This is a genomic window from Pseudomonas sp. GW821-FHT01E10, assembly GCF_059422365.1.
This window is the reverse complement of sequence record NZ_JBWKWT010000004.1, coordinates 241,473-465,548: the sequence shown is the minus strand read 5'-3', so window position 1 is coordinate 465,548 and position 224,076 is coordinate 241,473. Positions and strand designations below refer to the sequence as shown.

The following is a 224,076-nucleotide window of genomic DNA, read 5'->3' as shown; positions in this document are numbered from 1 at the left end:
CATCACGTGCTCCTCGATTGCTTTTTTTATGAACAGCATGGTGTTAGGCAGGAGCTCATCGTATGGTGATCAGCGGTATAACTTGTTGGATGGTTTGCATAAATGATTGAACATTTGCGACATTTCGGGGATGTACTGCCCAAGGCCTCCAGCGACAGCCTCGTGGAAGGGCTTGATAATGGTCAGGCACGACATCCGCCAAGCCGACGCGGCGCCACCGAGTTGTCTATTGGTATTGTTTTGTGGCCGCGATTCCCCTTGCTGTCACTCTCAGGGCTGACCGATGCGTTGCGACATGCTGCCGATACGGGTGATCAGAGCCGCCCGATACGATGCCAATGGAAAGTACTCGGTACCCCTGGGCAAAGAGTCATATCCAGTTGCGGACTGGATGTACCTATCGACAGTGAACTCACCCATCCTCATCAATTTGACTACATCGTGGTGATTGGTGGACTGCTTGATTCCCTTGAGGCAGCACCAAAGACTTATCCGGCATTTCTGCATCAGGCGGCAGCCGCTGACGTGCCATTGATCGGTCTATGCACGGGCAGCTTCGTGCTTGCTCGACATGGCCTGATGGAGGGACGTACTGCTTGCGTGCATGCCTACCATTGCGACGACTGGAAACGTCTGTTCCCCAGATTGCGCTTTGTCAGCAACAGTGACTTCCTCATCGACAAGGATCGGATCACCTGCGCAGGCGGTATCTCGGTGATTGAGTTGGCCATCCATCTTATTGGGGTGCATTGCGGCCCGGATCGGGCCGGCAAAGTTGTTCATCAGATGACGGTCGCAAAACGCAGCTCCGGCAGTTTCGTCGACCGGCGCAAGGCACTTGGCTACGCCAGCTCTTCGAACAGGCGCCTGCACGAAGCCGTGATGCTGATGGAAAAGCACATGACCGAGCCCTTGGATATCGACACAATCGCGAACCTTGTCGGTACCAGCAAACGGCAACTGGAGCGGCTGTTTGTCGCTGAAACCAGTAACACTCCGGCCCAATTCTATCGCCACGTTCGACTCAGGTTTGGCCGATGGCTTCTCATCAGCTCGGATCGACATATCGGGGAAATCGCTTTCGAATGCGGGTTCGCCGATGCGCCCCATTTCATTCGACATTTTCAGAACATGTTTGGCATGTCCCCCGGAAAATTGCGCAAAGAGTTGATGCAAAAAGCGACACCCACCCAAGGGGGGAAGTTTTTTTTGTATAGGCAGTGAAGCATTGATCGGTCGCGGGGCAGAATGTGAAGACCAAGTTGGAATGAGATTAACGGTTTTTCGACAGGCAGCTTTTGGTTGTGAGTTCTGCCGTTCGTGAAGGGCAGAAATCGGCCAAAAGCGGTCAATCAACCGATGAAATTTGCCTTGCCCCTCCCTTCAATGTTGTATGTAATCCCACGCACATTCAGTGCATTAAATGGTTCGCAGGATGGACACTAGTTCCCTCACATTTCAACAGTTGTTTCGTCCGGGAAGCTCCTCAAATGGCTGCACCGTGGCCGAACGATTCTCCATCGATTTTCTGATTGACGAACGTTCGTTGCTCAATGCTCTCGTCTTAGCTGATGGTGGTCATTCAGATTTCATGGGCTGTTTCGTCAAGGGCTTCCCGGAGCCAAACAGCCTATCTAACTCTCGCCTACTTTTACGCGAACACGCTGAAACAGAAAGTGGTCGTATACTCCTTTACATCTGCCCCGAGTGCGGCGACATCGGGTGTGGCGCCTACTCAGTATATGTTCGCCAAAACGATGACTGTTTCACTTGGGATTCCTTTGCTTACGAGAACGGCTATGAAGAGCCTCAAATCATAGACGGTGTTGGCCCCTTCACATTTGAGAAGCATGCATATGAGGCAGCTATCACCGATGCTGCGGCTTTCTAAAAGGTAATTCAGCAGCCCTATTGCAGACATCTGCAACGGGCACAATCGGCCGGAAGGAGTCACTGGACACCTCTGCCGTCAGTCGCTAGCCTCAGCCGTCACTGACATTTAGGTGTCTCACAAACTCTTCACATACAGCCAAAAGTCAGGAGCCGGCACACCTATGGCCTACGAACTTCATATTGTCAGACCAATGGAAATAGCTCTTGAAGAATGGCAATCACTTTGCGTAAGTGATCCATCGATGAAGCTAGAAAACGAGTTTGCTCGCAGAAATCCCGTCACCGGTGAAACCATTGTTTCCAGCGGGAAAAACTCAGCAATTTGGACGTCTCCACTAACACAGCAACAGTATCTCTTTGATTATCGCAGGGGGATGATTTCCTTCGTCTACAGCGATGCGGCAATCATTAAGGCCAAGAAAATTGCGAAAGCACTCGCAGGCAGTATTGAAGGAGATGAAGGTGAGGCATATTGAAAATAGCTTGATGACGGATGCTCTCTAGCGTCCTCTCAGCGGATTTCACCTGCTAGCTGCCGACTGGCCGCTATGGGTCGATTTCTGCCTGTCGCCACCGGCAGCTATAGGTCGAAACCGACCTACCCAAGGTGGAGAAATCAACCCAGGCTTCAGCGAAGCCTTCCCCCACGTTTGCCTTTTTTGAGCGAAATTTCTGGGCAAGGTCTTCGGAAGTTTCCTTCAAGTTGTGGCGGTTTTCGTGAGCTGGTGCGCAGTGAGTTCAATCGATAGGCTTTAGTGGTCACTGAATATCAGTGAGGGGGTGTAGGAACCCTTTGAGCATCGGTAATGCGTTAGCAATCGAAGTCAGATTTGCGGCCGTCTATGTGCGTCCGTAATATCTGTCGCGGCGGCTATGCGCGGGCACGTTTCGGCGTGGTCGAGTTTCCGATGCTCGGTATTCCTACCCCGCGTATAGCTGCCACCCAAGCCTGTAGGAAGGCTTTTGGCAGCTCCCATTTTCATCGGAAGGTCTCAAATGCCAACACTTCATCCTGATCCACCCTACGAAAAACCAATTCCCCACCCCAAAAACCGCTTCATGGCGTTGACCAGCAACTGCACCGACATGCCCACCCTGTTTGTCGACACCCATGCACCGCTGGATATCTTGACCGAAGCCGCCAGCTACCGAATTCGCGCCGTCACCCAAGTGCTTGAGAACCTGTCCATGCGTGGTTCAGTCGAGTGCGATTCGATGATCCTCAGCGACTTTGCCTTGCTCTGTGCCATTCCACTGCGCGATGGCTGTGATGTGCTGGATGTGATTGGGCGGCGGTTGCGGGCTCGATCTTCGGACTAGAACCGAGTGGTTTTTTTGGCGAGGGGGCTTGGCCCCGTTCGACTGCGAAGCGGTCGCCAAACCAAGCCCCGCAGTGTAGCTGACAAATCCGGAATGCAGGTTTTGGGGCCGCTCCGCAGCCCAACGGGGGCAAGCCCCCTCGCCACAGGGTGGGAGTTGTGGTGGTTGGGGCTGCTGCGCAGCCCAGCGGGAGCAAGCTCCCTCGCCACACAAGAGCAAGATCAAAAGATCGCAACCTTTGGCAGCTCCTGCGCGCCTGTGGGCGCTGCCGAAGGCTGCGATTTTTTTGGTGATCACCGCCGGCCTGAGATCAGTGTCTCTTCGCCGACTGGCACCGCCAGGCTATCAATCACATGCACGCTATACCCCGGCACATTCTTGGCGTGGTGTTTGGCCTGCGAGGCCATTTCCGCCAGTTGGCTCGCGTCGAGCTGTCCGCAGGCCTGTGGATGCAGGTGCACCACGCCGATGGACAGGGACAGCAGCGGGAACTCCTGTCTTACGCCCTGGCGGTTGGGGGCGATGAAGCAGCCGGCTTCCAGGTGTTCGCTGCGGTAGAAGCGTCGGCATTGGCTGTGGAAGTCGTCCAGCAGTTGGTTGAGGCGTTTGCGCCAGTCTTCCGGGCCGAGCACCAGCAGGAAGTCGTCGCCGCCGATATGGCCGACGAAGTCGCGGGATGGGTCGACGCGGTCGTTCAGGCATTGCGCCAGGCACAGTAGGACTTCATCCCCGCGACCGTAGCCGTAGATGTCGTTGAAAGGTTTGAAGCTGTCGATGTCCACGTAGCAGATCACCGATTCCCGTTCCTGTTGCAGCAGCCGTGTCAGGCATTGCTGGATTGGTACGTTGCCCGGCAGCAGGGTTAGCGGGTTGGCGTAGCGGGCTTGCTGGATTTTCAGTTCGGTAATCAGTTTGAGCACGTCGATCACTCGGCCCAGGCCCAGATAGCCGCCGTTGAGGGTGATGATGAAGTCTTCTTCGATGCGTTGGCGGGCGCGGCTGGTGATCAAGCGGCTGACCTGTTGCAGCGACTGGCTCAGTTCCACGGCGAGGAAGTCGTCGCTCATCAAGCGGCTGATGGGTTTGCGGGCGAACAGGTCGGTGGCGAAGGGCTTGAGCAGGGCATCCGAAAGCGAATGACGGTGAACGATGCCGCACGGCCGGCCTTGCTTGTCGAGCACCGCCAGGGAGTTCAGGTTGGCCTGGCGGCGGAAGGCTTCCAGTACGGTGGCGGTCGGGGTGTCGCTGGCCATCGCCGGTTGGTCGTTGAGCAGGGCGCTGAGGTCACTGGCGTCCTCGTTCAGCATCGCTGCGGCGCTGGTTGGTTTGGGCATCAAGGTTCGGGCATCGCGGGGCGGATGCTCCTGGGGCCGGCAGAGCAGATAGCCTTGCACAAGATCGACGCCCATTTCGGTCAGCACGGCGAGTTCTTCTGGCAATTCGATGCCTTCGGCGATCACTTTTGCCCGGGACGCCTTGGCGATCTGCAGGATCGAGCCGACGAATTCACGTTTGAGCGCGTCCTGATGGATGCCGTCGATGAAGTGCCGATCGATCTTGACGTAATCCGGCCGCAATTCAGACCACAGCCGCAAGCTTGAATAACCCGCGCCCAGATCATCCAGTGCAATCGAAAAACCCATCGCCCGATAGTGATGCAGGGCGGTTTGCAGCAACTGGAAATCGTCGGTCGGGGTCTGTTCGGTGAGTTCGATCACCACCTGGCTCGGCGGTATGCCGAAATCCTGCAGCAGTTGCAGGGTGCGTCCGGGTTGGTGGGCGGCTTCGAGCAGGGATTCCGGGGATACATTGAGGAACAGTTTGCCGGGCAGTTGCTGTTCATTGAAACGTCGGCAAGCGCTTTGGCGGCAAGCGATTTCCAGTTCGCTGAGGCGACCGGCCTGGCGAGCGACCGCGAACAGGGCAATGGGGGAGTGCAGCGGGCTGTTGGAGGGGCCACGGCTGAGGGCTTCGTAGCCGATGATTTGTCGTTCGGAGAGAGAAATGATCGGCTGGAACAGGCTGTGCAAACCGCTTTGAGTCAGTATTGAGCTCAAGGCACTCAGCTGTTCGGTTGTGGTCATGGCGATCTCTGGCGATAAAAAAAGGACTGGGAGCGCAAAGCTCCCAGTCCTTTATTTCACGACAGAATGATGTCTATTTGATGACACTCCGGGGAGCGTCAGCACTAAATTGCCATCATCCTGATTGTAAGCACTTAGTGCTTGGCGACCGCAGTGTTGAGTTTCAAGTAATCCAGCAGAATCCGCCCGGTCTCGCTCAGGTAGGCGTCGTCTTCTGGTTTGGTCTTGTCCGGCTCGGCCGCGATGGCATCTTCGTCTTCTTTCTTCAGCTCTTTGAGCGGCTCTTCACCCTTGGCCTTGCGACGGATGTTTTCCATGGCCAGTTGCTTGGCTTCGATATCGGCGTGTTGTGCACGACGGTCGGCTTCATTGAGGCTGACGGTTTTTTCGGCCATCAGCTTCTGGGCCAGGGCCAGTTTGTCGCGGATGAACACGAACTCCGCGTCTTTGGCCGAGCGCATATCATGCTCGGACTTGAGCTGCGTGATGTACGGTTTGAACGGGTCGACCGCCGGCTTGATGGCCGCACGGATGGTGTCCCACGGCATCGCTTCCGGCAGGGCGCTTTCGCCGATTTCCTTGGTGTCGATGATCGACGGGTAATCGATGTCCGGCAGTACGCCCTGATGCTGGGTGCTCTGGCCGGAAACCCGGTAGAACTTGGCCAGGGTCAGTTTCAGTTCGCCATGGTTCAGCGGCTGAATGGTCTGCACGGTGCCTTTGCCGAAGGTCTGGCCGCCGATGATCAGTGCACGGTGATAGTCCTGCATCGCACCGGCGAAGATCTCCGACGCCGAGGCGGACAAACGGTTGACCAGCAACGCCATCGGGCCTTTGTAGAACGCGCCCGGGTTTTCATCTTCCAGTACATCGACCCGGCCGTCGGCGTTACGCACCAGCACGGTCGGACCTTTGTCGATGAACAGGCTGGTCAGTTCGGTGGCTTCCTGCAGGGAACCGCCGCCGTTGTTGCGCAGGTCGATGACCACGCCGTCGACCTTGTCTTTCTGCAGTTCGGTCAGCAGCTTCTTGACGTCGCGGGTGGTGCTCTTGTAGTCCGGATCGCCGGCACGGAAGGCCTTGAAGTCCAGGTAGAAGGCCGGGATCTCGATGACGCCGAGCTTGTAGTCCTTGCCATCCTGCTTGAGGCTGAGGATCGACTTCTTCACCGCCTGATCTTCAAGCTTCACCGCTTCGCGGGTGATCGGCACGATCTTGCTGGTCTGGTCATTCGGCGCATTGCTGGCCGGAATCACTTCCAGGCGCACCACGGTGCCTTTCGGCCCACGAATCAGTTTGACCACTTCGTCCAGGCGCCAGCCGACCACGTCGACCATCTCTTTGTTGCCCTGGGCCACGCCGATGATCTTGTCGGCCGGAGCCACCTGCTTGGTCTTGTCGGCCGGGCCGGCAGGCACCAGGCGCACGACTTTGACTTGATCGTTATCGCTCTGCAACACGGCGCCGATGCCCTCCAGGGACAGGCTCATGTTGATGTCGAAGTTCTCCGCGTTATCCGGCGACAGATAGTTGGTATGCGGGTCGTACGACATGGCGAAGGTGTTGATGTACGCCTGGAAGATATCTTCCGCGCGGGTCTGGTCCAGACGCACCAGCTGATTCTTGTAACGCTTGGTCAGGGTTTCCTGAATCTGCTTCGGCTCTTTGCCAGAGATCTTCATCCGCAGCACTTCGTCCTTGACGCGTTTGCGCCACAGGTCGTCGAGCTCGGCGGTGGTCTTGAGCCAAGGGGCATCCTTGCGGTCGACCAGCAAGGTTTCCTTGGTGGTGAAGTCGATCTTGTCGACGCCCTTGTTCAGCTCGGCAAGGGCAAAGTCCAGACGCGCCTTGACGCGATCCAGATAGCGCTTGTAGATGGTGAACCCGGCGTTCAGGTCGCCGCTCTTGAGGAAGTCGTCAAACTGGGTTTTCCATTTGTCGAATTCGGCAATGTCACTGGCCATGAAGTAGCTGCGCGATGGATCCAGCAGCTTGAGGTAGCTGTCGTAGATGATCGCGGAGCGCGCATCGTCGAGCGGCGGCTTGCTGTAATGGTGACGCTTGAGCAATTCGACGACGTTCAGACTGGCGATGACTTCGTCGCGATCGGGCTGAAGCTTGTCCCAGCTGTTGGCTGCGAACGAATTGCTCGACATCGGCAAGAGACCGAGACCAATGACAAGAGCGAGGGCGGTGCTGGGGAAAAAATGCTTCATGCTGATTCGACGCGGGGACAATTGATCACGCATATTAGGCCGTCTTTGAAGTCGCCGGTTCCCACAAGGGCCGGTCGCATAATGCAAGAAAGCCCGGCGCTATAGCTTCGGGCTCAGTCCAGACTCACTATGGAGGCACTGTGAAAGCATTGCAAGGCGTTGAGGGGCGAGTGGAGTGGGTTGAGGAGCCGAGTCCTACGTGCGATGTAGGACAAGTTCGTATCCGAGTGGCGGCAGCGGGACTCAATCGAGCCGATTTGTTGCAGAAAGCGGGCCTGTATCCGCCACCGCCGGGAGCCAGTCAAGCACTGGGTCTTGAGTGTTCGGGGGTGATCAGCGAGGTCGGCCCGGGCTCGTCCTGGCAGGTCGGAGATCGGGTTTGCGCCTTGCTGGCCGGGGGTGGGATGGCCGAAGAGGTAGTTGTCGACGGACGGCATGTGTTGCCGGTTCCCGAAGGATTGTCCCTGGCCGAGGCCGCGGCGTTGCCGGAAGTGTATGCGACCGTCTGGCTGAATTTGTTTCAACTGGCTTCGCTCAAACCGGGTGAGAAAGTTCTTCTGCATGCCGGAGCAAGTGGAATCGGTTCAGCTGCCATTCAGCTGTGCAAGGCGTTTGGTAACCCGTGCTGGGTCAGCGTCGGCTCCGAGGATCGTCTGGCCTACTGTGAAGCGCTGGGTGCCCAGGGTGGGGTGGTGCGCAATAAGGATCTGGAGCGTTTGAACGATCTGGGGCCGTTCGATGTGATCCTGGATCCGGTGGGTGGCAACTATGCGGCGCTGAACCTCAAGTTGCTGGCTCGCGATGGCCGTTGGGTGTTGATCGGTTTGATGGGCGGTCGTGAAGCGCAGCTGGATCTGGCGCAGGTGCTGGCCAAGCGCGTGCAACTGCTGGGTTCGACCCTGCGCAATCGCGACGAGCAGTTCAAGGCCGATTTGTTCAGCGATCTCAGCCAGCACGTCTGGCCGCTGTTTGCCGAAGGGCGTTTGAGCCCGCAACTGGCCAGGACGTTTGCGATCGAGGACGCCGAAGCGGCGTTTGCGGAGCTGGCGACCAATCAGGTGTCGGGCAAGCTGGTGCTGGTGATTGACGACAGCCTGAGCTGACAACATGAACCTGTGAGTGCCTTTGTGGCGAGGGAGCTTGCTCCCGCTCGGTTGCGAAGCAGCCGCAAAACCTGAAAACCGGTTTTACCTGGCTAGCCACAGTGACTGATTTCAGGGCCGCTTCGCGGCCCAGCGGGAGCAAGCTCCCTCGCCACAGGGGATCCGGGTTATTTCCAGATATGGATCGGCCAGCCGGCTTTTTCGGCGTGTTCGAGCAACACTGGATCCGGATTCACCACATGCGGGAAATCCACCTTCAGCAGCAGCGGCAGATCGTTGCGTGAATCGGAATAGAAACTCGCGCCTTCAAGGTTTTCCTCTTCGGCGTCCAGCCATTCCAGCAAGCGGGTGATCTTGCCTTCGCGGTAGGTCAGGGTGCCAACCGTGTTGCCGCTGTACACCCCGTGCGCCACTTCCAGTTCGATGCCGAGAATCTCGTCGATGCCCAGACGGTCGGCAATCGGCTTGACCAAATGCGTGCCCGAGGCCGAGATCACCAGAATCCGGTCGCCGGCCTTGCGGTGGGCGGCGATGGCTTTGGTGGCGTCGCTGAAGATGATCGGTTCGATGAAATCTTCGACCCAGGGCGCCACCAAGTGCTCGAGCTCTTGCGGCGTGCGACCGATCAGCGGCTCCAGGCTGAAGGCCATGTAGTCCTCCATGGCCAGGTGGCCCCTGCCGTAGGCATCCATCAATTCCTTGTCGCGACGCAGGAAGGATTCGCCATCGACCCAGCCGAGGCGGGCCATCTGTTCGCTCCATAGCGAGGCGCAGTCGCCGTGGATCAGGGTTTCGTCCAGATCAAAAATTGCCAGGGCCATCAGTACGGTTCTCTCTTCAACATCAGCAAGGTCATCAGGCTACCTCACACAGGGCTGTCGGATCGATGGAAAGTGCCAGGCGCTGACCATCGGGATGCAGGTCGGACGCCGAGCGGTTCAGCACATCCACCACCAATTCCACCCCCCGGGCCTCCACCCGGTAGCGAATTACGTTGCCCAACAGGCTGTGGCTGCGCACCTGTGCGTCGAGTTCGCCGTTCAGGCTCAGCTCGATGGCCTCCGGGCGAATCGCGATGCGGTGGGTGATCGGCCGTTGCAGCAGTTTGCTGGCACTGTCGGCGTCCAGCAGGTTGTAGTTGCCGATGAAGCCTGCGGCGAACACGTCGACGGGCGCGGTGTAGAGGGTTTCGGCATCGCCACTCTGTACGATCTTTCCCTGATTCATCAGGAAGATTCGGTCAGACATGGTCAGGGCTTCTTCCTGATCGTGCGTGACGAAGATCGTGGTCAGGCCGAGTTCGCGCTGGATCTGACGGATCTGTTCGCGCAAGTGCTTGCGAATCCGCGCATCCAGCGCCGACAGCGGCTCATCCAGCAACAACAGCCGAGGCCGGGTCACCAACGAACGAGCGAGAGCGACACGCTGGCACTGGCCACCGGACAGCTGATGCGGGTAGCGGGCGGCGAAGTCATTGAGTTCTACCAGTCTCAGCACTTCGGCGACGCGTTTTTGGCTGTCGTCGGCGTTGACCTTCTGCATGCGTAAACCGAAGGCGACGTTCTGCTCCACGGTCATGTTCGGGAACAGCGCATAACTTTGGAACACCATGCCGATTCCGCGTTTCTGCGGGCTCAGTGGGACGAGGTCGTGACCTTCCAGCAGAATCTGGCCACCGTCCACCGAGGTCAGGCCAGCGATGCAACGCAGCAGCGTGGACTTGCCGCAACCGGACGGGCCGAGCAGGGTGACGAATTCGCCTTTCCTGATTTCGCAGTTGATGTCGCTGAAGACGGTGGTGCCTGAGTAATCTTTCTGAAGATGTTGGACGCTTACATAGCTCATTCGCTTTTGTCCTTGTTCAAGATATTGGCCACCCAGGTCAGAACCAGCACAAAGAAGAAGTAGGAAATCACCAGCGCACTGGTGAAGTGGCCGCTGCTGTTGCGCATGTTGTTGAGGTAGACCTGCAGGGTTTCGTAGCGGGTGCCGACGAGGATGTTGGCGAACACGAACTCACCGAACAGGAACGAGAAGGACAGCAGCAACGCGACCATCAGCCCCTTGCGCAGGTTCGGCAACACCACCAGGAAGGCTGCTTGCCAAGTGCTGGCGCCGAGCAGTTGCGCGGCGTCCATCAGGTCGCGCAGGTTGATCGCTTGCAGGTTGTTGGTGATCGCCCGGTACATGAACGGCAGCGCCACGGTGAAGTAGCAACCGATCAGAATCCATGGCGTACCCACCATCGCGAACGGCCCCGAACCGTAGAGCTGCAACAGCCCCACCGACGACACCACCGGCGGCACCGCGAAGGGCAGCAGGATCAGGATGTTCATCAGCGCGTCGAGCTTCGGGAAGTGGTAATGCACCACGAACAGCAGTGGCAGGATCAGCACCACCGACAGAATCAGCGAGCCGATACAAACCAGCAACGACTGACCGAATGCGTCGAGAAAACGTGGATCGCTCCATAGCTGGATGTACCACTTGAAGGTAAAGCCGCTGGGCATAATCGTCGCCGACCAACTGCTGGCGATCGAGTAGATCAAGGTTCCGAGCAGCGGCAATAACAGAATGGCAAACAGCAAATACACGATGACCCGGTGGTAGATACCGACGGGCCCCAGTTCAGCGCGAGACATGGTAGCTCCTCTTCAACAGCAGCTGATGCACGATGGTCACCAGGGTCATCAACGCCACCAGCACCACGGCCAAGGCGCTGGCGAGGTTCGGGTCGAGGGATATGTCGCCGGACACCATCGCCGCGATACGGATCGGCAACACGTTGAAGTTGCCGGTGGTCAGCGCGTAGACCGTGGCGTAGGCGCCAAGGGCGTTGGCCAGCAGAATCACGAATGTGCCCAGCAGCGCCGGGGTCAGCACCGGCAGACCGATGTGTCGCCAGAATTGCCAGCCGTTGGCGCCGAGCAAGGCGGCGGACTCACGCCAGTCTTCGCGCAGGGCATCGAAGGCCGGGTAGAGCAACAGCACGCCCAGGGGAATCTGGAAGTAGGTGTAGAGAATGATCAGCCCGGTTTTCGAGTACAGGTTGAAATCCTGAATGATTCCGGCCTGTTTCAGCATGATGGTGAAGGTGCCGTTGAACCCCAGCAAGATGATGAACGCGAAGGCCAGGGGCACACCGGCGAAGTTGCTGGTCATGTTGGCGAAGGCATTCACGAAGTTGCGCAGTTTCGAGTCGACCCGACGCAGGGAGTAGGCGCCGAGCACGGCAATGACGATGCCGAATACGCTGGACCAGAAACTGATCTCGAGGCTGTATTGGATCGCCTGCAAATAGAACTTCGAATTGAATATTTTGCTGAAGTTGGCCAGGCCCCAACCGAACTCTTCCGATTGCAGGCTGTTGATCATCACCCAGAGCAGCGGGGCGATCTCGAACACGAAGAAGAAAATCGCGAAGGGCACCAGGCACAGAGCGGCCAGCCATTTACCGCGGGTCATGGCATTCACTTGAGCAGCTCCCGGCACACAGGTTTGTCGTGGGGCACGCCCAGCAGTTCGCAGACGGTGCCGCACAGTTCGGTTTGTTTCGGTGCAGCGCCTTGGTTGAAGCTGAAGGCGTCGCCGAGGACGAACAGCGGCACTTCGCGTTCTTCAGGCAGCAGGCCGTTGTGCGAGCGGTCGTTGTTCATGCCGTGGTCGGCAGTCACCAGCACTTGGTATCCGGCGTCGAGCCAGCCTTGCAGGTAGTCGGCGAGGATGACGTCCGCCGAGCGGGCGCTGTTGCGGTATTGCGGGGTGTCGAGGCCGTGCTTGTGCCCGGCGTCGTCGATGTTCATGGGGTGGACCAACAGAAAGTTCGGCGCGTGGCGCAGGCGCAGGTTTTCCGCGTCGGCGAACAGGTGCGAATCCGGGTAGTGGTCGTTCCAGTAGAAGTGACCGTGCTGGATCGGCAGTTTCGGGTCGTCGGTGTGACGGTCCCGGGCGGCCACGAACGGTGAACGGTTATACAACTCGCTGACCCAGTGATAGGCCGCGGCGGCGGTTTTCAGACCAGCGTCGGTGGCGTAATGGTAGATGCTGCGCTGGTTGGACAGGCGCGAGACGTTGTTGTGAACGATGCCGCTGTCGATCGGCGCAACGCCGGTCAGGATGCATTCGTAAAGTGGTCGGGACAGGGCCGGCAGTGCACATTCCAGTTTGTAGAGCGCCGCGCGTCCTGCGCCAACGTAAGCCTGCAGATGCCCCATGGCGTGGCGCGCGACTTCGTAATTGAGGCCGTCGAGCACGACAAGGATGACGTTGTGCTTCATGGGGGGTGGGACTCCGCAAAAACAGATGATTCAAGTACGCAACCAATCCCTTGTGGGAGCGGGCTTGTGTGGCGAGGGGGCTTGTCGGACCGCCGCATCGCCCCGTTGGGCCGCGCAGCGGACCCAGTATCTACGAGCGCTGCGCACTCGAACGGGGGCAAGCTCCCTCGCCACAGGCCCGCTCCCCCATTTGGATCTCCATCGGAGTTCCAAATGGGGATTGACCGCCTTACGGCATATTGATGATGACTTCTTCCTGCCACTTCTGCGGCAGCGACTTGGAGGTCTTTTCCCACGCGTCGGCGTCTTTGATCGGCGTGACCTTTTTGTACTGTTCGTTAGGCAGCAGCTTGGCCTTGACCTCTTCCGGCAGAGTCAAATGCTCGGCGCGAATTGGACGGGCGTTGCCTTTTGCCAGGTTGATCTGGCCAGCGTCGCTGAAGATGTATTCGCGGGCCAGTTTGGCGGCGTTCGGGTGCTTGGCGTATTTGTTGATGATGGTGGTGTAGCCGGAAATCACCGAGCCATCGGATGGAATCAGCACGGTGTAGTCATCCGGATTCGCCATCTTGGCCTTGTAGCTCAGGCCGTTGAAGTCCCAGACCACGCCGACTTCGATTTCACCCTTTTCCATGGTGGCGATCGTCGGGTTGGCCATGGACAGGCGGCCTTGCTTGGCGATGTCTGCGAACAGCAACAGGGCTGGCTGAATGTTTTTCTCGTCACCGCCATTGGCGAGGGCGGCGGCCAGTACGCCGTTGGCAGCCTGGGCTGCGGTGCTTACGTCACCGATGGAGACTTTGTACTTGCCGCTCTTGAGGTCGGCCCATTTGGTCGGTGCTTCGGAACCGTGCAGCAGCTTTTTATTGATGATGAACGCGATGGAGCCGGTGTAGGCCAGTGCCCAGTTACCGTCCTTGTCCTTGGCCCAGTCCGGAACCTGTGCCCAAGTACTCGGCTTGTAAGGTTGCACCACGCCCTGCTTGACCGCGATCGGGCCGAAGGCGGCACCGACGTCGCCGATGTCGGCTGTGGCGTTGTCTTTTTCGGCGGCGAACTTGGCGATTTCCTGGGCCGAACTCATGTCGGTGTCGATGTGTTTCAGGCCGTATTTCTTGGCTAGGTCCTCCCAGGTGCCTTTCCAGTTGGCCCAGTCATCGGGCATGCCGACGCTGTTGACGGCGCCTTCCGCTTTCGCAGCGGCTTCGAGTGTTTTCAGATCGGTATCCGCCGCCATGGCGGCAGTGCACAGGGCAATGGTCGAGCCTAACAGTGATGCCAGGAAAAACTGTTTCATCCGAAGCTCCTTTGGGCGTTTTCAACGCTGCGATTGCGGTTGTGTTGGTCTAGGTCAGCAATACCTGAGCCAATTTAGGCGTCCTGGATGACATTTTGATGTCGACGACCGGTCGGCCTGAATTTCCTGCGCTCGGATACGCGGGGTGCGAGATAAGCGTAGACCATGGCTAAAGGGCTGATATGAAAGGGACTTGGCCATGAAATTGCAGGTGTCTGAAGCAACCGTTCGGCGGCTTTGTCATCTGTCAGTCATCTGCAGTGCCTAGGCTTGCAGGCAATTGATGGAGCCCGGTTTCAATCGCGGTTCTGCCCTGAATCAGTGCTGGTCTAGTCCAGATAGGTAACGTTGATGCGCATCGAGACAACCAAAGCGGTGACAGCGATCGGGCAGGTTCTGCAAGAACAGCTCGACCACGGGCTGTTGGCGCCCGGGAGCAAGTTGCCGGCCGAGCGCAAGCTCAGTGAGTTGTTCGGTACCACGCGGATTACCGTGCGTGAGGCGTTGTTGCAGTTGGAGGCCCAGGGCCAGATTTATCGCGAGGAGCGGCGCGGCTGGTTCGTGTCGCCACCACGGCTGGCTTATAACCTGATGCAACGCAGCCACTTTCACGCGATGGTCAGCGCCCAGGGGCGGGTGCCGTCCACCGAGGTGATTTCCGCGCGTTTGCAACCGGCGTCAGCGGCGGTATGTGCCTGGCTCCAGTTGCCGGCGCTGTCGAGCGTGATCCAGATCTGCCGCTCGCGACGGATTGACGGGCGATTGGTGCTGTATGTGGAGCACTACCTGAACCCGCAGTATTTTCCGGGGATCCTGGATTTCGATCTGAATCAGTCGATGACCGAACTGTATGCGCGGCATTACGACTTGCACTACGGGCGGGTGCGCTTCGAGATCGTGCCGACCGCGTTGTCGGTGGACGCCGCGGCGGCTTTACGGGTGTCGGTGGGCAGCCCGGGGTTGCGGATTGCCCGGGTCAACTACGATCAGCACCAGCGGCTGATCGATTGTGACCTGGAGTTTTGGCGCCATGATGCGATTCATGTCGGGGTGGATGTGGTTTGAATCCCACCTACGCAGATTGTTCGCCACCGGGGGTGATCACCTGAATGCTCATGCGCGGTGTCGCCAGATCCAGTCCGGCCTCATCCAGATGCCGCTTGAGCGACAGGTTGAACGCCCGGGACACTTCCCACTGCTTGATCGGCGCGGTCTTGAAGCGCGCGCGCAGAATCGCATTGCCGGACTCGAAACTTTCGACCCCCTGAATCTCCAGCGGCGACCAGATGTTGCGCCGTTGCAGCGGGTCGGTGCGCATTTTCTGGCCGACGTCGCGCATCAGCTTGATCGCCTCGTCGATGTCCATGTTCGAGGGCACCGCCACCCGGAAGATCGCGTAGCCGAACTCTCGGGAGTAGTTCTTGATGCTTTTGATTTCACTGAACGGAATGGTGTGGACGATGCCGTCGATGTCCCGCAGGCGCACGGTGCGGATGGTCAGGCCTTCGACGGTGCCCAGGTGGCCGCCGACGTCCACGTAGTCGTCGATGGCCAGGGAGTCTTCGATGATGATGAACAGCCCGGTGATCAAGTCGGCCACCAGCGATTGCGCGCCGAAGCCGATGGCCAGGCCGATGACGCCGGCACCGGCCAGCAGCGGCGTGACGTTCATGCCCATGTTCGCCAGGGCGACGATCAGCGCAATGATGAAAATCGCCACGAACAGCACGTTGCGGATCAGCGGCATCATCGTCTGCGCGCGGGCATTGGCCAGGCCTTTGCGCGAGCGGGTTAGGGCGTGGTGCACGGCGGTGTCACTGAGGATCCAGATCAGCCAGGCAAAAATCAGCGTGCCGCCGAGGCTGAACAGTTTGACGCTGACTTCATGCCCTTCGCCTTCGGTGAAGCGAATCAGCGACATGCCCCAGACCCGCAGGCCGAGTTCGATGAACGCCAGCCATACCAGCAGATGGGCGAGGGTGTAGAAGAAGCTTTTCAGACGATCCGAATACAGCGCATGGCGCTTGGGGCCGCGTTGAGGCTTGAGTGAATGACGGCGCACCAGCCCGTTGATGACCATGCACAACACCAGCAGCACGGTACAGATCAGCGACTGACGCAGCGCGGTGCTGGTGTCGCCGGCAGAGACGAAGGTGGCGAACAGCGAGATGCCCACCAGCACCAGCGCCGGCAGATACCAGAACGTCCCGAGGATTTCGATCGTGTCGCTCAAGGCGCGGCGGGTCAGGCGCCGAGACAGCGGCTGGTTGCGGATCAGATGCGCGATGGGCCGGCGGAAACGCAGAATGAAAAAACCTGTGAAGATCGCCGCCAGTACATTGGCGAACGTCGCCGCCGTATGGGCCAGATGTTCACCTAGGCTGGCGATCAGGCGCGGGTCGTTCAGGGCTTCACCGAAGGCGGCGAAACTGCCGATCAGCCACAACGGGCGGAAGGCCTGATGCCGCAGGATGTACAGGGCGCGATGACGATGCGGGCCATCGAGCAGGGAAAACGCGATGACGCAGATCGCCGAGAAACAGGTACCGACCACCAGCGCATAAGCCAGCACCATGGCCAGGCTTTTGCCCAATGACGAGGGCAGGGCGTAGGTCATGTATACCGTCATGACCAGGGCGATCATCCACGGCCCGAGTTTGCGCAAGGCAAAGCGCAGCATGTCCAGGGCCTTGGGGTGTTGCGGCAGTTCTTCGGTGAGGCCGAAGCGCATGCGCACCCGGTGGCCGAGCCAGATCAGGGCGGCGGCCAGCAAGCTCCAGACCATCAGGATCATGGCGAAGGCAAAGATGATGGGCAGCCATTCATTGGCCGGCAGCATGAGTGCCACCAGTTCATCCTTGGCCAGGTTGACTTCTTCGGACCAGCGAGTGAGGGGGCTGTCGGCGCCGGAAAATTGCTTTTCGAAACTGGCCAGGGTGCCGCCGATCAAGCCCAGCACGCCTTCTTCTGTGGTCGGTTGGGCTTTTTTGCTGACGTCGCGCAGCTTTTTCAGGTCCGCCAGGAGTTTGGTCCGCTGCTGATCGTTTTCCAGCGACTTGATGACTTCGTCCAGCGACTGCCCCAGTGGAGCTTGCGCTTCGGGCTGGGTTTTCGCCGAGCCGCTGAGCAGCCCCGGCAAGCCGGCCGCCTGGGCAGGCGTCAGCGGCAGCAGCGTCATCAGGCAGACAAGGAACAAACAAGGCAGGGCAAAAAGACGAGCGAACACTAGGCGGTCAACCTCGGATGAGCGAATCGGCCGAGTGTACGAGCCCGTCAAAATCAATGCGAGCCGGGCGTAAGGATTTATTCGTTGAGTTTGGCGAGGATCTTGTAGATCACGGTGGCGAGGATCATCAGCATGCCGACCCACATCGCGAACACACCGGCGTTCTTGTCGCGAAAGTTGAAGCCGATGGCCAACATGATCATCCCGGAAAGAATCGGGATCAGCATGGCGTGAAACGAAGACATCGAGATCATGGTGACAGCCTTGTCGGAGGGGTTACTGCAAGTCTAGGCGGCTTTCGGGCGGGCGTTGGTGATGTGTGGCAGGAATGGATCGTAAGATCATTGTGGCGAGGGAGCTTGCTCCCGTTGGGCTGCGAAGCAGCCCCAAAACAAAGCAACATCGGCTAATCAGCCAGACCGAGTTTGCCAAGTTACGACTGCTTCGCAGCCGAGCGGGAGCAAGCTCCCTCGCCACAAAAGTTGCCTTTTAATCACAAGGGTTATGGCAATTCGCGGCAGGCGTAAAACGCGCTCAGCACTTTGACCAGGTGTGCCAGGTCATGGCTGCCGCACAGCTCGCGGATCGAGTGCATGGCGAACGTCGGCAGGCCGATGTCCACGGTGCGCACGCCCAGGTGGCTGGCGGTGATCGGGCCGATGGTCGAGCCGCAGCCCATGTCGCTGCGCACCACGAAGCTTTGCACCGGTACTTCTTCGGCCATGCACAAATGACGGAAGAACCCGGCGGTTTCGCTGTTGGTGGCGTAGCGCTGGTTGCTGTTGACCTTGATTACCGGGCCGGCGTTGAGTTTCGGGCCGTGGTTGGCGTCGTGCTTGTCGGCGTAGTTCGGGTGTACGCCGTGGGCGTTGTCGGCCGAGACCAGCAGGGATTTCTGAATGGTCCGTACGAATTCATCCCCTTCGGGCAACAGGCGACGCAGGGTTTGCTCAAGCATCGGACCGTCGGCGCCACAGGCCGAGCAGGAACCGACTTCTTCGTGATCGTTGCAGACCAGCACGCAGGTTTCGTCTGTTTCGGTCGTCAGCAATGCTTGCAGGCCGGCGTAGCACGACAACAGGTTGTCCAGGCGAGCGCCCGCGATGAAATCGCCATGCAGGCCAATGACCGCAGCGCTTTGGGTGTCGTAGAAGCTCAGCTCGTAATCGAGCACCACATCGGCGTTCAGGCCATGTTCGCGGGCCAGCTGATCGGTGAGCACGGCGCGGAAGTCCACGCGCTCGTCACCGGCGAATTGCGCGAGAATCGGCGGCAGCTCGGTCTGGGCATTGATCGCCCAGCCCATGTTGGCTTCACGGTTGAGGTGAATGGCCAGGTTCGGAATGATTGCAACGGGAGCCTTGAAGTCGATCAACTGGCTCTCGACCTTGCCATCGCGACGGAAGGTCACGCGGCCGGCCAACGACAGATCGCGGTCGAACCACGGCGCCAGCAGCGCACCGCCATAGACTTCGACGCCCAATTGCCAGAAGCCCTGGCGTTGCAGTTCCGGCTGGGGTTTGACCCGCAGGCACGGGCTGTCGGTGTGCGCGCCAACCAGGCGAATGCCGCCATGCAGGGGCGAATGACGGCCCATTTTGAACGCGACGATCGAAGAGTCGTTACGGGTGACGTAGTAACGGCCATTGGCTTCGGTGGTCCATGGCTCGCGCTCGTCGAGGCGCACAAAACCGGCCGCTTCCAGGCGCTGGACAAGGCTGGCGGTGGCATGGAACGGGGTAGGGGAGGCCTTGAGAAAGTCGATCAGGCCTTGGTTCAACTCTTCGCGCATAAGAAGCTCCAGACAGCAGTGGCGCCAGTTTAACGTATTGAAAGCGCAAAGTGCGGCGGGCCTGATGTTGGCGGCGCGTGAGATTTAATGTGGCGAGGGAGCTTGCTCCCGCTCGGCGGCGCAGCGGCCGCAAATCCTGCTTGCGCGGTGTGCCCGACAGAATACGGTCGCTGGTTTTGGGAGTGCTCCGCACTCCAGCGGGAGCAAGCTCCCTCGCCACAACAGCCTCCTCGCCACAACAGCTCCCTCGACACCGAAGCCTGGGCACCACCGTTAGAACGGTGCCGGGCACTCGAAGCGCAGGCGTTCGCCGCTTTGCGGATGAGTGAAGCTCAGCATGCTCGCGTGCAGGCACAGGCGTGGCCAGGCAGCCAGGGCTTGCGGATGGGCATAGAGCCCGTCACCCAGCAGCGGGTGGCCGATGGAGAGCATGTGCACGCGCAACTGGTGAGAACGGCCGGTGATTGGCGTCAGCTCGACGCGGCACCAGTCGCCACAACGCTCCAGTACACGCCAGAAAGTCAGGGCGTGCTTGCCGAATTCGTGGTCCACCACATGCCGTGGCTTGGTCGGCGGATCGTAGCGCAGGGGCAAGTCGATGCTGCCACTGTCCAGTTCCGGTTGTCCCCAGCACAGGGCGGTGTAGGCCTTTTCGGTTTCGCGGTCGTGAAATTGCCGAGACAGCTCGCGATGAGTGTCCGGATCACGGGCCAGCAGAATGATGCCGGAGGTTTCCCAGTCCAGCCGATGGACAATTCGCGCTTCCGGGTAGCCGTTTTCTTGCAGGCGCGTAATCAGGCAGTCCTTGTTGTCATCGGCCCGTCCGGGGACGGAGAGCAACAGGGTCGGTTTATCCACCACCAGTACGGCGGCGTCCTGATAGATGATGCGGATGTTGGACAACGGCATTAAAACAGCCTCGTAACAAACGCCAACGGCGACTCAGGCCCCCTCCAGTCATGGAAGGGCCCTGAGCCGCCGTGGCTCCCGCCGGATCGACTCAGCGATCGGGCAGGGTGATATTGAGTTCCAGAATCGAGCAGCTGCCCTGGTTTTCCAGAGCGACGTGCACGTCATCGGACCCGATATTGACGTACTTGCGGATCACTTCCACCAGTTCCTTCTGCAAGGCTGGCAAGTAGTCCGGCGTACTGCGTTGGCCGCGTTCATGCGCCACGATGATCTGTAGACGCTCTTTCGCTACCGAGGCGGTACTGGGCTTTTTGTTGGCACGAAAGAAGTCAAAAAGGTTCATTACCTACCTCCAAAAAGTCGCTCGAAGAATCCCTTCTTCTCGACATCGAGGAAACGATGGTCCACGGTCTTGCCCAACAGACGATCGACAGCATCGCTGTACGCCTGGCCGGCGTCGCTCTGGTCGTCGAGAATCACCGGCACGCCCTGGTTGGAGGCTTTGAGGACGGCTTGCGATTCCGGAATCACGCCCAGCAGGGTCACCGCGAGGATTTCCTTGACGTCTTCGACGCCGAGCATTTCGCCGTTGACGACGCGCGTAGGGTTGTAGCGGGTCAGCAACAGGTGTTCCTTGATCGGGTCTTCGCCGTTTTCGGCGCGACGGGACTTGCTGGCCAGCAGGCCCAGCATGCGGTCCGAGTCACGTACGGAGGAGACTTCCGGGTTGGTCACGACGATCGCTTCGTCAGCGAAGTACATGGCCAGGTGGGCACCTTTCTCGATACCGGCCGGGGAGTCGCAGACCACGAATTCGAAGTCTTCTTTCAACTGCATCAGGACTTTTTCTACGCCTTCCTGGGTCAGCGCGTCTTTATCGCGGGTCTGACTGGCGGCCAGCACGTAGAGGTTTTCCAGGCGCTTGTCTTTGATCAGGGCCTGTTGCAGGTTGGCTTCGCCGTTCACCACGTTGACGAAGTCATACACCACGCGGCGCTCGCAACCCATGATCAGGTCGAGGTTACGCAAGCCGACGTCGAAGTCGACGATAACTGTTTTGTGACCACGCAGAGCGAGGCCGGTACCGATAGCGGCGCTGGTGGTGGTCTTACCCACACCACCCTTGCCGGATGTAACCACGAGAATCTTGGCCAAGGTGTTTTACCCCTAAGGAAAAAGGACGTTTAGCCCCTGAAAAACATCTCTTGAAAAACTACTGCAGTCGGACAGCCTTGGCTGGAATCCGGTTTTGAGCGGTATCTACCCCCGGTAAACACTGCTTTTAGCCTTTTTCCTACTTCGTTTGAGCCGTTTTCGCTACGTTTTAGAGATGCTTGGAAAATGCGGCAGTATCCGTTAAAGCCGAATGATGTTCAACACGTCACCCGACAGGCTGACTTGTACTCCGGCGCCCCACAATGGATCGCGGCGCAGGTCCTCGGAAACCTTGTAGTGACCGGCGATGGAGACCAGTTCAGCGGTCATTTGCTGACAGAAAATCCTGGCTTTCGTATCACCTTTGACGCCGGCCAGCACACGACCGCGCATCGCGCCGTATACATGGATGTTGCCGTCGGCGAGAAGTTCCGCCCCCGGGCTGACCGACGAAATCACCACCAGATCGCTGCCCTGGGCATAAATCTGCTGGCCACCACGTACTGGCGACGTGATGATTTTTGTCGGTTTGATGGTCGGCTCCGGTGGTTTTTCGGGTTTTTTCGCTACGACGCCTTCGAGCGGGTCGAGCGGGCGTTCCCGCGCGCCGGACGGCGGCAGCACTGGCAGATCGACCGCAATGGCCGCTGCGATGTCTTCAATGCGGCTGGCACGGATCGCCAGGGTGCGCAGGCCATGCTGGCGGCAGATGCGCATCAATCCCGGCAGGTCGACCGAGCCTTCGCTGGCCGGGAGTTTGTCCAGGGCCAGTACCAGCGGCGCATTACTGAAGAAGTTGGGCGCCTGGGCGACCTTGGCGGCCAGTTGCCGATCAAGGTTCTCGAGGTCGTTACGGGCCAGTTCCAGCACCGTAATGGCCAGCATGCTGCCCTTCAACTGGAACACGGGATCTTGGTCTAGCGGTTCGGTTTGGCTCATGGTCGGCATACAACGGCTTGTCACTAAAAGTGCCGAGACTTATAACGAGAACGCCCGCAGGCCGCAAGCCGGGTCGAACGATGTAGAATGCGCGGCCATTAACTTTCCGGAACCTTTAATGGAACGCCCGCGATTTCGAACAGCATTTCTTTCTCCGCGTTTCTGGCCGCTGTGGTGTGGCCTGGGGCTGTTGTGGCTGATTGTGCAGTTGCCGTATCCGGCGTTACTGGCGATCGGTCGCGCCCTGGGTGCATTGATGTACCGAGTGGCCGGCGACCGACGGCGCATTGCCAAGCGCAATCTTGAGCTGTGTTTCCCTGAAAAATCCGCTGCCGAGCGCAAACGCCTGCTCAAGGAAAACTTCGCGTCCACCGGCATCGCCTTCTTCGAGATGGCCATGAGCTGGTGGTGGTCGCGCAAGCGTCTGGCGAAACTGGCCCATGTCGAAGGCCTGGAGTATTTGAAACAGGCTCAGGCGCAAGGCAAGGGCGTGATTCTGATGGCTGTGCACTTCACCACGCTGGAGATCGGCGCAGCGTTGCTCGGTCAGCAACACACCATCGATGGCATGTACCGCGAACACAAGAATCCGCTGTTCGACTTCATCCAGCGCCAAGGCCGCGAGCGGCATAACCTCGACTCGCTGGCGGTGGAGCGCGACGACGTGCGGGGCATGCTCAAACTGCTGCGCGCAGGGAGAGCGATCTGGTACGCACCGGATCAGGACTACGGCGCCAAGCAAAGTATCTTCGTGCCGCTGTTCGGGATTCAGGCGGCGACTGTCACCGCCACCAGCAAATTCGCACGCTTGGGCAAGGCGCTGGTGGTGCCGTTCACCCAGGAGCGCCTGGCTGACGGCAGCGGTTATCGACTGGTGATTCATGCCCCGCTCGAAGGCTTTCCCGGCGAGACGGAAGAGGCCGATTGCATTCGGATCAACCAATGGGTGGAGGGTGCGTTGCGCGAATGTCCGGAGCAATATCTCTGGGCGCATCGCCGCTTCAAGAGCCGCCCACCGGGCGAGCCGAAACTGTACGCCAAACGCGGTTGAGTCACCGATCCCTTTAAGCACCATGGAGTGTTGCAATGAGTCCTGCTGAACCGGTTACAGGGTTGATTCTTTCCGGCGGTGGGGCTCGTGCGGCCTATCAAGTAGGCGTGCTGGCAGCGATTGCCGAGCTGCTGCCGATGGGGGCGGCGAATCCGTTTCCGGTGATCGTCGGCACCTCGGCCGGTGCGATCAATGCGGTCAGCCTGGCCAGTGGGGCGATGGATTTTCGGAGTGCGATCGAGCGTCTGACGGCCTTCTGGCAAGGTTTTCGCAGCCATCTGGTATTACGCAGCGATTGGCCGGGGGTGATTCATCAGGCCGCCCGTTTTGTCAGTCACAACCTGATGGGCATTGGCTCGCCGGTGCCGGTGGCCCTGCTTAACAGTTCGCCGCTGCGCCGCTTGCTCAATCACAAACTGCACATGCCCGGGATTGCCGAAGCGATTGCGCAAAAGCAATTGCGGGCCGTAGCGGTTACAGCGTTCGGCTACGAGTCCGGCCAGGCCGTCACGTTTTATCAGGGCGGCGGCACCATCGAATCCTGGTTGCGCCATCGGCGAGTCGGCGTGCCGACCCAACTGACTGTCGACCATCTGCTCGCCAGTTCCGCGATTCCGTTGCTGTTCGCACCGGTAAAAATCGGCGAAGAATATTTCGGCGATGGCGCGGTGCGTCAATCGGCACCGATCAGCCCGGCCCTGCACCTGGGCGCCAGTCGCGTGCTGGTAGTGGGCGTCAGCGGCAACCCGCGCGGGATCGATCCGCAACAGCCGCTGCAACGTGCCTACACCGGTCAGCAGCCGACCCTGGCGCAAGTCGGTGGGCACCTGCTCAACAGTACGTTCATTGACAGCCTGGAAAGTGACATCGAGTTGTTGCAGCGTCTGAACCAGTTCAGCCATCTGCTGCCCGACGGCATCTCGAGTCGTGCATTGGGGGCGGCGCCGGTGGATGTGTTGGTGATTTCACCGAGTCAGCCAATCGATGAAATTGCCGCGCGGCATCGCCAGGAACTGCCGGCAGCCTTGCGCCTGTTTTTACGCGGCCCGGGGGCGACCAAGACCAGCGGGGCAGGGGTGCTGAGTTATCTGCTGTTCGAGGCGGGGTATTGCAGCGAATTGATTGATCTGGGGCGGCGCGATGCGTTGGCCAAGCGCGATGAGCTGTGCCGGTTTCTGGGGTTGGTGGAGCCTGCGGTTCCGGCTTGAGATTTGCGGTGTGGCTGTTCGCGGGCAAGCCTCGCTTCTACGGATTTGAGTCGTTCACATAACCGGTGAACGACACAAGACCTGTAGGAGCGAGGCTTGCCCGCGAAGCTTTTACGATCAGAAGTGGAACTTCACCAGCAAGCTCGTGTTGCTCTGATCGGTCTTGAAGTACTGACTGTCCCTGATCCCGTACTTGTCCGACCAATAGTCGTACTCGACACCCACATACAACTGCTTCTCGCCAATGTTCAGCGCTTTGCCCAAGTCGTATTTGATCTGCGGGTTGAAGTGCAGGTTGGCGTGGTAGGTGCCTTTGCTGTTCTTGTCGTTGTCGACCACCCAGTCCATGAAGCCATCGATCAGGATGTTCGAATCGCCCACCGGAATGGTGTAGGACCAGACCGGGGTGATCTGCCAGACGTTGTCACCCGGGCGGCTGCCTTCGGTGTGACGCTGGTAGAAGTTCAGCTGGAAGTAGTCGAAACCAGGAATCGCCAGGTCGAAACCCGGACCGATCAGGTAAGACTCGGTATCGCCTTCACCGAACTCGTACGTCATGGCCAGCAGCACGTCCTTGACCGGGCCGAACTCCAGTTTCTGGTCGAAGATTTTGCCAAACGACAAGCGCGGGCTGATTTCGCCGTAGTAGGTGTTCGAACCGACGCCGGGGTCGTCCTTGCCGTTGTAGAAAATCTTGTCGACGAACATGAAGTTGTCGCCGTATTTCCATGCATCGGCGTGCTCGAAAGTGACGGTTTGCTGAATGCGCGGGTTGACCTGGAAGTCCTTGCCATAGAGGTAGGTCAGGCTGTTGTTCTGCCATTGCAGCAAGTCGCCGGCCATGGCCTGGCCCCCGGCCAGCAAGGATCCCGCGAGCATCAGGCTGGTGCACGTACGTTTCATTCGGTTGCTCCCAAAAAGTAGGTGGTTCCACGTTATTTTTCTAAGGTCGGCGCTCTGGTGTGGCGCCTTTTCTTGCTGCTGTAAAAAAATCATCCATTCGGTCAGCTTTGGTGCTGTTAGCAAGAGCTGAGCCAAGGCTTTCAAAAAGCCAAAAAATGCCCGTTCGGCTGTTCTAAAACAGTCGATTGAGCGTCTTTTCGGGAAGCCTTGATACTGCCCGGAGCCGGGGTAAGTTGGCTTTCCGGTCAGGAATTAAATCCGGGCTTTTTTTTAGACCGGATTCGGGCGGCCGCGGAGAATACTGACTCCTTGGCCAGGTCTCAAGTGCCCCGCAACAGAGCACTGGCGACAGGTGTGGGGCATTGCTGAACGACAGACTTGTCTGGGTACGAATCATCTGTTGCTCCCTCTTGTTTTTATTGTTTGAGGTGCAGGCAGTCACCCCTGTGGGAACTCGCCACAGGGTGTGTGCTTTGTACTGTGTCAGTGCGTGTGGGCGTGGCAGTCGTTGACGGCTGCGCGTTCGTGACCGCCGAGGATGTTGAACAACAGGTTCAATGCCAGGGCGCTAAGCGTGGCCATGGCGATGCCGCTGTGGGTGATCGGGCTCATCCACATCGGCAGGTGGGCGAAGAATTCCGGGCGCACCACCGGGATCAGCCCCATGCCGATACTCACCGCCACCAGCAACTGGTTGCGCCGGTCACCGATGTCGGCTTCCTGGAGAATCTTGATCCCGGTGGCGGCGACCATGCCGAACATCGCAATCGCCGCGCCGCCGAGTACCGCCGGAGGTATCGATGCCACCAGGAACGCGGCTTTGGGCAGCAGGCTCAGCACGATCAGTAAGCCACCGGCGACGATGGTCACCGAGCGGCAACGTACGCCGGTCATTTGTACCAGGCCGATGTTCTGAGCGAATGAGGAGTGGGTGAAGGTGTTGAAGAAGCCGGCGAAAAACGAAGCACCGGCATCGCACAGCAAGCCGCGACGCAGCATCCGCGGCGTGACGTCCTGGCCGGTGATTTTGCCCAGCGCGAGGAACATCCCGGTGGACTCGACGAAGATGATTACCACCACCAGGCACATGGACAGAATCGGTGCGAGCTCGAATTTCGGCATGCCGAAATGCAGCGGGGTGACGATTTGCAGCCACGGCGCCTGGTCCATGCCGCTGAGGTCGACCATGCCGATCACGCCGCAAATCGCGTAACCCAGGCACATGCCGATCAGCACCGAGATGTTGACCCAGAATCCGCGCATGAAGCGGTGGACCAGCAGAATGGTGGCCAACACCAGTGCAGCAATGGCCAGGTAGACAGGTGAACCGAATTGAGCCGCGCCAGCGCCGCCACCGGCCCAGTTCACGGCTACGGGGAACAGCGATAAACCGATCGAGGTGATGACAGTGCCGGTCACCAGTGGCGGGAAGAAGCGCACGACCTTGGACATGAACGGTGCGATGAGCATGCCGAAGAAACCGGCGGCAATGGTCGCGCCGAAAATCCCTTGCAGGCCGATGCCGGGCATCCCGGCCATGGCCACCATGCTGCCGACCGCGGCGAAACTGGCGCCCATCATCACCGGCATGCGAATGCCCATCGGGCCGATGCCCAGCGACTGGACGATGGTGGCAATGCCAGCCACCAGCAGGTCGGCGTTGATCAGGAAGGCGATTTCTTCACGGTTCAGGCCGGCGGCCTGCCCGATGATCAGCGGCACTGCAATGGCGCCGCCGTACATCAGCAGAACGTGTTGCAGGCCGACCAGAATCAGTTGCACAAGGGGTAAACGTTGAATGGCGGGTGCGTCGGGGATGCGCGCTTCGGATAGCTCGGACATGCAACACCTCGGATCTTTTTTATTCTTGTGATTTTTGTATCAGGCAAACCTGTGGCGAGGGAGCTTGCTGTGGCGAGGGGGCTTGCCCCCGTTGGGCTGCAAAGCAGCCCCAATCCCAGCAATCGCGTTCTATCTAGAGGGCCGCATCCGCCGGTTTTACGACCGCTTCGCGGTCGAACGGGGGCAAGCCCCCTCGCCACACAAAACCTATCGCCACAATGGTTTTTACTTACTTGGTCGGAGCTCCCTGAACAATCCACGCGCCGATCAGGTCACGTTCCTGCTGGGTCATCTGGGTGATGTTGCCCAGTGGCATGATCTGGCTGGTGACCGCTTGAGCCTGGATGCGGGCAGCGTTTTGGCGGATCTGTTCTGGCGTGTCGAACATCACGCCGGCCGGTGCGGCACTGAACAGCGGGCTGGTGGGCTTGGCCGAGTGACAGACCGCGCAACGTTCCTGAATGACGCTGTGAACCTTGTCGAACGTCGGGCCCTGATTCGAGGCTTGGGCCGGTGCAGCGGCAGGCGCATCAGGTTTCGCCGCTTCAGGTTTGGCACCACCGCCCAGGGCGGTTTCCGGCAGCGGCTGGTACTCGATGGTCCCAGGTGCCTTGGCCACTTCAGGTGCGCTGGACATCGGCGCCGGGCCGGTCACGTAGGCCAGGCAAATCATGCCGACCGCCGCAACGGGCAGGGTCCAGGCGAATTTGTGGCTGTCGTGACGGGTGTTGAAGTAGTGACGCACCAACACCGCCAGCACCGCGATCCCGGCCAGGATCAGCCAGTTGTACTGGCTGCCGTAGGTGCTCGGGAAGTGGTTGCTGATCATGATGAACAGCACCGGCAAGGTGAAGTAGTTGTTGTGCCGCGAACGCAGCAAACCTTTGGCCGGCAGCGCCGGATCGGGCGTGCGGTTTTCGGCGATCGCCGCCACCAGGGCGCGCTGGGCCGGCATGATGATGCGGAACACGTTGCCGACCATGATGGTGCCGATGATCGCGCCGACGTGCAGGTACGCGCCACGACCGCTGAACACTTTGCTGAAGCCGTAGGCGGCGCCGATGATCAGCACGAACAGGATTGCGCCTAGCAGGGCAGGGCGTTTGCCCAGGGCCGAGTCGCAGAGGAAGGAGTAGATGAACCAGCTGATGAACAACGAGCCGAGGCCGATAGCCACGCCTTCAGGGCCGCTCAGGGTGCTGCCCGGTGCCAGCAGGTACAGCGTCGGGTTGGAGTAGAACACCACGCACAGCAGCGCGATCCCCGACAGCCAGGTGAAATAGGCTTCCCATTTGAACCAGTGCAGGTTGTCCGGCATGGTCGGTGGAGCCAGTTTGTATTTTTCCAGGTGGTAGATACCGCCGCCATGGATTGCCCACAAATCGCCCGCCAGGCCGTTTTTCGGGTTGACCCGATTGAGGTTGTTTTCCAGCCAGACGAAATAGAACGACGCGCCGATCCAGGCCACGCCAGTGATCATGTGAACCCAGCGCACGCTCAGGTTCAGCCATTCCAACAGATGTGCTTCCACAGTCTTTACCTCTCGCCTGTCACCCTTGTTGTCGAGTGATCAGACCTTCTCTTATTGGTGGGGGGCGAGGATCAAACACTCATCCTCTTGGAAAAAATGCTCATCGCAGTTGTTGCCTGTGCCACTGCGATCAACCACCAGGAAGTCATCCCGCTTTTCGATCGTCAGCACCGGGTGGTGCCAGACGCCGCGATGGTAATTAATGCCCTGCCTGCCGTTGGTGACGAAGGCGCGGACCAAGCCTGATACAGGTGCATCGCCAAGTGGCGCGACCACGATCAGAAAGGGGTTGCCGAGCAGCGGAATGAACGCCTGACTGCCCAGCGGATGGCGCTCCAGCATGCGTACCGTCAGCGGCATGTCCTGCGCGTCGGCGCGGAAGATGCTGATGATCGCCTTGTCCTCTGGCGTGGCGGTTTCCACCGTCGCCAGTTTGTGGAAGCGCATGGTCGAACCGTTGTTGATCATGAAGTGATCGCTGCCGTCGGTTTCGATCACGTCACCGAAAGGGGCGAAGGCTTCTTTGGTCAGCGGTTCAATCGTCAATGTGCGCATGCTGGTCTTCTTAATCTCGAATGTGTTGGGGTACTGCTTTTGTAGGAGCCGGCTTGCTGGCGATGGCGTCAGTGAGGGCGCTATCGCCAGCAAGCCGGCTCCTACAGGCTCAGCATTACTTCGCGACCTTGCCCAAAACGCGCAGGCGGCTCACACCACCATCCGGGAACACGTTCAGGCGGATGTGGGTGATCGGGCCCAGCGCCTTGATCTGCTCGGCGAAGGTGTGTTCGGCGTGCATTTCCAGCTTCTGGCTTGGCAGTAGTTCGCGCCAGAACAGCGATTGGGTTTCGATCTGGCTGTCGGTGCCGCCCTTCACGAATGCACCCTGGATCGAGCAGCTGTCCGGGTAGTTGCCCTTGAAGTGCAGGGTGTCGACGATGACTTTCTCGACTTCACCCGCATGGCCCAGCGCGACGATCACCCAGTCATTGCCCGGGGTACGACGACGTGCGGTTTCCCAGCCATCGCCCATGTTGATGCCACGGCCCGGGTTGAGGATGTTGCTCATGCGGCCGAAGTGTTCATCGGAGCAGGCGAGGGCGCGACCGCCGTTCAGGGCTGCAGCCAGGTCGACTTGTTCGTTGTCGCCAACGGCCGACCAGTCGCGGAACGGAATGCCGTACACGCGCAGACGGGCCACGCCACCATCCGGATAGATGTTGAAGCGCAGGTGGCTGAACGCCTGGTCGTTATTGATTTCGTGGTAGTGATGGCTGTTGCCCTGCAGCTCGACGGCCGACAGCACTTCAGTCCACTGGGTGTTTTCGTCCGGCTCGCCCGAGGCCAGGAAGCAGGCTTCCAGGGAGGCCGATGGCGGGTAGTTGCCGGTGAAGAATGAAGTGTCGATGTCCACGCCTTTGATCGAACCCGGTACGCCCAGGCGGATCACCGCGCTGTCGTAGCCTTCGAAGCGCTTGCGGCGCGACTCCCAGCCGTCCATCCACTTGCCGTTGTCATCGAACACGCCCTCTTTCCACACGGCCGGGGTCGGCTGGAACAGACGGTTGGCGTCTGCGAACCAGTCATCGGTGACCGAGATGATTTTGGTGCCCAGACGGGCGTCGGCCAGGTTGACGAACTTCTCGAAAGGTACGGCGTAAGCTTTCATTCTTCTTGTCTGCCTTTAATAAGTTGGCTTGGGATGCTTGCAGTGCCCTGGGTGCTGTTTGCGTTTGAGAACACTCGGGCAAAGCTCGCTATAGGGTCAGTAATCGGAACAACGCGATCTTGTTGATCTGCGCCAGCGCGCATTTGAATTCGGTGTCGACCGAATTGTGAATGCGCGTTTCGAACGCCGCGAGGATCTGATGCCGGTTGCTGCCTTTTACCGCCATGATGAAGGGAAACTTGAACTTGGCCTTGTAGGCGTCGTTCAGCTCGGTGAAGCGCTGAAACTCTTCGGCCGTGCATTGGTGAATACCGGCGCCAGCCTGTTCATGGGTGCTGGCTTCGGTCAGTTGGCCCTGGACGGCAGCTTTGCCGGCCAGGTCCGGGTGCGCGTTGATCAGGGCCAGTTGGCTGGCGTGATCGGCACTCAACAGGATATCGCTCATGCGCTGGTGCAGGGTTTCGATCTGGTCGATCGAAGCGTCCTGGCCCAGGTCGAAGGCCTTCTCGGCCACCCATGGCGAGTGTTCGTAGATGTCGGCGAAGGCGGCGACAAACGCGTCGCGGCTCAGGGTCGAGGGTTTCAGTGTCTGGAAGTGGCTCATTTGGCAGCCCCTTGGTACGGATGGGTTTGCTGCCAGTGGCGAGCGATGTCGACGCGGCGGCTGAACCACACCTGTTCATGACTTTTAGCGTATTCGATAAAGCGTTTGAGCGAGGCCAGGCGCGCCGGACGGCCGATCAGCCGGCAGTGCAGGCCGATCGACAACATTTTCGGTGCCTCGGCGCCTTCGGCATACAGCACGTCGAAGGCGTCCTTCAGGTATTCGAAAAAGTCGTCGCCCTTGTTGAAACCCTGAACCTGGGTGAAGCGCATGTCGTTGGTGTCCAGGGTGTACGGGATCACCAGGTGTGGCTTGCCGGTCGGGTTGTTCGGTTCCCAGTAGGGCAGGTCGTCGTCGTAGGTGTCGCAGTCATAGAGGAAACCGCCTTCTTCCATCACCAGCCGACGGGTGTTCGGGCCGGTGCGGCCGGTGTACCAGCCCAGCGGGCGCTCGCCGGTGATTTCGGTGAGGATGCGGATCGCTTCGAGCATGTGCTCGCGTTCCTGCGCTTCGTCCATGTACTGGTAGTCGATCCAGCGATAGCCGTGGCTGCAGATCTCGTGGCCGGCCTCGACCATCGCGCGGATCACGTCCGGGTGACGCTGGGCGGCCATGGCCACGGCGAAGATGGTCAGCGGGATGTCGAATTCCTTGAACAGTTTCAGAATCCGCCAGACGCCGGCACGGCTGCCATACTCGTAAAGGGATTCCATGCTCATGTTGCGCTCGCCTTGCAGCGGCTGCGCCGAGACCATTTCCGAGAGGAAGGCTTCGGACTCTTTATCGCCGTGAAGGATATTGCGCTCGCCACCTTCCTCGTAGTTGAGCACGAAGGACAGGGCGATGCGGGCATTGCCCGGCCAGTGTGGGTGAGGAGGGTTACTGCCGTAACCGATCAGGTCGCGTGGGTAGTCAGCGCTCACTGCAGTCTTCCTTCTTGTTCGTGTCGACTTGTTCAAAGTCAGGGTGTGTGTGGCGGCCTGGCGATGAGAGGGCAGGCTGGCGTCACAGCGACGGAGTGATTGTATACAACTTTATATTCACTTTGTAAGCCTGATTTTTTGCATTTTTCACTGACTGCTCTCATTGGAGGGTACTGCAAGAAACCTGCCTGACTGGTCAGCTAATGGATAGAAGGTCCACTGATCTTATGGTTTGGCGCAAGATTCGCCCGCAAACCATGAATGCCGTTGGTGGTCGTAAAAATGTCGTTTTTATTGTGTACAATTTTTTTGAAAAATGTCTTAATCAGTCGCTCGCCGCAACTTTTCGTGCTCCGGAACGGTGCGGTGTCCTTTTCAACTGACTTCGGGAGGTGCGAGGTCTGACTGCTCCACGCAGGCAGGCGCGCAGAACCAATGGGACGTTTGACTACACACGTTTTGGACGCTGCACACGGTTGCCCGGGCAGTTCGATCAAGGTCGAGCTGTACCGCGTCGAAGGCTCGCAGCTGGAACTGGTCGCCACGGCGCTCACCAACAGCGACGGCCGGGTCGATGCGCCGTTGCTGCAAGGCGATGACTACCGTACCGGGGTCTATCAGCTGCAATTTCATGCGGGCGATTACTACCGCGCCCGTGGCGTTCAGTTGCCTGAGCCTGCGTTCCTCGACGTGGTGGTGCTGCGGTTCGGCATTTCTGCCGAACAGGATCACTACCACGTGCCGTTGCTGATTTCGCCGTATAGCTATTCCACCTATCGCGGCAGCTGATCCCCCAAGCAGCTGCCTCAACCTGGAAGCGACTGCGCATATAGCTTCTTTGGTCTTTTGCCCGCTCACACTGCGGGCTTTTTTTCGCCTGGTGGAAAGTCAAAAGATCGCAGCCTTCGGCAGCTCCTACATGGAAACGCATTCCCCCTGTAGGAGCTGTCGAGTGCAACGAGGCTGCGATCTTTTGCCCTTAGCGGCTCAACAATGAGGCCGCGCCCGCACCGCTGAACAACCCGGCACTGACCCGGTTAAACCAGCTTTGCCCCTTGCCGCTACGCAGATACCGCGCCGCGCCATGAGCCCCCAGCCCATAAGCCAGCTTGCACAGCAGATCCAGCACGGTCCAGGTGGCAATCATCACCAGCAACTGCGGCAGGAAGGGTTGTTCGGCACTCAAAAACTGCGGCAGGAACGCGGCAAAGAACAAAATGTCTTTCGGGTTGCTGGCGCCGAGCATGAATGCGCGCCCGAACAGTGCACGAAAGCGTGGCACCGGCGCAGCCTGGGGCACTTCGGCGCCCAGGGAGGGTTGGCGTGATTGCTGCCAGCTCTGCCAGGCGAGGTAGAACAGATACAGCGCGCCGACGATTTTCAGAGCGCTGAACAGCTGTTCCGACGCCAGCAGCAATGCGCCCAAGCCGAACGCCGAAGCGCTGAGCAGGCAGATCGAGGCAAACACGCCTCCGAGAAACGCCGGGTAAGAACGACGCAAACCGTAATTCAGACTGTTGCTGATCATCAGCAAAGACAGTGGCCCCGGTATCAGGATCACCACCAGCGCAGCGCCGCTGAACAGCAGCCAGGTTTCCAGACTCATCACTTTCCCCCCTATGCACAAAAGCCCCACCCGACGGGGTGAGGCTGGTTTGAAACGCGTACCGCGTGACGCTTATAAGAAGATGAACTTGGCGATGAAGATCGCGCAGAGCACCCACAGGCTGACGGATATTTCCTTGTACTTACCGGTGCCGGCCTTCAGCACCACGTAAGTGATGAAGCCCAGCGCGATGCCGTCGGCGACCGAGAAGGTCAGCGGCATCATGATCGCGGTGACGATCGCCGGAATGCTGTCGGTCGCTTCTTCCCATTCGATGTGCGCCATGCCGCCCATCATCAGCATCGCTACATAAATCAGCGCACCGGCGGTTGCATAAGCGGGGATCATGCCAGCCAGCGGTGCGAAAAACATTGCGGCAATAAATAGCACACCTACGGTCACGGCGGTAAGACCAGTCCGACCACCCGCCGCTACGCCAGCGGCACTTTCCACGTAACTGGTGACCGGCGGAACACCCACCACCGCCCCGAAAACACTGGAGGCACTGTCGGCTTTCATGGCGCGGGACAGGTTTTCGATCCGGCCGTCAGCGTTCACCAGGTTGGCGCGCTGGGCGACGCCCATCAAGGTGCCGGCGGTGTCGAACATGTGCACGAAGAGGAAGGCCAGCACCACACTGATCATGCTGACGTTGAACACGCCGGCGATGTTCATGGCCATCCAGGTCGGTGCCAGGCTCGGCGGGGCCGACATGATGCCCTCGTAGTGCACCAGGCCCAGGCCCCAGCCGGCGAGGGTCACGGTGATGATGCTGATGAGGATCGCGCCGAACACTTTGTGGTAGCTGAGCACGGCGATCATCAGGAAGCAGATGGCAGCCAGCAGCGGGCCGGGCTCGCGCAGGGAGCCGAGCTTGATCAGGGTGGCCGGGCTATCGACGACGATGCCCGAGGTTTTCAGGCCGATCAGCCCCAGAAACAGGCCCACACCCGCACCCATGGCGAAGCGCAGGCTCACCGGAATGCTATTGAGCAGCCATTCACGAATCCGGGAAAAGGTCAGGAACATGAACAACACGCCGGACACGAACACCGCGCCGAGAGCGGTTTCCCAGTTGTAGCCCATGGTGCCGACCACGGTGTAGGTGAAGAATGCGTTCAGGCCCATGCCCGGCGCCAGGCCCACCGGCCAGTTGGCGTACAGACCCATCAACAGGCAGCCCAGCGCGGCGGCGATGCAGGTGGCCACGAACGCGGCACCGTGATCGATCCCGGCATCGGCCATGATGTTGGGGTTGACGAAGATGATGTAGGCCATGGTGATGAAGGTTGTCAGACCGGCGATCAGCTCGGTCTTCACCGTGGTGCCGTGCAAGCTGAGTTTGAAGATGCGCTCCAGCCAGCCATTGCGTAACGGCGGCGAGAGTTCCAGCGTCGAGGCTTCGGATTTGCGGCTTTCCACAGCGAGTACTCCTCAAGAGTTTTATTGTTATTTCCAGGGCCGGACCCATGAGGGTGGCAGCGACCCTTTGAGGTACTTGCGAATTTGTTGACCTGATGGTCAGGAACTCGCACGAAGCGAATTATGCTTTTGTATACAAATAAAGCAAATAATGTTTTTGATTTTGTAGACGAAAAAAATGGCAGGCGGGGTATATAGATATGAAATGTGATGTGTAGCGAGCTTTTTGTGGCGAGGGAGCTTGCTCCCGCTGGGGCGCGCAGCGGCCCGACTCAGGCGGTGGCAATTTTTCAGGCATACCGGCGTTATCGTTCTTTGCGACTGCTGCGCAGCCGAACGGGAGCAAGCTCCCTCGCCACAGTCAGGTGTCGTTCCGATCAACTCTGGTTACTTCCCCCAATGCCTGATTCACCGCCAACCACCCATTCACCGCCGTCTCCCCAGCTTCGGCAAACACCCGCTCGAGCAATTTCACCTGCTCGCGCCGCAACGACTGCTCGAACCGCGCGCCTTCCACAGTCAGTTCCAGCAGCCGCTTACGCTTGTCGGTCTGGGACGCGACGCTGTTCACCAAATGCATTTCCACCAACTGCCGCAGCGGAATGTTCAGCGCCTGCTTGGTCACGCCGAGCAGCGCCAGTAACTCCTTGACGCTCAGGTTCGGATAACGCGCGATGAAAAACACGATGCGCTGATGCACCCGGCTCAAGCCGCGACGCTCGAGCATTTCATCAGCCTTGGCGGTGAAGGCCTGATAGCCGAAGAAGAACGCTTCCATGGCTTGTTGCTGGGTGGTGGGGTTTTTAAGGTCAAGCATGTTGACGTATCCGCTCGGTCTGTCGTAATTTCGGTCAATCAGTTTGACTCATTTTCCTCAGGCCTCGCTACCGGTGACCCCCATGGCTTTTTCCGAACGTGTCTCGCGCCTTAAAAGTTCTTTGATCCGTGAAATCCTCGCCGCCGCCCAGCGCCCGGAAGTGATGTCGTTCGCCGGCGGTTTGCCGGCCGAAGCCATGCTGCCGAAAGTCGAGTGGGCGCAGATGCCGCTGTCCATGGGCCAATACGGGATGAGCGAAGGCGAGCCGGCACTGCGTGAAGCGTTGGCGGCCGAAGCCCGGGCGTTGGGCGTGCCGTGTGAGGCGAGTCAGGTATTGGTGGTCAGCGGTTCGCAACAAACCCTCGATCTGGCGGCCAAGCTCCACATCGACAAAGGCACCGAAATCCTGCTTGAAGCGCCGACCTACCTGGCGGCGTTGCAGATTTTTCAGCTGTTTGGCGCCGATTGCATCACCGTCCCGCTGGAGGCTGATGGCCCGAACCTGGTGCAACTGCGCAGCCGTCTGGAACAACACAAGCCAGCGTTCATCTACCTGATCCCGACGTTTCAGAATCCGTCGGCGGTGCGCTACAGCGAAGCCAAGCGCGATGCGGTGGCGGCGTTACTCGACGAGTTCGGCGTGACCCTGATCGAAGACGAACCCTATCGCGAACTGACCTTCGATGGCGGCAGCGCCACACCGATCGTCAGCCGCTTGACCAAGGCCAGTTGGATCTACACCGGCACCGTGTCGAAAACCCTGCTGCCGGGCCTGCGGGTTGGTTATTTGATTGCCAGTCCGGACCTGTTCCCGCATTTGCTGCGGCTCAAGCAATCGGCCGATCTGCACACCAACCGCATCGGGCAATGGCAAGCGCTGCAATGGATCGGTACTGAAAAATACCAGCAGCACTTGGGCGAGTTGCGGGACTTCTACCGGGTTCGTCGGGATGCGTTCCAGTCGGCACTTGAAAGGCATTTTTCCGATCTGGCGGATTGGAACGTGCCGCAGGGTGGGCTGTTTTTCTGGCTGACGCTCAAGCTGCCGCTGGATACCCGCACGCTGCTCAAAGCGGCGCTGGCAGCAGATGTGGCGTTCATGCCGGGCGAACCGTTTTTCCCTGAGCCGGATAACAACCCCGGCCATCTGCGACTGAACTTCAGCCACATTGATCCGGCACGGCTGGACGAAGGGCTCAAGCGATTGGCAGCGGTGGTGCGTCAGGCCCAGGCGGCGCAAGCAGCCTGAGGCTGTTGGTGGGAGAGGGGGTAGAAACGAATAAACCGGCCAATTGGCCGGTTTATTTTTGTTCGGGTTTTGCGGTGTTTATACCGGCGCCACAGAAGCGTCAGACCGCAGCAAACCGCTTATCCAGATAATCAATGATCACCTTGGACTCATACATCCAGGTGGTCTGGCCATTCTCTTCGATGCGCAGGCACGGCACCTTGATCTTGCCGCCTTGCTCCAGCAGGGCCTGGCGATCCTGTTCGTTGTTCTTGGCATCGCGCAAGGCCACCGGAACGTTCAGGCGACGCAGGGTGCGACGGGTTTTCACGCAGAACGGGCAGGCGTGGAACTGATACAGCGTCAGGTCCTTGGCGGCCGCTTCGACCTGAGCCTGAGCGGCGGCGGGGCGCTGCTTCTTGCCAGGGCGGGTGATGAAATCGATGAAGATGATCAGTTGGCCGAGGCCGACACGAAGCGCTTTGACGAACACGGTATAAGTCTCTCAGGGCAAACAGAAGGCGCGCAGCTTACCTGATTTTTCGCAGGCGAAAAAAAACCGGCGATCAGTGCCGGTTTTCTTCTTGCTGCGCGTTACTTGATCAGGCTGAGAAACTCGCTGCGGGTGGCGGCGTTTTCGCGGAACTCACCGAGCATCACCGAGGTGATCATCGTCGAATTCTGTTTCTCCACACCGCGCATCATCATGCACATGTGCTTGGCCTCGATCACCACCGCCACGCCCAGGGCGCCGGTGACTTGCTGGACCGCATCGGCGATCTGGCGGCTGAGGTTTTCCTGGATCTGCAGGCGGCGGGCGTACATATCGACGATCCGCGCGACTTTCGACAGTCCCAGTACCTTGCCGCTCGGAATATAGGCAACGTGCGCCTTGCCGATGAACGGCAGCAGGTGATGCTCGCACAACGAGTAGAGCTCGATGTCCTTGACCAGCACCATCTCGCTGTTGTCGGAGCTGAACAAGGCACCGTTGGTGACCTCTTCCAGCGTCTGTTCATAACCGCGGCAGAGGTACTGCATGGCTTTGGCGGCACGTTTTGGCGTGTCGAGCAGGCCCTCGCGGGACACGTCCTCGCCCAATTGGCCGAGAATCGCGGTGTAATTCTGTTCCAGGGACATGAAACTACCTGTGGGATTTTACGCAAAGGGCAAGGGTACGGTGGCAAACACGGCGCTGCAAGCGTGAAGCGACAGCTTTACTCGTCGCGACCTTCCATCATGGTGCGTTTGAGCATCACGTAAACCGCTCCGGCGCCGCCGTGTTTCGGCTGGCACGAGGTGAAGCCGAGCACTTGTGGATGCTGACGTAGCCAAGTGTTGACGTGACTCTTGATCATCGGCCGCTTGCCGTCCAGACGCACGGCTTTGCCGTGGGTGACGCGCACGCAGCGGATTTCGAATTTAGTTGCTTCGGCCAGAAACGCCCAGAGGGTTTCACGGGCCTTTTCCACGTTCATGCCATGCAGGTCGAGGCTGCCTTCGAACGGAATCTGTCCGATCTTGAGCTTGCGCATCTGGCTTTCCTGAACACCGTCACGCGCCCACATCAGCTCGTCTTCCGGGCCGACATCAATCACAAACTGATCGGACAGCCCGTCAACGGTGGTCGCATCGGTGCGCACAGTGGCGGCCTGGCGCAGCTTGGCGATTTGCGCGCGGTCGGCCTTGGGTTTGCCGGTTTCGGCGCGATCGTGCTTGATCGGCTTGACGCCTTGGATCGCGCTTTTGAACAGGGAAAAATCGTCGTCTTGCATGTCAGCCTCCGCGAAGGGGGGGCAGTTTACCCAAGTCGGAGCGCTATCCATAACAATTGAGGCCCGTCAAAACGCCAGGCCTTTGATTCAGTCGTGTTTTTTCATCAGGTGCGGGGCTATGTTCAGCTCTCGCGACTGGCGCGAACGGCGACGGCAGCGGCGCCATAGCGACACGCCGAGGTACAGCACGAACACGCCCACCGCCAGAATGATCGACGAGCCCAGCGGGCTGGCATTCAACTCGCCCAACGCCGGTGGCCGCCCGAGCAGGCTGGCCGCGCCGGCCATCGCCAGCAATACACCGCACATCGCCAGCAGGGCAGCGAACGCTGCGCCGAAACGAAATCGCCAGTTGCGTTGGCCCTTGGGCCGCAAGCGGCGTGCATCAAAACCATCGGATAACTTCATTCCGACCTTCCTCAATGGGTATCGGCCCTTCGACCGGGAGTTGACCGGGATGTTCCTGAGGCTAGGGCAATTACGGCAAATGAGAGGCTTTTGCGGATGAGCGGCGGTTTGGGCCGCTCATCGACGGTCGATCAGATCAGATCGCGGGTCAGGGCGAGGGTGGCGAAGTTGTCCGCCATGATCGCCATTTCGGTCTGCTGAACGTGTTCGGCGCTGAGGATCCCGCCCTTGCAAGGCAAATCCCGCGTCGCGCAGGCGTCTTCCACCAGAGTGCAGCGAAAGCCCAGGTTCTTCGCCGCACGCACGGTGGTGCTGACGCTGGAGTGACTCATGAAACCGCAAACGATCAGGTCGAGCGAGCCCAGTTGTTGCAGGCGATCGTACAGTTCGGTGCCGTGAAACGCGCTTGGCAGCAATTTGCCGATGACGGTTTCGTCGCCCTGTGGCTCCAGGCCCGGGATGAACTCACCGCGTTCGCCCTGGGGATCGAACAGCCCACCGACGGTGCCGAGATGACGCACATGCACGATTGGCCGACCGGCTGCACGGGCAGCGGCCAGCAGGTGTTTGATGTTCGCGACGGCAGCATCCATGCCGCTCAGGGCCAGCGGACCACTGAGGTATTCTTTCTGGGCATCGATGATGACTAGGGTCGCATGACCCAGATTGGCCGCTGCGTAACCACGGCCGCTGAGTTGAAACATCGTTTTTGGAACGGACATTCTGGGGCTCCTTCGGGTGGGGCTTTTGCGGCATTGTCCTCTGGCTGAGCGCTTCTGTGAATCGCTTCCATCGCAGGCACCGCCGTTGCTGGCTCGCAGCCTTGTCAAGATACTCGTTCTGTTCAATAGCTCGCTGAAAAAATAGAAGAGTCCTACATCTGATCCGGTGTTTTTCCTGCGTCGTCGCGGCGCCTTTTGGCTGTTAGAATCGTCAGTCGTTTTTTCTGGAGTTTACCCCGTGATCACTTCCCGCCTTCGTACCCTGCGTGACCATATCCGTTGGGCCGTCAGCCGCTTCCATGGGGAGGATCTGTTTTTCGGCCATGGGACCGACAACGCCTGGGACGAAGCCCGTCAACTGGTATTGGGTGCGCTGCACTTGCCGTGGGAAATCGCCGACAGCTATCTGGACTGCCGTCTGGAGGACGATGAGCTGGTCAATCTGCAACGCCTGCTCAAGCGCCGCATCGAAGAACGCATTCCGACCGCTTACCTGCTGGGCGAAGCCTGGTTCTGCGGCTTGTCGTTCATTGTCGACGAACGCGTGCTGATCCCGCGTTCGCCGATTGGCGAGCTGATCGAAAAACGTTTCGAGCCGTGGCTGGGTGCCGAACCTGCGCGCATTCTCGACTTGTGCACCGGTTCCGGTTGCATCGGTATCGCCTGTGCCTATGAGTTCCAGAACGCCGAAGTGGTTTTGGCCGACCTGTCGTTCGAAGCACTGGAAGTGGCTAACCAGAACATCGAGCGCCACGGTGTCGACGAGCGTGTGTTCACCGTTCAGGGCGATGGTTTCGATGGTTTGCCAGGGCAACGTTTCGACCTGATCGTGTCGAACCCGCCTTACGTCGATGCGGAAGATTTCGCCGACATGCCGGACGAATATCAACACGAACCCGAGCTGGGCCTGGCCTGTGGCGACGACGGTTTGAACCTGGTGCGCCGCATGCTCGCCGAAGCGGCGGATCATCTGACCGAGAAAGGTTTATTGATCGTCGAGGTGGGTAACAGCCAGGTTCACGTCGAGGCGTTGTACCCGGAAGTCGATTTCGCCTGGCTGGAGTTCGAGCGCGGTGGGCATGGGGTGTTCATGCTGACCGCCGAGCAGTGCCGCGATCATCAGGCGCTGTTCGCTTCTCGCGTCTGACCTGAGAAAGCCTTCGCGGGCAAGCCTCGCTCCTACAGGTTTTGTGTGTGCCACATCAATTGGGTACGACACAACACCTGTAGGAGCGAGGCTTGCCCGCGAATGGCGCGCCGCGGATTACGCTATCAACGATGCGTGGCAATCCAGATCAACAACCCCGCCTGAAACACCGCAAACGCCACCAGACAGGTAATGGTAAAACGCAGTCCAGCGTCTTCACGCTTGTACTTGCTGACCTTTTCTTCGTGTTTCTTCAGTTTGACTTCCTGTTCCGCCAGGTTCTGCTCGGCTTGCTGGAGCATCTGCGCGGCTTCGAGGATTTCCACCTGTTGCAGCTTTTCGCTGTTCCAGTCGCCCAGCAAATCACCGATCTGCACCTCTTTGACGCTGCCCTTCAAATGCTGGGCATCGGCGTAGGCCACGTCAAAACCGTGCACCCGCAGAAAGTGGTCGCGGCGCAGGCGCGTGTCTTCGTTCAACGCGTCCTTGTTGTTCAGGTCGGTGCCGTCGACGGTGTAGGCGGGCCATCGTTTCTTCGCCCAAGTAATGCCTTGAGCCGCCATATAGCGCCCGATGCCACGGTTCATCGGCTCTATCTGCAAGCCGCTTTCCGGAGCGAAATGCACGCGTTTGGCGGTGTGATCGACCCACACATCCAGATGATTCTGTTCTTTGCGTACCCGTTGGCCTGGCAGCTTGATGGCCATGCGCAGCAGGCTGTGCTCCTTGCTGTTGCGTTCGGCGTAACCGAATTCGACAAAGCGCAGCGGTCGGCCGCCGGTGTTACGGTCGGTTTGCAACGGCGCCAGGCGGAGCATTTTGTGGTGCTCGACGTGGACGTCCGCCCACGGCAGCTCGACCGCTGGCGGTGTGTCTTTTTCAGCGGTGGAGTCGGGTGAAGTCTGGGTATCAGTCATAACGGCGAGATCCTGTCCAAGCCCTGTTGCCGCCAGTCATAGCGCTGGCGACAAAGGCTTATCGGCCGTTTTTTTCAGGACTGGAGCTTAACTGGGGCGAAGTCCGTCAATAAATCCGAGGATTCGTGCGCCGAGCTCCGCCGCCAGGGGCAATTGCGGATCTTTATAGGAGGCCAATTGCCGCTTCACGTCGTTGGGCACGATGCGCATGACGTGGTTCATGCCTTCGATCAGTGCCAGTTCGGCGTCCGGTTTGGCGGCTTTGAGCGCCCTGGCGTCACCCACGCCGACCTGGATGTCGTTGCTGCCCTGAATGATCAGTGCCGGCATCTTCAGTTTGGCGAAGGCGGCTGCCGGGTCCTGGCGGAACAGTGAAATCAGGTACGGCTGCACGCTGGGGCGGAAAATCACCTGCAACTGCGGCGGCACGTTGTCGTCAGTGTGGCCGGCCTTGAGGCTGTCGAGCAGTTCATTGCTGCGCAGCATCAAGGCCGGCGGCAAGCGATTGCTCAACTGCTGGCGCAGCACTTGATCGATCGGCCGCGCGCTGCCGGACAGGGAAATCACCGCCGCAGCGTCGACACTTGGCGCCGCCAGGCTGGCAATCAACGCACCTTCGCTGTGGCCCAGCAAAATCAGTTTGCCCAGGCGCGGGTCGGCCTTGAGCTTCTGCCCCCAGGCCACGGCATCGGCCACGTAGGCTTCCACCGACAGATTGCGTTCATCGGGCGTTGCCGCAAGGCTCGCCGCCACGCCGCGTTTGTCGTAACGCACACTGGCGATGTTGTGTTTGGCCAGCACCCAGGCCAGCCGTTTGAGGCTGTCGTTGCGCCCGCCGTCGGGGTTGTTTCCGTCACGATCCGTAGGGCCGGAGCCGGAAATGATCAGGACAACCGGTACCGGCGTGTCGGACTTGGGCAGCAACAGCGAGCCGAAAAGCTCGCCACTGCCGGTGTCCAGGGTGATGGGACGTTGCAGGACGGTGGCCTGGGCTACATTGGAAAGAAGACCGGTAAACAGGGTAAGGCTCAAGGCTAGAACTCGCAGCATCATCACGCCATCATCAACAAGGTGCCGGTTGGACTCGCAGGCACCCATAAGGTTCGAGGATGAACTACTTGGGTAGCCTGCGTATACTGGCGCGCATTACGTATTTTAGGTTCGATTTCACGGAGCGTCCTGCATGTCCGGCAATACCTACGGCAAGCTGTTCACTGTCACCACCGCGGGCGAAAGCCATGGTCCGGCGTTGGTCGCCATTGTCGATGGCTGCCCGCCGGGCCTGGAGATCTCCCTTGAGGACCTGCAGCGCGACCTGGACCGCCGCAAGCCCGGTACCAGCCGCCACACCACCCAGCGCCAGGAAGCCGACGAAGTCGAGATCCTTTCCGGCGTGTTCGAAGGCCGCACCACCGGTTGCGCCATCGGCCTGTTGATCCGCAACACCGACCAGAAGTCCAAGGACTACTCGGCGATCAAGGATCTGTTCCGTCCGGCCCACGCCGACTACACCTACCATCACAAATACGGTGAGCGCGATTACCGCGGCGGCGGTCGCAGTTCGGCCCGTGAAACCGCCATGCGCGTAGCCGCCGGCGCGATTGCCAAGAAATACCTGGCCACCCAGGGCATCGTCATTCGTGGCTACATGAGCCAACTCGGCCCGATCGAAATCCCGTTCAAGACCTGGGATTCGGTGGAAGATAACGCCTTCTTCAGCCCCGACCCGGACAAAGTGCCGGAGCTGGAAGCCTATATGGACCAGTTGCGTCGCGACCAGGATTCGGTCGGCGCGAAGATCACCGTGGTCGCCGAAGGCGTGATGCCGGGCCTCGGCGAGCCGATCTTCGACCGCCTCGACGCCGAACTGGCCCATGCGCTGATGAGCATCAACGCGGTCAAGGGCGTGGAAATCGGTGCCGGTTTTGCCAGCATCGCCCAGCGTGGCACTGAACACCGAGATGAAATGACCCCGGAAGGTTTCCTCAGCAACAACGCCGGCGGCATTCTCGGTGGCATTTCGTCGGGTCAGCCGATCGTTGCGCACCTGGCGCTCAAGCCTACATCGAGCATCACCACGCCGGGCCGTTCCATCGATATCCATGGCAACCCGGTGGAGGTCGTCACCAAGGGCCGTCACGACCCGTGCGTCGGCATCCGCGCCACGCCAATCGCCGAAGCGATGATGGCCATCGTGCTGATGGACCACTTGCTGCGTCACCGCGGGCAGAACGCCGATGTGCGCGTGAGCACTCCGGTGTTGGGGCAGCTTTAATGGCTGATCTGAAGGCCGCTGCAGTCTGATGACGGGGGCGGCGCTCCCGTACTGGCGGCTTTCCAGCTTCTACCTGTTCTATTTCGCCTTGCTCGGTTCGACAGCGCCGTTTCTGGCGCTGTACTTCGATCATCTGGGCTTCAGCGCCGCGCGCATTGGCGAACTGGTGGCGATCCCGATGCTGATGCGCTGCGTGGCGCCGAATATCTGGGGCTGGCTCGGTGACTACACCGGGCGACGCCTGGCGATCGTGCGTTTCGGCGCCGCCTGCACCTTGCTGACCTTCTCGCTGATTTTCGTCAGCAAAAGCTACGCCTGGCTGGCGATGGTCATGGCCTTGCACGCGTTTTTCTGGCATGCGGTGTTGCCGCAGTTCGAGGTCATCACCCTGGCTCATTTGCGGGGACAGACCTCGCGTTACAGTCAGATTCGCCTGTGGGGCTCCATCGGTTTCATCATCACTGTCGTGGCGCTGGGCCGATTGTTCGAATGGCTCAGCCTCGACATTTACCCGGTGGCACTGGTGCTGATCATGGCCGGGATCGTCGTCAGCAGTCTCTGGGTGCCCAACGCGCAACCGGTCCAGGGTGAACGGTTGACGGGGGAGGGATTCCTCCAGCAATTGCGCAACCCCGGAGTATTGGCGTTTTACGCGTGCGTGGCGCTGATGCAGATGAGTCACGGGCCGTATTACACCTTTCTGACCTTGCACCTTGAGCGACTCGGTTACAGTCGCGGGCTGATCGGCATGCTCTGGGCGGTCGGCGTGGTCGCCGAAGTCTTGATGTTTCTGTTCATGAGCAAGATTCTCGCGCGCTTCTCGGTACGCCGGGTGCTGCTGGCGAGTTTCCTGCTGGCGGCTTTGCGTTGGTTGTTGCTCGGCTCGTTTGCCGAGTTCCTTTGGGTGCTGTTGTTCGCCCAGGTGCTGCACGCCGCCACCTTCGGCAGCTTTCACGCCGCTGCCATCCAGTTCGTGCAACGTAGCTTCGGCGCGCGCCAGCAAGGGCAGGGCCAGGCGTTGTATGCCGCGCTGGCCGGCACCGGCGGTGCACTGGGCGCGTTGTACTCCGGCTACAGCTGGAATGCCCTCGGCGCCACATTGACCTTTAGTATTGCCAGCCTCGCAGCCTTTGCCGCTGCCGTTATCATTGCCACACGTATGCAAGAGGACAGGCCATGAGCCTTACCCGTGAACACCTCGCCCAGGAAATCATCGACGCCGGGCGCTTTCTGTATGGCCGCGGCTGGTCGCCGGCCACCAGCAGCAATTACTCGACCCGCCTGTCGCCGACCGAAGCCTTGCTGACCGTGTCCGGCAAGCACAAGGGCCAACTGGGCCCAGACGATGTGCTGGCCACCGACTTGTCAGGCAACAGCCTGGAGCCAGGCAAGAAGCCGTCCGCCGAAACCCTGTTGCACACCCAGCTCTATAGCTGGCGTCCGGAGATCGGCGCGGTGCTGCACACCCATTCGGTGAACGCCACGGTGCTGTCGCGCCTGACGCCGGAAGATTTCATCGAGTTCGAAGACTACGAACTGCAAAAGGCCTTCAGCGGCGTGTCGACCCACGAGTCCCGGGTGCGCGTGCCGATTTTCGACAACGACCAGGACATTGCGCGGCTGGCCACCAAGGTGCAGCCTTGGCTCGACGCCCACCCTGATTGCGTCGGCTACCTGATTCGCGGTCATGGCCTCTACACGTGGGGCGCGCGCATGAGCGACGCACTGCGGCAGATCGAGGCTTTTGAATTTTTGTTCGAGTGCGAGTTGAAGACGCGCTCGCTCTTTAACCGTAATGCATGAACTGTTAAGGAGTTGCCCTGATGAGCAGCCTGTCCGTTTACCACGTCTCAAGCCCTGACATTCCGAACAAGGTGCTGACCCACTTTGAAGACATCGCCTCGACCCTGGCCGAGCAGGGCGTGCGTTTCGACCGTTGGCAAGCCGCAGCGAAAATCCAGCCCGGCGCCAGTCAGGAAGAAGTGATCGCCGCGTACCAGGAGCAAATCGACAAGCTGATGACCGAGCGCGGTTACATCACCGTCGACGTGGTCAGCTTGAAAAGCGATCACCCGCAAAAAGCCGAGTTGCGTGCCAAGTTTCTCGATGAACACCGTCATGGCGAAGACGAAGTGCGATTTTTCGTCGCCGGCCGTGGCTTGTTCACCCTGCACATCGACGATTACGTGTACGCCGTGCTCTGCGAGAAGAACGACCTGATCTCGGTGCCAGCCGGCACAAAGCACTGGTTCGACATGGGTGAAAACCCGCATTTCGTCGCAATCCGCCTGTTCAACAACCCCGAAGGCTGGGTGGCCAACTTCACCGGCGATGACATCGCCAGCCACTTCCCGTGTCTTGAGGACTGAACCGATGCCGATCAAAGCGATTCTCACCGACATCGAAGGCACCACCAGCGCGGTGAGTTTTGTGTTCGACGTGTTGTTTCCGTACGCGGCCAAACACCTGCCGGACTTCGTTCGCGAAAATGCCGAACGTGCTGACGTCGCCGAACAGCTCGAGGCTGTGCGGCGTGACGGCGGTGAACCACAAGCCGACGTCGAGCGGGTTATCGAAATCCTCTTGGGCTGGATCGCCGAAGACCGCAAGGCCACGCCGCTCAAGGCGTTGCAAGGCATGGTCTGGGAGCAGGGGTATCTGGCCGGGCAGTTGAAAGGCCACGTTTACCCGGACGCCGTTGAAGCGCTGAAACGCTGGCATCAGGAAGGCTATCAACTGTTTGTGTATTCCTCGGGATCGATTCAGGCGCAAAAACTGATTTTCGGTTGTTCGGAGGCGGGGGATCTGTCGCCACTGTTCAGTGGCTATTTCGACACCACTTCAGGGCCCAAGCGCGAAGCGCAGTCCTACCAGCGCATCACCCAGGGGATTGGTGTCGAGGCTTCGCAGATTCTGTTTCTGTCCGACATCGTTCAGGAACTGGACGCGGCGCGCACGGCCGGCATGGCCACCTGTGGCCTGGCACGTGAAGGCGGGGAGTTGGCAGGGCATGTGACGGTGGACAGTTTTGCGCGGATCAGTCCGTCTGTCTTTTAAACATCAGCCGTAGAAACAACTCAGGCCGTGAAGCGAAAGCTCTCACGGCCTGATCGTTTATAGCGCTGTTACGGTTTATGCCGAGTGATAGGTCGGCAGTGCGAACCGTTGCTGGCTTTGCAGCATGGAAATCTGCGGCAGTTCGCTGGCCTGTTCGGCGACGTCACGGCGAATCGCGCTGATGACCCATGACAGCTGATCGCCGGCATGCAATTGCTGGTAGGAAATCGAACGTTTGAAGACTTTACCGTCGTGGCTGCGCAGGGTCAGCAGAATGCCGCCATCCGGCCGGGGCTGGGTGGTCACTTCGAAGTTGGAGAACAGCGACGAAAATTTTTCCTGGATCAGGCTCATGTCTATCAGCTCCATTTTGTGCTTGAAGGGCAACATGGAGGGGTAGTTGCAGTGATTGTGCCAGCACCTATATTTTTAAAATTTCATATAAATCAGTAAGTTACATTTTTATGATTTTTTGGCTTTCGTGCAATTTGCATGAATGGCCATCGTGCATCCTGCATTTTGCGAGATCGTCGACAACTGGATGGAACCAATCGCAACGGCGGAGTTCCGCTTTGCGAAGGCATCGGTCGCGGATACAAAACATTGCAAAAACCGCGTGTACAGCTCAAGAAGCCCTGACGTATTTTCGGCCTCAATCAACGCCACCCGACAATAAAAAGATCGAACGGGAGCAACCATGAGCCGCACGCTGCACGACACGATTACCTGGGGCATGATGCTCCGCAAGCTGCCTTCCATTGCCAAAGCCATCCCCCGCGTGGTGAAGGGCATGAAAGTCGCCAACGTCAAGGACCCGACCCAACCGTGTGGTCTCGGCTGGAGCTTCGAGCAGGCGACGTTGCGCAATCCCGATGGCCCGGCATTGCTGCAGGGCGACGTGATGCTCACTTATGCACAGGCCAATCAGTGGGCCAATCGCATCGCCCATCACCTGATTGCCCAAGGCATCGGCAAGGGCGATGTGGTCGCGGTGTTTATCGAGAACCGTGTGGAACTGCTGGTGACGATATTGGCGGTGGCCAAGGTCGGTGCGATCAGCGCCTTGCTGAATACCTCCCAGACCCGCGATACCCTGGTTCATAGCCTGAATCTGGTGGCGCCTGTAGGGATTGTGGTCGGAGAAGAGCTGGTTCCGGCCTTCAATGCGGTCCGCGAGCGGGTGGCCATCGATGTGGCGCGCACCTGGTTTGTCGCCGATCAAGATACTTATCGCGATCCGGGCAAAACGCCCGATGGCTTCATTAACCTGATGGCGGCCAGCTGCGACGCGCCCAGTGACAATCCCGTCAGCAGCCGGCAGGTTTTTTTCGATGACCCTTGTTTCTATATCTACACCTCGGGCACTACCGGGTTGCCCAAGGCCGGGGTGTTCAAACACGGCCGCTGGATGCGCAGCTCCGCCAGCTTCGGGCTGATCGCCCTGGACATGCAGCCGCAGGACGTCGTCTATTGCACCTTGCCGCTGTACCACGCCACCGGGCTCTGCGTGTGCTGGGGCTCGGCGATCAGCGGGTCGTCGGGGTTTGCCATCCGCCGCAAGTTCAGCGCCAGCCAGTTCTGGAGCGACGTGCGCAAATACCGGGCGACCACCCTCGGGTACGTTGGCGAATTGTGTCGCTACCTGGTGGATCAACCGCGCAGCGTCGACGACAGTCGGCACAGCGTGAGGAAGATGATCGGCAATGGTCTGCGCCCCGGCGCGTGGAACGAGTTCAAGACGCGATTTGCCGTCGACCACATCTGCGAGCTGTACGCCGCCAGCGACGGCAATATTGGTTTCACCAACATCCTCAACTTCGACAACACCATTGGCTTTTCCCTGATGTCCTGGGAGCTGGTGGCGTACGACCACGACAGCGGTGCCCCCACGCGGGATGCCAAGGGGTTCATGCGCAAAGTGGCCAAGGGCGAGCAGGGGCTGTTGTTGGCGAGGATCGACGACAAGGCACCTCTGGACGGCTACACCGATCCGCAGAAGACCGCAAAAGTGGTGCTCCACGATGTGTTCGTGAAGGGCGACCGCTACTTCAATACCGGTGACCTGCTGCGCAACATCGGTTTCGGTCACGCGCAGTTTGTCGATCGCCTGGGCGACACCTACCGCTGGAAGGGCGAAAACGTCTCCACCACCGAGGTCGAGAACATCCTGTTGCAACACCCGCACATCGCCGAAGCCGTGGCCTATGGCGTGGAAATCCACAACACCAACGGGCGGGCGGGGATGGCGGCCATTACACCGGCCGAATCCCTGGCGACCCTGGATTTCAGTGAGTTGCTGGCGTTCGCCAGGCAACAAATGCCGGCCTATGCGGTGCCACTGTTCCTGCGGGTGAAAGTGAAAATGGAAACCACCGGGACCTTCAAGTACCAGAAGACCCGGCTCAAGGACGAAGCCTTCGACCCGAGCAAAACCGGCGATGACCCGATTTATGCCTGGCTGCCGGGCACCGAAACCTACGTGCGAGTCACCGAGCAGGTGCTGGCGGATATTTACGGAGGCAGGCATCGCTATTGAAAGGGTCGCTATTGAATATCGCTATGACCGTCCATGAGAAAAAACAAGTGACAGGTTCCGGGCTGCTCGGGAAACTATCGGCTTTCCGATTGACCGAATGTGGAGTCCCCAATGTCAGACAAAAGCCGCCAGATGACCCCCGAAGAGGCTGCTGAATTTGCCGAACAGGTGTTCAACAAAGCGCGCGAGGGCGATGCGGCCATGATGGCTGCGCTGCTGACCAAGGGCCTGCCGCCGAACCTGCGCAACCACAAGGGCGACACTTTACTGATGCTCGCCGCGTACCACGGCCATGTCGACACCGTAAAAGTTTTGCTCGAACACAAGGCCGATCCCGAGATTCGCAACGACAACGGCCAGAGCCCGATTGCCGGCGCGGCATTCAAGGGTGATCTGGCAGTGGTCAAGGCGTTGGTCGAGGGTGGCGCTGAAGTGGAAGGTTCGTCCTTCGACGGACGCACTGCGCTGATGATGGCGGCGATGTTCAACCGCGTCGAAATCATCGACTACCTGATCAGCAAAGGCGCCGATCCGAAAGCCAAGGACGCCAATGGCGTGTCTGCGCTGGACGCGGCCAAGACCATGGGCGCGGCGGATACCACGGCTCAGCTGCAAAAACTCCTGGCCTGATTCGGGCTTTTGTGGCGAGGGAGCTTGCTCCCGCTGGGCTGCGAAGCAGCCCCAAAATCAGCGATCGCGGTCATTCAGATAGACCACATTCACCGGATTTACGACTGCTTCGCAGCCGAACGGGGGCAAGCCCCCTCGCCACAGGTTCCTGCCAGGTCCCGCAATCCGTTTCCGAATGCGGTATCCTTCGCGCCCTCAAAATTCCCTCGCTACAGGATCCACCTCATGAAAGCCGCACTCGTCGAACTCATCAGCAAAATCAGCTCCGGGTGCATGGGCGAGGACGAAATCCTGAAAATCGCTGACGAAGCGGCTCAGGCCTACGCCGATCCCGAGGCTTTTCTGGCGGCCAATCCAGATATCAACTACGACGACACCTTTCCGATCCCGTTGGGCGAGTGGGTTGTCGTCGGCAGTCTGCCGGAAACCGTGCTGTTCCAGGCCGACACCTACATGGACCTGTTCGCGCAGATCGTCGCCTCGTTCGGCCCCGGCGTTGAGTTCAACATCAAGCCCAAGCAACTGGCCAAAACCGAAGCCCTCACGGCACTCAATCGCATTCAGGTGCAGATGAGCAGCCTGAACAAGGAAAACGGTGGCTACACCTTGATGAATTTCAGCCAGTTGCTCGACGACGAACTGCAAGTGGTGCTGGTCTTTGGCAACGACGTGCCACGGGTGCTGGAGTTGTGCGCCGAAGTCGGCATCGCCGCCGCGCCCTCCCTGGAAGCCCTGAAAGTGGCCATCCACGTCTGAAACCGTCTACAACGGTAATAAAACGGAACCCTCGCCAGGCCCGACTATCCTAAGAGTGCCTACCATTTTTTTGGAGCGACACCATGGGTTCCACGTTCAACACCCTGATCGGCCTGATTATTTTTGCCCTGGATATCTGGGCCATCATCAACGTGCTTAAAAGTGGCGCCGAAACCGGGATGAAAGTCCTTTGGGTGCTGTTGATCCTGCTGCTGCCGGTGCTGGGCCTGATCATCTGGGCCATCGCCGGGCCAAGAGGCGATGTGCGGATCTGACGATCTTCATGGTAGGAGCGAGGCTTGCCCGCGAAAGGATCGCTGCGGTGTACCTGATAGACCGAGTCATCGTTCTTCGCGGGCAAGCCTCGCTCCTACCGGTGTGTGCATCAGAAGGTTCGACCTGTCATGTTCCGCGACGTAGAATGCGCGCCTTTCCCGGTCAATCGAGGCGATCGATTGGCCATCATGGGCGGGTAACCGTCCGTTGCCACCCGCATTCATCGGAGCACTTCCCATGAGCAATACCCCAACCAGCGAGTACCTGGAAACCCTCTACGAAGGCTATGGCCAGCGTTTTCGCATGGAAAAACTGCTGCACGAAGTGCGCACCGAACACCAGCACCTGGTGATTTTCGAAAACCCGCGCATGGGCCGGGTGATGGCGCTGGATGGCGTAATCCAGACCACCGAAGCCGACGAATTCATCTACCACGAAATGCTCACCCACGTGCCGATCCTCGCCCATGGCACCGCCAAGCGCGTGCTGATCATCGGTGGTGGCGACGGCGGCATGCTGCGTGAAGTGGCCAAGCACCGCAGCGTCGAGCACATCACCATGGTCGAAATCGACGGCACCGTGGTCGACATGTGCAAGGAATTCCTGCCGAACCACTCCAAGGGGGCGTTCGATGATCCACGCCTGAACCTGGTGATCGACGACGGCATGCGTTTCGTCGCCACCACCACCGAAAAGTTCGACGTGATCATTTCCGACTCCACCGACCCGATCGGTCCGGGCGAAGTGCTGTTCTCCGAAAACTTCTACCAGGCTTGCCACCGCTGCCTGAACGAAGGCGGCATTCTGGTGACCCAGAACGGCACCCCGTTCATGCAAATCGAAGAAGTCAAAACCACCGCCGGTCGCCTGCGCAGCCTGTTCCCGGACTGGCACTTCTATCAGGCAGCCGTGCCGACCTACATCGGCGGCGCAATGACCTTCGCCTGGGGCGCGACCGATACCGCTTATCGCAAATTGTCCCGCGAAACCCTGCAACAGCGCTTCGCCGGCAGCGGCATCATCACCCGCTATTACAACCCGGAAATCCACATTGGTGCCTTCGCGTTGCCGCAGTACGTGCTGCAAGCAGTGAACAAACCTAGCAACGACTGATGCTTCGTCGATAAGAAAGGCCGTCGCCGGTGTGTGAAACACGCGGGTGACGGCCTTTTTTCATGTCTTGCTTTTAGGATCCCTTGGAACGATCGGCCAATGCACGAGTCGAGATAGATGTAAGCCCATCCATGGGTTTTACCGAGGAGGCACCGATGCAAAAGTGGAAAATCACTTTCGTGGATGATCACGGTGAATCAGTCGACGAACTCTTCGAGTGCGAGGAGTGCCCGAGCAAGGAGCAAGCCGCCAAACTCGTTCGCGCCCGACGCCTGCCGGTCGCTGCCGAACTGGACCTCAATGATCTGGAGGGTCGTACCGCTGATCCGACCGTCAAAAGTCTGAAATCCCAAAACAGCATTGAAATCCTCAGTATTACTCCGATTTGATACACCTCCTGTCACATTCACCACCAGGCCTTGGCAGCGGCTCTGTCTTGAGGCTACTCTGCAACCGAGATCAGCGAGTGACTCGCTAAGGTCTGGTCTTGTCAGCTACATGCTTGTTTCCCGGCGGCAACCTCTGTTGCCGCATCGAAAGTGCAGGGAATACGGAAAGTCTATCCATCAGTCTGAGGGGGACGTTTCATGAGCACAGCCTATCAAGAAGACATCAGCAGCAGCGTGCTGCGCCGCATGAAAGAAGGCGGTTTCGATTTTTCACGATTCCATCCCATCGAGTTCTACGCCATTTTCCCGGACGAGGAGCGGGCACGCAGGGCGGCAGGTCATTTTTGTGGTGAATCCTTGAATGCCCAGATCAGCGCGCGTGACGACGGCGCGTGGTCGCTGGAACTGAGCAAAGTGATGTACGCCACCTACGACGGGATCGGCGACTTCGAGCAGGACTTCGAGGCGGTGGTCGAGCCTCTGGGTGGCATCATCGAGGGATGGGGCGTCAAACAGGAGATACGAGGGCTACTCGCATAAGCTTATGAACAGTGACACTTAGTAACGGCTGACCTTTGGGTTGGCCGTTTTTGTTTCGATCTTTTTATTTCGCCACATTTCAAACGGACAAAAAAAAGCCACCTGAACAGGCGGCTAAAGGGAAGAGCGATCAGTTTTCCAGCGAATGTACGGATTATCCGCATCTCCCTCCCGAGCAGTGAAATCAACTCTGACTATGCTGCTGATAGGCGACAGCATTGCTTCGCCATGAAGCGGGGGCGATCAGGGTGGGGCATTTACCGCACAGGATTGGTGCGGTGCGCGCAGCGACATTATCCAACTGATTGATATCAAAGCGTTTCTGCCTATGGCACGGGCCTTGCGAAGGCCTGGATGTCCGTGTGACAAGGAGTACGGCATGATCCGCACCTTTTTTGATGAAATGTACGATGCCGGCGGCCAGGTCCGTCCGCATTATCGGGAGTTTGCCCGTTGGCTGGCCGAAACGCCTGACGAGCTTTTGGCACAACGGCGACGCGAGGCCGATCTGTTATTTCATCGTGCCGGGATTACCTTCACGCTCTATGGTGATGAGCAGGGGACAGAGCGCCTGATTCCCTTCGACACCATTCCCCGCAGCATCCCCGCCAGTGAATGGCGGGTCGTCGAACGCGGCTGCATTCAGCGGGTCAAGGCATTGAACATGTTCCTTGCCGACCTCTATCACGAGCAGCGCATCATCAAGGCCGGCATCATCCCGGCCGAACAAGTGCTGGCCAACGAGCAATACCAGTTGGCGATGCAAGGGCTGGATCTGCACCGCGATATCTATTCGCACATTTCCGGTGTCGACCTGGTGCGCGATGGCGACGGCACCTACTACGTGCTCGAAGACAACCTGCGTACCCCCAGCGGCGTGAGCTACATGCTCGAAGACCGCAAGATGATGATGCGCCTGTTCCCCGAGTTGTTCGCGGCCCAGCGCATCGCACCGATCGACCACTACCCGAACCTGCTGCTCGACACTCTGAAAAGCTCCAGCCCGATCGACAACCCGAGCGTGGTGGTGCTGACGCCGGGGCGTTTCAACAGTGCGTTTTTCGAGCATGCGTTCCTCGCTCGGGAAATGGGCGTTGAACTGGTGGAAGGCGCCGACCTGTTCGTGCGCGACGACAAGGTGTTCATGCGCACCACGGACGGGCCGAAAGCGGTCGACGTGATCTACCGTCGCCTCGACGATGCGTTCCTCGATCCGCTGGCGTTCAACCCCGATTCGATGCTTGGCGTTCCAGGGCTGCTGTCGTCCTACCGCTCCGGCAATGTGGTGCTGGCGAATGCCATCGGCACCGGGGTCGCGGACGACAAGTCGGTGTATCCCTTCGTCACGGACATGATTCGTTTCTACCTCGATGAAGAGCCGATCCTGAAGAACGTGCCGACGTGGCAGTGTCGTAATCCTTCTGAACTGTCCCACGTGCTGGCCAACCTTCCGGAGCTGGTGGTCAAGGAAACCCAAGGCTCCGGCGGTTACGGAATGCTGGTGGGGCCGGCGGCGACGGCAGCGGAGATCGAGTCTTTCCGCGAGCGGATCAAAGCCAAGCCCCACGCGTACATCGCGCAACCGACGTTGTCGTTGTCGACCTGTCCGACCTTTGTCGAAAACGGCATCGCACCGCGCCACATCGACCTGCGTCCGTTTGTATTGTCTGGCCGCGAAACCCGGGTTGTGCCCGGCGGTTTGACCCGTGTCGCCTTGCGTGAAGGCTCCCTGGTGGTGAACTCGTCCCAGGGCGGCGGAACCAAGGACACCTGGGTGGTCGAGGATTGAAGGAAGCTTGCCATGTTAAGTAGAACTGCCTCGGATCTGTACTGGATGTCGCGTTACCTGGAGCGGGCGGAAAACCTCGCGCGGATGCTCGACATCAGTTATTCGCTGTCGCTGATGCCCCAGGACGGTCGTGGCGACGGCTTGCACGAACTGGCCATGCCGTTGCTGATCACTGGCACCCTGGACGATTACCTGGCGCGCCACGGCGATCTGCATGCCGAACGGCTGCTGCATTTTTTCGCCCTGGACGCGGCCAACCCGGCGAGCATCTACAGCTGCCTCGGTGCCGCGCGAGCCAGCGCCCATGCGGTGCGTGGGCGAATCACCGCCGACATGTGGGAAAACATCAACGCCACCTGGCTGGAAATTCGCGGGATCGCCGAGCAGGGCTTGAGTCGCTACGGCATGAGCCGTTTCTGTGAGTGGATCAAGGAACGTTCCCACCTGTTCCGCGGCGCTTGCTACGGCACGATCATGCGTAACGACGCGTTCCGCTTCATTCGTCTGGGCACCTTCATCGAAAGGGCCGACAACACCTTGCGCCTGCTAGATGCCCGTTACGAAATGGCCGGCGATCAAGCCGAAGCAGTCAGTGACGGTACGGCCCACGCCTATTACCAATGGAGCGCCTTGTTGCGGGCCTTGTCATCGTTCGAGGCCTACACCGAAATCTACCGCGACGCCCCCGGCGCCCGGCATGTGGCCGAGCTGTTATTGCTGCGCGCCGATGTGCCGCGATCCCTGCGAGCCTGCACCGAAGAGGTCGATCAGATTCTCGCTCAACTACCGGGGGCCAACGGCCGTCCCGCACAACGCCTGGCGGCGGAAATGGACGCGCGCCTGCGCTACACCGGTATCAACGAAATCCTCGACGAAGGCCTGCACACCTGGCTGACCGAGTTCATCCCGCTGGTGCGCCAGTTGGGCAATGCCATACACAGTTCCTATCTGGAGGCTGCATGAGACTTTCCATTAGCCACGAGACCGCCTATCACTACGAAGATCAGGTGCGGGCGAGCATCCAGTACCTGCGACTGACACCCCACGACAGCGAGCGCCAGCACGTGCTGAGCTGGCAACTTGACCTGCCGCGCCCGGTGCGCGCGCAACTCGATCCGTTCGGCAACATCCTGCATGTGTTGACCCTGGACGAGCCGCATGAGGCGATCATCATCGGCGCCCGTGGCCAGGTCGATATCGACGAGCTGCGCGAAGCCGAGCACGAGAGTCAGTCGGCGCTGCCGTTCCTGCGTTTCACCCGGCTGACCGAAGCCGACGAAGCCCTGCGCGCGTTTGCCGGGAAGGCGTGCAAGCAACGGCGGGATCGCACGGCGCTGATCGATTTGATGCATGGCCTGAACCAGCACATGACCTACACGCCAGGTGCCACCGAAGTGGAGACCAGCGCCGCGCAAGCTTTCGCCGGGCGTTCCGGGGTCTGCCAGGACCATACCCATGCGTTTCTCGCCTGCGCCCGCAGCCTGGGCATCCCCTCGCGTTATGTGTCGGGGTATTTGTACAGCGAGAACAGTGAACACCTGGCCAGTCACGCCTGGGCGGAAGCCTGGCTGAATGACGCCTGGTATAGCTTCGATGTGACCAACGAACTGGCCCGGCCTGAACGTCACTTGAAACTGGCCGTGGGCCTGGACTACCTCGACGCCTGTCCGGTGCGCGGTATGCGCCGTGGCGGCGGGTATGAGCAGATGCATGCCAAGGTGTTGGTCGCGCCGACGCCTGCGCCGGTGATCTCCGTCCAACAGCAGTAGCAGTCATTCATTGTGGCGAGGGAGCTTGCTCCCGCTCGGCTGCGCAGCAGTCGCAAACCCGGCGAATGCGGTTTGCCTGACGGATCGCGTCGCCTGATTTGAGGGCCGCTTCGCGCCCCAGCGGGAGCGAGCTCCCTCGCCACAGGTGGATGTTTACTTGGCCGAAGACACCTTGCGTCCCGCCATGTGTTTCAAATACCCCACCAACAACTCCAGATCCCCCTCCGGCAACACCGTCGGTGAGAACCCGGGCATCTTCGCCTGCGGCCACTGGCGCAAGCTCTGCGGGTCACGGATGTAACGCTTGAGGAAGTCTGCGCCGAAATACTCGGTCGGGTTGAACGGAATATTCAGGTCCGGCCCGAACTGCGCGTCCCCCGCGCCATTGAGTCGATGACAGGCCAGGCAGTTCTTCTGAAACAGCGCAAAGCCCTTGTTCACCGGATGGTCCGCCTTCAGCGCAGGATCGGGTAACAGGGCAGGGAAGCGCTCAGCCACCGGGGCCATGCGCTTGATGCTCGCCACTTCGAACGGCCATTGCTCGGGACTGATATTGCCCGCCTGTGGATCGGTCCAGACCAGATAGAACGGCCCGGCACTGGGCTTGCCCTCGGACAGCGGCGGCCACGGCTTGGCCGGGTCTTCAATCGCCAGCCAGACCCGCGCGCCCTGGGTATTGAGCAACGGCGCGGCGGCCAGTTCGGCGGCAAAACCGTCCAGGGCCACGGCTTGCAAGTGGTCGTCAGGCTTGATGCCCGTCAACAACGCCGCCAACGGCACGGCGCGATAGCTCATGTCCCGTTTGTAGGAAACGTCGTTAGTGATCGTGATGGTCTGAGCCTGAGGATGCTTGAGCAATTCCTCGGTCTGCCACGTGCGAGGGCTCGCGCCCAGCTCAAGATTCAGCTGCGCGGCAGACAGAGGCGTGCTGAGCAGCAAGGCCCCAAACAGAATGAGCGCTTTCAAGTGATCGTCGTCCATGTCGTGGAAGTGCCGCAAAGGTTGGCACAGCCACGCCGGCCCGGATAGCGAGCCAGTCACATTTTTATCAGGCGAAATGAAAACCCCCGCTGCTCGATCAGCCAAGCACCTTGGTCAGGTTCGGCAAAATCAACAACAGCGTAGTAGCAAATAGAATGAGCCCGGCTTGACGTACTTTCGAATGTTTGAACATGGCTTGACCGCCTTTTTTGTTATTTCCTGGTTGCCTGCCTGCATATCTCCATGACGGCAGAGCGCTGCACTTCCTGTAGGACGAGAGCCTCGGCAAAACCCGACGACAACTTCGTACAGGTTTACATTAGGGCCCGCGTCACGCTTGGCTTAGATCCATTTCGTATGGACTTAGCGCTGACCACTGCCAAAAAGACATGAGGCCTATGGCCATCTTCTTGGGCGCCCGTTGGCTAGACAGCTTGGTGACACGAATCGATTAATCCGATAGCTGACTACCGTTCGTCTGAGCGTGACCGTCAACGCCAATGAGCGCTGTGGTCATTGAATCCACGGCTGCTCGGCATAAGGTGAGGGTATAGAGATCACCCTCAGGTTCGAGAACGCCATGACCCAAGCTTTGATATTTGACGCGTTACGCACGCCCCGTGGCAAAGGCAAGGCCAATGGCGCCTTGCACAGCGTCAAGCCAGTGAACCTGGTGGCCGGGCTGCTGACGGCGTTGCAGCAGCGCACCTCCCTGGACACCAGTCAGGTCGACGACGTGGTGCTTGGCTGCGTGACGCCTATCGGTGATCAGGGCGCCGACATTGCCAAGACCGCCACACAAGTGGCCGATTGGGACGTCAGCGTGGCGGGTGTGCAACTCAATCGCTTCTGCGCGTCGGGGCTGGAAGCAGTGAACCTGGGCGCGATGAAAGTGCGTTCCGGCTTCGAAGATCTGGTGGTGGTCGGTGGCGTCGAGTCGATGTCCCGCGTGGCCATGGGCAGCGACGGCGGGGCCTGGGCGCTGGACCCGGAAACCAACTTGCACAGCCATTTCACACCCCAGGGCGTGGGTGCTGACCTGATCGCGACAATCGAAGGTTTCAGTCGTCAGGACGTCGATGCCTTCGCGTTGCACTCCCAGCAGAAAGCGGCGCGGGCGCGGGCGGATGGTTCCTTCAACAAGTCGCTGGTGCCGGTGCAGGACCAGAACGGCATCATCCTGCTTGATCACGATGAGTTCATTCGCGCCGATTCGACGATGGAAGGCCTGGGCAAGCTCAAGCCAAGTTTCGAAATGATCGGGCAAATGGGCTTCGACGCCACGGCATTGCGGGTGTACAGCCAGGTCGAGCGGATCAACCACGTTCACACGCCGGGCAACAGCTCCGGGATCGTCGATGGCGCGGCGCTGATGCTGATCGGCTCCGAAGCGAAGGGCCGGGCGCTGGGCTTGCAGCCACGGGCGCGGGTCGTCGCCACGGCAGTCACCAGCACCGACCCGACCATCATGCTCACCGGCCCGGCGCCGGCCACCCGCAAGGCACTGGCCAAGGCCGGGCTGCGGGTCGAAGACATCGACCTGTTCGAAGTCAATGAAGCGTTCGCCTCGGTCGTGTTGAAGTTCATCAAGGACATGGCCATCGACCCGGACAAGGTCAACGTCAACGGCGGCTCCATCGCCATGGGCCATCCGCTCGGCGCCACCGGTTGCGCGATTCTCGGCACGCTGCTCGATGAACTGGAAACCCGGCGCCTGCGCTATGGCCTGGCGACATTGTGTGTCGGCGGCGGCATGGGCATTGCCACCATCATCGAACGCCTCTGAGCCTGCGTTTAAGAAAATCCGACTCAAGGAAAATTGCCATGACCCAAGCCATTCGTTACGAAAAGGGCCCGGACCGGATCGTCGTCCTGACCATCGACATGCCGGGCCAGAGCGCGAACACCATGAACGCGGTCTACCGCGAGGCCATGGCCACCTGTGTCGAGCGCCTGGTCGCCGACAAGGATGCGATTGCCGGCGTGATCATCACCTCGGCCAAGAAAACCTTCTTCGCCGGTGGCGACCTCAATGAACTGATCAAGGTCGGCAAGTCCGAAGCCCAAGCCTTTTACAACATGGTGCTGACCCTCAAGGGCCAGTTGCGCACCCTGGAAACCCTCGGTAAACCGGTGGTTGCCGCCATTAACGGTGCGGCGCTCGGCGGCGGTTGGGAAATCTGCCTGGCATGCCATCACCGTGTGGCGCTCGACAACCCGTCGGTGCTGCTTGGCCTGCCGGAAGTCACCCTCGGCCTGTTGCCGGGCGGCGGCGGGGTGGTGCGCATGGTGCGCATGCTGGGCATCGAAAAAGCTCTGCCGTATCTGCTGGAAGGCAAGAAAATCCGCCCGCAACAGGCGCTGCAAGCGAGGTTGATCGATGAGTTGGCTGTTGATCACGATGAGCTGATGGCCAAGGCGCGGGCGTGGATTGCTGCTCATCCGGTTGCTGTGCAGCGTTGGGATGTGAAGGGTTATCAGATCCCTGGCGGTACGCCGTCGGATCCGAAAGTCATGCAGATGCTGGCCATCACGCCGTCGATCCTACGTAGTAAAACCCAGGGGTGCCTGCCCGCGCCGGAGAAAATCCTCTGCGCCGCGGTGGAGGGCGCTCAGGTGGATTTCGACACCGCGCACCTGATCGAAACCCGCTACTTCACCGAACTGACTACGGGCCAGGTGTCGAAAAACCTCATCGGCACCTTTTGGTTCCAGCTCAATGAGATCAATGCCGGCGGTTCGCGACCTCAGGGCATAGCGCCTTACGTGACGAAGAAAGTCGGCGTGCTCGGCGCCGGGATGATGGGCGCGGGCATCGCGTTTGTCAGCGCCTCGGCCGGTATCGATGTGGTGCTCAAAGACATCAACCTCGCCGCGGCAGAGAAGGGCAAGGCTCACTCGGCGGCGCTGCTGGACAAGAAGGTTGCTCGGGGTCAGTTGAGCCGGGAGCAGCGCGAGGCGATTCTGACGCGAATCCATACCACCGAAAATGACGCGGATCTGGCTGGTTGCGATTTGATTATCGAAGCGGTGTTTGAAGATCGCGAGCTTAAAGCCAGGGTCTCATCGGCAGCGCAAACCGTCGTCGGCCCGGACGCGGTGATCGCCTCCAATACCTCGACGTTGCCGATCAGTGGCCTGGCCACCGCCGTGCCAGACCAGAGCAAATTCATCGGCCTGCATTTCTTCAGTCCCGTGGAGAAAATGCCGTTGGTGGAAATCATCAAAGGCGTCCATACCAGCGACGAAACCCTGACTCGCGGTTTCGATTTCGTCCTGCAAATCAAGAAAACTCCGATTGTGGTCAATGACAGTCGTGGCTTTTTTACGTCGCGGGTGTTTGGCACCTTCACCAACGAAGGCATCGCGATGCTCGGCGAAGGCGTGAGCGCGCCGATGATCGAGACCGAAGCGCGCAAGGCCGGCATGCCCGTCGGGCCTCTGGCGATCTCCGACGAAGTTTCCCTCAGCCTCATGAGCCATATCCGCCAGCAAACCGCCAAAGACCTGCAAGCGGAAGGGAAACCGCTGATTGAGCACCCGGCGTTTGCCGTGATTGACTTGTTGCTCAAGGAATTCAAGCGTCCGGGCAAGGCCGCTGGAGGTGGTTTCTACGATTACCCGGCCGCCGGGCAGAAACATTTGTGGCCGGAGCTGAAAACCCGCTTCGAGAAAGCCGCCGGGCAGATTTCGCCGAAAGACGTGCGCGATCGCTTGCTGTTCATCCAGGCCATCGAAACCGTGCGTTGTGTAGAGGAGGGCGTGCTGACCTCGACGGCGGATGCCAACGTTGGCTCGATCTTCGGCATCGGCTTCGCAGCCTGGACCGGCGGTGCGCTGCAATTCATCAACCAGTACGGTGTGAAAGACTTTGTTGCCCGCGCCCAGTACCTGGCCGAGCAATATGGCGAACGCTTCACGCCGCCTGCGCTGTTGCTGGAGAAAGCCGCCAAGGACGCGTTGTTCTAAGGGGACGTTCCAAGGGACCGATGACGCCTTCCGGGGCTTGCCTTGCCACCGTGTTTCAAGGCAGGCTCTGGGGTGTGCATTATTCCCACCATGTGTCAGGTATTTTTTATGTCGTTACGCATCTGCATTCTGGAAACCGACATCCTGCGTCCGGAACTGGTCGATCAATATCAGGGTTACGGGCAGATGTTCCAGCGTCTGTTTTCGCAGCAACCCATCGCGGCCGAATTCAGCGTGTACAACGTGATGCAGGGCGATTATCCCAGCGATGACCTGACCTTCGATGCGTATCTGGTCACCGGCAGCAAGGCCGATTCCTTCGGCACCGACCCATGGATTCAAACCCTCAAGACGTATCTGCTGAAGCGCTACGAGCGTGGCGACAAACTGCTGGGCGTGTGCTTCGGTCACCAACTGTTGGCGCTGCTATTGGGCGGCAAGAGCGAGCGGGCGACCCAGGGCTGGGGAGTCGGCACCCACAAATACAAACTCGCGGCCAAGGCGCCGTGGATGAGCCCGGTGAGGGAAGAACTGACGTTGCTGATCAGTCACCAGGATCAGGTCACCGCATTGCCGGAAAACGCGACGGTGATTGCTTCTAGCGATTTCTGCCCGTTCGCCGCGTACCACATCAACGATCAGGTGCTGTGCTTCCAGGGGCATCCGGAGTTCATTCACGATTACTCGCGGGCGCTGCTGGATATCCGCCAGGAAGCACTGGGCGAGCAGATTTATTCGCAAGGTATGGCGAGTCTTGAACACGAGCATCACGGCACTACCGTCGCAGAGTGGATGATGCGGTTTGTGGCGCACAAGCCTGAGACTGACTCGGTTAAGCCTTAAAAGCTTCGCGGGCAAGCCTCGCTCCTACGGATAACCCTGTAGGAGCGAGGCTGCCCGCGAATTTTGCAGACGCCTCGGTCCCGACTACAACCACCCAGACTTTTTGAAGCTCGCCCACAAACCGACGCACCCAACGGTGATAAACCCCAGCACCGCGAAATACCCGTAATGCCAGCTCAACTCCGGCATGTTCTGGAAGTTCATCCCATAGATCCCGGCCACCGCGGTCGGGAATGCCAGAATCGCCGCCCATGCCGCAAACTTGCGCTGCACCACGCTCTGGCGTGACGCCTCCAGCAACACCCCGACCTCGATGGTCTGGCTGGCAATGTCCGCCAGGGTCGTCAGGTCTTCCAGTTGCCGCGTGACATGAATCTGCACATCGCGGAAATACGGGCGCATATTTTTGTCGATAAACGGAAAGCTCAGCTTTTGCAGTTCCTCACCGATCTCCACCATCGGTGCCGCGTACCGGCGCAAGCGCAATACATCGCGGCGCAGGCCGTGGAGTTTCTGGATGTCGCGTTCGTTCAGGGAACCGCAGAGGACATTACTCTCCAGCTCATCGATCTCGGCATGAATCGCTTCGCCCATCGGCTGGTAGTTTTCAATCACGAAATCGAGGATGGCATAGAGTACGAAATCTTCCCCATGCTCCAGCAACAGCGGGCGCGCCTCACAACGCTGTCGGACATGGGCGTAGGACGCCGAATGACCGTTACGTGCGGTAATGATGTAACCCTTGCCGGCGAAGATATGCGTCTCGATGAACTGCAATTTGCCTTCGTTGCGGATCGGTGAATACGTGACGATGAACAGCGCATCGCCGAACGTTTCCAGCTTCGGTCGGCTGTGTTTTTCCAGGGCGTCTTCGATGGCCAGTTCGTGCAGGTTGAACTGGCGTTGCAGGTTGAACAGCTCCTGCGCATTGGGCTCTTCGAGGCCGATCCACACAAAGTGGCCAGGCTTGGCAGCCCAGGCAGCGCCTTCGTCGAGGGTGATGTTGGTGACTTTTTTACCGGCGCTGTAAACCGCAGCAGCAACGACTCTACCCATGATGATTCACTTCTTATCGGTCGCTTTCTATTGGTAAAGACTGGCGGTGCCAGGCAGGTTTCAGCTTAACCTTGTCTACTGCTTGAGAGTCAGCAAAATCGGTAGAGTTCGCAGGCAAAAGAAAACCCGCACAGGGCGGGTTTCATTCAGGCGGCTTGCAGCTGCCGATCCATCGAGTCGATGCACTCACGCATCTGTTCGCGGCACTGGGCGATCAACATCGGCATGTCATCCAGACTCAATCCAGCCGTAGGAATTGCCGGTAACGAACGGATCAGAATCTTCCCACTGCGCCAGCGGTTCAATCGCATGTGTTTGACGTAACTGCTGACACACACCGGCACGATTGGCACGCCGGCGGCAATCGCCATCTGGAACGCGCCTTTCTTGAACGGCAGCAGCTCTTCGCCCAAGTTGCGGGTGCCCTCGGGGAAGACCCAGATCGAGGTGTCTTCATTCTGCAAGGTGTGCGTGGTGGTCAGCATCGACTGGCGTGCCTTGTGCGCATTGCCGCGATCGATTAACACATTGCCCGCCAGCCAGAACAACTGCCCGAACAGCGGCACCCACTTCAGGCTCTTCTTGCCGATGCACACGGTGCGGCGGGGCACCACGTTGCCGAACACAAACAGATCGTAGTTGGACTGGTGGTTGGCGATGATCACGCAGCTATCGGGTTTATCCATCAGCGGCCCGACATCGGCCTTGACCCGTAAACGCAAAATGCACATTGCCGGCCACGCATACAGACGGGCGCACAAACGGCTGTTGTCCGGATTGAACGGACGGCACAGCCCGAGAATCACTCCGAGCACACCGGCCAGAATAAAGTGCAGGCCCATCAATAACATACGAAACACAAACAGCATTTAAAGGCCCACCGGGACAAAAGGTGGCGCAGTGTACGGATGTGCACTGTTTTCGGCAATTGCCGCTATAGAAGTGGGAGATAGCCGATGTTTGAGCGCATGTTTCCGACTTGTGGGTCAGATGCGGCCTAGAGCGGTTGTAAGTTTTTAAACCAGACACCCAAGAAAAAGCCCGACACGACGGTCGGGCTTTTCGGTGCAACGCGTTCGGGCTTAGCCCATGTGCTCCTGATCCAGGATGATCGCGTTGTCCAGCGTCTCCAGCAGCGCCTTGCGCGTTTTCAACTTGGTGTTCTTGTGGGCGATCATGTTGAGCTTCTTCAACTGACGAGCCGCCGCCAGCGCCGCGTCTTGCAGCTCTTCGGCCGACACCACCTTATCGAGGAAGCCGGCGTCCACGGCGTTTTGTGGGTTGAACATCTCGGCGTTGATCACCGCGCGATGGAACGCCGACTTGCGCAGACGATCACGGGCCAGTTCGATACCGGCATGGTGCATGGTCATGCCGATCTGCACTTCGTTCAGGCCAATGCTGAACGGGCCATCGACACCGATGCGGTAGTCAGCCGACAACAGAAGAAACGCACCCTTGGCCACCGCATGCCCAGGACACGCCACGACCACCGGGAACGGATGCGACAACAGGCGACGAGCCAGGGTCGAACCGGCAGCCACCAGTGCCATGGCCTCGTTAGGGCCGGCCGTCATCACCTTCAAATCATAACCACCCGACAAAATCCCCGGCTGACCGGTAATGATCACCACCGCCCGATCCGCTACCGCCCGATCCAGCGCAGCGTTAAACGCGACAATCACGTCTGGAGAGATGGCATTGACCTTGCCATTGCTCAAGGTCAGGGTCGCGATACCGTCTTCGAGATGGTAGGAAATCAACTCACTCATGACGCCAATCCTTCTAATAAAGTAGGGCAGACGTTACCCACCGCTGTAGGCCAGGTAAAGCGCCGTGACTGACCCGCCAGTCACCCTTTTCCAGCCCTCCAGGCGCAGCCCGCCCCGTCCACCGTGCATTGGCCTCTATATAGAAGGGGAGGCGAAGCCGGAGATTGGCAGGTTTGCCATGCCCTTGAACGCCCCCAAAGCGCTAATCGCGTTAAGCGCATGAAAATTCTGAAAAAAATGTTTGCCATCAGAAAAGCTTTCGACTACATTAGCGCGCCTCGACAGACTGAATGCGTTTGACGAGATACGGTGAAGTGTCCGAGTGGCTTAAGGAGCACGCCTGGAAAGTGTGTATACAGGAAACTGTATCGAGAGTTCGAATCTCTCCTTCACCGCCACATTTAGTAAACACAAACCCCTGATTTTCCTAGAGAAAGTCGGGGGTTTGTGGTTTTTGGCGTCTGGAAAATGCCCATATGGGACTGATATGGGACTGGAGCGTCTTTTTCTGGCTTAAAGATGCGAGCCGCATCTCGTTGATCGCTGTGCCTAAAATCAGCGTTTAATACACTCAATCCGCGGAACCGACGACTGCCGCCGGCCAATTGAAAGGAATACCCCATGACTTGGTTCGGCTTCGTCGGCAATTTGCTCGCCGTCGCGCTTATTGAGTACGTAGCGTTTGGCGCCTATGGCGAATTTAACGTGCTGCGCTGGTCGCTTATCATCTGGCTCTGTTATGCCGCCACGCTCGCCATGTTTGTGGCATACCTGCTACCTGAAGTTCTGGAAGCCCGGCGCAAGGCCCGGGCGCGTGATGTATAACGCCCATTGATCGGACCGGGAAAACTCTACCTCTAACCGGACAAACTTTCCCCTGAACGGAACCCCGGATTTATCGGGGGCAAATCATCAAAGGTAAGGCCAAGACGGGATTGGGGGCCGGCGGGGCTGGTGGAACGGGGCCGTACAGCGTGACGATAATGGTAACGACCAGGAGTAAATTGTTTAGGATTTGGTTTAAAGACATCGGTAAATTCTCTCGTATGTCTTTTATTTAGCTTGGCGAGATTCTGAATCAGCCGGAAAACGCTACCGTTCGTCGGGCGGCCTAAAAATAGTTCGGGGCGGCCGCCGGCGAGTGACCGCCGCGTTACGAATAACGGCGTTTTCGTTTAATCACCCCCCACCAAAAGGCCCACCTCGGTGGGCTTTTTTGTGCCGACTGGACGCCAGAGAGGCGGGATCTGGCCTACCATTCCAACAGTGAGGGGTTTTACGCGTATTCAGCCCCTGTCCTTCCTGCCCAGAGGCCTGCTTTGGAATGTCCGTGCCCTATCTCCCGCTGGAAGCCTGGAACAAACACTGGCAACTCGACGGCCCGCAGGTGTGCTGTCGGCTGTGTAACCACGTCCAGGACCTAACGCAGGCCGGCGCTTTTACCCATGCACCGTACTGCAAAGCTCGCACCGTCGAACCCCAATACCCCAGCCGTGAACTGGCTGTGCTGCTGCAGCAAAAAATCCAAGCGGGGTTGTTTTGATGCGCGCCGGGATTACCGTCGAGATACTGGGATAGGTCCCGGCAAGTCCAATTCTCTAGCGACTTTCGACCGAATGACCAATGCGGCGTCTTTCGGTGTCGTCGATTTCGGTGGCTCTTACGTAGCAGGCACCTGAGGCCTTCTGTCCTTGAACTCTCTGGAGCATTAACATTTTTTCCATGCCTTGCTTGCAGTGCGCCTCTGAATCGCTTGGGAAGGCCTCTACGTCCTTCCCGTCGATCATCAGGATGAAAACCCACATTTTTAGCATGACGCCTCCTTGGCTTTGGGAGCGAAGCGGGTGGGGGTGGTGTTACACCCCCACTTCAGTACGGTATAGCTGAACCTCTATAGCTCCAGTGCTAATTGCAACATCCCGACGACATCCGGCCCATCGGGATAAGAGCATGAGTGAAGTGATAGCCGAATTAGATGAGCGGAAAAGGAAAAGTCGCTTTCGGGAACCTTCTCTGGGTGAAGTCAAATAAGCTTCCAATAAAGAACACAAAGGAACCCTAACCATGAGCGAGCCGAACAATCCTGCCACGGTGGGCCGTGCCCGGGAGCAGATTGCCAAGATCGCCGGCGCTGAGTCGCATACCGCTGTTGGTCTGCTTAATCTCTGGGCGCGAGGGTATGTGGAAGCGTTGTACGCTGAAGGGCTGATCGACTGGGCCGAGTACTGTCTCCTGAACGATGCGGTCGACCAGCAGCGCGACCAGCGCAAGGCCGAATTGAAGGCGGCCGGGAAGGACTGAGCGTTACGAATAACGGCGTTTATCGTGAAAGGAACCCACGGCGGCCGACTACACTACCCGGGGCAACCCATCAAAGGAGCGACACCTATGCAAATGAGTGAAGCGGCAGAAGTGGTGCAAGTCGCCGGCGCGACCAGTGCCAACAAGAAACTGGCCGAGGGCTGGACGCTGCTGGCCGTAGTGCCCAATGCGAATAACTCCGGCTTGGCGCATGTGGCCTATGTGCTGGGCAAGTCCGAGCGGAGCCCGGAAAAGGAAGATGTTCCGGCGACGAAGGGATTTTTCACGTAAGCCCCGCGCGTTACGAGTAACGCCACTTATGTAAAAAGGCCCCACACTTTGACTAGGTGCGGGGCCTTTTTGTTTCTACAGCTTCAGCGCCATCTGCAAAATCCCTATGACATCCGGCCCATCCTCATTGATCCACGTCCCATAGTGCTGACGGATCATGTTCCCATTGGTATGTCCCATCTGCTCGGCGATCCAATCGACCGAAGCCACCCCCGTAGTCAACAACTGGCTGGCGTAGGTATGCCGGCACTGGCCAGGCCCACGATAACGGACCCCGGCCGTGTTCAAGTGAGCCTTGAAGAAGCGATCTCGCACAACGAAGTCGCTGACATGCGGTAAACCGCTCTTCGTGTTCAGGAATACAAAATGCAGCTTGTGTTGCCGCACGGTCTTGTTGTCCCGTTCAACGATGTCGACCGTCTGCGCTTTTTTGGTCGGGTTCATTGCATCAATCTTGCGTAGCGCATCCCACGCTGGCTCCAACAGCCGAACCTTCCGAGTCGAGCGCCGGGTTTTCGTCACCCGGTAAGCTCCGCGCACCTTGGATCGACGAAACGTCACCGTCCCTTGCTGCAGATCGACATCCTCCCAAGCCAGGGCGATGGTTTCTGATACACGTGGTCCCGCCCAAATCATGAACTGGATCATCAACAGCTCTTGCGTGCGATGGGTCGGTGTTTCGAGGATCTGTTTGATTTCCGCCCTGGTGAACGGGTCCGGTGCTTCAGGATCGGGCAAGCGGACGAACAGCCCTTCAGTCGGATCATGAGCGACTTTCTTGCGGGTACGGTAAAGCCGGAAGACTTGTCGCACGTTGCTGATAATGTCGCGGATGGTCTTGTTCTTCAGCCGCTTCGACAGCGTGTCCTGCACCCATTCTTGCAAATCCAGGTGATCGATCTGGTCGATCTGAACCTTGCCCCAGCGCGGCCGCACATGCACCTCAGCCTTGTTGGCATAACCCCGATAGGAGGTTGCGGCAACGCTATTGCTTTTGATCTTCAGCCACAGATCAAGGTAATGACCGAAGGTGTTCTCGACCAGATTGGCTGAGTCAGGAAAATGCCGGCTGTAGTTGAAGGTGCCAGCCTGTATCTCGTACTCGATGATGTTTACCAGGCGCTCTGCTTGTTCCCGGTTGGCCGCAGTGTTGCCGCCGGGGATGAGCTCCCGGTACCGCTTGCCGTTGAAACGAAAATAGACCCGCACCGAATTGCCACGGGCCTCTACGCCATGTGCCATATACGTCCCTACACGATGAACTGAACAACTGATCAGCAGGCTGAGAGCAGAAAGGCCCGTTATCGGGCCTTTCTGTGTCGCGTTGCCTTGTATTTGAGTGTTGCTGATCAGTCCTGGCGAAGTAACCAGAACAAGCTGGCGCTTTTTCTAGGTCGGGGGGCAACCCCGGATCTGGCTTCCTCAGCCCGCCGTTGTGCGTTGAGCACCTGGCGCGCTTTGCTGCATTTCTGGTGATTGCCATGGGCGCGGGATTTGCCGCATCGGTCGCAGATGCCTGTAAGGTCCAGATTCCAGGGGAAGGATTTGCCGTTCTCGGCCATGGTTTCGCTCCTGGTCACATGCGCAACGACTGATTGGAAAACCTCGGTGCCGCCAGCTGCGCCGGCCCCTGTTCATGGTGGCCCTGGACTTCGCAAATGAAGTAATGAAGCTTCCGGTTTTTGGCGGTCAATGCGGCCGTCAACTGCGGGACGGTCGCAATGCACTGTTCATATGCATCAGGTTTGATCCAGCGTTGAACTGGGATCACCTGGCAGTCGGTGTGGGAAGCGTCGACACACAGGTACATCAGAAGGAGGGCGGTCATGACCATTGCCCTCCAGTCAGCAGGCGTGTCAGTGCGTTCGGTTGGCCTTCCTGCGTAAGCTTGTCGAGCGGTTGGGTGATGTGTCGGCCATTGCCAGCACGCACCGTTGCAACCTGGCCTTCTATCTCGGTAATCACACCTTTGCAAACGCTGAATCGGTAGCCACGACCTACTGCCGTGATTTGGACGTAGCTGACACGATCACCGATAGCGAGCGGGTTCGTGATAGCCTCTTCAATACCGCCTTTGGGTTGATTCACTTGCATGGTGCTTCTCCTTTTGTGTGGTCGGTGCCGAGGGGTTGCAGCCCCTCGGCACCAGTTCTTTTCCGGTTTTGCCGATATCAGTGCAGGCGGATTTTCTTGCCGTCCTGCATCACGTAAAGATTCACATCGGCTATCCGGTACTGGCCGCCGATTCCTCCCTTGACCACGTAACCACCAAAGTCCTCGACGATGCAGACCTTGAACGGGTAGCCGTACGGGCTATTACGGCAAAGGTCCACCTGACAGGCGTACTTGCTCGACTTCTTGATTTCCGCGTAAAGCTGCTGACCGGCAGCGGGCACCTCGTGCGAACCATGGGCTGCGTAAAAGCCGCGCCATGCGTCGAATGTGCTTGAATTGTTGTAGGCAGACTCACCTTCACAGATCGTCAGGTCTAGGCCTTCGGCTGCTGCCCAGTTCTCAAAGGCGAGTCGCAGATTCAGGTTCTTGAGGGTGTCTTGCATGGTGCTTCTCCTTTTATGTAGCCCAGGCGTTGCAGCGCCTGATGGGTAACTTTCGAATGCCGATCAGTACGGAACAAACGCCAAACCAACGTTGTGCTCGACTTGATTCAGGGCACTGCGGCGTTGCTCTTCGGTGAGGTTGAGCAAGAGGCTGAGTACGTCCACCAAGGCCATCAACACCCCGCCGTTTTTTGCGACTCGCGAACTCGGCTGAGCAGGGTGTTTGTCGTAAAGAGTTGCTGCGTAGACGGGGGCCAGCCTGTTAACCGTGCTGACCGTTTGATCTGCCCGCTGATCCACGGCACGACCAAATGCCCCGGCCTGCCCAGGTGTGAGTTGATACAACGCTTGTGCATGGTGGCGGCTTTCGGTCGTGTGGGGCGTTGTCAGCATTACGCGGACCATTCGGCTTTCAAGTGCGTCGTTGCATTCGATGGGCGGATTCGCGCTGATCACCAACGTTCCTCTGAAGGTGACCTGAGTCTGTTCACTTGGCGAATGGACTGAGAGGGTGCCCCCGTTGTAGAGCGAGGCAATTTGGTCCCAATCAAATTTGGATTCGTGTTCGAAATCGTTACCGGTCTCAAGAATCACGGGTAAATCGCCGGCGTTGGCGAAGATGCGGGCAAGCCCTCTTGGTGTTGCATGCCCTGGGGAATAGGACGTCAATGAGTCTAGGCCGTTGAGTGTCCACAGGTAGCTCAGCAAGGACGTTTTCCCACTGCCCGTGCTGCCGGTGATATACAGGAAAGGAAAGCTGTGATGTTCCGCACGGATCTGCTCTGCATGTCTTGCGCCAAGCCACCAGGCCATCGCGACAATCCCCTGCGCGCCAAAGACGGCATGGAAGTCATCAAAGCGGATGGCGGATTTCAGTTCGTTTTGCATGTTGTTGCTCCTTCGGTTACAGCGGTTTACGCGCTCTGGAAAATCCAGCAGCGCACGGTGGTGGGTTTGTTGAACATCGAGTTGCCGGCGGCTTGCGAGGCACGCACCGCGCTGTAAACCGCCTTGTTGGTTTCCAGCCATTTGTGGCTACGGCTATTCACCAGCAGCCCGCGCAACGTCTTGAGGTCGGCCAGGTTCTGCCGATGCTCGCTGGCCTTTTCGGCGAACTCGTTGAGGTTGATGGCAATGAGTTTCGGGTCGGTGCTGTGGTTGACCTGCGGACCTTCACCCAAGCTTTCGAGGTATTCGAAGACTTCCCAGAATTCAGCCACCAGTGGGTGATCTGCGCTGATTGCGGACTGCCGCTCCAGGGCCATGACCGTGAGTGCCTGTTGCGTGGTCACCACCTGGTTTTCATCCAGCGGGCAGACCAGACGCAGGCAGTCGACCAGGGCCATTAACTGGCTGTGGTTCTTGATGATCCGTTCAACGCGGATTTCTTTGAGGGTGCGCAGCTGCCGTTCGTGAACGAGCACGCGCTCGGCAAACTTCGCCATCACCTGCGCTTCTGCTCGCACGGCCAGCAGCAGGAAGTGGCTCAGCTGTTCAACCGGGATCAGGTTTAGGTTGTCAGCGGCTGCGCGGCTTTCCGTGGTGACTTCCGGGCGTGCAAAGTGCGATTTGATAATCCGGGTCAGGATCGCCTCGGAGGCGCTGACATCAGCGTTCTGGCTGATGGCAATGGCGCCACGAAACGGCGGTTCGTAGGTCTCGTTGCCGCTGGTTTTCATGCCCTTGGTGCCGAGCGTACCGCCGCCGTAAAAGTCCTTCAGCTCATCCCAGTCGAAGCCTTTGGCGTGGGCCTTGTCCGGCTCGTTACGGTCGCCTTCGATCAGCACCACCGGCATGTTGGAGACTTGGCCCATGGCGCGCTGTCGGCCGGCACGGGTCGATTTCGATGGGTCAAAACCTTCATGCTCCCGGCCCAGCAGTTTCCACAGGAAGGTCAGCAGCGTGGTTTTGCCGGCGCCGGCTTCGCCCGTGACTTCAAGGAACGGGAAGGATTTGTACTGTGCGCGGATCTGTTCGGCGAACAGCGAGCCAAACCAGAACGCCAGGGCGACAATTCCCTTGGCGCCGAAGCACAGCCACAGCATCGGCAACCAGTCGGTGCGGTACTGCTTGCTGTCGCGCTGGATGTGCATGGCGATCGACTTTTGCAGCGTCTTGAGCCGCAGCTTGCCGAACTCGAAAAAGTCTTCTTTGTTCACCACGCTGACGATGCCGCCGCGCACGGCAAGGTCGCCGAATACATAGCAGCTGTGGAGTTTGCTGTAGCCGATGAAGTCGATGGTCTCAACGGTTTTCAGGCCAAACAGCTGATCCTTCATGATTTTGTCGAGCTGCTGTCCGCTGCCGGTGAACACCGCGCCGGCTGCCATGCTGAGCAGGCGCTTTTTGAACTCGCTTGCGGCGGCGACCTGGCCACCGGTGAAGGTGTTCTTGACGCTGCCGCTGTCGTGCGGGAAATCGACGCGGAAGTAATACCAGGATTCGTCGGTGACTTCGTTGCGCTGGAAATACAGCGCCTGCGGATAGCAGTTGGCGATTTCAACGACACCACCGCACTGGCGTAGGGCTTTTTGCCGGCGCTGATCTTCATTGAGTAGCTGGTCTTCGTGGCGGTCAGATGTCTCTAGCGACAACATCGCCTTGCTGAACTTCTCCAGGTCCATCTTGAACCAGTACAGACGGCTGTCGAAGCCGAAGTGAAATTCATGGCGTTCGCGCCAGTCATACATCAACACGCCTTTCTCTGCCGCACTTTCAGCGATCAGCAGTGAGCCGTGGTAGCGGGCCGTGGCGAGGTCTTTTTCGACCTGCTCAGCGCGCTCGTTTTCGCCATCGATGAACGCCCAGCGCTGATGCAGATCGTTCCAGTCGACCTTGCGGCTGTCCGGTTGTGGGATCTGAGCCGCTTCACATTCGTAGCCCAAGGCGCGAGCCTGACGCACCCAGCGCTTGGTGTATTTATGCGCGCCTGGCTCGTTGTCCAGTGCCCAAACCAGTTTGGGCAACTTGCCGCCGCGCAGCCGTGCCAGTTCTTTCAGCGACTCTTCAGGATAGGCACCGGACGACATCGCCGACACCGCTGCAATGCCGTTGTGCACCAGGGCGATGGCGTCGAATATGCCCTCAACAATCCACAGCTCTTTGACGTCCAGCAGATCGACACAGGGCGGACACCACCAGAAACCACGTGGACTATCACCAGGCTTGAACCGCGCTTTCATCTTGCCGAACCGGTGCGGCCGGTCGATCAGGCGTTCCCAGTAGCCACCCTTTTCCAGAGCGAAACGTACCGTAGCGCTACCGGCATTCAACTCACCAGAGAAGTACGTTTCCTGAGTAAACCAGCCCTGAATCAGATCGAGGCGAAAGCCGCGGGCAAATTCCAGATAGGCGCGGGCCGTGGCATTGGGATGTTGCTCAGACGCCGGGGCGCGCTTGCTCCAGTCATTGAACAAGTCTTCGTAGATTTCTTTGACGTGCCAGGTGTGGCCGCACTTGCCCCGGCCGCAACGGATCATCCACGGGTCATCATGGAAGGCATACAGCTCTTTTTTCTTGCACGATGGGCAAACCCCTTCGCGCATGTATTTGCCTGCCTTGTGCTTCAGGCCGTAGTCAGCCTGAAGCTTCTCCAGAATTTCGGCTCGTAGATCGTGTTTCATATTCATCGGGGCTTACTTCACTTCGCCGAGACTGTGTTTAAGGGCGCCAATCAGGCGTTTCTGCGCGGCCATCACAGGGAAGGCCGCAAGCAACGAGCCGTGCCGTAAACCCTCAGGAATCAGCCGAAATCGATCGTCGTACCAGTACTCGTTGAACTGCATCGAGTACTGGTTGCGCAGTGCCTGGAGCAGGGCTTCGGCCTGGTCGCGGGGCAGTTTTGCGGTGATGGCGACGTCGATTTCCATGGTCCACCTCGGATTTCGGGCAAAGCTCACCCAAACCCACGGGAAGCGGGGCAGGGTGGGGTGTTTAAAAAGGGATTACTGAGGGTGGTGCTTGTGCGTGGAGTCGCGCTGGGCCAGCAGGGTCTGAGGCAGCAGCCTTGCCGGTACCGGGTAGCTCAGACCTTCCCGGGCGTCGATCAAGTGGACGACGGTACAATCGGGACTGTTGCCCCAATCGACACCGATCCACTTGCGCTGGTTGACCACCTGCAATTCCGTCCAGGCGTTGTGCACCAGTCGCTCAGCCATGAACACCGGCACCTCCAGCGAGGTAGTCAGGTGCCGAACGCAGTTTTCGTAGAGCAGATCGGAATCCACCAGGTAATGCGCTTCGTGTCGTTGCAGGTACGAGAACGCCGCCTGTTGCATGCTGCTGCGGTAGTCGTGGGTCAACTGATCATGGTTCATTGCGCACACTCCATTTCCATTTGGTCGAGCAGGTCGGGTTGATCGTTGGCGGTCTTCATCGAGGCGCGACGCAAAGCAATGTCGGCGATGGGCAGACGCACGGACGGGTTGGCCATGCCGCTGGGGCTCATCTCGTGGGTCATCTCGAACTGAGCGCGTACCGACCAGCCGCAAGCCTCGTTGGTGCATTGCAGGTAGGCCACACGCAGGAAAATGTGTGTGCCTTCACTGGTACGGATGCGCATGCGGCCGAGGCAGTGGGGACAGACAAGTTTGTAAGTGCTCACCCAACAATCCCCCGAGCGTGTAGTTGGATGGTCGCCAGCACCTCGGCGTAGCGGGCGGACATGTAATGCATCAGGGCCGTGATAATCGCTTCTGCCTCGCTGGACTCAATGACGCCGTCGTCCAATGCTTTGGCAATGATTTGATCAACCATGCCGCGCTTGGCTGCGGCTTTGACTGACCGGCTATACAACTCGACGTTGTCCAGGTCTGCCGACGCTGTCATAGGGACAAACATGCCGCCATATTTGGCCGCGATGTAGTCCGGTAGGAAGGCAGTACCTGCAATTTGTTCAAGCCGGTGAATGTGGTTATCGCTCAGAGGGCGGCTACCGGCATTCTCATAGGCTTGGTTATCGAATTTCTTGATGGTCATGCCGAGTTCGGCGGCGGCATACAGACGCCCGCCCGGATAGGCGCAGATGACTGCGCTAACGACGTCTTTCCTGTTGGCTAGAACTGGACGTTTCATCTTCTGGTTTCCTCCCTGAGCCAACAGGCCTAATTTGTGACGACGCCGTGCTTAATGCCGAGCAGTACCGCAGCGCGATGGGCCTCGCCCCGTAGACATTTCTTCTGTCCATTCAACACTGCGTACACCGTCGACGGATTGAGGTGATGCTGATCGGCCCAGTCTTTCGCTGACAGACCTTGATGCGCGAGGCGCTCTCGAGCCTCTTGGCATGCTTGCTCGGTGGGGTATGCGTTCGGCATAGTCTCGTTTCGTGTGATTTCGTGTGATGACAGGCGAAGTATTTCCCATGAATGTGGGAATGTCAATTCGCAATGGAGACGTTTGTGGGAATTGGTGATCGCCTCAAAGAAGAACGCGAACGCTTGGGCTTCAATCAGACCGAGTTCGCGGCGATGGCTGGTGCCTCGAAAAATAGCCAGTACAACTACGAAAAAGGCGAGCGAAGTCCAGATGCGACCTATCTCGCGGCGATAGCTGAAAAAGGCGTCGATATTTTGTACGTGGTGACCGGTGAACATAAGCCTGTGAGCGCCGACTGGATCAGTACTGATACGGCAAATTTTCTGCTTTCTTTTCAGCGCATCAGCGAGCCAGATCGTGATGTGTTGTTCCGTATGGCTGCTGCCTTTGCGAAGGCCGCAAGCATCGATGCAAAAAAGGACAACGACTGAACTGGTCTACGAATGCACAGATGAGTGGATGTGGTACGCCGGCCACGATGGCCGGCTTTTTCATGGATATAGAAAGGAGCGGTTCGAATGGCGTTGAAGCCCTGTAAATCTTGCAAGCACAAAATCCATACCTCAGCGAAGGTTTGCCCCAGCTGCGGCGTTGCCAATCCTGGAGTCACCATCGGCCAACAGATTGGCGGATTTGTCATTCTGGCAATCATCATCGCTGTGACGGTTTCGATGTGCTCGGGTGGCAACAAGGACAAGCCTGTCGAGAAAGTCACGCAGAACGTTGCGCCGAAGTCATATTCGATCACGAAAGATGATTTCCAAGAGGGGCGGCCTCGTAAAGTCGAAGTCGTACTGCCCAAGCGCGTAAGTGACGCGGAACTGGCTGAAGTAGCAAAAGCGGTTCGCGCCGACACAAAATTTAAGGCCAAGACAATCTTCATTGGCTTCAGGATCGAAGGCCAAACCGACAAAGCCTACTGGGCCAACGCCAGTTTTGATCCTGACTTCAAAAGTTCGCTCATCGGTCTTAGTGCCCAGGACTATCAGACCCTGAGGGCGCTGGATTTAAAGGGGTATCCGGACATGGTCGGCAGCTGGCTGCGTGACGGTGCCCTCGGTCATGTGATGGTGCTGTACAAGCGAAACGGCAAATACGCTATTGACTCGATTTTTCCAAGCGGTGGAAAAAATACAGAGAGCTATCAGGCGAAGAAGCTACCTGATGGTGGGCTGCGCCTGGACGAGCCTGAAAATAGTTTCGGTGAGTACTACGTCGTCGATGCAAAGGGGAACTTGCAAGGGTGGGGTGAGAACGGTGTTTACATGACCCTGCCACCGAATTCGCCAGTGCTGTAAAGCCTGGCGCAACTGCTACTTACATTTCCAACGTGGTGCACGGCTAAGGGAGTAGCCATCTGGGTGGCGGCTCCCATTCAATCCAGGCCCAAGTGATTTGCTCGGGCTGGTGGCACAGAAAAACGTGCTGAGAATGGGGGACTCCCGGGCGGTTTAGGTGCTGCGTTTTGCACCTGCGCCCTTCACAAGGAAATGGAGTACGCATGATGGAAAACCTTACCCCTTTGGAGCACCTCTTTTTGCATTTACTGGCCAAGTTGGATGACCAGCAGCGCCAGGATGTGCTAAGGATCATGGAGGCGTTTGTGCAGTCATCGAAGTAAGGATTTGGGTAAAGATCCCCGGCGATGTGCTGGGGTTCTATATGTTGTTGATTTCGACAGGAGCGGAAAATGGTGAATGCTGCGGAAGTGTGGGCCGACGATCTTATGGATCGAGAACCAAGTGCAAAATTTTTAACTTCATATCTCCTCGCAAATCCGCATATAAAAGTATTGAATGTCAATTCTCCGTGGGGGGCTGGCAAATCTTTCTTCTTGAATCGGTGGAAGGCTGAGCTCAGTAAAGAACATGTATGTGTGTTTTTTAATGCTTGGGAGACAGACTATACGGCTGAGCCGCTTATTGCGTTGGTTACATGCATTGAACAGCAGACTATGGATAATTTGTCTCTTGACTCCAGCGATGCGGGAAAGAAAGTCATTAAGTTGACAACAACTCTAATGAAGAAGGCCGCGCCGTTAATTGCTAAGGGGCTAGTTAAAAAATTCACAGGTGTTGAAGTTGACGAGCTGCTCGGTAAAGATAGCTCCGAGCAGTCAGGAGAAATGGTAAAAAGCGTCGTCGAAGATCTGATCAAGGAACAGTCAAAAACTGCTATTCATGTTGATGAGTTTAAAGAGGCTATCTTGGAGAAGTTAGCTCAGGCTGCCGATAATTCGAAGTTGAAGAAGCCGGCATTTATTTTTATTGATGAGTTGGATCGGTGTCGACCAACTTATGCGATTGAGTTGTTAGAACGAGTTAAGCACTTTTTCGAGTTAGAGGATTGTCGATTTGTCGTTGCGTCTGATTCAACCCAGCTTGCGCACTCTGTAAGGGCAATATATGGGGAGAGATTTTTTTCTGAGCGTTATTTGAGTCGGTTTTTTGATGCAGAGTTTCGACTTGATAATTCCAATATGTTTGCGGTCGCCAAGCGGGTTGAGTTTAAGTTTAGATGTGTGAATCTTCAAATTAGTAAGAGTGGTTTCGCTAGGTCGTTTCTGCATGATGGTGAAGATGTCGAGCCAAGAAGTGATACTCTTTGCATACAGGACTCAAATTATCCAGAGTATGCGTTGATATTGGTGGGGCTGGCGAAATACTTCAAGATTGAGCTTAGGGAGATGCTTCGGTATGCTCAGCAAATTAATAGTATGGCAAGTGCTCTTCCGGTTCATAACTTTAACTATTTCTGGGCGGCGTTTTTGATATTTTCTAAATCTGCAGATGAGGAGCTTTATCAGTCCCTGGGATTTGAATACAAGGCAGACTCGGCAATAGATGATTTTAATGCCAGCAAGGCAGTGCCAGTATCTTATACTTTTGCAGATGGTGTTGAGTCTGTTGCTGATGTTGCGAAATTCTGTGCGCGGATAAACAATGCATCTCGAGAGGAGTTGCGTGGCTTGTTACATAATTCAAAAGGTTGGAGGGGGAGTGTGATTAATGAGGTTTATAATCATATAGATACTATTAGGCTCTATCGAAAAATAGTAGAGTTGGCGCATCGAATTTCATGATTTTTTGCTGTTTCTGCTAGGGGCTTTAAGGTGGAAGCAGCATTATTTTTGTTATTGTTTGTTTAAGCGTAAATACTCCCGATCCACTGCTCGCTTCGCCGTCTTCTCACTTGCATACAGCCATCGCAACCGCTTGGGCTTGCTCTGATCCCCAGCCGTAACCGTCTTTTCCTTCCCTGTCCTCTTGTCGTGGTAGTACGCGATGATTCCCGTGAAGTCGCCCTTGTTCTCTTCAGCCAGATCCTCAACTGTGTCCTCGGGCAACTTGCTCTCCAGCTCCAGACTGACGGTGTAGCCGTTGTCCGCGCTGAGGGTGTGCTGCACGTTGCCGCCGTACCAGATGATTTCGTCGATTTCCGACTTCACGCCCTGGAGCGTATAGGTCAGTTCCGGAATCAGATCCGGCCGGCCCATGGCCAGGGTGTAGCTCAGAGTCGCGCTACCACGTTGCAGGCGGTTGAACTCGGCCCGGGCCGCGCGCAGTGCGGACTGTCGGTCGCTGTAGGTATGCCGCAGATCCTTGAGGTTTTCCCCGCCGCCGGCGATGGCTTCCTGTTTCTTGGCACTGTTCACGTCGTAGAAGTAGGCGCGTACGCCGTCGTAGCTGTCGCGGTCGGCTTGTAGGTAGCGGTGCTGGTCGCCGTCGGCGCGGGTGAGGGTGATGTGCGGCAGGTCCATGCCGCTGGCGGTTTTACCGCCGCCGGCGGGGATACACAGCAGGCAGCCAGCCTTGACGGTGATCACCGCGTCGAACTCTTCCCCCACACGACTGATCAGATTGGCGTCGGATTCGTTGGCCTGGTCGAGTTGCAGAATGGGTAACCCATCCAGGGCGCCGGCAATGGTCGCGGTCAGGCCGTTGCCTTGGGCGATGTCCCCCAGGACATCTCCTAACGTGGTGTTGCTCCAGCTGCGCTCGCGTTTGGTTTTTAAGCCTTTGCGCAGATCAGCAGACCGAGCGCGAATACTCAGCACATCCGGTGCGCCGCTGTGTTCAGTTTCGTCGACCGTGTAGGTGCCCTTATCGACCAGACCAGTATCGCTCCAGCCAAGCCAAAGGTGGATCACCGCGCCCTTAGGTGGGATGGCCAGCAGCCCGTCATGATCGCTGAGGGTGAGGCTGAGTTGGTCCGCCTCGATCCCCCGGTTGTCGGTCAGATCCAGGCTCATCAGCCGCGGACTGATCAGTTTGGCTATGTCGTTGCCGTCGACGGTAATTCGAAACGCTGGCACCGGGTACCCGGCCTCGCGACGGTAACGTTCCACGGCGTCATCCAGAAAGCCTGTGACCCTGGAGAGGGTGGCATCGATCACAGCAACGATCTCATGATGCTGACACCTGCGTTGGTACCGGCACCGAGCAGGTCTATCCGATCATCGTCGATGCGTTTGAGGCTGATGGAAAATTCGATACGGCGTGGTGTGCCGTCGCGGAAGAAGATGGTTTTGGTCTCGCTCAGGCTCTCAATGACCCACAAGCCGTAAATCCGACCGCTGCCTTCAACCACGGGCCATGCCTTGCCGGTATTGGCCATCAGGCGCACGGCGTCAAGGCTGAGAGCACTACCAGCCAACTCGGGGAGGATGACGCCGGGGAGGGTGATTGAGTCATCACCGCGCCCGACAAACTGCCGTGCTGGTGCTGCGCCGAAGCGATTATTGCTGGCGTGACGCCATTCGGTTTGACGTTGCAGCTCCTGGTAGGCGGCAGTGGAGAGGCTGAACACGAACATGCCCAAGGCAAGCATCATGGTATTTACTCCAGGTCAGAGAGTTTGCTGCGCTTGCGAGCGCCCTTTTCGCTTTCGATGCGGGCGAGCTCTGCGCGCACGGCACGGGCGATTGCTTGCGGGTCCATTCCAGGCGTTGCCGGGATGTGGATTTCGTAGGTGTCGTGGCTGTCATAAACAGAGCTGCCAGCGTTGCTGATGGGGGCACGGGTATCGACCGTTAACCTAGGCGTTGAGGCTGTGCCCAACGCCATGGCGCCGGCTGTGGTGAGTTGTTTGCTCATATCAGCCATTGCACCCAACGGGCCGTTCTGACCATCTTCCAAGCCTTGGGTGAGGCCGGCCATGGTGAAGCCACCCAATTCCGCAAACACGCGTGACGGGCTATGGATGCCGAGCTTTTCCTTGAACCAGCCAATCGTTGAATCACCAATCGAGGTGATGGCGCCTTTGATTTGCCCCATGCCGGCAAACAAGCCGTTGACCAGGCCGTTGACGATCATGTTGCCGAAGTCGGTGAAGCGGCTTGGCAAATCCACGCCCAGATAGCTCAGCACGCCGGCAAACGCCTGGTAGATCAAGCCAACCGGGCTGAAGTTGGCCAGGGTGTTGAGGATGCTGCCGATGCCACCGCTGAAGCCGGCCTTGATCTCGGTCCAAGCATTGGTGAAATAGAGCTTCACCGCGTCCCAATTCTTGTAGACCAGGTAAGCCGCACCTGCGAGCGTTGCGATAACCGCAGCGATGGTGAGTACCACCGGGTTCGCGGCGAGCCCCCAAAGCGCGATGCTCACAGTGCGCAAAGCGGTCAGCAGAACACCGCCCAGGGCACTGGCCACCGTCCGAATCCCCTGCGCAAGCATGGGGAAAGCGTTGCGCGCCAGGCCGGTCAGGGTGGGGGCCAGCTTCTGCATGATCCTCAGCGTACCGCCACTCTGTACACCGAACATGGCCATGCCGTAGCGAACCACGGCGAAGGGACCGAGCAGGCTCGCCAAGGTCAGTGCCAGACCACCGAACACAATCGACAGACCGGCCACCAACGCCACGACTTTGACCAAGCCGCCGGCCAATTGCGGATTCTCTCGAGCCCAGGAGCCGACCTTATTGGCGATTTCGCCCAGGGTGTTGATCAGCTCTTTCAGATCGGGCGCAACGGCGGCGCCGAATTCGGCCATGGCATTGGTGAAGCTACCTTCGGCGGCTTCCATGACATTGGTGAGGGTGCCGAGCTGTTCGTTGACGCGCTTGCGCAGGTCGGCCTGGTTCTGAAGCTTCTGCTGAATCTCCCTGTATCCTGCCAGCCCCTTGTTCATCATGGTGTTCAGGGTGGTAATCGTTTCAGAGTCATCGCCGAACAGCGATTTCATGGTCGCGGTCCGGTCTTCATCGTTCAGCGTATTAAGCTTTTCGACCTGGGCAAACAGGTTTTCCAGGCCGGCGAAGTTGCCCTTGTCGTCGGTGAACTTGAAGCGGATTTTTTTGCCTTCGATTTCCAGGATTTTGTTGACGTCCTTTACACCATCCTTATCCAGCCCAGCCTGGAAGATTTTCCGGAAGGCGTTGCCGGCGGCGCCGCCTTCCATACTTGTTTGATCCATCATGACCAGCAGCGGTGCCAGCTCGTTGGCCGCATCGATGCCTGATTTTTTGATGGTGTCCAATACCGGCGAAATTTTGCTGAAGCCCTGGAGCATGTTGGTCGGGTCAACGCCCGAGTAAAAACCGCGCTGGATGGTATCCATCAACGCCATCATGTCCTTCTCGGAGGTGCGGGTGGCATCTTGCATCTTGGCCGCGAATTCGGCGGCTTCGGCCACTGGCATTTGCAATTGCACGCCCAGGTACGCCGCTGCTTCGCCGGTACCGCCGAGAATGCTCTGGGCGCTGAGACCTTGGCGCCGGAGCATCGTCATCATTTCCTGAAAATCGGCCGTGGTGCCGGGCAATCGGTCGCCCAGTTTGGTGGCAAGGTCAGTGATTTTCTGGAAGTCCTCAGCGACCTTGCCATTGCCATCCATCATCGACACTTTCAGTTGTGTGGCTGAGTCTTCGTTCGGCGCAAAGGCGCCAATGGCTTTGGCGATGGGGCGGCTTGCCGCATAACCCGAACCCAGTCCGGCGGCGCCATTCATGGCCATGTTGCCGGCCAGGTTCTGGGTCTTCTCCATCTTGCTGCGTTCGATCGCCAGGCGTTTTTGTTGCGCGTTCAGGGCGACTAGGCGTTTGCCCTGTTCGCTGATACTGGCGTTGGTGGCTCCGATCTGTTCGCGCAGCTGGCGCTCGTGGCTGCTGAGGTCCTTGGTGCTGATGCCGGCGCTGTACAGTTTCGTGCGTAGCGTCTGGAGCTGTTCACTCTGCTGCTGGTGCTGTTCTTTAAGTTTCTGTGCTTCACGCACGGCGGTGCGGAAATCTTTGGCCATGGCCTTGGTCGGCACACCGGTGGCAGCGAATTGCTGGCTGAGTGCCCGAACCTTGTCGCGGGCGGCGCCGAGAGCTTGCTCGGTTTGTTCGGCCGCAGCGCGCTGGGTACGCCAGGCGCTGACATCCTTCTGCTGTGTGTTGAGCTCCTTGAGGCGGTCACGAGCATCCTTGAGGGCGCGTGCGGCGCCGATGCTGCCATTGTTGATGGCCTTCAGTGGACCGCTCGCCCGGTCGATGGCGTTGAGCAATACCTGAAGTTTTAGATCATTCGCCATCGGTGGAGCTCCGCACCCTGGCGCGCTCGCGCCAGTCCATCAGTTCTTGCAGGCCCAACTGATCCATGTCCGCTGGCGCCCAGTGAAAAACCACAGCCAGGTCGGCCATGGCGTCCTCTACGCAACGAGGGATGCGTCCGTCTTCACCGACCTCTGCAACAAAAAACCGGAAATCTTGCTGCCACAGGCGAGCAGGTCGGCCGGGTCCATTCCGGCTGCTTCCGGGGCGGTAATGCCTGGGCTGGTGATGCGTGGCAGGATCTTGATCAGAGTGGCCACGTCCATGTTCAACAGTTCAACCAGCTGGACGCCGCGCAGCTCGCCTGACGCTGGTTTGCGTAGGGTGAGGGTGTCGATGGTGGTCTTGCCGCGTTTGATCGGTGAATCGAGGGTGACGGTGTTGTCATCGACAGGCGGTAATGCTTCTACGGTGTCTTCAGGGTTCATGAAAGGCTCCAGATTTCAGGGTAGGCCGTCCTCGATTGAGCACGGCGGGGCGGATCAAAGGCCGATGGCGGCGCGCTGTTTTTCCAGCATGTCGACGCCGTTAACCTTCTCGATGAAATTGAGCAGATCGATCTCGATGATTTCTTCGTTATCGACGATCAGCTTGTAGTAGGTGCAGGTGGTGGTGATGCTGTGTTCGGTGTCTTCACCGGGCTGGGCATCGCCCATTTCGATGGTTTCGTGGCGGCCGCGTACGACGATCTCCACGGCGCTGACTTCACCGGTGTCGTCCTGCTGAAACGAACCGGCGAATCGCAGCTGCACACCCGAAGCATTTACAGTGCCGAACTGACGCAGCGCGATCAGGTCCAGGCCACCGGTCTTCCATTCGAATTGAATGCCATCATCGGAGAAGCCCAGATCCGCCTTGACCGGTCCGTTCATACCGCCGCCGCGATAGGCTTCCATCTTGCGACCGAGCGGGGGCGGGGTAACGCTTTTGGCAACGCCCTGGTAGCTGTTGCCGTCGTTGAACAGATTCATGTTTTTGAGTTTGCGAGGCATGGCCATGGCGGTGTTCTCCGGTGTACTGACTCGGGGTGACTCCCCTCACGGGGAGCCCCGGTTTAGCTGTTAACTTTGTTGGCGAACTGGATCAGGTAACGGTCGGTGATGCGCTGCCGAAGGGTCAGGTCTTCCAGCGGCGGTACCGGTGTGTAGTCGTAATCGAGAACAAGCTTCCCGGCCTTCAGGCTGTCTTTGTCGTTTATGTCATCCGGGTACCAGCAGCTGCCGCCAATCAGGTAGCCCGCGGTGACCAGTTCGCGGAACTTGGCGTTGATGCTCTCGATCATGTCGCGCACCAGAGAGGCATGCATGGGCCTGTCCACAGCCCACATCTGCGCCTCGGCCATGGTGTCGGCGAGGATCTGCGCGGTACGGGTGTAGTTCTCGAAAGCGAATAACGGATCGTCGCTGCACGTCCGACTGCCCCAGAAGCGAAAGCCGCCCTCGTTGATCAGGGTGGTGACCTCGTTACTGTTGAGGTAGTTGGCATCGGTGGCGGGGTTTTGCAGATCCCAGAACACGTCGGCGCTGATGCCGGTCACGCCGTTGACCGCAACGTTGGACAACGTTTTGTGCCAGCCCACCTCCTGGTCGATCTTGGCGCGCAGGCCCAGCGCGCGAGCCACAGAGGAAGCCTTTGCGGTTGCGTTGGTGGTGGTGTTCCAGTTCTGGAAGTCCGGCCAGATAACCATGACTTCCCGGGCGCCGAAGTTTTCGCGGTAGGCGACGGCTTCTTCCTTGGTCTTGCAGTTCCAGGCGCTGACGTAGTTAAAGGCGCGCAATTGCTGACCGATAGCGACCAGGGCGCTGGCCACCGGTTGGCTGTCCAGACCAGGTACCCCGAGAATGCGTGGCACCAAGCCGACCTTGGCCTTGGCGGCGAGCAAGGCTTTCATGCCGGTGTATTTGCCATCGGCGGTGGTGGTACCAATCAGGGCGCTGGTGGTGGCTGCTTCCGTCGCCCCTTCTTTGACACGCACCACGATCACATAGGGTTTGGTCTGGTCGGCAATGGCTTGGAGAGATGCTGCCAGCGTGCCTTTGGTACCGGCTTTGGCAATCGCGGATTGCACGTTGGTCAGCAGAACCGGTGTGTCCAGTGGGAAAGCAGTGGCATCAGCGTCTTCGGCCGTGCAAACCATGCCGATAACGGCGGTGGGGATGGTGCGGATGGGGCGGGTGCCGTCGTTGAGTTCGATGACCCGCACGCCGTGGAGATAATCGGCCATGGGTTTGCCTGCGCAGTGAATGGGATGACAGTGCGCAGGCTGCCGCGTGCGCGCCTGATCGGCGAGCACTGGGGATTGTGAGAGCGGGGATTACAGGGAGAAGTGCTGACCTGGTTGCTGGACCGCTTTCACGGCCCAGGGTTTCAGCAGGGTAGGGGTTAAATCGCGTTCAGCTCGGCGATAACCAATTCGCCAGCCGTGACCACCGCCTCGACGGTCGCCAGCTCAGTCAGGGACGCCTTGCCGCCGATGCGGGCTGCCTCGATGCGTGCGGCCACCGTCAGCCAGGAATCACGGGCTTCAATGACCCGGGTCGCCTGCGCCTGCGGGGTGATCTGCAACGCCTCGGCTTCGGCCTTGAGCAACACATAGTCGCTGGCATCCGCCGGCGAGCCAGCCGCGATATAGCGCTCGGCTTCGTTCGCCTTGAGCAAATACATGGAGTCCTGGCCATCGATCCGCGTGGCGTTGCGTGCGCGGGCCTGCGCCACGGCCGCATCAATCCCTTTCTGGACATCCTCCGCAGCAGCTCCGGCCAGCACTGACACCGGTATCCCCGCTGCTAGTGCGTCCTCCACGGTAAACGCCGAATAAAATTGCCCATCATATGTAAAGTTAAGTCGCATAATTAGTCACCGAATCAACCAAGAACCAAGTTACTGACGACACTTCTAGGCGCGCCGTTAGAGTCAAAAACAACGCCAGTCAAATAATCACCCGACCATTTAGCGCCAGCCGGCAACGTATTATTTTGCGCAGACAAAATAATCGGAGTGCCCGCCGTTTCGATTAATGGCGTGTTCTTAACGACAGGGCCCACTCGACTGATCTTGTTCGAGTACAACGAAACAATACCGGTTTGCCCGTTGATGGTATGACGAGAAAGCGAGGTATCACCCAGTTCAACTTCACAACGAGACAGATGAATCATGCCCAGCGGTCGATCGTAGCGCCGGAATAAACCGGTGTAGACGTTGTTCGTCGTTGACTCGGGCTTCACATAGTTGGCCGTGCGAATGCGCAGGTTATCCAGGACGACAGTAGAACTGTCCATCATAAAGCCAGTGGTCGAGTTATCCAGGTTCCCCGAACCGTCTGCACCGTTAGCCGGAATGCACACGTTTCGCAGGATTGGCATGACCGTCTCACCCTCGGCCACCGCAATCGTAATGTTCTTGGAAATTACGAAAATCAAACTGTCGATCACATGCTCATGACCAAACAACCGGATATAGCCACCGCCTCCATAAGGGATGGCATTCACGGCCTTTGCAATCGTTTTGAACGGCTTGAGCTTGTCCCCCAAGCCGGCAGCATCATCACCGGTAATAGCGTTGACATAATAAATCTTACTCATCACCGGAACTGCACTAACGGCAGCAGCTACAGCGGTGTTAATGCCCTTCTCTTTGTCCTGAAACATTCCAACAAGGCGAGTAGCCTCAGCCAGCAGTGCCGACATGCCCATAATGATTCCCCTGCTTACTTCTGTTTAAGTTGCGAAACTTCGTTTTTAAGCACCCGGATCGACTCGCTCATTTCTGTGATCGAGTCTTTTTGCATCATGTGTCCACGCATCAAATTCACCAGGCTGGTGGTGCAGTCGCCCGCCAAGGCGTCGACCGCTGCTGCCGCCCAGCCCCCTTCGTGGTACATCGGATAGACCGGGTAACGCAGGACCAGGCCGCCAGCGCCCTCGACTTTCGGCAGCACCGCGTAGATGCCAGACGCCCGCACCAGTCGAGGCGTTCCGGTGCTATCCAACACCCAGCGCGGGCTCGCCCCGGTATCCGCCGGATCGGGATCTAACACCGTGTCAGAGAACATTTCGGCCGGCGTGATGTAGTGCCGAGAGCTATCGCTGCGCCCAGTCCAGGCGGTCTGCGCGGTGGCACCGTCGCCGGCCGTGGCGTTTACCGTGGCAATGCCGTAAGGGTTCCAACCTTCCAGCGGCGTGCGCAAAATCAACTCCAACGGAATCGCATAGCTGTTGCGATAGGTTTGACCATCCGCCGCAAACGACGCCACCTCAGGGCGGGTATTGGACGCGACGAACAGCGTCGGATCGTTGTAACTACGCAAGCCCTTGGTGCGCCCGCTGGCATTACGCTCGTGCCCATACCGGCGGTTGTAGTAAGCCGCGTTCAGCAGCTCGGCGCTGTCCCACTTGGTCAGCTTGGTCACCACGCCGCTATCCGTGTACTGCTCGACCAAGTTCGCCCCGGCGCCGTTCAGCCCTGGAACCTTGGCCATCAGTTCATCCAGTAGGTCGATGGTTGGGGATTCGTTGTACGCGCCCCAGGTCGGATCAGCCGACAACTCACGGTTGATACGCCACCGCTGACGGCGGCTTGTTGCCACCTGTGGCCCCGTCAGGTTTGCGTGCCAACGCTGCAACGGCAGATCGAGCGGGGTCACGAGTTTGTCCACGGGGTAATCCCCCACACTGCCCACGTCTGCGACCGATATGCGGTAGCGCCAGGCTACGTACTGCGGCCGCCCAGTCTTGGACACTTGGCGCACCGAGCCGGGGATAAACGACCCGTTTTCATTGCGACCGCTGAAGCCGGTGGCACCCATCAACAAGGTGCGCGACAACAGGTCTCGATAGCCGTTGATTTCCTCCAGATGGCGGAAGCTTTCAAAGGTGTCGTTCACCTCGTCGGTCAACAGTTCCGGCCAGATTTCCAGCACCGACAGGTTCCAGCGAAAATGGGGCCGGTAGTCGCGAATTTCGGTATCCCGCGCAGCAAAGGCCCGAAAGTATTCGCGCATTTCTGCGACCTTCGCCGGAATGCCGACCGCCGCATTCACTGACGTGGGGGCTGATGGTGGCGCAATGTCCACCATTGCCAGGTAGTTACCCGGCGCAGCGCTGCGCAGGCGGTAGTCGTTGTGCCGCGTCCTGACCATGTGGCCGTTGATCATGGCCGCGATTTCACCCAACCCCGGAGTGGCCAGCAGGTTGGGATGGTTGTGCAGGTTGATGGCCGAGTAAGCGCCGTCGAACGTGCGGTTGAACGACTCGGTCCCGGCAGAGCCGTATTGGCGACTGCCCAAAACCCCCGACTGGCCAAAGGTCCGGAAAATTTCAGCCAGGTATTCCGACTGGCTCGACTCGGCGACCCAGTCTGTTTCGATGAAATTGGTCAGCGGGTAGTTATGGGTTTTGCCTTCTGCATGTTCGGCCGACAGGTCCTTTTTAATGCTGGCCAGTTCAACTTCGACAAACTCTTTCACCCAGGCACGGGTTGCCTGAATGACCGAGCCGTCGAGCATCAACGTCACGTTGTCGGCATTGCTGGTGGTGAAGATGGTGCGAATGTTGATTTCGCGACCGGCGCCGGTGGCAATGAGCGGCTTAAACGACTCAGGGTATTTGCCGATGGCGTACAACACGCCGGTGTCGGTCCAGACGGCCACTTCACGAATCCAGAAGCCACCGACGTTTTGAGGAATGATCGCCTCGACCACCAACCAGGCTGTGTTTGTTTTGTCTTGATACAGGTTGCTGAAGCTGCCTTCCCAGACCGTACGCTTCAATGCGACTTGCGTATCCACAGGGTTGTAGGTGGCGCCGTTACCGTCACCGACGCTCATTTTGACCAGCTTGATTGGCTTGCCGGTGGCCTTACAGTCGGCTTCATATTGAATGCCGGCCTTGGTCAAAATCGTATAAAACTCTTGCGCTGCCATCACGCCTCCAACGGGTAGATAGTGGTCAATTCACCCGCGTCCGCAGCGATGGACTGATAGGCCGGTTCGGCCTGTTGTTCCAGGGCTGTGACGTGCAGGGGGTGGATAGTCGTTTGCTCGCCAGAATCACCGCCGACCGCCTCCCGGGCGGGATAGGCATGCAGCTCCAGCAATGTGGGTTGAAGCGGGTAAAGCGTGGTCATATCGGCGGTTACCGCGACGCTCGCCGCGTCCCGAGCCGTGCAGGTGAGCTCCAGCAACGTGACCTGCAACGGGTAGATCGTGGTGACCTCGCCCTCGACAACGCAGGCACCGAACCAGAGGGTGGCTGTGGTTTCCAAGCCAAAGGCGAGGCGGGTCATGTGCCGGCTGACCGGCTTGGCGTCATCAATGAGCCGGGTCAGCTCCTGGTACATTTCTTCGGTGATACCGGTATCCAGAACCTCGACCTTCAGCGCAAAGGTGCCCGGCTCACGCTCGGGCACGGTCTGCCACCATTCCTCCACCTCGATCAGGTAGCCCAGAGGCTCGACCACGCGGCGCAGTGCACCGAGGGTGCCTTTGCGCGCATGTATGTAGAACGACGCGCGAATAGCGGTGCGCTTGGCTGCGTCGGACCATCGAGGGTCCCAGCGATCAACCGAGAAAGCCCAAGCCAGGTAGGGCAGCAGGTGGGGCGGACACAGATCCGGGTTGTACAGTTGGCGCAAAGGAATCGGCACGCGCTGGATGTCTGCCAAGGCTTGGGCGGCCTGGCGTTCTAGCGGGGTGACGTTGCGCGGGAGCAGGGCTTGAGCGGTCACTACTCAACCCCCAGGGACAAATCGATATCCGTGCAAAAGGGGGCTTGGTAGGGGCTGGCAACGATGTCCCGCCAATCTTGCAGCACGACTTTGCGCACGCCTTCAACGTGCAGCGAGGCGTGCACGATGGATTCGGACACTTCAAGCCCGAGGCGACGTCGCTGGCTCACGAACTTCAGTAGGCTGGTCTTAGCCGCGGCAAGAGCAAGCTCGCTCTCGGGACCATTACTCAGCATGTAGAGCTTGGCTGTCACCTGGTAGTTGATGATGTCGGCGCCCTGAACGGTCAGTCGATCAGCGACCGGGCGGCGATCATCGTCACTCAGGTAGGTCTTGACCTTGGCCAGCAGTGCAGGGGAGGCGGCACCGTTGCCTAACAGCGATTGCACGATCACCACCACTGCGGCTGGTGTGGGGCTTTCTGCGGTTGCGTCAGCCACTTGGCCATCTGCAGAGCGAGCATGAAAGATGTAGCTGTTGCGCGAGCCTGCGGTGCTGAGTCCTTCCCAGGCCATTTGTGCACGCTCGCGCAGGCTGTCGTCACTCTCCATTACCCGAGGGATTGGCGGTATCGCGGAGGGCTTCGCTTCCTGAACGACCAGGCGTGCGACGTTGTAATTCGCCGCGATGTTTTCGAGGTCAGTGCCTTTCGCCAGAGCCAGCATGTTGGCAACGGACGCTTCATTGACACGCTGACGCCAGACGGTCTCGCGGTAGGCGTTCTCCTCGAGCAGCTTGGTCAGCGGTTCCGATTCGAGCGCAAGGCGCGCAGCGATTTCGGCCTGTTCTTCGACTGGCCAGAGGCTAATCGCGTAGGCCTTGCGCTCGGCAAGGATTTGCTCGAAATCGATTTGTTCGACGATCTGCGGGGCCGGCAGCTGAGCCAAGTCGATGGCGGCAAAGGTACTCATACGCTGGCCCCCAACTGCAATGGCACGCTGAGACTCAACGACTCGTTTGTGTCGACCCGGCTGCATTCGATGTCCATCACCGTCTGGCCTTGCAATGTGGCCCCCATGAATTGCACGCGACTGAGGGTGATCCGGGGTTCCCAGCGCATCAGGGCCATGACGGTGGCGGCATAGACGCGCAGACGGGTGACGTCATTGAACGGATGGTCGACCAGCTCCGGCAGAAAGCTGCCGTACTCCCGACGCATCACGCGGGTGCCGAGGCGAGTGGTTAGGATGTCGGTGGTCGACTGGACGATATGCTCGACGGTGTCGATCGCGGCGCCGGTTTCTCGGTTCATTCCGGTTTCCCCGTCTTGCCGCTGCCTGACATCACGCCGCCGTGCGGATGGTTGACCAAGCTGATATCGGCGGCGACCACATCTTCCGAGACGATGACTTTTCCAGAGATGGCTTGATTGCCTTCCTGGGTGTAATTGCCGGTCTGCGTGTAGTCGCCTTCGTGGGTGATCGATCCGACGATGTGAATACCGCCGGAGCTGATTAGGTTCGTGGTACCGCCTTCCACCAGTACGGCGCTCAAGTGATGAGCAACGCTGTCGTACTCGATGACGGTGCCGTCGTGATAGGTGCGGCGGTGCAGACCATGGCGATCGCCATTGGCCGGATTGAGATCGCTGAAAATGCCGGTCAGGGCGATGCCGTTACCCAGTTGCCCCGATGGGCTGAACAGAATGACTTGCTCGTTGACCGTAGGCGGGTCCCATTCCTTGTCTGCACCGGCGCGCAAAGTGACCCAGGGCAGCCAGGCAGTGGTCAGCGCTCCGGTATTTACACGCACACGCGGGGGCTTCATCTGGACTTCGGCGACGGTACCGAAGCGGATAAGGTTTTCAATCAGGCGGGCGAGGGTGGCGAAGTCGTTCATGGTGCCGATGGTGGCGTCGCGCGCGCATATGTGCAGCTTTCTTGACCTGTAGGGCTGTTTGCTACAGGTGCTCTACCCACGAGTTGCGAAAAAATAACGCATCAGATCGTGCTGGCATTGCCTTCAGCTTTTATGCAACATGATCTACTCCAATTGTGGAAATAGGGCTATATATGGAAATTAACCTCGAAAACTTGGCGGTGCTTGCACCAATAGTTAAAGATGCTGTGATTGCTGTTGCTGCAGTGGTGACGGCTTGCATAGCTATTTATGGTGTTCGGATTTGGAAGAGAGATTTAGTTGGTAAGGAACTCTACGAGGTAACAAAGTCTCTCGTCTATCAAAGTCATAGTGCCTCGCGGGCTTGCATGAGGTTGCTTTCACCTGTATCGGCTTCTGAAGATAGGGTCTTTACTGCCGAGGAACTGGAACATACTACTGCCGGTGAACGATGGAGGCTTTCTGAATCTCATGCCTATCGTGCCAGGTTGATAGCATACTCAAAATCTTTGGATGAGTTCTCTGACGCGTTGCTCAAAGCTCGTGTGGTAATGGGGGCGAAGGTAAATGGTGCGTTTCTCCCTTACCAACGAGCTCTCAGACAGCCAATTGACGCTGTTAATAATTACCTTTCACAGTTGCAAGACCCTTCGTCCTATTTGCTCCATGACTCTGAAGAGACTGCTATTTTACAGAGCTTTATTTATAGAAAATCCGGTGATGGTGGGGATAAAATAATTATGGAGGTTGGTGATGCAAGAGAAGAGGCGGAGAAGTTTTTATTACCTTATCTCCACAGAAAATCCATTCGTGGCTGATTTTTAGTTTGTTAGGTGTGCAAGGAGGCCATCGCGAATTAGATCAAGGTCTACATCTGTGAAGCCAAGTAGCTCGCGTGTTTCATACTTTACATCTGGTGCACGTCGTTCGGCGCGATCCTTCAATCCGTACTGGTGGACCCTAGCTATCCGCGCAATGCGTCCTGTGAACTCGACACTGATGGCGTTGCCGTCGCCCTGAGCCTTGAGAAACTTAGCTGTGCGTAGCTTCTGGAACATTTGAACCTTCCGCTTCACCCGTCCCTGTTTACCGCGCAGATTGCGCTGCTTGCGCGGGGTGTACTTGCTGCCATCCGGGTTACGCTGGGCGATCACTCGTTGCTGCTGGCTGCGACGCAATGTCTGACCGAGGCTTCGAGCAAGTCTGTTGCGTGATGCAGGCTCCAGCTGCCCGAGCAAACCGGCCGCCCAATCCTCTAGCGCTTCCAGTCTGTTAGTCATTCGGGACTACCCATTCACTACCTGTGCCCTGGTCGCCGGGAATCCAACCCGGATCGAGAAACGCCGCGACTCGCTGAGGTTCACCAGGGTGTCTGATGGTGGTTTTGCCTTCGGCGTCTTTACCTACGACCACGCGTTCAGTTAGCGGCAAGGTCAGACTGAGGTCCACTTTGCTGTTGTCGAGAATGTCGGCTTCGAACTGGATACCGGCAGCGGACTTGTTCAGGTTTTCCAGCAGCTCGGATTGATGAACGCTTACCCAGCCGAGCAGGGGCAACATGACGTTGTCGGGGTGGCCGGCGAAGTCGGTGAGGATGACTTGCAGGGCGAAGCTGTATTCGAACGAGAGGCTGGCCGCAGCAGTGCAACGGACTTTGCCGTTATCGATAAAGATCAGCAGCCGCTCGGGGTTGTGTTTGAGTTCGGCAACGGTGGCCAACAGATGAGCGCGCAGGCTTTCGGGTTTGTTCATGGGTTGGCCTGTTGATGCTGGTAAACCATGTCGACCTGACCCGCGCATTCCGCCCAAGCAGCCTCGACGCGGTCCTGGTCGCTGAGTTGGTCGCCGTTACTGTGTGGGCTGGTCGCCGGCAGAGTGCAGGGCACCACGGCCGGACAACCACTGACGATAAGCGTCGGCGCCGGTGAGGGTGGGGCGCTCGCGCAACCGGCGAGCAGCATCAGGCAAAGGTTGACCAGCCCAGTCGCGTAGTTCGGCATTTTCACGTTTCAGGACCTCAATGGTGAGTTCGCGTTTTGCCAGGCCTTGGCGCAACTGTTCCTGCTGCATACGCAGGCGGGCTTGGGCATCGCGTTCTTGTTGCAGGGTGGTGCGGAGGGTATTGGCGGTGGACAGGTTGCGGCCGGACTCTTCGCGAGCTGCGTCCGCATCCTTGGTTGCCAGCTCTGTGTTTTTGTCGGCTACGGTGATGCGTTGCTCCTGACCCCAGATCAGCAACGCCAGGGCACCAAATAGGGCGATGCCGTATAGGACCTGGCGCAGGGTGCTCATGCGCGGTACCAGCCCAGTTTGTTCATGGCACCGACGTCCATCTTTTCCAGTGGGCCGCGAATGATGATGACTTTGCAGCCTGGCGTCAGAAAGTGCAGAGCCTCGGCCAGTTGCTCCATACCTTCCTGTTCGGTGTTCTCCGGTACCACCAGCAGTTCGCCATCCTGCACCTTCAACCGTTGAACTGCGTCGAGATCGATCATGCCGCCATCGCCTGACCGCAGCCGCAACCTTCGTGCCGCTCGTACGCGCGCTGAAGCTTGATGTCGTACAGATTTCGCTGGTAGTCGGGGCCGTTGTAGAGTTTGGCGAATTCAGCCCATTTGCGAGCCTTCAGAGCCTTGTGCAGAGTTGGGTCGGTTTCGATGAAGCGCACGAAGGCATCGAATTGTTGTGTTTCGCTCGTGCTCATGGACGTGACGAAGTCCTGCACGCTGGCATAGCCGAGGCGCTGCCAGTGGAAACCCATGATCTGGAACGCGCCCCAGGAAGCGGACTCCAGTGCGGCGGTGTTATCAATCAGGCGAGCAGTAGCCAGGCGTTGATGTTCGGCGGTGCCGCCGGCATAACCACCGGCTTTCGGGTTGACGATGGCCGGGTTGGTAGCGGCGAGTTGATCAGCGTGATGCTTGAGTTCGGCGGGGTCATCACCTTCCTGTCGAACCTTCGACAGCTGGCGGTACATGATGTGCCGCTCGAAGAGAATCACCGGCTTGCCATTGTCGAGAAAGCCATTGCCCTTCGATTCAACCTCGTTGACCGCATAGACGCTGGCCAGCGGCACATCGAGACGTTGCGCGGCGTTGACCAGGTCGGCGTTCTTTAGCAATTGCTGGCAATCATTGCCGGCCAGCATTGCTTGGGTCTTGCTGCCGGCGATGCCATCGGCGACCAGGCCGACTTTCAACTGATAAGCGCGTACGGCGGCCTCGGTGATGTCACCGTAATCACCATCGATGATCAACTTGGCGCCGTGATTGTTCAGATTCTTTTGCAGGACGCGCACCGCTTGCGAACGGTCGCCGTGGCGAAGTGTGGTCATAGTTGCTCTACCTTGCGGGTGAAAAACTTCCTTGCTGCGGCGCGAGTACCTTCGACACCGAGCAAGCCGATGACTCCGCCAAAAAAAGGCGCGGTGGATGCCGGAATACCCAGTAACGACAAGCCGTGACTGGCGGCGAGTGCCAAGGCACCGCATAGAGGGGCCTCGATCGCCATGCGCCGCAATGTGCCACCGCCGTACATGATCCGAAGGGCGGCAATGATCAGGGCCAGGATGCCGGCGTACAGTGTTGGCCAGTTCTGTTCGAGCCAGGCGGCGAGCCAGGCCCAGGTATCGGGACGGTCAGGCATGCGTTTCATTCCATGGTCCAGAGTGAGTGGTTTCAAGGACGCGGTGCGGGTGGATCAGTCCCATAGGTTCACCATCTGCCGTTGAGGGGCGGGCGTTTGGGCTTCGGGCATTTGCACGGCCAGGCCTTGGGGCAATATCGGGCCGTGATCCGCCAGACCAGGGTTCGCCTCGAGCACTGCCTCAGTGACACCCGCCGTGCGGCCGTAGTGACGCCAGCACAGTGCGTCGACGGTGTCGTTTTGATGGGCGCGGACAATGACGGCCATCAGATCAGCTCCACGGTGGAGCGACCGAGGCCGAGGAAGTCACGCACCGCCCAGCGCTGGTCGCGGCGCAACTCGTCGATGCTCGGGGTGAGTTCATTGGCGTTCTGGTTGCCGCTGTTGGTGCTGTCGTAGGAGCGGTAACGCTCGCAGATTTCCGCACCGGTCGCGGCGTAAATGGCTCGCTGGTACAGGTGGATGTATTGCGACACGTCTTTAACTTTGTCCGCCGGGACGTCGGCGAGGGTGGCGTATCCAGCGGCCTGCTTATCCAAGCGCCAGTGGGTGAACTCCCGGTTGACGCTGATGGCGGCGGCGATGGTCGCGGTTTCCAGTCTGATCGGAGTGACGCTGGCATCGAGACGCAGGGTGCCGCGCACACTGTCCAGGTCAATTGATGGCCAGAATGGATCGGTGTTGATGTGCTCGGTCGGCGCAGTGCCGCCCGCTACGAATCCGCTCATGGAACTGCGCTCTGCAATAGGTCGCCGGTGGTCGGGGTTTCACGTTCAGGAGGAGCGGCCTAGCCGATCCGCCCCGAGCCGGCGGGGTGCGTGGGGACGCTCGATTAGCTGCCGGGGGCAGCGAGTTTGTTGAGGAGGCGTTCGGCGCGCTCCAGATCCTTTTTGCCACCGCAGGCGTCGTGCAGGTCGATGGCTTTCTTCAGCAAATCGATGCCGGCTTGTACCTGTCCGGGTTGCCCTGGCAGCTCTTCGGTGATGTTTTCCAGGGTGGCGCGGCCAGTGGCGAGGAACAGCTTGGCGCGAGCCTGATCGGGCATGTCTTCGGCTTCGGTCAGTTCTGCGGTGCGGTGCAAGATGGCCAGGTCGAACGACTCGTTGATTTTTTGGGCCTTGAACGCGGCCGTCGCGACTTCTTCCGCGACCAGGCAACCCAAAGTGCGGGCGAAACGGTCGGGCATGACCATCTTGTGTTTCAGCACGTACTCAGCGATGTCCAGGCCACCGATGAAGTCGCCGGCATCGATGCGCCACACCATCACCGTGGTCAGCACTTCATCCTGCGCACCTTGGCCAGCCTCCAGCACGCCTTGCACATAGGGCACGTAGTCGGGCAGTAACTGACGTTTGAGTTCGGCTTTGCCCTGGTTCGACTGGACCTGTTTCAGGCGTAGGCGATCTTGCAGCAACTGGTTCAGCTGATGCTCGTATGCGGTAGCACCGGCCATGGTTTGGGTCGGCTCGGTCGCTGCCGCCTCAATGGCGGCAGTGACGCGCTGAAAGTGGCGACGGCAGGGGTTAGTCATGGTCGTCTGCCTTACGCGATTTCGATGTTTTCAGCGAGGGACGCACATTCCAGGTCCTCGATAACGTAAGCGTCGTTGACCGATTCGTAGTTCTCGACGCGGTCGCGTTTGGCGTTATCGAGGACGGTGCGGCGACGGCTGCCTTCCTGCCAGTAAATCGATAGGTTTTCGAGCTTGGTTACCAGCAAACCGCGGGCCGGGAAGTAGGGCACACGCACCGCCGGCAGGTTGCCCAAGCGCTTCTGGCTGGTGACGATATCGGCGGCCAGCATTTCAGTCGGCGCGTTGTCCTTGTTGATGATCGGGAAATACTTGTCGGCCAGCAGCTGACGACCGCAGATCACCACCAGATCCGGGTCTTCCTGGTACCACGGCGCGATGAATTCCTCGACCATGCTGAAGACCAGAGCGTCGAGATTGGCGAAGTTCTTGCCAGCGCCGATGGTGATCTTGCCGGAGCCTTCGGTCACTTCATCCATGACCCGCGCCGCGTTTTCGATACGCATTTTTTGCAGCCAGCCAATGTTGACGTCCTGGCGCAACGGATTAGTTGCCGGGTTGGAGGTGGCCGCGCGGCTGGTACCGTTCCAGCCGATCAGGATGCGGTCCAGTGCCTGGCGTTTCAGGATTGCGTCACGAATACGTGCCTGGAAGTCGGGGAACTTGGCCCAGGCATCCAGCTTGCTGTAGCGCAGGTGAGTGTCAAAGTTGGTCTGCGAGCAGAAGTATCCGCGATCATCCAGAGTGGTGATGTCGGTCGTTTCACGATCCTTCTGGGTAGTGTCGGTGGTGCCGGCGTTCGGCCCGCCAATACCCATCCCGATCTTCTCGCCCATCTGTTCGGTCACACCGTAGATGTTGATTGCGCTGAGAAATTGACTGGATTCCTGCATGCGGGTTTCCAGCGTCTGGGTGACGCTCGGCGCCGTGGCGAACTTGGTGGTCACGTTCGGCACGCCGTGCAGCTTGGCCAACTGGCCGAGGTAGGCGTTGAAGAGGTTGCGGGTATCGTTGCGCATGGATGTCGTCCTTCGTTATTCGGGGCTTGGGGTGGGCCGGCTTCAGCAGTCGGTCATGACCTGGTTATCGCCACCGGTTACCGGAGGGCGCGTCTTCTGGTTGTGGTCTTGGGTGGTGGAGAGCTTGTCCTTCAGTTCGGTGAAGTCCTTGCTCAGTTGATCCAGTCGGGTTTGCAGGCCCGTTGAGAATTTTTTCTCGGCGGCCAGTTGCTCGGGCAGATCCTTGACGTGCTCAGCCACGGCTTCGACGGCCTCGCTGATCTGGGCGAACTCGGTGTCGTCCTTGGCTTGTTTGCCTTTGAGCAGGGTTTGCACCTTGCTGAAGAGCTGGGCACCGATGCCGGGCTTCTCTTCGATTTCTTCGAACGTCAGCTCGGTCTCGACCGCCTCGGTGAACATCGAGGTTGCTGAATAGTGGCGATCCTTGAACGGGCTGGCGTCAGGTTTCTGGGCTGAGAACGCCAGGACATCGGTGCCCAGGCTGGCCGGGGAATCCGTCACCCCCAGGCCGACGATGTAGGCCTCACCGGTGTCGGCGAAGCTGTCGTCGATTTCAATTGAGGTGTAGACCTTCTGCTTGGCCTTGTTCATGGCGATCAGGTCGGGCGTCGGCTCAATCTGGGCGAACAGAGCCAGCTTCTTCTGGCCATTGATGTCCACCTCTTCGGTCTTCACCGCGAGCACGTCACCGTAGGCCTTGAACGGGCTGTCCGGCAGCACACTGCGGTAGTGCTCCAGCCAGATGCGGGCACCGTAGGTGGACGGATTGAAGTTCTTCGCCGCCTGTTCCAACCAGTTGCGTTTGATGGTGCGCTTGTCAGAGGTAGCGCCCTCGACGGCGACGCGGAACCAGTTGCTGCGGAATTTCTTCATGCCGGGAATCCTCAATGCGTTGGGCGCTAATTGCGTTGCAATGAGGGGCATGGTCGTGACGCGCGCGAGTTGCGGCAACGAGGCGGGACTGTAGAGGAGGGAGGTACAAGGGGCGGTGCTATTGAGTCGCAGGCATGGGCGGCAGCATCGCGGCCATGACTACGACCGCACTGCTGCCCATCGATCCCCGCCGCCAATCCAAGTTCCTGTACTGGATGGGTTGGCGTATTTGCGAGATTGCCGAGGCTACGGGCGAAAAGGAAAAAACGCTACACAGCTGGAAGGCCCGTGACGAGTGGGATCGGGCGGACAACGTCGAGCGCATCGGCGGGGCGCTGGAAGCGCGATTGGTGCAACTGATCCTCAAGGATGGCAAGACCAGCGGCGACTTCAAGGAAATAGACCTGCTGCACCGGCAATTGGAGCGGCAGGCCCGAATCCAGCGTTTTCAGGGCGGCGGTACCGAAACTGACCTTAACCCTAATCTGGCCAAGCGCAACGAAGGCCCGAAGAAGAAAACCCCGAAGAACGACATCAGCGAAGACCAGATCGAGCTGCTGCGCGAGGCATTCATTGATGGCTGCTTCGACTACCAAAAAGACTGGTACCGGGCCGGCAACCAGCGCACCCGCGTCATCCTCAAAAGCCGGCAGATCGGCGCGACCTACTACTTCGCCCGTGAGGCATTCATCGATGCCCTGGACACCGGGCGCAATCAGATTTTCCTGTCAGCGTCGAAGAACCAGGCCTACCTGTTCCGCGGCTACATTCAGGCGTTCGCCCGCGAGGTGATTGGCATTGAGCTGACTGGCGATCCCATGGTGCTGCCCAACGGCGCGGAGTTGTTTTTCCTCGGCACCAATGCCCGCACCGCCCAGGGCTATCACGGCAATTTCTACTTCGACGAATTCTTCTGGACGTTCAAGTTTGAGGAACTGAACAAGGTCGCCTCGGGCATGGCGATGCACAAAAAGTGGCGCAAGACCTACTTCTCGACACCGTCGAGCATGGCCCACGAGGCGTACACCTTTTGGACAGGCGAGCGCTTCAATAAGGGCAAGCCCGCCGCACAGCACACGAAGGTGGACGTGTCCCATGGTGCGCTCCAACAGGGGCGATTCTGCGAGGATCGGCTGTGGCGGCAGATCGTCACGATTTTGGACGCGGAGCGCGGCGGTTGTGACCTGTTCGACATCGAGGAGCTGCGCCGCGAGTACAGCCCCGAGGCGTTCGCCAACTTGTTGATGTGCGAGTTCGTTGATGACGGCGCGAGCATCTTCCCGCTGACCCTGTTGCAGTCTTGCATGGTGGACAGCTGGGTTGAGTGGGCTGAGGACTACAAACCCTTCGCCATGCGTCCGTTCGGCGACCGTCAGGTCTGGATCGGCTATGACCCGGCCGAGACCGGTGACTGCTCAGGCATGGTGGTGGTCGCGCCGCCGCTGGTGCCGGGCGGTAAGTTTCGCATCCTCGAACGCCACCAGTTCCGAGGCATGGACTTCGCCGCGCAGGCTGCATTCATCAAAAGCGTCTGCGACCGCTACTGGGTGACCTATATAGGTATCGACGTCACCGGGTTGGGCAGTGGCGTGGCCCAGCTGGTGCGCCAATTCTTCCCGGCGGTTACCACCTTCAGCTACTCGCCCGAGGTCAAAACCCGGCTGGTGCTCAAAGCCTACGACGTTATCCACAAGGGCCGGCTGGAGTTCGACGCCGGCTGGACCGACATGGCGCAGTCGTTGATGGCGATTCGCAAGACCGTCACCGCTGGCGGCCGCCAATACACCTACACCGCAGGGCGCAACGACAACACCGGTCATGCCGATCTGGCTTGGGCGCTCTTTCACGCATTGCACCACGAACCGCTTGAGGGGCAGACCACTGCCAACACCGGGCGCATGGAGATTTACTGATGATTGAACAACTTGCCAACCAGACGCTGCTGCCCGCGACCACACCCGCGACCACCGCCGGGACTCAGGTGTTTTCCTTCGGCGAGCCGACGCCGGTGCTGGGTGGTCGGGAGGTGTTCGATTATCTGGAGTGCTGGTTTAACGGGCGGTGGTATGAGCCGCCGCTTTCGCTGGACGGCCTGGCCCGGTCGGTGAGGGCGAGTGTGCATCTTCATTCGGGGTTGATGTTTAAGCGTAACCTGTTGAGCAAGACGTTTATTCCGCATCCGCTGCTCTCTCGGGCGGCGTTTGAGCAGTTTGCTCTAGACTTCCTATGCTTGGGTAATGGCTATCTTGAGGCTCGACGTTCAGTGCTAGGCAACACACGGCAATTGGTGCCGTCGTTGGCTAAGTACATGCGCGTGGGGCCGGAGGGGCAGTTCTATCAGGTGCGCGGGTGGAAAGATGAGCATGCGTTTGACCCGGGCTGCATTTTTCATCTGCGTGAGGCGGATCTGCATCAGGAGATTTACGGGCTGCCGGAGTGGATCAGCGCATTGCAGTCGGCGTTGTTGAATGAGTCGGCGACGCTGTTCCGGCGCAAGTATTACGAGAACGGGAGTCATGCCGGGTTCATTCTGTATATGACGGATGCGGCGCAGACTGAGGCTGACATCGATGCGTTGCGCAAGGCACTAAAGGACTCCAAGGGGCCTGGAAACTTCCGCAATCTGTTCGTCTATTCGCCGACCGGCAAAAAGGACGGGATTCAGCTAATCCCGGTCAGCGAAGTGGCCGCCAAGGATGAGTTTAATTCGATTAAAAATCAGACCCGTGATGACGTGCTGGCTAGCTTACGGATACCGCCGCAGTTGATGGGGATTGTGCCGCAGAATGCAGGTGGGTTTGGGTCTATAAGAGAAGCAACGGAAGTTTGGATGGCTAATGAATTGGAGCCAATTCAATCGAGAATGACGCAGGTGAACGATTGGATGGGAGAGGAGGTGGTTGTTTTTGCTCCTTATGGTTTTGCTCCCTAACTTCAGACGCGACGTAGCTGAAGTTAGGTGCTTTACAAAACCCTACCCTGTGTTTCGGAGTTGCGAGCTACTGAATAAGTGACTCAATATCTTCTTCGTGAATGGTTTTGCGAACTCTTAGAGTAAGTCCGTGGCTTTTTGCAACTGACTTAGTTGCCCTCTGAATCTCTGTTGCACTCATAGGGGATCTTGTACATATCACATATCCCCATTTTTTTGCTGCGTTCTTGCTTAGTGTTTCAACTGTTTTGCAGAGTTGTTTTACAGCGTGCTCTATGTCGCACCCCTTTAATTCTATATATATTTCTGTTTTTGATTTTTCATCAACAAGCATCCAGTCGCATTTCATTCCATCTGAGATCAAGCAGCCGTCAACTTTTCTGCGCGAAAGTTTTATTCTGTTTTTGTTATGGATTTTGAATGCAGATCTGTTTTCTTCAAATTTTTCTATGGGGTTGTTTGTGTCTGCAATGCAAGCGGCTGTCATCTCTGCTCACTCCTGATTTTCATCGGTGGCTTCAAGTTCAAGCTCAACTAGTCGCTCAAATTTTTCTGAAAAATATTGCGAGACAGAATCGACAGCATCTGCCCGAATTAAGCCGAGCTCTTCATCCATGATGGATTTAACAGTGCCTCGATCAACAATGTAAGCCGAGACGTCACTAAAAGATATAATTTGATCTTTTGGAATGATTTCATGTAGTGCGGAGCGGTTGGCGTTAGGTGTCGCAGCAACATTTCCAGCCTGTATCAAATTGTTTATTGCTGTAAGTATATACGGGCTGTGCGTTGTGATTGTAAATGTGCCCTGCCTGCCTTGGGCATTATAGGCAGTTGCTATCAGTGAGGTAACTTGACCTTGTGCAATAGGGAATAAGTGTGCTTCAGGTTCTTCAATAACAAAGCTCCTCCTGTAAATCGTAGAAGCGGCGAATGGCCAGGTCGATAACACCATTGCCATTGGTAGAACTTCTTGTTGTCCAGAACTTGAGTTGGAAACATTTATTCGGCCGTGTTCCGTTAAAATCCAATCTTGTCCTTTGTCGGAGAGGTAGCTACCGCATATAAGATCGCCGACCAACTTTGTTGCATGTTTAGGGCGCTGTTGTTCGACGAATGAGAGAAACCCTTTATCTCTTGTTCGTTCGTATACTGCGCCAAACTCCTTTAGGAAGTAATCGATAGGGATGCTGGTGGATAGAAAGGAGAATACGGATTTTTGCAGGTTTGCAAAAAAAGACCGGCCAGCAGGTATGTAAATTACTTGCTCTATTTTTAAGCTGGGGTTGCCGTTATTTAATGTTGATGAAATGGTTTCGCGGACTTCTCTATTTATGCTGGCGCGTCGAGATGTGCTTAGTCTTGTTTCCGTGTCGTCTGATGCTAACTTTTGAAGTATTTTTCGAGCGGCATTTAGTGTTTTTGTAATATGGGCTGTATATTTTATTGTTAGCTTATATTTTGAGTTTACTTTTTCGTGAGATATTTCTACGCCGAATTGATCGCAGGTGTAGCTTACATGGAAAGCATTTTTTTCCCACGCGTAGCTAGGGAAGATGCTTTCAAATCTTGTTCGTAGATCTTTATCAAACTCCCTTTTGCTTTTTTCCTCCGAAGCCGCCTCGAATATGCCAAAAGGAACTTCTTTGCAGAAGTGTATTAGTTTGGATATTAGACTTTTGCCTTTGGCTTGAGGGCCAATAAAAATATTGATTTTTTTTAGCTCAATTGTTGCAAATTTTATTGAGAGGAAATTTTCAATTATCAGCTGTTCCATCAACGAATCTCCCTTGCCAAAATAATCGAATCATATAGGGCGCCTAGGCGAATTGCCATCACTTGGCTAGCGGCTAGCGCAAATTTTTGTTGGGTACCAACCACCAATCGCTTACCACTAAAACCGAGGTTCGGATTTTATTTACCCTTCTAAAAAAGGAGGGCTCCTTGATCTGCACCTGGCGCGCGCCGTCGTCCCCCCACCTCGCCTCCGGTCTAGATGGGTCTTTTTTTCCGCAGCCCTGCACATGGCTGACCGCAGCTAAGGCTGGGCGTTGCCGTGATGATCGTGGAGGGCAAAAAACCTGCGAATCCCTGCGAAGGGTAGGGGCTCACGGTGTGTTCCCCAGACGTGGCTTGTCGCCAGGTGCGAGTAACCATCCGACACCGATTTTCAGGAGCGCAGTCGGAAAAAAGTAAGGTGGTAATTCCGAAGCTGTCACACCGCCAAAAGCCCCGTATTCATTGGCTTTGGTGGATTACCTCGGAAAGTAATTTTGAGTAAGGAAAAAGGTAATGTGGTCGTAAGTGATTGATTTATAAGAGATGAGTAAAAAGAAAAATTACTTCCTTAAAAGGTAATTACCTTACTTCTACATTACTTAAAAATTACCTTGCACCAATCCCTTACAGGCCAGTGAAATCAAGCCTCTCAGGCAGACCAGAGGATCGAGTTACCAAAATTACTCATTTCCGACGCCGTTCCCGAAAAACGCATAAAGCCCTATACGCCAGCTCGCTTCCTGTTGCCGCACAGATTCCATGGGACTGCCATGGGAACTCTTGCGCGCTAACTATCGCCCTGAAACCCTTATAAACCGGGGCCTCACTCTGCGGAAAACGCAATCGGGTGGTTTCGAATCTCTCCTTCACCGCCAAATTCGATATACACAAAACCCCTGATTTCGAGAGAAGTCAGGGGTTTTGTGGTTTCTGGCGTCTGGATTTTATGCATGGCGGTATCAGCGAAGGCGCTTCCGAAATTGATGTAGGACGATGGATAGGCGTGTGGGAAGCAATGCTGGAAAGCCATATGGTTTGGGGGCTTTCATAGGTTTTGGCACCTCGCATGAGCTGCATCGGGAGGGGGTATTCGTTTTGCGCCTTTAAGGTACAAAATGACCCAAAGGGCAGTGCACACGACGCGCCCCATTATCCGGAACGGACGCACGCAGGTTATGCAGGAATTCACCATGAAGCAGGCGGAGTTGGAGAAGGTTCACGTGGAAATCGTCAAGCTGATGGCTGAGCAGCGCAAGCTGAATGCCGAAGCGGGCAAGATGACCCGTGAAACTTTTTGGTACCCGGTAGCTGTTGCGACTGGCTTGATCGGTACGGTGGCGACTGTTACTGCGGTGTTGATCAAGCTGCTCTGACCCCCTGATTCTTTCGATGCCGTGAAAGGCTGATTCACCTCGCCTAGCGATCCGTTCGGTGCGAGTTTTTTGTGTATGAAGGGATTCATGAGCGATTTACTCGATTTCATCAGTGCGCTGTGCCAGGTATCCGATTGGACGCCATCACGCCCCAGGCGGGTATTTTCACGAAGGTTCGTGTTCTTTATGGTGCTTGTAGCGGCATTCGAGTTGGTATTACTCAACCATTACTGGGGGTAATCCAGTTCCGGGCTTTTTGTTTTCATCACCTGGCTACCGAGGAATAATGCGCGCTTCTATGAAGAAGGACATCTCATGATCACCACCACAACCCACACCATCGAAGGTCGGCAAATCACCGCCTACCTGGACATCGTCAGCGCCGAGTCGGTGCAGGGCGTTAACGTGATTCGCGATATGTTCGCCGGGATGCGGGATTTTTTTGGTGGGCGTTCTCAGACGTTGGAGCGGGCATTGAAGGAGGCGCGGGTTCAGGCGACCGAGGAGATCAAGGAGCGGGCGCGGGTGCTTCAGGCGGATGCGGTGGTGGGGCTCGATTATGAGATCAGTATGCCTGCCGGCAAGGGTGGGATGGTGGTGGTGTTTGTGACCGGGACGGCGGTCAAGCTGAGGTAGGTTGCTCGGTACTGGCCATTCGTCGGGCATGTAACGATCTGAATCACAAGTCTGGGAATGACCGGCTAGTCTCAAAAACCAGGGTGGTCGATATTTTTCAGGCAAAAAGGGCTTGCCGGTATCGACCCGTTTTGAGAGGAGCGAAGATATGGCTGAGCCGTATATCGAAGACGACGGTGCAGAGTTTCCAATCAATGATTGCGTGCAGTGTGGTCAGACGGACTATGTGCCGAGCTTCGGCGAAGACCGTATCAAAATCAACAAAATCAAATCTGCAGTGCCTCGGACCCGAGGGCCGAAATCGAAATTTATGCCCAAGCTGGGGGCGCCCTCCAGGAAGTAAACCGATCACAGCACGAACCCCGCCATTGAGCGGGGTTTCTTGTTTCTGAAGGGCGGGAAACGTGGCTCGGTGGCAATGCTGAGAAATGTCCTACAACTTTGCGAGCACTGGTATTTTTTTCACAAACTTTTCACACCGGCCTCCGTAGGCTCAGCTCATCCGTTAGAAAGCAGTACCCTGGCCCGTCTCCCCAGCGGGCTTTTTTTTGCCTGTCATAAAACCTTTTGCATAAACGCTGTCCAACCGTCGCCATTGGCGAGGTTGTTCTGGTTTTGTGTCTGGACTTTCCCTCCGCTAAAGCATTCAATCTCCGGCCTTTCGGTTCCCCTTTTTTTGAGGTTCTTGTTATGCGTTTGACACTGCCTGCTCTGGTTCTGGGCCTTTTGGTTGCTCAAGGTGCGATGGCTGCCGGCGACGGCACGGCCGCGCTCGGTGGTGGTCTGGGTGGTGCGTTGGGTAACGTGGTTGGCCAAAAAATGGGCGGCAGCACTGGCGCAGCGATTGGTGCTGGCGTAGCGGGTGCAGCCGGCAGCGCTGTTGCCGCACGTAAAGGCAGCCGCACCAAAGCGGCCATCGGCGGCGGTGTTGGCGCGGCGGGCGGTTCGATAATCGGTAACAGCCTGGGCGGCAAGAACGGCTCCACCATCGGCGCAGGCCTGGGTGGCGCATTGGGCGGCGGCGTAGGCAGCAACCTGTCCAAAAAGCGTCATTGATCCTGAAGGTCAGCTGAAAAAGCCCGGCTTAATGCCGGGCTTTTTCGTTTTGGAACGTTTCTGCATCATGTGGCTCAAATCTCATACAGTCGGTATTGGTTTTCTGTATAACAGACCCAGATGCAGGCTGATGCCTATCCGCGGCACGTTCTTCCCCCCAATGCGGAAATTAGAGGTGCATATCATGCGTTTCATGCGTTTGACATTGTCCACGGTGTTTTTGGGGCTTTTGGTCGCTCAGGGCGCAATGGCGGGCGGCAACGGTGACGCCGCAGTCGGCGGTGGTCTTGGCGGTGTGTTGGGCAACGTAGTCGGCGGGCAGTTGGGCGGCAGCACCGGGGCCGCGGTGGGCGCTGGCGTCGGCGGTGCGGCAGGCAGTGCGGTCGGTGCGCGCAAGGGCAGTCGCACAGAAGCGGCCGTCGGCGGTGGTCTCGGCGCGGCGGGTGGTTCGGTGATCGGCAACAGCCTGGGTGGCTCCACGGGTTCGGCCATTGGCGCAGGCCTGGGCGGCGCAGCCGGTGGCGCGGTGGGCAGCAACATGGGTGATGACCGCGGCAGTTCGCATTCCGGTGGCGGCTACTACAAACACAAGCATAAAAATAAGTACAAGAATCACTAACTCGATATCGAGTTAAAGTAAAACCCGGCCGAGTGCCGGGTTTTTCGTTTCTATCGATAGGACGCTGGAACGATTTGCCGTAGGACCTCTCGAACTTTATATAACTCTGAACGTTGTGAGGCATGCCCATGAGTCCGGAAACCGAAGACAAGGAAGAAGAAGGCCCGATCAACGATCCTGGCAACGAAGATCCGGGGTCTCTGATGGACGACGCCACGGTACCGCTCAACGATGCCGATGACGCAGGCGATGTGGGCAATCTGGAGAATGATGAGTATGACGAGGAAGACGACGAGTGATTTTGCGGTCGGGCCGACCTCGATCCCTCTGATCGAACCGTGTCTGTCGTGTTGGCCTCGAAAGGCAAGGATCTGCTTTTCAGGTCCATTGAGAGGTGCGTTATGAACGCTGATCCGAAAGACTCCGATATCGACGATACCCCCGAATATCCGCTGCCTTCGCCCACCAATTCGCTGCGCCGCGACCAGCGCCCGCCCGACGATGACGACACCGCTGTGGAACAGGTGCCCGCCGATGATGTGAGGCGGGGTAATGTGGAAGCCGACCCGGAAGACCCGGACATCGCCGGCGATGACGCCTCGGGCGAACCGAGCTGAAACCTGTGAGGTGGTGCATCGCCGATTGTCGATTGTGCGGCTCCTTTAAAAAGCGATCACCACCAGAGATCAGGTAAAGCACTCTTTAAAGGAGATGCACCATGATCAGGTCAAAATGGATGGCGCTTACGATAGTCGGCTTATTGTCGATCAGTTCATTGGCGGCGTTTGCTGAATCTACCGGTCGCGATGCGCCGGTCGACAAGGGCGGGATGCCGCCTTATTCGGAAATGAATGCGGGTACCTCGGATGGGAAGGCGCTGCCACCGGACACCATTGGTGGTGGCAAAGGTGGTGATGCCAACGGGAGTAGCATCGACCCGGGGAAGGGCAGCGGGTCGGTGAGTGGTGGAAGTTCGATGGGGAGTGGTTCTGGAAGTGGGTCTGGAGGATCAGGTGGTTCTGGGCAAAGTGGACGCTCGGAAAGTTCCGACAGTGGGGAAGATGGTAGAACTTGTGGTTAGATTAAGGTCGAGTAGATATCGAAGCCCAGCAACCAGATGGGCTTTTCATATGAGTTGGTTTTTACGACCCCCTAGCCCCCATGCTAGTGCCTAACTTCAAAGCTCGGAAATCTAGATGTGTATGTATCGGGTTTATTATGCTAATGATTCGAGCCAATGTTTGTAGAAATCCTTTTGTTGTTGAATGTCATGTGTGATGTCGTTTTCTTCGTAATCGAAGATGTTGACTACGTCTTCAGTTTCGGTTGGTTTTCCCATGTGAAGTTCATACGCTACGACTCCACCAGACATTTGTGATGACATACGCGAGGGGTGAACGTTAAGTTTTGAGCCTTTACACAGAAATTTTGTTTCAGGGAAGTCGGCTCGTAACAGACCAAGGCATAAGTAAAGATCAGGGGCTATGTATGTTTTTTTTACACCGTTTTTCATAGTGAAAGTTAGTGCCGATTTTTGCCGATCGCATTCGATCAAAACTTTCTCAGTGATACCTTGGGTGTATATAGATACTTCTACTATTTTCATGGTCACTTCCTGTTTGGGTTGGGGGTTGAGTAGCCCACATAGCTACCATCGGCGTTGACGGGGGTAACGCCGATAATGTCTCGGGTGTCAATTCCACCCGGAAAAGCAATTTCAACCTCACCCCTATGAGGGGACATCATGCCGAGTTTCTTATTCACATCTATTCCGCGAATATTCTTTATCACGTAAATAAATCCGGCTTCATATCCGTAGCCTGTAGCGAACTTTATTGCTTCCTTTTCGGATGTTGTAGTGCTGACAAATAGGCTGGGAGGGCTTCTGTTGTCCAGAGCATGCAGGTAGAGATCAGTACTATCACCCAAGGGCTCAAACCCAGCTTCAAAAATCTCCCAAGATTCTCGCGAGTCTCCACGGTACAAATACCGATTTCTTGGGGTAGGGAGACCGGGCTCTCCCAGAGCAGCTCTGGCGTCTACCGTCGGGTCTTTAATCCCGTCCGCCGGCCTACACCCATCCCCCCCAGGGCACTCATTCAACCCCAACGGATCAACCCAACCCGCCGGATTGCGCGTGTACTGATAGCCGTTTAACCCGCCCGCCAACTTGCTCGGGTCCGGCGTCAGGTACCGCCCGATATCCGGATTGTAGTAGCGATGCCGGTTGTAATGCAGGCCGGTTTCCGCGTCGTAATACTGCCCTTGAAAGCGCAGCGGTTGATCGAAGACCTGGTGGGTGTCGCGGTTGAGGCGGGTGAGGCGGCCATAGGCGGTGTATCGGGCGGCCCAGATGATGTCGCCACTGTAGTCCGTGAGTTCTTGCGGGGTGCCGAGGTGGTCGAGCTGGTAGTAGAAGGGACAAGCCTTACGCGGGCCTTTGCCGTCGAGCATGGCCAGCGGGCGGAAGGTGCCGGGTTCGTAGACGTAGCTGCGATGGTGGTCCTGGCTGTGTTCGGCGATGAGGTGGTCGCCTTGCCAGAAAAACTCGATGGTTTTGCCGTCGACGGTTTTGGCGATGCGGCGGCCGAAGGCGTCGTAGCGATAACTTGAACAACGACCGTCCGGCGTAGTGACGCCGACCAGCCGATGCTGGCAGTCGTAGCGGTATTCGGTGACCAGTTTCTGCCCGGTGCCACGGCGCTCGCGGATCAGGTTGCCGAAGGTGTCGTAGTCGAAGTGGCGATCGCCTTGCATCAACAGGCGATTGCCTTTGACGGTCGTCGGGCCGGGGCGGTCCTGCATCAGCAGGTTGCCGGCTGGGTCGTGGGCGTAGCTTTCCGGCTGTTGGTCGCGGGAGTGGCGCACGCGGATCAGTCGATTGAGCGGGTCGTACTGATAGCTGCGCTGGCCATGGCGGGTGTCGGCGATGCTGTCGAGATTGCCATTGAGGCTATAGGCATAGTCGCGTCGGTAGAGCGGATGTTGGTGCTGGCCGACAGCGTGGGCCTTCAGACGGCGCTGTTCGTCGTAGGCATATTCACTGAGCAGCAGGCCCTGTTGGCGGTTTTGTTCGCGACCGGCGAGGAACGTATGCGAGGTCAGTCGTGCGCCATTGAGGTCAATGGCCGTCAGCGCACCGCCCTTGGCGTGGCGGTAGTCGAGTTTGCTGCCGTCCGGCAGGCGCAGGCGGTTGAGCTGGCCGCAGGCATCGTAGCCATAATGCAACGTGCCCCAGCCTTGGTGCTCGGTGATCAGCCGGTCCTGCTGGTCGTACTCGAACTCCAGCGGGTGATCGTGGCCGTCGTCGACGCGGGTCAGCCGGCCCAGCGAGTCGTAGCGGTATTCGACCTGGATGCCGTCGGGCAAGGTCTTGACCAGCAAGCGCCCGGCCGAATCCCGCTTGTAAGCCGTCACCAGCTGCGAGCCGTCATCGCCGAACTCGGTTTTCTCCAGCAGGTGCCCATTGAGATCGTAGGCGTACGCGGTACGACGGCCGTCGAAGCCGGTTTCCTGTCGGATCAGGCCGCTGGGCGTGTAGTCCAGCCGATAGTGTTCGCCGGATTCGTTCTCGATTTCCGTCAGCAGCAGCTGCGCATTGTCATAGCGGTACTTGAGCTGGGTGCCGTCGGGATTGATCCGGCGGCTGACCAGGTGCAGGTCGTCGACGTATTCATAGCGGGTGATGCGGCCCAGTTCATCGCGTTCGGCGGTGATCTTGCCGTAGGCGTTGTAACTGAACCCACGGGTGGCGCCGGTAGGGAATGTTGTCTGGACCAGTCGGCCAATGGCGTCCCATTGGTACTGGGTAAGCGCACCGTGTTCGTCCTGACGAGTCGTCTGCCGTCCCAGCGCATCGTAGGAAAAGCGCCGCTGCCCACCGTCCGGCAAGGTCTCTTCGAGCAACTGGCCCAAGGCATTCCAGACAAAGACATGCCGACTGGTGTCCGGGTAGCGGACCGACAGCAACCGGCCCTGAGGGTCGTAGTGGTAATGGGTGACCTGACCGTCGGGATCGGTCGCCTCGGTGACATCGCCCTGGGCATTGCGCTGGTATTTCCACACCGCCTGACCGCGATAGCGCGCATGCAGGAAACCGTTGCGATACTCGTAGGACGTCGGCTCGTCTTGCGGCGGAATCAGCGCGACCAAGCGTCCGACGTCGTCGTAACGGTATTCGGTGACGGCGCCGAGCGGATCCTGTTCGGCCACCAATCGGCCCTGCTCGTCATAGGCCTTGAGCTGTTCGCCGCCGTCCAGCCCGACCCGGCGCACCAGTCGCGCCCGGTCGTCGTGGACGTAAACCTCTTCGCTGCCGTCGATGTTCCGGACGGTGACGCGGCCCTGGTCATCCCAGACATAGCGCGTGTCCATCTGCGCAAACGACGCCCAATGCCGCACGCAGCGCGCCGACTTGCCAGACCGTTCCCACTCCCAGAAGAAACTCGCGCCACCGGTCAGTTGTCGCTGCAAAATTACATGGTGGTCGTCGTAGTCGTAACGCTCGCTTTCCCCAGCAGCATTGATCGCTTCGATCAAGCGCTGGCGGGCGTCATAGCGGTAGAAAGCCAGTGTTTGCTCTGTACGCCAGGCTTCACCCAAGTCATCGCTGGGGTGAAACGACTGGTATTCGACGGCGATGAGGTGCCTGCGCTCGTAGCACAACAGCAGCGAACGACCGGCACCGTTGTCGAGGCGTTGAATACGCTCCTGTCGGTCGCGGGTGATGCGCAGGCGGTTGTTGTAGGCGTCACTGATCGCCGTCAGTCGACCGTTGTGAAAGTGGTAGAACCGACTCGTCTCGCCGGCCAGCGCGAGGATCAGTTCCTCGGGGTCATCACCGAGATAAATCGCCGCGCGCGACAGGCTGTTGTGGATCGCTGGGCGTTCGTTGCTCGGCAGCGGGAACGTGGTGCGACGGTTTTCATGGTCGATCCAGACGACCTGTTCAACGCCCAGCTCCAACCGCTGCGCCAGCGAATGGCTCCAGCCCCAGCCCAGCCCGCAATCGATTTCCACCGCGCTGGTGCGGTACAACCGGGTGAAGGCAAACGGCAGCAGCCCGTCCAGCGCACCGTCGGTCAGGGTCAGCAGTTCTTCGCCGCTGACCATCGACACAGGGCAGCCGTTGGTGCAGGTCAGTGCCGAGCAATCGGCGCTGTCGCCATTGGGGTTTTTCGCTTGATTCGGTGCATCGTCGTGGGGTTCGTGACGGCCCAGCCGGGTCTTGGCTGCAGACTTGTCGCGGGCAATGGCGAGTGGATTGTTCACCTGCACAACCGGTGAGTTGCCGGCGCTGATCTGCAGTGGAACCGTCGGTGCAGGTTTCAGCGGTGCATTGCGCGCACTGACCACGAGCGGTTTGAGGACACCAGCGTGGGCTGTCAGGTCGGATTTGGCCGTCAGTTCGGCCAGTCGCAAACTGGCAGTCGCCAACCATTGTCGAGCCCGATGGGACTTGATCTTGTCCAGCACTTTGGCGCTCATGCCGAGCTTCAGGCCCGTAGGACCTGTGAGACGCACCAGCAGGAAGCTGATTAATATTTCCGTACGAACTTGTGCCACGACTTCGGCGATGTACTGCGGCGGCAACATCCTCAGCCAACTGGTGAAGGCTGCGAGATGGATGAACATCAACGGCTCATCGCTCAGCATCAGCAACACATTGGCAATGGTTTCAGCCGAAGCGTTCAGCAGCGTCTCAAGCTCGCCTTGTGTCAGGTACTCAAGGAGTTTTTCGCTGCTGCCTTGCAGGTCCGCCACCAGGGCGTAGACCTGCTTCACGTCATCCCACAAGCCGTGCAGCGAACGCTCGAAACTGTGCCAGTCAGCCTGTTGCAGCAGGCCGTAGCGTTGAGTGAAACCAGCTTTGGAAAAATCTGCCCATAAAGGCTCGAATTCGCTCCTCCATTCGTTGCGCAACCAGCCTTCCAGCTCGCCGATCACGCCCTGATAGGAGGCGTAGAGTGCTTTGACGTGTTCAGTGGAAACATTGGGAAAGAAGGTGATGCGATAGTGATGGCCGCGCCAGCATTCGGGGATTTCGAGAATGCCGCTGGGGCCGATGGTTGCGTGGACGGGCTCACCGAACGTCAGCTCACCGTTGTGCTGGGAGATAACCGGTTCGAGCATCACCGGCGTATCGCCGATCGGCACGAAACGCGCGGCTTCAAACATATGCACCAGGGTCAACGGACCGCTGGCCGGGCACATGGCGAGTGTTGAACTGAAAGGCGCGGTGGAGTCCTTCGGTGCGCTGAGCCGGACTTCGTTGCCGACCTTGAACACTTGCTCGACGTTGAGCGCGCCACCGGTCCAGAAGTTTTCCGCCCAGGCCTCGTAGTCGTTGAGGCAGAGTCGGAAATCACCGAGCAGCGCTTTGATGTCCGGCTGTTTGGGGTTCATGGCGGCGACCACCAGCAGACCGATGGCGTTGTTCAAGGCCAGGACCTTGTCAGGTTCGAACATTCGCAATCCCTCGCGCAGATCAATGTGGAGCGAGAGACTTTGCGGGGGATCAAAAAGGAAAGAAGTCGGGAAAGGAGGTGTTTGGTGTAGGGGAAATCGCTAAATCATCACGGCGCCCTTGGCAGAGGATTTTGTATCCGCCAGGCATTGCCCGTTGCTCTCGACCAATCGCGCTCGCTATGCTGCTGAACCCTTTAATCCATCACGGATCCGGCCGTACCTGAGCCGTCCTGGGATGTCATGAGAAAACGGATCAGATGCGATGAGTGCACCCTTGGATGAGTTCGGTCCGATCAAGGCCGTGATTTTCGATATGGACGGTTTGCTGCTGGACACCGAGGGCATTTACACCGAGGTCACGTCCATCATTGCCGAGCGCTATGGGCGGACCTTCGACTGGAGCGTCAAACAGAACATCATCGGCCGTGGCGCGGGTGATCTGGCGCGCTATGTAGTCGAGGCGCTGGACTTGCCGATCACCGCCGAAGAGTTTCTGGTGATCCGCGAGCCCTTGATGCGCGAGCGTTTTCCGACGGCGCTGGCGATGCCCGGAGCAGAGGAACTGGTTCGGCACTTGAAAGCCAACAACATTCCTATCGCGGTGGGCACCAGCTCTTCGCGTCAGTCGTTTGGTCAGAAAACCACTTTGCACCGCGACTGGTTCGCGCTGTTTGACTTCATTGTCACCGCTGACGACCCGGAAGTTGGGGCGGCGAAACCGGCGCCGGATATTTTCCTGACGGCGGCGCGACGCCTTGGGGTCGCGCCCCGGGATTGCCTGGTATTCGAGGATTCGCCGTTCGGCGTCACTGCAGCCAAAGCGGCAGGAATGACGGCGATTGCGGTCCCGGATGCGGCGATGGCCGACGAAAAGTACGCACACGCCGATGGCATTCTTCGTACGTTGAAGGCGTTCAAACCCGGTACATGTGGCTTGCCGGCGCTTGAGTGGGCCTGATCATTCGGTAGTCCCTGAGACAAAAGTCCCTGACACAAAAAAACGCCGGCAATTGATTGCCGGCGTTTTTGTTTCAGTCGAGCGGTGTATCAGGCGCCGAAACCACCGTCGATGGTCAGGCTGGCACCGGTGATGTAGCCAGCTTCGGGACCTGCGAGATAGGCGACGAAGCTGGCGATTTCTTCCACGTTGCCGTAACGACCCACAGCCATCAGCGGGATCAGGCTATCAGCGAAGTCGCCGCTGGCGGGGTTCATGTCAGTGTCGACCGGGCCTGGTTGCACGTTGTTGACGGTGATACCCCGCGGGCCGAGGTCGCGAGCCAGGCCTTTGGTCAGGCCGACCAGCGCCGATTTGCTCATGGCGTACGGGCCACCGCCGGCGAAAGGCATGCGATCGGCATTGGTGCTGCCGATGTTGATGATGCGACCGCCTTCGGTCATGTGGCGGGCGGCTTCCTGGGTGGCGATGAACACACTTCGTACGTTGATGGCCAGGGTCTGGTCGAAGTCTTCGAGTTTAAAGTCCTCCAGCGGTGCGACGGCCAGAACGCCTGCGTTGTTGACCAGGATGTCCAGGCGGCCGAAGGTCTCGACGGTGGCATTGACGGCATTGCGAATAGCAACGGCATCGGCGCTGTCGGCCTTGATGGCCAGGGCTTTGCCGCCAGCGGAGATGATGCTGTTTTGCAGGTCTTCGGCTTTGGCGGTAGAGCTGACATAGGTGAAGGCGACGGCTGCGCCTTCTGCGGCCAGGCGTTTGACGATGGCAGCACCGATACCGCGTGAACCGCCTTGAATCAGAGCTACTTTACCGCTGAGGTGTTGAGTGGTCATGTCGATCTCCAGAAGTTCAAGGCAGGCTGCCTTGTTGTCGGAGTCGAGTATCGGCTTCGCATTACCCGGCGGGTAGACCGTGATTGCTATAGTCTGTGTAAACCAGAAGTTTATAGTGGCGCTTATGGAAACCTTCAGCAGTATCGAATGCTTCGTGCGCAGCGCTGAGGTTGGCAGCTTCGCCGAGGCTGCGCGACGCTTGAGCCTGACGCCTGCTGCGGTGGGCAAGAGCGTCGCCAAGCTGGAGGCGCGGCTTGGTGTGCGGCTGTTCCAGCGCAGCACGCGTAGCCTGACGCTGACCGAGGCCGGTCAGCTGTTTCTCGGCGAAGTCAGCGCCAGCCTGCACACGATCCAGAATGCCGTGGCCAACCTGGCCAGCGCCGAAGGACGTCCGGCGGGAACGCTGAAGGTCAGCATGGGCACGGTGTTCGGGCGCTTGTACATCGTGCCGTTGCTCGGAGAGTTTTTGCGGCGCTTTCCGGCGATCAACCCGGACTGGCATTTCGATAACCGTCAGGTCGACCTGATCGGCCAGGGGTTCGATGCGGCGATTGGCGGTGGATTCGAACTGCCCCAGGGCGTGGTGGCGCGCAAGCTGACGCCCGCCCATCGAGTGTTGGTGGCTTCAGCCGGGTACCTGGCCGGGCACGAAGCGATCATCGAGCCCGATGACCTCCAGCGCCACGATGGCATCCTGATACGGTCGCCGCAGACGGGGCGCGTGCGTTCCTGGCAACTGACCTGTCGCAACCGGCAACACAGCCCGCTGACGCTCAAGGCGCGAATGACCATGAGCGATTCGGAAGCAGCCTGCGCGGCGGCGACCCAGGATTTGGGCATTGCATTGGTGAGCATGCCGTTCGCCGTTGGCTATCTGGACGCCGGGACCTTGCAGCGGGTGCTGCCCGACTGGTACGTCGACGATGGCAATATCTCCATCTATTACGCCGAGCACAAACTGCTGCCGGGCAAGACCCGGGCGTTTGTCGACTTCATCATTGAACAGTTTGCCGAGCAGGGGTTGGGGCAGCGGTTCAGTGCAGTTTGAGCCCGGCTTGGGACCGAGGGGAGGCCATCGCGGGCAAGCCACGCTCCCACAGAGTGATGCAAACCCCTGTAGGAGCGAGGCTTGCCCGCGAAGAACGATAACGCGGTCTAGCGCCCAAACCGCCCAGGCCAACCAATAATGGTCTTCGGCCGAGGCGTCGCATACGTCCGCACTTTCGACGTCGACAACCCCAACCGCACCAGTGATTCGGCAATGGTCACCGCCGCCGTCACGCCATCAACCACTGGTACGCCGGTGCGCTGACGAATCTGCTCGTCCAGCCCGGCCATGCCGCCACAGCCCAGGCAAATCACCTCGGCCTTGTCCTCGCTCACCGCCAGTTCCGCCTGGCGGACGATCGCCTCCAGCGCACGCTCTGGATCGGACTCCAGCTCCAGCACCGCCAACCCACTGGCCCGCACCGACGCACAACGATCCCAGAGCCCGGAGAGTTTGAGGCGATCCTCGATCAGCGGCACGGTGCGGTCGAGGGTGGTGACCACCGAATAGGCATGGCCGAGGAACATCGCGGTGCTGGCGCCGGCATCGGTGATGTCCACCACCGGCACATTGAGCAACTCCTGCAAACCTTCGCGGCCGTGCTCGCCATAGCCGGCCTGGATTACCGCATCGAAGGGCTGATCGTAGGACATGACCCGGTCCATCACGGCGATGGCGGCCAGGTAGCTTTCGAAATTGCCTTCAATGGAGTCGGCGCCGAAATGCGGGGTCAGGCCAATGATTTCCGTGCCGGGCGCGGCCACGGACTGTGCTTGACGGGCGATGGCCTGGGTAATGGATTCGGTGGTGTTGACGTTGACCACGAGAATTCGCATGGGAGGTCCTTATAGCGAGTGGTTTGCGGCCCGATGTCACCGGGCCGCCAAGAGGATTAATGGCTGACGTTATCGACCGCGATGGCTTCTCCGCTGACATCGGCGTAGTAAGGCTGCCGTTTGGCGATGATCAGGTAGAGCATCCCTGCAATCCCGGCGCCAATCAGCCAGGAGAATGGCGAGACGCTGTCGAAACCTGGCACCAGGGCCAGGACAATGGCGATCAAGGCGGCCGGAATGAACGCCGCCACGGCGCGCAAATTGACCCCACGGCTGTAGTAATAATCGCCATCGGGATCTTCGCTGTACAACTGCGGCACGTTGATCCGGCCTTTTCGTACCTGCCAGTAGTCGACCATGATCACCCCGTACAACGGGCCGAGCAGGGCGCCGAGGCCCGACAGGAAATACACGATCACCAGCGGGCTGTTGTAGAGGTTCCACGGCAGGATCAGCACAGCGATGGTCGCGCTGATCAGTCCGGCGCGGCGGAAGGTCAGGTATTTGGGCGCCAGATTGCTCAGGACAAAGGCCGGGGCCACGAAGTTGGCCATGATGTTCACTGCCACGGTGACAATCAGGAACGCCAGGCAACCGAGTACCAGAAAGAAGGTATTGGGAATCGACGCGATGATCTCGGTCGGGCTTTCGATGATCCGGCCATTGATCTGAAATTGCGCACCGCACAGCAGGACGGTGATCCCGGCGAATACCAGAATGTTGACGGGCAGGCCCCAGAAATTTCCGACCCGGATGGTCTTGCGGCAGGGAGAAGAGCGGGCGAAGTCGCAGAAATTGAGGATTAGCGTGCCGTAGATCGACAGCCACAAGGCGCCGCCGGCAAAGATATTGCGCCACATCTCACCGCCACTCAGCGGTTCACGAATCGACCAGGCGATGGTGGCGTTGGCCTGGAAGTACATCCAGCCGGCGAGGGCGGCGACGGTCAACAAAATCACCGGGCCGGCAAACGCCTCGTAGCGTCGCACCATTTCCATGCCATAGGCCAGAATCGCCAACTGCACGAACCAGATCGCCACGAAACACACCCAGCCCAGGCTCGACAGTCCGAGTATCGAATTGTGGTCGTAATCGGCGAGTCCGGGATGCACCGCCGTCAGCAATACGCGAAAGACCACTGACGCCAGGTACGTCTGAATTCCGAACCAGGCAATGGCGATAACGGCGCGAATCAATGCAGGAATCTGCGCGCCATGGATGCCGAAACTGATCCGGCTGATCACCGGAAACGGCACCCCGGTTTTCTGGCCCATGTAACCGGAAAGGTTCATGAAGCAATACACCAGCGCAGCACCGATTCCCAAGGACAGCAGAATCTGCCAGCCGCTCAGGCCCAGTGCATACAAGCCAATGGCAAAGGAGTAGTTGGCAATGTTGTGCACATCGTTTGTCCACAGGGCAAAGATGCTGTAACGGCCCCAGCGCCGACCTTCGGCCTTGGTCGGCGCGAGGTCCTTGTTATGCAGGCGGGGGCTGAGCACGACGGGTGGTTGAAACGTTTGATCGTGAATCACGGAGGTAGAAAGAGGAGAGGTCAGATCCAGCGCAATATTGTTATTGGGGAGGCTAGTACGCATTCCGGCAGGCTCCTGAAGCTCGTTGCCGCGATGACTGTGCATGAGCGTGGGCTCGACAAATCTTCGTCGCGGGTGGGAGAGCATCATTGGTTACGGGGCATCTGCAGCCTGTACGGGATAGGGCGCTTCAGGCTTGCGGATCTAAAGTGTGTGTATGTTTTTGTATTTATTGTATACAAAACATGTCTTCACTTAAGCCAGATATGTGCCAGTCGGTGATCTATAAAATTTAAGGCTAATTTCGTTTTGTTATTTATTGAAGATAAGTAGTTGAAAAAAAGACGATATAAATTGACCGATTGAACAGGTATTTATTTTGGGCAGGGTTTTGTCGGAGTGTTCGACTGAGGAAGTCAGGACAGGGGAATGTAACTTTTTGGGGCGCTAAAACTAAAAGTGCACACAGATATGGCACTTATGGTGACATTTCTGTGTACACATTTTTAAAGTAAACGATCACAGGCTTCGCCAGCTCCTGCAGGAGCTGCTACGGGCTGCGATCTTTTAAGCTTTGGACTTGCTGATGATGTTTCCGGCATGCAGCCCGCATTCTTTCTGCGTGGCTTCTTCCCACCACCAACGACCTTCGCGCTCATGCTGGTTCGGCAGCACCGGACGGGTGCAAGGCTCGCAACCAATGCTGATGAATCCGCGTTCATGCAGGCTGTTGTACGGCAGCTCCAGCATGCGGATGTAACCCCAGATCTCTTCGCTGGTCATCTGTGCCAACGGGTTGAACTTGTACAGGGTACGTTCCGGGGTGGAAAACGCGGTGTCGATTTCCAGCACCGCGACGGCGCTGCGGGTGCCCGGGCTCTGGTCCCGACGCTGGCCGGTGGCCCAGGCGGTCACGCCAGACAGTTTGCGACGCAGCGGCTCGATCTTGCGAATGCCGCAGCACTCGCCATGGCCATCCTTGTAGAAACTGAACAGGCCTTTTTCCTTCACGAAAGGTTCGAGCTTGCTGTAGTCCGGCGACACCACTTCGATATCGATCTTGTAGTGCTCGCGCACCTGCTCGATGAAGCGGTAGGTCTCGGGATGCAAGCGGCCGGTGTCGAGGCTGAACACTTTGACGTTCTTGTTCAGCTTCCAGGCCATGTCCACCAGCACCACATCCTCGGCGCCGCTGAAAGATATCCACAGGTCATCGCCGAACTCGGCAAACGCGAGTTTCAGGATGTCCTGGGCGGATTTGTTGGCATAGGTCGTGGCGAGTTCCACGACGTCGAACGATGGGCTCATCAGGGCGGCTTCCTACAGGTCGGTGGCGCTGGGCGCTCTATATGCGTCGATGGTAACAAAATCCTGCGGTGGCTGGCGCGTCCTCTGCGTTGCACGGAGGGGGGCGAGTCGCTAGAGTTCGGCAGTCCTTTTGCTCGCTCGACTCATAAATAATACTAATGGGAGTGTCTTGTGGAAATTGCCTGTCTGGATCTTGAAGGTGTGCTGGTCCCGGAAATCTGGATCGCCTTTGCCGAAAAAACCGGGATCGAGTCCCTCCGGGCCACCACTCGGGACATTCCCGACTACGACGTGTTGATGAAGCAGCGCCTGCGGATTCTCGACGAGCATGGCCTGAAGCTCTCCGACATTCAGGAAGTGATCGCTACGCTCAAGCCTCTGGAAGGCGCCAGTGAATTTGTCGACTGGCTGCGTGAGCGCTTTCAGGTGGTGATTCTGTCGGACACCTTTTACGAATTTTCCCAGCCGCTGATGCGTCAACTGGGCTTCCCGACTTTGCTTTGTCATCGTCTGATTACTGACGATGCCGGTCGGGTCACGGGCTATCAGCTGCGTCAGAAAGATCCCAAGCGTCAGTCGGTTTTGGCGTTCAAGAGCCTCTACTACCGAGTGATTGCGGCGGGGGATTCCTACAACGACACCACGATGCTGGGCGAGGCGGATGCCGGGATTCTGTTCCACGCGCCGGACAATGTGATTCGCGAGTTCCCGCAGTTCCCGGCGGTGCACAGCTTTACCGAGTTGAAGCAGGAGTTCATCAAGGCCTCGAACCGGGCTTTGAGTTTGTAGTCGTCTGCGAGGCTTGCCCGCGAAGCTTTTAGAGGCCCTGCAACGTTTCGAGCAGCACCTTCACCTTGGTAATCGATTCCTGATACTCCGCCTGCCAATCCGAATCCGCGACGATCCCCCCGCCGCCCCAGCAGCACACCTGCCCATCCTTGACCAACAAACTGCGAATGGCGATGGAGCTGTCCATCTCCCCGCGCACGTCCAGATACAGCAATGAACCGCAATACAACCCGCGACGGGTCGGTTCCAGTTCATCGATGATCTGCATGGCGCGAATTTTTGGCGCGCCGGTAATCGAGCCGCCGGGGAAGCTGCCGGCGATCAAGTCCAGCGCGTCCTTGTCATCCGCCAGTTCGCCGGTAACGCTGCTCACCAGGTGATGCACGTTCGGATAGCTTTCCAGGCTGAACAGCTCCGGCACCCGTACCGAGCCGATACGGCAGGTACGACCCAGATCGTTGCGCAGCAAGTCGACGATCATCAGGTTTTCCGCGCGGTCCTTGGGACTGGCCAGCAGTTCGGCGGCGTTCGCCGCATCTTCGGCAGAGGTCAGCCCGCGGGGGCGGGTGCCTTTGATCGGGCGGGTTTCGACGTGGCGCTCGCTGACTTTGACAAAGCGCTCCGGCGACAGGCTCAGCACCGCGTCGCCGTTGGGCAGGCTCTGGAAGCCGGAAAACGGTGTCGGGCAAGCCGCCCGCAGCGCGCAATAGGCCGCCCACGGATCGCCCTGGCATTGGGCGCGAAAGCGCTGGGCGAAGTTGACCTGATAGCAGTCGCCAGCCTGGATGTACTGCTGAATGCGTTCGAAGGCTTGCCGATAGTCGTCAGCGCTCAGGTCAGCACTCATCGGGCCGTCCAGTTTGAATGGCTGGATATTCTCGGTGGTGGGCTGAGTGAACAGTTCGATCAGCCGTTGTCGTTCGCTGTCGATCAGCGTCGGGTGGAACACCAGTTGACTGGTAGCCAGATGGTGATCGCTGATCAGTGCCCAGTCATACAGCCCGAAGCGTGCGTCGGGCAATTGCAGATCGTCCCGCGCCTGGCTCGGCAGGTTTTCCAGATGCCGGCCGAAGTCGTAGCTCAGGTAGCCGATCAGGCCGCCGGCGAAGGGCAAGTCGTCAGGGACGGTTGCTTCACCGAGCCGTGTAAGGTTCTTGCGAAGGCGTTGCAGGAAATGGCTGCCGCTTTCATCCGGCAACACGGCCAGTTGCTCCAGCGGCCAGGCGCTGAGCAGGTCAAAACGCCCACGTTCGGCACTCGGCCGGCCGCTGTCGAGCAGCACGGCACCGGGGGCATGACGAATCGCCGCGAAGTACTCGGCAGGGTTGGCGCGATAGGGCAGCGGGTGTACAGAACAGGTCAACATGGGCGGGGCAGATCAGCCAACGAGGCGGGGGAGCGATTGTAGTCCTCTGCAGGATTTGCTCCTAGAGGGGATGTCGGCAAGAGATACATCTGCGGCGAGGGAAGTTTGCCTGTGGCGAGGGAGCTTGCTCCCGGCGGACTGCGAAGCAGGCCCAAAAAAATCAGCCCCTCGGTTTTCAGAGAAACCGAGGATGCCGTTTTATGACTGCTGCGCAGTCAAGCGGGAGCAAGCTCCCGCGCCACAAAGAGCCAGAGGGGTCAGCCCTCAATCGTCGGAATATGCCCAAACAGTTCCTGAACGAACGCCACACGTTCCTGCGCCGTTTCGGTGATCCCGCGCGCCTTCAGCTCTTCGAGTCGCGCCTCGACCGCGTGGGTACGGGACGTCAGGCCGCAATCGTTGGCGATCTGAATGTTCAACCCAGGCCGGGCATTGAGCTCAAGAATCAGCGGCCCTTTCTCCTGGTCAAGCACCATGTCGACGCCGATGTAGCCCAGCCCGCACAACTCGTAACAGCCGGCGGCCAGTTTCATGAAACCGTCCCAGTAGGGCAGTTGCACGCCGTCTACCGCGTTGGTGGTGTCCGGGTGTTTGTTGATGATGTTGTTCAGCCAGGTGCCGCGCAATGTCAGGCCAGTGGCCAGGTCGACACCGACGCCGATGGCGCCCTGGTGCAGGTTGGCCTTGCCGCCGGACTGGCGGGTCGGCAGGCGCAGCATGGCCATCACCGGATAACCCATCAGCACGATGATGCGGATATCCGGCACACCTTCATAGCTGATGCTTTTGAAGATCTGGTCCGGGGTCACGCGGTATTCGATCAGCGCACGGTCGCGGTGCCCGCCCAGGGAATACAGGCCGGTGAGGATGCTCGAGATATGGTGCTCGAGTTCCTCATGGTCAATGATCTTGCCGGACACTGTGCGATAGCGCCCCTCGAACCGGTCGGCAACCACAATGATGCCGTCGCCGCCGGCGCCCTGGGCCGGTTTGATCACGAAGTCGGTGCGCCCGCCGATGATCTCCTTGAGGTTATCGATTTCCTTCTCGGTGGAGATCACGCCGTACAGCTCCGGCACGTGGATGCCGGCGGCGATGGCGCGTTCCTTGGTGATGATCTTGTCATCGACGATCGGGTACAGGCTGCGCTTGTTGTACTTGAGCACGTAGTCGGCGTTACGCCGATTGATCCCCATGATGCCCCGGGCCTCCAGGGCTTTCCAGGTCTTCCAGAGACCGAACATCAGGCGTCAGCCTCCTTCAGGAAAGCCTTGAAACGCACCAGTTCGGTCAGGCGGTAACCGCGATAGCGACCCATGGCCAGCATGAAAGCCACCAGAATCAGCAGGACCGCCGGGAAGGTGAACACGAAGTACACCAGCTCCGGCACGCTCATGATCAGGTGCGCCAGGGAGGCGGCGAACAGCGTGCCGATCGCCACTTTCATGGCATGGCCGCCACCGCGCTCTTCCCAGGTGATCGACAGGCGTTCGATGGTCATGGTCAGAATCACCATCGGGAACAGCGCCACCGACAATCCGCGCTCCAGGCCGAGTTTGTGGCTGAACAGGCTGATCGCCGCGATCAGCACCACCACGAAGGTCAGCACCACCGACAATCTCGGCAGCATTTGCAGTTTCAAGTGCTCAAGGTAGGAACGCAGCGACAGCCCCAGCGCCGTGATGATGGTAAACAGCACGATGCCGAAGCCGAGCTGGGTTTCCCGGAAGGCGAGGGCGATCAGCACCGGGGTAAAGGTGCCGAGTGTCTGGATGCCGATCAGGTTGCGCAGGATCAGGATCACCAGCACGCCGATCGGGATCATCACCATGATCATGAAGGTCTGCTGGGTTTGCAGCGGCAGGCCGTACAGCGAGTAGTCGAGGAAGTTGGCGTCGGAGTTCTCGTCGGTCAGCTTGGCCAGGCGAATGGCGTTCATTTCGCTGTTGTTCAGGCTGAAGGTGACGTTGGCTTTCTTGCCGCCATCGACGGTGATCAGGTTTTCATCGCCGGTCCACCACAGCAAGCGGTCGGTGGGCAGGCCCTGTTCGCCGGTTTCCGGGTTGAAGTACAGCCAGTCGGTACCGTTGAAACTGCGCAACCAGAGTTCAGGCGTTTGCGGCTGATCGGCCACCAGGCGGATGGTGTGGACCTTTTCCACCGGCACGTGGGCGATGGACAGAACCAGCTCAACGATTTTGGCTTTGTTCGCGGTGGACGTATCGCCGGCCAGCAGCAGTTTCACGTTGTCGTCGTTGAGGTTGTTGACACGCTTGATGGCTTCGCCGATGAAAGTTTCGACGTCGGCCGAATGCTGGCGGATCGGCGCGAGCAAGGCTTCGGCGGCGATTTTTTCCGGACCTTCGACGGCGATGCTGTCGCGGAAGGTCGCCCCTTTGACCTTGGATTTTTCGCCGGTGTAGCGCTTGGTCAGCACCAGGCGGTAATAAAGGGTCTGGTTGCCCTTGGCCCGACGTGCCGACCAGGTGACCTTGCGGTTGCCGTCGACACGGTTCACTGCCACACCGTAGTTATTGGAAATGAAACTCTCGTTAAGGCTCACGTAGTCGCGGCTCAGCGGCGGCACGAACATCTGGATCTTGATCGGGTCTTTGGCGTTGGCGACGAACTCGACCTTGGCGTCGATGTTCCACAAGTCATCGGTGGCATCTTCAGTCACCGGAATACCGAGCACGAAAATCTGATAGGCCGTAACTGAAATGCCCAGCACCACCAGGATGGCGATCAGCAATTTCAGATGGAGGGTAAGAGAGCGCATTGGAATTACTCTGCGGTATGTGCGTCGGTGGCGCAGGCAGGTTTGCCAGCAGCGTATTTAAGACTTGGATCGACCAGCGCATCGAAACGCTTGAGTGCCTCGGAGCCGATCAAGAGCGGGTATTGGAAGGCGCTGCGGTCGGTCAGGTTCACTTCAATACTGCGTAAAGCCGACCCCATGCAGATATCCAGCTCGATGACCGGACGGGCGGTGTACTTCTTGCCTTCTTCCGGGTCGTAGTCACCGGCCCGGCGCTTGATCTTGCTGACACGGGCCAGCGGTCGTTCAATCGGGTGCGAATGCGCGGCGTCGATGGCCAGATAGAAGCGCACCCAGGATTCGCCATTGCGTTTGAAACGTTTGATGTCGCGGGCGCTCAGCGAGGCGGTTTTCGCCCCGGTGTCGAGTTTGGCGGCAACTTCCAGGTTGATGCCATCCAGCGACGCGTACTCATTGAGGCCGTACACAGTCTTTTCCCCTGCCGCGGCAAAACCTGACAGGCCAAGAAGACAAAGAAATGTGGTGAAGAGCTTGAGTCTCATAAATCCTGATGCGCAGCGGTCCGTTCTTCAATTCAAGGCCCTGGCATTGCTGCACAAGCTCCCTCGTATGCCTATCCTTTTTTTATGACAGGCAATGCAGATGACAAGCAAATGCGGGCGGCATTCTAGCACGGTGGTTTTATGGCGCCAGCGCTGGCGGACGGCTGTAACCGAGGGTGCTGCTTCTTTATGGTGCAAGCGGTTATTAGACGATTGTCGACAATGTCTATTTATCCTTTGACGTAACCGGCCTTATTCGCTAGTTTTTGCGGCATTGCTTTTAAAGGTGTCGACAATATGCTGGATCAACTCGATCCCCCGGTCACGGTTCAGGACGACTCGGAAACACTTTCCGAAAACGTCTTCCGACGCATTCAGGCGGCCATCGTCAAGGGTGAGATCGCCCCGGGCAGCAAGATCTCCGAGCCGGAGCTGGCGCGCACCTACGGCATCAGCCGCGGGCCGTTGCGTGAGGCGATCCACCGACTGGAAGGCCAGCGCCTGCTGGTTCGCGTGCCGCACGTCGGGGCGCGGGTGGTGTCGTTGAGTCACGCCGAATTGCTGGAACTCTACGAAATCCGCGAATCCCTGGAAGGCATGGCGTGCCGTCTGGCGGCTGAACGCATGACCGTTGAAGAAATCGACGAACTGCGCCGGGTGTTGGAAACCCACGAGCGTGATGCGGCGTTTCAGGCGGGCGTCGGCTATTACCAGCAGGAAGGCGATTTCGACTTTCATTACCGGATCATCCAGGGCAGCGGCAACCGCACCCTGACCCAGATGCTCTGCGGCGAGCTCTATCAACTGGTGCGCATGTACCGCATCCAGTTTTCCACCACGCCCAATCGGCCACGCCAGGCGTTTGCCGAGCACCACCGAATTCTCGATGCCATCGCCGACCGTGACGGTGAACTGGCCGAGTTGTTGATGCGCCGTCACATCGGCGCCTCCAAACGCAATATCGCCCGTCACTACCAGGACGGCGCTAACCCGACAGCCACTGAACGAGGTGAGTCATGAGTTCCAACAAGAGCACTCCAGGCCAGCGTTTCCGCGATGCGGTCGCCAGCGAGCATCCGCTGCAAGTGGTCGGCACGATCAACGCCAACCACGCGCTGTTGGCCAAGCGCGCCGGTTTCAAGGCTATCTACCTGTCGGGGGGCGGGGTGGCTGCCGGCTCCCTCGGCGTGCCGGACCTGGGCATTACCGGCCTGGATGACGTGCTGACCGACGTGCGCCGCATCACCGACGTTTGCGACCTGCCGCTGCTGGTGGACGTGGACACCGGTTTCGGTTCCTCGGCGTTCAACGTCGCCCGTACCGTCAAGTCGATGATCAAGTTCGGCGCGGCGGCAATTCACATCGAAGACCAGGTCGGCGCCAAGCGCTGCGGTCACCGTCCCAATAAAGAGATCGTTTCGCAGCAGGAAATGGTCGACCGCATCAAAGCCGCTGTTGATGCGCGCACCGACGACAGCTTCGTGATCATGGCCCGCACCGATGCCCTGGCGGTGGAAGGTCTGGAGTCTGCACTGGATCGCGCCGCCGCGTGCATCGAGGCCGGCGCCGACATGATCTTTCCGGAGGCCATCACTGAACTTGAGATGTACAAACTGTTCGCCAGCCGCGTGAAAGCGCCGATCCTGGCCAACATCACCGAGTTCGGCGCGACACCGCTGTACACCACCGAGCAGCTCGCCGGTGCCGATGTGTCGCTGGTGTTGTACCCGCTGTCGGCGTTCCGCGCGATGAACAAGGCTGCGGAAAACGTCTACACCGCGATCCGCCGCGACGGCACGCAACAGAACGTCATCGACACCATGCAGACGCGCATGGAGCTTTACGATCGCATCGATTACCACACGTTCGAGCAGAAGCTCGATGCGTTGTTTGCGGCGAAGAAGTAAGGCGCAATCCCCCACAACTTGCCGATTCCCTAACAAATTCAAGATTGGAGACAGCAATGGCCGAAGCAAAAGTACTCAGTGGCGCCGGGCTCCGTGGCCAGGTTGCCGGGCAAACCGCACTGTCCACCGTGGGCCAGTCGGGTGCCGGCCTGACCTATCGCGGTTACGACGTGCGCGAACTGGCGGCTGACGCACAGTTCGAAGAAGTGGCTTACCTGCTGCTGTACGGCGAACTGCCGACCCAGTTACAACTGGCCGGCTATACCGAGAAACTGAGCAAGCTGCGCGACCTGCCGCAAGCGTTGAAGGAAGTGCTGGAGCGCATCCCCGCCGACGCCCATCCAATGGATGTGATGCGCACCGGTTGCTCGTTCCTGGGCAACATCGAGCCGGAGAAAGATTTCTCCGAGCAGCACGACAAAACCGACCGCCTGCTGGCCGCGTTCCCGGCGATCATGTGCTACTGGTATCGCTTCAGCCACGACGGCAAGCGCATCAACTGCGTGACCGACGAAGCCTGCATCGGCGGCCATTTCCTGCACCTGTTGCACGACAAGAAGCCGAGCGAGTTGCACGTCAAGGTGATGAACGTTTCGCTGATCCTCTACGCGGAGCACGAATTCAACGCCTCGACCTTCACCGCTCGGGTGTGTGCCTCGACGCTGTCGGATCTGTATTCCTGCATCACCGCTGCCATCGGTTCCCTGCGCGGCCCGCTGCACGGCGGGGCCAACGAAGCGGCGATGGAAATGATCGAGCGCTTCAGCTCGCCGGAAGAGGCGGTCGAGGGCACCCTCGGCATGCTGGCACGCAAGGACAAGATCATGGGCTTCGGCCACGCGATCTATAAGGACAACGATCCGCGCAATGAGGTGATCAAGGGCTGGTCGAAAAAACTCGCCGACGAAGTGGGCGACACGGTGTTGTTCCCGGTTTCAGAAGCCATCGATGCAACCATGTGGGAACAGAAGAAACTGTTCCCGAACGCCGACTTCTACCACGCCTCGACGTACCACTTCATGGGCATCCCGACCAAGTTGTTCACACCGATCTTCGTCTGCTCGCGCCTGACCGGCTGGGCGGCCCACGTGTTCGAGCAACGTGCCAACAACCGCATCATCCGCCCGAGCGCCGAGTACGTCGGCGTCGAACAGCGCAAGTTCGTGCCAATCGAACAACGCTGACCGGGGAGGGCGCCGGTACTGGTTACTGACGAAACCGGGAACCCTGCAGGTCGGGGTTCAGCCCGGTGCCAGGCGCCCACCTATTGAAATTACCGTGACCGAGTCCTGACGATGAATACTGAATTCCGCAAACCGCTGCCCGGCAGCTCTCTGGATTATTTCGACGTCCGTGCGGCGGTCGATGCCATTGCGCCAGGCGCCTACGACACCCTGCCGTACACCTCCCGCGTGCTGGCGGAAAACCTCGTGCGTCGCTGTGACCCGGCCACGCTCACCGATTCCCTGAAGCAACTGATCGAGCGCAAACGCGACCTCGACTTCCCGTGGTTTCCGGCCCGCGTGGTGTGCCACGACATTCTCGGTCAGACCGCCCTGGTGGACCTTGCCGGCTTGCGCGATGCCATTGCCCTGCAAGGCGGCGACCCGGCGCAAGTGAACCCGGTGGTGCCGACGCAATTGATCGTCGACCATTCCCTGGCCGTCGAGCGTGGCGGCTTCGATCCCGAGGCCTTCGAAAAGAACCGCGCCATTGAAGACCGTCGCAACGAAGACCGTTTCCACTTCATCAACTGGACCAAGAAAGCCTTCAAGAACGTCGACGTGATCCCGCCGGGCAACGGGATCATGCACCAGATCAACCTGGAGAAAATGTCGCCGGTGATCCAGGTGCGCGACGGCGTGGCTTTCCCTGATACCTGCGTCGGCACCGACAGTCATACCCCGCATGTCGATGCGCTGGGTGTGATCGCCATCGGCGTCGGCGGTCTGGAAGCGGAAAGCGTGATGCTCGGCCGCGCGTCGTGGATGCGTTTGCCGGAAAGCGTTGGCGTCGAGCTTACTGGCAAGCTGCAACCGGGCATCACCGCTACCGACATGGTGCTGGCGCTGACCGAATACCTGCGCAAACAGAAAGTCGTCGGCGCGTGGCTGGAGTTCTTTGGTGAAGGTGCGTCAAACCTGACCCTCGGCGACCGCGCGACCATTTCCAACATGGCCCCGGAATACGGCGCCACTGCGGCAATGTTCTACATCGACCAGCAGACCATCGACTACCTGAAACTCACCGGCCGTGAAGACGAGCAAGTGCAACTGGTCGAGAGCTACGCCAAACAGACCGGCCTGTGGGCCGATAGCCTCAAAGGCGCGCAGTACGAGCGCGGGTTGAGCTTCGACCTGTCCTCGGTGGTGCGCAACATGGCCGGCCCGAGCAATCCGCATGCGCGTGTCGCGACCTCGGATCTGGCTGCCAAAGGCATCTCCGGCCAGTGGGAAGACGTGCCCGGCCAGATGCCGGACGGTGCGGTGATCATCGCCGCCATCACCAGTTGCACCAACACCAGTAACCCGCGCAACGTCATTGCCGCCGGCCTGCTGGCGCGCAATGCCAACCAGCTTGGGCTGACCCGCAAGCCATGGGTCAAGTCGTCCCTGGCACCCGGTTCGAAAACCGTGGCGCTGTATCTGGATGAAGCCGGTCTGACCAAAGAGCTGGAGCAACTCGGCTTCGGCGTCGTGGCCTTCGCCTGCACTACCTGCAACGGCATGTCTGGTGCGCTGGATCCGGTGATCCAGCAAGAGATCATCGACCGCGACCTGTACGCCACCGCCGTACTCTCCGGCAACCGCAACTTCGACGGGCGGATTCACCCGTACGCCAAGCAGGCGTTCCTCGCATCGCCGCCATTGGTGGTGGCTTATGCCATCGCCGGCACCATCCGTTTCGACATCGAAAAAGATGTACTGGGCGTGGTCGATGGCAAGGAAATCCGCCTGAAAGACATCTGGCCGAGCGACGAAGAAATCGACGCGGTGGTCAAGGCCTCGGTCAAGCCGGAGCAGTTCCGCCAAGTGTACATTCCGATGTTCGCCATCCACGAAGACACTGGCCCGAAAGTCACGCCGCTGTACGACTGGCGCGAGATGAGCACCTACATCCGTCGTCCGCCGTACTGGGAAGGCGCGCTGGCCGGCGCGCGTCCGCTCAAGGGCATGCGCCCGCTGGCGGTGCTGCCGGACAACATCACCACCGATCACCTGTCGCCTTCGAACGCGATCATGCTCGACAGCGCAGCGGGTGAGTACCTGGCGAAAATGGGCCTGCCGGAAGAGGACTTCAACTCCTACGCCACGCACCGCGGCGACCACTTGACCGCGCAGCGCGCAACCTTCGCCAACCCGAAACTGTTCAATGAAATGGTGCAGGAAAACGGCAAGGTCAAGCAGGGTTCTCTTGCCCGCGTGGAGCCGGAAGGCAAAGTGATGCGCATGTGGGAAGCCATCGAAACCTACATGGAACGCAAGCAGCCGCTGATCATCATTGCCGGTGCCGACTATGGCCAGGGTTCGTCCCGGGACTGGGCGGCCAAAGGCGTGCGTCTGGCGGGGGTGGAAGCGATTGCCGCCGAAGGTTTCGAGCGCATTCACCGCACCAACCTGGTGGGCATGGGCGTGTTGCCGCTGGAGTTCCTGCCGGGCACCAATCGTAAAACCTTAGGGATAGATGGCAGCGAAACCTATGACGTGATCGGCGATCGCACCCCGCGCGCGACGCTGACGCTGGTGATCAACCGCAAGAACGGTGAACGCGTCGAAGTGCCGGTGACCTGCCGCCTCGACACCGCCGAAGAAGTGTCGATCTACGAGGCCGGCGGCGTGTTGCAGCGTTTCGCTCAGGACTTCCTCGAAGAGTCGGCGGTTGCCGTTTAACACGACGAGCCGCGCGGGATTTCAAGTCCCGCGCTGGCCATACAGGATCAATATGGCTCACGCATCTCAGATAAAAATCCCTGCCACCTACATGCGCGGCGGCACCAGCAAAGGCGTGTTCTTCAGCCTCAAGGATTTGCCCGAAGCGGCGCAGATGCCAGGCACCGCCCGCGATGCCTTGTTGCTGCGCGTGATCGGCAGCCCCGATCCGTACGAGAAGCAAATCGACGGCATGGGCGGCGCGACGTCCAGCACCAGCAAAACCGTGATCCTGTCGAAAAGCATCAAGGCCGATCACGACGTCGATTACCTGTTCGGTCAGGTCGCCATCGACAAACCTTTCGTCGACTGGAGCGGCAACTGCGGCAACCTGTCGGCGGCGGTGGGTTCGTTCGCCATCAGCAATGGCCTGGTGGATGCCAGCCGCATTCCGCACAACGGTGTGGCGGTGGTGCGCGTGTGGCAGGCCAACATCGGCAAGACCATCATCGCTCATGTACCGATCACCAATGGCGAGGTGCAGGAAACCGGTGATTTTGAACTCGACGGCGTGACCTTTCCGGCCGCCGAAGTGCAGCTCGAATTCATGGATCCGGCGGCGGAAGAAGAGGGTGGCGGTGGCTCGATGTTCCCCACCGGCAATCTGGTGGACGACCTTGAAGTGCCAGGTGTCGGCACGCTCAAGGCTACCCTGATCAACGCTGGCATCCCGACCATATTCATCAACGCCGAAGACATCGGCTACACCGGCACCGAGTTGCAGGGCGCGATCAACAGTGACCTGGAGGCTTTGGCAATGTTCGAAACCATCCGCGCTTACGGTGCGCTGCGCATGGGGCTGATTGAACACCTGGATGAGGCCGCCAAGCGCCAGCACACGCCGAAGGTCGCGTTCGTCGCCCCACCTGCGGATTACATCGCGTCCAGCGGCAAGAAAATCGCAGCCGCCGACATCGACCTGCTGGTGCGCGCGTTGTCCATGGGCAAGCTGCACCACGCCATGATGGGCACGGCAGCGGTGGCGATCGGCACGGCGGCGGCGATTTCCGGCACCTTGGTCAACCTGGCAGCGGGCGGTATCGAACGCAACGCCGTGCGCTTCGGCCATCCGTCCGGCACCTTGCGCGTGGGCGCCGAGGCCGCAAAGGTCAACGGTGAGTGGACGGTGAAAAAAGCCATCATGAGCCGCAGTGCGCGGGTGTTGATGGAAGGTTATGTCCGGGTGCCGGGGGATTGTTTCTAACCTCAATCCAGGCATACACAAATCCCTGTGGGAGCGCCGCTCCCATAGGTGATGCATTTCCAAAACAAGAGTGTTGTGCCGACTGAGACTACCCTGAACCGAGGTCCCATCAACGAACCACTTCAAGAGTGAATCGAACATGAGCGCCAACGTCGACCTGAACACCCGCCCCGACTACGACACGGTTCTGCAGGACATCGCCGACTACGTCCTCAATTTCAACATCCAGTCGCCCGAGGCGCTTGATACTGCCCGCAATTGCCTGATGGACACCCTCGGCTGCGGCTTGCTGGCGCTGCGTTTCCCCGAATGCACCAAACACCTGGGTCCTATCGTCGAAGGCACTGTCGTCCCCTTCGGCGCCCGCGTGCCCGGCACCAGCTATCGTCTCGACCCGGTCAAGGCCGCTTGGGACATCGGTTGCATCGTCCGCTGGCTCGATTACAACGACACCTGGCTCGCCGCCGAATGGGGCCATCCGTCCGATAACCTCGGCGGTATTCTCGCGGTGGCCGACCACCTGTCGCAAAAGCGCCTGGCCAATGGCGACGCCCCGTTGACCATTCGCGCTGTGCTGGAAGCCATGATCATGGCGCACGAGATTCAGGGCGTGATCGCCCTGGAGAATTCGTTCAACCGCGTCGGTCTTGATCACGTGATTCTGGTGAAAGTCGCCTCGACCGCCGTCACTGCCAAACTCATGGGCGCCAATCGCGAGCAGCTGCTGTCGGCGTTGTCCCATGCCTTTGCCGACGGCCAGGCGCTGCGCACTTACCGGCATGCGCCGAACGCCGGATCGCGTAAATCCTGGGCGGCCGGAGACGCGACCAGTCGGGGCGTGCGTCTGGCGGACATTGCGATGCGTGGTGAGATGGGCATCCCCGGTGTACTGACCGCCAAGCAATGGGGTTTCTACGATGTACTGTTCAGCCACACCAACAACGACCTGGGGCTCAAGCCTGAAGGCAAGCGAGCTTTCAGTTTTTCCCGGCCGTTCGGCAGCTATGTGATGGAAAACGTGCTGTTCAAGATCAGCTTCCCCGCCGAGTTCCACGCGCAAACGGCCTGCGAGGCTGCCGTCACCCTGCATCCATTGGTCAGGAATCGCCTGCATGAAATCGACAGGATCGTTATCACCACCCACGAATCAGCGATCCGCATCATCTCCAAGGTCGGCCCGCTGGCCAACGCTGCGGACCGCGATCACTGCCTCCAGTACATGACCGCCGTACCCCTGGTATTCGGCAATCTGGTGGCCGAGCAGTACGAAGACGACTTCCACGCCGCGCACCCGATTATCGATGTGCTGCGCGACAAAATGGTCATTGTCGAAGACCCGCGCTTCACCCGCGAATACCTGGAGGCGGACAAACGCTCCATCGCCAACGCGGTACAGGTGTTCTTCAAGGACGGTTCCAGCACCGATAATGTGATGGTGGAGTACCCGATCGGTCATCGCCGGCGCCGTGCTGATGGCATTCCGTTGCTGGAAGACAAGTTCAAGGTCAACCTGACGACGCGCTTCACGGCTCAGCGAAGCGCCGAGATCCTTGCGCTGTGCAAGGACCCGGCAGCACTTGAAGCGACGCCGGTGAACCGGTTTGTGGATTTGTTTGTGATCTAGCTGGCCGCGAAGGCGGCATAACTGCCGCCGACTATCTACTTGAACCGCCGTTCCACACCTTTCTCCACCAGAATCTTCGCCGAGATCTCTTCCACGGAGAAATGCGTGGAATTGATGTGGGGAATGTTCTCGCGTCGGAACAGATTCTCCACCTCGCGCACTTCGAATTCGCACTGCGCGTAGCTCGAATAGCGGCTGTTGGGCTTGCGTTCGTTGCGGATCGCGGTGAGGCGGTCCGGGTCGATGGTCAGGCCGAACAGCTTGTGATGATGGGCGCGCAGGGCGGTCGGCAGTTGCAGGCGCTCCATGTCGTCTTCGGTCAGCGGATAGTTGGCTGCGCGGATGCCGAATTGCATGGCCATGTACAAACACGTCGGTGTTTTGCCGCATCGCGACACGCCTACTAGTATCAAGTCAGCTTTGTCGTAATAGTGCGTGCGGGCGCCATCGTCATTGTCGAGGGCGAAGTTCACCGCCTCGATACGCTCCATGTAATTGGAGTTATGGCCGATGGAGTGGGATTTGCCGACGGTGTAGGAAGAATGCTCGGTCAGCTCCTGTTCAAGGGGCGCCAGGAAGGTCGAGAAAATGTCGATCATGAAACCATTCGACGTTGCGAGAATCTCACGAATGTCCTGATTGACAATGGTGTCGAAAATAATCGGACGAAAACCATCGTTTTCGGCGGCTTTGTTGATTTGTTGTACCATGGCCCGCGCTTTATCAGCGTCGTCGATGTACGGTCGTATGATTTTGCTGAAGGTAATGTTTTCGAACTGCGCCAGCAGGCTTTGGCCGAGGGTTTCGGCGGTAATGCCGGTGCCATCGGAGATAAAGAAAGCAGATCGTTTCATTTGCACCTTGGGCCTTAAGCTAGTGACGATTCTTGGATATAGTAGGCGCGATTTGTCGGCCACCGATGGCCCGCATTCTCACTTATTTTCCAGGTCCAGGCCATACAGCCGGCAAAGGCTCCCCCGAGTCGCCGGCTTCTGAGCTTTTCCAACACAGTTAGTGGAGAGATCACCTTGGTAGAGTACGTAGTTTCCCTCGATAAGCTCGGCGTCCATGATGTAGAGCATGTGGGGGGCAAGAACGCATCCCTGGGCGAGATGATCAGTAACCTTGCAGGCGCCGGTGTATCGGTGCCAGGTGGCTTTGCCACGACAGCTCAGGCTTATCGTGATTTTCTGGAACTGAGCGGCCTGAACGATCAGATCCATGCCGCCCTCGACGCCCTGGACGTCGATGATGTAAACGCCTTGGCCAAGACCGGCGCCCAGATCCGTCAATGGATCATGGAAGCCGAGTTCCCCGAGAAGCTCAACGCCGAGATCCGCACCGCGTTCGCCACGCTGTCGGCCGGCAACCCTGACATGGCCGTGGCCGTGCGCTCTTCCGCTACCGCCGAAGACCTGCCGGACGCTTCCTTCGCCGGTCAGCAGGAAACCTTCCTGAACATCCGTGGTGTCGAAAACGTCATTCGCGCCGCCAAAGAGGTGTTCGCCTCCCTGTTCAACGATCGCGCCATTTCCTACCGCGTCCACCAGGGCTTCGACCACAAGCTGGTGGCCCTGTCGGCTGGCGTGCAGCGCATGGTCCGCTCCGAAACCGGCACCGCCGGGGTGATGTTCACCCTCGATACCGAATCGGGCTTCCGTGATGTGGTGTTCATCACCGGCGCCTACGGCTTGGGTGAAACCGTCGTACAAGGCGCGGTGAACCCGGATGAGTTCTACGTCCACAAAGGCACGCTGGAAGCCGGTCGCCCGGCCATCCTGCGTCGCAACCTGGGCAGCAAAGCCATCAAGATGATCTACGGTGACGAAGCCCGCGCCGGTAAATCGGTCAAGACCATCGACGTGGACAAGGCCGATCGTGCGCGTTTCTGCCTGACCGACGCCGAAGTCAGCGAGCTGGCCAAGCAGGCGATGATCATCGAGAAGCACTACAAGTGCCCGATGGACATCGAATGGGCCAAAGACGGCGACGACGGCAAGCTCTACATCGTGCAGGCCCGTCCGGAAACCGTGAAGAGCCGTACCCAGGCCAACGTCATGGAACGTTACCTGTTGAAAGAAACCGGCACCGTGCTGGTGGAAGGTCGTGCCATCGGCCAGCGCATCGGCGCCGGCAAGGTGCGGATCATCAAGGACGTGTCCGAGATGGACAAAGTCCAGCCGGGCGACGTGCTGGTTTCCGACATGACCGACCCGGACTGGGAACCGGTCATGAAGCGCGCCAGCGCCATCGTCACCAACCGTGGCGGCCGTACCTGCCACGCGGCGATCATCGCTCGCGAGCTGGGCATCCCGGCCGTGGTCGGTTGCGGCAACGCCACCCAGCTGTTGAAAGACGGCCAGGGCGTGACCGTTTCCTGCGCTGAAGGCGACACCGGTTACATCTTCGAAGGCGAACTGGGCTTCGACATCAAGAAAAACTCCGTGGATGCCATGCCGGAGCTGCCGTTCAAGATCATGATGAACGTCGGCAACCCGGACCGCGCCTTCGACTTCGCGCAACTGCCGAACGCCGGTGTGGGCCTGGCCCGTCTGGAATTCATCATCAACCGCATGATCGGCGTGCACCCCAAGGCGCTGTTGAACTACGGTGGCCTGCCGCAGGAAATCAAGGACAGCGTCGACAAGCGCATTGCTGGTTACAGCGACCCGGTCGGCTTCTATGTCGACAAACTGGTCGAAGGTATCAGCACCCTGGCGGCAGCGTTCTGGCCGAAAAAGGTCATCGTGCGTCTGTCGGACTTCAAGTCCAACGAATACGCGAACCTGATCGGCGGCAAACTCTACGAGCCGGAAGAAGAAAACCCGATGCTGGGTTTCCGTGGCGCTTCGCGTTACATCAGCGAATCGTTCCGTGACTGCTTCGAGCTCGAATGCCGCGCCCTCAAGCGCGTGCGTAACGAGATGGGCCTGACCAACGTTGAAATCATGGTGCCGTTCGTCCGTACCCTGGGCGAAGCGAGCCAGGTGGTCGATCTGCTGGCTGAAAACGGTCTGGCCCGTGGCGACAACGGTCTGCGCGTGATCATGATGTGCGAACTGCCGTCCAACGCGATCCTGGCTGAAGAGTTCCTCGAGTTCTTCGACGGTTTCTCCATCGGCTCCAACGACCTGACCCAGCTTACCCTGGGCCTGGACCGTGACTCCGGGATCATCGCGCACCTGTTCGACGAGCGTAACCCTGCAGTCAAGAAGCTGCTGGCCAACGCCATTGCCGCGTGCAACAAGGCCGGCAAGTACATCGGTATCTGCGGTCAGGGCCCTTCGGACCACCCGGACCTGGCCAAGTGGCTGATGGAGCAGGGCATCGAAAGCGTTTCGCTGAACCCCGATTCCGTACTGGAAACCTGGTTCTTCCTGGCTGAAGGTCAGGCTTCGGCCTGATGGTGTGAGTGAAAGGGCCGATCTGTGATCGGCCCTTTCAGAGATTCAAGTAGGGCGGGCTCCTCTGGATGCCGCCCTTTTTTGTGCAAGAGCATATGCAAAGTAGCAGCAACCTATTTCCTGTCGCCCTGATCAGCGCCGAGCGGCGCGGCGATCTGAGCGAAGACGTCTATCGTTTGAAACCCGGCAACAGCCCCGACGGCACCGTTGAGCTGGCTGTGACACGCCTGGGCCTGGCCGATGAGCCGGCGGTGCGTGGCGTGCCGGTGATTCTGCTGCATGGCAGTTTTTCCAATCGGCGGTTCTGGTTTTCTCCCAAAGGTTTGGGCCTGGGCGCTTACCTGACGCGTCTGGGATTCGATGTGTGGATTCCGGAAATGCGTGGTCACGGCCTGTCTCAGCGCAACCAGAACTATCGCCAGAACAGCGTCGCCGACTATGCGCGTTACGATTTGCCGGCCATTGGCGCGTTCGTGCGCGAGCAAAGCGGCCAGATCCCGCACTGGATCGGCCATTCGCTGGGCGGCATTACCCTCGCCGCGGCGTTGGGCGGCCAGTACCTGGGCGAGCCCGCCGTGGCTTCCGCGGCGTTTTTCGGCACGCAAGTCAGCCGTACTTACTGGCCGTTGAAGTTTCCACCGGTGGAGTGGAGCGGGCGCTTCATTCTCAAGCGTTTTGCCCAACTGTCGGGCTCTCGGCTCAAGCGCGGCCCGGAGGACGAGCCGATAGGCCTGGCCCTGGAAAGCATGCGTTGGTACGGGCTGTTCGGCCGCTTCGGCGATGCCGACAAAGACTGGTGGGCGGGTTTGGCCGAGGTGCAATTGCCGGTGCTGGCCGTGAGTGCCGCGGGCGATCATCAGGACCCGACCTGGGCCTGCCATAAGCTGTTCGATCAAGTCGGCTCCGAGCACAAGCAGTTCATCACCCTTGGCCGCGAGCAAGGCTTTGGCGATAATTTCGGTCACGTGGAAATGCTGGTCAGCAAGGCTGCGCAGGCTGAAGTCTGGCCGTTGGTGGCTCGCTGGCTGGCGGATCAACAGACGCCTTTACTGGGTGAAAAGCCGGATTTGGCCACAGCGATTTGAGCCTGATGCTCTAACAAGGGCATTTCTCTCTGGTCGGCTTGCGGCTAATATGTGACGCATTGAGTGGTTCTGGTCACTTTGAGTGATTGATGCGGTCGCTGTGTTCGTGCGTATGGAGCGATTTGCAACCGTCCAGCCTTGGCCCGAGTATGCTGCATACTCGATTGTCTTCCTTGTTACAGGAGTTTCTCGATGAACCATTACCTCACGCCTGACCTGTGCGACGCCTATCCGGAGCTGGTGCAGGTGCTGGAACCGATGTTCAGCAATTTCGGCGGCCGTGATTCTTTCGGCGGCGAAATCGTGACCATCAAATGTTTCGAAGACAACTCGCGGGTCAAGGAGCAAGTCGAGCTCAAGGGCAACGGCAAGGTGCTGGTGGTCGACGGTGGCGGTTCCCTGCGCCGCGCGCTGTTGGGCGACATGCTGGCCGAGAAAGCCGCGAACAACGGTTGGGAAGGGCTGGTGATCTACGGTTGCATCCGCGACGTCGACGTCATCGCGCAAACTGATCTGGGGGTTCAGGCCCTGGCCAGTCACCCGATGAAAACCGACAGGCGCGGTGTTGGCGATCTCAACGTTGCCGTGACCTTCGCGGGCGTGACCTTTCACCCGGGCCACTACGTTTATGCGGACAACAACGGCGTGATCATCTCGCCAAGCCCGCTGAAAATGCCTGAATAAGCGCTGCCGGCTTTTTGTTTCAAGAATAGGGGTGAGGATGTTCGAGGAAGAAAACGCGCAGTGGGGGCTGGTGCATGCCCTGGTGCTGGACGGTAAAGGCGGTGCGCGTTCGATAGCCCGGACTGAACTCGATGACTTGCAGCTGCAGGCCCACGAAAGCCTGTGGCTGCACTGGGATCGCAGTCACCCGCAAACCCAGACCTGGCTGCGCAAATCCAGCGGGCTGAGTGAATTTAGTTGCGATTTGTTGCTGGAAGAGAACACCCGACCGCGTCTTTTGCCGCTGCCGGACTCTGAACTGCTGCTGTTTCTGCGCGGGGTCAACCTGAATCCGGGCGCGGAGCCGGAAGACATGGTCTCGGTGCGGATCTTCGGTTCGGCTCAACGGGTGATTTCCCTGCGTTTGCGGCCGTTGCGTGCCACCGAAGAGTTGTTGGTGCAACTGGCCGACTGCAAAGGGCCGAGAAGCGCTTCCGAGCTGATCCTGTATATGGCGCAATACCTTACCCATAAAGTGCAGGATCTGGTCGGCGACCTCTCGGAAGTTGTCGATGAGGAAGAAGAAAAGCTGGATGCCGACGAACGGTATACACCTGAGCATGGGGCTGTTTTGCAGATCCGCCGCAGGGCCGCTGGGCTGAAGCGTTTTCTGGCGCCGCAGCGGGATATTTTCGGTCAGCTGACGCGGATAAAACTGCCGTGGTTCTGCGAAGACGATGGCGATTACTGGAACGAATTGAACAACAGCCTGACCCGTTACCTCGAGGAACTGGAATTGACCCGGGAGCGCGTGGGGCTGGTCCTGGAGGCTGAAGACCGGCGTTTGAGCGTGCGCATGAACCGCACGATGTATCGCTTCGGGATCATCACCGGAATCTTTTTGCCGATGAGTTTTCTGACCGGTCTTTTGGGCATCAACGTCGGCGGTATTCCGTTCTCTGCCAACCCCTACGGCTTCCTGATCGCCTGCCTGTTGATGGTCTTGGTGGCGCTGGGGCAGTGGTGGTTATTCCGACGTTTACGCTGGGTCTGACGATGAGCCATGTGACCCGACCAAATCTAACCGCGTCTTTGACAGACATCACGAGAGGTGCGTATGCACGATCCGTTTGAACAGTCTTTGCGTGACATGCTCAAAGCATCGCCGTCCAGCCGTGACGACGATGCCTGTCTGGGGCGTGTACTGAAAACCGCCAACCGCCAGGTCGGTGCCGGCGATCTGTTCAGCCTTCTGGGCCGTTGGCTGCCCGCGCTGATGATCGCCCTGAATAACGGATCGGCCCATGTAGCGCCGGTTTCTCGTCTGCGTAAACCTACCGCCCGCACTGCTGATAAGGCTGATTGAATATGGAACTTGATCTCTGGACTCAGAGCCTCGTCACTGCAATGACTGCGTTGTGGACCAAAGTTGCGAACTTCATTCCGAACCTGTTTGGCGCACTGGTTGTGCTGCTGCTGGGTTTTGTCGTGGCCAAGCTGCTGGACACGCTGCTCTCAAAATTGCTCGCCAAATTGGGCCTTGATCGCCTGATGGGTGGCACCGGACTGACCAAATTGCTGTCCCGCGCCGGCCTCCAGGTGCCTATTTCGACGCTGATCGGCAAAATTGTCTACTGGTTCGTCCTGCTGATTTTTCTCGTTTCTGCCGCAGAATCCCTTGGACTTGAACGAGTTTCGGCTACGCTGGACATGCTGGCGCTGTATGTTCCGAAAGTATTCGGCGCGGCGCTGGTGCTGCTGGTGGGTGTCTTGCTGGCGCAACTGGCCAATGGGCTGGTACGTGGCGCGGCAGAAGGTGTAGGGCTGGATTACGCCGCGGGCCTGGGGCGGATTGCCCAGGGCCTGGTGATCATCATCAGTATTTCGGTTGCGATCAGCCAGTTGGAGGTCAAGACAGACCTGCTCAACCACGTGATTGTGATCGTCTTGATTACCGTTGGTCTGGCGGTTGCGCTGGCCATGGGGTTGGGAAGCCGGGAAATTGCCGGTCAGATTCTTGCGGGAATCTATGTGCGAGAGTTGTATCAGGTTGGGCAACAAGTGCGTGTTGGCGAGGTCGAAGGGCAGATCGAAGAGATCGGCACGGTGAAAACCACGGTGCTGACCGACGAGGGTGAGCTAGTCTCTCTCTCGAATCGGATTCTCCTGGAGCAGCATGTGAGTAGCCGCTAACCCGGCAAATCCTGCTAATGTATGCCGCCGCAAAATGCCCTGAGGGGTTGCGGCGGACATTGACCTGACTGTCGGCCCGACTTGTTTTGAATAAAGCTCAATCGCTCTCCACGCGCTACGACCCCCGCGAGCTCTCTGATGAGGAGTTGGTCGCGCGCTCGCATACCGAGCTGTTTCACGTAACGCGCGCCTATGAAGAACTGATGCGGCGTTACCAGCGAACATTATTTAACGTTTGTGCACGGTACCTGGGGAACGATCGTGATGCAGACGATGTCTGTCAGGAAGTGATGTTGAAGGTGCTGTACGGCCTGAAGAACTTCGAGGGCAAATCGAAGTTCAAGACGTGGCTCTACAGCATCACGTACAACGAGTGCATCACGCAGTATCGGAAGGAACGGCGTAAGCGTCGCTTGATGGACGCTTTGAGTCTGGACCCCCTCGAGGAAGCGTCTGAAGAAAAGGCGCCGAAACCCGAGGAGAAGGGCGGACTTGATCGCTGGCTGGTGTATGTGAACCCGATTGATCGTGAAATTCTGGTGCTACGTTTTGTCGCAGAGCTGGAGTTTCAGGAGATCGCAGACATCATGCACATGGGCTTGAGTGCAACAAAAATGCGGTACAAACGCGCTCTAGACAAATTGCGTGAGAAATTTGCAGGCATTGCCGAAACTTAGTTTGGCGCAAATATCTCTTACGTGTAGGCAAGTTCTGATAGACTTGCCGCCGAGTTGTCCCCCGGTTTGCGGGACTGCTTCACAATCACCAGATGGGGATTTAACGGATGAAACTGAAAAACACCTTGGGCTTGGCCATTGGTTCTCTTATTGCCGCTACTTCGTTCGGCGCGCTGGCACAAGGCCAAGGCGCAGTTGAAATCGAAGGCTTCGCCAAGAAAGAACAGTACGACAGCGATCGTAACTTCAAGAACAACGGCAACCTGTTCGGCGGCTCGGTTGGTTACTTCCTGACCGACGACGTAGAACTGCGTCTGGCCTACGACGAAGTACACAACGTACGTGCAGATGATGGTCGCAACGTAAAGGGCGCTGATACCGCTCTGGACGCTCTGTACCACTTCAACAACCCAGGCGACATGATCCGTCCATACGTTTCTGCCGGTTTCTCGGACCAGAGCATTGGCCAGAACGGTTCGGGTCGTAACCGCTCCACTTTCGCCAACGTTGGCGGCGGTGCCAAGCTGTACTTCACTGAAAACTTCTACGCCCGTGCTGGCGTTGAAGCTCAGTACAACATCGACCAGGGCGACACCGAGTGGGCTCCTAGCGTCGGTATCGGTGTGAACTTCGGTGGCGGCTCCAAGCCTGCTGCTGCTCCAGTTCCAGCACCGGCTGAAGTTTGCTCCGACAGCGACAACGATGGCGTTTGCGACAACGTTGACAAGTGCCCAGACACCCCAGCCAACGTAACTGTTGACGCTGATGGCTGCCCAGCAGTTGCTGAAGTTGTTCGTGTTGAGCTGGACGTGAAATTCGACTTCAACAAGTCGGTAGTCAAGCCTAACAGCTACGGCGACATCAAAAACCTGGCTGACTTCATGAAGCAGTACCCATCCACCACTACTGTTGTTGAAGGTCACACTGACTCCGTCGGTCCTGACGCTTACAACCAGAAACTGTCCGAGCGTCGTGCAAACGCCGTTAAGCAAGTTCTGACCAACCAGTACGGTGTTTCGCCGTCCCGCGTTCAGTCTGTTGGCTACGGCGAATCCCGCCCAGTTGCTGACAACGCCACTGAAGCTGGTCGCGCTGTAAACCGTCGCGTAGAAGCGAAGGTTGAAGCTCAAGCTAAGTAATTAGCTCGCAGCTCAAGAAAAGCCCGGCTTAGGCCGGGCTTTTCTTTGTCTGCGATTTGGTGAAGAGGGAGTAATAGGTAGGGTTCAGGCTGATTGATCGGCCACCATCGCGGGCAAGTCGCGCTCCCACAGAGATGAAGTTGCACAGGCTGCCACGGCACCGATCACCAGGATCGCCGGGCTCTTCAACTGAAAGCTGAGGGCATCCTCTTCCATTGCTGTCAGGTCGCTCCGGCATTCCCGTTGGTGCGGCAGCGAAGCGTTTTCGATCATCGCCACGGGAGTATCGGCGGCCATTCCACCGGCCAGCAGTTGCTCACGAATCTCGCTCAGTTTTGCGACACCCATATAGACCACCAACGTGGTGCCGCCTTGAGCCAGGGCCTGCCAGTTCAGGCTACTGTCATCCTGAGTGTGCGCCGTGACCAGTGTCACGCCACGGGCGACACCCCGCAGTGTCAGTGGAATATCACATTGGGTCGCGCCGGCAAGGCCAGCGGTGATGCCATTGACCAATTCAACCTCGACCCCTCGTTCACGTAACCACTGCGCCTCTTCACCGCCGCGTCCGAAGATGCACGGATCGCCACCCTTGAGCCGCACCACGCATTTGCCGTGGCGGGTATAACGCAGCATCAGGCGATGAATGAAGGCTTGAGGCGTGGAGCGACAGCCGCCGCGCTTGCCCACGGGAATAATTCGCGCATTCGGGCAATGCTCCAGTACCGCAGGATTGACCAGATCGTCGATCAACACCACGTCCGCTTCGCGCAACGCACGAACCGCCTTGAGGGTCAGCAATTCCGGATCGCCGGGACCCGCACCCACCAGCCAGACTTTTGCGCTCATAGTGTTTTCCTCACGAGGTGACGGCGACTGGCTGCGCAGTGGCGGCCAGTAAACGCTTGATTTCCGGGACGCAGGAGCCGCATTGCGTGCCGCAGCCCAATTCTTGTTTCAAACCTTGCAAGTCCAGGCCACGGCTGATTCCGGCACAGATTGCGTTCTGGCTGACGTTCATGCAGTTGCACAGGGTTTTGCTGCCGGATGCAGGGGCGCCAGCGTTGCCTGGTGGCGCACTCAACGGTGCCAGCAGCCAACGGCGCAGTTGTTCGTCGGCGCGACCTTCGAGCCACAGGCTTTGCAGCCAATGTTGGGCGAGTGTTTCACCGGCCAGGCGAATCGCGGTGATCCGGCCGTTCTCGATACGCACCCGTTTACCGATCGAGCGCCGGGGGTCGTCGTAGGCCAATACCGGGCCGTCGTTGAGCCCCAGGCATTGATCGATATCACGCAACAACTGCGGCTCTGGCGCGGTGGCGCTGGCGGCGCGTATCAGCAGCGCGGGACGCTCACGGCCGGCCAAGCTGAGGCTGGCGTAGGAAAACGCCTCGCAGAGTGGTCGCAACGTCTCCAGGTGCTGTTGAACATCACCTTCGATCAGGGCGAAAAGCTGCCAGGGCAAATGCACAGGCTCGAGCCGCACACCGCTGTGTTTGAGTTCCGGTTGCTTCGACAACGGATCGAAGGCGGGAAGGGTGAGGGTATTCACACCGCCCTTGAGAAAGCGGTCGCCCCAATGCATCGGCAGGAAAGCCTGGCCCGGACGTACGCTGTCGTCGCTGCTGACCGGCAGGATCACCGCGCCCCGGCGACTTTTCAGATTGATCAGGTCGCCAGGTTGCAGGCGATGCCGACGCAGTTCATCCGGGTGTAGGCTCAACACGGCTTCGCTGACATGGCCGAACAGTTGCGCGGCGGTGCCGGTGCGGCTCATGCCGTGCCATTGATCGCGCAGGCGACCGGTGATCAAGGTCAGCGGGAAACGCGCATCGCGTTGTTCCTTGGCGGCGCGATAGGGGTCGGTCACGAACTGCGCACGCCCGCTGGCGGTCGGGAATACCCCGTCAAGGTACAACCGCGCGGTGCCTTCGCGGGCTCCGGCGGGGAAGGGCCATTGCTGCGGTCCGAGCTGGTCGATCAACTCATGACTGATCCCGGACAGGTCGAGGTCGCGGCCGCGAGTCAGTTGTTTGTATTCGTCGAAGACCTGTGCCGGGGTTTCAAAGGCAAACAGGCTGGAGGCTCCGGGACGCAGGTGTTTTTCCAGACGCTGTGCGAAATCCACGGTGATCGCCCAATCGGGCCGTGCTTCACCGGGGGCGCCGATGGCTCGGCGGACGTGGGAAATGCGTCGCTCGGAGTTGGTAACCGTGCCGTCCTTTTCACCCCAACTGGCGGCGGGCAGCAACAGGTCGGCGAATGCGGCGGTTTCGGTGGTGTGGAAGGCTTCCTGCAACACCACGAACGGGCAGGCTTGCAGTGCCTCGCGCACAGAGGTCTGGTCCGGCAGCGACTGGGCAGGGTTGGTGCAGGCGATCCACAGGGCTTTGATCTTGCCGCTGCGCATCTGCTCGAACAGTTCGATGGCCGTGAGCCCGGTGTTTTCGGGCAGTTGATCGACGCCCCAGTAGGCGGCCACTTGCGCCCGGTGTTCGGCATTGGCCGCTTCGCGATGGCCTGGCAGCAGGTTTGACAAACTGCCGGTTTCCCGGCCGCCCATGGCATTGGGCTGACCGGTCAGCGAGAAAGGTCCTGCGCCGGGCCGACCGATTTGCCCGGTAGCCAAGTGCAGGTTGATCAGCGCGCTGTTCTTCGCGCTGCCGGCGGTGGACTGATTCAGCCCCATGCACCACAGCGACAGAAAGCTCGGTGACGTGCCGACCCATTCCGCGCATTGGTGCAGTTGCTCGACGCTGATGCCACAGAGTTGCGAGACCATTGCCGGGGTGTAGTCGCGTACCAGGTTTTTCAGCTCGGCCAAGCCTTCGGTGTGGGCCTTGATGAAGTCGCGGTCGATCCAGTCTTCCCACAGCAGCAAGTGTAAAATCCCATGGAACAACGCGACATCGGTACCGGGCAGAATCGCCAGGTGCAGGTCAGCCAGATCGCAGGTGTCAGTGCGCCGTGGGTCGATGACGATGACTTTCATCTGCGGACGATGGGATTTGGCTTCTTCCAGGCGACGAAACAGGACCGGGTGGGCGTAGGCCATGTTGCTGCCGACGATCATCACGCAGTCGCTCAGTTCCAGGTCTTCGTAGTTGCAGGGCGGAGCATCGGCGCCGAGGCTGCGCTTGTAGCCGACCACCGCTGAAGACATGCACAGCCGTGAATTGCTGTCGATGTTGTTGGTGCCCACCAGCGCCCGCGCCAGTTTGTTGAAGGCGTAGTAATCCTCGGTCAGCAATTGCCCGGAGATATAGAACGCGACGCTGTCCGGGCCGTGTTCGGCGATGGTCTTGGCGAAGACACTGGCGGCGTGATCGAGTGCGCTGTCCCAATCTGTGCGGCTGCGAGCCAGTCCTTTGCCCAGGCGCAGTTGCGGGTACAAGGCCCGCGCCGTCAGGTCGCCGGTCAGATGCAAGGTCGAACCTTTACTGCACAATTTGCCGAAGTTGGCCGGGTGCGCCGGATCGCCGCTGACGCCGAGAATGCGCTCGCCGTCGTGCTCGATCAGCACGCCGCAGCCGACCCCGCAGTAGCAGCAGGTGGAGGCGGTGATTTGGCGGTCCATCAGCTTGCTTCCCGCAGAGCCAGCAGCACCCGGCCATTTTCGACCCGTGCCGAATGATGGTGGGCACAGCCGATATCGGGAGCCTGGGCCTCGCCGGTTTCCAGGTCGATCTGCCAGTTGTGCAGCGGGCAGGCGACCCGTTTGCCGTAGATCAACCCCTGGGACAGCGGCCCGCCCTTGTGCGGGCAGCGGTCGTCGAGGGCGAAAACCTCATCGTCGCTCGTACGAAAAATCGCAATGTCGCCTTTCGGGCCGGCGACGATCCGCGAGCCAAGGGTGTTGATCTCTTCCAGTGCGCAGATATCCAGCCAGTTCATACCGACACCTCCAGGTTCTTCACGGGAATGACTTCGAATTCTTTTTTCAGCAGTGGTTGCTCGAGGCGTTCTTTCCACGGGTCCTGTTCGAACGACAGGGAGAATTGCAGGCGTTCGTTGAGTGCCTTGCGCCGTACCGGGTCTTCCAGCACGGCTTTCTTGATGTGTTCCATGCCGACCCGTTGCAGGTAATGCACGGTGCGCTCGAGGTAGAAGGCTTCTTCACGGTACAGCTGCAGGAAAGCGCCGTTGTATTCGCGCACCTCTTCAGCGGTTTTCAACTTGACGAAGAATTCAGCGACTTCGGTCTTGATCCCGCCGTTGCCACCGATGTACATCTCCCAGCCGGAATCCACGCCGATAATTCCGACGTCCTTGATCCCCGCTTCCGAGCAGTTGCGTGGGCAACCGGAGACAGCCAGTTTTACTTTGTGTGGTGACCACATGTTGAACAGGTCATGTTCGAGCTCGATGCCCAGTTGCGTGGAATTCTGGGTGCCGAAGCGGCAGAACTCACTGCCGACACAGGTTTTCACGGTGCGGATGGATTTGCCATAGGCGTGGCCGGACGGCATGTCCAGGTCTTTCCAGACGCCCGGCAAGTCTTGCTTTTTGATCCCCAGCAAGTCGATGCGTTGGCCGCCGGTGACCTTGACCATCGGCACGTTGTACTTGTCGGCCACGTCGGCGATGCGCCGCAGTTCTGAAGGATTGGTCACACCGCCCCACATCCGCGGGACGACAGAGTAAGTGCCGTCTTTCTGAATGTTGGCGTGGGCGCGTTCGTTGATCAGGCGCGATTGCGGATCGTCCTTGGCTTCGCCGGGCCAGGTGGAAATCAGGTAGTAGTTGAGCGCCGGGCGGCAGGTGGCGCAGCCGTTCGGCGTGCGCCAGTTCAGGTAGCTCATGGTGCCGGCGATGGTCAGCAGATGCTGGTCGCGGATGGCCTGGCGGATTTGCCCGTGGTTGAGGTCGCTGCACCCGCAGATGGCTTTTTCGCTTTTCGGTTTGACGTCTGCCGCACCGCCCACGGTGTTGATCAGGATCTGTTCGACGAGGCCGGCACAAGAGCCGCAGGAGCTGGCGGCCTTGGTGTGTTTCTTCACGTCGTCGACGCTGAACAGCCCGTGTTCCTGAATGGCTTTGACGATGGTGCCTTTGCACACGCCGTTACAGCCGCAGACTTCGGCAGTGTCGGCCATGCTCATGGCTTTGTCCTGGCCTTGGTGTCCTACGTCGCCCAAGGCGTTTTCGCCGAACATCAAATGATCGCGGATCTCGCCGATGGCATGGTTCTCACGGATCTGCCGGAAATACCAGCCGCCGTCTGCCGTATCGCCGTACAGACAGGCGCCGACCAGCACGTCATCCTTGATCACCAGTTTTTTGTACACCCCGCCAATCGGGTCGGAGAGGGTGATGGTCTCGGTGCCTTCGCCGCCCATGAAGTCGCCGGCGGAGAACAGGTCGATGCCGGTGACTTTCAATTTGGTCGACGTCACCGAGCCCTTGTAAGTGGCGAAGCCCAGTTGGGCGAGGTGGTTGGCGCACACCTTGGCTTGTTCGAACAGCGGTGCGACCAGGCCGTAGGCGGTGCCGCGGTGGCTGGCGCATTCACCGATGGCGTACACCCGAGGGTCGTAGGTTTGCATTGTGTCGTTGACCAGAATCCCGCGGCTGCAAGGGATGCCGGCTTTTTCCGCCAGTTTGGTGTTGGGGCGAATGCCGGCGGCCATCACCACCAGATCGGCGGGGATGATGTCGCCGTTCTTGAACTGCACTGAGCCGACCCGGCCATTGCCGGCGTCGTGCAGGGCCTGGGTCTGTTCGCACAGGCGGAAATGCAGGCCACGGGCTTCCAGGGCGGTTTGCAGGAGTTGGCCGCTGGTTTTGTCCAGTTGGCGCTCCAGCAGCCATTCGCCGATGTGCACCACGGTGACGTGCATGCCCCGCAGCATCAGGCCGTTGGCGGCTTCAAGGCCCAGCAGGCCGCCACCGATGACCACGGCGTGCTTGTGGGTCTTGGCGGTGTCGATCATCACTTGGGTGTCGGCAATGTCGCGGTAGCCGATCACGCCCTGCAAGGTATTGCCGGGGATTGGCAGGATGAACGGGGTCGAGCCGGTGGCAATCAGCAGGCGGTCGTATTCAGCCTCAGTGCCGTCTTCGGCGATGACCCGGCGTTTGACCCGGTCGATCTCCACCACTTTGCGGTTGAGCAGCAGCTTGATGTTGTTTTCCAGGTACCAGTCCAGATCGTTGAGCACGATCTCTTCGAACGTCTGTTCGCCAGCCAGTACGGGGGACAGCAGGATGCGGTTGTAGTTGGTATGCGGTTCGGCGCCGAAGACCGTGATGTCGTACAGCTCATTACTCAGCTTGAGCAGTTCTTCCAGGGTACGAACCCCGGCCATGCCGTTGCCGATCATCACCAGTTTTAGTTTTTTCATCAGGTTCTCCGGGGAGCTCGGGCCTGCCTCATCAGGGCATTCAGACCTTGCTCGACAAAATTTTGCGCAAACAAAAAAAGGCGTCCCGCTAGCTAACTAGCGAGGACGCCTTTGTCCTTGTCCCGTTCTCTCGGGCAGCGCAGCCTTCTACGTTGAAGGCCGGGCTTTATGTCTGTTGGGAAAGGTAATGCAGTGGTTGTGCCAAGTCTCGCAAGGGCCGGATTTATGGGCTCTGGTCATGGGAGGAGGGTGTTTGCGTGCACCGGTTCAAGGCGCGATGCCCGGTTTTGAAGCAGAAAAATCAAAAGATCGCAGCCTACGGCAGCTCCCGCAGGAGATCGTGGGCTCCCGAAGGAGCTGCCGCAGGCTGCGATCTTTTGATCTTTTAACCGTGAAACAACAAAAACAGCAGCACCAGATTCACCAGCAACGACACCAGTGCCAACGTCCGCCAAACCTTCAACGGCTCGCGCTCCAGCAACGGTCTGGGTCGCACGCTCAAACTGCGTCGTTCTCCCTGTTCCAGCAGCAACAACCATTCTTCGGCCGTTTCAAAGCGCTGATCCGGGGCTACCGCCACCGCGCGCTCCAGACTTTGCGCGATCCATTCCGGCAGGTCGGGCCGGTAGCGACTGGCGCTGACAGGCACGCCAAACCGTGGGCGCTGGAACGCTTCGATTTCGCCGTAGGGATAATGCCCGGTGAGCAGGTAGTACAAGGTCACGCCGACGGCATACAGATCCTGTTGTGGTGTCGGCAGGTCGCCGCGGAACGCTTCTGGCGCGATATAGCTGGGCGTTCCAGGCAGGGCGAAGGCTTGATCTTCGGACAGCCCCGGACAGTAGGCGAGGCCGAAATCCAGCAGGCGCAACTCGCCGTCGTCCCCCAGCAGCAGATTCTCCGGTTTGATATCGCGATGCAGAATCTGCCGTCGATGCAGGATGCCGACAGCCCGCAGCAAGCGTTCGGCCAAGTCCTGCCATTGCGCCAGTGGCAGCGTTGTGACGCGCTCATGCAACTCAGCCAGGGTCGATCCGGAATACTCACGCATCACGTAATACAAATGCTGACGCTGACTGGCGGCATGGACTTCAGGGAAATGCCGACCGGCTACACGCTTGAGAAACCATTCCTCCGACAACAATGCCTGCCCGGCCTGGTGATCGTCACGCAGAGCGCCGGGCAAGGTTTTCAGTAGCCAGCGCTGTTGTTGTGCATCGCGCACCCGGTAGAGCAGCGATTGCTGGCTCTGGCCGAGGATCCCTTCGACCTGCCAGCCTTCGAAGGTCTGGCCCGGTTTCAGTGCAGGCGGCAGAGGCCATTGCTGCAGGTGAATCAGTGCATCGCCAATGCTGGTTTCGCCAAGGGCATCGACCCGCACCAGCAGGGCGCTGGCATTGTCCTGGCTGCCCGCCAGGTGCGCGGCGCTGACCAGGGTCTGCGCGGCACTGTTGAGGTCAGGTTGATCGCGCAGAATCGCCGCGATGGCGGTATCGCCCAGCACGGCCCAGATGCCGTCGCTGAGCAGCACGAAACTCTCGTTCAGGCGCAGTTCGCCATCCAGAAAGTCCAGCACCAGATGTTGATCCAGCCCCAGGGCCCGCTTGAGCACATGCTGCATGCCCGGCTGGTCCCAGACGTGATCCTCGCTCACCCGTTGCAAGGTGTCGGCGTGCCAGCGGTAAACCCGGCAATCGCCGACATGCGCCAGGGTGAAACGCCTGCCGCGCATCACCAGGGCACTGACCGTGGTCAGCAGCGGTTGCCCGCCGCCGTTGGCCTGCAGCCAGCGGTTTTGCGCCAGCAGCAGGCGATCGAGTGCCTGGGCGACACCCCAGGTTTCCGGTGTGGCGTAATAATCCAGCGCCAACGCCTGCAAGGTCGAACGGGCCGCGAGACCGCCATCGGCGCATTGGCTGACGCCGTCGGCGATGGCGAACAGGTAGCCCTTGCTCGCCGCCAGTGCCGGAGCCGGAGTGACCAGGCGCAGAGCGTCCTGGTTCTCTTCGCGAGGGCCGATGGCGCTGGCTTCGGCAAAACTCAGTTGCAGGCTCATTCAATCCTCACACGCGAGCCGCGGTGACGGCTGCCGAACCCCAAGTGGTTCTCCAGCGACGTTTCACCCCGTGCAGACCGAACCAGGCGAGTACGCCGAGGCTGGCGAACAACCACAAGGCCATTTGATAGCTGCCGGTACTTTGCTTGATCGCGCCCATGCCGGCCGCCAGTGCGAAGCCACCGATGCCACCGGCCATGCCGATCAAACCGGTCATCACACCGATCTCCCGACGAAAACGCTGTGGGACCAACTGGAATACGGCACCGTTACCTGCACCTAAACCGAGCATAGTGCAGACGAAAAGCGCCAATGCTGCGTAGGAACTCGGCAGATTGAAACCCACGGTCGCAATGCAGATCGCTGCCACGGTGTACATCGCCAACAGGGTGCGAATCCCGCCGAAGCGATCCGCCAGCGCGCCACCCAACGGACGCATCAGGCTGCCACCGAATACACACGCCGCGGTGTAGTAGCCGGCGGTCACCGGGCTCAAGCCGTACTGGTCGTTGAAGTAGCCGGGCAGGGCGCTGGCCAGACCGATGAAGCCGCCGAAGGTCACGCTGTAGAAAAACATGAACCACCAGCTGTCGCGGTCACCCAGGGCCTTGAGGTAGTCGGCCATGGACTTGGCTTTCGGCCGCTCAGGGGCGTTCTTGGCCAGCCAGGCGAAGACGATCAGGGTCAGGATCAACGGGATCAGGGCGAAGCCGAACACGTTGCTCCAGCCATACGCGGCGGCCAGCACCGGAGCGATCAGGGCGGCCAGCACGGTGCCCGAGTTACCGGCACCGGCGATGCCCATGGCTTTGCCTTGGTGCTGCGGCGGATACCATTGCGAGGCCAGCGGCAGGGCGACGGCGAAGGACGCACCGGCCATGCCGAGGAACAGGCCCAGCAACAGCGCCTGCTCGTAACTGTGGATGCCGACTTTCCAGGCAACGAGCAGGGCGCTGATGACGATTATCTGGCCGATGATCCCGGCGGTTTTTGGCGACAGGCGATCAGCCAGCAGGCCCATCGCAAAGCGCAATACGGCACCGGCCAGAATCGGCGTGGCCACCACCAGCCCGCGCTGTTGGGTGGTCAGGTGCAGGTCAGCGGCGATCTGCACCGCCAGGGGGCCGAGCAGGTACCAGACCATGAAGCTCAGATCGAAATAGAGGAAGGCTGCGAACAGTGTCGGGGTATGGCCGGATTTCCAGAAGCTTGAATTCATCGCGCACCTCAGCTGTCAGGCGTATCAAGAAGGAGTCATGAGCTTGCAGGTGGGGCGCCGCAACGGCCGCACCACCAGCCCCGGTCTCTGGGGCCAAAACGGAAAAACGCCGCTACCTGATTCGCAAAAGGGGGCGAATGAGGTGAGCGACGTCTTTGTCGTAGGTGGGGCAACCGCCGTTGGTTACCTTGCAGGGATTACTTAGCGAGATCTGTGCCAACAATCTGCTTTTTGTGGCGAGGGGGCTTGCCCCCGTTCGGCGGCGAAGCCGTCGCAAGGCCTGTGTGCGAGGACTTCTGAAGGAATGCAAGGGGCCGCTTCGCAGCCCAACGGGGGCGAGCCCCCTCGCCACAATGATCGGATCAACCGAGCAGTTCACTCATGGCAATGATCTGTTCCGCCACCTGTATCAGCTTCTGCTGGCGGCTCATGGCCTGGCGGCGCATCAGGGTGTAGGCCTCTTCTTCGTTGCAGTCCTTCATCTTCATCAGCAGCCCCTTGGCCAGCTCAATGCGCTTGCGCTCGGCCAGTTGCTGGTCGCGGGCGTGCAGTTGCGCGCGCAGGGCCTGATCGCTTTCAAAGCGAGCCATGGCCACGTCGAGAATCGGCTGCAAGCGTTGTGCGTGAATGCCTTCGACGATGTAGGCACTGACGCCGGACTTGATCGCCTGGCGCATCACGCCGGGATCGTGCTCGTCGGTGAACATCACGATTGGCCGTGGTTGGTCGCGAGTAACCAGCACCACTTGTTCCATCACATCGCGGCTCGGTGACTCGGTATCGATCAGGATCACGTCCGGACGCACCGTTTCGACGCGCGCGGGCAGGTCAATGGTCAGGCCGGATTCGTCGATGACTTCGAACCCGGCTTCGATCAGGGCCGCTTTCAGACGCCCGACTTTTTTCGCGGTGTCATTGATCAGCAGGATACGCAACATATTCGCAGGCTCCTGTCAGCGGCTGGCGAGAAGGGGGGCGCTGTCGCTCATGGCGTGCAGCGTGAAGCTGCGGGCATAGCCGGCCGGGTCCGAACCGTCCCAGACTTTGCCGTCGATCAGTTGACTGCTGCGCATTTCCTGAACCTGGGCGGGCACGCCGACAGCGGTGGCGGCCTCTCGGTATAAGTCTAGTTGCTGGACCTGACGGGCCACGCCGAGGTAATCCGGGTCGTCACGCAATAAGCCCCAGCGACGGAACTGGGTCATGAACCACATGCCGTCGGACAAATACGGCAGATTGACCTCTCCGCCACTGTGGAAACGCATCGCATGCGGGTCTTGCCAGTGATTGCCCAGGCCGTCGGTATAGTCGCCGAGCAAACGCGGTTCGATGCAATCGAGCGGGGCATCCAGGTATTCGGGGGCGCTCAACAGTTGCGCGGTGCTGCGGCGATTTTCGCGGCTGGCTTCAATGAAGCGGCTGGCCTCGAGGATCGCCATCACCAGGGCCCGGGCGGTATTGGGGTATTGCTCGACGAAGGCGCGGGTGCAGCCGAGGACTTTTTCCGGGTGGTCGGGCCAGATGGTCTGGGTGGTGGCCATGGTGAAACCGAGATTCTGTTGCACCGCACTGGCAGCCCACGGTTCGCCGACGCAGAACCCGTCGATGCGCCCGGCTTGCAGGTGCGCGACCATTTGTGGCGGCGGCACCACCACGCTGTCGACATCCTGCAACGGATGAATGCCCTGGCTCGCCAGCCAGTAATACAGCCACATGGCGTGGGTGCCTGTGGGAAATGTCTGGGCGAAGGTCAGTTTTGGGCGACTTTGGTGCACGTGATGGTCCAGTGCTTCAGGACTGGTCACGCCCAAGGCCTGCAAGCCGTGGGAGAGGTTGATGCTCTGGCCGTTCTGGTTCAGGCCCATGAGCACGGCCATGTCGGTGGAGGCTACGCCGCCGATGCCCAGGTGCACGGCGTAAATCAGGCCGTACAGGCTGTGGGCGGCGTCGAGTTCGCCGCTGACCAGTTTGTCCCGCAGGTTGGCCCAGGACGACTGGCGCTTGAGGTTCAGGGTCAGACCGTAAGGCTGGGCGAAGCCCTGGGTGGCGGCGACCACCACTGAGGCGCAGTCGCTCAGAGCCATGAAGCCAAGGTTTATTTCGGTTTTTTCCGGGGCATCGCTGCCGTTGACCCAGGCCAGTGGGCCGGCTGATGGTTCATTCATCGATTTGCACCTTCCAAAAAAAACGTCGTCCCATGGCCTCTGCGCGAGCAGAGCCGGTGACGACGCCATTGTCCTTCCACTCATTCCGTCGTTGGCATGAGTGCTGATGATCATGTTGGTGCAAGGCATATGCCATCGCTGGCTGATTTTGTCGTGCGCCTCGCCTGTGGACTCGATGCGCGGCTATAATCGCCGCCTCTCATCGCCACCCGAGTCAAGCCTGCCCATGTACACCCTGGCCCGTCAGCTGCTGTTCAAACTTTCCCCGGAAACCTCCCACGATCTGTCCCTGGACCTGATCGGCGCGGGCGGGCGTTTGGGCCTCAACGGCTTACTGTGCAAGGCACCGGCGAAAATGCCGGTGACGGTCATGGGCCTGGAATTCCCGAACCCGGTGGGTCTGGCGGCCGGTCTGGACAAGAACGGCGCGGCGATCGACGGATTTGCCCAACTGGGTTTCGGTTTCGTCGAAATCGGTACCATTACCCCGCGTCCGCAACCGGGTAATCCGAAACCGCGGATTTTCCGCTTGCCCCAAGCCGAGGCGATCATCAACCGCATGGGTTTCAACAACCTCGGCGTCGATCACTTGCTCGCTCGCGTGGCGGCAGCCAAGTACAAGGGCGTGCTGGGTATCAATATCGGCAAGAACTTTGATACGCCGGTTGAACGTGCGGTTGACGACTACCTGATCTGCCTGGACAAGGTCTACGCACACGCCAGCTACGTGACGGTCAATGTCAGCTCGCCGAACACACCGGGCCTGCGCAGCCTGCAATTCGGCGATTCGCTCAAGCAATTGCTCGCCGACCTGGCCACGCGCCGGGCGGAATTGGCCCTGCGCCACGGCAAACATGTGCCTTTGGCGATCAAGATCGCACCGGACATGAGCGATGAAGAAACCGCTCAAGTCGCCCAGGCGTTGATCGAAACCGGGATGGATGCGGTGATCGCCACCAACACCACCCTGAGCCGCGTCGGCGTCGAAGGCCTGGAGCACGGTGACGAGGCGGGCGGGTTGTCCGGCGCACCGGTTCGCGACAAGAGCACCCACACCGTGAAGGTGCTGGCGGCGGAACTGGCCGGTCGCTTGCCGATCATCGCCGTGGGCGGTATCACTGAAGGCAAGCACGCGGCTGAGAAAATCACTGCGGGTGCGAGCCTGGTGCAGATCTATTCGGGCTTTATCTATAAAGGCCCGGCACTGATTCGTGAATCGGTAGATGCCATCGCCGCGTTGCGCTGAAGCCTGATTTGGGCCCTGATGGTGGGGGCTTTTGTGGCGAGGGAGCTTGCTCCCGCTCGGCTGCGAAGCAGTCGTAAATCCTGCAACCGCGTTTTACCTGACACTCCGGGTTGATTGGTTTTGGGGCCGCATCGCAGCCCAGCGGGAGCAAGCTCCCTCGCCACAGAAACGACCTCACCACCGTAGTTTCTTTGCAGGCATAAAAAAGGGCTCCCCGAAGGAGCCCCTGGGCCGAAGCCCGCCGTCCGGATAGGACGTGCGTGGTTAAGTCGTAGCGTAATCAGATTGTCGTGTCGGAGTGTGTGCCCTGTATTAGCCGACGGCGTGAAGTTCGTTGAGTCTGTGGATTCCCGCAGTGCCGGTCATACCGTCCCAATTGTCGCCGCGTCCTTCTCGCCAGCCATTGATCCAGGCTTGGCGTACCGACGGTAGAGTAAAAGGGCAAAGCTCACGGGATTTACCACCAACGCCATATTGATATCCGCGCAAAAATGCTCTTTCCAACGGATCACGCTTAAGTCTTCTCATAGGGTGTTTCCCTCACTTGTTGACTGTATGTATCGCGTCGACCTCAATCGAGGTCAGGCAGAAAAATTCTGCCGTTGGTGGCTCGCTGCCGGCGTCGCGAGCCAAGGTGTTGACGCCGTTGCGACGTCAACCTGAGTGGAGTTCTAACCAATGCGTCACATCGAGGGAATGACCGTTTTGTCATAAGAACGTAACCATAAAGATGGTATGGCCATAAGTAACACGATATTTGTGCCGTGTTGATTGGCCAAAGCCCGGTATGATCGGCCCTTCGCTGGGATGCTGGGGGTTGCGCCTTAACGAGAATGACACCCGTTGCTCTTGGGTATTATTCGACGAAGGGTCGACTTATGACATTTTGTTTCATCAACTTTTTTATCTGCCCTGGCATCTAAGCTCTTTTAACCCGAGCAGTCAGGGTGGGACGGCACACCTTCGTGCCACGCGGGCGTTCTGTTAGAAAAACGCCTGATTGAAAACCGGATCGGCAACGCGTTGCCGGTTCACTTAGCTAAAGGCTCTGGAATTACCATGTCCGATCGTTTCGAACTCTTCCTCACTTGCCCCAAAGGCCTTGAAGGTCTGCTCATCGAGGAAGCCGTCGGGCTTGGCCTTGAGGAAGCACGCGAGCACACCTCGGCTGTGCGCGGCATGGCCACCATGGAAACCGCTTATCGCCTGTGCCTGTGGTCGCGTCTGGCGAACCGGGTGCTGTTGGTGCTCAAGCGCTTCCCGATGAAGGACGCCGAAGATCTCTATCACGGCGTGCTGGATATCGATTGGCAAGACCACATGCTCAACGACGGCACCCTGGCCGTCGAATTCAGCGGTCACGGCTCTGGCATCGACAACACGCACTTTGGCGCCTTGAAGGTCAAGGATGCCATCGTCGACAAACTGCGCACCCCGCAAGGCGATCGCCCGTCCATCGACAAGCTCAACCCGGACCTGCGCGTTCACCTGCGTCTGGACCGTGGCGAAGCCATCCTGTCCCTCGACCTGTCCGGGCACAGCCTGCACCAGCGCGGTTATCGCTTGCAGCAAGGCGCGGCGCCGCTGAAGGAAAACCTCGCGGCAGCGATTCTGATCCGTTCCGGCTGGCCGCGCATTGCCGCCGATGGTGGCGCGCTGGCTGACCCGATGTGCGGTGTCGGCACGTTCCTGGTGGAAGCCGCCATGATCGCCGCCGATATGGCGCCGAACCTGCGCCGTGAGCAGTGGGGCTTCACCGCCTGGCTCGGTCACGTACCGGCGCTGTGGAAAAAACTCCACGAAGAAGCCACTGAACGCGCCGCGGCCGGCCTGGCCAAGCCACCGCTGTGGATTCGCGGTTACGAAGCCGACCCACGCCTGATTCAACCGGGCCGCAACAACGTCGAACGTGCCGGCCTGAGCGAGTGGATCAAGATTTACCAGGGCGAAGTGGCAACGTTCGAGCCGCGCCCGGACCAGAACCAGAAAGGCCTGGTGATCTGCAACCCTCCGTACGGCGAGCGTCTGGGCGATGAGGCGAGCCTGCTCTACCTCTACCAGAACCTCGGTGAGCGTCTGCGTCAGGCGTGCTTGAACTGGGAGGCGGCGGTGTTCACCGGTGCTCCGGACCTGGGCAAGCGCATGGGCATCCGCAGCCACAAACAGTATTCGTTCTGGAACGGCGCGTTGCCGTGCAAATTGCTGTTGATCAAGGTCACGCCAGACCAGTTCGTCACCGGCGAGCGTCGCACCCCGGAACAGCGTCAGGCCGAGCGTGAACAGGCGGCCTACGATGAAGCACCGAGTGAGCCGCAAGAGCGCAAGTACAACAAGAACGGCAATCCGATCAAACCGGCTCCGGCACCCGCCCCGGTGATCGAGCAGCCGCGCCTGAGCGAAGGTGGGCAGATGTTTGCCAACCGTCTGCAAAAGAACGTCAAGGCGCTGGGCAAGTGGGTCAAGCGTGAAGGCATCGACTGCTACCGCGTCTACGATGCCGACATGCCGGAATATTCCATGGCCATCGACCTGTATCACGACTGGGTCCACGTTCAGGAATACGCCGCGCCGAAATCCATCGATCCGGAAAAAGCCTCGGCGCGGATGTTCGATGCCCTCGCGGCAATCCCGCAGGCGTTGAACATCGACAAGAGCCGCGTGGTGGTCAAGCGTCGCGAACGTCAGAGCGGCACCAAGCAGTACGAACGCCAGAGCGCCCAGGGCAAGTTCAACGAGGTTAACGAAGGCGGCGTGAAGCTGCTGGTGAACCTCACCGACTACCTCGACACCGGGTTGTTCCTCGACCACCGGCCGATGCGCATGCGGATTCAGAAAGAGGCGGCCGGCAAACGCTTCCTCAACCTGTATTGCTACACCGCGACGGCCAGTGTGCATGCGGCCAAGGGCGGTGCGCGCAGCACCACCAGCGTCGATCTGTCGAAAACTTACCTGGACTGGGCGCGGCGAAATCTGTCGCTGAACGGTTTCTCCGACAAGAACCGTCTGGAGCAGGGCGACGTGATGGCCTGGCTCGACGCCTGCCGTGACGAATACGACCTGATCTTCATCGACCCGCCGACCTTCTCCAACTCCAAACGCATGGAAGGGATCTTCGACGTGCAGCGTGACCAGGTGCAGTTGATCGACCTGGCCATGGCGCGACTGGCACCGGGTGGGGTGTTGTACTTCTCCAACAACTTCCGCAAGTTCCAGCTCGAGGAAAACCTCACCGAGCGTTATGCCGTTGAAGAAATCACGGCCCAGACCATCGATCCGGATTTCGCCCGTAATGGCAAGATCCACCGTGCCTGGAAGATCACTGCTCGCTGACACTTGAGCCTGATTGGATCCACAGAGCCTTGATTTTTAAAGGCTCTTTGGTTCTTTCAGTGCTGGTCAAATTAGTGGCTAATAGCTATAACTCAACTCATGGCCAATGGGCTTTCCGGCACCTGGCGTTATGAGTTGCGTTTATGTCGTTACACGCCGTGCGCCCCAAGATCCTGGGTTTTATCAGCGAAGATGTCTCGGCCTGGCTGGTCGCGCTGCTGGTATTGCTCGTCGGCGGGATTCTTACGGGGTTGCTGGCCTGGGCAACACTCAATCAGTTTCATCAGCAAATGCGGCAACGTTTCCAACTGCTCGCCAGTGAACGCTACAGCCGTATCGTAGAACGTTTCGAAGATCAGGAGCAGCGCCTTGATGGCCTGCGCCGGTTCTTCGCCAATTCCGAGTCGGTGTCCCGCGAGGAATTCGACGGTTACGCCAAACCTCTTTTGCGGCGCACTCAAGCCTATTCCTGGGCACCACGGGTTTCCCGCGCCGAACGCCCCTTGCTTGAACGCTTCGTGCATGACGAAGGCTTGAGCAATTTCACCTTTCGCGAACTCACCGCCGACGGCCAGTTGCAACCGGCCGCGGAACGGGACGAGTACGTGCCGGTGCTCTATACACAAACCCAGAGCCGACTGCCCACGCCGCTGGGTTACGACCTGCTGGCCCAGCCCCTGCGCCGTTCGACCCTGGAGCGTGCCGATCGAACTGGCCGCATGGTTGTCTCGCAACCATTGCATCTGGTAGGCATTGAGCCTGCCTATTCACGGGGTGTGTTGCTGGTGGCACCGGTCAGCCGTCAGCAGCTGCCGGGCACCACGCCCGCCGGGTATGTGATGGCGGTGATCAGCATGCGCCAGCTGCTGGCGGACGGGCTGCCGGAAGAGAATCATGATTCTCTCTCGGTGCGCATTCTCGACTTGTCCACCGATGACCAACACGAAGTGCTGTACGAGTCGACCAACCCGGCGGGGGCCAGTGACTTATCCTCCACGCGCTTGCTGCGCCTGGCCGACCACGATTATCAAGTGGATATGCGCCCCAGTGCTGCGTTCCTGCAAGCCAACCATTCTTCAGTGACCAGCCAGGTGGTGCTGGGTGGTTTACTCAGCTTGTTGCTCAGTGTGTTTCTCTATGTGTTGGTCAGCCAGCGGCAACGGGCGCTGAAAATGGTCGAGCAACGGACCGAGGAACTGCACGCCCGTGAGCAAGAGCTGCGCGGCACGCATGGCCAATTGCGCGGCGTGCTGGATGCTGCGACTCAGGTGGCGATCATCGCCACCGACCTGCGGGGGATCGTCAGCACTTTCAATGCCGGTGCCGAGCACATGCTTGGTTACTCCAGTGCGCAGACCGTGGGCCACATGACCCTGGAAAACCTGCACCTGCCCCGGGAGCTCGAGGCGCGGTCGGCGGAGTTGAGCGCGCGCTATGGCAAGCCGATTCCGACCTGTCAGGCCATGTTGGTCGAAGGCGGGGAAGAGGGCGGTCATGAAGCCCGGGAGTGGACGCTGGTGCGCCGCGACGGCAGCCATTTGACGGTGAACATGCTGGCGACTCCGGTCCTCGACGAACAAGGCTTGTGGGTCGGGTACTTGGCGATTTGCATCGACATCACCGAACGCAAGCGCGTCCACGAGGCTCTGGCGGCGCGGGACCTGTTGTTGAAGAAGCTCAGTGCCCATGTGCCCGGCGGGATTTACCAGTTCAAGATGGAGTTCGATGGGCGCTTCAGCATTATCTACGCCAGCGACGGGATGCGCGAGATCTACGAACTCGAATTGGAGGTACTGCTGAGCAATGCCGAAGCGGTGTTCTCGCGGATTCATCCTCAGGACTCGCGCCGGGTCCGCGCGTCGATCCAGGTGTCGGCGGACAACCTCAGCCCCTGGCGCGAAGAGTATCGCGTGCAATTGCCCGAGCGTGGCCTGCGCTGGGTCCGCGGCGAAGCAACGCCGGAGGAACTGCCCGGTGGCGGTGTGCTGTGGCATGGCTACATTTCGGACATTTCCGACCTCAAGCGGGTGGAAGAGGAGTTGCGCGCACTGTCGGTGACCGACTCATTGACCGGGATCTATAACCGCCGCTACTTCCAGGAGCGCCTGACCACCGAAATGGCCCGGGTCGAGCGCGGCGGTGGCGAGTTGTCGGTGATCATGCTCGACATCGACCACTTCAAACGCATCAATGACCAGCACGGCCATGCCGTGGGCGATCGGGTATTGCAGGCGGTGTGTGAGCGTATTGGCCGTCGCCTGCGGCGCACCGATGTGTTCTGTCGCCTGGGGGGCGAAGAGTTCATGGTGCTCTGTCCGGACATCGACGGCGAGCAGGCTCATGTGCTGGCCTTGGAACTATGGCAAGGGTTGCGCAGTTCGCCGATCGACGAGGTGGGGATCGTTACCGCGAGTTTCGGGATTGCCAGCTGGCGGGCCGGGGAAGGCGCGGATGCGTTGCTGTTGCGGGCGGATTCGGGGGTTTACGCGGCGAAGCAGGCGGGAAGGGATCGGGTTGAAGGGCAGATGAGCTAGGTCTGCATACAGACCCTGTTGGAGATTCTATGTTGCAGGGTTGCCCTGCAACATAGAATCTCCGACATTGGATCTGAGGTGTTCTATGGATCCGGTTACAACACCGATGCCGTGGTCGGCAGTTTCGGCTGGCGATACAGGTCCAGCAGCACCTGATCCAGCACCGAAGACGCGCCAAACGGAGCCTTGTCGTTAAGGATCGCCACCACCGCCCAGGTATTGCCATTGACATCGCGGCTGAAGCCGGAGATGGCACGCACGGTGTTCAGGGTGCCAGTCTTGACGTGGGCTTCACCGGTCATGGCCGTGCGCTTCAGGCGTTTGCGCATGGTGCCGTCGGTGCCGGCAATCGGCATCGAGCTGATGAACTCGGCGGCGTACGGGCTGCGCCAGGCGGCTTGCAGCATCGCGGCCATTTCACGCGCGCTTACCCGTTCGGCGCGGGACAGGCCGGAGCCGTTCTCCATCACCAGGTGCGGTGCGGTGATGCCTTTCTGCGCCAGCCACTGACGCACCACGCGCTGGGCCGCTTTGGCGTCATCACTGTCGGCGTCGGTGCGGAACTTCTGGCCCAGGCTCAGGAACAACTGCTGAGCCATGGTGTTGTTACTGTATTTGTTGATGTCGCGAATGATTTCCGCCAGGTCTGGCGAGTAGGCCCGGGCCAGCACCTTGGCGCTGCTCGGCGTCGGTGCCAGACGATCCTGGCCCTGGATGCTGCCGCCCAGTTCCTTCCAGATCGCGCGCACGGCGCCGGCGGTGTAGGTCGCGTGGTCGAGTAGCGACAAGTAGGTCTGGGAGCTGCAACCTTCGCCCAACTGGCCGCCGACGGTCACGGTGACGCTGCCATCAGCCTGGGTCACCGGGTTGTAGCGCACGCCCCCGGTGCATTGCTTGGAGTTGAGCGCCTTGACCTGATTGTCGATGCGGATGCTGGCAATCGGCGGCTCGACCGACACCAGGACCTTGCCCGAGTCGTTGCGGGCCACGAATCGCAGGGCCTTGAGGTTGACCAGCAGTGCGTCGGGCTTGACCAGGAACGGTTTGTTCTCGTCATTGCCGTCGTCGTTGAACTCGGGCAGTTGCGGCTGCACGAAGAAGCCGCGGTCCAGCACCAGGTCACCGGTGACCTGGGTCACGCCATTGGCGCGCAAGTCGCGCATCAGCAGCCAGAGTTTTTCCATGTTCAGCTTCGGATCGCCGCCACCCTTGAGGTAGAGGTTACCGTTGAGGATGCCACCGCTGAGGGTGCCGTCGGTGTAGAACTCGGTTTTCCACTGATGGTTCGGGCCAAGCATTTCCAGCGCCGCATAGGTGGTGACCAGTTTCATGGTCGAGGCCGGGTTGACCGAAACGTCAGCGTTATAAACGGTTGGGGTGCCCGGGCCATTAAGCGGGATCATCACCAGCGACAAGGCACTGTCCGGCAATTTGCTGGCCTTGAGGGCCTTTTCAACGTTGGGCGACAGGGCGGTGTTGATCGGTGCGGCGGAAACGGGGAGGGCCAGGGGCAGAAGAAGGCTGGCCAGCAGCAATGGACGCAAAGATTTGATCATCTGAAATAAAACCCTACAGCCGAGGGGAAAAAAGACGAGGGCATGGTGATAAATTCCCTCAGCGGTCATGAAAGTGTCGGCATTATGCCCCAAGGTGCAAGGGCTTGTGCCGCACCTTGGTCGACTAATCCGCTATTTTTTTACCGACGGTAGACGTCGCGCCGTTCTGAGGCGGGTAATCGGCGCCTTAAACTGCTAAAGTGCCGCCCGTTATTACTTATGAGGATTGTTCCAATGGCGACTAACCGTTCCCAGCGTCTGCGCAAAAAACTGTGCGTCGATGAATTTCAAGAGCTGGGTTTCGAACTGAACCTGGATTTCAAAGAAGATTTGGCTGATGAAGCCATTGATGCTTTCCTCGACGCGTTCCTGAAAGAAGCCATGGAAGCCAACGGTCTGGGTTATGTGGGCGGCGATGACTTCGGTCTGGTTTGCCTGCAGAAGCGTGGCTCGGTGACCGAAGCACAGCGTGCCGCTGTTGAAGCCTGGCTCAAGGGCCGTAGTGAATTGACCAGCGCTGAAGTCAGCCCGCTGATCGACGTCTGGTACCCGGAAAAGCCGATCAATCCGGTAGCCTGATGTTCAAAAAAACGGCGACCCAAGGGTCGCCGTTTTTTTCAGGCCTTGCGCCAATTCAGAATCACCAGCGTCAACACCCCCGCGACAATCCCCCAGAACGCCGAACCGATGGAAAACAGCGTCAGCCCCGATGCCGTCACCATAAAGGTAATCAGCGCCGCTTCCCGTTCCTGCACTTGCGCCATGGCAATGCTCAGCCCGTTGATGATTGAGCCGAACAGCGCCAGCGCGGCAATCGACAGCACCAGTTCTTTAGGCAACGCGGCAAACAACGCCGCCAGTGTCGCGCCGAACACTCCGGCAATCCCGTAGAAAATCCCGCACCAGACCGCGGCCGTGTAGCGCTTGTTGCGATCCTCATGGGCGTGCGGCCCGGTGCAGATCGCTGCGCTGATGGCGGCCAGGTTGATGCCGTGGGAGCCGAACGGTGCCAACAGCAGCGAGGCAATCCCAGTGGTGGTGATCAGCGGCGAGGCCGGGACGTTGTAGCCGTCGGCGCGCAAAACGGCGATGCCCGGCATGTTCTGCGAGGTCATCGCCACCACGAACAGCGGGATGCCGATGCTGATGGTCGCGGCCAGGGAGAAATGCGGCGTGGTCCAGACCGGCGTCGCGACTTCCAGGTGAAAGCCACTGAAATCCAGCAACCCCATGAAACCGGCCAGCGCGGTGCCGATCAACAGTGCCGCAAGCACGGCGTAGCGTGGCGACAGGCGCTTGACCAGCAGATACGTGAAGAACATCCCCAGGACCAGCGCGGTGCGGTGCTGGGCGGCGACGAAAATCTCGCTGCCGATCTTGAACAGAATCCCCGCCAGCAACGCCGCCGCCAACGAGGCCGGAATCTTTTTCACCAGCCGTTCGAAACTGCCCGTCAGGCCGCACACGGTCACCAACACTGCGCAAGTAATGTAGGCGCCGATGGCCTCGCCGTAGCTGACACCGCCCAGGCTGGTGATCAGCAACGCCGCGCCGGGGGTCGACCAGGCAATGGTAATCGGGGTGCGATAGCGCAAGGACAGGCCGATCGAGCACACCGCCATGCCGATGGAGATCGCCCAGATCCACGACGAAATCTGCCCGCTGCTCAGGCCCGCCGCTTGGCCTGCCTGGAACATCAGCACCAGCGAACTGGTGTAACCGGTCATCATGGCGATGAACCCGGCGACGATGGCCGAGGGCGACGTGTCGGTCAGGGGACGAAGCTGCGTGTGCGTGGCGTCGGTCATGACAGCGGTGTTCCTTGTTTTATAAAAATAATCAACTCCGGGGAGCTTTTGTGGCGAGGGAGCTTGCTCCCGCTGGGCTGCGAAGCGGCCCCCCAAACAATCCAATGCGCTCAGATAGATGAAGCGCGTTAGCAGCATCAACGACGGCTTCGCCGCCGAGCGGGAGCAAGCTCCCTCGCCACAATGGTCTCTTCACTTCAGTTCCCGCCCACAGGTTTGCGCGTTCAAGCCTAAACTGAAACGTAACCGGGCGTTGCGATACAGCAAAGGCGACAAACAGCCGTACAGTCGTGTTGCCACCCGCCATTGTGTACAATTGCAGTGTTTTTTACGCGATACTTGCCAGTGACCCACTGTGCCGTATTACAGTCACGGTCAATTCGCCGCAGTTCTCCCGACTCGAGTGCCCATGAACGAACAGTTGCAACCCCTCAAGAAACAACCGCGAGCAGGCAAAGCCGGCCGCAGCGGTACCCAGGACGATATTGTCTACGCGCATATCTTCGAGGCCATCCTCGAACAGCGTCTGGCGCCCGGCACCAAGTTGAGCGAAGAAGCGCTGGGGGAAATTTTCGGGGTCAGCCGCACCATCATTCGCCGCGCGCTGTCGCGTCTGGCCCATGAGGGCGTGGTGTTGCTGCGTCCGAATCGCGGCGCTGTCGTCGCCAGCCCGAGTGTTGAAGAGGCCCGTCAGGTGTTCATGGCGCGGCGTCTGGTGGAGCGGGCGATCACTGAATTGGCGGTGCAGCACGCCACTGCCGAGCAGATTGCCGACTTGCGGCAGATGGTCAACGACGAGCGCGACAGCTTCTCCCGTGGCGATCGCGGTGCCGGTATTCGTCTGTCGGGCGAGTTCCACTTGAAACTGGCCGAAGCGGCGAAGAACGCGCCGCTGATCAGCTTCCAGCGCAGCCTGGTGTCCCAGACATCGCTGATCATCGCCCAGTATGAGAGCGGCAACCGTTCCCACTGTTCCTACGATGAACACACCCAGCTGATCGACGCCATCGAAGCGCGGGACGCGACGCTGGCGGTGGATTTGATGATGCATCACATGGACCACATCGACAGCAAACTCAACCTCGACGAAGAAAGCGCGTCGGATGATTTGCATGCGGTGTTCTCGCATCTGTTGCAGACCAAGAAACCGGGGCGTTCGACTGCCAAGCTATAAATCGGGCCGAGTCGCGATAGCGGTCTGACAGGCGACAAAAAAAATCCCCCGCAATCAATGAATGCGGGGGATTTTTTATGCCCGAAAAACCTTAACGCTGATGCACCAGATGCCCCGCCGCGTACGTCTGCAGCACAGTCCGATCATCCCCCAGCGTCATCAACACAAACAACGTCTCGGCTATGTTATTGGCCTGCTTCAGGCGATAGCTCAGCAGCGGCGTCGCGTTGTAGTCCAGCACCAGGAAGTCCGCGTCGGTGCCCGGTTGCAGGGTGCCGATCTTGTCTTCCAGGCGCAGCGCGCGGGCACCGCCGAGGGTGGCGAGGTAAAGCGACTTGAACGGGCTCAGCCGTGCGCCTTGCAGCTGCATGACCTTGTACGCTTCGTTCAGGGTTTGCAGCAGCGAGAAACTGGTGCCGCCGCCGACGTCCGTGCCCAGTCCGACATTCAGTTTGTGCTTCTCGGCCATCGGCAGGTTGAACAAGCCGCTGCCGAGGAAGAAGTTCGAGGTCGGGCAGAACGCAATCGCCGATCCGGTCTGCGCCAGGCGCGCGCATTCGTCGTCGCACAGGTGCACGCCGTGGGCGAACACCGAGCGCTCGCCGAGCAGTTGGTAGTGATCGTAGACGTCCAGGTAGCCCTTGCGCTCCGGGAACAGTTCCTTGACCCACTCGACTTCCTTGAGGTTTTCGCTGATGTGGGTCTGCATGTACAGATCCGGGTATTCGCTGAGCAACTGGCCGGCGAGGGTCAGTTGCTCCGGGGTGCTGGTCGGGGCGAAGCGCGGGGTGACGGCGTAATGCAGGCGGCCCTTGCCGTGCCAGCGTTCGATCAGCGCCTTGCTTTCGACGTAGCTCGATTCGGCAGTGTCGGTCAGGTAGTCCGGCGCGTTGCGATCCATCATCACCTTGCCGGCGATCATCCGAAGATCCAGTTGCTCGGCAGCCTCGAAAAACGAGCTCACCGATTGCGGATGCACGCTGCCGAAGACCAGGGCGGTGGTGGTGCCGTTGCGCAGCAGTTCCTTGATGAAAATATCTGCGACTTCATCGGCGTGAACCTTGTCGGCAAACTGGCTTTCGCACGGAAAGGTGTAGGTGTTGAGCCAGTCCAGCAGTTGCTCGCCGTAGGCGCCGACCATGCCGGTTTGCGGCAGGTGAATATGGGTGTCGATGAAGCCGGGAGTGATCAGTGCGTCCTGATAATGGGTGATCTCGATGTCAGCCGGCAGCGTTCGCAGCAATTCGCTGGCGTGGCCGATGGCGTTGATCTGGCCGTTCTCGACCACCAGCAGGCCGTCTTCGAAATATTCGTAGGAGGCTTCGATGCCCACTTCGGCAGGGTCGGCGATGCTGTGCAGAATGGCGGCGCGGTAGGCTTTGCGAGTCATTGGCTTGGGTTCTCAATTGGTTCGAAGCTTTTCAATTCGAGGCTTTTCAGTTCGAAGCTCTTCAGTTAGAAGCTTGGCTGCGGCGCGAAGCAGGCAGCAGTTTGGCGATCGATGATCCGGCGCTGGCGGTGTGCTGGCCGAAATTCGCGTTATAGGTGGCGATGATTTCTCCGGCGATGGAGATGGCGATTTCCACAGGCAACTTGCCTTTGACTTCGCCCAGCCCCATCGGGCAGCGCATGCGTTGCAGCACGGCACTGTCGAAACCACGATCACGCAGGCGGTGTTCGAATTTCACCCGTTTGGTTTTCGAACCGATCAGGCCGAAGTAGGCGAAGTCGTTGCGCTTGAGGATCGCGGCGGTGAGTTCGAGGTCGAGCTGGTGGTTGTGGGTCATGACAATGCAGTAGCTGCCAGCGGGCAGGTCATCGACTTCATCCAGCGGTTCTTCGGTGACGATTTTGCGCACACCGTGGGGGATCTGTTCGGGAAATTCGGCTTCCCGCGAATCGATCCAGCGCACCCGGCAGGGCAGGCTGGCGAGCAGCGGCACCAGCGCCCGACCGACGTGTCCGGCGCCGAATACAGCAATCTGCGCTTGCACCTGGCCCATCGGTTCGAACAGCAGCACGGTCACGCCGCCGCAGCACTGGCCCAGGCTGGCACCGAGGCTGAAGCGCTCCAGATGGGTGTCCTGCCGGCCGCTGGCAAGCATCTCGCGGCCGATCTGCATGGCCTTGTATTCCAGATGCCCGCCACCAATGGTGTCGAACGTTTGCGTGGCGCTGATGACCATCTTCGAGCCGGCATTGCGCGGCGTCGAGCCGAGCTCTTCGATGATGGTCACCAACACACAGGGTTCACCCCGGTTTTGCAGGTCGGCGAGGGCGTCGATCCAGTTATACATGTTCACCTCTCAAGATCGTTCCCACGCTCGGCGTGGGAATGCATCTCTGGACGCTCCGCGTCCGCTGTTCACAATGCGACGCAGAGCGTCGCGGGCTGTATTCCCACGCAGAGCGTGGGAACGATCAAACCACTACTTCCGACTCAGTTTCGACGGCCTTCACCGCCTTCAACTGACGCATCTGCTCACAGCCCCACAACACCCGCTCCGGCGTCGCCGGCGCGTCGATTTTCGGTTGATGCCGGTAGTCGCCCAAACTCGCCACGGCGTCCTTGATCGCGCACCAGACGGCGATGCCAAGCATGAACGGCGGCTCACCCACAGCCTTGGAATGGAACACCGTGTCTTCCGGGTTCTTGCGGTTTTCCACCAGCTTCACCCGCAGGTCCAACGGCATGTCCGCCACGGCCGGGATCTTGTAGCTGGCCGGGCCGTTGGTCATCAGTTTGCCTTTGTCGTTCCACACCAGTTCTTCCATGGTCAGCCAGCCCATGCCCTGGATGAAACCGCCCTCGACCTGACCGATGTCGATGGCCGGGTTCAACGAGGCGCCGACGTCGTGGAGGATGTCGGTGCGCAGCATCTTGTACTCGCCCGTCAGGGTGTCGATGATCACCTCGGCGCAGGCCGCGCCGAAGGCGTAGTAGTAGAACGGCCGACCGCGAGCCTGACTGCGGTCGTAGTAGATTTTCGGAGTCTTGTAGAAGCCAGTGCTCGACAACGACACCTGGGCGAAATACGCCTGCTGGATCAGCGCTTCGAACGTCAGGATGTGATCGCGAACCCGCACATGACCGTTGTGGAATTCCACGTCTTCTTCGCTGACCTTGTATTGCCGCGCAGCAAATTCCACCAGGCGTTTCTTGATGATTTCCGCGGCATTCTGTGCGGCTTTACCGTTGAGGTCGGCGCCGCTGGAAGCGGCGGTCGGCGAGGTGTTCGGCACTTTGTCGGTGTTGGTCGCGGTGATCTGCACCCGGTCCATTTCCACCTGGAATACTTCAGCCACCACTTGTGCAACCTTGGTGTTCAGGCCCTGGCCCATCTCGGTGCCGCCGTGGTTCAGGTGGATGCTGCCGTCGGTGTAGACATGCACCAGCGCACCGGCCTGGTTGAGGAAACTGGCGGTGAAGGAAATACCGAATTTGACCGGGGTCAGCGCCAGGCCTTTTTTCAGGATCGGGCTGTTGGCGTTGTAGCGACGAATCGCTTCGCGACGCTCGGCGTACTGGCTGCTGGCTTCCAGTTCGGCGGTCATTTCCTCGAGCATGTTGTGCTCGACGGTCTGGTAGTAATGGGTAACGTTGCGCTCGGTCTTGCCGTAGTAGTTGGCCTTGCGCACCGCCAGCGGATCGAGGGCCAGATGACGGGCTATGGCGTCCATCACTTCTTCGATCGCAACCATGCCTTGTGGGCCACCGAAGCCACGGTAAGCGGTGTTCGATGCGGTGTTGGTCTTGCAGCGGTGACCATTGATGGTCGCATCGCCCAGGTAGTACGAGTTGTCGGCATGGAACATCGCGCGGTCGACAATCGACGCCGACAAATCCGGTGAGCAACCGCAGTTACCGGCCAGCTCCAGGGCGATGCCGTGCAGGCGGCCGGTGCTGTCGAAGCCCACGTCGTACTCGACGTAGAACGGGTGACGCTTGCCGGTCATCAGCATGTCTTCAACACGCGGCAGGCGCATTTTGGTGGGTTGACCGGTCAGGTGCGCGATCACCGCGCACAGGCACGCCGGGCTTGCCGCCTGGGTTTCCTTGCCACCGAAACCACCGCCCATGCGGCGCATGTCGACGACGATCTTGTTCATCGACACGTCCAGCACTTCCGCCACCAGTTTCTGCACTTCGGTGGGGTTTTGGGTCGAGCAGTAAACGATCATCCCGCCGTCTTCAGTCGGCATCACCGAAGAGATCTGGGTTTCCAGATAAAAGTGTTCCTGGCCGCCGATGTGCAGCGTGCCCTGGATGCGATGCTCGGCAGTGGCCAAGGCATTGGCCGAATCGCCGCGCTGGTGGGTATGGCTGTCGAGCACGAAATGGCGTTTGCGCAGGGCTTCGACCACGTCCAGAACCGGTTCGAGGTCTTCGTATACGATGATCGCTGCCATCGCGGCTTTGCGCGCGGTTTCCAGGTCTTTCGCGGCGACGGCGAGAACCGGTTGGCCGACGAACTGCACATCATCGATGGCCAGCAGCGGATCGCCCGGCAACAGCGGGCCGATGTCTTTCAGGCCTGGCACGTCTTCGTGGGTGATGGCGATGCGCACGCCTTCAAAGGCGTAGCAGGGCTGGGTGTCGATGCTGATGATTTTCGCGTGGGCGCGGTCCGACAGCCGTGCATAAACGTGCAGCTGATTGGGGAATTCCAGCCGATCGTCGATGTACTGCGCTTCACCGGACACATGCTTGGCGGCGCTGTCGTGCTTGACGCTGCGGCCGACGCCGGTGGTCAGGTCCTTGGCGAACAATTCAGCCAGTTCGGCTTGGGTCTTCTCTACGGCGTGATGATTAGACATAAGCGGTCACCCGAGTCTCGATGTGCGGTGTTTGCAGTTCGATGAAGTATTTGCGCAGCAGGTTCTGCGCGCTGAGCAGGCGGTATTCCTTGCTGGCGCGGAAGTCCGAGAGCGGTGTGAAATCTTCGGCCAGTGCGGCGCAGGCGCGTTCAATGGTGGCGTTGTGGAACGGTGCGCCAACCAGCGCGGCTTCGCAGTTTTTCGCACGTTTCGGGATGGCCGCCATGCCGCCGAAAGCAACGCGGGCGTCGGCGACTACGCCATTGTCGATGCGCAGGTTGAATGCTGCGCAGACTGCGGAAATGTCGTCGTCCAGACGCTTTGACACCTTGTAGGCGCGGAACAGTTGTTCAGCGCTGGCGCGGGGCACGATGATCTTCTCGATGAACTCGCTTTCCTGGCGTGCGGTGACCCGGTAATCGATGAAGTAATCTTCCAGGGCCAGGGTGCGGCGAGTCTCGCCTTTGCACAGCACGATCTGCGCGCCAAGGGCGATCAGCAGCGGTGGCGAGTCACCGATCGGCGAGGCGTTGCCGATATTGCCGCCGAGGGTGCCCTGGTTGCGAATCTGCAACGAAGCGAAGCGCTGCAGCAATTCGCCGAAGTCCGGGTACTCGGCCTTCAAAGCGTCGTAACAGTCGGAGAGGGCGGTGGCGGCGCCGATTTCCAGGCGATCGTCGAAGCGTTCGATGCGCTTCATTTCGGCGACGTTGCCGACGTAGATCATCACCGGCAAGGTGCGGTGGAATTGCGTGACTTCCAGCGCCAGGTCGGTACCGCCGGCCAGCAGGCGGGCCTGTGGATAAGCGTCGTAGAGGTCGGCCAGATCGGCCACGGTCAACGGCACCAGGCAGCGTTTGTCGCCACTGTTGAGTTCACCGATGTCGGTGGGGGCGATGGCTTTCAGGCGAGCGATGGTTTGCGCTTCGCGAGCATCGAACTGGTCCGGTTGCTTGTTGCAGCAGGATTGCTCGGCGGCGGCCAGGATCGGCCGATAACCGGTGCAGCGGCAGAGGTTGCCGGCCAGCGCTTCATGGGCCTTGTGGGAGTCCGGTTGATCGCTGTTCTTTTGCAGGGCGAACAACGACATGACAAAGCCCGGGGTGCAGAAGCCGCACTGCGAGCCGTGGCACTCGACCATGGCTTTTTGCACGCTGTGCAGTTGGCCTTGGTGCTTGAGGTCTTCGACGCTGATCAGTTGCTTGCCGTGCAGCGACGAAACAAAGGTCAGGCACGAGTTGAGGCTGCGATAGCGAATGTGTTCGCGGCCATCGTCATCCGTCTGCAACTCGCCGACCACCACAGTGCACGCGCCACAGTCACCGCTGGCGCAGCCTTCTTTGGTGCCGGGTTTGCCCACATGTTCGCGCAAGTAATTGAGCACAGTCAGGTTCGGGTCCAGGGCGTGCTCGCTACGGAGTTCCTGGTTGAGTAAAAACTGGATCACGGATGGCCTCGCAAACTCATTATTGTTGTTAACCGACATGAGCCGAATTTATCAGGTCTGACTTTCCGGTCAATGATTTTCTGACTTAAAGGTCAGGAAATGGCATTTTGTCGATCAACGACTCGTTCCTTCATTATTGACCCTCACGGGATAGCCTGCTTTTTGCTTGAATCGTGCCAAAAACCGCTGGGTGGGCACTCCGCCATGACCCCTCAATTGCGCTACACTGCGCCGCTTGTGCAGATCGAAGAGTTTGAAGGACAACCATGACGTTCAAGGCGCCGGACAGCCTCGCCGAGCAAATCGCTCACCACCTCGCCGAACGTATCATTCGCGGCGAAATGAAGCCGGGGGAGCGCATCCAGGAACAGAAGGTCACGCTGGCCCTCAATGTCAGCCGCGGTTCAGTCCGTGAGGCCTTGCTGATCCTCGAGCGCCGCCACTTGATCGCGATTTTACCGCGACGTGGCGCCCACGTGACTGAACTGACGGCGCACAAGGTGCAGAGCCTGTGCACGCTGATGAGCGAGTTGTACATATTGCTCGGCAATGCCGTGGCCAGCGGTTGGCAAGTCCAGGCCGACATGGCGCCATTCCTGCAGATCCAGCAGCGCCTGACCGCCAGCTACGAACGCCAGGACATCCGCACGTTCGTCGACGACAGCTTCAGTGTGATGCGTGCCGCGTATCCGTTCGCCAACAACCCGTACTTGCAGGAAACCGTCGAGAATCTGCAGCCGGCCATGAGCCGCGCGTATTTCCTTGCCCTGGATCAGCGCAAGGCCTCGATGAGCGAGTTCCTGGAACTGTTCGAACGCCTGCTGGCCGCCGTGCTGGCCCGTGACTTTGCGCAGATCCGCGTGGTGCTGACGGCGTATGCCCAGCGCAGTTGCGATCTGGTGGTTTCTGCCTTGACGGTCGCTTAAGCGTGCGGCTCAAGTGCATTAAACTGGCGGGGTTCAAATCCTTCGTCGACCCGACCACGGTGAACTTCCCCAGTAACATGGCGGCAGTGGTCGGGCCCAATGGTTGTGGCAAGTCGAACATCATCGACGCCGTGCGTTGGGTGATGGGCGAGAGCTCGGCCAAGAACTTGCGCGGCGAGTCGATGACCGACGTCATCTTCAACGGCTCCACCAGCCGTAAACCGGTGAGCCAGGCGAGCATCGAGCTGGTGTTCGATAACTCCGATGGCACCTTGATCGGCGAATATGCCGCCTACGCGGAAATTTCCATCCGCCGCAAAGTGACCCGCGACAGCCAGAACAGCTATTTCCTCAACGGCGCCAAATGCCGTCGTCGTGACATCACTGACATTTTCCTCGGCACCGGTCTCGGCCCGCGCAGCTATTCGATCATCGAGCAGGGGATGATCTCCAAGCTGATCGAAGCCAAGCCGGAAGACCTGCGCAACTTTATTGAGGAAGCGGCGGGCATCTCCAAGTACAAGGAGCGTCGACGCGAAACCGAAAACCGCATCCGCCGCACCCACGAAAACCTGGCCCGCCTGACCGACCTGCGCGAAGAGCTCGAGCGTCAGCTTGAACGCTTGCACCGCCAGGCCGAGGCCGCCAAGAAGTATCAGGAATACAAGGGCGAAGAGCGTCAGCTCAAGGCCCAGTTGTCGGCCCTGCGCTGGCAGGCGCTGAACGAGCAGGTTGGCCAGCGCGAAGCGATCATCGGCACCCAGGAAATCACCTTCGAAGCCCTGGTGGCCGAGCAGCGCAATGCCGACGCAGCCATCGAACGCCTGCGTGACGGGCATCACGACCTGTCCGAGCGCTTCAATCTGGTGCAGGGGCGCTTCTATTCGGTCGGCGGCGACATCGCTCGGGTCGAGCAGAGCATCCAGCACGGTCAGCAGCGCTTGCGTCAATTGCAGGACGATCTGAAAGAAGCCGAGCGCGCGCGGCTGGAAACCGAATCGCACTTGGGCCATGACCGCACCTTACTGCTGACTTTGGGCGAAGAGCTGGACATGCTCACGCCGGAACAGGAAGTCACCAGCGCCGCCGCCGAAGAGGCCGCCGCCGCACTGGAAGAATCCGAAACCACCATGCATGGCTGGCAGGAGCAGTGGGACACCTTCAACCTCACCGCCGCCGAGCCCCGTCGCCAGGCTGAAGTTCAGCAGTCGCGGATCCAGCAGCTGGAAACCAGCATGGAGCGATTGGCCGATCGTCAGAAGCGTCTGGCCGAAGAGCGCGCGTTGCTTTCGGCAGACCCGGAAGACGCGGCGATCATGGAACTCAGCGAGCAGTTGGCCGCGTCCGAGGCGACGCTGGAAGACTTGCAGGCCAGTGAAGAGGCGCAAGTCGAACGTCTTGAGCAACTGCGTCAGGAGTTGCAGCAAGCCCTTTCGGCGCAGCAGCAGGCCCAGGGTGATTTGCAGCGGCTCAACGGTCGGCTGGCCTCGCTGGAAGCCTTGCAGCAAGCCGCGCTCGATCCGGGCACCGGCACCGCCGAATGGCTACGTGAACAGCATCTGGCGGATCGTCCGCGTTTGGCCGAAGGCCTGAAAGTTGAAGCGGGTTGGGAGCTGGCGGTGGAAACCGTGCTCGGCGCCGACCTGCAAGCGGTGCTGGTGGACGACTTCGGTGATTTCGATCTGGCCGGGTTCGCCCAAGGCGATCTGCGCCTGCTCAGCCCGGCCAGCGATGGCGTGCGCATGCCCGGCAGTTTGCTCGACAAGGTCGAGGCGCAGATCGATCTGTCGCCTTGGCTGGGGCAGGTCAAACCGGTCGACAGCCTTGAACAGGCCTTGGCCTTGCGCGGGCAATTGGCTGCCGGCCAAAGCCTGATTAGCCGCGACGGCTACTGGGTTGGCAGGCACTTTTTACGCGTACGTCGGGCTAGCGAGGCAGAAAGCGGCGTGCTCGCCCGTGGCCAGGAAATCCAACGGCTGGGCCTGGAGCGTGAAGAACGCGAAGCCACGGTTGAAACTCTGGAAACCCAACTTCAGAATCTCAGGGCGCAACAGCGTCAGCAGGAAAACGGCCGCGAACACTTGCGCCGTCTGCTGCAAGACGAAGCGCGTCAGCAGGGCGAATTGAAAGCCCAGTTGTCGGCTGGTAAAGCCAAGGTCGAACAGTTGACCCTGCGCCGCAGCCGTCTCGATGAAGAACTCACCGAGCTCAGCGAACAGCGTGCCCTGGAGCACGAAAACATTGGCGAAGCGCGCCTGCAATTGCAGGAGGCGCTCGACAGCATGGCGCTGGATACCGAGCAGCGCGAGTTGCTGCTGGCCCAGCGCGACAGCCTGCGCGAACGCCTCGACCGGGTGCGCCAGGAAGCCCGGCAGCACAAGGACCATGCGCATCAATTGGCGGTGCGCCTGGGGTCGTTGAAGGCGCAACACGATTCCACCCGTCAGGCTCTTGAGCGGCTGGAAATGCAGGCAGAGCGCCTGACCGAGAAGCGCGAACAGCTGAGCCTCAATCTGGAAGAGGGCGAGGCACCGCTGGAAGAGTTGCGGCTGAAGCTCGAAGAGTTGCTCGACAAACGCATGACCGTCGACGAAGAGCTCAAGACCGCGCAAATCGCCATGGAAGACGCCGACCGTGAACTGCGCGATGCTGAAAAGCGCCGGACTCAGGCCGAGCAGCAATCCCAGTTGATTCGCAGCCAGCTCGAACAGCAACGCATGGAATGGCAAGCGTTGACGGTGCGGCGCAAGACCTTGCAGGATCAATTGCTCGAAGATGGCTACGACCTCAATGGCGTGCTCGCCACCCTGGTGGCCGGGGCCAGCGAGAAAGACGCCGAAGAAGAACTCGAGCGTATTGCCGCGCGGATTCAGCGCCTCGGCGCGATCAACCTCGCGGCCATCGACGAATACCAGCAACAATCCGAGCGTAAACGTTATCTGGATGCCCAGAACGACGATCTGGTGGAAGCACTGGACACTCTCGAGAACGTGATTCGCAAGATCGACAAGGAAACCCGAAACCGCTTCAAAGATACCTTTGATCAGATCAATGGCGGTTTACAGGCCCTTTTCCCAAAAGTTTTCGGTGGAGGCAGCGCCTATTTGGAACTGACGGGCGAAGATCTACTCGATACAGGGGTAACGATCATGGCGCGGCCGCCAGGAAAGAAGAACAGCACCATCCATTTGCTCTCCGGTGGCGAAAAAGCCCTGACCGCATTGGCCCTGGTATTTGCCATCTTCAAGTTGAATCCGGCGCCGTTCTGCATGCTCGATGAAGTTGACGCGCCATTGGATGACGCTAACGTTGGACGCTACGCACGGCTGGTCAAAGAGATGTCGCAGACGGTGCAGTTCATCTATATCACCCACAACAAGATCGCCATGGAAATGGCCGATCAATTGATGGGGGTGACGATGCATGAACCGGGTTGCTCGCGTCTGGTGGCAGTGGATGTGGAGGAGGCGATGGCCATGGTGGACGCCTGAGTCATTGCATGTAGGACAGGTAATTTTAAGCTGTAGGGCTTTTTTACCTGGCTTGACTTGCTGGCCAATCGACATATTCGCGCAAGCCATTGTGACAGACGGTGTAAAGTTATCTTTGGTCGTGCTAGTTTAATGTCAATTTTTCGTATACGTGGGCAAAACGCCTGTCAGAACATAGAGTTGGCGCCACGTTTTAAAGCGGTTTACACAATGTAAACCCCTTATTTTTCAGCATTTTTTATAGAGGCACGGGATTACATGGAAATCGGTCTGCGCGAGTGGCTGATCGTCATCGGCATTATTGTCATTGCCGGTATTCTTTTCGATGGCTGGCGTCGCATGCGCGGCGGCAAGGGAAAACTGAAGTTCCGTCTTGACCGAAGTCTGTCCAACCTGCCGGACGAGGACACCAGCGCCGAGCTGTTGGGCCCGCCCCGCGTGCTGGATACCCAGAAAGAACCGCAACTGGACGAGCACGACCTGCCGTCGGTGAGCATGCCTGCCCGTGAACCGCGCGAATCGGGTTCCAAGCGCGGCAAGCGTGGCCATGGCGAGCCGTCGCAAGGCGATATGAACCTCAGCCTGGACCTGGACGGTGGCCCGAGCTTCAGCAGCCGTGACAACGATTTCCCGGATGACCGCAAGTCCGCCAGCTCACCTGAAAAAGATCAGCCACAAGCCGAAGAAGTGCTGGTGATCAGTGTGATCTGCCGCGACCCGGCCGGCTTCAAGGGCCCGGCGCTGTTGCAGAACATTCTGGAAAGCGGTCTGCGTTTCGGCGAGATGGACATTTTCCACCGCCACGAAAGCATGGCCGGTAACGGCGAAGTGCTGTTCTCGATGGCCAACGCGGTCAAGCCGGGCGTTTTCGATCTGGATGATATCGACCACTTCAGCACCCCGGCGGTGAGCTTCTTCCTCGGTCTGCCAGGCCCGCGTCATCCGAAGCAAGCCTTCGACGTGATGGTGGCGGCGGCACGCAAGCTGTCCCAGGAGCTGAACGGCGAACTGAAGGACGACCAGCGCAGCGTGCTGACCGCCCAGACGATTGAGCACTACCGTCAGCGCATCGTCGAGTTCGAACGCCGCGCATTGACCCAGAAGCGCTAAACGAATGACTGGGGCAGGCTTCTGTGGCGAGGGAGCTTGCTCCCGCTGGGCCGCGAAGCAGCCCCATCCAGATACACCGCATTCACTGGATTTACGACGGCTTCGCCGCCGAGCGGGAGCAAGCTCCCTCGCCACAGTGTCCACAGCTTTGCGCTACCGTATTTAAAAGATTGAGCAGCCTCGGCTGCTCTTTTGCTTTATGAGAGAACACCCATGACTGCCGCCGAAACCCGCATTCTAGAGCTGCGCGCCGAGCTCGATCAGCACAACTATCGCTACCATGTGCTGGATGAGCCGAGCATTCCGGACGCCGAATACGATCGCTTGTTCCATGAACTCAAGGCGCTCGAAGCGGCCCATCCCGAACTGATCACCAGCGACTCGCCGACCCAGCGCGTCGGCAGTGCGGCGCTGTCGGCGTTCACTCAGGTGCGTCATGAAGTGCCGATGCTCAGCCTTGGCAACGCCTTCGAAGAAACCGACATGCGCGAATTCGATCGCCGGGTGACGGAAGGTCTGGACTTGCCGGTCGGCGACCTGTTCGGTGGCGGCGCAGCGGTGGAGTACAGCTGCGAACCCAAGCTCGATGGCCTGGCGGTCAGCCTGCTGTATCAGGATGGCATGCTGGTGCGCGGCGCCACTCGCGGAGATGGCACCACGGGCGAAGACATCAGCGTCAACGTGCGCACCGTGCGCAATATCCCGCTCAAGCTGCATGGCAGCGGCTGGCCGGCGACCCTGGAAGTGCGCGGCGAAGTGTTCATGTCCAAGGCCGGTTTCGAGCGGCTCAACGCCACGCAACTGGAAATGGGCGGCAAGACCTTCGCCAACCCGCGGAACGCGGCGGCAGGTAGCTTGCGGCAGCTGGATTCAAAGATCACCGCCAACCGTCCGCTGGAATTCTGCTGCTACGGCATCGGCCAGGTTTCCGCCGATATCGCCGACACGCACATTGGCAATCTGCAGCAACTCAAAGCCTGGGGTATGCCGATCAGTCATGAATTGAAATCGGCTCGTGGCATCGATGAGTGCCTGGATTACTACCGCGACATCGGCGAACGCCGCAATGCGCTGCCCTATGAAATCGACGGTGTGGTGTTCAAAGTCAACAGCATTGCCTCCCAGCGCGAGTTGGGTTTCCGTGCCCGCGAACCGCGTTGGGCCATCGCGCATAAATTCCCGGCGATGGAAGAGCTCACCGAGTTGCTCGATGTGGAGTTTCAGGTCGGTCGCACCGGTGCCGTGACGCCGGTGGCACGCTTGAAACCGGTCAAGGTCGCCGGTGTTACCGTGGCCAATGCGACGTTGCACAACATGGATGAGGTCGCGCGGTTGGGGCTGATGATCGGCGACACCGTGATCATCCGTCGCGCCGGTGACGTGATTCCGCAAGTGGTGCAAGTGGTCATCGAGCGTCGTCCTGAGGATGCACGGCCGGTACAGATTCCCGAGCATTGCCCGGTCTGCGGTTCGCATGTCGAGCGTACGCAACTGGTCAAGCGCAGCAAGGGTCGCGAGACTGTCAGCGAAGGTGCGGTGTATCGCTGCGTCGGCCGTCTGGCCTGCGGTGCGCAACTCAAGCAGGCGATCATTCACTTCGTTTCACGCCGCGCCATGGACATCGAAGGGCTGGGCGAGAAGAGTGTCGAGCAACTGGTGGACGAAGGTCTGGTGAATTCGCCAGCCGATTTGTACGCATTGACCTTCGAACAAATCGTCGACCTCGAAGGCTTTGCCGAGCTGTCGAGCAAGAACCTGCTCGGCGCCATCGAAGACAGCAAGCGCCCGAGCCTGGCGCGGTTCATCTATGCCTTGGGTATCCCTGATGTCGGCGAAGAGACGGCCAAGGTGCTTGCACGGTCTCTCGGCTCGCTGGAGCGGGTTCAGCAGGCGTTGCCACAAGTGCTCACATACTTGCCGGATGTCGGGCTGGAAGTGGCTCACGAGATTCACAGCTTCTTTGAAGACCCACATAACCAGCAGGTGATCGCCAATCTGTTGAAGCACGGCCTGCAGATTCAGGATCAGGGAGCGTTGGCTGCCGAATTCGCTGCAAGCACCACGCTTGGCGGTTTTCTCGACAAGCTGAACATTCCTTCGGTCGGGCCGGGCGGGGCGCAGAAGCTTGCCGACAAATTCGGCTCGCTTGAAGCGGTGATGAATGCTGACTGGCTGGACATGCGCCAGGCGTTGCCGGAGAAGCAGGCGACCTCGGTGCGTGAGTTTTTTGCGGTCGCAGAAAACCGTCAGCTCGCCGAGTCCGCTGAAAAGCAGCTGCGCGATTTCGGCATGCATTGGCAGAGCGAGAAAAAAGTCGTCGAAGGATTGCCGCTGGCTGGGCAGACCTGGGTGCTGACCGGTTCGCTGGAACTGATGAGTCGCGACGTTGCCAAGGACAAACTTGAAAGCCTCGGGGCCAAGGTGGCCGGTTCGGTGTCGGCCAAGACCCATTGCGTGGTCGCCGGGCCGGGCGCAGGTTCGAAGCTGGCCAAGGCCAATGAGCTGGGGTTGAAAGTGTTGGATGAAGAGGCGTTTGTCGAGTTTCTTGGCAAGCACAATATTTCGGTTTAACTGATCGTTCCCACGCTCTGCGTGGTAACGCATCCCGTGACGCTCTGCGTCACAGCGGACGCGGAGCGTCCGGGGCGGCATTCCCACGCAGAGCGTGGGAACGATCATGTCTGAGCAATGATCTAGTCTTGGCAGTCCCCAAAGAGAGATCGCCATGTACCGCTTCTTCGAACAGCTCAGTTCACGCATCGCCGCGCCCTTCATGGGTGAGCGTTCGCGCAACAGCAAGGTCTGGCATTGTCGCTGCGGGCAGTCGCTGTTCTTTCGCAACAGCCAGTGCCTGGCCTGTTCGGCGGCACTGGGCTATCAGCCGCAGCAAAGTCGCTTGTCATCGCTGCAACCCGGCCCGCAAGCGGATACCTGGTTGCTCGATGCCGACCCTGACGCCGGTATTTTCCGCCGTTGCGCCAATCTCGATTCCCCGGCTGCGTGCAACTGGTTATTGCCGGCCAATCATCACGATGGGTTGTGCATCGCCTGTAGCCTGAATCGCACCATCCCCGACCTGTCGATTCCCGAGAATCACGAACGCTGGCGCAAAGTGGAAACCGCCAAGCGTCGTCTGGTGGCGCAGTTGCTCAGCCTGGGCTTGCAGGTCATTCCCAAAACGGTGGACGAAGGGGCTGGTCTGGCCTTCGATTTCATCGGTATCGACCTCGAAGGCAAGCCGCCGACCACCGGGCACGCCAACGGCCTGATCACCCTCGATATCAAAGAAGCCGACGACGCCCACCGCGAGCAGGTTCGCGTGCAGATGCACGAACCCTATCGCACGCTGCTCGGTCACTTTCGGCACGAGACAGGGCATTACTACTGGGACCGACTGATCGCCAACAGTGCCTGGCTGGAACCGTTCCGCGGCCTGTTCGGCGACGAGCGTGCCAGCTACGCCGAGGCCCTTGAACAGCATTATCAACAAGGTGCGCCGCTCGACTGGCAGCAACATTACGTCAGCGCCTACGCCACCATGCACCCTTGGGAAGACTGGGCGGAAACCTGGGCTCACTACCTGCACATGATGGATGCGGTGGACACCGCCCTGTGTTTTGGCATGAGTGCCCAGGAAATGGAGTTCGACTATCAGCCGTTTCCACCTAGCACGCTGTTTGATCCGCAGCACCCCGGCGGTCCGGCGTTCCTGTCGTTCGTCAATGCGTGGATCGAGCTGGCCGGCATGCTTAACGAGCTGTCACGCAGCATGGGGCAGCCGGATTTCTATCCGTTCGTCTTGCCGCCGGCGGTGATCGCCAGGCTGCACTTCATTCACCTGGTGATCCAGCAAGAGGGCGGCCGGGCGGATGAAGTGTTGGTGCAATAGGATCAAAGGATCGCGGCCTGGTCGCGATCTTTTGAAGGCCGGCGCATGTCCTTGAAGCAGCTCATGTTTTTTAATCCGCCCGAACGGTTGTAACTTCGTCTCAGATAGGTACAATGGCGCGGCTCGCCGTCAGGTGAGCGTCGTTATGGTGACCCCATCGGTCCCCCCGCAACGATTACCCGTGAACCTGGTCAGATCCGGAAGGAAGCAGCCACAGCGGGAACATTGTGTGCCGGGGTGTGGCTGGTGGGGTTGCCTCCATAACGCAACACGAACCCTCTCTCGTGTTTTCTATCTAAAAATACTGTTTTTCTTTACCTGCCATGGAGTTCATCCAGGGCGGCTTTTCGTCGTTTCCGAATGAAACAGCGGGATATATAAAAGGAGGCCGATCTGTCGCGTTCGACAGGTCGGCCTCCTTTTTTTATTTGTTAGCATCAAGGCTTGGACAAGGCCTGGTCAACCGCTGCGATCAGCTTTCCCAGATCCTTCGGGGTGGCTTTGTGTATGACGTTGAACAGGTACGCTCGCTGTTCATCCTCGTCGCCTAGATCTGCGAAAAAGGCTTTCAGCTTCACACCCAGCACGTCGGCAAGCAGGAACAATGCTTCCACGCTGGGGGTATAGGTGCCAGTTTCGAAGCGGCTGATGGTTTTGGGGTCAAAACCGGTTTTTTCGCCGAGTTCAGCCTGAGTAAGCCCTGCGACCTTGCGGTAGCGTCGGATGGCTGGACCCAAACTTGAAATTTGCATCGCTCAATTCCCATTTAGAATCAAGAACTTAACGATAGATTTTTGCATTAGGCAACTGCATGATCCATCACCTTGCTTTGCAAAATGTGATGCATTTCGTAGAATCGCCGCTTCGGAGGGGGTTTTGGTGATCTGCTGTCTGAAGTTTAGGCGATATGAAACAGCCAGCATTGTCTTCCCTTGCCGGGTGTGCAGAGAAGTCGTTGGCGGTCTGAAACCCTCGCGAAATGTTACCAGAGTCGGTGTTGCTACCTTGCCCGAGACTAGTTGATCTTCGGCGGTCCAGGGGCCATCAAATGCTGTTCATGGAGTGATAACGTGTCTCTGCGCTGTACGTCTCAAAACATCTCTTCCGGGCATCCTGCACTGGTCGAGCGGTACCTCCGCTAGCGACAGTGAGCCTCACTCATGGATGAGAAATACCGCAGGGCCGTGGATGCCGCCGCAATTTTTTCCGAGACTGATCTGAACGGCCGGATTACTTACGTCAACGATCAATTCTGCGTCGTGTCCGGCTACAGCCGCGAGGAATTGCTGGGGCAAAACCATCGCCTGCTGAACTCCGGCCTGCATTCCGCCGATTTCTTCGCTGCCATGTGGCGCACCATTGCTCTGGGCAATGTCTGGAAGGGCGAAATCTGTAATCGCGCCAAGGATGGCAGGTTGTATTGGGTCGACAGCACAATGGTGCCGGTGCTCGACGACACCACCGGGCTCGTTGACCGATACCTGTCGATTCGTTTCGACATCAGCGAAAAACGCCAATTGCTGCAATCCCTGCAATGGCGGGTCGGGCATGACGTGCTGACCGGGCTGCCCAATCGCGCGTTCCTGTCGGATTTGCTGGATCAGGCGCTGGAGTTTTCCCGGCAGGAAAACATTCCGCTGGCAGTGTGCATGCTTGACCTCGACGGGTTCAAAGCGGTCAACGACGGCTACGGTCACGCCAGTGGCGATATGTTGCTGGTGGAAGTGGCCAAGCGTCTGCGTGACATTGTGCGCGGCGAAGATGTGGTGGCGCGATTGGCCGGTGACGAGTTCGTGCTGGTGTTGCGTTACGTGCGTGATCTGCCGGAATTGCGCGCGGCGTTGAGTCGCGTGCTGGGGGCGATCTCGGCGCCTTACACATTGCACGGCAAGGACATCAATGTGTTTGCCAGTATCGGCGTCACCCTGTTTCCCCACGACAACGAAGATGCCGAAACCCTGCTGCGCCACGCCGACCAGGCAATGTATGTGGCCAAGCAGCGCGGGCGAAACCGCTTTCATCTGTTCGATGTGTCCCGGGATCAAGAGGTCAAGGCCACGCACCAGACCGTCGAGCGGGTGCGTCAGGCGCTGGTCGCCGGTGAATTTCGCCTGCACTTTCAGCCCAAGGTGAACATGCGTCGTGGCGAGGTCGTCGGTTTCGAGGCCTTGTTGCGTTGGCAGCACCCGCAAAACGGCATGGTGCCGCCCCGGGAGTTTTTGCCGCTGGTAGAGGATACTGACCTGATCATCGATATCGGCGAATGGGTGATGGACCAGGTGCTGGCGCAGTTGCACCGCTGGCAGCAAGTGGGGCAGGGCTGGCCGATCAGTATCAACATCGCGGCGCGACATTTTCAGCGCGCGGATTTCGTCGACCGGCTCAGACAGGTACTCGCTCGGCATGCTCAGGTTGCCCCGCGGATGCTCGACCTGGAAATCGTCGAGTCGGTGGCGATCGAGAATATCCAGCATGTCAGCGCCTGTTTGCAGGCCTGTCAGGCGTTGGGGGTGCAGTTTTCCCTGGGGGATTTCGGCACCGGTTATTCGTCCCTGAGTTATCTCAAGCGTTTACGCACCCAGACTATCAAGATCGACAAGTCATTTGTGCGTGACATTCTGAATGATCGGGATGACCTGGCCCTGACCACGGCGGTGATTGGCCTGGCCCGCGCATTCGGTCGGCAGGTGATTGCCGAGGGGCTGGAAAGCCTTGAGCACGGTGAGTTGTTGTTGCGGCTGGGGTGCGAAGTCGCTCAAGGCTATTTCATCGCCCGTCCGATGCCGCCCTCCGAGGTGCCGGCCTGGGTGGCGGGGTTTGTCGCCCCGTCGCAATGGCAGGCACTCGATCAAATAGCCTGACTCGCTCTATATGGCAGCCTTCGGCAGCTGCTACGGGGTCGGGTTACCGGTATAGAGCCGGATGATGTCATTGATCTCCCCCGACGTTTTCATTTGCTGCAACGTACGCAAAATGCGTTGTACCGGCACTTTGGGGTCATTGCGCATGTAACAACTGATAGGCTGTTCCTGCACCAGCGCGACACTTTTCAGTTGCTGGTCGGGCAGCAGGCGCTGGTTGAACCAGTCCAGGGTCCATTGGTTGCTCACCGCGTAGCGATAGCGTCCAGCCAGCAGTTTTTCCAGCACCTGTTCCTGATTGCGTGCGTCCTCGCGGTGCAGCCGGTCGGCGTCGAACAGCGGTTGCAGGGTCGGGTAGCTATAGCCGAGCACGGTGCCGATCGACTGTCGTGGCAGGTCCGCTGGATTGACAGAGTCGGGTGGGCCTTGCCGGCCAATCAGCATGTCGCGCTGAACCAGCAGCGGAACGCTCCAGATATAGTCGCCGGACGGGGTCGACAACCAGTCTTGTGAGACGAAACAGCGCACATCGGCTTCGCCGTGCTCCATGGCGTTCTGTACTCGCGGCCGAGGCAACACGTGAAATTGCGCCGGCGCGCCGACCTGAGTCGCCAGGCTAAGCATGATGTCGTGCAGAATGCCCTGGGTCGGCCGGTCGCGCTCGATTTGCACCAAGGGCATGGCCCAGCTGTCCGGCACGACAAAGCGCAACGGCACTTCGGCGGCCGCGACGCTCAGGCTGACGAATAGCAGTGCCCCCAAGGCAAAGTGCATAAATGCTCCGGTACGGCTCAAGCCTGAGCTGATAAAAGCTCCTCAAAGTGCAGCTTAGCCAGAATAGACGAGCGCACCGGATGCAATTTTGGCCTTGCTCCGCTAGCATTAGCCGCTTCTGCTTCCTTCGCTGCGACGGTTTTCGATGAGTTATCAGGTTCTTGCACGTAAATGGCGTCCGCGCTCGTTCCGCGAAATGGTCGGCCAGACCCATGTGCTCAAGGCTCTGATCAATGCCTTGGACAGCCAGCGGCTGCACCACGCCTACCTGTTTACCGGTACCCGCGGGGTCGGCAAGACCACCATCGCGCGGATCATCGCCAAATGCCTGAATTGTGAAACAGGTATCACTTCGACGCCTTGTGGCGAGTGCTCGGTGTGCCGCGAAATCGATGAAGGCCGCTTCGTCGACCTGATCGAGATCGACGCCGCGAGCCGGACCAAGGTCGAAGACACCCGCGAACTGCTCGACAACGTGCAGTACGCGCCGAGCCGCGGGCGCTTCAAGGTCTACCTGATCGACGAAGTGCACATGCTTTCCAGCCATTCCTTCAATGCGCTGTTGAAAACCCTCGAAGAGCCGCCTCCCTACGTCAAGTTCATCCTGGCTACCACCGATCCGCAGAAACTTCCTGCAACGATTCTCTCGCGGTGCCTGCAGTTCTCCCTGAAGAACATGACCCCTGAGCGGGTGGTCGAGCATCTGAGCCATGTGCTGAGCGTCGAGAACGTGCCGTTCGAAGACGATGCGCTGTGGCTGCTGGGTCGCGCCGCCGACGGTTCGATGCGCGATGCCATGAGCCTGACCGACCAGGCCATCGCCTTCGGTGAAGGCAAGGTTCTGGCCGCCGACGTGCGGGCGATGCTCGGCACCCTCGATCACGGCCAGGTCTACGACGTCCTGCATGCGCTGATCGAAGGCGACGCCAAGGCGTTGCTCGAAGCCGTGCGCCATCTGGCCGAGCAAGGCCCGGACTGGAACGGCGTGCTCTCGGAAATTCTCAACGTGTTGCACCGTGTTGCCATCGCCCAGGCCCTGCCTGAAGGTGTCGACAACGGTCATGGCGACCGTGATCGCGTATTGGCACTGGCCCAGGCACTGCCGGCCGAAGATGTGCAGTTCTATTACCAGATGGGCCTGATCGGTCGCCGGGATTTGCCGCTGGCGCCGGATCCGCGCGGCGGTTTCGAAATGGTCCTGCTGCGAATGCTCGCATTCCGGCCAGCAGACACCGAGGACGCTCCGAGGCAACCGCTAAAGCCAGTGGGGATCAGCCAGGCCACAGTTGATTCCGCAAACTCAGTGGCTGCCGCGCCGATTGTTGCGCCGGTAGTCGCTGCGGCCGTGGTACCGGTTCCGGTGGCGCCCGTGGTTGCACCAGCACCCGCGCCTGTCCCGGCCGTTGCGCCTGAACCTGTTGCGCTGGTGGCGGTGCCTGAGCCCGAGCCCGTGGTCGAGCCTGTAGCGGTCGAAGAAGTCGTCGATCTGCCCTGGAACGATCCGGTAGAGCCCGAGGTTGTCCAGCAGCCCGCCGTCGAGCCAATGCTGGAGACGGCCGGCGAACAACCCGAATTACCACCGATGCCCATGCCGACGCCGGACAGCGTGGTGCCGGATGCGCCTGAGTGGGCCGCTGCGCCGATTCCGGAACCGTCCGTGGCCGAAGTCGATGCCGCCACGCCAGGCATCGACCTGGATGACGAGCCGCCGCTGGACGAGGATTACATCGAGCCGGACATGGATTCGGCCTACAGCTACCTCGACGATCTGGCCAGTGAGCACACCGCCGAACCTGCGGCGCAGCCCGAGCCTGAACCGGCCGCGATGCCGGCCACCGGCCTGGCCCTGCAATGGCTGGAGTTGTTCCCGAAATTGCCGGTGTCCGGCATGACCGGCAGCATCGCCGCCAACTGCACGCTGATCGCCGTCGATGGCGACAATTGGCTGTTGCATCTGGACCCGGCTCACAGCGCCCTGTTCAACGCGACGCAACAACGTCGCCTCAACGATGCGCTGAACCAGCACCACGGGCGCACGCTGACCCTGAGCATCGAGCTGATCAAGCCTGAGCAGGAAACCCCGGCCCAGGCAGCGTCCCGGCGTCGTGCCGACCGTCAGCGCGAGGCCGAGGAGTCGATCCATGGCGATCCGTTCATCCAGCAAATGATGCAGCAGTTCGGGGCGGTGGTCCGTCACGATACTATTGAACCTGTCGAGGCCCTGGTCAGTCAGGGCTAATAACTGAAGGCGCTTGGCCGCACTCGCCGGGCGCTGTTTTTATCCAAGTACTTTTGAGGTGATTCCCATGATGAAAGGTGGCATGGCCGGCCTGATGAAGCAGGCGCAGCAGATGCAGGAAAAAATGGCCAAGATGCAGGAAGAGCTGGCCAACGCCGAAGTCACCGGTAAGGCCGGTGGCGATATGGTCACCGTGGTAATGACCGGTCGTCACGACGTCAAGCGCGTGACCATCGACCCAAGCCTGGTCGAAGGCCTGAGCGAAGACGACAAAGAGATGCTGGAGGCTGTATTCGCCGCCGCCGTCAACGATGCTGTGCGCAAGATCGAAGCCAACAGCCAGGAAAAAATGGGCAGCATGACCGCTGGCATGCAACTGCCACCGGGTATGAAATTGCCATTCTGATTCGCCAACGCGCGTCGGATGGGTTAAAAAAATGCCAGGCATCGCGCCTGGCATTTTTGTTTCCGGCTGGTTTTTGCCAACCCCTGTGGCGAGGGAGCTTGCTCCCGTTGGACTGCGCAGCAGTCCCCCTCTTTTCAGGTAGAGAGTGGGGCCGCTACGCGCCCCAGCGGGAGCAAGCTCCCTCGCCACAGTGAAAAGTAGAAACATCGAACGCGCCATCCCCACAACGGTCTGCTCCCTATACCGCCGAAATTCATCGATCAAGGAGACGCTCACATGCCACAAGCATTGACCCTCAACCAACGAATCGTCCTGGTGTCTCGCCCGGTGGGAGCGCCGACACCGGAGAATTTCCGCCTGGAACGGGTAGCGTTGCCGGATCTGGCCGACGGTCAGGTGCTGCTCAAGACGCTGTATCTGTCGCTGGATCCCTACATGCGCGGTCGTATGAGTGACGCGCCGTCCTACGCGGCACCGGTAGAAATCGGCGAAGTAATGACCGGTGGGGCTGTCAGTCGTGTCGAGCGTTCGCTGAATCCGAAATTCCAGGAGGGCGATCTGGTGGTCGGCGCCACGGGATGGCAGAGCCACAGCATCAGCGACGGGCGCAACATCATTCCGCTCCCGTCCGGGCTGCCAAGTCCATCGATGGCGCTGGGGGTGTTGGGCATGCCCGGCATGACCGCCTACATGGGGCTGATGGACATTGGCCAACCCAAAGAGGGCGAAACCCTGGTAGTGGCGGCCGCTTCCGGCGCGGTGGGTTCGGTGGTCGGCCAGGTGGCGAAGCTCAAAGGCCTGCGGGTGGTCGGCGTGGCCGGTGGTGCTGAAAAATGTCGCTACGTGGTCGAGGAGTTGGGCTTCGATGCCTGCATCGACCACAAGCGCCCGGACTTCGCCGACGAATTGGCGCTGGCCTGCTTCAAAGGCGTCGACATCTACTTTGAAAACGTTGGTGGCAAGGTGTTCGATGCGGTGTTGCCGCTGCTCAACCCCAAGGCGCGGATTCCTCTTTGTGGTCTGATCGCTTCCTACAATGCCCATGAAGCCCCGAGCGGGCCGGATCGCTTGCCACAATTGCAGCGCACGCTGCTGACCAAGCGCGTGCGGATTCAGGGGTTTATTGTGTTCGACGACTACGGCGACCGTCAGCCAGAGTTCATCAGCGCCATGGCGCCTTGGGTGCGTGACGGCAAGGTGAAATTCCGTGAAGACGTGGTCGACGGCCTGGAGAACGCGCCCGAGGCATTTATTGGCCTGCTGGAAGGACGCAACTTTGGCAAACTGGTGGTGCGGGTGGCGCCGACTGAGTAATTGGCGCTGCTATTTGACGCTAAACAGAGGCGCGGGTATAAACCGCGTCTCGTTGTTATGTCGGACTTTTTCCCCATGAGCTTCAGCCCTTTGATTCGCCAACTGATCGATACCCTGCGAATTTTGCCGGGTGTGGGTCAGAAAACTGCCCAGCGCATGGCGTTGCAACTGCTTGAGCGCGATCGCAGCGGCGGTTCGCGACTGGCCCAGGCGCTGAGCCAGGCCATGGAAGGGGTGGGCCACTGCCGTTTGTGCCGCACGCTGACCGAAGACGATCTGTGCCCGCAATGCGCCGATTTACGCCGCGACGACACCTTGCTGTGTGTGGTGGAAGGTCCGATGGACGTTTACGCCGTGGAGCAGACCGGTTTTCGCGGTCGCTACTTCGTGCTCAAGGGCCACTTGTCGCCTCTGGACGGGTTGGGGCCGGAAGCCATCGGCATTCCACAACTGATGGCGCGGATCGAAGAGGCGGGCACGTTTACCGAAGTCATCCTCGCCACCAACCCGACGGTGGAAGGCGAGGCCACGGCGCATTACATCGCCCAGTTGCTCAGCAACAAGGGCCTGATTGCCTCGCGCATTGCCCACGGCGTGCCGTTGGGTGGCGAGCTGGAACTGGTGGATGGCGGGACATTGGCGCATTCGTTTGCCGGGCGTAAGCCGATTTCGCTGTAACGGTGCTGTCTGGGCTGACGCCTTCCAGGCGCTGCCTTACTTATCGCTCAACGCAAACTGCGTCAGACAGAAAGTCGCAATCCCCATGTCTTCCAGCCGTTGCGAACCACCCAGTTCCGGCAAGTCAATGATCGCCGCGGCTTCATGCACCCGCGCGCCCATGCGCCGAACCAGGTTGGCCGCCGCAATCAGCGTGCCGCCGGTGGCGATCAGGTCATCGAACAGCACCACCGAATCCCCCTCGCACAGGCTGTCGGCGTGGACTTCGAGGAAGGCTTCGCCGTATTCGGTCGCGTAACCTTCGGCCAGCACGTCGGCAGGCAATTTGCCCTGCTTGCGGAACAACACCAATGGCTTGTTCAGCTGATACGCCAATATCGAACCGATCAGGAACCCGCGCGCGTCCATGGCGCCGATGTGGGTGAAGTCGGCCTCGACGTAGCGATGGGCGAAGCTGTCCATCACCAGGCGCAGGGCTGTGGGCGACTGGAACAGCGGGGTGATGTCGCGAAAGATCACGCCCGGCTTGGGGAAGTCGATCACGGGGCGGATCAGTGATTTGATGTCGAAGGAGTCGATGACCATCGTCGAAGTGTCCTGGCGGGCTGCAAACGTCGCAGTATAACGGTGGCTGAACCGTTTCGCTCAGCCACCGTCAACAGGGTCAGCCTTCGATCGAGCCACCGGCCAGGGCGCAGAGCTGGATCGGGTCGAGGATGTGCACTTCCTTGCCCTCGGCGGCGATCAGTTCGTTTTGCTGGAAGCGGGTGAACACCCGGGACACGGTTTCCACCGCCAGGCCCAGGTAATTACCGATTTCGTTGCGCGACATGCTCAGCCGGAACTGGTTGGCCGAGAAGCCTCGGGCGCGGAAACGGGCCGACAGGTTGACCAGGAAGGTGGCGATGCGCTCGTCGGCGGTTTTCTTCGACAGCAGCAACATCATTTGCTGATCGTCACGAATCTCGCGGCTCATCACGCGCATCAACTGACGGCGCAGTTGTGGCAGTTGCAGGGCCAGTTCGTCGAGGCGCTCGAACGGGATCTCGCACACCGAAGTGGTTTCCAGGGCTTGCGCCGAGACCGGATGCTTTTCGGTGTCCATGCCCGACAGACCGACCAATTCACTCGGCAAATGGAAACCGGTGAGTTGTTCTTCGCCGCCATCGCTCAGGCTGAAGGTCTTCAGGGCGCCGGAGCGTACTGCATAAACGGAATCGAACGTGTCGCCCTGGCGAAACAGGAATTCGCCTTTTTTCAGCGGGCGACCACGTTTGACGATATCGTCCAGCGCATCCATGTCTTCCAGATTCAGAGAAAGTGGCAGGCAGAGAGGGGCCAGGCTGCAATCCTTACAATGGGCCTGGTTATGAGCGCGCAGCTTTACTGGCTCGGACATTTCTTTAATCCTTGTGGGAAAACACGCATAAGACGTAAGGGTACCCCACGGGAGGACATTCGGACCAGCCTGCGACAATTTAACCGCAAGGCATTAGATCACTCGTGAAAAGCGCTGGCGATTGGTGTGTTCCAGGTATGCATCGAACACCATGCACACCGAGCGCACCAGCAGTCGGCCTGCGGGGAGTACGGTGATCCGTTCATTGTCGAGCTCGATCAACCCGTCCTTGGCCATGTCCTGCAGCTGTGGCCAGAGTTCGCCGAAGTAACCGCGAAAGTCGATGTTGAAGGCCTGCTCGATTTCCGCGAATTCCAGGTTGAAATGGCAAATCAGTTGCTGAATCACCGCTCTGCGCAAGCGATCGTCGGCATTGCACAGCAGGCCACGGGCGGTGGCCAGTTGCGCGGACGCCAAAGCGTTCTGGTACTGGGTCAGGTCGCTGCTGTTCTGGCAGTACAGGTCGCCGATCTGGCTGATGGCCGATACCCCCAGACCGATCAGATCGCAATGACCGTGGGTGGTGTAGCCCTGGAAGTTGCGTTGCAAGGTCGACTCTTCCTGGGCAATCGCCAGTTCATCATCGGGCAGGGCGAAGTGGTCCATGCCGATGTAGCGGTAACCGGCGGCCGTCAGTTGTTCGATGGTGCGCTGGAGCATTTCCAGCTTCTGCGCCGGTTCCGGTAGATCGTTGCTGTTGATCCGCCGTTGCGGCATGAAGCGCTCTGGCAGATGGGCGTAGTTGAACACCGAGAGCCGGTCCGGTTGCAGGTTGATGACTTCGTCGACGGTGCGGGCGAAGTTCTCGGGCGTCTGCTTGGGCAGGCCGTAGATCAGATCGATGTTGATCGAGCGATATTGCAGAGTCCGGGCGGCGTCGATCACCGCGCGGGTTTCTTCCAGGCTTTGCAGGCGATTGACCGCCCGCTGTACCGCCGGGTCAAGGTCTTGCAGGCCGATGCTGACCCGGTTGAAGCCCAGTTCCCGGAGCAGGCCCATGGTCGACCAGTCGGCCTCGCGCGGGTCGATCTCGATGCCGTAGTCGCCGGAATCGTCGTCCAGCAGATTGAAATGCTTGCGCAGCCGGGCCATCAGCTGACGCAGTTCATCGTGGCTGAGAAAGGTCGGTGTGCCGCCGCCGAAATGCAGTTGCTCGACTTTTTGCATGGGGTCGAGGTGGCAGGCGATCAGCTGGATTTCCTGTTCCAGGCGCTGCAAATAGGGCAGGGCGCGGCCTCGGTCCTTGGTGATGACTTTGTTGCAGGCGCAGTAGTAGCAGATGTTCGCGCAGAACGGCACGTGCACATACAGGGATAACGGCCGCAGCGCCTTGCGGCTGTCGCGCAGGGCATGAAACAGGTCGAAGGTGCCGACCTGGCTGTCGAATTGCACGGCCGTCGGATACGAGGTGTAGCGCGGCCCCGCCAGGTCGTAACGGCGGATCAGATCTGTGTCCCAACGAATGGCGTCGAGCATGCGGGCATTCCCCCGGATAGGCTGGCAGTGTCGGCGAGTCTAGGGGGGGCGGCGTTGCGGCATCTTGATTTGCATCAACGGTGATTGGCGATAGCGATAGTTTTTGTGGCGAGGGGGCTAATGCCCCATGAGCCAATGCTGATGCGGCCCCGGCAAGGTCCAGATGCCGAACACCATCACCAACAAGCCGCCGGTCATGCGCACGCTGCGTTTACGCAACAACGCCGTGACCCGCTCGGCGGCCAGGCCTGTGGCGAGCAGCACCGGCCAGGTGCCCAACCCGAACGCCAGCATCAGCAACGCACTGTCCAGCGCATTACCCTGACTCGCCGACCACAGCAATGTGCTGTAAACCAGCCCGCACGGCAGCCAGCCCCACAGCGCGCCGAGCAGCAAGGCGCGGGGCAGGTTCGACACTGGCAACAGTGTGTTGGCCACCGGCTGGATATGCCGCCACAGGCCGCGACCGAGGCTTTCGATGCGGGTCAAGCCGCTCCACCAACCGGCCAGGTACAGCCCCATGGCGATCAGCAGCAATCCGGCGAGGATGCGCATGAACATCGCCGCCGGGCTATTGGCCACGGCCCAGCCAGCCAGGCCGATCAGCAGGCCGGCCGCGGCGTAGCTGAGAATCCGCCCCAGGTTGTAGGCCAGCAACAAGCGCAAGCGTCGGCTGCGCTGTTCCTTGGGGATCGCCAGGGTCAACGCGCCCATCAAACCGCCGCACATGCCCAGGCAATGGCCGCCACCGAGCAGGCCGAGGATCAGCGCAGAGACCAACAGTGGCGCCAACTCAAGCATGGGGTGGCGCCTTGTCGTCGGGTTTGGCCGGGTGGCCGCTGGCCTCGTCGACCGCTGCCGTGTGCTTCGGGTCCTGGTCGTCGAACAGGATGCTGTGGGCCGGGCCGTCGAGGTCGTCGTACTGACCGCTGTCGACCGCCCAGAAGAAGATGTAGATAGCGATGGCCACGATCAGCAGCGCGGCCGGGATCATCACGTAGAGAGCTGGCATCTGGACTCCATGCCCGCGCGGCTCAGGCCGGCAGCGGGCGGGTTTCTGGCGTGGCGCTGGTGGCTGGCGCGCTCGGCAGGCGAGTCAGGCGCAAAGCATTCAACACCACGGTCAACGAACTGATGGACATGCCGACCGCGGCCCACACCGGAGTGATCCAGCCGAGGGCGGCGAATGGCAACATGAGGCCATTGTACAGCGCTGCCCACAGCAAGTTCTCGATGATGACCCGACGGGTGCGACGGGCCAGGCTGAAGGCTTGCACCAGCGCGTCGAGGCGGTTCGACAGCAACACCGCGTCGGCACTGGTTTTTGCCAGATCGGTGGCCGAGCCCATCGCCACGCTGATGTCGGCGGCGGCCAGCACCGGCACGTCGTTGACCCCGTCACCGAGCATCAACACCTTGCGGCCTTCCAGGTGCAGTTGTTTCAGCACCTGCAATTTATCGTCCGGACGCAAACCGCCACGGGCCTCGTCGATGCCCAGTTCGGCGGCGACGCTGGCGACCATCGGCGAGCTGTCGCCGGACAGCAGCAAGGTGCGCCAGCCGCGAGCCTTGCAGGCCGCCAGCAGAGCGGGGGCGTCGGCGCGTAAACGGTCGTCGAGGACGAACCACGCCAGTGGTCCCTGGCTGTCGCCGAGCAGCAGCCATTGGCCAGGTTCATCGGGCATCATCGGCACTTGAGCACCGCTGAGCTCGCAGACAAAACCCGGTTGGCCAATGCGCAGGCGTTGCGCGCCGACCAAGCCTTCAAGGCCCAGGCCCGGCATGCTGTGGACCTCTTCGGCGGCCAGCGGCGCGCGGCCAAAAGCCCGGGCGATCGGGTGTTCGGAACGGTTTTCCAGGGCGGCGGCGAGGCTCAGGCATTGATCGCTCGCCAGTGCCCCAAGCGGCCGGATCGAACGCAAGGCCAGCCGACCTTCGGTGAGGGTGCCGGTTTTGTCGAAAATCACCGTGTCGATCTGGTTCAGGCCTTCCAGTACATGGCCGCGCGTCAGCAAAAGCCCCAGTTTGTGCAGCGTGCCGGTGGCGGCGGTGAGGGCGGTCGGCGTGGCCAGGGACAAGGCGCACGGGCAGGTCGCAACCAGCATCGCCAGGACAATCCAGAACGCTCGCGATGAATCCAGCTCCCACCAGAGCAGGCCGATGGCGGCCACTGCGATAAGCGTCAGTAGCAAGAACCATTGCGCGGCGCGGTCGGCGATTTCCGCCAGCCGTGGCTTTTCGGCCTGGGCGCGATCCAGCAGGCGGACGATGGCCGACAGGCGCGTGTCCTGACCCAGCGCCAGGACCTCCACGGTCAACGCACCCTCGACGTTCAAGGTGCCAGCGGTGACAGCGTCGCCCAGGGTTCGTGGCTGCGGCAGGTATTCGCCGGTGAGCAGGGATTCGTCAATGCTCGACTGACCGTCGAGGATCTTGCCGTCGGCCGGCAGGATCGCGCCGGGGTGCACCAGCACCTGATCGCCCACGCGTAACTCGCTGAGCAGAATCCGCTCGCTCTGGCCGTCGGCACTCAGCCGCAGGCAGGAGGCGGGCAACAGATTGACCAGTTGTGCGGTCGCGGCGGCGGTTCGTTCCCGGGCGCGGCGTTCCAGGTAGCGCCCAGCCAGCAGGAACAGCGCAAACATTCCCACCGCATCGAAATACAGCTCGCCGACCCCGGTGATCGAGGTCCAGATCCCGGCGATATAGGCACTGCCAATTGCCAGTGACACCGAGACGTCCATCGTCAGGTGCCGGGTGCGCAGATCGCGCATCGCCCCTTTGAAGAACGGCGCACAGCTGTAGAACACGATCGGCGTGGTGAGAAACAACGCGACCCAACGCAAGATGGTGTGCAGTTCGGGGCTGAGGTCAATGTTGAATTCCGGCCAGGTGGCCATGGTCGCCATCATCGCCTGGAACCACAGCAACCCGGCGACCCCGAGTTGGCGCAGGGCCAGACGGTTTTCGCTGGCCAGTTGTTCGCTGGCACGGTCGGCCTGATAAGGGTGAGCGGCGTAACCGATGTGGCGCAATTCGCTGAGCACCTGGCTCAACGGCAATTGCGCGTCGGCCCAGCGCACGTGCAGGCGATGGTTGGACAGGTTCAGGCGTGCTTCGGCCACCGCCGGCAGGCTGCGAAGATGCTTTTCGATCAGCCAGCCGCAGGCGGCGCAGCTGATGCCTTCCATCAACAGGGTGGTTTCGGCGAGTTCGCCTTCGTGACGGACAAAGGGTTGCTGCACGTCGGCGCGATCATACAGCGCCAACTCGTCGACCAACTGCACCGGCAAGGCTTCGGGGTTGGCCGAGGCTTCGCTGCGATGCTGGTAATAACTTTCCAGCCCACCGGCCACGATGGCCTCGGCCACCGCCTGGCAACCCGGGCAGCAGAATTCGCGGGTATCCCCGAGGACAGCGGCGGTGAAGCGGCTACCGGCCGGGACGGGCAGTGCGCAGTGGTAGCAGGGGGTTGGACTGGTCATGTTTGTTGCCATGAAAACCATTGTGGCAGGCCCAAAGGCCTCTGTGGCGAGGGGGCTTGCCCCCGTTGGACCGCGCAGCGGTCCCAAAGACAGTCAGCGCGAACTTCTCGATAGATCGAGTAGACAACTTGCGGCTGCTGCGCAACCGAACGCGGGCAAGCCCGCTCGCCACAGGAGATCGTTGTGACTATTTCTTCAGGTCTTCGGCACCTTGCAACGGCTCATCACCGAGCAACAGATCCTTGGCATGGCTGACCTGTTCTTCTTCGAACATTCGCCAGGTCTTGTCATCCTGCACACCCAGCAATTCGACGAAGCGGCGGCCTTCGACCTTGTCGCTCAACTGGCCAATGTAGCGGCCCTGTTCAGTTTCGCTGCGGGCCAGGGTGATCTTGCGATCCTTCTCCGGCTGGGTCGGCGAAATCAGATTCAGCTCAAGGGTTTTCGGTTGGCTGTTGCCGCTCAGGCGCAGGTCGACTTCGCCGGTCAGCTCATCCAGGTGCACGCTGGCTCGCAGTTGCAGGGTCTGGGCCAGCAGTTCACGGTCCAGGGAGCGGTTGATGCCTTTGCCGGCCTCGTAATAGTTGTCGTTGACCAGGTTGTCCGGGTTGTTCACCGCGATGGTCACCATCGACAGGGTCAAGGTCACCGAGCAGGCCAGGATGGCGATGATGATCCACGGCCAAAGGTGCTTGTACCAAGGACTTGCGGCAGTTGCTGCGGGCATGATCACTTCTCTCAACGAATTTGTGGGCCGATGAATCGGCTCTTGGCTTCAACGTGGACGCTGGCGTCATCGGCATCCTTGAGGATGAACTTCACCTCGTTGGTGCTCGACGGCAGTTGCTCCGGCGAGCTGGACAACTCGACCGGCTGGCTGAAAATTTCCCCGGCGGCGACTTTGATCTCGCGCTTGCCTTGCAGCTTGAGGTCCGGCAGGCCGGTGGCTTCGAGCACGTAGGTGTGGTCGCGCTGGTCCTTGTTCATGATCTTCAGGCTGTAGACGTTTTCGATCCGGCCTTCGGCGTTCTCACGGTACAGCACGCGGTCTTTGCTGACATCGAAACCGACCAGCGAGCGCATGAAGAACGCAGTCACCAGCAACGCGATCATGGTCAGCAACACCAGGGCGTAGCCGATCAGGCGAGGGCGCAGTTTATGGGTTTTTTGCCCCGACAGGTTGTGCTCAGTGGTGTAGCTGATCAGGCCGCGCGGGTAATCCATCTTGTCCATGATGCTGTCGCAGGCGTCGATGCAGGCCGCACAGCCGATGCATTCGATTTGCAGGCCGTCGCGGATGTCGATGCCGGTGGGGCAGACCTGGACGCACATGGTGCAGTCGATGCAATCGCCCAGGCCCTGAGCCTTGTAGTCGATGCCTTTCTTGCGCGGGCCACGGCTTTCGCCACGGCGCGGGTCGTAGGAGACGATCAGCGTGTCCTTGTCGAACATCACGCTCTGGAAGCGGGCGTACGGGCACATGTAAATGCACACCTGTTCGCGTAGCCAGCCGGCGTTGCCGTAGGTGGCGAGGGTGAAGAAACCGACCCAGAAATACGACCAGCCATCGGCTTCACCGGTGAAGAAGTCGATCACCAGTTCACGAATCGGCGAGAAGTAGCCGACGAAGGTCATGCCAGTCACGAAGCCGATCAGCAGCCACATCGTGTGCTTGCTGAATTTGCGCAGGAATTTGTTGGCGCTCATCGGCGCCTTGTCGAGCTTGATGCGCTGGTTGCGGTCGCCTTCGGTGACCTTTTCGCACCACATGAAGATCCAGGTCCAGACGCTTTGCGGGCAGGTGTAGCCGCACCAGACCCGACCGGCATACACGGTAATGAAGAACAGGCCGAAGGCGCTGATGATCAGAATGCCTGAGAGCAGGATGAAATCCTGGGGCCAGAAGGTCGCGCCAAAAATGAAGAACTTACGCTCCGGCAGGTTCCACCAGACGGCCTGATGACCGCCCCAGCTCAGCCACACCGTGCCGAAATACAGCAGAAACAGTGCGGCACCACCCGTCATCCGCAGGTTGCGGAACAGACCGGTGAAGGCGCGGGTGTAGATCTTTTCTCGAGAGGCGTAGAGGTCGACGCTGTTGTTCGCGTTCTTGGCGGGTGGAGTGACGTCGTGTACCGGAATCTGATTGCTCATCATTGCATCCCACGGCAGTGGAAAAATGCCTCGGTCAGTACGTGCCGACCGCGGTCAAAAAGAGGTGTTGCAGTGGCGCAATGATACGCCTGTAGCTCTAACTCAAGGGTGCGACCTTTGGTCACGTTGGTGGAAATCAACTGACAGTGTAATGACTTGAATCAATTGGCTTGTGAATTATGGACGGTTTTGTGGGGGCGGCGAGCTCATTCGAGCGCTACGGTGGCATCGACCGGCAAAATCCTGGCATCGAAGGCGGTATGACGCGGTGGCGCTTCAGCCGGGTGCGCATTACATTCCCTGTACGGGATTCCTATGCTGCTGGCGAAAGCATCGACGTCAGTTGTTATAAGCAAGTCGGAAATATATTAACTGAATTGCCCGCTGTTTGATGTTTGCGGTTTTCTATTTTCTGGAATAAGTTGTTCTGGCATGCCGTTGTTATATAGCGGCGTGCCTATCTAATATTACGGAAATGGAATTCTATGAACATTGTAAAAGGTGCGAAGTTATTCGCATGCATGTGGATCCTGTCGCTGGCATCTGTCGCACATTCAAATGAAGGTGCACCTATTCATATGGTCTTCGCGTCTGATCCGCAGTATCCGTGGACGGATAAAACGGACAGTGAGGAATATGAACCTGACAGCGAGTTTGAACAGCGTGCCAAATGGCTGGTGGAGACCCAGTTCGCGAGTATTGCGGATTTCAGAAGCAAGATGGGCGGGCACTCGCAGGTGCCATTGATGATCAACGGTGACATGACGGCGTTTGGTCATGGTTGGCAGCGTTCGTATATCAATTCGACGCTGCAGAAGTACTTTAATAAAGACTATCTGTACGGCTTGGGTAATCATGACTATCAGAACAATGTCGATGATTGTTTTACTAATAGTTGTGCGGCGGGCAGTATTGTCGAATATCAAGAGCATCATGCCGGCAAGGTAGATGATTTCGATTTGAAGATTACGGGCTTTTTGTTCAATAAGATGTATTCGGGCAGTCTTGCCTATTCCAAAAATATAGGGGAGGTTCATCTGGTCCAGCTTAATAATGAGCCGACTTACGCAACCAAAATTTCCCATCCCCTGAATCCTACAACTTTTAACATTACCGCTGCGCTGGATTGGCTTGAAAATGATTTACGAGTCGCCCGGGCCCAAGGTTACGCGATCATTATCAACATGCATAAACCCTATGACTGGCAGGGTGACTGGGGTCAGGAAAGTCGTTTCAGGGACATGATCGCAAAATATGAAGTGACGGCCATATTCGCCGGTCATCTTCATGAAAACGGCGGTTCCATGTCCTATAGGGGGAATGTGCCCGTTTTCCTCAGTGGCAGCGCTTCCCAGGAGACCTATCTGATTGCCAGTTTTTCCGCGGATCGCAAGCAACTGCAGGTCGATCTGGTCGAAAACAACCAGTGGCATAACCGCAAGCTTGTAGCGAAAGTGCCGGTGAAATCAATTTTCACCAGTCGCCCATGAAAAAGGCCCCGCCAGATCACTGGCGGGGCCTTTTTTGTTGCATCGAGCGTTTGCCTTACTGGGCGTCTGCCACCGGCGCTTTCTCACCGTGAGAGAGGCTGTAGACGTAAGCGGCCAGCAGGTGAACCTTGTCGTTGCCTTGCAGCTGTTCCTGCGCAGGCATCTGGCCCTGACGGCCGTAACGGATGGTCTGCTGCAGTTGAGCGAAGCTCGAACCGTAGATGAACGCTGCCGGGTGAGTCAGGTTAGGGGCGCCCATGGCCGGGGTGCCTTTGCCTTCCGGACCGTGGCAAGCCACGCAGTTGGCAGCGAACAGCTTCTGGCCGGCAACCGGGTCAGCCTTGGCGCCCTCCGGCAGTTTGCGGCCATCGAGGCTGGTCAGCACGTAAGCGGCAACGTCGCTGACGCCTTGTTCGCCGATCACTTCGGCCCAGGCCGGCATCACGGCGTGACGGCCGCCCATGATGGTGGTCTTGATGGTTGCCGCTTCACCGCCCCAGCGCCAGTCGGCGTCGGTCAGGTTAGGGAAGCCATAAGCGCCTTTGGCGTCGGAACCGTGGCAGACCGAGCAGTTGGAGGCGAACAGGCGGCCACCCATCTTCAGGGCTTGCGGGTCCTTGGCGACTTCTTCGATTGGCATGGAAGCGAACTTGGCGAAGATCGGGCCGAACTTGGCGTCCGACCTGGCCATTTCCTTTTCCCACTCGTGGACGCCGGTCCAGCCGGTCTGGCCGTTGGCGAACGCGGTCTGCTTCTCGTTATCCAGGTAGTTGTAACCTGGCAACAGGCCTTTCCAGTTACCCAGGCCCGGGTACAGGACCAGATAGCCAAGGGCGAAGATGATGGTGCCCACGAACAGCATGAACCACCATTTCGGCAGTGGGTTGTCGTACTCCTCGATCCCGTCGAAGGAGTGGCCGACCGTCTCGTCGGTCTGCTCGGCGCGCTGGCCCTTGCGGGTGGACAGCAGCAGCCAGGTCAGGGCGAAGATGGTGCCGAGACTGAGGACTGTGACGTACAGACTCCAGAACGTAGTCATTCTTTGTTACTCCTAGAAGCTTGCTCGACGTGCTTGATGGCTTCGGGATCATCCGCGAAAGGCAGCAAGGTCGCGTCTTCAAACTCCGACTTGCGCTTGGGGCTGAATACCCACAACGCCAGACCGATGAAGGCCACCATCACAACAACGGTGCCCAGGCCACGAATCATCCCGATATCCATCTAAATCACCGTTTGCTTTTGATGATGGTGCCCAGGCCTTGCAGATAGGCCACCAGCGCGTCCATTTCGGTTTTGCCCTTCACAGCATCCTTGGCGCCGGCGATGTCTTCGTCGGTGTAAGGGACGCCGAGCGTGCGCAAGACTTCCATTTTCTTGGCGGTGTCTTTGCCGTCGAGCTTGTTTTCCACGAGGAACGGGTAAGCCGGCATTTTCGACTCGGGCACCACGTTGCGCGGGTTGTACAAGTGCGCACGCTGCCAGTCATCGGAGTAACGACCGCCGACACGGGCCAGGTCCGGACCGGTACGCTTGGAACCCCACAGGAACGGGTGATCCCAGACGCTTTCACCGGCGACCGAGTAGTGGCCGTAGCGTTCGGTTTCAGCGCGGAACGGACGGATCATCTGCGAGTGGCAGCCGACACAACCGTTGGCGATGTAGATGTCGCGGCCTTCCAGTTCAAGGGCGGTACGAGGCTTCATGCCCTCGACCGGCTTGTTGGTAACGTCCTGGAAAAACAGCGGAACGATCTGGGTTAGGCCGCCGATGCTGACGGCGATAACCATGAAGAAGGCCAGCAGGCCAATATTCTTCTCGACTGCTTCATGCTTCATCAGTGAGCTCCAACTACAGCAATCTTGGCGGCGGCTTCAGCTTCAGCCGGGTCCGAGGCACGAACGGTACGGAACACGTTGTAGGCCATCAACAGCATGCCGCTGGCAAAGAACGCGCCGCCCAGGGCACGAACGATGAAACCAGGGTGGCTGGCTTGCAGCGCTTCCACGAACGAGTAGGTGAGGGTGCCGTCGTCGTTGATTGCACGCCACATCAGGCCCTGGGTGATGCCGTTGACCCACATCGAAGCGATGTACAACACGGTACCGATGGTCGCGAGCCAGAAGTGCGCGTTGATCAGACCGGTGCTGTGCATTTGTGCACGGCCGAACAGTTTCGGGATCATGTGGTAGATGGCGCCGATCGAGATCATCGCTACCCAGCCCAAGGCGCCGGCGTGTACGTGGCCGATGGTCCAGTCGGTGTAGTGCGAGAGCGAGTTGACGGTCTTGATGGCCATCATCGGGCCTTCGAAGGTCGACATGCCGTAGAACGCCAGCGACACGACCAGGAAACGCAGGATCGGGTCGGTGCGCAGCTTATGCCAGGCGCCCGACAGGGTCATCATGCCGTTGATCATGCCGCCCCAGCTCGGAGCCAGCAGGATGATCGACATCGCCATGCCCAGGGACTGAGCCCAGTCCGGCAGTGCGGTGTAGTGCAGGTGGTGCGGACCGGCCCAGATGTACAGGGTGATCAGCGCCCAGAAGTGCACGATCGACAGGCGATAGGAGTAGATCGGACGCTCGGCCTGCTTCGGCACGAAGTAGTACATCATCCCCAGGAAACCGGTGGTCAGGAAGAAGCCCACGGCGTTGTGGCCGTACCACCACTGGATCATCGCGTCGGTCGCACCCGCGTAGGCCGAGTAGGACTTGAACAGGCTGACCGGTAGCGACATGTGGTTGACGATGTGCAGCATCGCGGTCACGACGATGAAGGCACCGTAGAACCAGTTACCGACATAGATGTGCTTGGTCTTGCGCTTGACGATGGTGCCGAAGAACACCAGACCGTAGGTGACCCAGACGATGGCCAGCAGAATAGCCAGGGGCCATTCCAGTTCCGCGTATTCCTTGGTGGTGGTGAAACCCATCGGCAAGGTCACGATCGCGCCGACGATCACCGCTTGCCAACCCCAGAAGGTGAAGGCCGCGAGGCTGTCGGAGATCAGTCGCGTTTGGCAGGTTCGCTGCACGACGTAATAAGAAGTGGCAAACAGAGCACAACCACCGAAGGCGAAAATCACCAGGTTGGTGTGCAACGGGCGTAAGCGTCCAAAAGTCGTCCACGGCAGACCGAAGTTCAATTCCGGCCATACGAGCTGTGAGGCGATGAAGACACCAAGCCCCATGCCAAGGATCCCCCAGACCACCGTCATGATGGCGAACTGGCGGACTACCTTATAGTTATAAGCAGTCGGACTGATTGCTGTGCTCATTCTAAGGTTCCACGGTTTGGGTGTTTTATTAGGAGTAAAAATCGGCCGCAAGTATGGAGAAAGCGGGGGGTCATTGCAACGCGCCATGACCTGGGTCAATGCTTTCAAAACCTGATTCTGCGGCCTTTCCATGCGCCGCGTAAGGACAAAATTGCCCTCTGACAAAATGTCGCAGCGGATGAAAAAGGCGAGGGGTTCAAGTCAGATGTAACGGGGTGTGTTCAAACGCAACGATCGAGGGACAGACGGCAATTTGCGCGACAGCCGGTATCTACCAGCCTTTGCGGCCTGTCATCGAACAGAATCGTCGAACACATCGGGTAAAATCGACCTGGAACCGGCTCATGCCAGTCCGCACCGAGGAAGCTTAGACCCGAATCTGGTGAACCGAAAGGAAGGGGAACGGCAGGGTGCGACAATGGGTCGCAAAGAGGCAGGGAACTGCCGCATTCCGAAGAATGCGGCAGCAGAGCGGTCAAAAATTATTCGTTTTTGCCTTGTGCCTGCAAACGCTCGGTGCCGACTCCGTGGGACAAGCTGTACACATAAGCGGCCAGCAATTGCACCTTGTCGTTGCCCAGCAGTTCGTTTTGCGCCGGCATATGGCCCTGGCGGCCATGGCGAATAGTCTGTTGCAGTTGCGCCAGGCTGGTACCGTAGATAAAACCGGCCGGGTGCGTCAGATTCGGCGCGCCCATGGCTTCAGTGCCCTGGCCGTTTGCCCCATGACAGGCTACGCAGGTGGTGCTGAACAGTTGCTGTCCGGCTTGCACGTCGGCACCACTGTCGGCTGGCAACGGCAGGCCCGCCAGTTCGTGACGCACATACGCGGCGACGTTTTTCACGCCGGCTTCACCGAGGATTTCACCCCAGGCCGGCATGGCCGCCATGCGACCGCCCATGATGGTGGTCTTGATGGTCTCGGCACTGCCGCCCCAGCGCCAGTCGCTGTCGGTCAGGTTAGGGAAGCCGAACGCGCCCTTGGCATCCGAGCCGTGGCACACCGAGCAGTTGGAGGCGAACAGGCGGCCACCCATTTTCAGTGCCTGTGGGTCTTTCGCTACTTCTTCCACCGGCATGGCGGCGAATTTGGCGAAGATCGGCCCGAACTTCGCGTCCGCCTTGCTCATCTCCTTTTCCCACTCGTGCACCCCGGTCCAGCCGTTTTCATAACCGGGCAATATGCCTTTCCAGTTGCCCAGGCCCGGATAAAGGATCAGGTAGCCGACCGAGAACACCAGGGTGCCGGCGAACAGCATGAACCACCACTGCGGCAGCGGGTTGTCGTACTCCTCGATGCCGTCGAAGCTGTGGCCCATGGTCTGGTCGACGCTGCCCTTGGTTTCGCCGCGGCGGGTGCCGATCAGCAGCCAGGTCAGGCCGATCAGGCTGCCGATGGTCAGTACGCAGATCCACGCACTCCAGAAGGTGGTCATGGCCGGGCGCTCCTTGTTGTTGCAGATTCTTGGGTAGTTTCGGGTTGCGGCTCGTCAGCGAACGGCAGCAGGCGCGCTTCGGCGAATTGCGGATTGCGCTTGCTGTTGAACACCCACAGTGTCAGGCCGACGAAGGCCACGAACACCACGACTGTGCCGAGGCCGCGGATCAGGCCTGTGCTCATATCAATGACCATGACTCACCTCTTGCTCTTGATGGCAGTGCCGAGCACTTGCAGGTAGGCAACCAGCGCGTCCATCTCGGTCTTGCCCTTGAGCGAAGCGACTGAGCCTGCGATGTCTTCGTCGGTGTACGGCACGCCGAGGGTGCGCATGGCGCGGATCTTGGTTTCGGTGTGGCTGCTGTCGAGCGGGTTGGCCACCAGCCATGGATACGCCGGCATCTTCGATTCCGGCACCACGTTGCGCGGGTTGTACAAGTGCGCGCGGTGCCAGTCTTCGGAGTAGCGCCCGCCGACTCGCGCCAAGTCCGGCCCGGTGCGCTTGGAGCCCCAGAGGAACGGGTGATCCCACACGCTTTCCCCGGCCACCGAGTAATGGCCGTAGCGTTCGGTTTCGGCGCGGAACGGGCGGATCATCTGCGAGTGGCAACCGACGCAGCCTTCGCGGATGTAAATGTCGCGACCTTCCAGTTGCAGCGCGGTGTAGGGCTTCATGCCTTCCACCGGTTTGTTGGTCACGTCCTGGAAGAACAGCGGGACGATCTGGGTCAGGCCGCCGATGCTCACGGCGAACACCATCAGCAACATCAGCAGGCCGACGTTTTTCTCGATTGTTTCGTGTTTCATGGCGGACTCCTCAGGCGATCTGCGCGGCAGCGACGGCTTCGGCAGGCTGCGAGGCCCGCACGGTGCGCCAGGTGTTGTAAGCCATCAGCAGCATGCCGCTGAGGAAGATCGCGCCGCCCACCAGTCGCACGATGAAGCCAGGATGGCTGGCCACCAGGGTTTCGACGAAGGAGTAGGTCAGCGTGCCGTCCTCGTTGACTGCGCGCCACATCAGGCCCTGGGCGATGCCGTTGACCCACATCGAGGCGATGTACAGCACGGTGCCGATGGTGGCGAGCCAGAAGTGCGCGTTGATCAGGCCGATGCTGTGCATCTGCTCGCGGCCGAAGACTTTCGGGATCATGTGGTACAGCGCACCGATGGAAATCATTGCCACCCAGCCGAGCGCGCCGGCGTGAACGTGGCCGATGGTCCAGTCGGTGTAGTGGGAGAGGGCGTTGACCGTCTTGATTGCCATCATCGGCCCTTCGAAGGTCGACATGCCGTAGAACGCCAGGGACACCACGAGGAAGCGCAGGATCGGGTCGCTGCGCAACTTATGCCAGGCACCCGACAGGGTCATCATGCCGTTGATCATCCCGCCCCAGCTCGGCGCCAGCAGGATCAGCGACATCACCATGCCCAACGACTGTGCCCAGTCCGGCAGCGCGGTGTAGTGCAAGTGGTGGGGACCGGCCCAGATGTACAGGGTGATCAGCGCCCAGAAGTGCACGATCGACAAGCGATAGGAATACACCGGGCGTTCGGCCTGTTTCGGCACGAAGTAGTACATCATTCCGAGGAAACCGGCGGTGAGGAAAAAGCCTACGGCGTTGTGGCCGTACCACCACTGCACCATGGCATCGGTCGCACCGGAGTACAGCGAGTAGGACTTGGTCAGACTCACCGGCAATTCCAGGTTGTTGACGATGTGCAGGATTGCCACGGTGATGATGAATCCACCGAAGAACCAGTTGCCGACATAGATGTGCTTGGTCTTGCGCTGCATGATCGTGCCGAAGAACACGATGGCGTACGCCACCCAGACGATGGTGATCAGGATGTCGATCGGCCATTCCAGTTCGGCGTATTCCTTGGAGCTGGTGTAACCCAGCGGCAGGCTGATCGCCGCCAGCAGGATCACCAGTTGCCAGCCCCAGAAGCAGAACGCGGCGATTTTCGGCGCAAACAATCGAGTCTGGCAGGTACGCTGTACCGAGTAGAACGAACTGGCGAACAACGCGCAGCCGCCGAAGGCGAAGATCACCGCGTTGGTGTGCAGCGGGCGCAACCGGCCGAAACTGGTCCATGGCAGATTGAAGTTGAGTTCGGGCCAGACCAACTGGGCGGCGAGAAAAACCCCGAGCCCCATGCCGACGATGCCCCACACCACCGTCATAATGGCGAATTGGCGGACCACCTTGTAGTTGTAGGCGGTACTGATAGAAGTGTTCATGGTTCCCCATCCACGGTTCAGCCGAAGTGAGGGCCCGTCTTTGCGAGTAAGCCGCGCAAGGCAGACGCTCCCTTCGCCTGGAGTTATAGGCAGACTAAAAGCGAGGCAAGCATGGACAAACAGCACAAGGCCAGTATTGACGGGGATCAATGGGCGCAGTGCGTGCGGGATCACGGATGGCTGTGGAATGCCGCCTCGGTGCCGGCCTCGGCGACACTGATTCTCGCCCATGGCGCCGGTGCGCCGATGGACAGCGGCTGGATGAGCGACATGGCTGCGCGCTTTGCCACGCAAGGCGTCAACGTGCTGCGCTTCGAGTTTCCGTACATGGCCCAGCGGCGAGTGGACGGCGGCAAGCGCCCACCGAACCCGGCGCCGAAACTGCTGGAGTGCTGGCGTGAGGTGTACGCCGTGGTGCGACGCCATGTCACTGGGCGTCTGGCCATTGGCGGCAAGTCCATGGGCGGGCGGATGGCCAGTCTTTTGGCCGATGAGCTGGAAGCGGATGCGCTGGTGTGCCTCGGTTATCCGTTTTATGCCGTCGGCAAACCGGAGAAACCTCGGGTTGAGCACTTGGCTGCGCTAAAGACACGGACGTTGATTGTGCAGGGCGAGCGCGATGCGCTGGGCAATCGTGAGGCCGTTGAGGCTTATACGTTGGCGCCGGGTATCGAGGTGTTCTGGCTTGAGGCGGCGGATCATGATTTGAAGCCGTTGAAGGCTTCGGGGTTTACGCATGAGCAGCATTTGGACGCGGCAGCGAAGAAGGTCGCCGGGTTTCTGTGAGAAGCAAGATCAAAAGATCGCAGCCCTTGGCAGCTCCTACAGCGTGGACGCCGTTCGAATGTAGGAGCTGGCGCAGCCTGCGATCTTTTGACTTTGTTGTCAGCGGTTAAACCGCTCCACCAACGAATACTGGGTATTCGCGGTCTTGGTCAGTTCCTCACTCAGCAGCGCCGAGTTTTGTGCCTGTTCCGAGGTCTGATCAGCCAGTTGCGAGATGTTGCTGATGTTGCGGCTGATTTCTTCGGCCACCGAACTTTGCTCTTCGGTCGCGGCAGCGATTTGGGTGGTCATGTCGGTGATGTGGGCTACCGCTTCGCTGATGCCCACCAGCGCCTGATCCGCTTCCAATACCCGCGCCACACCTTCTTCAGCCTGGCGATGGCCGGCCTCCATGGTTTGCACCGCCGTGCTGGCGGTTTGTTGCAGCTTGGCGATCAGGGCGTGGATCTGCCCGGTGGATTCGCTGGTGCGCTGCGCCAATTGGCGCACTTCGTCGGCCACCACCGCAAAACCACGGCCCATCTCACCAGCACGGGCGGCTTCGATCGCAGCGTTCAAGGCGAGCAGGTTGGTCTGGTCGGCAATGCCTTTGATCACATCGACCACGCCACCGATTTCGTCGCTGTCCTTGGCCAGTTGAGTGACCGTCAGACCGGTTTCACCGACCACCACCGACAGGCGTTGAATGGCTTCGCGGGTTTCACCTGCGATGTCGCGACCGCGACCGGTCAGGCGATTGGCTTCCTGAGTGGCGTCGGCGGTGCGCTGCACGTGACTGGCGACTTCCTGAGTGGTAGCGGCCATCTGATTGACGGCGGTCGCCACTTGCTCGGTTTCGACGCGCTGACGTTCCAGGCCGGTGGAGCTGTTATGGGCCAGCGTGTCGGACTGTTTCGCTTGTTCGTTCAGATGCTCGGCGGTGTCTTGCAGGCGCGTCAGGCAGGTTTTCAGGCGAGCTTCCTGGCTGAGAATGGACATTTCCAAGCGTGCCTGGGCACCGCGGCTGTCGGTGTACATCTGCGCGATCAGCGGGTCGGACGTGGTCTGTTCGGCCAGGCGCAGCAAGCGCTTGATGCCGCGCTGTTGCCAGCTCAAGCCCATCAAGCCCAACGGCACCGAAAGACCGGCGGCGAGGGCGAAGCCCCATTGCGACGTCAGGGTGGCGCCGATCATGAAGCTCAACTGGCTGACCAGAATGAACGGCAGCCAGTCCTGAAGCACCGGCAACCACTTATCCCTTTGAGGAACGGCTGACTTGCCCTGATTGATGCGTTGGTAGAGCGCTTCGGCACGGCGGATCTGCTCGGCGGTGGGCTTGACCCGCACCGACTCGTAACCGATCACCTGATTGCCTTCGAACACCGGTGTGACATAGGCGTTAACCCAGTAGTGGTCACCGGTCTTGCAGCGATTCTTGACAATGCCCATCCATGGCAAGCCTTGTTTCAGTGTGCCCCACATGTGCGCGAACACCGCAGACGGGACGTCGGGATGACGAACCAGGTTATGCGGCGCACGGATCAGTTCTTCACGCGAAAACCCGCTGATTTCGACGAAAGCATCGTTGCAGTAGGTGATCATGCCCTTGGCATCGGTGGTGGAAATCAACCGTTGCTGCGCCGGGAAGGTCCGTTCGCGTTGTGTAATGGGCTGGTTGTTACGCATGGCTTTTTCAATCCGCAAGGCTTTGATGGTGTATCGGCATCGTTGGGCATTTATTGAAGTTTTTTTTCAATAAATCAGTAACGCGTCGCAAAACGACCGCTGCGTCATCATCCCGCGAGCATCGGATACGTGAACAAGCCGAAATGCAGCAGATTCAAACCAAAATGGGTGGCGATGGCCGCACCCAGCCCACCGAACCGGTAGGCCAGGCCATAGCCGACACCGGCCAGGCTGGCCAGCAACACCCATTGCCAGCCAGCGCCCAGATGAACGAGGCCAAATAGCAATGATGCGAGCACCAGCGCGAGGCTTTCACCATAAGGCAGGTGTTTAAACTGCCGGCTCAGACCGCCCTGGATGTAGCCGCGAAACAGCGCTTCTTCCACCAGCGTCACCAGCAACAGATTGTTCAGCATCCACAGCCAGGCCTGATCCGGCCATTTCGGTGCCCAACTGATCACCCCCAGCAATAGCGCACCACCCAGAGCCAGTACGGCACTCACGGTCAGGGCGAGGGCGGTGGCATACACCGACAGGCGCAGGGAGCGCCGGCCGACAATCCATGGGCAGACCAGTAACAGCCAGAAGCCGATCAGGGGTTTGTCCTGATTCAGGTACATGGCGAACCGCACGGCATCGTCGGTGAAACGCAGGGGATCGATAGCGCGACCGTTGTAGAAACCGGGAAGCCAGTGTGTCGCCAGCGCCACCGCCAAGACGATGAACAAGCCGTGGCCGAGGTAGCGGCCGAGGGGGATCTGTTGTTGGCGAACGGCGAAACCGGCGATCAGCAGTAACCCGAAAGAAATGGCAGCCAGCCAGCCGAGATGGCCGTAGATCAAAGCCAGGCTGTAGCCGAGCGAGAGAAGTGCCAGATAGATCCATGGCAGAGCGATCATTTGAAGTCCTTGAGGGCGGAGGTGCCTGTTTTCTTGGGGCGCGCAATTATAGAGACATACACCGCCCAAACAAAAACACCGCCCGAAGGCGGTGTCGTTGTCGGCGGAGGCGTTACGAGGCAATCAACTGCCGCAACACGTAATGCAAAATCCCTCCGGCCTTGAAGTACTCCACTTCGTTCAGGGTATCGATCCGGCACAATACCTCGACCTTCTCCTGGCTGCCGTCTTCACGGGTGATGACCAGCGTCAGGTTCATCCGCGGAGTCAGTTCGACGCCCGTCAGGCCAAGAATGTCCAGGGTTTCCTTGCCAGTGAGGTTCAGGCTCTTGCGGTTCTGATCCAGCTTGAACTGCAGCGGCAACACGCCCATGCCCACCAGATTTGAACGGTGAATCCGCTCGAAGCTTTCTGCGATGACGGCTTTGACCCCCAGCAGGTTGGTGCCCTTGGCCGCCCAGTCACGGCTCGATCCAGTGCCGTATTCTTGCCCGGCGATCACCACCAGCGGCGTGCCCGATGCCTGGTAACGCATGGCCGCGTCGTAGATCGGCAGTTTTTCCCCGGTCGGAATGTAAATCGTGTTGCCGCCTTCTTCACCACCGAGCATTTCGTTGCGAATGCGGATGTTGGCGAAGGTGCCGCGCATCATCACTTCGTGGTTACCGCGACGCGAGCCGTAGGAGTTGAAGTCCCGTGGTTCCACCCCTTGTTCGCGCAGGTAACGGCCGGCAGGGCTGTCGGTCTTGATGTTGCCGGCGGGGGAGATGTGGTCGGTGGTTACCGAATCGCCGAGCAGCGCGAGGACTTTCGCCCCTTCGACATCCTTGACCACTGGCGCAGGGCCGCCAATGTCATCGAAGAAGGGCGGGTGCTGGATATACGTCGAATCGTTGTTCCAGACATAAGTCGCTGCCTGCGGCACTTCGATGGCTTGCCACTGCTCGTCGCCGGCGAACACTTCGGCGTACTCCTTGTGGAACATTGCGGTGTTCACCTGAGTTACCGCGTCGGCGATTTCCTTGGTGCTCGGCCAGATGTCTCGCAGGTAAACCGGGTGGCCGTCCTTGTCGTTTCCCAAGGGCTCGCTGCTGATGTCGATGCGCACCGTGCCGGCCAGCGCGTAGGCGACGACCAGGGGCGGGGAGGCCAGCCAGTTGGTTTTCACCAGCGGATGCACGCGGCCTTCGAAGTTGCGGTTGCCCGACAGCACCGAGGCGACGGTCAGGTCGGCTTTCTGGATGGCTTTTTCAATCGGCTCCGGCAACGGCCCGGAGTTGCCGATGCAGGTGGTGCAGCCATAACCGACAAGGGCAAAACCGAGTTGGTCGAGGTATTGGGTCAGGCCGGCTGCCTTGTAATAGTCGGTGACCACTTTCGAACCGGGGGCCAGGGAGCTCTTGACCCAGGGTTTGCGCTTGAGGCCTTTTTCCACGGCTTTTTTCGCCACCAGTCCGGCTGCCATCATCACACTGGGATTGGAGGTGTTGGTGCAGGAGGTGATCGCGGCAATCACCACCGCACCGTTTTTCAGCCGATGCGTATGGCCTTCGTGAGCGTAGTCCGCTTCACCGATCAGATCGGCGTTGCCTACCGCGACGCCACCGCCGCCCTCACTTTCGAGGCGACCTTCTTCCTTGCTGGTCGGTTTGATTTGCAGGCCGAGAAAGTCAGTGAACGCTTGCGCCACATTCGGCAACGAGACGCGGTCTTGTGGGCGTTTCGGTCCGGCGAGGCTGGCCTCGACGCTGCCCATGTCCAGGGCCAGGCTGTCGGTGAACACCGGCTCTTTGCCGGGCAGGCGCCACAGGCCCTGGGTTTTGCTGTAGGCCTCCACCAGTTTCACGGTTTCCGAGGTACGGCCGGACAGGCGCAGGTACTCCAGGGTCACCTCGTCCACCGGGAAGAAGCCGCAGGTGGCGCCGTATTCCGGAGCCATGTTCGCAATGGTCGCGCGGTCGGCCAGCGGCAGGTCGGCGAGGCCGTCGCCGTAGAACTCGACGAATTTGCCGACCACGCCTTTCTTGCGCAGCATCTGGGTGACGGTCAGCACCAGGTCGGTGGCGGTGATGCCTTCCTTGAGCTTGCCAGTGAGTTTGAATCCGATCACTTCCGGAATCAGCATCGACACCGGTTGACCCAGCATCGCCGCTTCCGCTTCGATCCCGCCGACGCCCCAGCCGAGTACGCCGAGGCCGTTGATCATGGTGGTGTGGGAGTCAGTGCCGACCAGGGTGTCGGGGAAAGCATAGGTGCGGCCGTCCTCATCCTTGGTCCAGACCGTGCGTCCTAGGTATTCAAGGTTGACCTGGTGACAGATACCGGTGCCCGGCGGCACCACGCTGAAGTTGGCGAAGGCGCTCTGACCCCAGCGCAGGAAGGCGTACCGCTCGTGGTTGCGCTGCATTTCGATGTCGACGTTCTGTTCGAAGGCGCTTGAGCTGGCGAACTTGTCGACCATCACCGAGTGGTCGATCACCAGGTCCACCGGCGACAGCGGATTGATGCGCTGTGGGTCGCCACCGGCCTTGGCCATGGCGGCGCGCATGGCGGCCAGGTCGACCACGGCCGGGACGCCGGTAAAGTCCTGCATCAATACCCGTGCGGGGCGGTATTGGATTTCGCGGTCGGAGCGACGCTCCTTGAGCCAGGCGGCAATCGCCTTGAGGTCGGCGCCGGTGACGGTTTTCTCGTCCTCCCAGCGCAGCAGGTTTTCCAGCAACACTTTCAACGACATGGGCAGCTTGTCGAGATCACCCAGGCTCTTGGCGGCTTCGCGCAGGCTGAAATAGTGGTAGGTCTTGTCGTCGACTTGTAAGGTTTTAAGGGTTTTCAGGCTATCGAGGGACGGCATTGAAATGACTCCTTTAAGTCCACACGGCTACGGACTGAGGGACGGGCAGATGTTTAAACCTAGTCCTGTTTGGTGCTTAAGGCTAATAACTGGACCCTAAGGGCAAGTCCAAGGTTCCGAACTCGGCTATCATGCGCCGGTTTTCGTGACAGGCTTTGCTTCAACGCAAGCCTGGGCATCGCGCAGTGGCGCAATTTTTCCGCCAACTGCCCAGGAGTAAGAATGAACACCCTCTTTATGCATTGCCGACCGGGCTTCGAAGGCGAAGTCTGTTCCGAGATTTCCGAACATGCCGCGCGGCTGAACGTGGCCGGTTATGCCAAGGCCAAAACCGCCAGCGCCTATGCCGAATTCATCTGCACCGAAGAAGACGGCGCCGAACGCCTGATGCGTGGCCAGCGTTTCGCCGACCTGATCTTCCCGCGCCAGTGGGCCCGTGGGATCTTTATTGATCTGCCGGAAACCGACCGCATCAGCGTGATCCTCGCCCACATGGCGGACTTCCCGCTGTGCGGCAGCCTGTGGCTGGAAATGGTCGACACCAACGATGGCAAAGAGCTGTCGAACTTCTGCAAGAAGTTTGAAGTGCACCTGCGCAAGGCGTTGATGGCGGCCGGCAAACTGGTGGAAGACCCCAACAAGCCGCGTCTGCTGCTGACCTTCAAGAGCGGCCGCGAAGTGTTCATGGGGCTGGCGGAGTCGAACAACTCGGCGATGTGGCCGATGGGCATTCCGCGCCTGAAGTTCCCCCGTGAAGCACCGAGCCGTTCGACGTTGAAGCTGGAAGAGGCGTGGCATCACTTCATTCCCCGCGACCAGTGGGATGAGCGTCTGCACAGCGACATGACCGGTGTCGACCTCGGCGCCGCCCCTGGCGGCTGGACCTGGCAACTGGTCAACCGCGGCATGCTGGTGACCGCCATCGACAACGGCCCGATGGCCGAAAGCCTGATGGATACCGGTCTGGTGCAGCACTTGATGGCCGACGGTTTCACCTTCAAGCCCAAACAGCCGGTGGACTGGATGGTCTGCGACATCGTCGAGAAGCCGGCGCGCAACGCGGCGATGCTGGAAGAATGGATTGGCGAGGGGCATTGCCGGGAAGCGGTGGTCAACCTCAAGCTGCCGATGAAACAGCGTTATGCCGAAGTGAAGCGCTTGCTGGAGCGTATTGCCGAGGGGTTCAAGGCGCGGGGCATTCGGGTTGAAATCGGCTGCAAGCAGCTGTATCACGACCGTGAAGAAGTGACCTGCCATTTGCGCCGGCTTGACGTGAAAAAACCGAAATCCCGCTGATTCATACGGTCCCGCTCCCACAGGTGACCGAACACCCGGCAATGCGCGACAATGCCGGCAAGTTTCAGGAGTAAACCATGAGTGAAATGATCGATACGCCGGTTGACGGCACCCTCGACGCCACCGGCCTCAATTGCCCGGAACCGGTGATGATGCTGCACCAGCACATCCGTGACCTGGTGCCTGGCGGCCTGCTGAAGGTGATCGCCACCGACCCGTCGACCCGTCGCGACATTCCCAAGTTCTGCGTGTTCCTCGACCACGAGTTGGTGGCGCAGCACGAAGAGGCAGGCACCTACCTGTACTGGATCCGCAAGAAGCTCGCTTAACGGGCACAAAAAAGGCCTGCATGTGCAGGCCCTTTTTTTGCGCTCGCTTAACCGGCCGAACGGCTGGTGCGGATTCGCTTGCGTGCGCTGCGCGCCAGGCGGATCGACAGCATCAGCGCCGCGCAACTCAAACCGACGATCAAACCCTGCCACAGCCCGCTCGGGCCGCTCGGCGCGCCGAACCAATCGGTCAGGCCCAAGGCGTAACCCACCGGCAAACCGATGCCCCAATAAGCGAACAGCGTCAGGATCATCGTCACTCGCGTGTCTTGATAGCCGCGCAGTGCACCGGCCGCCGTCACCTGGATCGCATCGGAAAACTGGAACAGCGCCGAGTACACAATCAGCATCGCGGCCACGTGAATCACCGTCGGGTCGGCGGTGTAGATCGCGGCGATGGGTTCACGCAGCAACAGCATCATGCTTGCGGAAATACACGCATAAGCCAGTGCCGTGCCCATGCCGACTCCGGCGGCGAAGCGTGCTTCGCGTGGTTCTTCGCGGCCCAGTGCCTGGCCGACCCGCACGGTCACGGCCATGCCCAGGGAGTAGGGGATCATGAACACCAGTGAGCTGAAATTCAGGGCGATCTGGTGCCCGGCGACCACAGTGGCGCCGAGGCTGCCGATCAGCAGGGCGATCACCGCAAAGATGCTCGACTCGGCGAAAACGGCGATGCCGATCGGCAGGCCGATGCCCAGCAAGCGTTTGATCACTGCCCACTGCGGCCAGTCGAATCGGCTGAACAACTGGCTCGACTGATAGGCCGGTGCCCAGCGTTCCCAGCCGGCCATCCCCAGCGCCATCACCCACATCACGATTGCCGTGGCCCAGCCGCAGCCGACACCGCCCATCGCCGGCACACCAAAGTGGCCATAGATGAAAATGTAATTGAGCGGAATATTCAGCGCGAGCCCGCACAAACCAAGGACCATGGCCGGACGCGTGCGACCCAGGCCATCACTGAAACAGCGCAATACGTGATAGAACGCGACGGCGGGCAGGCCGCTGGCGATGCCGTGCAGGTACTGCATGCACGGGCCGATCAGCTCGGGATCGACCTTCATGAAATGCAGGATCGGTTCGGCGCTGAACAGTAGGCCGGTCGCCATCAAACCCACCACCAGCGCCAACCACAAGGCCTGACGCACGATCGGGCCAATCTCGCTGTGAGTGCCGGCACCGAAGCGCTGAGCGACTTTCGGGGTGGTGGCCAGCAGCGTACCGGTCATCAACAGAAACACCGGCACCCAGATCGAGTTGCCCAGCGCGACGGCCGCAAGATCGCGAGGCCCGACCCGTCCCGCCATCACCGCATCGACGAAGCCCATGGCGGTGGTCGCCAGTTGCGCGATCATGATCGGCAACGCCAGGCCGAGCAGGTTTTTCAGCTCCAGGCGAACCCGGGCCGGGCGGTTGAGGGAAATAGCGGCGGTGGGGGCAGTCACGGAATTCAAGGCGAAACGTCCAAAGGATTTTGATGCGCGAGGCGGCGCATTCTACGCCTTGACGCAATGGTCAGGAAAAATCCTGTGTTGCGGATTTGTAATCGGTTTTACAGGCATCCCCCACTCCCTCGCCACAGAGGGGGGGGCGACTAAGGTGCTTAATACCTGCTGGCCCATCACCTCCATCTGCGCCTAAACTGCCGGTCCGCCAAAGGAGCCTGCCATGTTGATTGTTGCCGACGAAAATATCCCGTTGCTCGATGCCTTCTTCGAAGGTTTCGGTGAAATCCGCCGAGTGCCGGGACGTTCCATCGACCGCGCCACCGTCGAGCAGGCCGATGTACTGCTGGTGCGCTCAGTGACCAACGTCAACCGTGCATTGCTCGAAGGCAGCAACGTGCGCTTTGTCGGCACGTGCACCATCGGCACCGATCATTTGGACCTGGACTACTTTCAGCAGGCCGGCATCACCTGGTCCAGTGCGCCAGGCTGCAATGCCCGGGGTGTGGTCGATTACGTGCTGGGGAGTCTGCTGACCCTGGCCGAAATCGAAGGGGTCGACCTGGCTCAGCGCACTTACGGCGTGGTCGGCGCCGGCGAGGTGGGCGGGCGGCTGGTCAAGGTTCTGCAAGGCCTGGGCTGGAATGTGCTGGTTTGCGATCCGCCACGGCAAGCCGCTGAAGGGGGCGATTACGTCAGTCTCGAGCAGATCATCGAGCAATGCGATGTCATCAGCCTGCATACGCCGCTGGACAAGCAAGGCCCTCAGGCAACCTGGCATCTGTTCGATAAAAACCGTTTGAACCAACTCAAACCCGGCACCTGGCTGATCAACGCAAGTCGTGGCCCGGTGATCGACAACGCCGCCCTGCGTCAGGTGCTGTTGCAACGTGAAGATCTGCAAGCGGTGCTGGATGTCTGGGAGGCTGAGCCTGAAGTCGATGTAGCGCTGGCGGAGTTGTGTGTCATCGCGACGCCGCACATTGCCGGCTACAGCCTCGACGGCAAACAGCGCGGGACGGCGCAGATCTATCAGGCGTTTTGCAAATTTCTTGGGCAACCGGAACAGGTCAGCCTGAACGATTTGCTGCCAGCGCCATGGCTGTCGGCTGTTACGTTGAATGCTGATACCGATCCGGCCTGGGCGCTGGCGATGTTGTGCCGTGGCGTGTACGACCCGCGCCGTGATGACGCGGATTTCCGTCGCAGCCTCGTAGGCAATGTGAGTGAACAGCGTGCGGCGTTCGATGCGCTGCGCAAGCATTACCCGCTGCGGCGTGAGATCGATGGGTTGAAAGTGCGAATTGAAGGGCATTCGCCGGCGTTGCAGCAGATCGTGGCGGCCTTAGGCGCAACCTCGGCCTAGCAAACTGACCGGATCCCTACAAAAGCCACACAAAACAGGCACCCATAAAAAACCCGGCCAACAGGGCCGGGTCAAGAAGACGGTGGCTATATCACTTTTGTTCGGCAGGCTTGACCAATCGCTTTTCCAGTTCGCGACAAGCGTCCTGGATCATGCTTTCAGTGATCGGTACTTCACGCCCATCCTCATCGATAATCGAGCAACCCAGAGACTGGTCTGGCTGTGTGCGGATCACTTGTATCTTGTCATCGCTGCTGTTTTGCAAGGACATGGCCTGTCTCCTCATCAGGTTGTGCGCTTACTGTAAAACCGCCAGGTGACCGGGCTGTGACAATTCCCTGCGATCTTTCAGGTCGGCCTCTTCAGTCCATCAGAAATACCCTGATGTTTCCACCCGGACTTTAGACCAATATTCTCTAGCCACTAGTCTAGGCGGTCATAATTAACCCGACTCATTGTGATTTACAGCGTTCAATCCGATTGAGCAGTGTAGGCTTGATCGGGTCAAAACCATGGGTTACGCCTTCGGATGATCTTCATGCTTTCTGCCCGTCACCGCCGCGCCATTCGCCTGGCCAGCCGTTTCATCACGCCTTATCGCTGGCCGGCCTTCGGCGCCTTGCTGGCGTTGATTGTCACTGCCGGCATCACCTTGTCCATGGGGCAGGGGATTCGCCTGTTGGTGGATCAGGGTTTCATGACCCAGTCGACGCATTTGCTCAATCAATCCATCGGCCTGTTCATGTTGCTGGTGATCGGTCTGGCGATTGGCACCTTTGTGCGCTTTTACTTGGTGTCGTGGATTGGCGAGCGCGTTGTCGCGGACATTCGCCGTCGGGTGTTCAACCACCTGGTCTATCTGCATCCGGGTTTTTATGAAGACAACCGCAGCTCCGAGATCCAGTCACGACTGACTGCCGACACCACGCTGCTGCAATCGGTGATCGGCTCTTCGCTATCGCTGTTCCTGCGCAACGGGCTGATGGTGATCGGCGGGATTGTCTTGTTGTTTATCACCAACCCCAAGCTGACCAGCATCGTAGTGGTCGCATTGCCGTTGGTGGTCGCGCCGATCCTGATTTTTGGCCGCCGGGTACGCACCCTGTCTCGCCAGAGCCAGGATCGGGTTGCCGATATCGGCAGTTATGTGTCCGAAACCCTGAGTCAGATCAAAACCGTTCAGGCCTACAACCATCAGGTGCAGGACGAGCAGCGTTTTGCCGCGACCGTGGAAGAGGCTTTCAATACCGCCCGCAAACGCATTTTCCAGCGAGCCTGGTTGATCACCCTGGTGATCCTGCTGGTGTTGGGCGCGGTCGGGGTGATGCTCTGGGTCGGCGGAATGGACGTCATCGCCGGGCGGATTTCCGCGGGTGAGTTGGCAGCGTTCGTCTTTTACAGCCTGATCGTCGGTGGCGCCTTCGGCACATTGAGTGAAGTGATCGGCGAACTGCAGCGAGCAGCAGGGGCGGCGGAGCGGATTGCCGAGCTGTTGCGTTCGGAAAACATCATCCAGCCACCGACCCATGGGCTGGTGACCCTGCCTGAACGGGTGAAGGGCGATCTGGTGCTGCAAGATGTGCGCTTTTCCTACCCGTCGCGTCCTGAGAGCTATGCCGTCGATGGTTTGAGTCTGACGATCAATGCCGGCGAAACGCTCGCTCTGGTCGGGCCGTCAGGTGCCGGCAAATCGACGGTGTATGACCTGCTGTTGCGCTTTTACGACCCCGCTGAAGGACGCATCCTGCTGGACGGTGTGCCGCTGACCCAACTCGACCCTCTGGACCTGCGTCGCTGCTTCGCCCTCGTCTCGCAAACCCCGGCGCTGTTCTTCGGCAGCATCGAAGAGAACATTCGCTACGGCCACCCGACGGCGACTTTGGCCCAGGTCCAGGAAGCCGCCAAAATTGCCTACGCCCACGACTTCATCGAGCAAATGCCCAACGGCTACCAGACCCACCTCGGCGACGCGGGTCTCGGTTTGTCCGGCGGTCAACGCCAACGCCTGGCGATCGCCCGGGCGCTGCTGGTGGACGCGCCGATCCTGCTGCTCGACGAAGCCACCAGCGCCCTCGACGCCCAGAGTGAGCACCTGATCCAGCAAGCCCTGCCCAGCCTGATGAAAAACCGCACCACACTGGTCATCGCCCATCGACTGGCGACAGTGAAAAACGCTGACCGAATCGCGGTGATGGACCAAGGGAAACTGGTGGCGGTGGGGACGCATCAGGAGTTGATTGCGAGCAATGCGTTGTATGCGCGATTGGCTGCGTTGCAGTTTAGTGATGGGCTCCATGCCCCAACCGACCAAGTAACCGAATAAGTAACCGACCAAGTCGAGCACCATAAAAAAAGCCCGCATCAATCGATGCGGGCATTTTTGTCAGCGTTTCAAAGCAGGCTCATTGATCGTCAAAGTAACGTTCATGCCAATCCACCAGCGGCTGCGGTGAATTGAGCTTCTGGCCGTAGATCACCGAATACGACAGCACGTTCTGCACGTACTGGCGGGTTTCGTCGAACGGGATGCTTTCCACCCACACATCGAAGCTCAGGTGGTCGGCGCCGCGCAGCCATTGACGCACGCGGCCGGGGCCGGCGTTGTAGGCAGCGGAGGCGAGCACGCGGTTGCCGTTGAACTGGCTATGGACCTGGCTCAGATAAGCGGCGCCGAGCTGGATATTCTTGTCCGGATCGAGCACTTGCTGCGGCGAGGCCAGGGGAATGCTGAACTTGCGCGCGGTTTCCTTGGCGGTGCCGGGCATCAGTTGCATCAGGCCGCTGGCGCCAACGCCGGAACGGGCGTCGTCCATGAAGGCGCTTTCCTGACGAGTGATCGCGAACACCCAGCTCGAGTGCAGGCCACGGACCTTGGCTTCACGCACCAGGGTATCGCGGTGAGCCATCGGGAAGCGGATGTCCAGGTCGTCCCAGTACTGCGCCTGACTGATGGTGCGGATCGCCGGGAAATACCATTTCAGGTCGTAAGCCAGTTTCGCCTGGGCAACCATTTCATCACGGCTGAAGTGCCGGCTGACGTGGTACCACTCGCGTCGGCCGTCGACGATCTGCCCGCGTGCATGGAACTCCAGCGCGCGGCGCACACCGGGGGTATTGCGCACCTTGTTGATCAGCGCCTGGCTGAGCACCAGCGGTTTGTTGATCAGCGAATAAGGTGATTGCGAACGGTCGGCCGCCAGGAAACCGTAGAAGTCGCGTTCGCGAGCCAGGCCCTTGTAAAGCGTTTGCGCTTGCGGATTCTGTGGCTGCGCCAACTCCAGGGTGCGAGCCTGCCAGTAACGCCAACGGTTGGTGGTGGCCAGGTCCTGAGGCAGGCGGCGGGTCAACTGATAGGCATCGTCCCAGCGGGCCAGACGCAACAGCAGGCGCAAACGCCATTCCGAAACGGTGTTGTCCCGCAGCTCCGGGTCGTATTTGGTCATCACGTCCAGCGCGCGACTGTCGAAACGTCGAGCGAGGGTCAGCCCGATTTCCCGGGCGATCGCGACTTTTTCGTCCCGGGAGAAGTGCATGCTGCTGGCGTAGCCGTCGAGCAGGGCCATGGCCCTGTCCGGATCCTGACGGGCCAGGCGGCGCAGGCCAAGGCTGACGATGTCGGACATCGGCTCATCGGCCGGGGTAAAGCGCGACGGCTGATTCAGCAGTTCGGGTTTCTGCGCCACATCCACCAGCAGGCGACCGCGCGGGGCGAGGGTCGTCAGGCCATTGATCAGGCTGTTGGCCAGCGGGTAGTTGCCGGCCTGGGCGGCGAGCTTGGTGCGTTCCCAGCGTTTCTGTTCAGTCAGTTGACCATCGGCGGCCCACATGCCGAACACTGCATCGCATGCCTCGGGCCGGGTTTTGCCGCTCAGCCAGAGTTTGTCGGCGTTGGCGTAACCTTCGGTCTTACGGTTATGGCTGATCTGATACTGCGCGTTCAGGCAGTCCAGTTCGGTGAAATTGAGCTTGGGGTCATAATATTTGACGAACGTTTCCCAATCGCCGCGTTCGGCCAGCCAGCGCAACCAGCGCAATTTCATCCAGTTGGCTTGTGGCAGGTCGCCGTGTTCGGCGAGGAAGTTCTCGATTTCGGCATTGTTTGCGGTTTTCAGCCGCGCGGTCAGTTCGTCATAAGCCAGGTAGGGGGTCAGCGGATAATCGCTGAGCGCCTGGCTATAACGGAAATAAGGGCCGGAATCGCCCTTGGCCAAGGCACGCTTGGCTTCGTCGTAATACTGGCGTTGGGTAGACAGGTCTACCGCCTGGGCGGATTGAACGGCAGCGGCTGTAAGAAGCAAACATGAAAAAAGACTGAAAAGGCGACTGCGCATGAGACATCCGGGCAGAAAAATTATGACAAGTGCTGGTAAGACCGGCACCTAATTATATGTAGCTTAGCCTTTTGCCAGCAGCGGGTGAAAGCTTTGCCGACATGCCAGCATAAGTTCGCAACAATTGTTGTGCAGAGTGCTTCGACATTGAAATTGCCGGCCTTCTGTAGCCTCAAGTCAGGTAGAATGCGCGCCCGGTTTTTGGAGAAGCTCATGACCCTGCTCAAATTCAGCGATGTGTCCCTTGCTTTCGGCGCTATGCCGTTGTTGGACAAGGTGTCCTGGCAGATCGCCCGTGGTGAGCGGGTGTGCATCATCGGCCGCAACGGCACTGGCAAGTCCAGCATGATGAAGCTCGTCAAGGGCGACCAGAAGCCCGACGATGGCTCCGTTTGGCGCGCACCTGGCCTCAAGATTGGTGAATTGCCGCAAGAATTGCCGGTAGCCGACGAGCGGACCGTGTTCGACGTGGTCGCCGAAGGCCTCGACGGCGTTGGTGCGTTGCTTGCCGAATATCACCATCTGAGCCAGAACATCGTCACTGACGCCGATCTGGACAAGCTGATGCACGTCCAGCACGACCTCGAAGCCCGAGATGGCTGGCGCTTGCAGCAACTGGTCGACAGCACCTTGAGCCGTCTGCAGTTGCCTGCCGACAAGACCCTCGCCGAATTGTCCGGCGGCTGGCGTCGTCGCGTCCTGTTGGCTCA

General features: G+C 59.3%; 212 protein-coding genes, 1 tRNA gene, 1 other RNA gene and 3 pseudogenes (2 of these 217 running past the window's edge). 88 read left to right on the top strand and 129 right to left on the bottom strand.

What is annotated here, in order from left to right; all coding sequences use genetic code 11:
- Nucleotides 1-3: the start of a substrate-binding periplasmic protein gene (locus tag AC07V0_RS11235; RefSeq protein WP_019582762.1), read on the bottom strand. The gene continues 870 nt to the left of window position 1, outside the view; 3 of the gene's 873 nt are visible here — the first part of the coding sequence; the start codon lies at nucleotides 1-3; the stop codon falls past the left edge of the window.
- Nucleotides 4-102: 99 nt separating this feature from the next.
- Here AC07V0_RS11235 and AC07V0_RS11230 point away from each other — a divergent pair, with 99 nt between their 5' ends.
- The 4 genes from AC07V0_RS11230 to AC07V0_RS11215 all read left to right on the top strand — a co-directional run bounded on the left by AC07V0_RS11230 (nucleotide 103) and on the right by AC07V0_RS11215 (nucleotide 3,213).
- Nucleotides 103-1,224 (top strand): GlxA family transcriptional regulator, encoded by a 1,122-nt coding sequence (locus tag AC07V0_RS11230; protein ID WP_086945811.1) that lies wholly within the window; start codon nucleotides 103-105, stop codon nucleotides 1,222-1,224.
- Nucleotides 1,225-1,501: 277 nt separating this feature from the next.
- The gene (locus AC07V0_RS11225; RefSeq protein WP_245852788.1) at nucleotides 1,502-1,891 is read left to right on the top strand and encodes a hypothetical protein; all 390 of its coding nucleotides are present in this window, start codon (nucleotides 1,502-1,504) and stop codon (nucleotides 1,889-1,891) included.
- A gap of 163 nt (nucleotides 1,892-2,054) precedes the next feature.
- Entirely contained in the window at nucleotides 2,055-2,369 is a 315-nt protein-coding gene (locus AC07V0_RS11220; protein ID WP_086945809.1) for a hypothetical protein, read from the top strand.
- A 520-nt stretch (nucleotides 2,370-2,889) separates the two neighbouring features.
- Nucleotides 2,890-3,213, top strand: coding sequence for a hypothetical protein (locus AC07V0_RS11215; protein WP_026286336.1), 324 nt, complete (start codon nucleotides 2,890-2,892; stop codon nucleotides 3,211-3,213).
- Between the two features lie 293 nt (nucleotides 3,214-3,506).
- Here the strand turns inward: AC07V0_RS11215 and AC07V0_RS11210 are convergent, their stop codons facing one another.
- Nucleotides 3,507-5,297: a bifunctional diguanylate cyclase/phosphodiesterase gene (locus AC07V0_RS11210; protein ID WP_086945808.1), complete on the bottom strand. Its 1,791-nt coding sequence runs from the start codon at nucleotides 5,295-5,297 to the stop codon at nucleotides 3,507-3,509.
- Between the two features lie 134 nt (nucleotides 5,298-5,431).
- Nucleotides 5,432-7,513: a carboxy terminal-processing peptidase gene (locus tag AC07V0_RS11205; protein WP_167331168.1), complete on the bottom strand. Its 2,082-nt coding sequence runs from the start codon at nucleotides 7,511-7,513 to the stop codon at nucleotides 5,432-5,434.
- A 140-nt stretch (nucleotides 7,514-7,653) separates the two neighbouring features.
- On the opposite strand from AC07V0_RS11205, the gene AC07V0_RS11200 reads away from it, so the two are divergent.
- Complete coding sequence (locus AC07V0_RS11200; RefSeq protein WP_019579685.1) at nucleotides 7,654-8,616, top strand: zinc-binding dehydrogenase; 963 nt, start codon at nucleotides 7,654-7,656, stop codon at nucleotides 8,614-8,616.
- A 167-nt stretch (nucleotides 8,617-8,783) separates the two neighbouring features.
- Here AC07V0_RS11200 and AC07V0_RS11195 read toward each other — a convergent pair whose 3' ends face one another.
- The 6 genes from AC07V0_RS11195 to AC07V0_RS11170 form a co-directional block, all read right to left on the bottom strand.
- Complete coding sequence (locus AC07V0_RS11195) at nucleotides 8,784-9,437, bottom strand: HAD family hydrolase (protein ID WP_018925173.1); 654 nt, start codon at nucleotides 9,435-9,437, stop codon at nucleotides 8,784-8,786.
- A gap of 34 nt (nucleotides 9,438-9,471) precedes the next feature.
- Nucleotides 9,472-10,461 (bottom strand): ABC transporter ATP-binding protein, encoded by a 990-nt coding sequence (locus AC07V0_RS11190; protein ID WP_007936172.1) that lies wholly within the window; start codon nucleotides 10,459-10,461, stop codon nucleotides 9,472-9,474.
- Nucleotides 10,458-11,258 (bottom strand): ABC transporter permease, encoded by an 801-nt coding sequence (locus AC07V0_RS11185; RefSeq protein WP_064619278.1) that lies wholly within the window; start codon nucleotides 11,256-11,258, stop codon nucleotides 10,458-10,460. Before AC07V0_RS11185 ends, AC07V0_RS11190 begins: the two co-directional genes overlap by 4 nt.
- Complete coding sequence (locus AC07V0_RS11180; RefSeq protein ID WP_167331172.1) at nucleotides 11,245-12,081, bottom strand: ABC transporter permease; 837 nt, start codon at nucleotides 12,079-12,081, stop codon at nucleotides 11,245-11,247. Before AC07V0_RS11180 ends, AC07V0_RS11185 begins: the two co-directional genes overlap by 14 nt.
- A 5-nt stretch (nucleotides 12,082-12,086) precedes the next feature.
- Nucleotides 12,087-12,893 (bottom strand): alkaline phosphatase family protein, encoded by an 807-nt coding sequence (locus AC07V0_RS11175; RefSeq protein ID WP_018925176.1) that lies wholly within the window; start codon nucleotides 12,891-12,893, stop codon nucleotides 12,087-12,089.
- Nucleotides 12,894-13,122: 229 nt separating this feature from the next.
- Nucleotides 13,123-14,190, bottom strand: coding sequence for an ABC transporter substrate-binding protein (locus AC07V0_RS11170; RefSeq protein WP_018925177.1), 1,068 nt, complete (start codon nucleotides 14,188-14,190; stop codon nucleotides 13,123-13,125).
- A gap of 351 nt (nucleotides 14,191-14,541) precedes the next feature.
- Between AC07V0_RS11170 and AC07V0_RS11165 the strand changes: the two genes are divergently transcribed.
- Entirely contained in the window at nucleotides 14,542-15,255 is a 714-nt protein-coding gene (locus AC07V0_RS11165) for a UTRA domain-containing protein (protein WP_007940851.1), read from the top strand.
- Between the two features lie 7 nt (nucleotides 15,256-15,262).
- Here the strand turns inward: AC07V0_RS11165 and AC07V0_RS11160 are convergent, their stop codons facing one another.
- From AC07V0_RS11160 to minC, 7 genes are all read right to left on the bottom strand, one after another.
- Complete coding sequence (locus tag AC07V0_RS11160; RefSeq protein WP_086945806.1) at nucleotides 15,263-17,416, bottom strand: mechanosensitive ion channel family protein; 2,154 nt, start codon at nucleotides 17,414-17,416, stop codon at nucleotides 15,263-15,265.
- A 77-nt stretch (nucleotides 17,417-17,493) separates the two neighbouring features.
- Nucleotides 17,494-17,670, bottom strand: coding sequence for a hypothetical protein (locus AC07V0_RS11155; RefSeq protein ID WP_008005668.1), 177 nt, complete (start codon nucleotides 17,668-17,670; stop codon nucleotides 17,494-17,496).
- A 248-nt stretch (nucleotides 17,671-17,918) separates the two neighbouring features.
- Nucleotides 17,919-19,208, bottom strand: coding sequence for a M18 family aminopeptidase (locus AC07V0_RS11150; RefSeq protein WP_018925179.1), 1,290 nt, complete (start codon nucleotides 19,206-19,208; stop codon nucleotides 17,919-17,921).
- Between the two features lie 273 nt (nucleotides 19,209-19,481).
- Entirely contained in the window at nucleotides 19,482-20,117 is a 636-nt protein-coding gene (locus AC07V0_RS11145) for an RluA family pseudouridine synthase (RefSeq protein ID WP_018925180.1), read from the bottom strand.
- Between the two features lie 91 nt (nucleotides 20,118-20,208).
- Nucleotides 20,209-20,463, bottom strand: coding sequence for a cell division topological specificity factor MinE (gene minE / locus AC07V0_RS11140; RefSeq protein ID WP_007940845.1), 255 nt, complete (start codon nucleotides 20,461-20,463; stop codon nucleotides 20,209-20,211).
- A complete protein-coding gene (gene minD / locus AC07V0_RS11135; RefSeq protein ID WP_007940844.1) occupies nucleotides 20,463-21,275 on the bottom strand; it encodes a septum site-determining protein MinD in 813 nt (270 codons plus the stop codon). Before minD ends, minE begins: the two co-directional genes overlap by 1 nt.
- A gap of 201 nt (nucleotides 21,276-21,476) precedes the next feature.
- Nucleotides 21,477-22,214, bottom strand: a complete 738-nt coding sequence (gene minC, locus AC07V0_RS11130; protein WP_026331736.1) for a septum site-determining protein MinC — start codon at nucleotides 22,212-22,214, stop codon at nucleotides 21,477-21,479.
- A 118-nt stretch (nucleotides 22,215-22,332) separates the two neighbouring features.
- Here minC and AC07V0_RS11125 point away from each other — a divergent pair, with 118 nt between their 5' ends.
- Both AC07V0_RS11125 and AC07V0_RS11120 read left to right on the top strand, forming a co-directional pair.
- A complete protein-coding gene (locus tag AC07V0_RS11125; protein WP_018925182.1) occupies nucleotides 22,333-23,265 on the top strand; it encodes a lipid A biosynthesis lauroyl acyltransferase in 933 nt (310 codons plus the stop codon).
- Between the two features lie 35 nt (nucleotides 23,266-23,300).
- A complete protein-coding gene (locus AC07V0_RS11120; RefSeq protein WP_064619268.1) occupies nucleotides 23,301-24,473 on the top strand; it encodes a patatin-like phospholipase family protein in 1,173 nt (390 codons plus the stop codon).
- Between the two features lie 117 nt (nucleotides 24,474-24,590).
- Here AC07V0_RS11120 and AC07V0_RS11115 read toward each other — a convergent pair whose 3' ends face one another.
- The 7 genes from AC07V0_RS11115 to puuE form a co-directional block, all read right to left on the bottom strand.
- Nucleotides 24,591-25,376, bottom strand: coding sequence for an outer membrane protein OmpK (locus AC07V0_RS11115; RefSeq protein ID WP_018925184.1), 786 nt, complete (start codon nucleotides 25,374-25,376; stop codon nucleotides 24,591-24,593).
- Between the two features lie 483 nt (nucleotides 25,377-25,859).
- Nucleotides 25,860-27,218, bottom strand: a complete 1,359-nt coding sequence (locus tag AC07V0_RS11110) for a nucleobase:cation symporter-2 family protein (protein ID WP_018925185.1) — start codon at nucleotides 27,216-27,218, stop codon at nucleotides 25,860-25,862.
- A gap of 229 nt (nucleotides 27,219-27,447) precedes the next feature.
- Nucleotides 27,448-28,749 (bottom strand): urate hydroxylase PuuD, encoded by a 1,302-nt coding sequence (locus tag AC07V0_RS11105; RefSeq protein WP_019648213.1) that lies wholly within the window; start codon nucleotides 28,747-28,749, stop codon nucleotides 27,448-27,450.
- 51 nt (nucleotides 28,750-28,800) lie between these two features.
- Nucleotides 28,801-29,304: an ureidoglycolate lyase gene (locus tag AC07V0_RS11100; protein WP_018925187.1), complete on the bottom strand. Its 504-nt coding sequence runs from the start codon at nucleotides 29,302-29,304 to the stop codon at nucleotides 28,801-28,803.
- A gap of 115 nt (nucleotides 29,305-29,419) precedes the next feature.
- Nucleotides 29,420-30,415, bottom strand: a complete 996-nt coding sequence (alc, locus tag AC07V0_RS11095; protein WP_007940834.1) for an allantoicase — start codon at nucleotides 30,413-30,415, stop codon at nucleotides 29,420-29,422.
- A gap of 88 nt (nucleotides 30,416-30,503) precedes the next feature.
- Nucleotides 30,504-31,019 (bottom strand): 2-oxo-4-hydroxy-4-carboxy-5-ureidoimidazoline decarboxylase, encoded by a 516-nt coding sequence (uraD, locus tag AC07V0_RS11090; RefSeq protein WP_086945805.1) that lies wholly within the window; start codon nucleotides 31,017-31,019, stop codon nucleotides 30,504-30,506.
- Nucleotides 31,016-31,942 (bottom strand): allantoinase PuuE, encoded by a 927-nt coding sequence (gene puuE, locus AC07V0_RS11085; RefSeq protein ID WP_007940832.1) that lies wholly within the window; start codon nucleotides 31,940-31,942, stop codon nucleotides 31,016-31,018. Before puuE ends, uraD begins: the two co-directional genes overlap by 4 nt.
- Nucleotides 31,943-32,377: 435 nt before the next feature.
- Here puuE and uraH point away from each other — a divergent pair, with 435 nt between their 5' ends.
- Nucleotides 32,378-32,731: a hydroxyisourate hydrolase gene (gene uraH / locus AC07V0_RS11080; RefSeq protein WP_007940831.1), complete on the top strand. Its 354-nt coding sequence runs from the start codon at nucleotides 32,378-32,380 to the stop codon at nucleotides 32,729-32,731.
- A 190-nt stretch (nucleotides 32,732-32,921) separates the two neighbouring features.
- Here uraH and AC07V0_RS11075 read toward each other — a convergent pair whose 3' ends face one another.
- The 3 genes from AC07V0_RS11075 to AC07V0_RS11065 form a co-directional block, all read right to left on the bottom strand.
- On the bottom strand, nucleotides 32,922-33,548 hold the full coding sequence (locus AC07V0_RS11075; protein WP_018925190.1) for a LysE family translocator: 627 nt from the start codon (nucleotides 33,546-33,548) through the stop codon (nucleotides 32,922-32,924).
- A 72-nt stretch (nucleotides 33,549-33,620) separates the two neighbouring features.
- Nucleotides 33,621-34,970 carry an NCS2 family permease gene (locus tag AC07V0_RS11070; RefSeq protein ID WP_064619262.1) on the bottom strand — a complete coding sequence of 450 codons (1,350 nt, stop codon included), beginning with the start codon at nucleotides 34,968-34,970 and terminating at the stop codon, nucleotides 33,621-33,623.
- 361 nt (nucleotides 34,971-35,331) lie between these two features.
- Nucleotides 35,332-35,787, bottom strand: coding sequence for a MarR family winged helix-turn-helix transcriptional regulator (locus AC07V0_RS11065; RefSeq protein ID WP_064619259.1), 456 nt, complete (start codon nucleotides 35,785-35,787; stop codon nucleotides 35,332-35,334).
- Nucleotides 35,788-35,869: 82 nt separating this feature from the next.
- Between AC07V0_RS11065 and AC07V0_RS11060 the strand changes: the two genes are divergently transcribed.
- Nucleotides 35,870-37,036 (top strand): aminotransferase-like domain-containing protein, encoded by a 1,167-nt coding sequence (locus tag AC07V0_RS11060; RefSeq protein ID WP_018925193.1) that lies wholly within the window; start codon nucleotides 35,870-35,872, stop codon nucleotides 37,034-37,036.
- Nucleotides 37,037-37,136: 100 nt separating this feature from the next.
- Here AC07V0_RS11060 and AC07V0_RS11055 read toward each other — a convergent pair whose 3' ends face one another.
- From AC07V0_RS11055 to AC07V0_RS11035, 5 genes are all read right to left on the bottom strand, one after another.
- Nucleotides 37,137-37,508, bottom strand: coding sequence for a glutathione S-transferase N-terminal domain-containing protein (locus AC07V0_RS11055; protein WP_018925194.1), 372 nt, complete (start codon nucleotides 37,506-37,508; stop codon nucleotides 37,137-37,139).
- Nucleotides 37,509-37,609: 101 nt separating this feature from the next.
- On the bottom strand, nucleotides 37,610-38,155 hold the full coding sequence (folE, locus tag AC07V0_RS11050) for a GTP cyclohydrolase I FolE (RefSeq protein ID WP_007988130.1): 546 nt from the start codon (nucleotides 38,153-38,155) through the stop codon (nucleotides 37,610-37,612).
- 77 nt (nucleotides 38,156-38,232) lie between these two features.
- Nucleotides 38,233-38,790, bottom strand: coding sequence for a Smr/MutS family protein (locus AC07V0_RS11045; protein WP_008005647.1), 558 nt, complete (start codon nucleotides 38,788-38,790; stop codon nucleotides 38,233-38,235).
- An 87-nt stretch (nucleotides 38,791-38,877) separates the two neighbouring features.
- On the bottom strand, nucleotides 38,878-39,198 hold the full coding sequence (locus AC07V0_RS11040; protein WP_018925195.1) for a hypothetical protein: 321 nt from the start codon (nucleotides 39,196-39,198) through the stop codon (nucleotides 38,878-38,880).
- A 131-nt stretch (nucleotides 39,199-39,329) separates the two neighbouring features.
- On the bottom strand, nucleotides 39,330-39,920 hold the full coding sequence (locus tag AC07V0_RS11035) for a cysteine hydrolase family protein (protein WP_007940817.1): 591 nt from the start codon (nucleotides 39,918-39,920) through the stop codon (nucleotides 39,330-39,332).
- A gap of 238 nt (nucleotides 39,921-40,158) precedes the next feature.
- Here AC07V0_RS11035 and prmB point away from each other — a divergent pair, with 238 nt between their 5' ends.
- The gene (prmB, locus tag AC07V0_RS11030) at nucleotides 40,159-41,067 is read left to right on the top strand and encodes a 50S ribosomal protein L3 N(5)-glutamine methyltransferase (protein WP_028941057.1); all 909 of its coding nucleotides are present in this window, start codon (nucleotides 40,159-40,161) and stop codon (nucleotides 41,065-41,067) included.
- Between the two features lie 125 nt (nucleotides 41,068-41,192).
- Here prmB and AC07V0_RS11025 read toward each other — a convergent pair whose 3' ends face one another.
- Entirely contained in the window at nucleotides 41,193-41,984 is a 792-nt protein-coding gene (locus tag AC07V0_RS11025; protein WP_064619253.1) for a hypothetical protein, read from the bottom strand.
- Nucleotides 41,985-42,071: 87 nt separating this feature from the next.
- Nucleotides 42,072-43,082 (bottom strand): alpha/beta hydrolase, encoded by a 1,011-nt coding sequence (locus tag AC07V0_RS11020; protein ID WP_086945804.1) that lies wholly within the window; start codon nucleotides 43,080-43,082, stop codon nucleotides 42,072-42,074.
- A gap of 85 nt (nucleotides 43,083-43,167) precedes the next feature.
- Here AC07V0_RS11020 and aroC point away from each other — a divergent pair, with 85 nt between their 5' ends.
- From aroC to mtnC, 5 genes are read left to right on the top strand one after another with little or no spacing between them, the layout of a single operon-like run.
- Entirely contained in the window at nucleotides 43,168-44,259 is a 1,092-nt protein-coding gene (aroC, locus tag AC07V0_RS11015) for a chorismate synthase (RefSeq protein WP_018925200.1), read from the top strand.
- Nucleotides 44,260-44,287: 28 nt separating this feature from the next.
- The gene (locus AC07V0_RS11010; RefSeq protein ID WP_086945803.1) at nucleotides 44,288-45,439 is read left to right on the top strand and encodes an MFS transporter; all 1,152 of its coding nucleotides are present in this window, start codon (nucleotides 44,288-44,290) and stop codon (nucleotides 45,437-45,439) included.
- Entirely contained in the window at nucleotides 45,436-46,062 is a 627-nt protein-coding gene (locus AC07V0_RS11005) for a methylthioribulose 1-phosphate dehydratase (protein WP_018925202.1), read from the top strand. The genes AC07V0_RS11010 and AC07V0_RS11005 overlap by 4 nt, the downstream gene beginning before the upstream one ends.
- Nucleotides 46,063-46,082: 20 nt before the next feature.
- Nucleotides 46,083-46,628 (top strand): 1,2-dihydroxy-3-keto-5-methylthiopentene dioxygenase, encoded by a 546-nt coding sequence (locus AC07V0_RS11000; protein ID WP_086945802.1) that lies wholly within the window; start codon nucleotides 46,083-46,085, stop codon nucleotides 46,626-46,628.
- 4 nt (nucleotides 46,629-46,632) lie between these two features.
- Nucleotides 46,633-47,316 carry an acireductone synthase gene (mtnC, locus tag AC07V0_RS10995; protein WP_086945801.1) on the top strand — a complete coding sequence of 228 codons (684 nt, stop codon included), beginning with the start codon at nucleotides 46,633-46,635 and terminating at the stop codon, nucleotides 47,314-47,316.
- Nucleotides 47,317-47,391: 75 nt separating this feature from the next.
- Here the strand turns inward: mtnC and AC07V0_RS10990 are convergent, their stop codons facing one another.
- Entirely contained in the window at nucleotides 47,392-47,670 is a 279-nt protein-coding gene (locus tag AC07V0_RS10990) for a DUF3509 domain-containing protein (protein ID WP_018925205.1), read from the bottom strand.
- Between the two features lie 343 nt (nucleotides 47,671-48,013).
- On the opposite strand from AC07V0_RS10990, the gene AC07V0_RS10985 reads away from it, so the two are divergent.
- The 10 genes from AC07V0_RS10985 to AC07V0_RS10940 all read left to right on the top strand — a co-directional run bounded on the left by AC07V0_RS10985 (nucleotide 48,014) and on the right by AC07V0_RS10940 (nucleotide 57,114).
- Entirely contained in the window at nucleotides 48,014-49,852 is a 1,839-nt protein-coding gene (locus AC07V0_RS10985) for a long-chain-acyl-CoA synthetase (protein WP_086945800.1), read from the top strand.
- A gap of 111 nt (nucleotides 49,853-49,963) precedes the next feature.
- Entirely contained in the window at nucleotides 49,964-50,482 is a 519-nt protein-coding gene (locus AC07V0_RS10980) for an ankyrin repeat domain-containing protein (protein ID WP_019648228.1), read from the top strand.
- A 225-nt stretch (nucleotides 50,483-50,707) separates the two neighbouring features.
- Nucleotides 50,708-51,238, top strand: a complete 531-nt coding sequence (locus AC07V0_RS10975; protein WP_064619242.1) for a hypothetical protein — start codon at nucleotides 50,708-50,710, stop codon at nucleotides 51,236-51,238.
- A gap of 83 nt (nucleotides 51,239-51,321) precedes the next feature.
- Nucleotides 51,322-51,513, top strand: a complete 192-nt coding sequence (locus AC07V0_RS10970; RefSeq protein ID WP_007940802.1) for a PLDc N-terminal domain-containing protein — start codon at nucleotides 51,322-51,324, stop codon at nucleotides 51,511-51,513.
- A 238-nt stretch (nucleotides 51,514-51,751) separates the two neighbouring features.
- Complete coding sequence (gene speE / locus AC07V0_RS10965) at nucleotides 51,752-52,627, top strand: polyamine aminopropyltransferase (RefSeq protein WP_018925208.1); 876 nt, start codon at nucleotides 51,752-51,754, stop codon at nucleotides 52,625-52,627.
- 155 nt (nucleotides 52,628-52,782) lie between these two features.
- A complete protein-coding gene (locus AC07V0_RS10960) occupies nucleotides 52,783-53,016 on the top strand; it encodes a hypothetical protein (RefSeq protein WP_064619239.1) in 234 nt (77 codons plus the stop codon).
- 198 nt (nucleotides 53,017-53,214) lie between these two features.
- On the top strand, nucleotides 53,215-53,556 hold the full coding sequence (locus tag AC07V0_RS10955; protein ID WP_018925210.1) for a ribonuclease E inhibitor RraB: 342 nt from the start codon (nucleotides 53,215-53,217) through the stop codon (nucleotides 53,554-53,556).
- A gap of 379 nt (nucleotides 53,557-53,935) precedes the next feature.
- Nucleotides 53,936-55,345, top strand: a complete 1,410-nt coding sequence (locus AC07V0_RS10950) for a circularly permuted type 2 ATP-grasp protein (protein WP_018925211.1) — start codon at nucleotides 53,936-53,938, stop codon at nucleotides 55,343-55,345.
- A 12-nt stretch (nucleotides 55,346-55,357) separates the two neighbouring features.
- Complete coding sequence (locus tag AC07V0_RS10945) at nucleotides 55,358-56,308, top strand: alpha-E domain-containing protein (RefSeq protein ID WP_026286340.1); 951 nt, start codon at nucleotides 55,358-55,360, stop codon at nucleotides 56,306-56,308.
- Nucleotides 56,305-57,114 carry a transglutaminase family protein gene (locus tag AC07V0_RS10940; protein ID WP_064619236.1) on the top strand — a complete coding sequence of 270 codons (810 nt, stop codon included), beginning with the start codon at nucleotides 56,305-56,307 and terminating at the stop codon, nucleotides 57,112-57,114. The genes AC07V0_RS10945 and AC07V0_RS10940 overlap by 4 nt, the downstream gene beginning before the upstream one ends.
- Before the next feature lie 153 nt (nucleotides 57,115-57,267).
- Here the strand turns inward: AC07V0_RS10940 and AC07V0_RS10935 are convergent, their stop codons facing one another.
- Nucleotides 57,268-58,095: a c-type cytochrome gene (locus tag AC07V0_RS10935; RefSeq protein WP_495019597.1), complete on the bottom strand. Its 828-nt coding sequence runs from the start codon at nucleotides 58,093-58,095 to the stop codon at nucleotides 57,268-57,270.
- 580 nt (nucleotides 58,096-58,675) lie between these two features.
- Between AC07V0_RS10935 and AC07V0_RS10930 the strand changes: the two genes are divergently transcribed.
- The 3 genes from AC07V0_RS10930 to AC07V0_RS10920 all read left to right on the top strand — a co-directional run bounded on the left by AC07V0_RS10930 (nucleotide 58,676) and on the right by AC07V0_RS10920 (nucleotide 62,907).
- Complete coding sequence (locus tag AC07V0_RS10930) at nucleotides 58,676-59,881, top strand: acetyl-CoA C-acetyltransferase (RefSeq protein ID WP_064619234.1); 1,206 nt, start codon at nucleotides 58,676-58,678, stop codon at nucleotides 59,879-59,881.
- Nucleotides 59,882-59,919: 38 nt separating this feature from the next.
- Nucleotides 59,920-62,064 (top strand): 3-hydroxyacyl-CoA dehydrogenase NAD-binding domain-containing protein, encoded by a 2,145-nt coding sequence (locus tag AC07V0_RS10925; RefSeq protein WP_086945798.1) that lies wholly within the window; start codon nucleotides 59,920-59,922, stop codon nucleotides 62,062-62,064.
- 108 nt (nucleotides 62,065-62,172) lie between these two features.
- Nucleotides 62,173-62,907 (top strand): amidotransferase, encoded by a 735-nt coding sequence (locus AC07V0_RS10920; RefSeq protein WP_018925217.1) that lies wholly within the window; start codon nucleotides 62,173-62,175, stop codon nucleotides 62,905-62,907.
- A gap of 84 nt (nucleotides 62,908-62,991) precedes the next feature.
- On the opposite strand, the gene AC07V0_RS10915 is transcribed toward AC07V0_RS10920, so the two are convergent.
- From AC07V0_RS10915 to AC07V0_RS10905, 3 genes are all read right to left on the bottom strand, one after another.
- Complete coding sequence (locus AC07V0_RS10915) at nucleotides 62,992-63,963, bottom strand: magnesium and cobalt transport protein CorA (protein WP_086945797.1); 972 nt, start codon at nucleotides 63,961-63,963, stop codon at nucleotides 62,992-62,994.
- 146 nt (nucleotides 63,964-64,109) lie between these two features.
- Nucleotides 64,110-64,832: a 1-acylglycerol-3-phosphate O-acyltransferase gene (locus AC07V0_RS10910; protein WP_018925219.1), complete on the bottom strand. Its 723-nt coding sequence runs from the start codon at nucleotides 64,830-64,832 to the stop codon at nucleotides 64,110-64,112.
- A gap of 213 nt (nucleotides 64,833-65,045) precedes the next feature.
- Complete coding sequence (locus AC07V0_RS10905) at nucleotides 65,046-65,735, bottom strand: crotonase/enoyl-CoA hydratase family protein (RefSeq protein ID WP_064619225.1); 690 nt, start codon at nucleotides 65,733-65,735, stop codon at nucleotides 65,046-65,048.
- Nucleotides 65,736-66,043: 308 nt separating this feature from the next.
- Here AC07V0_RS10905 and AC07V0_RS10900 point away from each other — a divergent pair.
- The 3 genes from AC07V0_RS10900 to AC07V0_RS10890 all read left to right on the top strand — a co-directional run bounded on the left by AC07V0_RS10900 (nucleotide 66,044) and on the right by AC07V0_RS10890 (nucleotide 67,278).
- Nucleotides 66,044-66,133, top strand: a tRNA-Ser gene (locus tag AC07V0_RS10900).
- A gap of 223 nt (nucleotides 66,134-66,356) precedes the next feature.
- On the top strand, nucleotides 66,357-66,560 hold the full coding sequence (locus AC07V0_RS10895) for a hypothetical protein (protein WP_495019596.1): 204 nt from the start codon (nucleotides 66,357-66,359) through the stop codon (nucleotides 66,558-66,560).
- A 499-nt stretch (nucleotides 66,561-67,059) separates the two neighbouring features.
- A complete protein-coding gene (locus tag AC07V0_RS10890) occupies nucleotides 67,060-67,278 on the top strand; it encodes a hypothetical protein (protein WP_495019595.1) in 219 nt (72 codons plus the stop codon).
- A gap of 55 nt (nucleotides 67,279-67,333) precedes the next feature.
- Here the strand turns inward: AC07V0_RS10890 and AC07V0_RS10885 are convergent, their stop codons facing one another.
- The gene (locus AC07V0_RS10885) at nucleotides 67,334-67,549 is read right to left on the bottom strand and encodes a hypothetical protein (protein ID WP_495019594.1); all 216 of its coding nucleotides are present in this window, start codon (nucleotides 67,547-67,549) and stop codon (nucleotides 67,334-67,336) included.
- A gap of 250 nt (nucleotides 67,550-67,799) precedes the next feature.
- On the opposite strand from AC07V0_RS10885, the gene AC07V0_RS10880 reads away from it, so the two are divergent.
- Both AC07V0_RS10880 and AC07V0_RS10875 read left to right on the top strand, forming a co-directional pair.
- Nucleotides 67,800-68,036 carry a hypothetical protein gene (locus AC07V0_RS10880; RefSeq protein ID WP_495019593.1) on the top strand — a complete coding sequence of 79 codons (237 nt, stop codon included), beginning with the start codon at nucleotides 67,800-67,802 and terminating at the stop codon, nucleotides 68,034-68,036.
- 87 nt (nucleotides 68,037-68,123) lie between these two features.
- Nucleotides 68,124-68,327, top strand: a complete 204-nt coding sequence (locus AC07V0_RS10875) for a hypothetical protein (RefSeq protein ID WP_495019592.1) — start codon at nucleotides 68,124-68,126, stop codon at nucleotides 68,325-68,327.
- A gap of 75 nt (nucleotides 68,328-68,402) precedes the next feature.
- Here AC07V0_RS10875 and AC07V0_RS10870 read toward each other — a convergent pair whose 3' ends face one another.
- From AC07V0_RS10870 to AC07V0_RS10815, 12 genes are all read right to left on the bottom strand, one after another.
- Nucleotides 68,403-69,569, bottom strand: a complete 1,167-nt coding sequence (locus AC07V0_RS10870; RefSeq protein WP_495019591.1) for an Arm DNA-binding domain-containing protein — start codon at nucleotides 69,567-69,569, stop codon at nucleotides 68,403-68,405.
- A 107-nt stretch (nucleotides 69,570-69,676) separates the two neighbouring features.
- Complete coding sequence (locus AC07V0_RS10865; protein WP_495019590.1) at nucleotides 69,677-69,889, bottom strand: hypothetical protein; 213 nt, start codon at nucleotides 69,887-69,889, stop codon at nucleotides 69,677-69,679.
- Nucleotides 69,890-69,903: 14 nt separating this feature from the next.
- Nucleotides 69,904-70,155: a hypothetical protein gene (locus tag AC07V0_RS10860; protein ID WP_495019589.1), complete on the bottom strand. Its 252-nt coding sequence runs from the start codon at nucleotides 70,153-70,155 to the stop codon at nucleotides 69,904-69,906.
- The gene (locus tag AC07V0_RS10855; RefSeq protein WP_495019588.1) at nucleotides 70,152-70,421 is read right to left on the bottom strand and encodes a hypothetical protein; all 270 of its coding nucleotides are present in this window, start codon (nucleotides 70,419-70,421) and stop codon (nucleotides 70,152-70,154) included. Before AC07V0_RS10855 ends, AC07V0_RS10860 begins: the two co-directional genes overlap by 4 nt.
- A 77-nt stretch (nucleotides 70,422-70,498) precedes the next feature.
- On the bottom strand, nucleotides 70,499-70,885 hold the full coding sequence (locus tag AC07V0_RS10850; protein WP_495019587.1) for a hypothetical protein: 387 nt from the start codon (nucleotides 70,883-70,885) through the stop codon (nucleotides 70,499-70,501).
- Between the two features lie 63 nt (nucleotides 70,886-70,948).
- Nucleotides 70,949-71,773: a P-loop NTPase family protein gene (locus AC07V0_RS10845; protein ID WP_495019586.1), complete on the bottom strand. Its 825-nt coding sequence runs from the start codon at nucleotides 71,771-71,773 to the stop codon at nucleotides 70,949-70,951.
- 26 nt (nucleotides 71,774-71,799) lie between these two features.
- Nucleotides 71,800-74,514, bottom strand: coding sequence for a toprim domain-containing protein (locus AC07V0_RS10840; protein WP_495019585.1), 2,715 nt, complete (start codon nucleotides 74,512-74,514; stop codon nucleotides 71,800-71,802).
- Nucleotides 74,515-74,520: 6 nt separating this feature from the next.
- Nucleotides 74,521-74,754, bottom strand: coding sequence for a hypothetical protein (locus AC07V0_RS10835; RefSeq protein WP_495019584.1), 234 nt, complete (start codon nucleotides 74,752-74,754; stop codon nucleotides 74,521-74,523).
- Between the two features lie 75 nt (nucleotides 74,755-74,829).
- On the bottom strand, nucleotides 74,830-75,201 hold the full coding sequence (locus tag AC07V0_RS10830; protein WP_495019583.1) for a hypothetical protein: 372 nt from the start codon (nucleotides 75,199-75,201) through the stop codon (nucleotides 74,830-74,832).
- Nucleotides 75,198-75,488, bottom strand: coding sequence for an Ogr/Delta-like zinc finger protein (locus AC07V0_RS10825; RefSeq protein WP_495019582.1), 291 nt, complete (start codon nucleotides 75,486-75,488; stop codon nucleotides 75,198-75,200). Before AC07V0_RS10825 ends, AC07V0_RS10830 begins: the two co-directional genes overlap by 4 nt.
- Complete coding sequence (locus tag AC07V0_RS10820) at nucleotides 75,485-75,958, bottom strand: YmfL family putative regulatory protein (RefSeq protein ID WP_495019581.1); 474 nt, start codon at nucleotides 75,956-75,958, stop codon at nucleotides 75,485-75,487. The genes AC07V0_RS10825 and AC07V0_RS10820 overlap by 4 nt, the downstream gene beginning before the upstream one ends.
- Nucleotides 75,959-75,987: 29 nt before the next feature.
- Nucleotides 75,988-76,200: a DNA-binding protein gene (locus AC07V0_RS10815; RefSeq protein ID WP_428633217.1), complete on the bottom strand. Its 213-nt coding sequence runs from the start codon at nucleotides 76,198-76,200 to the stop codon at nucleotides 75,988-75,990.
- Nucleotides 76,201-76,284: 84 nt separating this feature from the next.
- Between AC07V0_RS10815 and AC07V0_RS10810 the strand changes: the two genes are divergently transcribed.
- From AC07V0_RS10810 to AC07V0_RS10800, 3 genes are all read left to right on the top strand, one after another.
- Entirely contained in the window at nucleotides 76,285-76,632 is a 348-nt protein-coding gene (locus AC07V0_RS10810; protein WP_495019580.1) for a helix-turn-helix domain-containing protein, read from the top strand.
- An 87-nt stretch (nucleotides 76,633-76,719) separates the two neighbouring features.
- On the top strand, nucleotides 76,720-77,499 hold the full coding sequence (locus AC07V0_RS10805; protein ID WP_495019579.1) for a zinc ribbon domain-containing protein: 780 nt from the start codon (nucleotides 76,720-76,722) through the stop codon (nucleotides 77,497-77,499).
- Nucleotides 77,500-77,891: 392 nt separating this feature from the next.
- Complete coding sequence (locus AC07V0_RS10800; RefSeq protein ID WP_495019578.1) at nucleotides 77,892-79,283, top strand: KAP family P-loop NTPase fold protein; 1,392 nt, start codon at nucleotides 77,892-77,894, stop codon at nucleotides 79,281-79,283.
- Nucleotides 79,284-79,334: 51 nt separating this feature from the next.
- On the opposite strand, the gene AC07V0_RS10795 is transcribed toward AC07V0_RS10800, so the two are convergent.
- The 14 genes and pseudogenes from AC07V0_RS10795 to AC07V0_RS10730 form a co-directional block, all read right to left on the bottom strand.
- The gene (locus AC07V0_RS10795; RefSeq protein ID WP_495019577.1) at nucleotides 79,335-80,597 is read right to left on the bottom strand and encodes a phage late control D family protein; all 1,263 of its coding nucleotides are present in this window, start codon (nucleotides 80,595-80,597) and stop codon (nucleotides 79,335-79,337) included.
- On the bottom strand, nucleotides 80,594-81,034 hold the full coding sequence (locus AC07V0_RS10790; RefSeq protein WP_428633231.1) for a phage tail protein: 441 nt from the start codon (nucleotides 81,032-81,034) through the stop codon (nucleotides 80,594-80,596). The genes AC07V0_RS10795 and AC07V0_RS10790 overlap by 4 nt, the downstream gene beginning before the upstream one ends.
- Nucleotides 81,035-81,039: 5 nt before the next feature.
- A complete protein-coding gene (locus AC07V0_RS10785; RefSeq protein WP_495019576.1) occupies nucleotides 81,040-83,712 on the bottom strand; it encodes a phage tail tape measure protein in 2,673 nt (890 codons plus the stop codon).
- A complete protein-coding gene (locus AC07V0_RS10780; RefSeq protein WP_041752072.1) occupies nucleotides 83,702-83,821 on the bottom strand; it encodes a GpE family phage tail protein in 120 nt (39 codons plus the stop codon). Before AC07V0_RS10780 ends, AC07V0_RS10785 begins: the two co-directional genes overlap by 11 nt.
- 8 nt (nucleotides 83,822-83,829) lie before the next feature.
- A complete protein-coding gene (locus AC07V0_RS10775; protein WP_305426062.1) occupies nucleotides 83,830-84,159 on the bottom strand; it encodes a phage tail assembly protein in 330 nt (109 codons plus the stop codon).
- A 54-nt stretch (nucleotides 84,160-84,213) separates the two neighbouring features.
- A complete protein-coding gene (locus tag AC07V0_RS10770; protein WP_305426064.1) occupies nucleotides 84,214-84,729 on the bottom strand; it encodes a phage major tail tube protein in 516 nt (171 codons plus the stop codon).
- Between the two features lie 56 nt (nucleotides 84,730-84,785).
- Nucleotides 84,786-85,955, bottom strand: a complete 1,170-nt coding sequence (locus tag AC07V0_RS10765) for a phage tail sheath protein (RefSeq protein WP_495019575.1) — start codon at nucleotides 85,953-85,955, stop codon at nucleotides 84,786-84,788.
- A 158-nt stretch (nucleotides 85,956-86,113) separates the two neighbouring features.
- Nucleotides 86,114-86,533, bottom strand: a complete 420-nt coding sequence (locus AC07V0_RS10760) for a hypothetical protein (RefSeq protein WP_495019574.1) — start codon at nucleotides 86,531-86,533, stop codon at nucleotides 86,114-86,116.
- 62 nt (nucleotides 86,534-86,595) lie between these two features.
- Nucleotides 86,596-87,417, bottom strand: coding sequence for a hypothetical protein (locus tag AC07V0_RS10755; protein WP_495019573.1), 822 nt, complete (start codon nucleotides 87,415-87,417; stop codon nucleotides 86,596-86,598).
- 20 nt (nucleotides 87,418-87,437) lie between these two features.
- The gene (locus tag AC07V0_RS10750) at nucleotides 87,438-89,651 is read right to left on the bottom strand and encodes a phage tail protein (protein WP_495019572.1); all 2,214 of its coding nucleotides are present in this window, start codon (nucleotides 89,649-89,651) and stop codon (nucleotides 87,438-87,440) included.
- A 245-nt stretch (nucleotides 89,652-89,896) separates the two neighbouring features.
- Nucleotides 89,897-90,454 (bottom strand): annotated as a pseudogene (locus AC07V0_RS10745) (phage tail protein I); the annotation flags it as partial.
- The gene (locus tag AC07V0_RS10740; RefSeq protein WP_495019571.1) at nucleotides 90,454-91,365 is read right to left on the bottom strand and encodes a baseplate J/gp47 family protein; all 912 of its coding nucleotides are present in this window, start codon (nucleotides 91,363-91,365) and stop codon (nucleotides 90,454-90,456) included. The gene AC07V0_RS10740 and the pseudogene AC07V0_RS10745, both read right to left, overlap by 1 nt.
- On the bottom strand, nucleotides 91,362-91,706 hold the full coding sequence (locus AC07V0_RS10735; protein WP_495019570.1) for a GPW/gp25 family protein: 345 nt from the start codon (nucleotides 91,704-91,706) through the stop codon (nucleotides 91,362-91,364). Before AC07V0_RS10735 ends, AC07V0_RS10740 begins: the two co-directional genes overlap by 4 nt.
- The gene (locus tag AC07V0_RS10730) at nucleotides 91,703-92,293 is read right to left on the bottom strand and encodes a phage baseplate assembly protein V (protein WP_495019569.1); all 591 of its coding nucleotides are present in this window, start codon (nucleotides 92,291-92,293) and stop codon (nucleotides 91,703-91,705) included. Before AC07V0_RS10730 ends, AC07V0_RS10735 begins: the two co-directional genes overlap by 4 nt.
- A gap of 173 nt (nucleotides 92,294-92,466) precedes the next feature.
- Between AC07V0_RS10730 and AC07V0_RS10725 the strand changes: the two genes are divergently transcribed.
- Entirely contained in the window at nucleotides 92,467-93,111 is a 645-nt protein-coding gene (locus tag AC07V0_RS10725) for a hypothetical protein (RefSeq protein ID WP_495019568.1), read from the top strand.
- 3 nt (nucleotides 93,112-93,114) lie between these two features.
- Here AC07V0_RS10725 and AC07V0_RS10720 read toward each other — a convergent pair whose 3' ends face one another.
- The 12 genes and pseudogenes from AC07V0_RS10720 to AC07V0_RS10665 form a co-directional block, all read right to left on the bottom strand.
- Nucleotides 93,115-93,573 (bottom strand): phage virion morphogenesis protein, encoded by a 459-nt coding sequence (locus AC07V0_RS10720; protein ID WP_495019567.1) that lies wholly within the window; start codon nucleotides 93,571-93,573, stop codon nucleotides 93,115-93,117.
- Nucleotides 93,566-94,045 carry a phage tail protein gene (locus tag AC07V0_RS10715; RefSeq protein WP_495019566.1) on the bottom strand — a complete coding sequence of 160 codons (480 nt, stop codon included), beginning with the start codon at nucleotides 94,043-94,045 and terminating at the stop codon, nucleotides 93,566-93,568. The genes AC07V0_RS10720 and AC07V0_RS10715 overlap by 8 nt, the downstream gene beginning before the upstream one ends.
- Nucleotides 94,042-94,227: pseudogene (gene lysC / locus AC07V0_RS10710) on the bottom strand (Rz1-like lysis system protein LysC); the annotation flags it as partial. The gene AC07V0_RS10715 and the pseudogene lysC, both read right to left, overlap by 4 nt.
- A complete protein-coding gene (gene lysB / locus AC07V0_RS10705; protein ID WP_495019565.1) occupies nucleotides 94,142-94,585 on the bottom strand; it encodes an Rz-like lysis system protein LysB in 444 nt (147 codons plus the stop codon). The gene lysB and the pseudogene lysC, both read right to left, overlap by 86 nt.
- Entirely contained in the window at nucleotides 94,582-94,788 is a 207-nt protein-coding gene (locus tag AC07V0_RS10700; protein ID WP_495019564.1) for a hypothetical protein, read from the bottom strand. Before AC07V0_RS10700 ends, lysB begins: the two co-directional genes overlap by 4 nt.
- Nucleotides 94,785-95,627, bottom strand: coding sequence for an N-acetylmuramidase domain-containing protein (locus AC07V0_RS10695; protein ID WP_495019563.1), 843 nt, complete (start codon nucleotides 95,625-95,627; stop codon nucleotides 94,785-94,787). The genes AC07V0_RS10700 and AC07V0_RS10695 overlap by 4 nt, the downstream gene beginning before the upstream one ends.
- The gene (locus tag AC07V0_RS10690; RefSeq protein ID WP_223569374.1) at nucleotides 95,624-95,947 is read right to left on the bottom strand and encodes a phage holin, lambda family; all 324 of its coding nucleotides are present in this window, start codon (nucleotides 95,945-95,947) and stop codon (nucleotides 95,624-95,626) included. The genes AC07V0_RS10695 and AC07V0_RS10690 overlap by 4 nt, the downstream gene beginning before the upstream one ends.
- 45 nt (nucleotides 95,948-95,992) lie before the next feature.
- Entirely contained in the window at nucleotides 95,993-96,205 is a 213-nt protein-coding gene (locus tag AC07V0_RS10685) for a tail protein X (protein WP_495019562.1), read from the bottom strand.
- Nucleotides 96,205-96,666: a head completion/stabilization protein gene (locus AC07V0_RS10680; protein ID WP_495019561.1), complete on the bottom strand. Its 462-nt coding sequence runs from the start codon at nucleotides 96,664-96,666 to the stop codon at nucleotides 96,205-96,207. The genes AC07V0_RS10685 and AC07V0_RS10680 overlap by 1 nt, the downstream gene beginning before the upstream one ends.
- Before the next feature lie 104 nt (nucleotides 96,667-96,770).
- On the bottom strand, nucleotides 96,771-97,469 hold the full coding sequence (locus AC07V0_RS10675; RefSeq protein WP_495019560.1) for a phage terminase small subunit: 699 nt from the start codon (nucleotides 97,467-97,469) through the stop codon (nucleotides 96,771-96,773).
- Nucleotides 97,470-97,480: 11 nt separating this feature from the next.
- A complete protein-coding gene (locus AC07V0_RS10670; RefSeq protein WP_495019559.1) occupies nucleotides 97,481-98,488 on the bottom strand; it encodes a phage major capsid protein, P2 family in 1,008 nt (335 codons plus the stop codon).
- Between the two features lie 42 nt (nucleotides 98,489-98,530).
- Entirely contained in the window at nucleotides 98,531-99,361 is an 831-nt protein-coding gene (locus AC07V0_RS10665) for a GPO family capsid scaffolding protein (protein ID WP_495019558.1), read from the bottom strand.
- Nucleotides 99,362-99,516: 155 nt separating this feature from the next.
- Here AC07V0_RS10665 and AC07V0_RS10660 point away from each other — a divergent pair, with 155 nt between their 5' ends.
- Both AC07V0_RS10660 and AC07V0_RS10655 read left to right on the top strand, forming a co-directional pair.
- Complete coding sequence (locus AC07V0_RS10660) at nucleotides 99,517-101,274, top strand: terminase ATPase subunit family protein (protein WP_495019557.1); 1,758 nt, start codon at nucleotides 99,517-99,519, stop codon at nucleotides 101,272-101,274.
- On the top strand, nucleotides 101,274-102,293 hold the full coding sequence (locus tag AC07V0_RS10655; RefSeq protein ID WP_495019556.1) for a phage portal protein: 1,020 nt from the start codon (nucleotides 101,274-101,276) through the stop codon (nucleotides 102,291-102,293). The genes AC07V0_RS10660 and AC07V0_RS10655 overlap by 1 nt, the downstream gene beginning before the upstream one ends.
- Before the next feature lie 67 nt (nucleotides 102,294-102,360).
- Here the strand turns inward: AC07V0_RS10655 and AC07V0_RS10650 are convergent, their stop codons facing one another.
- Together AC07V0_RS10650 and AC07V0_RS10645 are read right to left on the bottom strand one after the other, a co-directional pair.
- The gene (locus tag AC07V0_RS10650) at nucleotides 102,361-102,780 is read right to left on the bottom strand and encodes a hypothetical protein (RefSeq protein ID WP_495019555.1); all 420 of its coding nucleotides are present in this window, start codon (nucleotides 102,778-102,780) and stop codon (nucleotides 102,361-102,363) included.
- 6 nt (nucleotides 102,781-102,786) lie between these two features.
- Nucleotides 102,787-104,070, bottom strand: a complete 1,284-nt coding sequence (locus tag AC07V0_RS10645) for an AAA family ATPase (RefSeq protein ID WP_495019554.1) — start codon at nucleotides 104,068-104,070, stop codon at nucleotides 102,787-102,789.
- 1,192 nt (nucleotides 104,071-105,262) lie between these two features.
- Between AC07V0_RS10645 and AC07V0_RS10640 the strand changes: the two genes are divergently transcribed.
- The 7 genes from AC07V0_RS10640 (at nucleotide 105,263) to AC07V0_RS10610 (ending at nucleotide 108,373) form a co-directional block, all read left to right on the top strand.
- Nucleotides 105,263-105,445, top strand: coding sequence for a hypothetical protein (locus AC07V0_RS10640; RefSeq protein WP_007940783.1), 183 nt, complete (start codon nucleotides 105,263-105,265; stop codon nucleotides 105,443-105,445).
- Nucleotides 105,446-105,760: 315 nt separating this feature from the next.
- Nucleotides 105,761-106,081 carry a YbjQ family protein gene (locus AC07V0_RS10635; protein WP_018925235.1) on the top strand — a complete coding sequence of 107 codons (321 nt, stop codon included), beginning with the start codon at nucleotides 105,761-105,763 and terminating at the stop codon, nucleotides 106,079-106,081.
- Nucleotides 106,082-106,229: 148 nt separating this feature from the next.
- Nucleotides 106,230-106,424 (top strand): hypothetical protein, encoded by a 195-nt coding sequence (locus AC07V0_RS10630; RefSeq protein WP_007940781.1) that lies wholly within the window; start codon nucleotides 106,230-106,232, stop codon nucleotides 106,422-106,424.
- A 347-nt stretch (nucleotides 106,425-106,771) separates the two neighbouring features.
- Nucleotides 106,772-107,137 carry a glycine zipper domain-containing protein gene (locus AC07V0_RS10625; protein ID WP_019648242.1) on the top strand — a complete coding sequence of 122 codons (366 nt, stop codon included), beginning with the start codon at nucleotides 106,772-106,774 and terminating at the stop codon, nucleotides 107,135-107,137.
- A 193-nt stretch (nucleotides 107,138-107,330) separates the two neighbouring features.
- The gene (locus AC07V0_RS10620; protein WP_026286342.1) at nucleotides 107,331-107,756 is read left to right on the top strand and encodes a glycine zipper domain-containing protein; all 426 of its coding nucleotides are present in this window, start codon (nucleotides 107,331-107,333) and stop codon (nucleotides 107,754-107,756) included.
- Between the two features lie 128 nt (nucleotides 107,757-107,884).
- Nucleotides 107,885-108,055 (top strand): hypothetical protein, encoded by a 171-nt coding sequence (locus AC07V0_RS10615; RefSeq protein ID WP_018925238.1) that lies wholly within the window; start codon nucleotides 107,885-107,887, stop codon nucleotides 108,053-108,055.
- 102 nt (nucleotides 108,056-108,157) lie between these two features.
- The gene (locus AC07V0_RS10610; RefSeq protein WP_018925239.1) at nucleotides 108,158-108,373 is read left to right on the top strand and encodes a hypothetical protein; all 216 of its coding nucleotides are present in this window, start codon (nucleotides 108,158-108,160) and stop codon (nucleotides 108,371-108,373) included.
- A 599-nt stretch (nucleotides 108,374-108,972) separates the two neighbouring features.
- On the opposite strand, the gene AC07V0_RS10605 is transcribed toward AC07V0_RS10610, so the two are convergent.
- Nucleotides 108,973-109,362, bottom strand: a complete 390-nt coding sequence (locus AC07V0_RS10605; protein ID WP_086945781.1) for a hypothetical protein — start codon at nucleotides 109,360-109,362, stop codon at nucleotides 108,973-108,975.
- A gap of 2 nt (nucleotides 109,363-109,364) precedes the next feature.
- Nucleotides 109,365-114,224, bottom strand: coding sequence for an RHS repeat-associated core domain-containing protein (locus AC07V0_RS10600; RefSeq protein WP_086945780.1), 4,860 nt, complete (start codon nucleotides 114,222-114,224; stop codon nucleotides 109,365-109,367).
- 262 nt (nucleotides 114,225-114,486) lie between these two features.
- Here AC07V0_RS10600 and AC07V0_RS10595 point away from each other — a divergent pair, with 262 nt between their 5' ends.
- Nucleotides 114,487-115,182: an HAD-IA family hydrolase gene (locus AC07V0_RS10595; protein ID WP_192351599.1), complete on the top strand. Its 696-nt coding sequence runs from the start codon at nucleotides 114,487-114,489 to the stop codon at nucleotides 115,180-115,182.
- A gap of 89 nt (nucleotides 115,183-115,271) precedes the next feature.
- On the opposite strand, the gene AC07V0_RS10590 is transcribed toward AC07V0_RS10595, so the two are convergent.
- Nucleotides 115,272-116,018: a 3-oxoacyl-ACP reductase family protein gene (locus AC07V0_RS10590; RefSeq protein ID WP_086945778.1), complete on the bottom strand. Its 747-nt coding sequence runs from the start codon at nucleotides 116,016-116,018 to the stop codon at nucleotides 115,272-115,274.
- Nucleotides 116,019-116,142: 124 nt separating this feature from the next.
- Here AC07V0_RS10590 and AC07V0_RS10585 point away from each other — a divergent pair, with 124 nt between their 5' ends.
- On the top strand, nucleotides 116,143-117,066 hold the full coding sequence (locus AC07V0_RS10585) for a LysR family transcriptional regulator (RefSeq protein WP_018925244.1): 924 nt from the start codon (nucleotides 116,143-116,145) through the stop codon (nucleotides 117,064-117,066).
- 107 nt (nucleotides 117,067-117,173) lie between these two features.
- Here AC07V0_RS10585 and AC07V0_RS10580 read toward each other — a convergent pair whose 3' ends face one another.
- The 3 genes from AC07V0_RS10580 to AC07V0_RS10570 all read right to left on the bottom strand — a co-directional run bounded on the left by AC07V0_RS10580 (nucleotide 117,174) and on the right by AC07V0_RS10570 (nucleotide 120,745).
- On the bottom strand, nucleotides 117,174-117,902 hold the full coding sequence (locus tag AC07V0_RS10580; protein WP_007942162.1) for an aspartate/glutamate racemase family protein: 729 nt from the start codon (nucleotides 117,900-117,902) through the stop codon (nucleotides 117,174-117,176).
- A 56-nt stretch (nucleotides 117,903-117,958) separates the two neighbouring features.
- Nucleotides 117,959-119,500: an NCS1 family nucleobase:cation symporter-1 gene (locus AC07V0_RS10575; RefSeq protein WP_086945777.1), complete on the bottom strand. Its 1,542-nt coding sequence runs from the start codon at nucleotides 119,498-119,500 to the stop codon at nucleotides 117,959-117,961.
- Nucleotides 119,501-120,004: 504 nt separating this feature from the next.
- Nucleotides 120,005-120,745: a phosphoadenylyl-sulfate reductase gene (locus AC07V0_RS10570; protein WP_007942164.1), complete on the bottom strand. Its 741-nt coding sequence runs from the start codon at nucleotides 120,743-120,745 to the stop codon at nucleotides 120,005-120,007.
- A 171-nt stretch (nucleotides 120,746-120,916) separates the two neighbouring features.
- Between AC07V0_RS10570 and thrH the strand changes: the two genes are divergently transcribed.
- On the top strand, nucleotides 120,917-121,534 hold the full coding sequence (gene thrH, locus AC07V0_RS10565) for a bifunctional phosphoserine phosphatase/homoserine phosphotransferase ThrH (RefSeq protein ID WP_086945776.1): 618 nt from the start codon (nucleotides 120,917-120,919) through the stop codon (nucleotides 121,532-121,534).
- A 28-nt stretch (nucleotides 121,535-121,562) separates the two neighbouring features.
- Here thrH and pabB read toward each other — a convergent pair whose 3' ends face one another.
- The 4 genes from pabB to rloA form a co-directional block, all read right to left on the bottom strand.
- Nucleotides 121,563-122,900, bottom strand: coding sequence for an aminodeoxychorismate synthase component I (pabB, locus tag AC07V0_RS10560; protein WP_086945775.1), 1,338 nt, complete (start codon nucleotides 122,898-122,900; stop codon nucleotides 121,563-121,565).
- 257 nt (nucleotides 122,901-123,157) lie between these two features.
- Nucleotides 123,158-124,144, bottom strand: coding sequence for an alpha-L-glutamate ligase-like protein (locus tag AC07V0_RS10555; protein WP_018925248.1), 987 nt, complete (start codon nucleotides 124,142-124,144; stop codon nucleotides 123,158-123,160).
- Nucleotides 124,144-125,679 carry an osmotic stress tolerance membrane protein RloB gene (gene rloB / locus AC07V0_RS10550; protein ID WP_018925249.1) on the bottom strand — a complete coding sequence of 512 codons (1,536 nt, stop codon included), beginning with the start codon at nucleotides 125,677-125,679 and terminating at the stop codon, nucleotides 124,144-124,146. The genes AC07V0_RS10555 and rloB overlap by 1 nt, the downstream gene beginning before the upstream one ends.
- A gap of 5 nt (nucleotides 125,680-125,684) precedes the next feature.
- On the bottom strand, nucleotides 125,685-126,221 hold the full coding sequence (rloA, locus tag AC07V0_RS10545) for a retropepsin-like aspartic peptidase RloA (protein WP_019579744.1): 537 nt from the start codon (nucleotides 126,219-126,221) through the stop codon (nucleotides 125,685-125,687).
- Nucleotides 126,222-126,518: 297 nt separating this feature from the next.
- On the opposite strand from rloA, the gene AC07V0_RS10540 reads away from it, so the two are divergent.
- The 6 genes from AC07V0_RS10540 to prpD all read left to right on the top strand — a co-directional run bounded on the left by AC07V0_RS10540 (nucleotide 126,519) and on the right by prpD (nucleotide 134,885).
- Complete coding sequence (locus AC07V0_RS10540; RefSeq protein ID WP_007902102.1) at nucleotides 126,519-127,241, top strand: GntR family transcriptional regulator; 723 nt, start codon at nucleotides 126,519-126,521, stop codon at nucleotides 127,239-127,241.
- Nucleotides 127,238-128,128, top strand: coding sequence for a methylisocitrate lyase (prpB, locus tag AC07V0_RS10535; RefSeq protein ID WP_018925250.1), 891 nt, complete (start codon nucleotides 127,238-127,240; stop codon nucleotides 128,126-128,128). Before AC07V0_RS10540 ends, prpB begins: the two co-directional genes overlap by 4 nt.
- Before the next feature lie 56 nt (nucleotides 128,129-128,184).
- Complete coding sequence (prpC, locus tag AC07V0_RS10530) at nucleotides 128,185-129,312, top strand: bifunctional 2-methylcitrate synthase/citrate synthase (RefSeq protein WP_018925251.1); 1,128 nt, start codon at nucleotides 128,185-128,187, stop codon at nucleotides 129,310-129,312.
- A 111-nt stretch (nucleotides 129,313-129,423) separates the two neighbouring features.
- Complete coding sequence (gene acnD, locus AC07V0_RS10525; protein ID WP_111454666.1) at nucleotides 129,424-132,018, top strand: Fe/S-dependent 2-methylisocitrate dehydratase AcnD; 2,595 nt, start codon at nucleotides 129,424-129,426, stop codon at nucleotides 132,016-132,018.
- Nucleotides 132,019-132,070: 52 nt separating this feature from the next.
- Nucleotides 132,071-133,261, top strand: a complete 1,191-nt coding sequence (prpF, locus tag AC07V0_RS10520; protein ID WP_086945773.1) for a 2-methylaconitate cis-trans isomerase PrpF — start codon at nucleotides 132,071-132,073, stop codon at nucleotides 133,259-133,261.
- Between the two features lie 139 nt (nucleotides 133,262-133,400).
- The gene (gene prpD, locus AC07V0_RS10515; RefSeq protein ID WP_018925254.1) at nucleotides 133,401-134,885 is read left to right on the top strand and encodes a 2-methylcitrate dehydratase; all 1,485 of its coding nucleotides are present in this window, start codon (nucleotides 133,401-133,403) and stop codon (nucleotides 134,883-134,885) included.
- A 35-nt stretch (nucleotides 134,886-134,920) separates the two neighbouring features.
- Here prpD and ppsR read toward each other — a convergent pair whose 3' ends face one another.
- Nucleotides 134,921-135,739, bottom strand: coding sequence for a posphoenolpyruvate synthetase regulatory kinase/phosphorylase PpsR (gene ppsR, locus AC07V0_RS10510; protein WP_018925255.1), 819 nt, complete (start codon nucleotides 135,737-135,739; stop codon nucleotides 134,921-134,923).
- 174 nt (nucleotides 135,740-135,913) lie between these two features.
- On the opposite strand from ppsR, the gene ppsA reads away from it, so the two are divergent.
- The 8 genes from ppsA to AC07V0_RS10470 all read left to right on the top strand — a co-directional run bounded on the left by ppsA (nucleotide 135,914) and on the right by AC07V0_RS10470 (nucleotide 144,046).
- Nucleotides 135,914-138,289, top strand: coding sequence for a phosphoenolpyruvate synthase (ppsA, locus tag AC07V0_RS10505; protein ID WP_086945772.1), 2,376 nt, complete (start codon nucleotides 135,914-135,916; stop codon nucleotides 138,287-138,289).
- A gap of 95 nt (nucleotides 138,290-138,384) precedes the next feature.
- The gene (locus AC07V0_RS10500; protein ID WP_018925258.1) at nucleotides 138,385-139,374 is read left to right on the top strand and encodes an alpha/beta fold hydrolase; all 990 of its coding nucleotides are present in this window, start codon (nucleotides 138,385-138,387) and stop codon (nucleotides 139,372-139,374) included.
- Between the two features lie 192 nt (nucleotides 139,375-139,566).
- Nucleotides 139,567-140,058, top strand: a complete 492-nt coding sequence (gene rraA, locus AC07V0_RS10495; RefSeq protein ID WP_018925259.1) for a ribonuclease E activity regulator RraA — start codon at nucleotides 139,567-139,569, stop codon at nucleotides 140,056-140,058.
- Nucleotides 140,059-140,095: 37 nt separating this feature from the next.
- Nucleotides 140,096-141,091 (top strand): zinc transporter ZntB, encoded by a 996-nt coding sequence (locus tag AC07V0_RS10490; protein ID WP_086945771.1) that lies wholly within the window; start codon nucleotides 140,096-140,098, stop codon nucleotides 141,089-141,091.
- 63 nt (nucleotides 141,092-141,154) lie between these two features.
- Complete coding sequence (locus AC07V0_RS10485; RefSeq protein WP_007940635.1) at nucleotides 141,155-141,403, top strand: hypothetical protein; 249 nt, start codon at nucleotides 141,155-141,157, stop codon at nucleotides 141,401-141,403.
- Nucleotides 141,404-141,405: 2 nt separating this feature from the next.
- Complete coding sequence (locus AC07V0_RS10480; protein WP_007940637.1) at nucleotides 141,406-142,230, top strand: mechanosensitive ion channel family protein; 825 nt, start codon at nucleotides 141,406-141,408, stop codon at nucleotides 142,228-142,230.
- Nucleotides 142,231-142,316: 86 nt separating this feature from the next.
- Nucleotides 142,317-142,907 (top strand): RNA polymerase sigma factor SigX, encoded by a 591-nt coding sequence (gene sigX / locus AC07V0_RS10475; protein WP_017337463.1) that lies wholly within the window; start codon nucleotides 142,317-142,319, stop codon nucleotides 142,905-142,907.
- A gap of 107 nt (nucleotides 142,908-143,014) precedes the next feature.
- Entirely contained in the window at nucleotides 143,015-144,046 is a 1,032-nt protein-coding gene (locus AC07V0_RS10470; protein WP_018925262.1) for an OmpA family protein, read from the top strand.
- Between the two features lie 84 nt (nucleotides 144,047-144,130).
- Here AC07V0_RS10470 and cobA read toward each other — a convergent pair whose 3' ends face one another.
- The 8 genes from cobA to AC07V0_RS10430 all read right to left on the bottom strand — a co-directional run bounded on the left by cobA (nucleotide 144,131) and on the right by AC07V0_RS10430 (nucleotide 155,830).
- Entirely contained in the window at nucleotides 144,131-144,895 is a 765-nt protein-coding gene (cobA, locus tag AC07V0_RS10465) for a uroporphyrinogen-III C-methyltransferase (protein ID WP_086945139.1), read from the bottom strand.
- Nucleotides 144,896-144,905: 10 nt separating this feature from the next.
- Nucleotides 144,906-147,623 carry a nitrate reductase gene (locus tag AC07V0_RS10460; protein WP_086945138.1) on the bottom strand — a complete coding sequence of 906 codons (2,718 nt, stop codon included), beginning with the start codon at nucleotides 147,621-147,623 and terminating at the stop codon, nucleotides 144,906-144,908.
- Entirely contained in the window at nucleotides 147,623-147,940 is a 318-nt protein-coding gene (gene nirD, locus AC07V0_RS10455) for a nitrite reductase small subunit NirD (protein WP_018925265.1), read from the bottom strand. Before nirD ends, AC07V0_RS10460 begins: the two co-directional genes overlap by 1 nt.
- Nucleotides 147,937-150,390 carry a nitrite reductase large subunit NirB gene (gene nirB, locus AC07V0_RS10450; protein WP_086945137.1) on the bottom strand — a complete coding sequence of 818 codons (2,454 nt, stop codon included), beginning with the start codon at nucleotides 150,388-150,390 and terminating at the stop codon, nucleotides 147,937-147,939. The genes nirD and nirB overlap by 4 nt, the downstream gene beginning before the upstream one ends.
- A 385-nt stretch (nucleotides 150,391-150,775) precedes the next feature.
- Entirely contained in the window at nucleotides 150,776-152,446 is a 1,671-nt protein-coding gene (locus AC07V0_RS10445) for a bifunctional protein-serine/threonine kinase/phosphatase (RefSeq protein WP_064619175.1), read from the bottom strand.
- Nucleotides 152,447-152,453: 7 nt separating this feature from the next.
- Nucleotides 152,454-153,665 carry a nitrate/nitrite transporter gene (locus AC07V0_RS10440; protein WP_018925267.1) on the bottom strand — a complete coding sequence of 404 codons (1,212 nt, stop codon included), beginning with the start codon at nucleotides 153,663-153,665 and terminating at the stop codon, nucleotides 152,454-152,456.
- 362 nt (nucleotides 153,666-154,027) lie between these two features.
- Entirely contained in the window at nucleotides 154,028-154,603 is a 576-nt protein-coding gene (locus tag AC07V0_RS10435) for an ANTAR domain-containing response regulator (RefSeq protein WP_007940646.1), read from the bottom strand.
- Between the two features lie 15 nt (nucleotides 154,604-154,618).
- Nucleotides 154,619-155,830, bottom strand: coding sequence for a CmpA/NrtA family ABC transporter substrate-binding protein (locus AC07V0_RS10430; RefSeq protein ID WP_086945136.1), 1,212 nt, complete (start codon nucleotides 155,828-155,830; stop codon nucleotides 154,619-154,621).
- A 226-nt stretch (nucleotides 155,831-156,056) separates the two neighbouring features.
- Between AC07V0_RS10430 and AC07V0_RS10425 the strand changes: the two genes are divergently transcribed.
- Nucleotides 156,057-157,076: a quinone-dependent dihydroorotate dehydrogenase gene (locus AC07V0_RS10425; RefSeq protein ID WP_026331742.1), complete on the top strand. Its 1,020-nt coding sequence runs from the start codon at nucleotides 156,057-156,059 to the stop codon at nucleotides 157,074-157,076.
- Nucleotides 157,077-157,388: 312 nt separating this feature from the next.
- On the opposite strand, the gene rmf is transcribed toward AC07V0_RS10425, so the two are convergent.
- Nucleotides 157,389-157,604, bottom strand: a complete 216-nt coding sequence (gene rmf / locus AC07V0_RS10420) for a ribosome modulation factor (protein ID WP_003223300.1) — start codon at nucleotides 157,602-157,604, stop codon at nucleotides 157,389-157,391.
- A 531-nt stretch (nucleotides 157,605-158,135) separates the two neighbouring features.
- On the opposite strand from rmf, the gene rlmKL reads away from it, so the two are divergent.
- Together rlmKL and AC07V0_RS10410 are read left to right on the top strand one after the other, a co-directional pair.
- Complete coding sequence (rlmKL, locus tag AC07V0_RS10415) at nucleotides 158,136-160,406, top strand: bifunctional 23S rRNA (guanine(2069)-N(7))-methyltransferase RlmK/23S rRNA (guanine(2445)-N(2))-methyltransferase RlmL (RefSeq protein ID WP_018925272.1); 2,271 nt, start codon at nucleotides 158,136-158,138, stop codon at nucleotides 160,404-160,406.
- Nucleotides 160,407-160,549: 143 nt separating this feature from the next.
- The gene (locus AC07V0_RS10410) at nucleotides 160,550-162,940 is read left to right on the top strand and encodes a sensor domain-containing diguanylate cyclase (RefSeq protein WP_086945135.1); all 2,391 of its coding nucleotides are present in this window, start codon (nucleotides 160,550-160,552) and stop codon (nucleotides 162,938-162,940) included.
- A gap of 95 nt (nucleotides 162,941-163,035) precedes the next feature.
- Here the strand turns inward: AC07V0_RS10410 and dacB are convergent, their stop codons facing one another.
- The gene (dacB, locus tag AC07V0_RS10405) at nucleotides 163,036-164,496 is read right to left on the bottom strand and encodes a D-alanyl-D-alanine carboxypeptidase/D-alanyl-D-alanine endopeptidase (protein ID WP_018925274.1); all 1,461 of its coding nucleotides are present in this window, start codon (nucleotides 164,494-164,496) and stop codon (nucleotides 163,036-163,038) included.
- 234 nt (nucleotides 164,497-164,730) lie between these two features.
- Here dacB and AC07V0_RS10400 point away from each other — a divergent pair, with 234 nt between their 5' ends.
- Nucleotides 164,731-165,075 carry a YggL family protein gene (locus AC07V0_RS10400; protein ID WP_018925275.1) on the top strand — a complete coding sequence of 115 codons (345 nt, stop codon included), beginning with the start codon at nucleotides 164,731-164,733 and terminating at the stop codon, nucleotides 165,073-165,075.
- A gap of 38 nt (nucleotides 165,076-165,113) precedes the next feature.
- Here AC07V0_RS10400 and AC07V0_RS10395 read toward each other — a convergent pair whose 3' ends face one another.
- A complete protein-coding gene (locus tag AC07V0_RS10395) occupies nucleotides 165,114-166,304 on the bottom strand; it encodes a benzoate/H(+) symporter BenE family transporter (RefSeq protein ID WP_018925276.1) in 1,191 nt (396 codons plus the stop codon).
- Nucleotides 166,305-166,713: 409 nt separating this feature from the next.
- On the opposite strand from AC07V0_RS10395, the gene AC07V0_RS10390 reads away from it, so the two are divergent.
- Nucleotides 166,714-167,478 carry a GntR family transcriptional regulator gene (locus tag AC07V0_RS10390; protein WP_007941070.1) on the top strand — a complete coding sequence of 255 codons (765 nt, stop codon included), beginning with the start codon at nucleotides 166,714-166,716 and terminating at the stop codon, nucleotides 167,476-167,478.
- Nucleotides 167,479-167,569: 91 nt separating this feature from the next.
- Here AC07V0_RS10390 and guaD read toward each other — a convergent pair whose 3' ends face one another.
- From guaD to xdhA, 4 genes are all read right to left on the bottom strand, one after another.
- Nucleotides 167,570-168,868: a guanine deaminase gene (gene guaD / locus AC07V0_RS10385; protein WP_086945134.1), complete on the bottom strand. Its 1,299-nt coding sequence runs from the start codon at nucleotides 168,866-168,868 to the stop codon at nucleotides 167,570-167,572.
- Nucleotides 168,869-168,929: 61 nt separating this feature from the next.
- The gene (gene xdhC / locus AC07V0_RS10380) at nucleotides 168,930-169,775 is read right to left on the bottom strand and encodes a xanthine dehydrogenase accessory protein XdhC (protein ID WP_019579882.1); all 846 of its coding nucleotides are present in this window, start codon (nucleotides 169,773-169,775) and stop codon (nucleotides 168,930-168,932) included.
- 124 nt (nucleotides 169,776-169,899) lie between these two features.
- Nucleotides 169,900-172,296: a xanthine dehydrogenase molybdopterin binding subunit gene (gene xdhB / locus AC07V0_RS10375; RefSeq protein WP_086945133.1), complete on the bottom strand. Its 2,397-nt coding sequence runs from the start codon at nucleotides 172,294-172,296 to the stop codon at nucleotides 169,900-169,902.
- Nucleotides 172,289-173,743, bottom strand: coding sequence for a xanthine dehydrogenase small subunit (gene xdhA, locus AC07V0_RS10370; RefSeq protein WP_086945132.1), 1,455 nt, complete (start codon nucleotides 173,741-173,743; stop codon nucleotides 172,289-172,291). The genes xdhB and xdhA overlap by 8 nt, the downstream gene beginning before the upstream one ends.
- Before the next feature lie 266 nt (nucleotides 173,744-174,009).
- On the opposite strand from xdhA, the gene AC07V0_RS10365 reads away from it, so the two are divergent.
- The 6 genes from AC07V0_RS10365 to ffs all read left to right on the top strand — a co-directional run bounded on the left by AC07V0_RS10365 (nucleotide 174,010) and on the right by ffs (nucleotide 183,411).
- Nucleotides 174,010-174,669 (top strand): GntR family transcriptional regulator, encoded by a 660-nt coding sequence (locus AC07V0_RS10365; RefSeq protein ID WP_086945131.1) that lies wholly within the window; start codon nucleotides 174,010-174,012, stop codon nucleotides 174,667-174,669.
- A gap of 2 nt (nucleotides 174,670-174,671) precedes the next feature.
- Entirely contained in the window at nucleotides 174,672-178,160 is a 3,489-nt protein-coding gene (gene smc, locus AC07V0_RS10360) for a chromosome segregation protein SMC (RefSeq protein ID WP_018925282.1), read from the top strand.
- A gap of 258 nt (nucleotides 178,161-178,418) precedes the next feature.
- Nucleotides 178,419-179,270 (top strand): cell division protein ZipA, encoded by an 852-nt coding sequence (gene zipA / locus AC07V0_RS10355; protein WP_018925283.1) that lies wholly within the window; start codon nucleotides 178,419-178,421, stop codon nucleotides 179,268-179,270.
- A gap of 213 nt (nucleotides 179,271-179,483) precedes the next feature.
- A complete protein-coding gene (gene ligA, locus AC07V0_RS10350; RefSeq protein ID WP_086945129.1) occupies nucleotides 179,484-181,841 on the top strand; it encodes an NAD-dependent DNA ligase LigA in 2,358 nt (785 codons plus the stop codon).
- A 154-nt stretch (nucleotides 181,842-181,995) separates the two neighbouring features.
- Entirely contained in the window at nucleotides 181,996-183,159 is a 1,164-nt protein-coding gene (locus AC07V0_RS10345; protein ID WP_018925285.1) for a zinc-binding metallopeptidase family protein, read from the top strand.
- 155 nt (nucleotides 183,160-183,314) lie between these two features.
- Nucleotides 183,315-183,411, top strand: an RNA gene (gene ffs, locus AC07V0_RS10340) — signal recognition particle sRNA small type.
- 185 nt (nucleotides 183,412-183,596) lie between these two features.
- Here the strand turns inward: ffs and AC07V0_RS10335 are convergent.
- On the bottom strand, nucleotides 183,597-183,911 hold the full coding sequence (locus AC07V0_RS10335) for a helix-turn-helix domain-containing protein (RefSeq protein ID WP_018925286.1): 315 nt from the start codon (nucleotides 183,909-183,911) through the stop codon (nucleotides 183,597-183,599).
- 408 nt (nucleotides 183,912-184,319) lie between these two features.
- On the opposite strand from AC07V0_RS10335, the gene AC07V0_RS10330 reads away from it, so the two are divergent.
- Entirely contained in the window at nucleotides 184,320-186,020 is a 1,701-nt protein-coding gene (locus AC07V0_RS10330) for a putative bifunctional diguanylate cyclase/phosphodiesterase (RefSeq protein WP_064619141.1), read from the top strand.
- A gap of 30 nt (nucleotides 186,021-186,050) precedes the next feature.
- Here the strand turns inward: AC07V0_RS10330 and AC07V0_RS10325 are convergent, their stop codons facing one another.
- Nucleotides 186,051-186,794, bottom strand: coding sequence for a substrate-binding periplasmic protein (locus tag AC07V0_RS10325; RefSeq protein WP_018925288.1), 744 nt, complete (start codon nucleotides 186,792-186,794; stop codon nucleotides 186,051-186,053).
- A gap of 145 nt (nucleotides 186,795-186,939) precedes the next feature.
- On the opposite strand from AC07V0_RS10325, the gene dnaX reads away from it, so the two are divergent.
- The 5 genes and pseudogenes from dnaX to recR all read left to right on the top strand — a co-directional run bounded on the left by dnaX (nucleotide 186,940) and on the right by recR (nucleotide 191,431).
- On the top strand, nucleotides 186,940-189,033 hold the full coding sequence (dnaX, locus tag AC07V0_RS10320; RefSeq protein WP_086945128.1) for a DNA polymerase III subunit gamma/tau: 2,094 nt from the start codon (nucleotides 186,940-186,942) through the stop codon (nucleotides 189,031-189,033).
- 67 nt (nucleotides 189,034-189,100) lie between these two features.
- On the top strand, nucleotides 189,101-189,439 hold the full coding sequence (locus tag AC07V0_RS10315; RefSeq protein ID WP_018925290.1) for a YbaB/EbfC family nucleoid-associated protein: 339 nt from the start codon (nucleotides 189,101-189,103) through the stop codon (nucleotides 189,437-189,439).
- A 251-nt stretch (nucleotides 189,440-189,690) separates the two neighbouring features.
- Nucleotides 189,691-189,780, top strand: a pseudogene (locus AC07V0_RS10310) (hypothetical protein); the annotation flags it as partial.
- Nucleotides 189,746-190,753: an NADPH-dependent curcumin/dihydrocurcumin reductase gene (curA, locus tag AC07V0_RS10305; protein ID WP_492573949.1), complete on the top strand. Its 1,008-nt coding sequence runs from the start codon at nucleotides 189,746-189,748 to the stop codon at nucleotides 190,751-190,753. The pseudogene AC07V0_RS10310 and the gene curA, both read left to right, overlap by 35 nt.
- Nucleotides 190,754-190,828: 75 nt before the next feature.
- The gene (recR, locus tag AC07V0_RS10300) at nucleotides 190,829-191,431 is read left to right on the top strand and encodes a recombination mediator RecR (RefSeq protein ID WP_086945127.1); all 603 of its coding nucleotides are present in this window, start codon (nucleotides 190,829-190,831) and stop codon (nucleotides 191,429-191,431) included.
- A 36-nt stretch (nucleotides 191,432-191,467) separates the two neighbouring features.
- On the opposite strand, the gene AC07V0_RS10295 is transcribed toward recR, so the two are convergent.
- From AC07V0_RS10295 to ccoG, 8 genes are all read right to left on the bottom strand, one after another.
- A complete protein-coding gene (locus AC07V0_RS10295; protein ID WP_086945126.1) occupies nucleotides 191,468-192,016 on the bottom strand; it encodes an adenine phosphoribosyltransferase in 549 nt (182 codons plus the stop codon).
- A 79-nt stretch (nucleotides 192,017-192,095) separates the two neighbouring features.
- Nucleotides 192,096-192,830 (bottom strand): fumarate/nitrate reduction transcriptional regulator Fnr, encoded by a 735-nt coding sequence (gene fnr / locus AC07V0_RS10290; protein ID WP_018925294.1) that lies wholly within the window; start codon nucleotides 192,828-192,830, stop codon nucleotides 192,096-192,098.
- Between the two features lie 93 nt (nucleotides 192,831-192,923).
- Nucleotides 192,924-194,306 (bottom strand): oxygen-independent coproporphyrinogen III oxidase, encoded by a 1,383-nt coding sequence (gene hemN / locus AC07V0_RS10285; RefSeq protein WP_018925295.1) that lies wholly within the window; start codon nucleotides 194,304-194,306, stop codon nucleotides 192,924-192,926.
- 117 nt (nucleotides 194,307-194,423) lie between these two features.
- On the bottom strand, nucleotides 194,424-195,107 hold the full coding sequence (locus AC07V0_RS10280; RefSeq protein ID WP_018925296.1) for a sulfite exporter TauE/SafE family protein: 684 nt from the start codon (nucleotides 195,105-195,107) through the stop codon (nucleotides 194,424-194,426).
- Entirely contained in the window at nucleotides 195,100-195,318 is a 219-nt protein-coding gene (ccoS, locus tag AC07V0_RS10275) for a cbb3-type cytochrome oxidase assembly protein CcoS (RefSeq protein WP_007933363.1), read from the bottom strand. Before ccoS ends, AC07V0_RS10280 begins: the two co-directional genes overlap by 8 nt.
- A gap of 22 nt (nucleotides 195,319-195,340) precedes the next feature.
- A complete protein-coding gene (locus tag AC07V0_RS10270) occupies nucleotides 195,341-197,791 on the bottom strand; it encodes a heavy metal translocating P-type ATPase (RefSeq protein ID WP_495019553.1) in 2,451 nt (816 codons plus the stop codon).
- 187 nt (nucleotides 197,792-197,978) lie between these two features.
- Nucleotides 197,979-198,518 carry a FixH family protein gene (locus AC07V0_RS10265; RefSeq protein WP_018925298.1) on the bottom strand — a complete coding sequence of 180 codons (540 nt, stop codon included), beginning with the start codon at nucleotides 198,516-198,518 and terminating at the stop codon, nucleotides 197,979-197,981.
- 11 nt (nucleotides 198,519-198,529) lie between these two features.
- Nucleotides 198,530-199,945 carry a cytochrome c oxidase accessory protein CcoG gene (ccoG, locus tag AC07V0_RS10260; RefSeq protein WP_007933370.1) on the bottom strand — a complete coding sequence of 472 codons (1,416 nt, stop codon included), beginning with the start codon at nucleotides 199,943-199,945 and terminating at the stop codon, nucleotides 198,530-198,532.
- Nucleotides 199,946-200,430: 485 nt separating this feature from the next.
- Between ccoG and AC07V0_RS10255 the strand changes: the two genes are divergently transcribed.
- The gene (locus AC07V0_RS10255; protein ID WP_086945124.1) at nucleotides 200,431-201,435 is read left to right on the top strand and encodes a metallophosphoesterase family protein; all 1,005 of its coding nucleotides are present in this window, start codon (nucleotides 200,431-200,433) and stop codon (nucleotides 201,433-201,435) included.
- Nucleotides 201,436-201,490: 55 nt separating this feature from the next.
- On the opposite strand, the gene ccoP (AC07V0_RS10250) is transcribed toward AC07V0_RS10255, so the two are convergent.
- The 8 genes from ccoP (AC07V0_RS10250) to ccoN (AC07V0_RS10215) form a co-directional block, all read right to left on the bottom strand.
- On the bottom strand, nucleotides 201,491-202,474 hold the full coding sequence (ccoP, locus tag AC07V0_RS10250) for a cytochrome-c oxidase, cbb3-type subunit III (protein ID WP_018925300.1): 984 nt from the start codon (nucleotides 202,472-202,474) through the stop codon (nucleotides 201,491-201,493).
- Complete coding sequence (locus tag AC07V0_RS10245; RefSeq protein ID WP_003175465.1) at nucleotides 202,471-202,656, bottom strand: CcoQ/FixQ family Cbb3-type cytochrome c oxidase assembly chaperone; 186 nt, start codon at nucleotides 202,654-202,656, stop codon at nucleotides 202,471-202,473. The genes ccoP (AC07V0_RS10250) and AC07V0_RS10245 overlap by 4 nt, the downstream gene beginning before the upstream one ends.
- 5 nt (nucleotides 202,657-202,661) lie before the next feature.
- A complete protein-coding gene (gene ccoO, locus AC07V0_RS10240; protein ID WP_018925301.1) occupies nucleotides 202,662-203,270 on the bottom strand; it encodes a cytochrome-c oxidase, cbb3-type subunit II in 609 nt (202 codons plus the stop codon).
- The gene (gene ccoN, locus AC07V0_RS10235) at nucleotides 203,270-204,712 is read right to left on the bottom strand and encodes a cytochrome-c oxidase, cbb3-type subunit I (protein ID WP_007942208.1); all 1,443 of its coding nucleotides are present in this window, start codon (nucleotides 204,710-204,712) and stop codon (nucleotides 203,270-203,272) included. Before ccoN (AC07V0_RS10235) ends, ccoO (AC07V0_RS10240) begins: the two co-directional genes overlap by 1 nt.
- Nucleotides 204,713-205,194: 482 nt before the next feature.
- A complete protein-coding gene (ccoP, locus tag AC07V0_RS10230; RefSeq protein ID WP_086945123.1) occupies nucleotides 205,195-206,148 on the bottom strand; it encodes a cytochrome-c oxidase, cbb3-type subunit III in 954 nt (317 codons plus the stop codon).
- The gene (locus AC07V0_RS10225) at nucleotides 206,145-206,345 is read right to left on the bottom strand and encodes a cbb3-type cytochrome oxidase subunit 3 (RefSeq protein ID WP_018925303.1); all 201 of its coding nucleotides are present in this window, start codon (nucleotides 206,343-206,345) and stop codon (nucleotides 206,145-206,147) included. Before AC07V0_RS10225 ends, ccoP (AC07V0_RS10230) begins: the two co-directional genes overlap by 4 nt.
- A gap of 3 nt (nucleotides 206,346-206,348) precedes the next feature.
- On the bottom strand, nucleotides 206,349-206,957 hold the full coding sequence (gene ccoO, locus AC07V0_RS10220; protein ID WP_007942211.1) for a cytochrome-c oxidase, cbb3-type subunit II: 609 nt from the start codon (nucleotides 206,955-206,957) through the stop codon (nucleotides 206,349-206,351).
- Nucleotides 206,958-206,967: 10 nt separating this feature from the next.
- Nucleotides 206,968-208,392, bottom strand: coding sequence for a cytochrome-c oxidase, cbb3-type subunit I (gene ccoN, locus AC07V0_RS10215; RefSeq protein ID WP_007942213.1), 1,425 nt, complete (start codon nucleotides 208,390-208,392; stop codon nucleotides 206,968-206,970).
- Between the two features lie 111 nt (nucleotides 208,393-208,503).
- On the opposite strand from ccoN (AC07V0_RS10215), the gene AC07V0_RS10210 reads away from it, so the two are divergent.
- Nucleotides 208,504-209,178: an alpha/beta family hydrolase gene (locus AC07V0_RS10210; RefSeq protein ID WP_495019552.1), complete on the top strand. Its 675-nt coding sequence runs from the start codon at nucleotides 208,504-208,506 to the stop codon at nucleotides 209,176-209,178.
- Between the two features lie 99 nt (nucleotides 209,179-209,277).
- On the opposite strand, the gene AC07V0_RS10205 is transcribed toward AC07V0_RS10210, so the two are convergent.
- The 3 genes from AC07V0_RS10205 to acnA form a co-directional block, all read right to left on the bottom strand.
- Nucleotides 209,278-210,843 carry a methyl-accepting chemotaxis protein gene (locus AC07V0_RS10205; protein WP_018925305.1) on the bottom strand — a complete coding sequence of 522 codons (1,566 nt, stop codon included), beginning with the start codon at nucleotides 210,841-210,843 and terminating at the stop codon, nucleotides 209,278-209,280.
- Nucleotides 210,844-210,950: 107 nt separating this feature from the next.
- Nucleotides 210,951-211,742: a CPBP family intramembrane glutamic endopeptidase gene (locus AC07V0_RS10200; protein ID WP_018925306.1), complete on the bottom strand. Its 792-nt coding sequence runs from the start codon at nucleotides 211,740-211,742 to the stop codon at nucleotides 210,951-210,953.
- 112 nt (nucleotides 211,743-211,854) lie between these two features.
- The gene (acnA, locus tag AC07V0_RS10195) at nucleotides 211,855-214,596 is read right to left on the bottom strand and encodes an aconitate hydratase AcnA (protein ID WP_018925307.1); all 2,742 of its coding nucleotides are present in this window, start codon (nucleotides 214,594-214,596) and stop codon (nucleotides 211,855-211,857) included.
- 222 nt (nucleotides 214,597-214,818) lie between these two features.
- Between acnA and rlmM the strand changes: the two genes are divergently transcribed.
- Both rlmM and tusA read left to right on the top strand, forming a co-directional pair.
- Nucleotides 214,819-215,892, top strand: coding sequence for a 23S rRNA (cytidine(2498)-2'-O)-methyltransferase RlmM (gene rlmM, locus AC07V0_RS10190; protein WP_018925308.1), 1,074 nt, complete (start codon nucleotides 214,819-214,821; stop codon nucleotides 215,890-215,892).
- Nucleotides 215,893-215,969: 77 nt separating this feature from the next.
- Nucleotides 215,970-216,221: a sulfurtransferase TusA gene (gene tusA, locus AC07V0_RS10185; RefSeq protein ID WP_007907805.1), complete on the top strand. Its 252-nt coding sequence runs from the start codon at nucleotides 215,970-215,972 to the stop codon at nucleotides 216,219-216,221.
- A gap of 47 nt (nucleotides 216,222-216,268) precedes the next feature.
- Here tusA and AC07V0_RS10180 read toward each other — a convergent pair whose 3' ends face one another.
- Nucleotides 216,269-217,678: an MATE family efflux transporter gene (locus tag AC07V0_RS10180; RefSeq protein ID WP_086945122.1), complete on the bottom strand. Its 1,410-nt coding sequence runs from the start codon at nucleotides 217,676-217,678 to the stop codon at nucleotides 216,269-216,271.
- Nucleotides 217,679-217,892: 214 nt separating this feature from the next.
- On the opposite strand from AC07V0_RS10180, the gene pdxB reads away from it, so the two are divergent.
- Entirely contained in the window at nucleotides 217,893-219,035 is a 1,143-nt protein-coding gene (gene pdxB / locus AC07V0_RS10175) for a 4-phosphoerythronate dehydrogenase PdxB (protein WP_064619101.1), read from the top strand.
- Between the two features lie 91 nt (nucleotides 219,036-219,126).
- Here pdxB and AC07V0_RS10170 read toward each other — a convergent pair whose 3' ends face one another.
- On the bottom strand, nucleotides 219,127-219,306 hold the full coding sequence (locus AC07V0_RS10170) for a PA1571 family protein (RefSeq protein ID WP_018925311.1): 180 nt from the start codon (nucleotides 219,304-219,306) through the stop codon (nucleotides 219,127-219,129).
- 267 nt (nucleotides 219,307-219,573) lie between these two features.
- On the opposite strand from AC07V0_RS10170, the gene AC07V0_RS10165 reads away from it, so the two are divergent.
- Nucleotides 219,574-221,358 carry an ABC transporter transmembrane domain-containing protein gene (locus tag AC07V0_RS10165; RefSeq protein WP_086945156.1) on the top strand — a complete coding sequence of 595 codons (1,785 nt, stop codon included), beginning with the start codon at nucleotides 219,574-219,576 and terminating at the stop codon, nucleotides 221,356-221,358.
- 79 nt (nucleotides 221,359-221,437) lie between these two features.
- On the opposite strand, the gene AC07V0_RS10160 is transcribed toward AC07V0_RS10165, so the two are convergent.
- The gene (locus AC07V0_RS10160; protein ID WP_086945120.1) at nucleotides 221,438-223,366 is read right to left on the bottom strand and encodes a transglycosylase SLT domain-containing protein; all 1,929 of its coding nucleotides are present in this window, start codon (nucleotides 223,364-223,366) and stop codon (nucleotides 221,438-221,440) included.
- 213 nt (nucleotides 223,367-223,579) lie between these two features.
- On the opposite strand from AC07V0_RS10160, the gene AC07V0_RS10155 reads away from it, so the two are divergent.
- A protein-coding gene (locus AC07V0_RS10155) for an ATP-binding cassette domain-containing protein (RefSeq protein ID WP_018925314.1) crosses the window boundary here: on the top strand, nucleotides 223,580-224,076 show its 5' end (the start). The gene runs 1,426 nt beyond the window's last position; 497 of the gene's 1,923 nt are visible here — the first part of the coding sequence; its start codon is at nucleotides 223,580-223,582; the stop codon falls past the right edge of the window.

What these genes read in the sequence shown, in the direction of transcription:
- AC07V0_RS10365 (WP_086945131.1), top strand. Translation starts at nt 174,010, where the DNA reads ATGACGTTCAAGGCGCCGGACAGCCTCGCCGAGCAAATCGCTCACCAC.
- AC07V0_RS10650 (WP_495019555.1), bottom strand. Translation starts at nt 102,780, where the DNA reads ATGACAGCCGCTTGCATTGCAGACACAAACAACCCCATAGAAAAATTT.
- AC07V0_RS10780 (WP_041752072.1), bottom strand. Translation starts at nt 83,821, where the DNA reads ATGGCCGACCTGGCTGTGGTTTTTCACTGGGCGCCAGCGGACATGGAT.
- recR (WP_086945127.1), top strand. Translation starts at nt 190,829, where the DNA reads ATGAGCTTCAGCCCTTTGATTCGCCAACTGATCGATACCCTGCGAATT.
- AC07V0_RS10800 (WP_495019578.1), top strand. Translation starts at nt 77,892, where the DNA reads ATGGTGAATGCTGCGGAAGTGTGGGCCGACGATCTTATGGATCGAGAA.
- dacB (WP_018925274.1), bottom strand. Translation starts at nt 164,496, where the DNA reads ATGATCAAATCTTTGCGTCCATTGCTGCTGGCCAGCCTTCTTCTGCCC.
- AC07V0_RS10585 (WP_018925244.1), top strand. Translation starts at nt 116,143, where the DNA reads ATGGAAACCTTCAGCAGTATCGAATGCTTCGTGCGCAGCGCTGAGGTT.
- AC07V0_RS10430 (WP_086945136.1), bottom strand. Translation starts at nt 155,830, where the DNA reads ATGAATGAACCATCAGCCGGCCCACTGGCCTGGGTCAACGGCAGCGAT.
- xdhB (WP_086945133.1), bottom strand. Translation starts at nt 172,296, where the DNA reads ATGTCTAATCATCACGCCGTAGAGAAGACCCAAGCCGAACTGGCTGAA.
- AC07V0_RS10720 (WP_495019567.1), bottom strand. Translation starts at nt 93,573, where the DNA reads ATGACTAACAGACTGGAAGCGCTAGAGGATTGGGCGGCCGGTTTGCTC.
- rlmM (WP_018925308.1), top strand. Translation starts at nt 214,819, where the DNA reads ATGAACACCCTCTTTATGCATTGCCGACCGGGCTTCGAAGGCGAAGTC.
- AC07V0_RS10615 (WP_018925238.1), top strand. Translation starts at nt 107,885, where the DNA reads ATGAGTCCGGAAACCGAAGACAAGGAAGAAGAAGGCCCGATCAACGAT.
- AC07V0_RS10280 (WP_018925296.1), bottom strand. Translation starts at nt 195,107, where the DNA reads ATGCTTGAGTTGGCGCCACTGTTGGTCTCTGCGCTGATCCTCGGCCTG.
- AC07V0_RS10815 (WP_428633217.1), bottom strand. Translation starts at nt 76,200, where the DNA reads ATGCCGAACGCATACCCCACCGAGCAAGCATGCCAAGAGGCTCGAGAG.
- AC07V0_RS10885 (WP_495019594.1), bottom strand. Translation starts at nt 67,549, where the DNA reads ATGCTAAAAATGTGGGTTTTCATCCTGATGATCGACGGGAAGGACGTA.
- AC07V0_RS10670 (WP_495019559.1), bottom strand. Translation starts at nt 98,488, where the DNA reads ATGCGCAACGATACCCGCAACCTCTTCAACGCCTACCTCGGCCAGTTG.
- AC07V0_RS11125 (WP_018925182.1), top strand. Translation starts at nt 22,333, where the DNA reads ATGGAACGCCCGCGATTTCGAACAGCATTTCTTTCTCCGCGTTTCTGG.
- AC07V0_RS11150 (WP_018925179.1), bottom strand. Translation starts at nt 19,208, where the DNA reads ATGCGCGAAGAGTTGAACCAAGGCCTGATCGACTTTCTCAAGGCCTCC.
- ccoP (WP_086945123.1), bottom strand. Translation starts at nt 206,148, where the DNA reads ATGACCACCTTCTGGAGTGCGTGGATCTGCGTACTGACCATCGGCAGC.
- nirB (WP_086945137.1), bottom strand. Translation starts at nt 150,390, where the DNA reads ATGAAAAAACTAAAACTGGTGATGATCGGCAACGGCATGGCCGGGGTT.
- AC07V0_RS10440 (WP_018925267.1), bottom strand. Translation starts at nt 153,665, where the DNA reads ATGAATTCAAGCTTCTGGAAATCCGGCCATACCCCGACACTGTTCGCA.
- AC07V0_RS10675 (WP_495019560.1), bottom strand. Translation starts at nt 97,469, where the DNA reads ATGACTAACCCCTGCCGTCGCCACTTTCAGCGCGTCACTGCCGCCATT.
- nirD (WP_018925265.1), bottom strand. Translation starts at nt 147,940, where the DNA reads ATGAACTGGCTGGATATCTGCGCACTGGAAGAGATCAACACCCTTGGC.
- AC07V0_RS10395 (WP_018925276.1), bottom strand. Translation starts at nt 166,304, where the DNA reads ATGACCGACGCCACGCACACGCAGCTTCGTCCCCTGACCGACACGTCG.
- AC07V0_RS10500 (WP_018925258.1), top strand. Translation starts at nt 138,385, where the DNA reads ATGCAAAGTAGCAGCAACCTATTTCCTGTCGCCCTGATCAGCGCCGAG.
- AC07V0_RS10890 (WP_495019595.1), top strand. Translation starts at nt 67,060, where the DNA reads ATGTCCGTGCCCTATCTCCCGCTGGAAGCCTGGAACAAACACTGGCAA.
- prpC (WP_018925251.1), top strand. Translation starts at nt 128,185, where the DNA reads ATGGCCGAAGCAAAAGTACTCAGTGGCGCCGGGCTCCGTGGCCAGGTT.
- AC07V0_RS10775 (WP_305426062.1), bottom strand. Translation starts at nt 84,159, where the DNA reads ATGAACCCTGAAGACACCGTAGAAGCATTACCGCCTGTCGATGACAAC.
- AC07V0_RS11180 (WP_167331172.1), bottom strand. Translation starts at nt 12,081, where the DNA reads ATGACCCGCGGTAAATGGCTGGCCGCTCTGTGCCTGGTGCCCTTCGCG.
- AC07V0_RS10880 (WP_495019593.1), top strand. Translation starts at nt 67,800, where the DNA reads ATGAGCGAGCCGAACAATCCTGCCACGGTGGGCCGTGCCCGGGAGCAG.
- AC07V0_RS10255 (WP_086945124.1), top strand. Translation starts at nt 200,431, where the DNA reads ATGAACATTGTAAAAGGTGCGAAGTTATTCGCATGCATGTGGATCCTG.
- AC07V0_RS11000 (WP_086945802.1), top strand. Translation starts at nt 46,083, where the DNA reads ATGAGCAGCCTGTCCGTTTACCACGTCTCAAGCCCTGACATTCCGAAC.
- AC07V0_RS11075 (WP_018925190.1), bottom strand. Translation starts at nt 33,548, where the DNA reads ATGAGTCTGGAAACCTGGCTGCTGTTCAGCGGCGCTGCGCTGGTGGTG.
- AC07V0_RS10640 (WP_007940783.1), top strand. Translation starts at nt 105,263, where the DNA reads ATGAAGCAGGCGGAGTTGGAGAAGGTTCACGTGGAAATCGTCAAGCTG.
- AC07V0_RS11100 (WP_018925187.1), bottom strand. Translation starts at nt 29,304, where the DNA reads ATGCGCACATTGACGATTGAACCGCTGACCAAAGAAGCCTTCGCCCCT.
- ccoN (WP_007942213.1), bottom strand. Translation starts at nt 208,392, where the DNA reads ATGAACACTTCTATCAGTACCGCCTACAACTACAAGGTGGTCCGCCAA.
- acnA (WP_018925307.1), bottom strand. Translation starts at nt 214,596, where the DNA reads ATGCCGTCCCTCGATAGCCTGAAAACCCTTAAAACCTTACAAGTCGAC.
- AC07V0_RS10645 (WP_495019554.1), bottom strand. Translation starts at nt 104,070, where the DNA reads ATGGAACAGCTGATAATTGAAAATTTCCTCTCAATAAAATTTGCAACA.
- AC07V0_RS10790 (WP_428633231.1), bottom strand. Translation starts at nt 81,034, where the DNA reads ATGATGCTTGCCTTGGGCATGTTCGTGTTCAGCCTCTCCACTGCCGCC.
- AC07V0_RS10635 (WP_018925235.1), top strand. Translation starts at nt 105,761, where the DNA reads ATGATCACCACCACAACCCACACCATCGAAGGTCGGCAAATCACCGCC.
- acnD (WP_111454666.1), top strand. Translation starts at nt 129,424, where the DNA reads ATGAATACTGAATTCCGCAAACCGCTGCCCGGCAGCTCTCTGGATTAT.
- AC07V0_RS10425 (WP_026331742.1), top strand. Translation starts at nt 156,057, where the DNA reads ATGTACACCCTGGCCCGTCAGCTGCTGTTCAAACTTTCCCCGGAAACC.
- AC07V0_RS10680 (WP_495019561.1), bottom strand. Translation starts at nt 96,666, where the DNA reads ATGAGCGGATTCGTAGCGGGCGGCACTGCGCCGACCGAGCACATCAAC.
- ppsR (WP_018925255.1), bottom strand. Translation starts at nt 135,739, where the DNA reads ATGAAACGATCTGCTTTCTTTATCTCCGATGGCACCGGCATTACCGCC.
- pdxB (WP_064619101.1), top strand. Translation starts at nt 217,893, where the DNA reads ATGTTGATTGTTGCCGACGAAAATATCCCGTTGCTCGATGCCTTCTTC.
- AC07V0_RS11190 (WP_007936172.1), bottom strand. Translation starts at nt 10,461, where the DNA reads ATGAGCTATGTAAGCGTCCAACATCTTCAGAAAGATTACTCAGGCACC.
- AC07V0_RS10870 (WP_495019591.1), bottom strand. Translation starts at nt 69,569, where the DNA reads ATGGCACATGGCGTAGAGGCCCGTGGCAATTCGGTGCGGGTCTATTTT.
- AC07V0_RS10655 (WP_495019556.1), top strand. Translation starts at nt 101,274, where the DNA reads ATGATTGAACAACTTGCCAACCAGACGCTGCTGCCCGCGACCACACCC.
- AC07V0_RS10410 (WP_086945135.1), top strand. Translation starts at nt 160,550, where the DNA reads ATGTCGTTACACGCCGTGCGCCCCAAGATCCTGGGTTTTATCAGCGAA.
- AC07V0_RS11045 (WP_008005647.1), bottom strand. Translation starts at nt 38,790, where the DNA reads ATGCAAGACGACGATTTTTCCCTGTTCAAAAGCGCGATCCAAGGCGTC.
- AC07V0_RS10925 (WP_086945798.1), top strand. Translation starts at nt 59,920, where the DNA reads ATGACCCAAGCCATTCGTTACGAAAAGGGCCCGGACCGGATCGTCGTC.
- AC07V0_RS10865 (WP_495019590.1), bottom strand. Translation starts at nt 69,889, where the DNA reads ATGGCCGAGAACGGCAAATCCTTCCCCTGGAATCTGGACCTTACAGGC.
- AC07V0_RS10750 (WP_495019572.1), bottom strand. Translation starts at nt 89,651, where the DNA reads ATGGCAGCGCAAGAGTTTTATACGATTTTGACCAAGGCCGGCATTCAA.
- AC07V0_RS11060 (WP_018925193.1), top strand. Translation starts at nt 35,870, where the DNA reads ATGGCTTTTTCCGAACGTGTCTCGCGCCTTAAAAGTTCTTTGATCCGT.
- AC07V0_RS11155 (WP_008005668.1), bottom strand. Translation starts at nt 17,670, where the DNA reads ATGATCTCGATGTCTTCGTTTCACGCCATGCTGATCCCGATTCTTTCC.
- AC07V0_RS11040 (WP_018925195.1), bottom strand. Translation starts at nt 39,198, where the DNA reads ATGAAGTTATCCGATGGTTTTGATGCACGCCGCTTGCGGCCCAAGGGC.
- prpD (WP_018925254.1), top strand. Translation starts at nt 133,401, where the DNA reads ATGAGCGCCAACGTCGACCTGAACACCCGCCCCGACTACGACACGGTT.
- AC07V0_RS10730 (WP_495019569.1), bottom strand. Translation starts at nt 92,293, where the DNA reads ATGAACGACTTCGCCACCCTCGCCCGCCTGATTGAAAACCTTATCCGC.
- AC07V0_RS10855 (WP_495019588.1), bottom strand. Translation starts at nt 70,421, where the DNA reads ATGCAAGTGAATCAACCCAAAGGCGGTATTGAAGAGGCTATCACGAAC.
- rloB (WP_018925249.1), bottom strand. Translation starts at nt 125,679, where the DNA reads ATGCGCTCTCTTACCCTCCATCTGAAATTGCTGATCGCCATCCTGGTG.
- zipA (WP_018925283.1), top strand. Translation starts at nt 178,419, where the DNA reads ATGGAAATCGGTCTGCGCGAGTGGCTGATCGTCATCGGCATTATTGTC.
- AC07V0_RS10685 (WP_495019562.1), bottom strand. Translation starts at nt 96,205, where the DNA reads ATGGCCGTCATTGTCCGCGCCCATCAAAACGACACCGTCGACGCACTG.
- AC07V0_RS10200 (WP_018925306.1), bottom strand. Translation starts at nt 211,742, where the DNA reads ATGATCGCTCTGCCATGGATCTATCTGGCACTTCTCTCGCTCGGCTAC.
- AC07V0_RS10595 (WP_192351599.1), top strand. Translation starts at nt 114,487, where the DNA reads ATGAGTGCACCCTTGGATGAGTTCGGTCCGATCAAGGCCGTGATTTTC.
- AC07V0_RS10980 (WP_019648228.1), top strand. Translation starts at nt 49,964, where the DNA reads ATGTCAGACAAAAGCCGCCAGATGACCCCCGAAGAGGCTGCTGAATTT.
- AC07V0_RS10935 (WP_495019597.1), bottom strand. Translation starts at nt 58,095, where the DNA reads ATGGACGACGATCACTTGAAAGCGCTCATTCTGTTTGGGGCCTTGCTG.
- AC07V0_RS10735 (WP_495019570.1), bottom strand. Translation starts at nt 91,706, where the DNA reads ATGAACCGAGAAACCGGCGCCGCGATCGACACCGTCGAGCATATCGTC.
- cobA (WP_086945139.1), bottom strand. Translation starts at nt 144,895, where the DNA reads ATGAGCGCAAAAGTCTGGCTGGTGGGTGCGGGTCCCGGCGATCCGGAA.
- AC07V0_RS10295 (WP_086945126.1), bottom strand. Translation starts at nt 192,016, where the DNA reads ATGGTCATCGACTCCTTCGACATCAAATCACTGATCCGCCCCGTGATC.
- AC07V0_RS11035 (WP_007940817.1), bottom strand. Translation starts at nt 39,920, where the DNA reads ATGTCCGTTCCAAAAACGATGTTTCAACTCAGCGGCCGTGGTTACGCA.
- AC07V0_RS10600 (WP_086945780.1), bottom strand. Translation starts at nt 114,224, where the DNA reads ATGTTCGAACCTGACAAGGTCCTGGCCTTGAACAACGCCATCGGTCTG.
- AC07V0_RS10580 (WP_007942162.1), bottom strand. Translation starts at nt 117,902, where the DNA reads ATGCGAATTCTCGTGGTCAACGTCAACACCACCGAATCCATTACCCAG.
- AC07V0_RS10205 (WP_018925305.1), bottom strand. Translation starts at nt 210,843, where the DNA reads ATGCGTAACAACCAGCCCATTACACAACGCGAACGGACCTTCCCGGCG.
- AC07V0_RS10695 (WP_495019563.1), bottom strand. Translation starts at nt 95,627, where the DNA reads ATGACCACACTTCGCCACGGCGACCGTTCGCAAGCGGTGCGCGTCCTG.
- AC07V0_RS10575 (WP_086945777.1), bottom strand. Translation starts at nt 119,500, where the DNA reads ATGCGTACTAGCCTCCCCAATAACAATATTGCGCTGGATCTGACCTCT.
- AC07V0_RS10945 (WP_026286340.1), top strand. Translation starts at nt 55,358, where the DNA reads ATGTTAAGTAGAACTGCCTCGGATCTGTACTGGATGTCGCGTTACCTG.
- AC07V0_RS10930 (WP_064619234.1), top strand. Translation starts at nt 58,676, where the DNA reads ATGACCCAAGCTTTGATATTTGACGCGTTACGCACGCCCCGTGGCAAA.
- AC07V0_RS11165 (WP_007940851.1), top strand. Translation starts at nt 14,542, where the DNA reads ATGCGCATCGAGACAACCAAAGCGGTGACAGCGATCGGGCAGGTTCTG.
- AC07V0_RS11145 (WP_018925180.1), bottom strand. Translation starts at nt 20,117, where the DNA reads ATGCCGTTGTCCAACATCCGCATCATCTATCAGGACGCCGCCGTACTG.
- ccoO (WP_018925301.1), bottom strand. Translation starts at nt 203,270, where the DNA reads ATGAAGCATGAAGCAGTCGAGAAGAATATTGGCCTGCTGGCCTTCTTC.
- rraA (WP_018925259.1), top strand. Translation starts at nt 139,567, where the DNA reads ATGAACCATTACCTCACGCCTGACCTGTGCGACGCCTATCCGGAGCTG.
- AC07V0_RS11195 (WP_018925173.1), bottom strand. Translation starts at nt 9,437, where the DNA reads ATGGCCCTGGCAATTTTTGATCTGGACGAAACCCTGATCCACGGCGAC.
- AC07V0_RS10960 (WP_064619239.1), top strand. Translation starts at nt 52,783, where the DNA reads ATGCAAAAGTGGAAAATCACTTTCGTGGATGATCACGGTGAATCAGTC.
- AC07V0_RS10590 (WP_086945778.1), bottom strand. Translation starts at nt 116,018, where the DNA reads ATGACCACTCAACACCTCAGCGGTAAAGTAGCTCTGATTCAAGGCGGT.
- AC07V0_RS11210 (WP_086945808.1), bottom strand. Translation starts at nt 5,297, where the DNA reads ATGACCACAACCGAACAGCTGAGTGCCTTGAGCTCAATACTGACTCAA.
- AC07V0_RS10435 (WP_007940646.1), bottom strand. Translation starts at nt 154,603, where the DNA reads ATGTTGCGTATCCTGCTGATCAATGACACCGCGAAAAAAGTCGGGCGT.
- AC07V0_RS10170 (WP_018925311.1), bottom strand. Translation starts at nt 219,306, where the DNA reads ATGTCCTTGCAAAACAGCAGCGATGACAAGATACAAGTGATCCGCACA.
- rloA (WP_019579744.1), bottom strand. Translation starts at nt 126,221, where the DNA reads ATGAGACTCAAGCTCTTCACCACATTTCTTTGTCTTCTTGGCCTGTCA.
- AC07V0_RS10970 (WP_007940802.1), top strand. Translation starts at nt 51,322, where the DNA reads ATGGGTTCCACGTTCAACACCCTGATCGGCCTGATTATTTTTGCCCTG.
- ccoP (WP_018925300.1), bottom strand. Translation starts at nt 202,474, where the DNA reads ATGACTACGTTCTGGAGTCTGTACGTCACAGTCCTCAGTCTCGGCACC.
- AC07V0_RS10920 (WP_018925217.1), top strand. Translation starts at nt 62,173, where the DNA reads ATGTCGTTACGCATCTGCATTCTGGAAACCGACATCCTGCGTCCGGAA.
- AC07V0_RS10160 (WP_086945120.1), bottom strand. Translation starts at nt 223,366, where the DNA reads ATGCGCAGTCGCCTTTTCAGTCTTTTTTCATGTTTGCTTCTTACAGCC.
- ccoO (WP_007942211.1), bottom strand. Translation starts at nt 206,957, where the DNA reads ATGAAACACGAAACAATCGAGAAAAACGTCGGCCTGCTGATGTTGCTG.
- AC07V0_RS10905 (WP_064619225.1), bottom strand. Translation starts at nt 65,735, where the DNA reads ATGAGTGAGTTGATTTCCTACCATCTCGAAGACGGTATCGCGACCCTG.
- AC07V0_RS10715 (WP_495019566.1), bottom strand. Translation starts at nt 94,045, where the DNA reads ATGAACAAACCCGAAAGCCTGCGCGCTCATCTGTTGGCCACCGTTGCC.
- AC07V0_RS10875 (WP_495019592.1), top strand. Translation starts at nt 68,124, where the DNA reads ATGCAAATGAGTGAAGCGGCAGAAGTGGTGCAAGTCGCCGGCGCGACC.
- AC07V0_RS10725 (WP_495019568.1), top strand. Translation starts at nt 92,467, where the DNA reads ATGGAAATTAACCTCGAAAACTTGGCGGTGCTTGCACCAATAGTTAAA.
- fnr (WP_018925294.1), bottom strand. Translation starts at nt 192,830, where the DNA reads ATGTCCGAGCCAGTAAAGCTGCGCGCTCATAACCAGGCCCATTGTAAG.
- AC07V0_RS10445 (WP_064619175.1), bottom strand. Translation starts at nt 152,446, where the DNA reads ATGAGCCTGCAACTGAGTTTTGCCGAAGCCAGCGCCATCGGCCCTCGC.
- AC07V0_RS10940 (WP_064619236.1), top strand. Translation starts at nt 56,305, where the DNA reads ATGAGACTTTCCATTAGCCACGAGACCGCCTATCACTACGAAGATCAG.
- AC07V0_RS10850 (WP_495019587.1), bottom strand. Translation starts at nt 70,885, where the DNA reads ATGCAAGACACCCTCAAGAACCTGAATCTGCGACTCGCCTTTGAGAAC.
- AC07V0_RS10470 (WP_018925262.1), top strand. Translation starts at nt 143,015, where the DNA reads ATGAAACTGAAAAACACCTTGGGCTTGGCCATTGGTTCTCTTATTGCC.
- xdhC (WP_019579882.1), bottom strand. Translation starts at nt 169,775, where the DNA reads ATGTATAACTGGATCGACGCCCTCGCCGACCTGCAAAACCGGGGTGAA.
- AC07V0_RS10485 (WP_007940635.1), top strand. Translation starts at nt 141,155, where the DNA reads ATGCACGATCCGTTTGAACAGTCTTTGCGTGACATGCTCAAAGCATCG.
- dnaX (WP_086945128.1), top strand. Translation starts at nt 186,940, where the DNA reads ATGAGTTATCAGGTTCTTGCACGTAAATGGCGTCCGCGCTCGTTCCGC.
- AC07V0_RS10325 (WP_018925288.1), bottom strand. Translation starts at nt 186,794, where the DNA reads ATGCACTTTGCCTTGGGGGCACTGCTATTCGTCAGCCTGAGCGTCGCG.
- uraH (WP_007940831.1), top strand. Translation starts at nt 32,378, where the DNA reads ATGGGACGTTTGACTACACACGTTTTGGACGCTGCACACGGTTGCCCG.
- AC07V0_RS10910 (WP_018925219.1), bottom strand. Translation starts at nt 64,832, where the DNA reads ATGCTGTTTGTGTTTCGTATGTTATTGATGGGCCTGCACTTTATTCTG.
- AC07V0_RS10770 (WP_305426064.1), bottom strand. Translation starts at nt 84,729, where the DNA reads ATGGCCATGCCTCGCAAACTCAAAAACATGAATCTGTTCAACGACGGC.
- AC07V0_RS10605 (WP_086945781.1), bottom strand. Translation starts at nt 109,362, where the DNA reads ATGAAAATAGTAGAAGTATCTATATACACCCAAGGTATCACTGAGAAA.
- AC07V0_RS10835 (WP_495019584.1), bottom strand. Translation starts at nt 74,754, where the DNA reads ATGGAAATCGACGTCGCCATCACCGCAAAACTGCCCCGCGACCAGGCC.
- minE (WP_007940845.1), bottom strand. Translation starts at nt 20,463, where the DNA reads ATGAACCTTTTTGACTTCTTTCGTGCCAACAAAAAGCCCAGTACCGCC.
- pabB (WP_086945775.1), bottom strand. Translation starts at nt 122,900, where the DNA reads ATGTTGACCTGTTCTGTACACCCGCTGCCCTATCGCGCCAACCCTGCC.
- AC07V0_RS11205 (WP_167331168.1), bottom strand. Translation starts at nt 7,513, where the DNA reads ATGAAGCATTTTTTCCCCAGCACCGCCCTCGCTCTTGTCATTGGTCTC.
- folE (WP_007988130.1), bottom strand. Translation starts at nt 38,155, where the DNA reads ATGTCCCTGGAACAGAATTACACCGCGATTCTCGGCCAATTGGGCGAG.
- AC07V0_RS11020 (WP_086945804.1), bottom strand. Translation starts at nt 43,082, where the DNA reads ATGGGTGCCTGCGAGTCCAACCGGCACCTTGTTGATGATGGCGTGATG.
- AC07V0_RS10490 (WP_086945771.1), top strand. Translation starts at nt 140,096, where the DNA reads ATGTTCGAGGAAGAAAACGCGCAGTGGGGGCTGGTGCATGCCCTGGTG.
- AC07V0_RS11175 (WP_018925176.1), bottom strand. Translation starts at nt 12,893, where the DNA reads ATGAAGCACAACGTCATCCTTGTCGTGCTCGACGGCCTCAATTACGAA.
- AC07V0_RS10915 (WP_086945797.1), bottom strand. Translation starts at nt 63,963, where the DNA reads ATGGGTAGAGTCGTTGCTGCTGCGGTTTACAGCGCCGGTAAAAAAGTC.
- AC07V0_RS10690 (WP_223569374.1), bottom strand. Translation starts at nt 95,947, where the DNA reads ATGAAACGCATGCCTGACCGTCCCGATACCTGGGCCTGGCTCGCCGCC.
- AC07V0_RS11115 (WP_018925184.1), bottom strand. Translation starts at nt 25,376, where the DNA reads ATGAAACGTACGTGCACCAGCCTGATGCTCGCGGGATCCTTGCTGGCC.
- AC07V0_RS10460 (WP_086945138.1), bottom strand. Translation starts at nt 147,623, where the DNA reads ATGGACCGCCAAATCACCGCCTCCACCTGCTGCTACTGCGGGGTCGGC.
- AC07V0_RS10625 (WP_019648242.1), top strand. Translation starts at nt 106,772, where the DNA reads ATGCGTTTGACACTGCCTGCTCTGGTTCTGGGCCTTTTGGTTGCTCAA.
- AC07V0_RS10830 (WP_495019583.1), bottom strand. Translation starts at nt 75,201, where the DNA reads ATGAACCATGATCAGTTGACCCACGACTACCGCAGCAGCATGCAACAG.
- AC07V0_RS10345 (WP_018925285.1), top strand. Translation starts at nt 181,996, where the DNA reads ATGTACCGCTTCTTCGAACAGCTCAGTTCACGCATCGCCGCGCCCTTC.
- AC07V0_RS10975 (WP_064619242.1), top strand. Translation starts at nt 50,708, where the DNA reads ATGAAAGCCGCACTCGTCGAACTCATCAGCAAAATCAGCTCCGGGTGC.
- AC07V0_RS10820 (WP_495019581.1), bottom strand. Translation starts at nt 75,958, where the DNA reads ATGAAACGTCCAGTTCTAGCCAACAGGAAAGACGTCGTTAGCGCAGTC.
- AC07V0_RS10400 (WP_018925275.1), top strand. Translation starts at nt 164,731, where the DNA reads ATGGCGACTAACCGTTCCCAGCGTCTGCGCAAAAAACTGTGCGTCGAT.
- AC07V0_RS10225 (WP_018925303.1), bottom strand. Translation starts at nt 206,345, where the DNA reads ATGGTCATTGATATGAGCACAGGCCTGATCCGCGGCCTCGGCACAGTC.
- AC07V0_RS10555 (WP_018925248.1), bottom strand. Translation starts at nt 124,144, where the DNA reads ATGTTCGGTCTCTGGAAGACCTGGAAAGCCCTGGAGGCCCGGGGCATC.
- AC07V0_RS11065 (WP_064619259.1), bottom strand. Translation starts at nt 35,787, where the DNA reads ATGCTTGACCTTAAAAACCCCACCACCCAGCAACAAGCCATGGAAGCG.
- AC07V0_RS10540 (WP_007902102.1), top strand. Translation starts at nt 126,519, where the DNA reads ATGCTGGATCAACTCGATCCCCCGGTCACGGTTCAGGACGACTCGGAA.
- speE (WP_018925208.1), top strand. Translation starts at nt 51,752, where the DNA reads ATGAGCAATACCCCAACCAGCGAGTACCTGGAAACCCTCTACGAAGGC.
- rmf (WP_003223300.1), bottom strand. Translation starts at nt 157,604, where the DNA reads ATGAGAAGACTTAAGCGTGATCCGTTGGAAAGAGCATTTTTGCGCGGA.
- AC07V0_RS10845 (WP_495019586.1), bottom strand. Translation starts at nt 71,773, where the DNA reads ATGCAAAACGAACTGAAATCCGCCATCCGCTTTGATGACTTCCATGCC.
- AC07V0_RS10610 (WP_018925239.1), top strand. Translation starts at nt 108,158, where the DNA reads ATGAACGCTGATCCGAAAGACTCCGATATCGACGATACCCCCGAATAT.
- AC07V0_RS11120 (WP_064619268.1), top strand. Translation starts at nt 23,301, where the DNA reads ATGAGTCCTGCTGAACCGGTTACAGGGTTGATTCTTTCCGGCGGTGGG.
- AC07V0_RS11185 (WP_064619278.1), bottom strand. Translation starts at nt 11,258, where the DNA reads ATGTCTCGCGCTGAACTGGGGCCCGTCGGTATCTACCACCGGGTCATC.
- AC07V0_RS10620 (WP_026286342.1), top strand. Translation starts at nt 107,331, where the DNA reads ATGCGTTTGACATTGTCCACGGTGTTTTTGGGGCTTTTGGTCGCTCAG.
- AC07V0_RS10740 (WP_495019571.1), bottom strand. Translation starts at nt 91,365, where the DNA reads ATGAGTACCTTTGCCGCCATCGACTTGGCTCAGCTGCCGGCCCCGCAG.
- AC07V0_RS10630 (WP_007940781.1), top strand. Translation starts at nt 106,230, where the DNA reads ATGGCTGAGCCGTATATCGAAGACGACGGTGCAGAGTTTCCAATCAAT.
- AC07V0_RS10840 (WP_495019585.1), bottom strand. Translation starts at nt 74,514, where the DNA reads ATGAATATGAAACACGATCTACGAGCCGAAATTCTGGAGAAGCTTCAG.
- AC07V0_RS11230 (WP_086945811.1), top strand. Translation starts at nt 103, where the DNA reads ATGATTGAACATTTGCGACATTTCGGGGATGTACTGCCCAAGGCCTCC.
- AC07V0_RS10895 (WP_495019596.1), top strand. Translation starts at nt 66,357, where the DNA reads ATGACTTGGTTCGGCTTCGTCGGCAATTTGCTCGCCGTCGCGCTTATT.
- AC07V0_RS10990 (WP_018925205.1), bottom strand. Translation starts at nt 47,670, where the DNA reads ATGAGCCTGATCCAGGAAAAATTTTCGTCGCTGTTCTCCAACTTCGAA.
- uraD (WP_086945805.1), bottom strand. Translation starts at nt 31,019, where the DNA reads ATGAGCCACTTCCAGACACTGAAACCCTCGACCCTGAGCCGCGACGCG.
- AC07V0_RS10570 (WP_007942164.1), bottom strand. Translation starts at nt 120,745, where the DNA reads ATGAGCCCATCGTTCGACGTCGTGGAACTCGCCACGACCTATGCCAAC.
- AC07V0_RS10265 (WP_018925298.1), bottom strand. Translation starts at nt 198,518, where the DNA reads ATGCCCGCAGCAACTGCCGCAAGTCCTTGGTACAAGCACCTTTGGCCG.
- AC07V0_RS10315 (WP_018925290.1), top strand. Translation starts at nt 189,101, where the DNA reads ATGATGAAAGGTGGCATGGCCGGCCTGATGAAGCAGGCGCAGCAGATG.
- guaD (WP_086945134.1), bottom strand. Translation starts at nt 168,868, where the DNA reads ATGACTCGCAAAGCCTACCGCGCCGCCATTCTGCACAGCATCGCCGAC.
- AC07V0_RS10390 (WP_007941070.1), top strand. Translation starts at nt 166,714, where the DNA reads ATGAACGAACAGTTGCAACCCCTCAAGAAACAACCGCGAGCAGGCAAA.
- AC07V0_RS11170 (WP_018925177.1), bottom strand. Translation starts at nt 14,190, where the DNA reads ATGAAACAGTTTTTCCTGGCATCACTGTTAGGCTCGACCATTGCCCTG.
- alc (WP_007940834.1), bottom strand. Translation starts at nt 30,415, where the DNA reads ATGAAAGCTTACGCCGTACCTTTCGAGAAGTTCGTCAACCTGGCCGAC.
- AC07V0_RS10270 (WP_495019553.1), bottom strand. Translation starts at nt 197,791, where the DNA reads ATGACCAGTCCAACCCCCTGCTACCACTGCGCACTGCCCGTCCCGGCC.
- aroC (WP_018925200.1), top strand. Translation starts at nt 43,168, where the DNA reads ATGTCCGGCAATACCTACGGCAAGCTGTTCACTGTCACCACCGCGGGC.
- AC07V0_RS10335 (WP_018925286.1), bottom strand. Translation starts at nt 183,911, where the DNA reads ATGCAAATTTCAAGTTTGGGTCCAGCCATCCGACGCTACCGCAAGGTC.
- AC07V0_RS10700 (WP_495019564.1), bottom strand. Translation starts at nt 94,788, where the DNA reads ATGATCGATCTCGACGCAGTTCAACGGTTGAAGGTGCAGGATGGCGAA.
- mtnC (WP_086945801.1), top strand. Translation starts at nt 46,633, where the DNA reads ATGCCGATCAAAGCGATTCTCACCGACATCGAAGGCACCACCAGCGCG.
- rlmKL (WP_018925272.1), top strand. Translation starts at nt 158,136, where the DNA reads ATGTCCGATCGTTTCGAACTCTTCCTCACTTGCCCCAAAGGCCTTGAA.
- AC07V0_RS11025 (WP_064619253.1), bottom strand. Translation starts at nt 41,984, where the DNA reads ATGACTGATACCCAGACTTCACCCGACTCCACCGCTGAAAAAGACACA.
- prpF (WP_086945773.1), top strand. Translation starts at nt 132,071, where the DNA reads ATGGCTCACGCATCTCAGATAAAAATCCCTGCCACCTACATGCGCGGC.
- ligA (WP_086945129.1), top strand. Translation starts at nt 179,484, where the DNA reads ATGACTGCCGCCGAAACCCGCATTCTAGAGCTGCGCGCCGAGCTCGAT.
- AC07V0_RS11010 (WP_086945803.1), top strand. Translation starts at nt 44,288, where the DNA reads ATGACGGGGGCGGCGCTCCCGTACTGGCGGCTTTCCAGCTTCTACCTG.
- AC07V0_RS10755 (WP_495019573.1), bottom strand. Translation starts at nt 87,417, where the DNA reads ATGTCGGCACTGCTGGCTGAGGCTACTCGCCTTGTTGGAATGTTTCAG.
- ccoN (WP_007942208.1), bottom strand. Translation starts at nt 204,712, where the DNA reads ATGAGCACAGCAATCAGTCCGACTGCTTATAACTATAAGGTAGTCCGC.
- tusA (WP_007907805.1), top strand. Translation starts at nt 215,970, where the DNA reads ATGAGTGAAATGATCGATACGCCGGTTGACGGCACCCTCGACGCCACC.
- ccoG (WP_007933370.1), bottom strand. Translation starts at nt 199,945, where the DNA reads ATGAGCAATCAGATTCCGGTACACGACGTCACTCCACCCGCCAAGAAC.
- AC07V0_RS11215 (WP_026286336.1), top strand. Translation starts at nt 2,890, where the DNA reads ATGCCAACACTTCATCCTGATCCACCCTACGAAAAACCAATTCCCCAC.
- AC07V0_RS10245 (WP_003175465.1), bottom strand. Translation starts at nt 202,656, where the DNA reads ATGGATATCGGGATGATTCGTGGCCTGGGCACCGTTGTTGTGATGGTG.
- AC07V0_RS10210 (WP_495019552.1), top strand. Translation starts at nt 208,504, where the DNA reads ATGGACAAACAGCACAAGGCCAGTATTGACGGGGATCAATGGGCGCAG.
- AC07V0_RS10660 (WP_495019557.1), top strand. Translation starts at nt 99,517, where the DNA reads ATGACTACGACCGCACTGCTGCCCATCGATCCCCGCCGCCAATCCAAG.
- AC07V0_RS10765 (WP_495019575.1), bottom strand. Translation starts at nt 85,955, where the DNA reads ATGGCCGATTATCTCCACGGCGTGCGGGTCATCGAACTCAACGACGGC.
- ccoS (WP_007933363.1), bottom strand. Translation starts at nt 195,318, where the DNA reads ATGCCAGCTCTCTACGTGATGATCCCGGCCGCGCTGCTGATCGTGGCC.
- AC07V0_RS10805 (WP_495019579.1), top strand. Translation starts at nt 76,720, where the DNA reads ATGGCGTTGAAGCCCTGTAAATCTTGCAAGCACAAAATCCATACCTCA.
- AC07V0_RS10785 (WP_495019576.1), bottom strand. Translation starts at nt 83,712, where the DNA reads ATGGCGAATGATCTAAAACTTCAGGTATTGCTCAACGCCATCGACCGG.
- AC07V0_RS11220 (WP_086945809.1), top strand. Translation starts at nt 2,055, where the DNA reads ATGGCCTACGAACTTCATATTGTCAGACCAATGGAAATAGCTCTTGAA.
- prpB (WP_018925250.1), top strand. Translation starts at nt 127,238, where the DNA reads ATGAGTTCCAACAAGAGCACTCCAGGCCAGCGTTTCCGCGATGCGGTC.
- AC07V0_RS11110 (WP_018925185.1), bottom strand. Translation starts at nt 27,218, where the DNA reads ATGTCCGAGCTATCCGAAGCGCGCATCCCCGACGCACCCGCCATTCAA.
- lysB (WP_495019565.1), bottom strand. Translation starts at nt 94,585, where the DNA reads ATGAGCACCCTGCGCCAGGTCCTATACGGCATCGCCCTATTTGGTGCC.
- AC07V0_RS10480 (WP_007940637.1), top strand. Translation starts at nt 141,406, where the DNA reads ATGGAACTTGATCTCTGGACTCAGAGCCTCGTCACTGCAATGACTGCG.
- hemN (WP_018925295.1), bottom strand. Translation starts at nt 194,306, where the DNA reads ATGCTCGACGCCATTCGTTGGGACACAGATCTGATCCGCCGTTACGAC.
- AC07V0_RS10665 (WP_495019558.1), bottom strand. Translation starts at nt 99,361, where the DNA reads ATGAAGAAATTCCGCAGCAACTGGTTCCGCGTCGCCGTCGAGGGCGCT.
- AC07V0_RS10950 (WP_018925211.1), top strand. Translation starts at nt 53,936, where the DNA reads ATGATCCGCACCTTTTTTGATGAAATGTACGATGCCGGCGGCCAGGTC.
- AC07V0_RS11005 (WP_018925202.1), top strand. Translation starts at nt 45,436, where the DNA reads ATGAGCCTTACCCGTGAACACCTCGCCCAGGAAATCATCGACGCCGGG.
- AC07V0_RS10860 (WP_495019589.1), bottom strand. Translation starts at nt 70,155, where the DNA reads ATGACCGCCCTCCTTCTGATGTACCTGTGTGTCGACGCTTCCCACACC.
- AC07V0_RS10165 (WP_086945156.1), top strand. Translation starts at nt 219,574, where the DNA reads ATGCTTTCTGCCCGTCACCGCCGCGCCATTCGCCTGGCCAGCCGTTTC.
- minC (WP_026331736.1), bottom strand. Translation starts at nt 22,214, where the DNA reads ATGAGCCAAACCGAACCGCTAGACCAAGATCCCGTGTTCCAGTTGAAG.
- AC07V0_RS10955 (WP_018925210.1), top strand. Translation starts at nt 53,215, where the DNA reads ATGAGCACAGCCTATCAAGAAGACATCAGCAGCAGCGTGCTGCGCCGC.
- AC07V0_RS10985 (WP_086945800.1), top strand. Translation starts at nt 48,014, where the DNA reads ATGAGCCGCACGCTGCACGACACGATTACCTGGGGCATGATGCTCCGC.
- AC07V0_RS10330 (WP_064619141.1), top strand. Translation starts at nt 184,320, where the DNA reads ATGGATGAGAAATACCGCAGGGCCGTGGATGCCGCCGCAATTTTTTCC.